Source organism: Nonomuraea sp. NPDC004354, from assembly GCF_053602555.1.
Map to the genome: position 1 here is coordinate 1 of NZ_JBSGDV010000006.1, position 227216 is coordinate 227216.

General features: G+C 72.1%; 197 protein-coding genes and 2 tRNA genes (1 of these 199 running past the window's edge). 109 read left to right on the forward strand and 90 right to left on the reverse strand.

The window, feature by feature from the left end:
- The first annotated feature begins 1021 nt into the window (after window positions 1-1021).
- Complete coding sequence (locus ACWENQ_RS19455) at window positions 1022-1879, forward strand: phosphotransferase family protein (protein ID WP_449930827.1); 858 nt, start codon at window positions 1022-1024, stop codon at window positions 1877-1879.
- 62 nt (window positions 1880-1941) lie between these two features.
- Complete coding sequence (locus ACWENQ_RS19460) at window positions 1942-2214, forward strand: TFIIB-type zinc ribbon-containing protein (RefSeq protein WP_354911017.1); 273 nt, start codon at window positions 1942-1944, stop codon at window positions 2212-2214.
- A gap of 410 nt (window positions 2215-2624) precedes the next feature.
- On the opposite strand, the gene ACWENQ_RS19465 is transcribed toward ACWENQ_RS19460, so the two are convergent.
- The 3 genes from ACWENQ_RS19465 to ACWENQ_RS19475 all read right to left on the reverse strand — a co-directional run bounded on the left by ACWENQ_RS19465 (window position 2625) and on the right by ACWENQ_RS19475 (window position 5869).
- Entirely contained in the window at window positions 2625-3551 is a 927-nt protein-coding gene (locus ACWENQ_RS19465; protein ID WP_452415481.1) for a hypothetical protein, read from the reverse strand.
- A gap of 37 nt (window positions 3552-3588) precedes the next feature.
- Window positions 3589-5160, reverse strand: coding sequence for an ABC-F family ATP-binding cassette domain-containing protein (locus ACWENQ_RS19470; RefSeq protein WP_452415482.1), 1572 nt, complete (start codon window positions 5158-5160; stop codon window positions 3589-3591).
- A gap of 172 nt (window positions 5161-5332) precedes the next feature.
- Complete coding sequence (locus ACWENQ_RS19475) at window positions 5333-5869, reverse strand: CGNR zinc finger domain-containing protein (RefSeq protein WP_452415483.1); 537 nt, start codon at window positions 5867-5869, stop codon at window positions 5333-5335.
- A 25-nt stretch (window positions 5870-5894) separates the two neighbouring features.
- On the opposite strand from ACWENQ_RS19475, the gene ACWENQ_RS19480 reads away from it, so the two are divergent.
- Window positions 5895-6053 (forward strand): hypothetical protein, encoded by a 159-nt coding sequence (locus ACWENQ_RS19480; protein WP_449930822.1) that lies wholly within the window; start codon window positions 5895-5897, stop codon window positions 6051-6053.
- Window positions 6054-6168: 115 nt separating this feature from the next.
- Entirely contained in the window at window positions 6169-7935 is a 1767-nt protein-coding gene (locus tag ACWENQ_RS19485) for an AMP-dependent synthetase/ligase (protein ID WP_452415484.1), read from the forward strand.
- A 69-nt stretch (window positions 7936-8004) separates the two neighbouring features.
- Here ACWENQ_RS19485 and ACWENQ_RS19490 read toward each other — a convergent pair whose 3' ends face one another.
- From ACWENQ_RS19490 to ACWENQ_RS19500, 3 genes are read right to left on the reverse strand one after another with little or no spacing between them, the layout of a single operon-like run.
- A complete protein-coding gene (locus ACWENQ_RS19490) occupies window positions 8005-9405 on the reverse strand; it encodes a phosphatase PAP2 family protein (protein WP_452415486.1) in 1401 nt (466 codons plus the stop codon).
- Window positions 9406-9440: 35 nt separating this feature from the next.
- Window positions 9441-10499, reverse strand: a complete 1059-nt coding sequence (locus ACWENQ_RS19495; protein WP_452415488.1) for an acyltransferase family protein — start codon at window positions 10497-10499, stop codon at window positions 9441-9443.
- Window positions 10496-11122, reverse strand: coding sequence for a TetR/AcrR family transcriptional regulator (locus tag ACWENQ_RS19500; protein WP_449930814.1), 627 nt, complete (start codon window positions 11120-11122; stop codon window positions 10496-10498). Before ACWENQ_RS19500 ends, ACWENQ_RS19495 begins: the two co-directional genes overlap by 4 nt.
- A 77-nt stretch (window positions 11123-11199) precedes the next feature.
- Between ACWENQ_RS19500 and ACWENQ_RS19505 the strand changes: the two genes are divergently transcribed.
- Genes ACWENQ_RS19505 through ACWENQ_RS19515 form a run of 3 tightly spaced genes read left to right on the forward strand, consistent with a single transcriptional unit; the run spans window position 11200 to window position 12625 of the window.
- Window positions 11200-11823 carry a TetR/AcrR family transcriptional regulator gene (locus ACWENQ_RS19505; protein WP_449930813.1) on the forward strand — a complete coding sequence of 208 codons (624 nt, stop codon included), beginning with the start codon at window positions 11200-11202 and terminating at the stop codon, window positions 11821-11823.
- 2 nt (window positions 11824-11825) lie between these two features.
- Window positions 11826-12239 carry an acyl-CoA thioesterase gene (locus tag ACWENQ_RS19510; protein ID WP_354910970.1) on the forward strand — a complete coding sequence of 138 codons (414 nt, stop codon included), beginning with the start codon at window positions 11826-11828 and terminating at the stop codon, window positions 12237-12239.
- Window positions 12236-12625 carry a hypothetical protein gene (locus ACWENQ_RS19515; RefSeq protein ID WP_452415489.1) on the forward strand — a complete coding sequence of 130 codons (390 nt, stop codon included), beginning with the start codon at window positions 12236-12238 and terminating at the stop codon, window positions 12623-12625. The genes ACWENQ_RS19510 and ACWENQ_RS19515 overlap by 4 nt, the downstream gene beginning before the upstream one ends.
- On the opposite strand, the gene meaB is transcribed toward ACWENQ_RS19515, so the two are convergent.
- The 7 genes from meaB to ACWENQ_RS19550 all read right to left on the reverse strand — a co-directional run bounded on the left by meaB (window position 12612) and on the right by ACWENQ_RS19550 (window position 22418).
- Window positions 12612-13571 (reverse strand): methylmalonyl Co-A mutase-associated GTPase MeaB, encoded by a 960-nt coding sequence (gene meaB, locus ACWENQ_RS19520; protein WP_354911014.1) that lies wholly within the window; start codon window positions 13569-13571, stop codon window positions 12612-12614. The two genes, ACWENQ_RS19515 and meaB, sit on opposite strands and share 14 nt — an antisense overlap.
- A gap of 31 nt (window positions 13572-13602) precedes the next feature.
- A complete protein-coding gene (gene scpA / locus ACWENQ_RS19525; RefSeq protein WP_452415491.1) occupies window positions 13603-15729 on the reverse strand; it encodes a methylmalonyl-CoA mutase in 2127 nt (708 codons plus the stop codon).
- Window positions 15726-17381: a methylmalonyl-CoA mutase family protein gene (locus tag ACWENQ_RS19530; protein WP_452415492.1), complete on the reverse strand. Its 1656-nt coding sequence runs from the start codon at window positions 17379-17381 to the stop codon at window positions 15726-15728. The genes scpA and ACWENQ_RS19530 overlap by 4 nt, the downstream gene beginning before the upstream one ends.
- Before the next feature lie 57 nt (window positions 17382-17438).
- On the reverse strand, window positions 17439-18209 hold the full coding sequence (locus ACWENQ_RS19535; RefSeq protein WP_452415493.1) for a peptidoglycan recognition protein family protein: 771 nt from the start codon (window positions 18207-18209) through the stop codon (window positions 17439-17441).
- An 85-nt stretch (window positions 18210-18294) separates the two neighbouring features.
- Window positions 18295-19233: an S-methyl-5-thioribose-1-phosphate isomerase gene (gene mtnA / locus ACWENQ_RS19540; protein WP_452415494.1), complete on the reverse strand. Its 939-nt coding sequence runs from the start codon at window positions 19231-19233 to the stop codon at window positions 18295-18297.
- A gap of 71 nt (window positions 19234-19304) precedes the next feature.
- Window positions 19305-20462 (reverse strand): AI-2E family transporter, encoded by a 1158-nt coding sequence (locus tag ACWENQ_RS19545; protein WP_452415496.1) that lies wholly within the window; start codon window positions 20460-20462, stop codon window positions 19305-19307.
- Between the two features lie 147 nt (window positions 20463-20609).
- A complete protein-coding gene (locus tag ACWENQ_RS19550; protein WP_452415713.1) occupies window positions 20610-22418 on the reverse strand; it encodes a CASTOR/POLLUX-related putative ion channel in 1809 nt (602 codons plus the stop codon).
- Between the two features lie 141 nt (window positions 22419-22559).
- On the opposite strand from ACWENQ_RS19550, the gene ACWENQ_RS19555 reads away from it, so the two are divergent.
- From ACWENQ_RS19555 to ACWENQ_RS19590, 8 genes are all read left to right on the forward strand, one after another.
- Entirely contained in the window at window positions 22560-23243 is a 684-nt protein-coding gene (locus tag ACWENQ_RS19555) for a GntR family transcriptional regulator (RefSeq protein WP_452415497.1), read from the forward strand.
- 71 nt (window positions 23244-23314) lie between these two features.
- On the forward strand, window positions 23315-24460 hold the full coding sequence (locus ACWENQ_RS19560; protein WP_452415499.1) for a DUF5925 domain-containing protein: 1146 nt from the start codon (window positions 23315-23317) through the stop codon (window positions 24458-24460).
- A gap of 172 nt (window positions 24461-24632) precedes the next feature.
- Window positions 24633-25706 (forward strand): C39 family peptidase, encoded by a 1074-nt coding sequence (locus tag ACWENQ_RS19565; protein WP_452415501.1) that lies wholly within the window; start codon window positions 24633-24635, stop codon window positions 25704-25706.
- Window positions 25707-25838: 132 nt separating this feature from the next.
- Window positions 25839-27107, forward strand: a complete 1269-nt coding sequence (locus ACWENQ_RS19570) for a M20/M25/M40 family metallo-hydrolase (protein ID WP_449930794.1) — start codon at window positions 25839-25841, stop codon at window positions 27105-27107.
- A 431-nt stretch (window positions 27108-27538) separates the two neighbouring features.
- The gene (locus ACWENQ_RS19575) at window positions 27539-28486 is read left to right on the forward strand and encodes a cucumopine synthase-related protein (RefSeq protein WP_452415503.1); all 948 of its coding nucleotides are present in this window, start codon (window positions 27539-27541) and stop codon (window positions 28484-28486) included.
- Window positions 28483-29574: an NAD(P)/FAD-dependent oxidoreductase gene (locus ACWENQ_RS19580; protein ID WP_449930791.1), complete on the forward strand. Its 1092-nt coding sequence runs from the start codon at window positions 28483-28485 to the stop codon at window positions 29572-29574. Before ACWENQ_RS19575 ends, ACWENQ_RS19580 begins: the two co-directional genes overlap by 4 nt.
- 5 nt (window positions 29575-29579) lie before the next feature.
- A complete protein-coding gene (locus tag ACWENQ_RS19585) occupies window positions 29580-30809 on the forward strand; it encodes a cytochrome P450 family protein (RefSeq protein WP_449930789.1) in 1230 nt (409 codons plus the stop codon).
- The gene (locus ACWENQ_RS19590) at window positions 30806-32350 is read left to right on the forward strand and encodes a class I adenylate-forming enzyme family protein (protein ID WP_452415504.1); all 1545 of its coding nucleotides are present in this window, start codon (window positions 30806-30808) and stop codon (window positions 32348-32350) included. The genes ACWENQ_RS19585 and ACWENQ_RS19590 overlap by 4 nt, the downstream gene beginning before the upstream one ends.
- Before the next feature lie 78 nt (window positions 32351-32428).
- Here the strand turns inward: ACWENQ_RS19590 and ACWENQ_RS19595 are convergent, their stop codons facing one another.
- Window positions 32429-33007, reverse strand: coding sequence for a phosphatase PAP2 family protein (locus tag ACWENQ_RS19595; RefSeq protein ID WP_354911011.1), 579 nt, complete (start codon window positions 33005-33007; stop codon window positions 32429-32431).
- A 120-nt stretch (window positions 33008-33127) separates the two neighbouring features.
- Between ACWENQ_RS19595 and ACWENQ_RS19600 the strand changes: the two genes are divergently transcribed.
- The gene (locus tag ACWENQ_RS19600) at window positions 33128-34039 is read left to right on the forward strand and encodes a response regulator transcription factor (RefSeq protein WP_449930785.1); all 912 of its coding nucleotides are present in this window, start codon (window positions 33128-33130) and stop codon (window positions 34037-34039) included.
- Here ACWENQ_RS19600 and ACWENQ_RS19605 read toward each other — a convergent pair.
- Window positions 34036-34458, reverse strand: coding sequence for an ATP-binding protein (locus tag ACWENQ_RS19605; RefSeq protein ID WP_452415506.1), 423 nt, complete (start codon window positions 34456-34458; stop codon window positions 34036-34038). The two genes, ACWENQ_RS19600 and ACWENQ_RS19605, sit on opposite strands and share 4 nt — an antisense overlap.
- A gap of 98 nt (window positions 34459-34556) precedes the next feature.
- Window positions 34557-35285, reverse strand: coding sequence for a DUF1206 domain-containing protein (locus ACWENQ_RS19610; protein WP_452415507.1), 729 nt, complete (start codon window positions 35283-35285; stop codon window positions 34557-34559).
- Between the two features lie 94 nt (window positions 35286-35379).
- On the opposite strand from ACWENQ_RS19610, the gene ACWENQ_RS19615 reads away from it, so the two are divergent.
- Window positions 35380-35844, forward strand: a complete 465-nt coding sequence (locus tag ACWENQ_RS19615; protein WP_354910928.1) for an adenylyltransferase/cytidyltransferase family protein — start codon at window positions 35380-35382, stop codon at window positions 35842-35844.
- Between the two features lie 130 nt (window positions 35845-35974).
- Entirely contained in the window at window positions 35975-37186 is a 1212-nt protein-coding gene (gene thrS, locus ACWENQ_RS19620; protein ID WP_452415509.1) for a threonine--tRNA ligase, read from the forward strand.
- Here the strand turns inward: thrS and ACWENQ_RS19625 are convergent.
- From ACWENQ_RS19625 to fxsT, 3 genes are read right to left on the reverse strand one after another with little or no spacing between them, the layout of a single operon-like run.
- Window positions 37164-38129: a magnesium transporter CorA family protein gene (locus ACWENQ_RS19625; protein WP_449930776.1), complete on the reverse strand. Its 966-nt coding sequence runs from the start codon at window positions 38127-38129 to the stop codon at window positions 37164-37166. The two genes, thrS and ACWENQ_RS19625, sit on opposite strands and share 23 nt — an antisense overlap.
- 11 nt (window positions 38130-38140) lie before the next feature.
- On the reverse strand, window positions 38141-38854 hold the full coding sequence (locus ACWENQ_RS19630) for a DUF72 domain-containing protein (RefSeq protein WP_452415511.1): 714 nt from the start codon (window positions 38852-38854) through the stop codon (window positions 38141-38143).
- 46 nt (window positions 38855-38900) lie between these two features.
- Window positions 38901-42017 carry an FxSxx-COOH system tetratricopeptide repeat protein gene (gene fxsT, locus ACWENQ_RS19635; protein ID WP_449930772.1) on the reverse strand — a complete coding sequence of 1039 codons (3117 nt, stop codon included), beginning with the start codon at window positions 42015-42017 and terminating at the stop codon, window positions 38901-38903.
- 102 nt (window positions 42018-42119) lie between these two features.
- On the opposite strand from fxsT, the gene ACWENQ_RS19640 reads away from it, so the two are divergent.
- Complete coding sequence (locus ACWENQ_RS19640) at window positions 42120-44066, forward strand: alpha-amylase family glycosyl hydrolase (RefSeq protein WP_452415512.1); 1947 nt, start codon at window positions 42120-42122, stop codon at window positions 44064-44066.
- A 69-nt stretch (window positions 44067-44135) separates the two neighbouring features.
- Here the strand turns inward: ACWENQ_RS19640 and ACWENQ_RS19645 are convergent, their stop codons facing one another.
- The 4 genes from ACWENQ_RS19645 to ACWENQ_RS19660 are packed head-to-tail and all read right to left on the reverse strand — an operon-like array spanning window position 44136 to window position 46120.
- Complete coding sequence (locus ACWENQ_RS19645) at window positions 44136-44612, reverse strand: nitroreductase family deazaflavin-dependent oxidoreductase (RefSeq protein WP_452415514.1); 477 nt, start codon at window positions 44610-44612, stop codon at window positions 44136-44138.
- A gap of 50 nt (window positions 44613-44662) precedes the next feature.
- On the reverse strand, window positions 44663-45376 hold the full coding sequence (locus tag ACWENQ_RS19650) for a TetR/AcrR family transcriptional regulator (RefSeq protein WP_452415516.1): 714 nt from the start codon (window positions 45374-45376) through the stop codon (window positions 44663-44665).
- A gap of 42 nt (window positions 45377-45418) precedes the next feature.
- A complete protein-coding gene (locus ACWENQ_RS19655; protein WP_449930764.1) occupies window positions 45419-45952 on the reverse strand; it encodes a hypothetical protein in 534 nt (177 codons plus the stop codon).
- A gap of 39 nt (window positions 45953-45991) precedes the next feature.
- The gene (locus ACWENQ_RS19660; RefSeq protein ID WP_449930762.1) at window positions 45992-46120 is read right to left on the reverse strand and encodes a hypothetical protein; all 129 of its coding nucleotides are present in this window, start codon (window positions 46118-46120) and stop codon (window positions 45992-45994) included.
- Window positions 46121-46391: 271 nt separating this feature from the next.
- Between ACWENQ_RS19660 and ACWENQ_RS19665 the strand changes: the two genes are divergently transcribed.
- Complete coding sequence (locus ACWENQ_RS19665; RefSeq protein ID WP_354910905.1) at window positions 46392-47285, forward strand: L,D-transpeptidase; 894 nt, start codon at window positions 46392-46394, stop codon at window positions 47283-47285.
- Between the two features lie 113 nt (window positions 47286-47398).
- Here the strand turns inward: ACWENQ_RS19665 and ACWENQ_RS19670 are convergent, their stop codons facing one another.
- Window positions 47399-49138: a GMC oxidoreductase gene (locus tag ACWENQ_RS19670; RefSeq protein WP_452415517.1), complete on the reverse strand. Its 1740-nt coding sequence runs from the start codon at window positions 49136-49138 to the stop codon at window positions 47399-47401.
- Window positions 49139-49477: 339 nt separating this feature from the next.
- Between ACWENQ_RS19670 and ACWENQ_RS19675 the strand changes: the two genes are divergently transcribed.
- Window positions 49478-49554, forward strand: a tRNA-Pro gene (locus tag ACWENQ_RS19675).
- Window positions 49555-49959: 405 nt separating this feature from the next.
- Here ACWENQ_RS19675 and ACWENQ_RS19680 read toward each other — a convergent pair.
- The 3 genes from ACWENQ_RS19680 to ACWENQ_RS19690 all read right to left on the reverse strand — a co-directional run bounded on the left by ACWENQ_RS19680 (window position 49960) and on the right by ACWENQ_RS19690 (window position 52499).
- Complete coding sequence (locus tag ACWENQ_RS19680; RefSeq protein ID WP_452415519.1) at window positions 49960-50538, reverse strand: hypothetical protein; 579 nt, start codon at window positions 50536-50538, stop codon at window positions 49960-49962.
- Window positions 50539-50761: 223 nt separating this feature from the next.
- Window positions 50762-51823 carry an IS630 family transposase gene (locus ACWENQ_RS19685; RefSeq protein WP_452415521.1) on the reverse strand — a complete coding sequence of 354 codons (1062 nt, stop codon included), beginning with the start codon at window positions 51821-51823 and terminating at the stop codon, window positions 50762-50764.
- Window positions 51824-51929: 106 nt separating this feature from the next.
- Window positions 51930-52499 (reverse strand): hypothetical protein, encoded by a 570-nt coding sequence (locus ACWENQ_RS19690; protein ID WP_449930754.1) that lies wholly within the window; start codon window positions 52497-52499, stop codon window positions 51930-51932.
- A 167-nt stretch (window positions 52500-52666) separates the two neighbouring features.
- Here ACWENQ_RS19690 and ACWENQ_RS19695 point away from each other — a divergent pair, with 167 nt between their 5' ends.
- The gene (locus tag ACWENQ_RS19695) at window positions 52667-53014 is read left to right on the forward strand and encodes a hypothetical protein (protein ID WP_452415522.1); all 348 of its coding nucleotides are present in this window, start codon (window positions 52667-52669) and stop codon (window positions 53012-53014) included.
- Here the strand turns inward: ACWENQ_RS19695 and ACWENQ_RS19700 are convergent.
- The gene (locus tag ACWENQ_RS19700; protein WP_452415524.1) at window positions 53002-53304 is read right to left on the reverse strand and encodes a hypothetical protein; all 303 of its coding nucleotides are present in this window, start codon (window positions 53302-53304) and stop codon (window positions 53002-53004) included. The two genes, ACWENQ_RS19695 and ACWENQ_RS19700, sit on opposite strands and share 13 nt — an antisense overlap.
- Window positions 53305-54464: 1160 nt before the next feature.
- The gene (locus ACWENQ_RS19705) at window positions 54465-56171 is read right to left on the reverse strand and encodes an MFS transporter (protein WP_452415525.1); all 1707 of its coding nucleotides are present in this window, start codon (window positions 56169-56171) and stop codon (window positions 54465-54467) included.
- 86 nt (window positions 56172-56257) lie between these two features.
- Between ACWENQ_RS19705 and ACWENQ_RS19710 the strand changes: the two genes are divergently transcribed.
- Entirely contained in the window at window positions 56258-56431 is a 174-nt protein-coding gene (locus ACWENQ_RS19710) for a ribbon-helix-helix protein, CopG family (RefSeq protein ID WP_354910892.1), read from the forward strand.
- A 1-nt stretch (window position 56432) separates the two neighbouring features.
- The gene (locus ACWENQ_RS19715; protein WP_449930745.1) at window positions 56433-56777 is read left to right on the forward strand and encodes a VOC family protein; all 345 of its coding nucleotides are present in this window, start codon (window positions 56433-56435) and stop codon (window positions 56775-56777) included.
- 230 nt (window positions 56778-57007) lie between these two features.
- Here ACWENQ_RS19715 and ACWENQ_RS19720 read toward each other — a convergent pair whose 3' ends face one another.
- The gene (locus ACWENQ_RS19720) at window positions 57008-57655 is read right to left on the reverse strand and encodes a TetR/AcrR family transcriptional regulator (RefSeq protein WP_452415527.1); all 648 of its coding nucleotides are present in this window, start codon (window positions 57653-57655) and stop codon (window positions 57008-57010) included.
- A 148-nt stretch (window positions 57656-57803) separates the two neighbouring features.
- On the opposite strand from ACWENQ_RS19720, the gene ACWENQ_RS19725 reads away from it, so the two are divergent.
- Entirely contained in the window at window positions 57804-58178 is a 375-nt protein-coding gene (locus tag ACWENQ_RS19725) for a nitroreductase family deazaflavin-dependent oxidoreductase (RefSeq protein WP_354910886.1), read from the forward strand.
- Between the two features lie 124 nt (window positions 58179-58302).
- On the opposite strand, the gene ACWENQ_RS19730 is transcribed toward ACWENQ_RS19725, so the two are convergent.
- The gene (locus ACWENQ_RS19730) at window positions 58303-59538 is read right to left on the reverse strand and encodes an MFS transporter (protein WP_452415528.1); all 1236 of its coding nucleotides are present in this window, start codon (window positions 59536-59538) and stop codon (window positions 58303-58305) included.
- Between the two features lie 191 nt (window positions 59539-59729).
- Between ACWENQ_RS19730 and ACWENQ_RS19735 the strand changes: the two genes are divergently transcribed.
- From ACWENQ_RS19735 to ACWENQ_RS19775, 9 genes are read left to right on the forward strand one after another with little or no spacing between them, the layout of a single operon-like run.
- Window positions 59730-61595 (forward strand): amino acid adenylation domain-containing protein, encoded by a 1866-nt coding sequence (locus ACWENQ_RS19735; RefSeq protein ID WP_452415530.1) that lies wholly within the window; start codon window positions 59730-59732, stop codon window positions 61593-61595.
- The gene (locus tag ACWENQ_RS19740; RefSeq protein ID WP_449930735.1) at window positions 61595-63364 is read left to right on the forward strand and encodes a carbamoyltransferase family protein; all 1770 of its coding nucleotides are present in this window, start codon (window positions 61595-61597) and stop codon (window positions 63362-63364) included. Before ACWENQ_RS19735 ends, ACWENQ_RS19740 begins: the two co-directional genes overlap by 1 nt.
- Complete coding sequence (locus ACWENQ_RS19745; RefSeq protein WP_452415532.1) at window positions 63361-67362, forward strand: amino acid adenylation domain-containing protein; 4002 nt, start codon at window positions 63361-63363, stop codon at window positions 67360-67362. The genes ACWENQ_RS19740 and ACWENQ_RS19745 overlap by 4 nt, the downstream gene beginning before the upstream one ends.
- Window positions 67352-73783 carry an amino acid adenylation domain-containing protein gene (locus ACWENQ_RS19750; protein ID WP_452415533.1) on the forward strand — a complete coding sequence of 2144 codons (6432 nt, stop codon included), beginning with the start codon at window positions 67352-67354 and terminating at the stop codon, window positions 73781-73783. Before ACWENQ_RS19745 ends, ACWENQ_RS19750 begins: the two co-directional genes overlap by 11 nt.
- A 14-nt stretch (window positions 73784-73797) precedes the next feature.
- Window positions 73798-83799, forward strand: coding sequence for an amino acid adenylation domain-containing protein (locus ACWENQ_RS19755; protein WP_452415534.1), 10002 nt, complete (start codon window positions 73798-73800; stop codon window positions 83797-83799).
- A 4-nt stretch (window positions 83800-83803) separates the two neighbouring features.
- On the forward strand, window positions 83804-83974 hold the full coding sequence (locus ACWENQ_RS19760; RefSeq protein WP_354910868.1) for an MbtH family protein: 171 nt from the start codon (window positions 83804-83806) through the stop codon (window positions 83972-83974).
- Between the two features lie 2 nt (window positions 83975-83976).
- Complete coding sequence (locus tag ACWENQ_RS19765) at window positions 83977-85509, forward strand: tryptophan halogenase family protein (protein WP_452415535.1); 1533 nt, start codon at window positions 83977-83979, stop codon at window positions 85507-85509.
- A complete protein-coding gene (locus ACWENQ_RS19770) occupies window positions 85506-86015 on the forward strand; it encodes a flavin reductase family protein (RefSeq protein WP_354910865.1) in 510 nt (169 codons plus the stop codon). Before ACWENQ_RS19765 ends, ACWENQ_RS19770 begins: the two co-directional genes overlap by 4 nt.
- On the forward strand, window positions 86008-87897 hold the full coding sequence (locus ACWENQ_RS19775; RefSeq protein WP_452415536.1) for a RiPP maturation radical SAM C-methyltransferase: 1890 nt from the start codon (window positions 86008-86010) through the stop codon (window positions 87895-87897). The genes ACWENQ_RS19770 and ACWENQ_RS19775 overlap by 8 nt, the downstream gene beginning before the upstream one ends.
- Before the next feature lie 8 nt (window positions 87898-87905).
- On the opposite strand, the gene ACWENQ_RS19780 is transcribed toward ACWENQ_RS19775, so the two are convergent.
- The gene (locus ACWENQ_RS19780) at window positions 87906-88703 is read right to left on the reverse strand and encodes an alpha/beta fold hydrolase (protein WP_452415538.1); all 798 of its coding nucleotides are present in this window, start codon (window positions 88701-88703) and stop codon (window positions 87906-87908) included.
- Window positions 88660-89922, reverse strand: coding sequence for a cation:proton antiporter (locus tag ACWENQ_RS19785; RefSeq protein WP_452415540.1), 1263 nt, complete (start codon window positions 89920-89922; stop codon window positions 88660-88662). Before ACWENQ_RS19785 ends, ACWENQ_RS19780 begins: the two co-directional genes overlap by 44 nt.
- Before the next feature lie 189 nt (window positions 89923-90111).
- Here ACWENQ_RS19785 and ACWENQ_RS19790 point away from each other — a divergent pair, with 189 nt between their 5' ends.
- From ACWENQ_RS19790 to ACWENQ_RS19815, 6 genes are read left to right on the forward strand one after another with little or no spacing between them, the layout of a single operon-like run.
- Window positions 90112-90858, forward strand: coding sequence for a HalD/BesD family halogenase (locus ACWENQ_RS19790; protein WP_354910855.1), 747 nt, complete (start codon window positions 90112-90114; stop codon window positions 90856-90858).
- Window positions 90859-90887: 29 nt separating this feature from the next.
- On the forward strand, window positions 90888-91880 hold the full coding sequence (locus tag ACWENQ_RS19795; protein ID WP_449920601.1) for an SAM-dependent methyltransferase: 993 nt from the start codon (window positions 90888-90890) through the stop codon (window positions 91878-91880).
- 1 nt (window position 91881) lies between these two features.
- Window positions 91882-92091, forward strand: a complete 210-nt coding sequence (locus ACWENQ_RS19800) for an MbtH family protein (RefSeq protein WP_449920604.1) — start codon at window positions 91882-91884, stop codon at window positions 92089-92091.
- Complete coding sequence (gene gntD / locus ACWENQ_RS19805; protein WP_354910847.1) at window positions 92088-93104, forward strand: guanitoxin biosynthesis L-enduracididine beta-hydroxylase GntD; 1017 nt, start codon at window positions 92088-92090, stop codon at window positions 93102-93104. The genes ACWENQ_RS19800 and gntD overlap by 4 nt, the downstream gene beginning before the upstream one ends.
- Window positions 93105-93115: 11 nt before the next feature.
- Entirely contained in the window at window positions 93116-93937 is an 822-nt protein-coding gene (locus tag ACWENQ_RS19810; protein WP_449920606.1) for an SDR family NAD(P)-dependent oxidoreductase, read from the forward strand.
- Window positions 93934-94092, forward strand: coding sequence for a hypothetical protein (locus tag ACWENQ_RS19815; RefSeq protein WP_449920609.1), 159 nt, complete (start codon window positions 93934-93936; stop codon window positions 94090-94092). The genes ACWENQ_RS19810 and ACWENQ_RS19815 overlap by 4 nt, the downstream gene beginning before the upstream one ends.
- Before the next feature lie 18 nt (window positions 94093-94110).
- On the opposite strand, the gene ACWENQ_RS19820 is transcribed toward ACWENQ_RS19815, so the two are convergent.
- Window positions 94111-97131 carry a BTAD domain-containing putative transcriptional regulator gene (locus ACWENQ_RS19820; RefSeq protein WP_452415541.1) on the reverse strand — a complete coding sequence of 1007 codons (3021 nt, stop codon included), beginning with the start codon at window positions 97129-97131 and terminating at the stop codon, window positions 94111-94113.
- A 278-nt stretch (window positions 97132-97409) separates the two neighbouring features.
- On the opposite strand from ACWENQ_RS19820, the gene ACWENQ_RS19825 reads away from it, so the two are divergent.
- On the forward strand, window positions 97410-98066 hold the full coding sequence (locus ACWENQ_RS19825) for a helix-turn-helix transcriptional regulator (RefSeq protein ID WP_354910839.1): 657 nt from the start codon (window positions 97410-97412) through the stop codon (window positions 98064-98066).
- On the opposite strand, the gene ACWENQ_RS19830 is transcribed toward ACWENQ_RS19825, so the two are convergent.
- The 5 genes from ACWENQ_RS19830 to ACWENQ_RS19850 all read right to left on the reverse strand — a co-directional run bounded on the left by ACWENQ_RS19830 (window position 98047) and on the right by ACWENQ_RS19850 (window position 105493).
- On the reverse strand, window positions 98047-99261 hold the full coding sequence (locus ACWENQ_RS19830) for an alkaline phosphatase family protein (protein WP_452415543.1): 1215 nt from the start codon (window positions 99259-99261) through the stop codon (window positions 98047-98049). The genes ACWENQ_RS19825 and ACWENQ_RS19830 overlap by 20 nt on opposite strands.
- A 274-nt stretch (window positions 99262-99535) precedes the next feature.
- The gene (locus ACWENQ_RS19835) at window positions 99536-100747 is read right to left on the reverse strand and encodes an MFS transporter (RefSeq protein WP_452415545.1); all 1212 of its coding nucleotides are present in this window, start codon (window positions 100745-100747) and stop codon (window positions 99536-99538) included.
- Window positions 100747-102498 carry a DUF4910 domain-containing protein gene (locus ACWENQ_RS19840; protein WP_452415547.1) on the reverse strand — a complete coding sequence of 584 codons (1752 nt, stop codon included), beginning with the start codon at window positions 102496-102498 and terminating at the stop codon, window positions 100747-100749. The genes ACWENQ_RS19835 and ACWENQ_RS19840 overlap by 1 nt, the downstream gene beginning before the upstream one ends.
- Window positions 102495-104291 (reverse strand): aminotransferase class I/II-fold pyridoxal phosphate-dependent enzyme, encoded by a 1797-nt coding sequence (locus tag ACWENQ_RS19845; RefSeq protein ID WP_452415549.1) that lies wholly within the window; start codon window positions 104289-104291, stop codon window positions 102495-102497. Before ACWENQ_RS19845 ends, ACWENQ_RS19840 begins: the two co-directional genes overlap by 4 nt.
- Window positions 104288-105493 (reverse strand): hypothetical protein, encoded by a 1206-nt coding sequence (locus ACWENQ_RS19850; protein WP_449920624.1) that lies wholly within the window; start codon window positions 105491-105493, stop codon window positions 104288-104290. The genes ACWENQ_RS19845 and ACWENQ_RS19850 overlap by 4 nt, the downstream gene beginning before the upstream one ends.
- A gap of 206 nt (window positions 105494-105699) precedes the next feature.
- On the opposite strand from ACWENQ_RS19850, the gene ACWENQ_RS19855 reads away from it, so the two are divergent.
- Both ACWENQ_RS19855 and ACWENQ_RS19860 read left to right on the forward strand, forming a co-directional pair.
- Window positions 105700-106548, forward strand: a complete 849-nt coding sequence (locus tag ACWENQ_RS19855; protein WP_452415551.1) for a GNAT family N-acetyltransferase — start codon at window positions 105700-105702, stop codon at window positions 106546-106548.
- Window positions 106548-107582 (forward strand): GNAT family N-acetyltransferase, encoded by a 1035-nt coding sequence (locus tag ACWENQ_RS19860; RefSeq protein ID WP_452415553.1) that lies wholly within the window; start codon window positions 106548-106550, stop codon window positions 107580-107582. Before ACWENQ_RS19855 ends, ACWENQ_RS19860 begins: the two co-directional genes overlap by 1 nt.
- 71 nt (window positions 107583-107653) lie before the next feature.
- On the opposite strand, the gene ACWENQ_RS19865 is transcribed toward ACWENQ_RS19860, so the two are convergent.
- The 5 genes from ACWENQ_RS19865 to ACWENQ_RS19885 form a co-directional block, all read right to left on the reverse strand.
- Window positions 107654-108502: a nucleoside-diphosphate kinase gene (locus ACWENQ_RS19865; protein WP_452415555.1), complete on the reverse strand. Its 849-nt coding sequence runs from the start codon at window positions 108500-108502 to the stop codon at window positions 107654-107656.
- 145 nt (window positions 108503-108647) lie between these two features.
- Entirely contained in the window at window positions 108648-110075 is a 1428-nt protein-coding gene (locus tag ACWENQ_RS19870; RefSeq protein ID WP_452415557.1) for a M16 family metallopeptidase, read from the reverse strand.
- Window positions 110072-111202, reverse strand: a complete 1131-nt coding sequence (locus ACWENQ_RS19875; RefSeq protein ID WP_452415558.1) for a nucleotidyltransferase family protein — start codon at window positions 111200-111202, stop codon at window positions 110072-110074. The genes ACWENQ_RS19870 and ACWENQ_RS19875 overlap by 4 nt, the downstream gene beginning before the upstream one ends.
- Complete coding sequence (locus tag ACWENQ_RS19880) at window positions 111199-111936, reverse strand: class I SAM-dependent DNA methyltransferase (RefSeq protein WP_449920639.1); 738 nt, start codon at window positions 111934-111936, stop codon at window positions 111199-111201. Before ACWENQ_RS19880 ends, ACWENQ_RS19875 begins: the two co-directional genes overlap by 4 nt.
- A gap of 122 nt (window positions 111937-112058) precedes the next feature.
- Window positions 112059-113195 carry a mandelate racemase/muconate lactonizing enzyme family protein gene (locus ACWENQ_RS19885; protein WP_452415560.1) on the reverse strand — a complete coding sequence of 379 codons (1137 nt, stop codon included), beginning with the start codon at window positions 113193-113195 and terminating at the stop codon, window positions 112059-112061.
- A 173-nt stretch (window positions 113196-113368) separates the two neighbouring features.
- On the opposite strand from ACWENQ_RS19885, the gene ACWENQ_RS19890 reads away from it, so the two are divergent.
- The 7 genes from ACWENQ_RS19890 (at window position 113369) to ACWENQ_RS19920 (ending at window position 122823) form a co-directional block, all read left to right on the forward strand.
- Window positions 113369-114340, forward strand: coding sequence for a LacI family DNA-binding transcriptional regulator (locus tag ACWENQ_RS19890; protein ID WP_452415561.1), 972 nt, complete (start codon window positions 113369-113371; stop codon window positions 114338-114340).
- A gap of 96 nt (window positions 114341-114436) precedes the next feature.
- Window positions 114437-115804: an ABC transporter substrate-binding protein gene (locus ACWENQ_RS19895; RefSeq protein ID WP_449920646.1), complete on the forward strand. Its 1368-nt coding sequence runs from the start codon at window positions 114437-114439 to the stop codon at window positions 115802-115804.
- A 38-nt stretch (window positions 115805-115842) separates the two neighbouring features.
- Window positions 115843-116688, forward strand: a complete 846-nt coding sequence (locus tag ACWENQ_RS19900) for a carbohydrate ABC transporter permease (RefSeq protein WP_452415562.1) — start codon at window positions 115843-115845, stop codon at window positions 116686-116688.
- On the forward strand, window positions 116685-117536 hold the full coding sequence (locus tag ACWENQ_RS19905) for a carbohydrate ABC transporter permease (protein WP_449920649.1): 852 nt from the start codon (window positions 116685-116687) through the stop codon (window positions 117534-117536). The genes ACWENQ_RS19900 and ACWENQ_RS19905 overlap by 4 nt, the downstream gene beginning before the upstream one ends.
- 22 nt (window positions 117537-117558) lie before the next feature.
- Window positions 117559-119799: a hypothetical protein gene (locus ACWENQ_RS19910; protein ID WP_452415563.1), complete on the forward strand. Its 2241-nt coding sequence runs from the start codon at window positions 117559-117561 to the stop codon at window positions 119797-119799.
- Window positions 119796-121988 carry an FAD-dependent oxidoreductase gene (locus tag ACWENQ_RS19915; protein ID WP_452415564.1) on the forward strand — a complete coding sequence of 731 codons (2193 nt, stop codon included), beginning with the start codon at window positions 119796-119798 and terminating at the stop codon, window positions 121986-121988. The genes ACWENQ_RS19910 and ACWENQ_RS19915 overlap by 4 nt, the downstream gene beginning before the upstream one ends.
- Window positions 121989-121992: 4 nt before the next feature.
- Entirely contained in the window at window positions 121993-122823 is an 831-nt protein-coding gene (locus tag ACWENQ_RS19920; protein ID WP_449920654.1) for an NAD-dependent epimerase/dehydratase family protein, read from the forward strand.
- 21 nt (window positions 122824-122844) lie between these two features.
- Here ACWENQ_RS19920 and ACWENQ_RS19925 read toward each other — a convergent pair whose 3' ends face one another.
- Window positions 122845-123696, reverse strand: coding sequence for a DUF72 domain-containing protein (locus tag ACWENQ_RS19925; RefSeq protein ID WP_449920657.1), 852 nt, complete (start codon window positions 123694-123696; stop codon window positions 122845-122847).
- Between the two features lie 96 nt (window positions 123697-123792).
- Here ACWENQ_RS19925 and ACWENQ_RS19930 point away from each other — a divergent pair, with 96 nt between their 5' ends.
- From ACWENQ_RS19930 to ACWENQ_RS19945, 4 genes are all read left to right on the forward strand, one after another.
- On the forward strand, window positions 123793-124218 hold the full coding sequence (locus ACWENQ_RS19930; protein WP_452415566.1) for a hypothetical protein: 426 nt from the start codon (window positions 123793-123795) through the stop codon (window positions 124216-124218).
- Between the two features lie 79 nt (window positions 124219-124297).
- Window positions 124298-124873, forward strand: a complete 576-nt coding sequence (locus ACWENQ_RS19935; RefSeq protein WP_449920659.1) for a hypothetical protein — start codon at window positions 124298-124300, stop codon at window positions 124871-124873.
- A gap of 5 nt (window positions 124874-124878) precedes the next feature.
- Complete coding sequence (locus ACWENQ_RS19940) at window positions 124879-125628, forward strand: hypothetical protein (protein ID WP_449920662.1); 750 nt, start codon at window positions 124879-124881, stop codon at window positions 125626-125628.
- Between the two features lie 6 nt (window positions 125629-125634).
- The gene (locus ACWENQ_RS19945) at window positions 125635-125826 is read left to right on the forward strand and encodes a hypothetical protein (protein WP_452415568.1); all 192 of its coding nucleotides are present in this window, start codon (window positions 125635-125637) and stop codon (window positions 125824-125826) included.
- 80 nt (window positions 125827-125906) lie between these two features.
- On the opposite strand, the gene ACWENQ_RS19950 is transcribed toward ACWENQ_RS19945, so the two are convergent.
- The 3 genes from ACWENQ_RS19950 to ACWENQ_RS19960 are packed head-to-tail and all read right to left on the reverse strand — an operon-like array spanning window position 125907 to window position 128426.
- Window positions 125907-127226, reverse strand: a complete 1320-nt coding sequence (locus tag ACWENQ_RS19950) for an NAD(P)/FAD-dependent oxidoreductase (protein ID WP_449920665.1) — start codon at window positions 127224-127226, stop codon at window positions 125907-125909.
- On the reverse strand, window positions 127223-127636 hold the full coding sequence (locus ACWENQ_RS19955; RefSeq protein WP_449920668.1) for an ATP-binding protein: 414 nt from the start codon (window positions 127634-127636) through the stop codon (window positions 127223-127225). Before ACWENQ_RS19955 ends, ACWENQ_RS19950 begins: the two co-directional genes overlap by 4 nt.
- Window positions 127637-127649: 13 nt before the next feature.
- Window positions 127650-128426, reverse strand: a complete 777-nt coding sequence (locus tag ACWENQ_RS19960) for a SigB/SigF/SigG family RNA polymerase sigma factor (RefSeq protein WP_449920670.1) — start codon at window positions 128424-128426, stop codon at window positions 127650-127652.
- A 201-nt stretch (window positions 128427-128627) separates the two neighbouring features.
- Between ACWENQ_RS19960 and ACWENQ_RS19965 the strand changes: the two genes are divergently transcribed.
- A complete protein-coding gene (locus tag ACWENQ_RS19965; RefSeq protein ID WP_354910772.1) occupies window positions 128628-129002 on the forward strand; it encodes an STAS domain-containing protein in 375 nt (124 codons plus the stop codon).
- A gap of 67 nt (window positions 129003-129069) precedes the next feature.
- Here the strand turns inward: ACWENQ_RS19965 and ACWENQ_RS19970 are convergent, their stop codons facing one another.
- Entirely contained in the window at window positions 129070-129777 is a 708-nt protein-coding gene (locus ACWENQ_RS19970; RefSeq protein WP_354910770.1) for a GAF and ANTAR domain-containing protein, read from the reverse strand.
- 35 nt (window positions 129778-129812) lie between these two features.
- Between ACWENQ_RS19970 and ACWENQ_RS19975 the strand changes: the two genes are divergently transcribed.
- The 3 genes from ACWENQ_RS19975 (at window position 129813) to ACWENQ_RS19985 (ending at window position 133760) form a co-directional block, all read left to right on the forward strand.
- Complete coding sequence (locus ACWENQ_RS19975) at window positions 129813-131663, forward strand: SpoIIE family protein phosphatase (RefSeq protein ID WP_449920672.1); 1851 nt, start codon at window positions 129813-129815, stop codon at window positions 131661-131663.
- Between the two features lie 123 nt (window positions 131664-131786).
- Window positions 131787-132893 carry a glycosyltransferase gene (locus ACWENQ_RS19980; protein WP_449920674.1) on the forward strand — a complete coding sequence of 369 codons (1107 nt, stop codon included), beginning with the start codon at window positions 131787-131789 and terminating at the stop codon, window positions 132891-132893.
- Window positions 132894-133046: 153 nt separating this feature from the next.
- The gene (locus ACWENQ_RS19985) at window positions 133047-133760 is read left to right on the forward strand and encodes a glycoside hydrolase family 16 protein (protein WP_354910762.1); all 714 of its coding nucleotides are present in this window, start codon (window positions 133047-133049) and stop codon (window positions 133758-133760) included.
- Here the strand turns inward: ACWENQ_RS19985 and ACWENQ_RS19990 are convergent.
- The gene (locus tag ACWENQ_RS19990) at window positions 133744-134793 is read right to left on the reverse strand and encodes a PucR family transcriptional regulator (RefSeq protein ID WP_449920677.1); all 1050 of its coding nucleotides are present in this window, start codon (window positions 134791-134793) and stop codon (window positions 133744-133746) included. The two genes, ACWENQ_RS19985 and ACWENQ_RS19990, sit on opposite strands and share 17 nt — an antisense overlap.
- A 76-nt stretch (window positions 134794-134869) precedes the next feature.
- Between ACWENQ_RS19990 and ACWENQ_RS19995 the strand changes: the two genes are divergently transcribed.
- From ACWENQ_RS19995 to ACWENQ_RS20015, 5 genes are all read left to right on the forward strand, one after another.
- A complete protein-coding gene (locus ACWENQ_RS19995) occupies window positions 134870-135787 on the forward strand; it encodes a proline dehydrogenase family protein (RefSeq protein ID WP_354910757.1) in 918 nt (305 codons plus the stop codon).
- A 2-nt stretch (window positions 135788-135789) separates the two neighbouring features.
- Window positions 135790-137415 (forward strand): L-glutamate gamma-semialdehyde dehydrogenase, encoded by a 1626-nt coding sequence (gene pruA, locus ACWENQ_RS20000; protein WP_449920680.1) that lies wholly within the window; start codon window positions 135790-135792, stop codon window positions 137413-137415.
- Window positions 137416-137594: 179 nt separating this feature from the next.
- The gene (locus ACWENQ_RS20005) at window positions 137595-137921 is read left to right on the forward strand and encodes a nuclear transport factor 2 family protein (RefSeq protein ID WP_452415569.1); all 327 of its coding nucleotides are present in this window, start codon (window positions 137595-137597) and stop codon (window positions 137919-137921) included.
- A 332-nt stretch (window positions 137922-138253) separates the two neighbouring features.
- Window positions 138254-139480 carry an MFS transporter gene (locus ACWENQ_RS20010; RefSeq protein ID WP_452415570.1) on the forward strand — a complete coding sequence of 409 codons (1227 nt, stop codon included), beginning with the start codon at window positions 138254-138256 and terminating at the stop codon, window positions 139478-139480.
- 280 nt (window positions 139481-139760) lie between these two features.
- The gene (locus ACWENQ_RS20015; RefSeq protein ID WP_452415572.1) at window positions 139761-140765 is read left to right on the forward strand and encodes a tetratricopeptide repeat protein; all 1005 of its coding nucleotides are present in this window, start codon (window positions 139761-139763) and stop codon (window positions 140763-140765) included.
- Between the two features lie 148 nt (window positions 140766-140913).
- Here ACWENQ_RS20015 and ACWENQ_RS20020 read toward each other — a convergent pair whose 3' ends face one another.
- Together ACWENQ_RS20020 and ACWENQ_RS20025 are read right to left on the reverse strand one after the other, a co-directional pair.
- Window positions 140914-141327 (reverse strand): hypothetical protein, encoded by a 414-nt coding sequence (locus ACWENQ_RS20020; protein ID WP_452415574.1) that lies wholly within the window; start codon window positions 141325-141327, stop codon window positions 140914-140916.
- A 17-nt stretch (window positions 141328-141344) separates the two neighbouring features.
- Window positions 141345-141848: a DUF2231 domain-containing protein gene (locus ACWENQ_RS20025; protein ID WP_452415576.1), complete on the reverse strand. Its 504-nt coding sequence runs from the start codon at window positions 141846-141848 to the stop codon at window positions 141345-141347.
- A gap of 100 nt (window positions 141849-141948) precedes the next feature.
- Between ACWENQ_RS20025 and ACWENQ_RS20030 the strand changes: the two genes are divergently transcribed.
- Window positions 141949-142647 (forward strand): helix-turn-helix transcriptional regulator, encoded by a 699-nt coding sequence (locus ACWENQ_RS20030; RefSeq protein ID WP_449920694.1) that lies wholly within the window; start codon window positions 141949-141951, stop codon window positions 142645-142647.
- Between the two features lie 256 nt (window positions 142648-142903).
- On the opposite strand, the gene ACWENQ_RS20035 is transcribed toward ACWENQ_RS20030, so the two are convergent.
- Window positions 142904-143413, reverse strand: coding sequence for a DinB family protein (locus tag ACWENQ_RS20035; protein WP_452415578.1), 510 nt, complete (start codon window positions 143411-143413; stop codon window positions 142904-142906).
- Between the two features lie 141 nt (window positions 143414-143554).
- On the opposite strand from ACWENQ_RS20035, the gene ACWENQ_RS20040 reads away from it, so the two are divergent.
- Both ACWENQ_RS20040 and ACWENQ_RS20045 read left to right on the forward strand, forming a co-directional pair.
- Window positions 143555-144241, forward strand: coding sequence for a hypothetical protein (locus ACWENQ_RS20040; protein WP_452415580.1), 687 nt, complete (start codon window positions 143555-143557; stop codon window positions 144239-144241).
- Window positions 144242-144399: 158 nt separating this feature from the next.
- Window positions 144400-144693 (forward strand): hypothetical protein, encoded by a 294-nt coding sequence (locus ACWENQ_RS20045; RefSeq protein ID WP_449920702.1) that lies wholly within the window; start codon window positions 144400-144402, stop codon window positions 144691-144693.
- Window positions 144694-144781: 88 nt separating this feature from the next.
- Here the strand turns inward: ACWENQ_RS20045 and ACWENQ_RS20050 are convergent, their stop codons facing one another.
- Window positions 144782-145756, reverse strand: coding sequence for a hypothetical protein (locus ACWENQ_RS20050; RefSeq protein ID WP_452415581.1), 975 nt, complete (start codon window positions 145754-145756; stop codon window positions 144782-144784).
- Between the two features lie 160 nt (window positions 145757-145916).
- Between ACWENQ_RS20050 and ACWENQ_RS20055 the strand changes: the two genes are divergently transcribed.
- Window positions 145917-146822: an aminoglycoside phosphotransferase family protein gene (locus tag ACWENQ_RS20055; protein WP_452415583.1), complete on the forward strand. Its 906-nt coding sequence runs from the start codon at window positions 145917-145919 to the stop codon at window positions 146820-146822.
- Between the two features lie 12 nt (window positions 146823-146834).
- Here the strand turns inward: ACWENQ_RS20055 and ACWENQ_RS20060 are convergent, their stop codons facing one another.
- Window positions 146835-147803 carry a helix-turn-helix transcriptional regulator gene (locus tag ACWENQ_RS20060; RefSeq protein WP_452415585.1) on the reverse strand — a complete coding sequence of 323 codons (969 nt, stop codon included), beginning with the start codon at window positions 147801-147803 and terminating at the stop codon, window positions 146835-146837.
- 44 nt (window positions 147804-147847) lie between these two features.
- Between ACWENQ_RS20060 and ACWENQ_RS20065 the strand changes: the two genes are divergently transcribed.
- Both ACWENQ_RS20065 and ACWENQ_RS20070 read left to right on the forward strand, forming a co-directional pair.
- The gene (locus tag ACWENQ_RS20065) at window positions 147848-148321 is read left to right on the forward strand and encodes a hypothetical protein (protein WP_449920709.1); all 474 of its coding nucleotides are present in this window, start codon (window positions 147848-147850) and stop codon (window positions 148319-148321) included.
- Between the two features lie 176 nt (window positions 148322-148497).
- Window positions 148498-149199, forward strand: a complete 702-nt coding sequence (locus ACWENQ_RS20070; protein WP_452415587.1) for a TetR/AcrR family transcriptional regulator — start codon at window positions 148498-148500, stop codon at window positions 149197-149199.
- A gap of 118 nt (window positions 149200-149317) precedes the next feature.
- Here ACWENQ_RS20070 and ACWENQ_RS20075 read toward each other — a convergent pair whose 3' ends face one another.
- Window positions 149318-149887, reverse strand: coding sequence for a helix-turn-helix domain-containing protein (locus ACWENQ_RS20075; RefSeq protein ID WP_452415589.1), 570 nt, complete (start codon window positions 149885-149887; stop codon window positions 149318-149320).
- Between the two features lie 63 nt (window positions 149888-149950).
- Here ACWENQ_RS20075 and ACWENQ_RS20080 point away from each other — a divergent pair, with 63 nt between their 5' ends.
- The 3 genes from ACWENQ_RS20080 (at window position 149951) to ACWENQ_RS20090 (ending at window position 152827) form a co-directional block, all read left to right on the forward strand.
- Window positions 149951-151150 (forward strand): MFS transporter, encoded by a 1200-nt coding sequence (locus ACWENQ_RS20080; RefSeq protein ID WP_452415591.1) that lies wholly within the window; start codon window positions 149951-149953, stop codon window positions 151148-151150.
- A 5-nt stretch (window positions 151151-151155) separates the two neighbouring features.
- The gene (locus tag ACWENQ_RS20085; protein ID WP_452415593.1) at window positions 151156-151917 is read left to right on the forward strand and encodes a hypothetical protein; all 762 of its coding nucleotides are present in this window, start codon (window positions 151156-151158) and stop codon (window positions 151915-151917) included.
- 97 nt (window positions 151918-152014) lie between these two features.
- Window positions 152015-152827 (forward strand): serine/threonine-protein kinase, encoded by an 813-nt coding sequence (locus ACWENQ_RS20090; protein WP_449920720.1) that lies wholly within the window; start codon window positions 152015-152017, stop codon window positions 152825-152827.
- Between the two features lie 24 nt (window positions 152828-152851).
- Here ACWENQ_RS20090 and ACWENQ_RS20095 read toward each other — a convergent pair whose 3' ends face one another.
- Both ACWENQ_RS20095 and ACWENQ_RS20100 read right to left on the reverse strand, forming a co-directional pair.
- Window positions 152852-153949, reverse strand: coding sequence for a DUF5685 family protein (locus tag ACWENQ_RS20095; RefSeq protein ID WP_449920722.1), 1098 nt, complete (start codon window positions 153947-153949; stop codon window positions 152852-152854).
- 44 nt (window positions 153950-153993) lie between these two features.
- The gene (locus ACWENQ_RS20100) at window positions 153994-154740 is read right to left on the reverse strand and encodes a lysophospholipid acyltransferase family protein (RefSeq protein ID WP_452415594.1); all 747 of its coding nucleotides are present in this window, start codon (window positions 154738-154740) and stop codon (window positions 153994-153996) included.
- A 195-nt stretch (window positions 154741-154935) separates the two neighbouring features.
- Between ACWENQ_RS20100 and dhaK the strand changes: the two genes are divergently transcribed.
- The 3 genes from dhaK (at window position 154936) to dhaM (ending at window position 157062) form a co-directional block, all read left to right on the forward strand.
- Window positions 154936-155928, forward strand: a complete 993-nt coding sequence (gene dhaK / locus ACWENQ_RS20105; RefSeq protein ID WP_449920726.1) for a dihydroxyacetone kinase subunit DhaK — start codon at window positions 154936-154938, stop codon at window positions 155926-155928.
- Window positions 155928-156542, forward strand: coding sequence for a dihydroxyacetone kinase subunit DhaL (gene dhaL, locus ACWENQ_RS20110; RefSeq protein WP_354910697.1), 615 nt, complete (start codon window positions 155928-155930; stop codon window positions 156540-156542). Before dhaK ends, dhaL begins: the two co-directional genes overlap by 1 nt.
- Window positions 156543-156687: 145 nt before the next feature.
- Window positions 156688-157062: a dihydroxyacetone kinase phosphoryl donor subunit DhaM gene (dhaM, locus tag ACWENQ_RS20115; protein WP_354911008.1), complete on the forward strand. Its 375-nt coding sequence runs from the start codon at window positions 156688-156690 to the stop codon at window positions 157060-157062.
- Between the two features lie 67 nt (window positions 157063-157129).
- Here dhaM and ACWENQ_RS20120 read toward each other — a convergent pair whose 3' ends face one another.
- The 5 genes from ACWENQ_RS20120 to ACWENQ_RS20140 form a co-directional block, all read right to left on the reverse strand.
- Complete coding sequence (locus ACWENQ_RS20120; RefSeq protein ID WP_452415596.1) at window positions 157130-158779, reverse strand: thiamine pyrophosphate-binding protein; 1650 nt, start codon at window positions 158777-158779, stop codon at window positions 157130-157132.
- Entirely contained in the window at window positions 158776-159537 is a 762-nt protein-coding gene (locus ACWENQ_RS20125) for a cyclase family protein (protein ID WP_449920732.1), read from the reverse strand. Before ACWENQ_RS20125 ends, ACWENQ_RS20120 begins: the two co-directional genes overlap by 4 nt.
- A gap of 87 nt (window positions 159538-159624) precedes the next feature.
- Window positions 159625-159879: a Smr/MutS family protein gene (locus ACWENQ_RS20130; RefSeq protein WP_354910689.1), complete on the reverse strand. Its 255-nt coding sequence runs from the start codon at window positions 159877-159879 to the stop codon at window positions 159625-159627.
- Entirely contained in the window at window positions 159876-160475 is a 600-nt protein-coding gene (locus ACWENQ_RS20135) for a hypothetical protein (protein ID WP_452415597.1), read from the reverse strand. Before ACWENQ_RS20135 ends, ACWENQ_RS20130 begins: the two co-directional genes overlap by 4 nt.
- A 33-nt stretch (window positions 160476-160508) precedes the next feature.
- Window positions 160509-160937, reverse strand: a complete 429-nt coding sequence (locus ACWENQ_RS20140; protein WP_449920737.1) for a CBS domain-containing protein — start codon at window positions 160935-160937, stop codon at window positions 160509-160511.
- Window positions 160938-161084: 147 nt separating this feature from the next.
- Here ACWENQ_RS20140 and ACWENQ_RS20145 point away from each other — a divergent pair, with 147 nt between their 5' ends.
- The 15 genes from ACWENQ_RS20145 to ACWENQ_RS20215 all read left to right on the forward strand — a co-directional run bounded on the left by ACWENQ_RS20145 (window position 161085) and on the right by ACWENQ_RS20215 (window position 175526).
- Entirely contained in the window at window positions 161085-162479 is a 1395-nt protein-coding gene (locus ACWENQ_RS20145) for an aminopeptidase P family protein (protein ID WP_452415599.1), read from the forward strand.
- A gap of 68 nt (window positions 162480-162547) precedes the next feature.
- Window positions 162548-162621, forward strand: a tRNA-Met gene (locus tag ACWENQ_RS20150).
- Between the two features lie 230 nt (window positions 162622-162851).
- Complete coding sequence (locus ACWENQ_RS20155) at window positions 162852-163643, forward strand: MlaE family ABC transporter permease (RefSeq protein WP_354910679.1); 792 nt, start codon at window positions 162852-162854, stop codon at window positions 163641-163643.
- Window positions 163643-164497: an ABC transporter permease gene (locus ACWENQ_RS20160; RefSeq protein ID WP_354910676.1), complete on the forward strand. Its 855-nt coding sequence runs from the start codon at window positions 163643-163645 to the stop codon at window positions 164495-164497. Before ACWENQ_RS20155 ends, ACWENQ_RS20160 begins: the two co-directional genes overlap by 1 nt.
- Before the next feature lie 3 nt (window positions 164498-164500).
- On the forward strand, window positions 164501-165523 hold the full coding sequence (locus tag ACWENQ_RS20165) for an MlaD family protein (protein ID WP_354910673.1): 1023 nt from the start codon (window positions 164501-164503) through the stop codon (window positions 165521-165523).
- 1 nt (window position 165524) lies between these two features.
- Entirely contained in the window at window positions 165525-166583 is a 1059-nt protein-coding gene (locus ACWENQ_RS20170; protein ID WP_449920745.1) for an MCE family protein, read from the forward strand.
- Complete coding sequence (locus tag ACWENQ_RS20175; RefSeq protein ID WP_452415601.1) at window positions 166583-167608, forward strand: MlaD family protein; 1026 nt, start codon at window positions 166583-166585, stop codon at window positions 167606-167608. Before ACWENQ_RS20170 ends, ACWENQ_RS20175 begins: the two co-directional genes overlap by 1 nt.
- Entirely contained in the window at window positions 167605-168666 is a 1062-nt protein-coding gene (locus tag ACWENQ_RS20180; protein WP_452415603.1) for an MCE family protein, read from the forward strand. The genes ACWENQ_RS20175 and ACWENQ_RS20180 overlap by 4 nt, the downstream gene beginning before the upstream one ends.
- Window positions 168663-169691 carry an MCE family protein gene (locus ACWENQ_RS20185; protein ID WP_452415605.1) on the forward strand — a complete coding sequence of 343 codons (1029 nt, stop codon included), beginning with the start codon at window positions 168663-168665 and terminating at the stop codon, window positions 169689-169691. Before ACWENQ_RS20180 ends, ACWENQ_RS20185 begins: the two co-directional genes overlap by 4 nt.
- The gene (locus tag ACWENQ_RS20190) at window positions 169688-171178 is read left to right on the forward strand and encodes an MCE family protein (protein WP_452415606.1); all 1491 of its coding nucleotides are present in this window, start codon (window positions 169688-169690) and stop codon (window positions 171176-171178) included. Before ACWENQ_RS20185 ends, ACWENQ_RS20190 begins: the two co-directional genes overlap by 4 nt.
- A gap of 6 nt (window positions 171179-171184) precedes the next feature.
- Complete coding sequence (locus ACWENQ_RS20195; RefSeq protein ID WP_452415608.1) at window positions 171185-172144, forward strand: hypothetical protein; 960 nt, start codon at window positions 171185-171187, stop codon at window positions 172142-172144.
- Window positions 172145-172177: 33 nt separating this feature from the next.
- Window positions 172178-172807: a 4'-phosphopantetheinyl transferase family protein gene (locus tag ACWENQ_RS20200; protein ID WP_452415609.1), complete on the forward strand. Its 630-nt coding sequence runs from the start codon at window positions 172178-172180 to the stop codon at window positions 172805-172807.
- A 109-nt stretch (window positions 172808-172916) separates the two neighbouring features.
- On the forward strand, window positions 172917-173375 hold the full coding sequence (locus ACWENQ_RS20205) for a MarR family winged helix-turn-helix transcriptional regulator (RefSeq protein WP_452415611.1): 459 nt from the start codon (window positions 172917-172919) through the stop codon (window positions 173373-173375).
- Window positions 173376-173391: 16 nt separating this feature from the next.
- The gene (locus ACWENQ_RS20210) at window positions 173392-174036 is read left to right on the forward strand and encodes an LppX_LprAFG lipoprotein (RefSeq protein ID WP_354910652.1); all 645 of its coding nucleotides are present in this window, start codon (window positions 173392-173394) and stop codon (window positions 174034-174036) included.
- On the forward strand, window positions 174033-175526 hold the full coding sequence (locus tag ACWENQ_RS20215) for an MFS transporter (RefSeq protein ID WP_452415613.1): 1494 nt from the start codon (window positions 174033-174035) through the stop codon (window positions 175524-175526). Before ACWENQ_RS20210 ends, ACWENQ_RS20215 begins: the two co-directional genes overlap by 4 nt.
- Here the strand turns inward: ACWENQ_RS20215 and aspS are convergent.
- Complete coding sequence (aspS, locus tag ACWENQ_RS20220; protein WP_452415615.1) at window positions 175477-176730, reverse strand: aspartate--tRNA(Asn) ligase; 1254 nt, start codon at window positions 176728-176730, stop codon at window positions 175477-175479. The two genes, ACWENQ_RS20215 and aspS, sit on opposite strands and share 50 nt — an antisense overlap.
- Window positions 176731-177082: 352 nt before the next feature.
- On the opposite strand from aspS, the gene ACWENQ_RS20225 reads away from it, so the two are divergent.
- Window positions 177083-177520 (forward strand): DUF6220 domain-containing protein, encoded by a 438-nt coding sequence (locus ACWENQ_RS20225; protein ID WP_449920767.1) that lies wholly within the window; start codon window positions 177083-177085, stop codon window positions 177518-177520.
- A 134-nt stretch (window positions 177521-177654) separates the two neighbouring features.
- On the opposite strand, the gene der is transcribed toward ACWENQ_RS20225, so the two are convergent.
- The 4 genes from der to ACWENQ_RS20245 form a co-directional block, all read right to left on the reverse strand.
- Window positions 177655-179073 carry a ribosome biogenesis GTPase Der gene (gene der / locus ACWENQ_RS20230; RefSeq protein ID WP_449920769.1) on the reverse strand — a complete coding sequence of 473 codons (1419 nt, stop codon included), beginning with the start codon at window positions 179071-179073 and terminating at the stop codon, window positions 177655-177657.
- A gap of 64 nt (window positions 179074-179137) precedes the next feature.
- Window positions 179138-179809: a (d)CMP kinase gene (gene cmk, locus ACWENQ_RS20235; RefSeq protein WP_452415714.1), complete on the reverse strand. Its 672-nt coding sequence runs from the start codon at window positions 179807-179809 to the stop codon at window positions 179138-179140.
- Between the two features lie 125 nt (window positions 179810-179934).
- Window positions 179935-181314: a carotenoid oxygenase family protein gene (locus ACWENQ_RS20240; protein ID WP_449920771.1), complete on the reverse strand. Its 1380-nt coding sequence runs from the start codon at window positions 181312-181314 to the stop codon at window positions 179935-179937.
- Window positions 181311-181934, reverse strand: coding sequence for a TetR/AcrR family transcriptional regulator (locus ACWENQ_RS20245; RefSeq protein WP_449920773.1), 624 nt, complete (start codon window positions 181932-181934; stop codon window positions 181311-181313). Before ACWENQ_RS20245 ends, ACWENQ_RS20240 begins: the two co-directional genes overlap by 4 nt.
- A gap of 97 nt (window positions 181935-182031) precedes the next feature.
- Between ACWENQ_RS20245 and ACWENQ_RS20250 the strand changes: the two genes are divergently transcribed.
- Both ACWENQ_RS20250 and ACWENQ_RS20255 read left to right on the forward strand, forming a co-directional pair.
- Window positions 182032-182865, forward strand: a complete 834-nt coding sequence (locus ACWENQ_RS20250) for a glycosyltransferase family 2 protein (protein ID WP_452415617.1) — start codon at window positions 182032-182034, stop codon at window positions 182863-182865.
- Window positions 182866-182902: 37 nt separating this feature from the next.
- The gene (locus ACWENQ_RS20255) at window positions 182903-183097 is read left to right on the forward strand and encodes a DUF2795 domain-containing protein (RefSeq protein ID WP_449920778.1); all 195 of its coding nucleotides are present in this window, start codon (window positions 182903-182905) and stop codon (window positions 183095-183097) included.
- Window positions 183098-183113: 16 nt separating this feature from the next.
- On the opposite strand, the gene ACWENQ_RS20260 is transcribed toward ACWENQ_RS20255, so the two are convergent.
- From ACWENQ_RS20260 to ACWENQ_RS20300, 9 genes are all read right to left on the reverse strand, one after another.
- Window positions 183114-184214 carry a prephenate dehydrogenase gene (locus ACWENQ_RS20260; protein ID WP_354911003.1) on the reverse strand — a complete coding sequence of 367 codons (1101 nt, stop codon included), beginning with the start codon at window positions 184212-184214 and terminating at the stop codon, window positions 183114-183116.
- 64 nt (window positions 184215-184278) lie between these two features.
- Window positions 184279-184638 carry a chorismate mutase gene (gene aroH / locus ACWENQ_RS20265; protein WP_449920780.1) on the reverse strand — a complete coding sequence of 120 codons (360 nt, stop codon included), beginning with the start codon at window positions 184636-184638 and terminating at the stop codon, window positions 184279-184281.
- Between the two features lie 63 nt (window positions 184639-184701).
- A complete protein-coding gene (locus ACWENQ_RS20270) occupies window positions 184702-186660 on the reverse strand; it encodes a pseudouridine synthase (protein ID WP_452415618.1) in 1959 nt (652 codons plus the stop codon).
- The gene (scpB, locus tag ACWENQ_RS20275; protein WP_354911001.1) at window positions 186657-187190 is read right to left on the reverse strand and encodes an SMC-Scp complex subunit ScpB; all 534 of its coding nucleotides are present in this window, start codon (window positions 187188-187190) and stop codon (window positions 186657-186659) included. The genes ACWENQ_RS20270 and scpB overlap by 4 nt, the downstream gene beginning before the upstream one ends.
- An 898-nt stretch (window positions 187191-188088) precedes the next feature.
- Window positions 188089-188871, reverse strand: a complete 783-nt coding sequence (locus tag ACWENQ_RS20280; RefSeq protein ID WP_452415716.1) for a segregation and condensation protein A — start codon at window positions 188869-188871, stop codon at window positions 188089-188091.
- 101 nt (window positions 188872-188972) lie between these two features.
- Window positions 188973-189914 (reverse strand): ParA family protein, encoded by a 942-nt coding sequence (locus ACWENQ_RS20285; RefSeq protein ID WP_449920784.1) that lies wholly within the window; start codon window positions 189912-189914, stop codon window positions 188973-188975.
- 114 nt (window positions 189915-190028) lie between these two features.
- Window positions 190029-190934 (reverse strand): site-specific tyrosine recombinase XerD, encoded by a 906-nt coding sequence (locus tag ACWENQ_RS20290; RefSeq protein ID WP_449920786.1) that lies wholly within the window; start codon window positions 190932-190934, stop codon window positions 190029-190031.
- A gap of 14 nt (window positions 190935-190948) precedes the next feature.
- Window positions 190949-191569 (reverse strand): NUDIX hydrolase, encoded by a 621-nt coding sequence (locus tag ACWENQ_RS20295; RefSeq protein WP_354910625.1) that lies wholly within the window; start codon window positions 191567-191569, stop codon window positions 190949-190951.
- A complete protein-coding gene (locus tag ACWENQ_RS20300; RefSeq protein WP_354910623.1) occupies window positions 191566-193230 on the reverse strand; it encodes a CTP synthase in 1665 nt (554 codons plus the stop codon). The genes ACWENQ_RS20295 and ACWENQ_RS20300 overlap by 4 nt, the downstream gene beginning before the upstream one ends.
- A 108-nt stretch (window positions 193231-193338) precedes the next feature.
- Between ACWENQ_RS20300 and ACWENQ_RS20305 the strand changes: the two genes are divergently transcribed.
- From ACWENQ_RS20305 to ACWENQ_RS20325, 5 genes are all read left to right on the forward strand, one after another.
- Complete coding sequence (locus ACWENQ_RS20305; RefSeq protein ID WP_452415620.1) at window positions 193339-193995, forward strand: acyltransferase; 657 nt, start codon at window positions 193339-193341, stop codon at window positions 193993-193995.
- A 129-nt stretch (window positions 193996-194124) separates the two neighbouring features.
- A complete protein-coding gene (locus ACWENQ_RS20310; RefSeq protein ID WP_452415621.1) occupies window positions 194125-195210 on the forward strand; it encodes an NAD(P)H-dependent flavin oxidoreductase in 1086 nt (361 codons plus the stop codon).
- Between the two features lie 285 nt (window positions 195211-195495).
- Window positions 195496-196071, forward strand: a complete 576-nt coding sequence (locus tag ACWENQ_RS20315; protein ID WP_354910617.1) for a DUF4126 domain-containing protein — start codon at window positions 195496-195498, stop codon at window positions 196069-196071.
- 245 nt (window positions 196072-196316) lie between these two features.
- A complete protein-coding gene (locus ACWENQ_RS20320) occupies window positions 196317-196853 on the forward strand; it encodes a hypothetical protein (protein WP_449920797.1) in 537 nt (178 codons plus the stop codon).
- Window positions 196854-196971: 118 nt separating this feature from the next.
- A complete protein-coding gene (locus tag ACWENQ_RS20325) occupies window positions 196972-197493 on the forward strand; it encodes a Uma2 family endonuclease (RefSeq protein WP_452415623.1) in 522 nt (173 codons plus the stop codon).
- Here the strand turns inward: ACWENQ_RS20325 and ACWENQ_RS20330 are convergent.
- Complete coding sequence (locus tag ACWENQ_RS20330) at window positions 197486-198019, reverse strand: hypothetical protein (RefSeq protein WP_452415624.1); 534 nt, start codon at window positions 198017-198019, stop codon at window positions 197486-197488. The genes ACWENQ_RS20325 and ACWENQ_RS20330 overlap by 8 nt on opposite strands.
- A 198-nt stretch (window positions 198020-198217) precedes the next feature.
- Between ACWENQ_RS20330 and ACWENQ_RS20335 the strand changes: the two genes are divergently transcribed.
- Window positions 198218-199063, forward strand: coding sequence for a serine protein kinase RIO (locus tag ACWENQ_RS20335; RefSeq protein ID WP_449920805.1), 846 nt, complete (start codon window positions 198218-198220; stop codon window positions 199061-199063).
- Between the two features lie 43 nt (window positions 199064-199106).
- Here ACWENQ_RS20335 and ACWENQ_RS20340 read toward each other — a convergent pair whose 3' ends face one another.
- The 9 genes from ACWENQ_RS20340 to ACWENQ_RS20380 all read right to left on the reverse strand — a co-directional run bounded on the left by ACWENQ_RS20340 (window position 199107) and on the right by ACWENQ_RS20380 (window position 210871).
- Window positions 199107-200678, reverse strand: coding sequence for an amylo-alpha-1,6-glucosidase (locus tag ACWENQ_RS20340; RefSeq protein ID WP_452415625.1), 1572 nt, complete (start codon window positions 200676-200678; stop codon window positions 199107-199109).
- Window positions 200678-201499, reverse strand: coding sequence for a carbohydrate ABC transporter permease (locus tag ACWENQ_RS20345; RefSeq protein ID WP_449920809.1), 822 nt, complete (start codon window positions 201497-201499; stop codon window positions 200678-200680). Before ACWENQ_RS20345 ends, ACWENQ_RS20340 begins: the two co-directional genes overlap by 1 nt.
- 10 nt (window positions 201500-201509) lie before the next feature.
- Window positions 201510-202439: a carbohydrate ABC transporter permease gene (locus ACWENQ_RS20350; protein WP_452415627.1), complete on the reverse strand. Its 930-nt coding sequence runs from the start codon at window positions 202437-202439 to the stop codon at window positions 201510-201512.
- Between the two features lie 2 nt (window positions 202440-202441).
- Entirely contained in the window at window positions 202442-203722 is a 1281-nt protein-coding gene (locus ACWENQ_RS20355) for an ABC transporter substrate-binding protein (RefSeq protein ID WP_452415628.1), read from the reverse strand.
- A 67-nt stretch (window positions 203723-203789) separates the two neighbouring features.
- Window positions 203790-204551: an SDR family NAD(P)-dependent oxidoreductase gene (locus ACWENQ_RS20360; RefSeq protein ID WP_452415630.1), complete on the reverse strand. Its 762-nt coding sequence runs from the start codon at window positions 204549-204551 to the stop codon at window positions 203790-203792.
- Complete coding sequence (locus ACWENQ_RS20365) at window positions 204548-206047, reverse strand: NAD(+)/NADH kinase (RefSeq protein WP_452415631.1); 1500 nt, start codon at window positions 206045-206047, stop codon at window positions 204548-204550. Before ACWENQ_RS20365 ends, ACWENQ_RS20360 begins: the two co-directional genes overlap by 4 nt.
- Window positions 206044-207585: an aminomethyl-transferring glycine dehydrogenase subunit GcvPB gene (gene gcvPB / locus ACWENQ_RS20370; protein ID WP_449920817.1), complete on the reverse strand. Its 1542-nt coding sequence runs from the start codon at window positions 207583-207585 to the stop codon at window positions 206044-206046. Before gcvPB ends, ACWENQ_RS20365 begins: the two co-directional genes overlap by 4 nt.
- Complete coding sequence (gene gcvPA / locus ACWENQ_RS20375; RefSeq protein ID WP_449920819.1) at window positions 207582-208907, reverse strand: aminomethyl-transferring glycine dehydrogenase subunit GcvPA; 1326 nt, start codon at window positions 208905-208907, stop codon at window positions 207582-207584. Before gcvPA ends, gcvPB begins: the two co-directional genes overlap by 4 nt.
- A complete protein-coding gene (locus ACWENQ_RS20380) occupies window positions 208904-210871 on the reverse strand; it encodes a beta-galactosidase (RefSeq protein ID WP_452415632.1) in 1968 nt (655 codons plus the stop codon). The genes gcvPA and ACWENQ_RS20380 overlap by 4 nt, the downstream gene beginning before the upstream one ends.
- Window positions 210872-210976: 105 nt before the next feature.
- Here ACWENQ_RS20380 and ACWENQ_RS20385 point away from each other — a divergent pair, with 105 nt between their 5' ends.
- Window positions 210977-211621, forward strand: a complete 645-nt coding sequence (locus tag ACWENQ_RS20385; protein WP_452415633.1) for a GntR family transcriptional regulator — start codon at window positions 210977-210979, stop codon at window positions 211619-211621.
- A 662-nt stretch (window positions 211622-212283) separates the two neighbouring features.
- On the opposite strand, the gene uvrB is transcribed toward ACWENQ_RS20385, so the two are convergent.
- The gene (gene uvrB, locus ACWENQ_RS20390; RefSeq protein ID WP_354910583.1) at window positions 212284-214419 is read right to left on the reverse strand and encodes an excinuclease ABC subunit UvrB; all 2136 of its coding nucleotides are present in this window, start codon (window positions 214417-214419) and stop codon (window positions 212284-212286) included.
- A 177-nt stretch (window positions 214420-214596) separates the two neighbouring features.
- On the opposite strand from uvrB, the gene ACWENQ_RS20395 reads away from it, so the two are divergent.
- The 5 genes from ACWENQ_RS20395 to ACWENQ_RS20415 all read left to right on the forward strand — a co-directional run bounded on the left by ACWENQ_RS20395 (window position 214597) and on the right by ACWENQ_RS20415 (window position 220792).
- Window positions 214597-215100, forward strand: a complete 504-nt coding sequence (locus ACWENQ_RS20395; RefSeq protein WP_449920827.1) for a SigE family RNA polymerase sigma factor — start codon at window positions 214597-214599, stop codon at window positions 215098-215100.
- A gap of 211 nt (window positions 215101-215311) precedes the next feature.
- Entirely contained in the window at window positions 215312-216526 is a 1215-nt protein-coding gene (locus tag ACWENQ_RS20400; protein ID WP_452415634.1) for a hypothetical protein, read from the forward strand.
- A 200-nt stretch (window positions 216527-216726) separates the two neighbouring features.
- The gene (locus tag ACWENQ_RS20405; RefSeq protein WP_452415635.1) at window positions 216727-218772 is read left to right on the forward strand and encodes an SPFH domain-containing protein; all 2046 of its coding nucleotides are present in this window, start codon (window positions 216727-216729) and stop codon (window positions 218770-218772) included.
- Window positions 218769-219998, forward strand: a complete 1230-nt coding sequence (locus ACWENQ_RS20410) for an SPFH domain-containing protein (protein WP_449920835.1) — start codon at window positions 218769-218771, stop codon at window positions 219996-219998. The genes ACWENQ_RS20405 and ACWENQ_RS20410 overlap by 4 nt, the downstream gene beginning before the upstream one ends.
- A gap of 20 nt (window positions 219999-220018) precedes the next feature.
- Window positions 220019-220792, forward strand: a complete 774-nt coding sequence (locus ACWENQ_RS20415) for a sporulation protein (protein ID WP_449920837.1) — start codon at window positions 220019-220021, stop codon at window positions 220790-220792.
- Window positions 220793-220848: 56 nt separating this feature from the next.
- On the opposite strand, the gene ACWENQ_RS20420 is transcribed toward ACWENQ_RS20415, so the two are convergent.
- On the reverse strand, window positions 220849-221745 hold the full coding sequence (locus tag ACWENQ_RS20420; protein WP_452415636.1) for a PIG-L family deacetylase: 897 nt from the start codon (window positions 221743-221745) through the stop codon (window positions 220849-220851).
- Window positions 221746-221912: 167 nt separating this feature from the next.
- Between ACWENQ_RS20420 and ACWENQ_RS20425 the strand changes: the two genes are divergently transcribed.
- From ACWENQ_RS20425 to ACWENQ_RS20435, 3 genes are read left to right on the forward strand one after another with little or no spacing between them, the layout of a single operon-like run.
- Window positions 221913-222944 (forward strand): hypothetical protein, encoded by a 1032-nt coding sequence (locus tag ACWENQ_RS20425; RefSeq protein ID WP_449920842.1) that lies wholly within the window; start codon window positions 221913-221915, stop codon window positions 222942-222944.
- Window positions 222941-223561: a hypothetical protein gene (locus tag ACWENQ_RS20430; protein WP_452415637.1), complete on the forward strand. Its 621-nt coding sequence runs from the start codon at window positions 222941-222943 to the stop codon at window positions 223559-223561. The genes ACWENQ_RS20425 and ACWENQ_RS20430 overlap by 4 nt, the downstream gene beginning before the upstream one ends.
- A 10-nt stretch (window positions 223562-223571) precedes the next feature.
- Window positions 223572-224369, forward strand: coding sequence for an inositol monophosphatase family protein (locus ACWENQ_RS20435; protein WP_449920846.1), 798 nt, complete (start codon window positions 223572-223574; stop codon window positions 224367-224369).
- On the opposite strand, the gene ACWENQ_RS20440 is transcribed toward ACWENQ_RS20435, so the two are convergent.
- Window positions 224361-225509, reverse strand: coding sequence for an SLC13 family permease (locus ACWENQ_RS20440; RefSeq protein ID WP_449920847.1), 1149 nt, complete (start codon window positions 225507-225509; stop codon window positions 224361-224363). The two genes, ACWENQ_RS20435 and ACWENQ_RS20440, sit on opposite strands and share 9 nt — an antisense overlap.
- A gap of 95 nt (window positions 225510-225604) precedes the next feature.
- Here ACWENQ_RS20440 and ACWENQ_RS20445 point away from each other — a divergent pair, with 95 nt between their 5' ends.
- On the forward strand, window positions 225605-227216 hold the 5' portion of the coding sequence (locus tag ACWENQ_RS20445) for a TIR domain-containing protein (protein ID WP_452415639.1). Its footprint extends 3959 nt past the window's final position; 1612 of the gene's 5571 nt are visible here — the first part of the coding sequence; the start codon lies at window positions 225605-225607; its stop codon lies beyond the right edge, outside the window.

Consider the following 227216-nt stretch of genomic DNA (forward strand, 5'->3'; position numbering starts at 1 on the left):
TTCATGCACTGGCTTTTAACACACTGTTGAGTTCTCAAGAAACGGACGCGTTCACCGTCAACCACCCGGCCGCACTCGCTTCGTTCGTTGTGTCTCCATTCTTTCAGCCCCCGCGATCCGAGTCAAATTGACTCTTTTCGCGAAACCTGCCGAGAATTTCGACCGCCCCATCTTTTTCCGGGCGACTCCTCAAAACTACTCCCGCATCCGATTCCTGTCGAACCGGACCCGCCGGCGGACATGACGACCACCGGCAAGGATGCGCTTGAGGAGGTTTCCCCCGGACAGCCGACGATCAACGCCGACTGGGTGGGACTGGTGAACTCTATGTACGACTCCGTCCCCCGTCAAATCAACGCACCGCCATACCGGAAAACAGTCCTCGACCACCGGAAACGTCGGGGCCACGACAGCCGGCGCGGTTCACTCACAAGGCCCGGCAACAGCCGGTGTGTCGAACAGGGCGAACTCGTGCGCATCCGGGACTTCGAACAACGTCACGTCGTGAGCCATCTGTTCCTGCGTGATGGGGACGGTGTCCTGTCCTGCCCTCAGTGGCGCGGGCCACCACTTTGCGGGACAGCACCTCGAAAGGCGCTTCCAGGTAGTGGAGTTTCACCTGGATACCGCGGGCATACGCGGTGAGGCGCTTGTCGGCTCGCTCCGCGCGTCTTCAGAAGCGGATTCCCGGGAGTGCGGCGCTCCTGGAATCCTTGCCCGCGGCGCTCCTCCCGGACCCCTCCCTCATGTCCCTCATGGTGGCGCTGCCCTCTCGGCCCCCTCCCCCAATGGTGGTTCCGCCCTCGCAGCGCCCGTACCGAAAGTGTCGCCCTCCCGAAAGCCCGTACCCAGGGTGCCGCCCCTCCCGAAAGCCTGTACCCAGGGTGCCGCCCTCCCAGAACCCGTTCCGGTGATGTCACCCTCTCGGATGGCGGGGCGGGGAACGGCAGGCCGGAGCGTTCGACGTGCCCCGGCCGCCGTCGCGGAACGGCCCACGAGCGGCGCCTCGTAGGCTTTCCGGGTGGATCTCGAGGATGAGCTGGCCCGCCTGGCCGCCCAGTACGGCGGGGCAGGCACGCCGACCCGGCACGCGACGAGGAGTGACGTCGTCGTCGTCCGGCGCGGCGAGGTCGTGGTCAAGGCGCACTCGGCCAGGGACGACGCGGCCTCCCTCCGGTTGAGGCTCAAGGCCAGCGCGTCGGCCGCGCTGACCGGGGTGATGCTCGCCCCCCTGGACATGGACGTGCGCACGGTGCGCGACAGGGCGGTGACCGTGTGGCCGGCGGGTACACCGGTCGCTCCCGACGACCCTGACGCCGCTCCCTGGGAGGAAGGGGCGCGGCTGCTGGCCCGGCTGCATGCCGTACCGCTGACGACGGTGCCGCCGCTGCCGGAGGCGGGCGGGCCCGCGCGGATGGCGCGGGCGGTCAGCGGCATGCCGGGAGACGGGCCGGACCAGCGGCTGGTACGGCAGGCCCTGGCGGCGCTCCCCGCCCCCGAGCCCGTGCCCCTGCTGCTCACCCACGGCGACTGGCACCTGGGCCAGCTGGTGCGGCGCTCGGACCGGTGGCTGCTGATCGACGTGGACGACCTGGGGATCGGCGACCCGGCCTGGGATCTGGCGCGTCCGGCGGCGTGGTTCGCCGCGGGGCTTCTCGAGCCCGGCATCTGGAACCGGTTCCTCAACGCCTATCTCGCGTCGGGCGGGCCCGCGCTGGACCCGCGCGACCCCTGGGCCAGGCTCGACGTTCCCGCCAGAGCGGTCACCGTTCAGCTGGCCGCGGTGGCGGTCACCCACGCACAGCGGGAGGGTCGGGAACTGGACGAGGTGGAACGTTCGTTGGTCGAGTCGTGCGACAGGATTGTGGGCCTCCGGTGAGGCTGACATAGTGACGCACGCAGACCGTGTACATCCCGCCAATGGGCAAGGAGATCAACCAGATGCAGTGCCCCAAGTGCCGCGGCAACATGCGGACTTACGAGCGCAACGGGGTCCACATCGAGCAGTGTGAGAACTGCCGAGGGATCTTCCTCGACTACGGCGAGCTGGAGACGCTGACTCGCATGGAGTCCCAGTACCACACGCCGCCCGCCGCGCCCCCGCCTCCGGCTCACGGGGCTCCCGCGTGGGGCGCCCCCGCCCCGCACTACGGCGGTCACTACGGTCACCGGCGCAGGCACGACAGCTTCCTGGGGATGCTGTTCTCCTCCTGACCCTGCTGTGAAAAGGGCCGCGACCTCGAGTGCGAGGGACGCGGCCCTTTCCGTCTCCGGCGGCCCCTTCCACCGCCGGGGGGCCGGACCTCCCGCGGTTGCGAGCCGACCGGACCCCCACGACTCTGGGGCCGAAAGGGCCAACCAAACCCCCACGACTCCGGGGCCGAAACGACCGACACCCCCACCAGCCATGGGCCGGCCGACCGGATCAACGCCCCGCCACACACCGAAGCCCAGCCGACCGGATCGAGCCCCCGCCACACACGGAAGCCCGGCCGACCGGATCGCCGTCCCGCCACATACGGGGCCGGACCGACCGGATCGCGGCTCCCACCGGACGCGGGGGCGGTCTCCCCGGGTCGCCGCTCCCGCCGGCCGCAGGACCGGGCCGGGCCGGGCGCTGCCGATCAGGCCGGGAAGGTGCCGGGGTCGACGTCGGTCGTGGGCGCGTTGCCGCCGGTGACCGAGTGCAGGGTGACGCGCCAGTCGTGCCACCTGATCTGCGTCGCCGTGTACGTCGTCCTGAACTGCACCGGCTTCTCGAACCGCTCGAAGCTGCACGACCTGGTGAACGCCCTGCCGTCCCAGTCGATCCCGTGGGTGAAGAAGATCTCGTACGTGCCGTCGCGCACGCCTTTCACCCGGAACGTCGACTTCTTGCGCACGAACACGCTGAACGCCTTGGCCTTGCCGCGCATCACGGTCACCACCGCGTCCCTCGACCCGCCGTTGTCGATCAGCAGGGAACTGCGCCCGCTGAGCCGCTCGGCGCGCAGGAACCGCCCGTTCGCCGGCCGCCTGGTCTGCTTCCTGGCCGCCTTGACCGGCACCACGTCGGCCGGGTAGTCGCCGAGCGCGGTCAGCGACCTGCCCGCCTGGTCGAGCGCCTGCAGCTTGTCCGCGACGTCGCTGAAGACCCCGCCCGCCGTGCAGACGCTTCTGCCGCCCACCTTGCCGAGCGTCATCCCGAGCTGGGTGGTGAAGTCGCGCAGGCTGGCCACGTACGCCTCGTGCTGGACGCGCGCCTCGACGGGAGGGGCGAGGGCCGACAGGGCCTCGGTGGCGCCGCTGAGGGTCTCTTCGGCACGTTCCATGCGATCGTTGAGTGACTTGACGGTCTTCGCGGAGGAGAGCGCGGTGAGCGCGGCCCGCACGCCGGTGCGCTGCTCGGTGAGCGCGTCGCGGTAGGCGGCGGCGGTGAGGGCGCCGGTGCCGCTCGACGGCCCCGTGACTCCCGGGGAGGGCTCGGCGGGGCCCTGGGCCGTGGAGCTGCACGCGGTGAGGGTCAGCGTCGCCAGGCCGAGAACGCAGGAGATCAACCGGGGGGCAAGCATCTGCCACACTATCGCCCGGCTGATCCCCTGCCGTCAATCAGGATTCGGTCAGACCGCTGTCCCGATCCCGCCGGAGCCACCGGGTGATCCCGAGCCCCCGCAGGAACGGCAGATCGTGGCTGGCCACGATCAGCGCCCCCCGGTAGGCCGACAGCGCCTGCGACAGCTGCCTGACGCTGGCGAGGTCGAGGTTGTTGGTCGGCTCGTCGAGCAGGAGCAGCTGCGGCGGCGGGTCGGCCGACAGCAGCGCCGCCAGCGTCGCCCTGAAGCGTTCGCCGCCCGACAGCGTGCGCACCGGCTGCTCGGCCCGCGCGCCCCTGAACAGGAAGCGGGCCAGGCGGGCGCGCACCTCGTTGACGGAGGCGCCGGGGGCGTGCGCGCGGACGTTGTCGAGCACGCTGAGGCTCTCGTCGAGGACGTCCAGGCGCTGCGGCAGGTAGCCGACCGGGACCGGCGCCCCTGCCGCCACGATGGCGCGCAGAAGGGTGGTCTTGCCCGACCCGTTCGGGCCGAGCAGCGCGATCCGCTCGGGTCCGCGCACCTCCAGGCGTTCCATCGCCTCGTCGGTACGGCGTGCGGTCGCGAAGGACAGCACGACCCGGCCCGCCGGGACCGCCGTCCCGGGCAGCGAGACGCGGATCTCGGCGTCGTCGCGCACCGCCTGTTCCGCCTCGTTCAGCCGCTCACGCGCCTCCTCCAGCTTGTCGACGTGCATCATGCGGTGCTTGCCCGCCGACACCTGGGCCTCGCGCTTGCGCGTCTGCATGACGATCTTCGGTTCGCGCTTGTTGGCGTACATCTTGTCGCCGTAGCGCACCCGCCGGTCGAGTTTGGTCCTGGCCTCGATGAGCTCGCGCCGCTGCCTGCGCACGTCGGCCTCGGCCACCCTGACCATGCGTGCGGCGGTTTCCTGTTCGGCGGCGAGCATGCGCTCGTAGTCGCTCAGGTTGCCGCCGTACAGGCGTACCGCGCCCTCGCGCAGCTCGGCGATCTGGTCGACCTGGTCGAGCAGCTCCCTGTCGTGGCTGACGACGACCAGCACCCCCGGCCACGCCCTGACCGCGGCGTGGAGCCGCCGCCTGGCGTCGAGGTCGAGGTTGTTGGTGGGCTCGTCGAGCAGCAGCACGTCGGGCCGGTGGAGGAACTGCGCGGCCAGGCCCACCATGACGGTCTCGCCGCCGGACAGCGTCGCGACGGTGCGGTCGAGGCCGACGTGGTCGAGGCCGAGCGTGGCCAGCTGGGCGGTCGCCCGTTCCTCCACGTCCCAGTCGTCGCCGACGGCGGTGAAGTGTTGCTCCCGCACGTCGCCCGACTCGATCGCGTGCAGCGCGGCTCTGGTCGCGCTGATGCCGAGCAGGTCGGCGACGGTCAGCTCGGCGCGCAGCGGCAGGTTCTGCGGCAGGTGGCCGACCTGCCCTGCCACGCTGACGGAGCCGGAGCGGGGGCGCAGCTCCCCTGCGATGATCTTGAGCAGGGTGGACTTGCCCGAACCGTTGGCGCCGATCAGGCCGGTACGTCCGGCGGGGAAGGCGGCGTCGAGGCCGTCGAGCACCTGGGTGCCGTCCGGCCAGCAGTAGGAGACGTGGTCGATCACCACGGAAAATGACATGAGAAAGCTCCCGTCGGAAAGTCTGAGAATTCAGGACTTGGCGGGAACCACCGCGAAGACGCCCGAGGTCCAGGTGCGCACGTGCCCACGACAGGGCGAGACGGCGCGGTGCCCGCGACCTCAGAACCTCACGTCAACAGCCTCCACGGCTCGGAAATGCGACTCGCAGAGGTTACCCGGCCGGAAAATCGTCCGCAAGGGCCCGGGCGCGATGCGCCGCGACGTTGACCCGGTTGGCGCACGCCAGCGAGCAGAACCTGCGGCGGCCGTTGCGCGAGGTGTCGACGTAGACGGTCCGGCAGCCCTGCCTGTCGCAGCGGCCGAGGCGGCGGCCGTCGGAGAAGCAGATGGCCATCGCCAGCCCGCCCGCCGTGGTGTCCTTGGCCCTGGCGACGATGTCGGCGCCGAGGGCGAAGAAGTGCAGGTGCGGCCGGCGGCCGTCGTGCGCGCTGATGTACGGCGTGGCCGCGGTGATCGCCAGCAGGTCGTTGACGAGGGTGATCTGGGTGTCCTGGTCGGTCTCGCCGAAGACGGGGTCGAGCCGCCTGGCCCACCTGCCGAGCTCGGCCGCCTGGGCGAGGGTGAGCTCTGCTCGCAGCATCTCGTTCCTGACGAGCAACGGGGTGATCGCCTCGGGGGTGAAGTCGACGGCGTTGACGAGGTCGGCCGACAGTGCCGCCCCGTTGCCCCCGTAAGCATTGAAATGCATAAGGACATTACATCAGGTTGGAGGCATGCATTTCACGACACTCGTCTCCACCCACGAGACGTCGGACGGCGTGATCTCCTATTTCCGCTGCGAGTGCGGCGCGTGGGAGGTGCGCACGGCCGATCACGGCAACGTGGCGACCACGTCGACCCCGCCGGAGAGCCGACAGGTGATCACGGTGTGACGACCGTGACAGCCGGGTGAGTGAACCGGGGCGTAACCGTTCTTGACCATCGACTGACCCGCCGCGTTCGGCCTAGAGTGCGCACCAAGCCGTCCCCCTCAACCGGAGGTCAGGAATGTCCAGCATTCCCGCTCTGCTGCGCGATCGGATCAAGGCCACCCCCGACGCCGAGGCCTATCGCCATCCGGCGGGCACCGGCTGGGAATCGCTGACCTGGGCCCAGGTGGGCGAGCGGGTGCGGCCGCTGGCCCTGGGCCTGGCCGAGCTCGGCGCCCGCGCCGACGCCAGGGTGTCCATCCTCTGCTCGACCCGGCTGGAGTGGATCCTCGCCGACCTGGCCGTGCTGTCCACGGGCGCGGCCACCACGACGATCTACCCCTCCAACACCGCCGACGAATGCGCGTACGTCATCAACGACTCCGGCAGCACCCTGGTCATCGCGGAGAACGACGACCAGGTGGCCAAGCTCGCCTCGGTGCGCGCCGACCTGCCCGGCGTCCGCCACGTGGTCGTCATCGACGGCGCCGCGAGCGACGACGGCTGGGTCGTCCCGCTCGACAGGGTCGGCGCCGACGGCGACTACGACGCCATGATCGACGAGATCGGGCAGGACGACCTGGCGACGCTCATCTACACCTCCGGCACCACCGGCAGGCCCAAGGGCGTCGAGCTGACCCACGACAACTGGCTGTACGCCGCGGAGGCCGTCCGCAAGATCGACCTGATCGGCCCCGACGACCTGCACTACCTGTGGCTGCCGCTGTCGCACTCGTTCGGCAAGCTGCTCGAGGTCGTGATGATCGACATCGGCGTGCCGACCGCGATCGACGGGCGCCTCGACAGGATCGCCGACAACCTGGGCGAGCTGCGGCCGACCTTCATGGCCGCCGCGCCGCGCATCTTCGAGAAGATCCACAACACCGTCGTAGCGACGGTCAGGCGCGAGGGCGGCGTGAAGCTGCGGATCTTCAACTGGGCCAAGCGGACGGGCGTCAGGGTCAGCAGGGCCCGCCAGCGCGGCGCGACGCTGCCGCTGACCACCCGCCTGGAGTACGCGCTGGCCGACCGGCTGGTGTTCGCCAAGCTGCGGGCCCGCTTCGGCGGACGCATCCGCTCCTTCATCTCCGGCGCCGCCCCGCTGTCACAGGACATCGGCGAGTTCTTCGACGGCGCGGGGCTGCCCATCCTGGAGGGGTACGGACTGACCGAGTCGTCGGCCGGCAGCTTCCTCAACAGGCCCGGCGCCCTCCGGCTGGGCACGGTGGGCCAGCCGCTGCCCGGCACCGAGGTGCGCATCGCCGAGGACGGCGAGATCCTCATCGGCGGGCGCGGCGTCATGCGCGGCTACCACGGGCTGCCGGAGGAGACGGCCGAGACGCTCGAGGACGGCTGGCTGCGCACCGGCGACATCGGCGAGATCGACGAGGCCGGTCGGCTGCGCATCACCGACAGGAAGAAGGAGCTGATCAAGACCTCGGGCGGGAAGTACGTGGCGCCCACCCACCTCGAGGGGCGGATCAAGGCGGCCTGCCCGTACCTGTCGCACGTGTTCGTGCACGGCGACCGGCGCAACTTCTGCACGGCGCTGGTGACGCTCGACATGGAGGTCGTACGGCCGTGGGCGGCGGCCGAGGGGCTGCCCGGCGACCCCGAGAAGCTGCGCGACCACCCGCGGATGCGCGAGGAGGTCGACAAGGCGATCAAGGAGGTGAACGCGGGGCTGGCGAGCTACGAGACGATCAAGGACTTCGCGATCCTGGCCGACGACTTCACCGTGGAGGCCGGAGAGCTGACGCCCAGTCTGAAGATCAAGCGGAAGGTGGTCGAGCAGCACTACGGGGAGACGCTGGACGCCTTCTACAAGGACGCCACGCTCACCTGAGCGCCCGGCCGCGCGGCGCCGGTCGCTGTGGTCAGCGGAAGACGTGCAGCGCGCGGGCGCTGGCGAACGTCAGCGGAACACGTGCAGGGCGCGCGGGCGCTTGGCGAACGTCAGGGGCCCGCGCGCGGTGACGGTCTGGCCGTCCAGCGCCAGCCGTACCTCTCCCGAGGGCGTCTCGACGCGCACCGTGTCGGCCTGCCACTGCCGGTAGTGGCGCGACAGGCCGAGCCGCCCGCCCACCGCGCTCCCGAACGCCCGCAGGCGGGGCAGCCGCCGGGCGGCCGTCATCAGCCTGATGTCGAGCACGCCGTCCTCCAGCCTGGCCCGGCGTCCCGGAGCGGCGCCGCGCGAGCCGTGCCGGCAGTTGCCCACGAACATCAGCCAGGCCCGGTACGGCACGCCGTCCACGACCAGGTCGACAGGCGCCGCGTCGCGGCGCAGCACCTCGGCCAGGCCCCACAGCAGCGCCGGCCAGGTGCCGATCCGCCGGTGCCTGGCCTCCCTGCGCTCGGCGAGGGCGGGATAGACGCCGAGGCCGGCGCTGTTGACGAAGGCCCTGCCCGCGGTCTCCACGACGTCGACGGCGGCCAGCTCGCCCGCCCGGTAGGCGGCGACGGCCTCGTCCGCGTCGGCGACGCCGAGCTCGGCGGCGAACAGGTCGCGCGTGCCCGACGGGACGACCAGCAACGGCCTGCCCCGCTCGAGCGCGATCCGGGCGGCGGGTCCGACGCTCGTGTCGTCCCCTGCGACGGCGAGCACCTTGCCGTCGGTCCTGTCGAGGGCCCCTGGCGGCACGAACTCGGCCCGGGGGAAGGCTTCGCGGAGCTTCCGCGCGGCCGCCCCCGCGGGGTCGGCGGCGACGACCAGGCCCTCGCCCGAGGGGTCGCCGTCGACGGCGGGCGCGGTGGCCGAGGCGCGGGCCCGTCCCGCCTCGGCCGCCTCCGGCCAGATGCGGCGGGTGACCAGCCCGGTGGCAACCCCGATGGCCGCGCCGGCGAGCACGTCGCCCGGGTAGTGGACGCCGGTGTAGACGCGGGAGAAGCAGACCGCCGCCGCCACCGCGGCCACGGGGACGGCGACGGCGAGGGGCGCTTCGAGGGCCACGGCGGTGGCGAAGGCGGCGGCCGAGGCGGAGTGTCCCGACGGGAAGGAGGCCGACAGCGGCATCTTGAGCAGCCGGTTCAGCGGCAGCACGTCGGCCACGGGGCGCTTCCTGCCGAAGGCCTGCTTGCCCGCCAGGTTCACCAGGGGGCTGGCGAGGCTGATCGCGAGCATGCCCCTGGTGGCCGCCCTGCGCAGGCGACGCCTGCCGCTCAGCGCGAACGTGCCCGCGACGCCCGCCCACAGCAGCGCGTTGTCGGCCGTTCTGGACAGCCGCGGCAGGACGGCTTCGAGGCCCGGCAGCCGGGTCCGTGCGACGGCCGCGTACAGGTGCTTGTCGAGCCGGTGCAGCCGGGATCGGAGTCGCATGCTGTATCTAGTGCCCAGGTTCGCCGGTTTTCAGCTCACAGGATCCGCCGGGCGCCCGGCAGCGCGCGCACCAGGAAGGCCAGCGCCCAGCACAGCGGCAGCGCGAGGACGGAGACGACGGCGAACTTGACGATCGCGGCGGCCTGCAGCCAGGCGAAGGCGTAGGCGAGTCCGACCAGCACGACGGGGTGGATGATGTAGACGGTGTAGGCCTGCTCGGACAGGAACCTGCCGCGCGCCCGCTGCGTGTTGAAGCGCTCGCGGAACAGCACCAGCAGGCCGATGACGACACCGGCCGCGAACACCGCCTCCCACGCGGCCTGCGCGAGGTCGGCGACCGCTCCGCCGGACATGAAGCGCAAGGGGAGCAGCACCATCGTCCCCAGCCCCGCGGCGGCGAAGCCGAGCCTGCCCGCCCGCCGCGACAGCGTGGCGAACCAGCCACGCCGGTGGGCGAGCACGCCGAGCGTGAACATGCCGGCGTACTGCGGCAGGTGGGACGGCGTGGGCAGGCCGAGCACCGGCACGTAGAGGCCGACGGGCACGACGAGACGCCAGGCGAAGGTGACGACGGCCAGCGCGACCGTGCAGGCGACGATCGCAGCCGCTCCAGGCGCCTGCTCCGGGCCCGACCGGGGGATCCGGCCGTAGCGCCGGACGGCGGCGTAGACCGCGGCGAAGACCAGCAGGACCTCCACGAACCACATCGGGCCCGGGTCCCACGACCCGATGTAGAACATCCAGTACGGCATGTCGAAGTCCTGGTAGACGCCGACCATGGCCAGGGGGCGCAGCAGTAGGAGGAAGACGATCAGCGGGATGCCCAGCCGGAGCAGCCGGTCGCGCATGAAGGCGCCGCCGCCCTTGCGGTCGTAGGAGCCGGGGGTGAAGAAGCCGGAGATGAGGAAGAAGAAGCCCATGAAGAACGCCTGGTCGAACATGACCAGGATGTCGAGCGCCCACCCCGAGGGGTCGTGGGCCTGCTCGAAGTGGTACCAGGCGGGGATGTTGCCGTACGTCAGGGCCACGTGGTGGAGGACCACGAGGACGGTGAGGACCACGCGCAGGTTGTCGACGTAGGCGAGCCTTCTCATTGCGGTCCCTTCGTGGCACGGACGAAGATCTCGGCCAGTTCCCTGGCGTGGGCGTCGAGGTCGTGGCCGGGGTGGACCGCCCAGTAGGCGAACATGTCGTTGACCGCGGCCGAGTGGGTGATCGCCATGACGCGCGGGTCGAACGGCCGGAACTCGCCCGTGGCGTGGCCGAGACGGTAGATGTTCTCCAGCGACTGGTACAGCTCCTCGTTGGCGGCGATGCCGTACCGGGGGGAACCGTCCGGGAGGCGGAGGTTGATGAAGATCTCTCCCAGGGCCTTGAGCTGGGTGCGGTGGTCGCGCATGTGCTCGGCGACGCTGAGGATCTGGGTGCGCAGCAGCTCGGTGGCGGTGGTCCTGCCCTCCATCCGGGCCAGCACGAAGTCGGCGATGCCGGTGTAGACGTGGTCGACGACCTCCTCCATCAGGTCGTCCTTGCCGGCGAAGTGGTAGGAGATGACGCCCTTGCTGATGCCCGCGTGCTTGGCGATGGCGGCGAGCGACGCCTTGGCGAAGCCCACCTCGGCGATGACCTCGATGGCGCTGGCCATGATCTGGGCCCGCCTGGCCTTCTCGATGAACGACCGCGGCTTCTGGCCGGATGCCTCGTTTTCTGACCGCATGGCCAAAATCTAGCACAGGCGGCCAACAAATAAATCTGAACGACCGATCGGTCTTCTTATCTGCTAGCGTGATCCGCATGGCAGACGGCAGGAAGGTGCGCGGGCAGCGCAGCAGGGAAGCCATCCTCGGCAGCGCCGTGGCCCTGGCCTCGGTCGACGGGCTCGACGGCCTGACGCTGGGCCGCCTGGCCGGCGTGGCGGGCGTCAGCAAGTCCGGCCTGTTCGCCCACTGGCGCGACAAGGAGCAGCTGCAGCTCGACGCGGTCGAGTGGGCGCGGCGGCAGTGGATCGAGCACGTGGTCACCCCCGCCCTGGCCGTGCCCCCGGGCCTGCGCAGGGTGCTGGCCCTGCACGAGGCACGGCTCGCCTTCTACGAGGAGGGCCGCCTGCCGGGCGGCTGCTTCTTCTTCGCCGCGCAGGTCGAGTTCGACGACCGTCCGGGCCCGGTCAAGGACCGGGTGGCCGAAGCGATGAACGACTGGCTCGGCTTCCTGGAGCGGGCCATCCAGGACGCCGTCGACCGGGGCGAGCTGCGCGCCGACCCGGCCCAGCTCGCCTACGAGATCGAGGCGCTCGGCGAGGCCGTCGTCATCCACTCCCGCCTGCGCGACCGGCCACGGGCCTTCGCCCACGCCCGCAGGGCCGTCCTCGACCGCCTGCGCGCCCTCTCCCCCGACCCCACGCTCCTCCCGGAGGACTGACCGTGTCCCACACCCGTCCCGTCCAGGTGCACTTCGACGACCTCGACGCCATGGGGCTGCTGCACAACGCCCGCTACTCGGTGCTCGTCGAGCGGGCCATCACCGCCTTCTGGACCGAGCTCGGCTGGAACTTCGACCCCGCCCACTCCCGCTTCAAGGACGTCTTCCTCGCCGTGCGCGAGTTCTCCATCACCTTCCACGTGCCGATCATGGGCGTCGGCGAGCCGCTGGTCCACTTCTGGATCGAGCGGATGGGCACCACCAGCGGCGTGTACGGCTTCCGCGTCCTGTCGCCGGACGGCGGCACCGTGCACGCCGAGGGCCGCAGGGTCAACGTCAACCTCGACCCGGCGACGCTACGCCCCACCCCGTTCAGCGCGGAGATCCGCGACGCGGCCAAGGTGCTCGCCGCGTGATCAGGAGCCGCTGGATCCCCGGCCCGGAACCGAGGGGCGAGGAGCCCGTCGTGGTCAGCCTCACCGACTTCCGCCTGCACAGCGCGGCGCACCTGCCGCGGGCGAGCCGTACGGGATGGCGGCTGGGCCGGCGCTGGCCCGAGGTCGGCGGCGCGGTCGGGCTGTGGCTGTGGGCCGAACCCCTGGCCCGCCGCATCGGGTCGGTGTCGGTGTGGCGGTCGGCGGCCGACCTGGCGGCCTTCGTCCGCTCGCCCGGCCACGTCGCGATCATGCTCGCCTACCGCGGCAGGGGCACGCTCCTGTCCGAGACATGGACGAGCGACGCGCAGGACCTGTGGGAGGAAGCCTGGTCACCCGTGGCGCGCGGCGGGGTCAGCGGCGCTTGAAGGCGGCCAGCAACCGCTCGGCGGCCAGCGACGGGGTCAGGGTGCCCGCGAGGACCTCCCGCTCCACCTCCGCCGTGATCGCCGCCACCGCGGGGTTGCCGCGCAGCTCGGCCAGCAGCCGGTCACGCACCAGCGTCCAGGTCCACTGCACCTGCTGACGGCGCCGCTTGGCCGCCACGTCGATCCGGTCCTGGTGGGCGACGACCTGCTCCCACACCTCGTCGAGCCCGCCGCCGGTCAGCCCGCTGCAGGTCAGCACCGGCGGCGGCGCCGCCTCCGAGCGCAGCATGCGCAGCGCGCCCGCCAGCTCGCGGGCCGCCTTCCTGGCCGCCGGTTCGAAGTCCCCGTCCGCCTTGTTGACCGCGATCACGTCGGCCAGCTCCAGCACACCCTTCTTGATGCCCTGCAGCTGGTCGCCGGTGCGGGCCAGGCTGAGCAGCAGGAAGGTGTCGACCATGTCGGCCACCGCGGTCTCCGACTGGCCGACGCCGACCGTCTCGACGAGCACGACGTCGTATCCCGCGGCCTCGACGACGACCATCGCCTCCCTGGTGGCCTTGGCGACCCCGCCGAGCGTGCCCGAGGTCGGCGAGGGGCGGATGAAGGCCTGCGGGTCGACCGACAGGCGGGACATGCGCGTCTTGTCGCCGAGGATGCTGCCGCCGGTCCGCGTCGACGACGGGTCAACGGCCAGCACCGCCACCCGGTGGCCGCGCTCGGTCAGGCGGGTGCCGAGCGCGTCGATCAGCGTCGACTTGCCGACCCCCGGCACGCCCGAGATGCCGACCCTGCGGGCCTGCCCGGCCAGCGGCGTGAGCTCGACGAGCAACCGCTGGGCCAGCTCGGCGTGGTCGGCCCTGGTCGACTCGACCAGCGTGATCGCGCGGGCGATCCAGGCGCGCGATCCCGACTTCACGCCGTGGACGTAGTCGTCGAGCGCCCTCATCCGCACCGGCCCTCCGCCGGCCGGTGGCGCATCAGTGGCCCAGGCGCGAGGACAGCTCGCGCACCAGGTCGAGCGCCGCGTCGGCGATCACCGTGCCGGGCGGGAAGATCGCCGAGGCGCCCGCGGCGCGCAGCTCGTCGAAGTCGCCGGGCGGGATCACGCCGCCCACCACGATCATGACGTCGTCCGCGCCCAGGTCGGCGAGCGCGGCGCGCAGCGCCGGCACCAGCGTGAGGTGACCCGCGGCCAGGGAGGAGACGCCGACGACGTGCACGTCTGCCTCCACGGCCTGCCGCGCCACCTCCTCGGGCGTCTGGAACAGCGGGCCGACGTCGACGTCGAAGCCGAGGTCGGCGAACGCGGTGGCGATCACCTTCTGGCCGCGGTCGTGCCCGTCCTGCCCCATCTTGGCCACCAGGATGCGCGGCCGCCGCCCCTCGGCGACGGCGAAGTCTGCGCACGCCTGCCGTACCAGCTCGATGCCCTTCACCGGACCCGCCTCGTCGCGATACACCCCGGAGATGGTACGGATCTGCCCCGCGTGCCGTCCGAACACCTTCTCCAGGGCGTCGGAGATCTCGCCGACCGTGGCCTTGGCCCTGGCCGCCTCCACCGCGAGCGCCAGGAGGTTGTCGCCGCCCGCGGCGCCCTTGGTGAGGTTCTCCAGCGCCTGCCGTACGGCCTCGGCGTCCCTGTCGGCGCGCAGGCGGCGCAGCTTGTCGAGCTGCTGCGCCCGCACCGCGCTGTTGTCGACCCTGAGCACCTCGATCGGCTCGTCGGCCTGCGGGCGGTACTTGTTGACCCCGATGACCGGCTGCCTGCCCGAGTCGATGCGCGCCTGGGCGCGTGCCGCGGCCTCCTCGATGCGCAGCTTGGGCAGGCCGGCGTCGATCGCGCGGGCCATGCCGCCGGCCGCCTCGACCTCCTGGATGTGCTGCCACGCCTTCTCGGCCAGGTCGTGGGTGAGGCGCTCGACGTAGTAGGAGCCGCCCCACGGGTCGATGACGCGGGTCGTGCCCGACTCCTGCTGCAGCAGCAGCTGGGTGTTGCGGGCGATGCGGGCCGAGAAGTCGGTGGGCAGCGCGAGCGCCTCGTCGAGGGCGTTGGTGTGCAGCGACTGGGTGTGGCCCTGGGTGGCGGCCATGGCCTCCACGCAGGTGCGCACCACGTTGTTGAAGACGTCCTGGGCGGTCAGGGACCAGCCCGAGGTCTGGGAGTGGGTCCGCAGCGACAGCGACTTGGGATTCTTCGCCCCCGCCTCCGACACCAGCCTGGACCACAGCAGGCGGGCCGCCCGGAGCTTGGCCACCTCCATGAAGAAGTTCATGCCGATGCACCAGAAGAACGACAGCCGGGGGGCGAAGGCGTCGACGTCGAGCCCCGCCGCCACACCCGCCCTCAGGTACTCCACGCCGTCGGCCAGGGTGTAGGCCAGCTCCAGGTCGCAGGTGGCCCCCGCCTCCTGGATGTGGTAGCCGGAGATCGAGATGGAGTTGAACTTCGGCATGTGCCGGCTGGTGTAGGCGAAGATGTCGGAGATGATCCGCATCGACGGCCCGGGCGGGTAGATGTAGGTGTTGCGGACCATGAACTCCTTGAGGATGTCGTTCTGGATGGTCCCCGTCAGCTGCTCGTGGGCGACACCCTGCTCCTCGGCGGCCACGATGTAGAGCGCCAGGATCGGCAGCACCGCGCCGTTCATCGTCATCGACACCGACATCCGGTCCAGCGGGATGCCCTCGAACAGCTGCCGCATGTCGTAGATGGAGTCGATGGCGACGCCCGCCATGCCCACGTCGCCCGCCACACGCGGATGGTCGGAGTCGTAGCCGCGGTGCGTGGCCAGGTCGAAGGCCACCGACAGGCCCTTCTGCCCCGCGGCCAGGTTGCGGCGGTAGAAGGCGTTCGACTCCTCGGCGGTGGAGAAGCCCGCGTACTGCCGGATGGTCCACGGCTGGTTGACGTACATCGTCGGGTACGGCCCGCGCAGGTACGGCACCGCCCCCGGATAGGTCCGCAGGAAGTCGAGCCCGTCGAGGTCGGCGGCCGTGTAGACCGGCTTGACCGGGATGCCCTCCGGGGTCTCCCACGGCTCACCCGCCGCCGCGCCGGTGGGGCGCACGGGCGCCAGCGGAACGGTGGTGAAGTCGGGGATCATCGCGCCACTCCCAGGTCGTCGAAGGTCGTGCGGAGGACGTCGAGCGCGTCGCATCCGGCGTACAGGTGCGCGTCCACCCCCTCGTGATCCCCCTTCCCCGCCAGCCATACCGTGCGCGCCCCCGCCCGGCGCAGCGCCAGGGCCACCGGGGCGGCGTGCTCGCCGTACAGCCGGTCGCTGGAGCACAGGCACGCGACGGCGGCGCCGCTGGCGGCGAAGGCCCGCGCGATCTCCTCCGGGTCGGTGCTCGGGCCCGACAGGACGGTCTCCAGGCCGCCGGCGTGGAAGAGGTTGGCGGCGAAGGAGGCCCTGGCGGTGTGCACGGCGACCGGCCCGATCGTGGCGAGGAAGACCTTCGGCCGCTCCGGCTGGGCGTCGGCCAGCTCGCGCAGCTCCTCGTACGGCCGCGCGTAACGCATCGCCTCCCCCTGGGGGGCGGGCGGCCGCGGCGGGCGCTCGCGCGGATCGGGGAACTCGCTCACGCCGGTGATCGGGTGGCGCCGGTGCGCGATGTCGTCGTCCCTGCGCGCCCTGGTCCGCGCGATCCGCTCGCTCACCAGGTCACCGGCGGCCTGGACGCCGCCCGCCGCCTCGATCTCCTGGAACCACGCCCAGGCCCGCTCGGCCAGCTCGGCCGTGCGCCGTTCGACGTACCAGGAGCCGCCCGCGGGGTCGGCGACGCGCCCCACGCCCGACTCCTCCAGCAGCAGCGCCTGGGTGTTCCTGGCGATCCGCCGGGCGAAGGCGTCGGGCGCGCCCATGGCGGCGTCGAAGGGCCGCACCGTCACCGCGTCGGCGCCGCCCACGCCCGCGGCGAAGCACGCCAGCGTGGTGCGCAGCATGTTGACGTACGGGTCGCGCGCGGTCATCATCGCGAAGCTCGTCACCGCGTGCTGCAGTTGCGTGCCAGGCCCGCCGCACACCTCGGCCACCCGCGCCCACAGCAGGCGGGCCGCGCGCAGCTTCGCGATCGTGGCGAACTGGTCGGCGGTGGCCGCGTAACGGAACTCCAGCTGGCCGAGGGCCGCCTCGACGGACAGCCCGGCCGCGGTCAGCGCCCGCAGGTGCGCCACGCCGGTCGCCAGCGAGCAGCCCAGCTCCTGCGCGTCGCTCCCGCCCGCGTCGTGGTACGGCAGGCCGTCGACGACGATGGCGCGCAGCCCCGGATGCTCCGCCGCGCAGCGCCGCGCCAGCGCGACGGCGTCGGGGCCGAGGCCCGCGCCGAGATTACCGGTCACCCCCGTGCCGAGCCCGAGCAGGACCTCGGCCGCCTCGGCGGTGCGCTCGCCCGCCTCCAGCACCACGGACACCAGGTCGAGGTAGACGCCGTCGAGCGTGCGCGCCAGCTCCTCCACCGGGACCGCCAGCCACAGCGAGGTGACGCCGTTCTCCAGGTCGGCGAGCACCGCCTCGTTGTCCGGCACGGCATGCCGCTGCCGGACGTCCCAGCCCCGGTGCGTGGGCCGCGGGGCGCGCAGCTCGGGCAGGTCGCCGGCGTCGTAGAGGGGTGCGACCCGCACACCGTCATAGGTGTCGGTGGCCAGCGCGGCTTCGGGTGATTCCGGCTCCACGCCGGACTTGCGCAACACACCGAGCGCGAGGGCCCGCCAATCGTCGCGGGTCGTGGACGGGAAGTCCGCGGCGAGTCTCATGCCTTGGATGGTAGGCGCAGCCGTACCAGAACAATAATCCGGGGGCGGCGTCCGCGGTCAGGCGCGCGCCGCCTCCCAGGCCAGCTTCCACGTGACGGGTCCGACGACGCCGTCGTCGGGGATCTCCTGCTCGCGCTGGAAGCGCCGGCACACCTCGCGGGAGCCGGCCCCGTAGGCGCCGTCGACGTCGATGGTCCAGCCGCGCCTGCTCATCTGGCGCTGCCAGGTGCGCACGTCGTCGCCGCGCATGATCGGGGGGAACTTCAGCAGCCGCCCGGGGAAGGGTGGGGCCTGCGGGGGCGTCGGCGGCTCCTGCCCGCCAGGCCGGGGGGCGCCGCGCCTGACCCAGCCGTAGAGCGGGTCGCCCGGGCAGTCGGTGTTGAACCCGTCGCGGTGCCCCTTGATCTCGCGCCCGGCCGCGCCCTCCTCGCGCAGGTGCAGGATCGCGTCGAGGATGGCGTGCAGCACGCCGTCGGGCGGCTGGATCAGGCCGGCGTTGCCGACCAGGCCGAGCACCGCGTAGTGGCCCGAGTTGAGCCCGGCCCCGTTGGCCGCCGGCAGATGGTGCGCCCCCCGCCCCTCGAACACCTTGCGGTGCGGGCAGGCCACGAAGCTGTAGCCGATGTCGATCCAGCCGTTGGAGTCCATGTGGAAGTTCTGGATGGACTGCACCAGGGCCACGCACTTGGCGTGGTCGCGCACGATGCCGGGATCGACCCTGCCACCCGTGTAGTGGACCTTGACCCCTCTGGTGGACTCGAGCTGGGTGTAGCTGCCACGCGGGGAACGGGCACGCCAGTCACGACGCAGGACAAGATCGATGGCCACGGCGATCTCCCGGGTGAGGACGCTGACAACCGAGCGTAACGCGAGGTGTACGGACAGATCCCAGGAATGTCGATTATTGGTCTCCCTACGGCCGGAAGACGCGCCGGTCCGTAACGATCGCGGAGATCAGGTCATGGGGCGTGACGTCGAAGGCCGGGTTCAGCGCGCGGGTCCCCTCGGGGGCGATGCGCATGCCGCGCACGCACACCACCTCCTCGTCGCCCCGGTCCTCGATCTCGATGTGCTCGCCCGAGGGGGTGGCCGCGTCGATGGTGCTCTCGGGGGCGACCACGACGAACGGCACCCCGGCGCGCTCGGCGCCCAGCGCGAGCGCGTAGGAGCCGATCTTGTTGGCGGTGTCGCCGTTGGCGGCGATCCGGTCGGCGCCGATCAGCACCGCGTCCACCCCTCCCCTGGCCAGCAGGTACGGCCCGGCGGAGTCGGTGACCAGCCGGTAGGGCGCGCCCATCCGCTCCAGCTCCCAGGCGGTGAGCCGGGCCCCCTGCAGCAGCGGCCTGGTCTCCAGCGCGAGCACCTCGGCCAGCCGTCCCCTCTCGTGGAGGGTCTGGACGACGCCCAGCGCGGTGCCGCGCTCGACGGTGGCCAGACCTCCGGTGTTGCAGATGGTCATGACGCGCAGCTTGTCGCCTTCGAGCAGGTCGGCGCCGCGCTCGCCCATGGCCACGCATGCGGCGATGTCGTCGTCCCTGATCCGCAGGGCCGTGGTGAGGACCGCCTCGGGCCCGTCGTCGAGGCGCGCGGCGGCCTGGTCGACGCCCCACGCCAGGTTGACGGCCGTCGGCCGGGCCGCCCTGAGGCGCGCGACGGCCTGCCTGTCGCCGCCGGCCAGCGCGACGCCGAGCGCCCCTGCCACGCCGAGGGCGGGAGCGCCCCTGACGGCCAGGCGGCGGATGGCGTCGACGAGCTCGTCCACGGTGGTGATGCGCAGCATGACCAGCTCGTCCGGCAGCAGCGTCTGATCGATGAGCTCGATGGCCCCGTCGACCCAGTCGATCGTCCTCACAGGCGCACCGTACACAATCAGGCCGAACCGTCATACATCCCTTCGGTATCGGCGGGCGGCGCGCCTGTCTCTCATGGGGGAGGCGGCTCGACCGTCCGCGGCGCCGGTGCGGCGACCGGCGGGGTCGTCCCGTCGTCGGCGGCCACCAGCTCGTAGCGGGTGGCGTAGGTGTCGACGAGCGAGACCAGCATCGCCGCGACGGGAATGGCCAGCAGGGCGCCCACCGCGCCGAACAGCGCCGCGCCCAGGGTGACGCCCGTGAACGAGACCCCCGGATGGATGTCGACCGACCGCGCGCTGATCCTCGGCTCCAGTGTCAGGTTCTCCACCTGCTGGTACACCACGGCCCAGGCCAGCGCCGCCACCCCGACCCAGGGCCGGGGCGAGGCCAGCCCGACGACCGTCGGCAGGGCGATGGAGATGTAGGTGCCGATCGTGGGGACGAACTGGGCGACCGCGCCCGTCCACACCCCGAGGGCGAACCAGGACGGCATGCCGATCGCCAGGAACACCAGGGCCGACGTCCCGCCGTTGATCGTGGCCAGGATGAGCCTGGCCGAGACGTAGCCGCCGGTCTTCTCCGTCGACAGCTCCCACACCCTGATGAAGACCCGCTGGGACCGGCTGGGCAGCAGCTGCGCCACCCACTGGCGCAGGCGGGGGCCGTCGGCCGCAAAGTAATAGGTCAGCAGCACGAGCATGAACAGCTTGAAGACCATGCCCGCCACCGTCCCGACCAGGCCCAGGACGCCGCCGACCACGTCCTGCGCGTACGCGGCGGCCTGCTGGGGTGTCACGTTCAGGGACTTGAGGAGGTCGGTCAGCTTGTACTGCGTCCCGAGCCGGGCGTTGATCCACTTGAGGACGGCGGCGGCGACGTCGGGCAGCGCCAGCAGCAACTGCCCGACCTGCTGCACGAACAGGTTCCCGAACAGGATGAGGAAGATGACCGCCACCACGGTGAAGGTCACCATGACCAGCAGCGTGGCCCTGCGACGCGACATCCGCCTGGACAGCGGGCGCACGGCCGGCTCCATCGCCAGCGAGGTGAACCAGGCCATGACCAGCAGGACGAGCAGCCATCCGGCGTCGGTCAGCAGGAAACGCAGGAAGAACATCAGGGCGACCACGCCCGCCACCACGAGAGCGACCCGCCACACGTTCGCGGGCGCGAGCAGGACCTGGACGGCCGGGGGCTTGATCCCTCGCGGCTCACTCGGCCTCGTCATGATCCCTCCTACGGTTCGCTCATGGCGACTGCGCCGTGGGGGCGGGTGCGGACGGGGCCGGCAGGCACACAATCCTACGTTGCCGCAGGTAGAGACGGAAGGATCAGGCACATCAGAGGAGGTGGGGCCGTCGCGGCGGCCCCCCGCCTAGCGCTCGGACAGGACGATCACGGAGTCGCCCGCGCCGAATGTCAGCGGCTGGTTCCTGTCCGGGTTGAGCACCACCCCGTAGTGCGGCGCCTGGTTGATGCCGGACGCGAGCCGGTAGCCGATCGCCGTCTCGCCCCGCCGCCTGGCCGACTCGATGACGGTGGAGAACGACACCTGCGCGCCCGGGGTCACGTACGAGGCGGCGGGCCTGGGGTAGATCTCCGACCCGCGCGAGTCGAACAGGTAGCCGAAGACGTCGGCCAGGTGCCGGTTCTCGGCCAGCTGGGCCAGCAGCAGGCCGATGACCGTGTCGCTGATGACGATGTCGTCGGCCTCGGTCACCTCGGCCAGCGAGCGGTTGTTCTCGTCGTGCATCTCGCTGACGATCGAGTACCGCTCGCCGGTGGCCGCCTGCATGTCGCGCAGCTGCAGCAGCGTCATCAGCGTGCGGGTGTCGGCGTGCTGCGGCTTGAACCTGTCGTCCGACAGCACGATCACGTGCTGGTAGAGGCCGACGCCGAGCGCCTCCAGGGCGTACCTGTCGGTGGTGTCGCACTCCTTGACGTTCACGGTGAGGTTGCGCAGGCCGGTCAGCTCGGTGCCCGCCTTCGGGTGGTCGGCCGCGACGTCGAGGACCGAACCGGGGGCGACGTAGCCGTCCAGGTAGCGGATGATGTGCTCGGCGCGGGCGTTCCAGTTGAGGATCAGCGTCCGCTCGGCCTCCGGCGGCGCGGCCGGGGCGCCGGCCATGTCCTTCTCGGAGTAGGCGGCCGGGGCGGTGGCCACGCGGATGAGCGAGTCGTCGTGGGCGATGACGACGACCTGGTCGTCGGCGGCGATGACGGTGTCCATGGGCGGGTTGAGCACGACGCCGGAGGGGCGGCGCAGGCCGATGACCGTGGCCGTCTCGTAGGCGTGCAGCGCCTCGCCGTACGTCCGGCCGGCCAGAGCGGTGTCGGCGCGCAGGTAGATCTCGCCGCCGTCGAAGTTCAGCAGGTCCATGCAGACCACGGACATGCCCGACTGCCGGGAGGACTGCACGATCAGCCGGGAGGCGGTGTCGTCGGCGTCGACGAGGTGGACCTGGTCGCCCCCGGCCAGGCGGGCGGCGGCCATGTTGCGGCTGGAGGTGAGCGAGGCGACGACGGGAGGGTGGTCGCCGGCGCGCTTGGCCAGCGCCAGGAGGATCTTGATGACGTGGGCGTCGGAGTCCTCGCCGTCGGGTGACAGGACGACGATGGAGCGAGCCCTGTCGAGGTTCATCAGGCGCAGGTCGCCCGGCTCGGTGGGCCGTCCGGTGCGGCAGACGAGCCTGGTCCGGCCGGTGTCGCCGATACGCTCCCTGATCTCCTCCTCCATGTCGAGCTTGTCGTGGTCGGCCATGACGGCGATGACCGAGCCGCGCTGGCTGGCGTGCGCCTTGACCAGCTCGCCGATGATGGTGAAGATCTGGTCGGACCAGCCGAGGACGACGGTGTGACCGCTCTCGGCGACCATGGAGCGGCCCCTGCGCAGCCGGTCGATCTTCTGCTTGAGCCCGTTGGACAGCAGGCCGACCAGGATGCTGACGATGAAGATGCCGGCCAGCGACCCGGCGAACATCACGGCGAGGAAGGCGGTGCTGCCCTTGTCACTGGCGACCTTGCTGGGTGTCATGGCGTGCATGAGCGCCAGCCACAGCACCTCACCCGGGCTCGCTCCCTCGGGTTCGTCGGTGACCCAGACGGTTAATCCGGCCACGACCAGCACGATCGCGACGGACACCACGGCGAGCCAGCCGATGAGCGAGGCGGTCCCCTTGGACATGGTGTTGTCGAACCAGTAACGCACGCGCTCCCGCACAGACACCGTTTACCTCCCCGTGAATGAACCTTGACCAACGGCAAAAGGTACAGCGGCTTTCATGCGACGAAAAATCATCCACGCGAGCGCCCGTACGCTGGTGCCGTGACCACCGCGCACCTGGCCTACGAGACGCTGAAACGCCGCATCGTCGAGGTCGAGCTGCGCCCCGGCGAGCGGCTGATCGAGCGCGACCTGGCGGCCGAGCTGCGGGTGTCGCGGATCCCGCTGCGCGAGGCGCTGCGCCGCCTGGCCGCCGAGGGCCTGGTGGTGCTGGTGCCCGGAAGGGGCGCGCTGGTCAGCCCGTTCACCCCTGACGACGTGCGCGACCTGTTCGACGTGCGGGAGAGCCTGGAGGCGCTGGCCGCGCGGCTGGCCGCCGAGCGGGCCGACGCCGACGGCCTGGCCAGGTTGCGCGCGTGCATGGACCGCGCCCGCGAGGCGATCGCCGGTGAGGACAGGGCGGCCATCGCGGCCGCCAACGCCGACTTCCACCACGAGGTGGTGGCCATCTCGGGCAACGCGCTGCTGGCCGATCTGATGCGGCCGCTGGACGCCCGCCTGCACCGGTTGTTCCGCCTCACCTCCGACCGCGACCCCGGACGGCAGAGCCAGGAGCACGCCGAGCTCTACGCGGCGATCGCGGCGGGCGACCAGGAAGGGGCGGCCGCCTGCGCGCTGCGCCACGTGGCCGGCGGGCGGGCGGAGTCGCTGGCCGTGGCGCGCGGCTGGGCGGTGGAGGACATCGACCCCGTCCAGGCCACCCACTCCCGGCGCCGGACCCGGTGAAGCGGCGGCCACGGACAGCACACGGATAAAAGCAGTCGACGCCGGTGTGCGGAGTGCGGATCATTGATCGCATGTCCGTGCTGAAGGAGGTCCGTTTCCCCGCCGCCGCCGAGCTGCCGATGAACATCTGGGTCGACGACTCCGACTCGGCCGCCGACATCGTCGACGCACTCGCCCTGTCGCCGTTCGCGACCGGCGCGGAGCCGTGGGCCCGGCTGGCCAACCTGGAGCGGGTGCGGGCCGACGCCGCGCTCACCCCGACCGGCGGCCGCCTGGTGCGGACCGCCCACGAGGAGGACGGCTCCGAGGCCCGCCTGTTCTGCGGCGACGGCTGGACACTGCGCGTGGTGCGGTATCGCAACCGCTGCGCCACCGTCAGCGTCACCGCCGTCAGCGAGGACCTGGCCCGGTCGGTGCTGTCCACGACCACCGACGGCGCCGTCGAGCCCCCACCGCCGACCGACCACGTCGACATGGGCTTCTGGTGGTACGGCCAGCACGGCGCCCGCCGTTCGGACAAGCCCATCACCTCGCCGTCCTGGGAGCAGATCAGCGGCAACTACGCGGCGAGCGTGCGCGAGGCCGTCGGGCGGGTCATGGCGGTCAGGCCGGAGGACGTGAACGGCAGGCTGCTCCTGCTGCACGGGCCGCCGGGCACCGGCAAGACGTCGCTGCTGCGCACGCTGGCCAAGGAGTGGCGCGAGTGGTGCCAGGTCGACTGCGTGCTCGATCCCGAGCGGCTGTTCAACGACCCCGGGTACCTGATGGAGGTGGCCGTCGGCGACTGCGACGAGCGCGGCGACCGGTGGCGGCTGCTGGTGCTGGAGGACTGCGACGAGCTGATCAGGGCGGGGGCGAAGGAGGCGACGGGACAGGGGCTGTCCAGGCTGCTGAACCTCACCGACGGCCTGCTCGGCCAGGGTCGCGACGTGCTGGTGGCGATCACCACGAACGAGGATCTGGCGCGGCTGCACCCAGCGACGATCAGGCCGGGACGGTGCCTGGCGCAGATCGAGGTGGGACGGCTGTCGCGCGAGGAGTCGCTGCGGTGGTTGGCCGAGGGCGGCGCCCAGGACCTCGCGAAACAGGAGGGCGGCGCGCAGGACTTCGCGTTGCGGGTCGGCGCCGCGGGCGCGACGCTGGCGGAGCTGTTCGCGGCCCGTGCGGGACGCGCCTCGGCCCCCGCCACCACCGCCGAGCCCGGCCTCTACCTCTGACCACGACCGCTCCCCCGGTCCCGGGTGCCGCTGACGCGCCCGGGGTCGCGGCGTCCCGCCGGACCGGCGGTGCCGCACGGTCGAGCACGCGCGCGTACGCCGGCGCCCGGCCCGCCGGGAGTACGTAAACCTTCCGATGCGCCTCACCTGGCCTTCCTCCAGAATCGGCCAGGTGATATCCCGTGTCGCCTTCCCCCCGTGCGTGCCGGTCGAGCGCGGCTCCCGCGGCTATCACGATCCGTTCGGCGGCGAGGCGGCCGTCTGGGACTACGCCGCGTGGACCAGCCCGGAGGCCGAGATCGGCTTTCCCGCGGCCCAGCTGGTGCCGTCGTGGACGGCGCGCACGCCGGCGGGCAGCTGGCTGGAGGTCGAGCTGCGGGGCAGGACCGCGGAGGGCCGTCACACCCGCTGGTACGTGATGGGCAGGTGGGCCGAGACCGCCGCCGACATCCGCCGCACCTCGCTTCCCGGGCAGGGCGACGAGGACGGCGACGTGGCCGTCGACACGCTGGTCGCCAAGCGTCCGCTGGTCGCCTGCCAGGTGCGCGTCACCCTGTACGGCACGGGCGCCGCCGTCGGCTCGGTCAGCGTGATGGCCTCGGGCGCGCCGGGCCCGGTGCGCGTGACGCCGCCGGGCGAGGCGAGCGGGATCGAGCTGGCCGTGCCCGCGCTCTCGCAGCGGGTGCACGCGGGCCACTACCCGGAATGGGACGGCGGCGGCGGCTCCTGGTGCGGCCCCGCGTCGGTGACGATGGTGCTCGGCTACTGGGGCAGGGGCCCCTCCGCCGACGAGCTCGCCTGGGTCGACCCCGCCGATCCGTGCCCGGCCGTCGACCACGCGGCCCGCGACATGTACGACCACAGCTACCAGGGCTGCGGCAACTGGCCGTTCGGCGTCGCCTACGCCGGGCGGTACGGCCTGGCCGGGTTCGTCACGCGGCTGCGGTCGCTGGCGGAGCTGGAGCGTCTGGTGGCCGCCGGCATCCCGGTGATCACCTCCCAGTCGTTCAAGGAGCACGAGCTGCCGGGCGCGGGCTACGCCACGACCGGGCACATCATGGTTGTCGTCGGCTTCACCGCGACCGGTGACGTGATCGCCAACGATCCGGCCGCCGAGGGGGTCAGGCGCGTCTACCCGCGGGCGGCCTTCGAGAACGTCTGGCTGCGCGGCTCCGGCAGCGCGGGGATCGTCTACGTCCTGCATCCGCCGGAGCTCCCCCTTCCCCCATCCGACGGCAATTGGTGATCGGCGCGGGTCAGCGGGGCGGATGGGGTTGGAGTGGACTGCGGCGGGCGGCCAGCGTGGCAGCCGCGCGACGGGCGGGACAGGCAGGACACTGTCGTCGCCCTCTGTGAGACCGACATTTCTGGGGATGATGTGAAGAGCGTTGCCGAGATCTGCTCCGACCTGATCAGGTTCGACACGACCAATCCCGGCTCGGGCGAGCGCCCGGCCGCCGAGTACGTCGCCACGCTGCTGGCCGACGCGGGCCTGGAGCCCACCGTCTTCGAGTCGGCGCCGCGCCGTACCACCGTCGTGGCGCGCGTGGCCGGCGACTCGCCCGACGCGCTGCTCATCCACGGTCACCTCGACGTGGTCCCCGCCGACCCGGCCGAGTGGGAGCTGCACCCCTTCTCCGGCGAGATCGTCGACGACTGCGTGTACGGCAGGGGCGCGGTCGACATGAAGGGCTCGTGCGCGATGACGCTCGCCACGGTGCTCGGCATGCAGGCCGGCGGGGTGCGGCCCAAGCGCGACCTGGTGCTGGCGTTCCTGGCCGACGAGGAGGCGACCGGCGACTACGGCTCCCGCCACGCCGTCACCGCGCACCGGGAGCTGTTCGACGGCGTCACCGAGGCCATCAGCGAGTCCGGCGGGTTCAGCGTGACCGCGGGCGACGCGCGGGTCTACCCGATCGCCGTGGGCGAGCGCGGCACGTCGTGGATGAAGCTGACCGCCCACGGCGTCGCCGGTCACGGCTCGCGGCCCGCCGTCGACAACCCGGTCGCCACCCTGGTGCACGCGCTGTCGCGCATCGCCGCCTACCAGTGGCCGGTACGGCTGACGCCGTCGGTCGCCGCGCTCCTGCGGAGCCTGTCGGAGATCACCGGCCGACCCGTCGACCTCGACCGCCTGGACGCCGAGGCGGCCCGGCTCGGGCCGCTCGGCAGCCTGTTCAAGGGCCAGATCCGCAACTCGGCCAACCCGACGATGCTCACCGCGGGCTACAAGGTCAACGTCGTCCCATCCACGGCCGAGGCGCACGTCGACGGCCGGTACCTGCCGGGACTGCAGGAGGAGTTCCTGGCCACGATCGACGAGCTGCTCGGGCCGAGGATCACGCGGGAGTTCGTCAACCTGGAGGACGCGCCGTCCGCGCCGTACCCTTCGGCCTTCTTCGACGAGATGGCGGCCGCGCTGGTGGCCGAGGACCCGGCGGCGCGGCCGGTGCCGTACGTGATGAGCGGGGGCACGGACGCCAAGTCGTTCGCCAGGATCGGCATCAAGGGGTACGGCTTCGCCCCGCTGATGCTCAGGCCCGATCTCGACTACTTCGGCATGTTCCACGGCAAGGACGAGCGCGTGCCGGTTGAGGGCCTGGAGTTCGGCACCCGCGTCCTGAACCGCCTGCTGACGGGCGCCTGAGCGGCCGGCGCGCCGGCCACCGGACGACGGCGCGCGGGCCCGCCGGCGGCGCGGCCCGCGCCTTCCGGCCGCCGGTCGGCGGGTGCCGCGGGCTGCCGGATCCGGCCGGCGAGGCCCGCCGAGGAGAATGACGGCAACGACCGAGCCCCTGATCGCGGTCTCCTGCACGGTGTTCCGGCGGGGCCCGCCGAGGAGAATGACGGCAACCCCGTGCGCGTCATGACATCGCCAAGGTGGGCCCGGCCCGGCCGGGCATCCCGGTGGAGCGCTCTCCCCGCGGCGCCGCCGCGCATGGCGTCCGCGGGCGGACCGTGGCGGCCGGCGGCGCCCGCAACGGGGCGGGATGGGCGGTGCCCGCGCTCGGTCAGCCCACCGTCAAATCGGACATTAGCCCTACATCGCTACTTAACGTGCTGCTAACATCACATATTGTGACTAATCCGAAACGCGTAGAAATCGGCTGGCCCGGACTAGGCATCACGGTGACCGCCGAACTGGACGAGCGCAACGCCGCCCTGGCACAGAGCCTGTGGGACGCACTGCCGTACCGCAGCCTGCAGGGCCACGCCCTGGTGGCCGGCCAGCACCTCTACCACGTCGCCCCGGTCCACGACCTGCTGCACCAGGCCGCCGCCTACAAGGTCGAGGACCGGCGCACCGAACCGGACGGCACAATCTTCGCCTCACGACTTCAGCACCTCGGCATCAAGTACGGCGAGCTGACCGAACCCATGCCCGCCACCCCGATCGGCAGGATCCTCGACGAGGACCTCGACTCGCTGGTCGAGGCGGGCCACGCGGTCTGGGAGGCGGTGTACACGACCAAGAAGCCCGTCATCGCCGAGGTACGCCGCGCCGGCGAGCCCAGCGGCCACAGCCTGCCCCGCCTCACGGCGAGCGACCCCGAGACCGACACACTCATCGGCGACCTGCACGCCGAGACCGAGCGGATCTGGCTGGAGCCGCCGCAGGAACTCGTCGACCTGCACGAGGGCCGCATCGCCTCCAAGGCGGGCAGCTTCGACACGGTCCTGACGACGCTGCTGTTCGTCAACGGCGAGACCCGCCCGCTGGGCTACGCCAGCTACGGCGGCCTGGTGCGGGCCGTCTCCGAGGGAATGCCGCTGGATTCGCTGCGCCACATGGCGCACCTGCTGATCCCGACGCCCGCGGAGTTCCTCGGATACTGCGGCCTGGACAAGGTCTGGGACTTCACCAAGCGCGCCCTCGAGCGGATCGACGAGCTCGACGACCGCGACGACTTCGCCGCTCTCGTGGCGCAGATGACGCTCTACGTCAACTGCCTCGGCGGCTGGAACCTGCACCTGTTCCCGTGGCAGCTCGGCGACCATCTGCGGCGGGAGGGCGCGTTCACATGAGCGCCGACACGCAGGTCGTGGTCGTCGGCGGCGGGGTGATCGGCCTGTCGATCGCCTTCCACCTGGCCGAGGCCGGGGTCGGCACCGTCCTGCTGGAACGCGACGCGCTCGGATCGGGCGCGTCGCGGGCCACCGCGGACGTGGTCCGCGCCTACTTCGCCGGCAACCCGGTGAGCTCGGCGCTGGCCGTACGGAGCCTGGCGGCCTACCACGACTTCCCGCTGCGGCCGGGCATCGGCCTGCCGCTGCGCCGGGTCGGCTACCTGGTGCTGTTCACCGGCGACGAGCAGGTGGCGGCCTTCGAGGCCGACCTGCCCGCCCAGCGGGCGGCCGGGGTGGACGTCGAGCTGATCGGCGCGGACGAGGCCAGGCGGCGCAACCCGCTCATCAGCGGCGAGCTGCCGCTGACGGCGGCCGCCTGGTCGGCCGAGGCGTACGTCTCCGACACCGCCGCGATCGTCGGCGGCTACGCGGAGGCGGCCAGGCGGGCGGGCGCGCAGCTGCGCACCGACTGCCCCGTCACGGCGATCGACGCGGTCAAGGGCCGCGTGGAGACCGCCGACGGCGCGATCACGGCCGACGCGGTCGTGTGCGCCGCGGGCGCGTGGTCGGCCGCCCTGGCCCGCACGGCGGGCGTGGACCTGCCGCTCACCGAACCGATCATCCAGGAACTGCTCACCACCGACCCGTTGCCCGCCATGCCCGACATCCCGGTCACCCTGCACGCCTCCAGCGGCCTGCTGGTACGGCTGCGCGGCGACCGGCTGCTGATCGGCATGGGCTACCCGGGGCCCGACAGGGACGCCTGGCGGCGGCGCGTGGCCGCCCAGCTCGCCACCGTCTACCCGTGCCTGGCGGGGGCGGGCCTGCACACCGCGGTCACCGGCGTCCGTGACGCCAGCCCGGACCGCACCGCCTTCATCGGCCACCTGCCCGGCCCTCCCGCCTTCCTGTACGCGACGGGCTTCTCCGGCCACGGGCTGTGCAACGCGCCCGCGGCCGGGGAACTGGTCCGCGACCTCTACCTCGGACGCGACCCCGGGCTCGACACGACCACGCTGTCCGCACGGCCGGAGCGGGTGGGGTGAGCGGCATGGACGTCCGACCGGCCGAGTTCGTCCTCGACCCCGCCAGCCACGACGTGCACGCCGACTGCGCGCAGCTGCGGGAGCTGGGCCCGTTGGTCCCCGTCGAGGTCGAGGGGGTGCGCGCGTGGGCGGCCACCCGCTACTCCACGCTGGTGGCCGTGCTGACCCATCCCGACCTGTCCAGGGAGGTGAAGTACTGGGATCCGGCGGCCAAGGCCGCCGCCCCGCCCAACACCGCGGTCACCAGGCTCGCCGCCGACACCTCCATGCTGAACGCGGAGGGCGGGGCCCACCACCGCCTGCGGTCGCCGGTGTCCAAGTCGTTCACGGCGCGCAGGGTCCAGCGGCTGCGTCCGAGGGTCGCCGAGTTCGCCGCCGCGCACCTCGACCGCCTGGCGGCCATGCCGCCGGGGCCGGTGGACCTGCGCCTGGAGTACGCCTATCCGATCCCGCGGGATGTCATCTCCGAGCTGATGGGGGTCCCGGACGCGCTTCGGGACGAGCTGCACGAGCTCACCGACGTGGCGGCCAGGGTCGGCGACACTCCCGACGACGTCACCGATGCCCGCAAGAAGCTGTACAAGCTGCTCGACGAGATCATCGAGCTGCGGCGCGACACCCCGGGCGAGGACCTGATCACGGACCTGATCGCCGCCTCCGAACACGACGGGCCCGACCGGCTCACGCGCGCGGAGGTGGGCGACACGGTGGAGTTGCTGTTCATCGCGGGTCACGTGACGACGGTCAACCTCATCACCAACGCCGTGCGCGTCATGCTGACGTGTCCCGACCAGCTGGCCATGGTCCGCTCCGGGCAGCGGTCGTGGAGCGAGGTGGTCGAGGAGACCATGCGGTGGGATTCGCCGATCGCGCACTTCCCGATGCGCTACGCCGTACGGGACGTCGAGATCGACGGGGTGCCGGTGCGCAAGGGCGAGGCGGTCATCGGCTGCTTCGCCGCCGCCGGCCGCGACCCCGACCAGTACGGCGCGGGGGCGGCGTGCTTCGACCTGCGCGCGGCCTCGCCCGCCCACCTGTCGTTCGGGCACGGCACGCACTACTGCCTGGGTGCGCCGCTGGCCCGGCTGGAGGGCGAGGTCGCGCTCGCCGCGCTGTTCGAGGCGTTTCCCGACATGAGGCTGGCCGACCAGGACAGCGGGTGGCGGCCGCTCGGCACGGTGCTCGGCAACAGCACCAGGTACCTGCCCGTGCACCTGGGAAGGAGGGTGCGATGAGCCTGGGCCGGAGCGTCTTCGCCGGCGTGCGCGCGGCGGGCCCGCGTGACGTGCTGGTGTGCGGGCGGCGCCGCCTGACCGGGGACGACGTGCTGGCGATGGTGGCGGGCGCGGCGGCCGTACTGCGCGCCCGCGGGGTGCGCGCGGGCGACACGATCGCCTGCATGTCCGGCCGCCAGCCGGAGTCCACGGTGGCCAGGCTCGTGGCGCTCGCGCTCGGCTGCCCCGTGATCCACCTGCCGCCGGGCCTGCCGGCGCGGATCACGGCCGGCACGATGCGCGCGCTCGGCACCTCGGTGCTGCTCCACGAGCCGTGCCGGCAGGACGACGCCGAGCTGCTGCTCGACGCGCGGCCGGTGCCGATCTGCTACCGGCTCGACGCGGACCTGTTCTCCACCCCGCACGGGGCGCCGCCCGACCCGCCGGAGACGCCGCCCGGCGCGCTGTCGGCGGTGACGTTCACCAACGGCACGACGGGCGAGCGCAAGCCGGTCGCCCACAGCCGGCGGGCCGAGGCCGCGCAGCTGGCGGCGGCGCGCGCGATGTTCGCGCCCGAGCCCTGGCGCTTCCTGCTGCCGCCGGGACACCACGTGGCCGACCAGATCGCGCTGTGGACGCTGGCGACGGGCGGCACGGCGATCCTGCTGGCCGACGCCGAGCGGGGTCGGGAGCCGGAGGTCATCGCCAGGGAACGCGTCACGCAGGTCGCGGCCGGCCGGCCGGGCGAGCTGTACGGCCTGGCCGGCCGGCTGGGCCCGGTGGCTCTCGGCGCCGATCCCGGCAGCGTGCGGCTGGTGACGTACGGCGGCGCGGCGGCCGTGCCGAACCGCAGCAGGGACGTGGTCATGGGGCTCGGCCCCGTGGCCCTGCAGTGGTACGGGCTCACCGAGGGTGGCTTCGTCACCGCCCTGTCGCCGCTCGACCACCTGCGCCCCGACCGGCTGGCCTCGGTGGGGCGGCCGGTCGAGGGCGTGGAGCTGCGCGTGCGCGACCCGGAGGGCCGCGCGCTGCCGGTCGGCGCGACCGGCGAGGTGTGGGTGCGCTCCGCCCAGGTCATGAGCGGGTACCTGGACGATCCCGTCCGCACCGCCGCGGCCCTGCGGGACGGCTGGCTGCGCACCGGCGACCTCGGCCACCTGAACGCCGACGGCTACCTGTTCCTGGTCGACCGCGCCAGGAGCCGGCTGCCCGACGGCGTCCAGGCCCGCCCGGTCCAGCACGTCCTGCCCGGCCGTCGGGCCGTGGCGGACGCGACGGTCTTCGGGCTGCCGGTCGACGACGGCGAGGTGCTGGCCGGCACGGGCGTGACCGGCACGGGCGTGACCGGCACGGGCGTGGCCGGCACGGGTGTGACCGGCGCAGGGATGAGCGGCACGGGGATGACCGGCACGGAGGCGACCGGCATGGAGGCGACCGGCATGGAGGCGACCGGCACGGGGGCGACCGGCACCGGGGAGACCGGCACAGGGCTCAGGCGCGCCGGGGAGGCAGGCGACCTGGACGACCTGGACGCCCCGCGCGGCCGGACGGCACCCGCGTGACCGGGACCGCCCGCCGGGCCTCCAGGCGCCGCCCGGCGGCCGACGGCCGCCGTCATCGCGGCGGCGGGCTCCACGGGGTCAGACGCCGAAGGCGGCCAGGGTGCCCCAGGTCGTCGCGACACCCACCAGCGCGCCCACGACCACCTGGGCGGGCGTGTGGTGGGCGAGCCGGACCCTGGCCCAGCACACCAGCCCGACCAGCGCCCCGCCCACCAGCGCGGTCGGCATCGGCGGCAGCACGTGCGCCAGGACGACCACGGTTCCCGCCGACACCGCCGCGTGGAAGGAGATCTTCCAGCGCAGCGTCACGGGCACGGTCACCACCAGGGCGGCCAGCATCGCGGTCACCGTGGCCACCAGCAGGGTGGGGGCGCCCAGCAGGACCAGCAGCACCAGCGCCACCAGCACGGCGCCCACCGCGGTGAGCAGCGGCCCCGTCCGGCGCGCCCGGTCGACCAGGTGGCGGGAGTCGAGGCGGCCCCTGCGGACGCCGACGGCGATGACGGTGGCGGGCACGCCGCCGCACAGGGCCGAGGCGAGCAGGCCCCAGACGGCACCGGTCCAGCCCTGGGCGAGCAGGCCGACGACGGGCGGCATGGCGATCACCAGCACCTGGGGGGCGAACACCTCGGTCACCCAGCCGGCCATCCTGGTCATCACCAGCGTGTCCTCCCGTCTCGGATCATGGTCATCAAACCTGCCACGAGCGAACGGCGGAGGCAATCAGGGCAGCCGCGCACCCGAGCGCGTGACGCGACGATGCGCCATGATGGCGCGATGGACCACATCACGCTGAGCGCCTGCGCCGAGGTGGGCTTCCAGGTGGCGGGAAGCACGGGGGCGCACGGCGCGATGCGGGCCTTACGCCGCGTGATCCCGCTGGACGCCTACGAGTTCGTCGCCTTCGACCCGGCCACCGGGCGCCACCGCAGCCTGGTCTCCGACGGCCTGCGCCGTCCCCCCGGCCCGCTGCCCTCTGCCGGGACACCCGCCGCCGGGGGCGGCGGGCCGTACCCGATGGACGGCGCGCGGCTGGCCGCCTACGGCTGGCGGCAGGGGCTGACCACGCCGCTGCTGCTGGCCGACGGCCGCTACACCGGGCTGCTGAACCTGTCGGCGCCCCGCTTCCCCGCGCACGCGCTCACCGTCATGGCGGCGCTGTCCCCCACGCTGGCCCACGTCACCGACCTGACCAGGTGCGTCATCGACCCCGTCGGGCTGCCCAGCGGGTTCTCGGCGGTCGCCTTCGACCGCGGCGGCGTGGTACGCGACGTGGCGGGCGTGCCCAGGTCGGAGGTGGTGGCCGCCGATCCCGCCATGGCCGGCTACGCCAGGGCCTTCCTCGACTCGCGGGAGCTGAGCAGGCGGGGCCTCTGGCAGGACCGGGGCGGTCGGTGGCGGGAGGTGCGGGTGCTGCGCGCGGGCGTCGGCTCGCACGGCGCGCTGCAGGGGGCGGTGGTGGCCGAGCGGCCCTGCTGCCTGCCGTACGAACTGACCGCGCGGGAGGCGCAGGTGCTGACCAGGGTGGCGGCGGGCGACTCCAATCCGCAGATCGCCGCCGCGCTCGTGCTGAGCGTCCGCACGGTCACCACCCACCTGGAGCACATCTTCGCCAAGCTGGGCTGCGACAGCCGTACGAGGGTCACCACCAAGGCCCTGGCCGAGGGGCTGTGCGTGATCGACCTCTAGACACCCGCGGCCGCCCACTCCGTGGGGATCGTGACGAGCACCAGCTCGAACCAGACGGTGTTCACACCGTTCTGCCTGGCGTAGCCCCAGCGGTGGCTGAGCGCGTCCAGCAGGGGCAGGCCGCGCCCGTTCTGCGCGGTCAGGGAGGCGCGGCAGGCGCACGGCGGGCCGTCCGAGCCGCCGTCCTTGACGCAGACGCGCACCCTGGAGCCGGTGGACAGCACGGTCAGCGTGAAGGTGCCGTCGTCACGTGAGGCGGAGTGGACGACCGCGTTGGTGACCAGCTCGCTGGTCAGCAGCACGCTGTCGTCGTGCAGCGGATGTCCGGCGCCGAGCGCGGCGGTCACCAGGCGGCGTGCCGCGGCGACCTGGTCGGGAACTCCTGGCAGGGTCCAACTGTCGTACTCCGGCGGTTCCACGGCGACCTCCCCGACTTCGGCGACCTCTTAAGGACGCGGCGCCCGGCGGGGCGGAGGGGTCACGAAAAGGTAGGAATGCTCTTGCCGGTGGAACCGGGTCAGGTCCGGTGCCATCGCGCCTCTGCCAGGCAGTACACCGCGAACAACACCAGTCCCACGGCCACCGCGGCCAGCAGCCACGGGCCGGCGGGGGCGTCGGCGAGCGCCTTGAGCGCGCCGTCGATGCCGACCGCCCTGCCGGGGTCGTAGGCGATCGCGGCCCGGCCGATGAGAACGCCCGCGGCGACGGCGACGACGCCCCGTGCGATGTAGCCCGCCTGGCCGAGCCGACGGACCGCCTGACCGCCGCCGGTCATGTCCTTCATGAACTTCTCGGTCCAGCCCTCGTGGATCCAGTGGAGGCCGAGCGCGATCACGCCCAGTGCGGCGACGCCGACGAGCAGCTGTCCCGCGGGCAGGTCGAGCAGCGTCCTGGTGACGTCCCGGGACTGCGAGTCGGTGGAGGCCGCCTGCTTGCCGCGCAGCAGCAGGCCCAGCAGCGAGACGACGAGCAGCACGTAGAAGACCGCCCGGACGGCCGACTCCACCCTGTCGCGCGCCCTGCCGCGACGGGACAGCGCTTCCCGCGCCTGCCACACGGCCAGCGCGGCCAGACCCACCGTCATGAGCCACAGCACCACGGTGCCGAAGGGCTGTGCGGCCACGATGCCGATCGCGCCGCTCTTGTCGGCCTCGCCGTCCCCGCCGAAGGCGATCTGTAACGCCACCAGGCCGATCAGGGCGTACAGCACGCCCCTGGCGGCATAGCCCAGCTTGGTGAGAATCATGACGCCTCCCCTGCACCGGCAGGCGGGTCGTAAACCCGGGGCGGCGACCGAGTACGCTGCGATCGGATGAGGCGACTGGAAGGGGAACCTGCGCGTGAGCAGCCTGGAGGCCGTCTGGGTGCAGCCGTACGAACAGCCCGGCGCGGCGGTCGTGACGGGCGTCTTCGACATCCTGCACGTGGGGCACGTGCGCTACCTGCGGTCGGTGGCCGAGCGCGGCCTGCCGCTGGTCGTCGGCGTCGAGGACGATCCGCGCGTGCGCGCGTGGAAGGGTCCGAGCAGGCCGCTGAACCCGGCCGCCGAGCGGGCCGAGGTGCTGGGGGCGCTGCGCGCGGTGTCGGGGGTGTTCATCGTGAGCGGCCCGCCCGAGGCGCACGGCCCCGAGGACTACATCGACCTGCTCGCCCCGATGCGGCCAGGCGCGCTCGCGCACACGGCGGGCGACCCGCACGCGGGCGGCAGGTGCGCGGCGGCGGCGCTGCTCGGCGCCCAGTGCTGGGAGCTGGAGATGATTCCGGGGCGTTCGACGACCAGGATCGTCAACGCCGGGCTAGGATGAGCTCCATGCAGCGCGCTCACGTCTTCGTCACGACGACGCCGGACCCGTACCCGGCGCGCTGAACTCATGCTCCCCGGGCGAACGCCCGGGGATCGCTGGTCGTTCGCCCTCGTCTTTCGGAGGGTTTCCGATGAACGACCACCTGAACGACCACCGCAGGCTCGGCCGTGAGCTCGACCTGTTCGACACCCACCCGATGATCGGCTCGGGGCTGCCGTTCCTGCTGCCCGCGGGCGCGGCCGTGCGCAAGGCCGTCGAGGACTTCGTCCACGAGCTCGAACGCCGCAACGGTTATCTGCACGTCAACTCGCCCGTGCTCGGCAAGCGGGCGATGTACGAGAGATCGGGGCACTGGGCGCACTACAGCGACGACATGTTCCCTCCGATGGAGCTCGGAGGGGAGCAGTTCGTGCTGCGGCCCAGCCTGTGCCCGCACCACGCGCTGATGTTCGGCAGCAGGCCGCGCAGCCACCGCGACCTGCCGCTGCGGCTGGCCGAGCTCGGCGGCATGTACCGGGGTGAGCTGTCGGGCGTTGTGGGCGGCCTGAGCAGGGTGCGGGCCATCCAGCTCAACGACGGGCACGTCTTCTGCCCGGCCGGCGCGGCCGCCGCCGAGGTGTCGGCCGCGCTCGACCTGATCGAGGCCGCCCACGGGCAGCTCGGCATCGTGCCGGTCCGCTACCGGCTCTCGCTCAGGGGCGACGGCGCCAAGTACGTCGACGACCCGGACATGTGGGACCGCGCCGAGGCCGTCCTGCGGGAGGCGCTAAGGGCCAGGGGCCGCGACTTCGAGGAGGAGCGCGGCGAGGGCTCCTTCTACGGCCCGAAGATCGACATCCAGATCGTCGACCCCCAGGGACGGGAGAACTCCATCTCGACCGTCCAGGTCGACCTGTTCCAGCCGGGCCGCTTCGACCTGTCCTACGTCGGCCCCGACCAGGCGCTCCACCGGCCGGTGATGGTGCACAGAAGTCTGGTCGGCAGCCTCGAACGCCTGATGGGGCACCTGATCGAGGTCCACGGCGGCGCCTTCCCCGCCTGGTTCGCCCCCGTGCAGGCGGTGGTGCTGCCCGTCACCGACGCCGAGGTCCCCGCCGCCCGGGAGCTGGTACGGCGGGGCGTCGCCGCGGGACTGCGCGCGTCGATGGCCGAGCCCGGCGACGGCTCCCTCGGTGCGCGGGTCAGGTCGCACCGGCTGGTGCCCTTCCAGCTCGTGGTCGGTCCGGCCGAGGCGCGTCTCGGCGAGGCCGCGCTGCGGCTGCGTGACGGCACCCGGCAGGAGGCCAGGCCGATCGCGCAGGTGCTGGCGTGGATGGCCGCTAGAGCCAATCCCGCTTTTTGAACGCCAGGTACAGCAGCCCCGAGGCGGCCACGATGATGATCGACGACCACCAGAAGCCGGCGCTGGTGCCGAAGCCCGGATAGGGCACGTTCTGGCCGTAGAAGCCGGTGATCATGGTGGGCACCGCGATGACCGCGGCCCAGCCGGTGAGCTTCTTCATGATCTCGTTCAGCCGGAAGCCCTGCTGTGACAGCTGGGCCTCGCGCAGGTTGGCCACGAGGTCGCGCAGGTTGTCGATCCACTCCGCCACGCGCAGGACGTGGTCGTAGAGGTCCTGGTAGTACGGCGTCATCTCCGGCGTGACCACGTGCAGGTCACGCCGGAACAGCGTGTTGACCACCTCGCGCATCGGCCCGGCGACCTTGCGCAGGCCGACCATGTTCTTGCGCAGGGTGAACATCTTCCTGGCGTCCAGCCGGCTCATCGGCCGTTCCTCGAACAGCTGCTCCTCCAGCGCCTCGACCTCCTCGTCGAGACTCTCGACCAGCTCGTAGTGGCCGTCGACCACGTAGTCGAGCAGGCCGTACAGCAGGAAGGCGACCCCGTTCTTGGCCAGGCCGCCCGACGCGTCCCAGCGGGCGGTCACCTGGTCGATGTCGAAGTGCTCGTTCTCGCGCACGGTCACCAGGGCGTTGGCCGTGAGGAACATGTCGATCTCGACGGTGTGGAGCCGGTGCCCCTCCTGGTACAGCCAGTAGGCGGCGACGAACAGATGGCCGTCGTAGACGTCGACCTTGGGCCGCTGGCGCTCGTGGAAGACGTCCTCCACCGCGAGGGTGTGCAGGCCCAGCTCCTCGGCGATGCATCCCAGGTCGTCGGCGGTGGGGGCGCACAGGTCGAACCAGACCACGTTGCCCGGGTCGGCGACGTGGTCGGAGACCTCGGCGATGGGGAAGCCCTCGGCCACGAGGACCCCCTCGCGGTACAAGCGGGTTCGTACCATGACCGACAACCCTAGACGAGCTCGGCGAACCGTGCGGCGTTGCGTGCCGCCGCCCCTCCCGGATCGTTGTTGAAGTAGACCACGACCTGCCGCCATCCCGCGTCGTGGACGCGGCGCGCCCACGATCTCAGCGCGGCCTCGCCGTACGAGGGCCGGGGGGTGGCCCTGCCCTCGTGCAGCCTGACGTAGCCCCACGACGCGGTGCGCCACAGCGGGTTCAGGACCCTGCTCTCCCTGTCGGCCCAGCACAGCGCCGCCTCCCTGGCCTCCAGCACGCCCCTGACCTCGTCGGTCCACCACGACGGGTGCCGGAACTCCACCGCCACCCTGGTCGCGCGCGGGAAGCAGGCCAGGCAGCGGTCGAGCTTGCCGGGATCCGCCTTCAGCGTCGGCGGCAGTTGCAGCAGGATCGGGCCGAGCTTGCCCTTCAGCCCGGCCACGGCGGCCATCAGCCGCTCGACCGGCTCCTCGGGGTCGGCCAGCCGCTTGATGTGGGTGAGGTACCTGCTGGCCTTGACCGCCATCACGAAGTCGTCGGGGGTGCGCTCGGCCCATCCGGCGAACGTCTCCGTGGACGGCAGGCGGTAGAAGGCGTTGTTGCTCTCGACGGTGCGGAAGTGCTCGGTGTAGATCTCCAGCCACAGCCGCTGCGGCGCCTTGTCCGGATACAGCACGCCCCGCCAGTCCTTGTACTGCCAGCCGGAGGTTCCCACGAGCGTCTCCATGCCGGGCCCCTACCCCGGCTCCCGCGGGGCACGCCGCCCGCTCGGGTCAGGACGATCCGGCGGGCAGCGACGGTGACGTGCCGCCGCCGTGCAGGGCGTCGGGGCCGTAGGCGGCGGCCAGGATCCGCTCGGCGCGCGTCCGGCACTCCGTGGCCGCGACCAGGTCGTCGAGGCGCTCGTGGACGGCGGCCAGGTCGAGCAGGGCGCGCCCCACGTCGGGATGGCCGGGGCCGAGCGCCCGCTCGGTGCCGGCGACCGCCCGCTCCAGCAGCTCCCTGGCCTCGGTCACGCGGCCGCCGAGCAGCTTGGCCACGCCGAGCCTGCGCGCGCCCAGCTGGGCGTGCGGGTGGTCGGGGCCGAAGACGGCCGAGAAGACGCCCATGGCCCGCTCCTGGTGGGCCTGGGCCAGCTCGTGCTCGCCGATGTCCTGGTAGACCAGGCCCAGGTTGGTCAGCGGCATGCCGACCTCGCCGTGTCCGGGGCCGTAGCAGGCCTCGAGGATGGCCAGGGCGCGCTCGTGGCTCATCCTCGCCTCGTCGTAGCGACCCACCAGGCGCAGCGCGTAGCCGAGCTTGTCGAGGGTGTGGGCGACCTCGGGATGCTCGTCGCCGTAGACGCCGGCCAGCAGCGACAGCGCCTGCTCCTGCAGCTTGATGGCCTCCTCGGCGCGGCCGGCGTCCTGCAGCACCAGGCCGAGGCCCGACAGCGAGTGGGCGACGTCGGGGTGGCCGGGGTCCAGCAGGCTGCGCGAGGCGGTCAGCGACCTGGTCAGCCACTGCTGGGCGGCGGCCAGGTCGCCGGCCAGCCAGGCGGCGAAGCCCAGGTCGCGCCCGATCCTGGCCAGCTCCCTGCCGTCGGCGTCGTCGCGGGCGGCCAGGATGCCGTGGCCGCGCTCCAGCACCTGCCTGGCCTCGGGCAGCCGCCGCTGGCAGACCAGCACGTCGCCGAGACGCTTCAGCACGTAGGCGACGCCGGGATGCTCGGGCCCGAAGGCGTCCTCGGCCAGGGCGAGCGCCTGCTCCTGCGCCGCCCTCGCGCCCTCCAGGTCGCCCACCACCTCCAGCAGCTTGCCCTGCTCGGTCAGCACCGCCGCCAGGTCGGCGTCGCTGCCGCCCGCGCGGCGCAGCAGTTCCAGCGACGTCTCGAACAGCCAGGCGGCCCGGTCGAAGGCCGCCCGGGTGGTCAGGTAGCGGCCCGCCCCGCACAGCAGCTGCGGCAGCGCCAGCGGCACGGTGTCGAGGTTGCCCGCCTGCCCCGCCAGGTGGATCAGGCCCGGCAGCACACCGTCCCAGTGCGGCCAGTTGGTCGGGTTGTCCGGGTCGGCGGGCGCGGTCGCCTCGACCAGGCGAATGCCGCGCAGCAGCCACTCCTGCCGCTCGGCCCTCGACAGCGTGGCCATGGCCGCGGCGCCGACCATCTTGTGCATGCGCAGCCGTCCCCTGTCACGGTCGACGAGGGAGTGGCGCATCAGGTGGGCGATGGCGTCCTGCAGGCCGACCTCGTCGGCGACGGCCGCCTCCAGCGCGGGCGGCAGCACCCCGCCGAGGCCGCGCAGCAGGCGCAGCGACAGCCCGTCGCCGCCCAGGCAGGCGCACAGGTGCAGCAGCTCGGCGGCCGAGGCGGAGGCGGCCCGCACGCGCTCGAAGGCCAGCTGCCACGCCGTGGCGAAGGTCTGGTCGCGCTCCCCCGCCCTGGTCAGCAGCTTGTCGGCCCTGCGCCGGAACAGGTCGGCGTACTCCTCGAAGGTCATGCCGGTCTGCTCGCTGTAGGCGGCGGCCTGCTCCAGCGCGAACGGCAGGTCGCCGAGCTGGTCGGCCAGCTCGGCGGCGCCCGCCGAGCGCCCGGGCAGGCCGAGGCGCCGCTCGAGGAAGGCGACGGACTCCTCGCGCGAGAACGGGTCGATCCGCAGCGGTACGGCATGCAGCCCCCACGCGGGATTGCGCGAGGTGATGACCACATGGCCGTCGCCGCCGTCCGGCAGCAGCCGTTCGAGCAGCGCGGCGTCCTCGACGTCGTCGAGCACCAGCAGCCACCTGCCCATGCCGGCCAGCCGGTCGCGCAGCGCGGTGACCAGCTCGCCCCTGTCGGCCCGCTCCCTGACGCCCAGGCGCAGGCCGAGGTCCTCCATGGCGCCGGCCAGCGCGAGCGGCTCGGCGGCCGAGGCGTACCACATGACGTCGTAGTCGGCGGCGTGCCGGTGGGCGTACTCCAGGGCCGCCTGGGTCTTGCCGACGCCCGCCAGGCCGTACAGGGCGACGGCGCCGCTGGCGGTGAGCCCGCGGCCCAGCTCGGACAGCAGGTCCTCGCGGCCGGAGAAGACGCGGTTGCGGGAGGGCAGGTTGGAGACGCGGCGCGGGGTGGCCGGCCTGGCGGGCGGCGCGGTGGCGGCCCCCTGGGCGAGGGCGGGCGCCGTCAGCGACGAGTCGTGGGTGAGCACGGCCTGGTGCAGGGCCTGCAGCGTGGGGGCGGGGTCGACGCCGAGCTCCTCGGCCAGGACCCTGCGCACGCGCTCGTAGACGTTCAGGGCGTCGCCCTGCCGGCCGCACCGGTAGAGCGCGGTCATCAGCTGGGCGGCGGAGCGCTCCCGTAACGGGTGGCGGGCCACGCGCTGCTCCAGGCGCGGCAGCACCTCGGCGTGGCGGCCGAGTGCGAGCTCGGCGTCGGTGCGGCCCTCCTCGGCCGCGTAGCGCAGCTCCTCCAGCCTGATCGCGTCGAACTGCGCCCACGGGTCGGCGGCGAAGTCGGCCAGCGCGGGGCCGCGCCATAAGGCCAGCGCGCTGTCGAGCACGGTGACGGCCTCGCTCCAGTCCTGTTTGGCCAGCTCGTCCCGGCCGCGCGTGACCAGGTGCTCGAAGCGGTGGGCGTCGACCCGCTCCTGGTCGATGACCAGCCGGTAGCCGGGCCCGTGCGACTGCAGCAGCGCGGTGCCGCCCAGCGTCCTGCGCAGCCTGGAGACGTGGGCGTGCAGGGTGTTGGTGGCGCTGCGCGGCGGGCGGCCGGCCCACACCTGGTCGATGAGCTGGTCGGCGCTGAGCACGTCACCGCGGTGCAGCAGCAGCACCGCGAGGATGGCCGCGCGCTGGTGGCCGCCGAGGGCAGCAGGGACGCCGTCGACCAGGACCTCGAGCGTGCCGAGAATCCCGATCTCCACGCGGGCTTCCATGCTGCGCTTCCCTTCTGAATGCTTGCAAGTACATGCTTGCAAGCGACTGTAACGCGTCACTCATTCGGGCTGAAACCAAACGAATCTGGAGGTGCGCCACCGATGGCGACCGTCGAGGAGATCGTCAGCCGACCCGCGCCACGCAGGATCGGCGAGGCCCCGTGGCCTGAGCGGCAGGGTTACCACCCGTCGCCCGTCGACTGGCGCGGCGAGGTCATCTACTTCCTGCTCCCCGACAGGTTCAGCGACGGCGGGGAAGCCGGACGCCCCCTCCTGGACAGGACCGACCTGTGGGCCGCCAGGCCGCAGGGGTGGCGCTGGGACCGGTGGGCCAGATCAGGACGGGAACGCTACCAGGGCGGCACGCTGGCGGGGGTCGCTTCCCGGCTTGACTATCTGGACGAACTGGGCGTGACGGCGCTGTGGATCGGGCCGGTGTGGAAGCAGCGCCCGGTCGCCGGCGTCGAAGGCGGTCCCGTCGAGCCCGACGACTACCACGGCTACGCGGTACAGGACTTCCTCGAGGTCGACCCGCGCTTCGGCACCCGCGCCGACCTGGTCGACCTGGTACGGCAGGCGCACGAGCGCGGCATCCGGATCATCCTCGACGTGCTGCTCAACCACTCCGGCGAGACCTGGGACTACGACCTCGGCGAGGAGGGGTCGCCGCGCTACGTGCCGCGCCCGCCGTACCGGGAGGGCCCGCCCTACGCCTTCGGGACCTGGCGCGACGGGAAGGGCGGCAGGCTGCCGCACGGGGCGGCGCCCACGCTGCCCGATCACGGGGTCTGGCCCGAGGAACTGCAGCACCCCGACGCCTACACCCGCGCCGGCGGCGACGGCGGCAATTTCGGCCCCGGCGGTGACGAGGACCCGAACGCCCCCTACCGCAGGGCCGACTGGTTCAGCCGCGACATCGACATGCCGCGCGCCCTGCAGACGATGATCCAGATCTACAAGTACTGGATCGCGCTCGCCGACCTGGACGGGTTGCGGATCGACACCCTCAAGCACGTGCCGCTCGAGCACGCCCGCGCCTTCTGCGGCGCGATCAGGGAGTACGCCGAGCAGCTCGGCAAGTCGAACTTCCTCATCGTCGGCGAGGTCGGCGGCGGCGACTCCATCCAGGAGAAGTACCTGCGGCTGGTCGGGCAGAACCTGACGGCGGTCCTGGAGACGGGCGAGACGCGGGCGACGCTGCGCGCGGTGGCCGAGGGCACCGCCAGGGCCGAGGACCTGTTCGGCCGCTTCACGCTGCCGCTCGACATCACGCACAGGGCGCTCGGCGGCAGGTACGTCTCCATGCTCGACGACCACGACGACCTGGCGATCTTCCCGCAGCTGCGGTTCGGCTCCCTCGAGTCCTCGCCGTCACGGGTCGTCGTGGGCGCCGGCCTGCTGCTGTTCCTGCTCGGCATCCCCTGCCTGTACTACGGCATCGAGCAGGGGCTGACCGGACCTGAGCCGGAAGAGCGCAAGTGGCTGCCCGGCTGGGGGGTCAGGGACCTGGCCGGCGACATCTACCTGCGCGAGGCCATGTTCGGGCCCGCGCACCCGCGCGTGCCCGGCGGCCACGAACCCGACCCCGACACCCCCGGATTCGGCCCCTTCGGCACCTCCGGGCACCACGTCTTCGACCAGGACAACGACGTCTACCAGCGGATCAGGATGCTGCTGCGGGCCCGCAAGGCGCACCCCGCGCTGTCGGCCGGACGGCAGTACCTGCGCAGGCTCGGCAGGGCCGACGGGTCCTTCACCCCGCCCGAGCCGGGCGAGGTGGTCGGCTGGTCGCGGATCCTCGCCGACGACGAGGCGCTGTGCGTGGTCAACCCCGGGCCCTCCACCCGTACGGCGCGGCTGCACGTGGACGCGAGCATCAACGCGGGGGTCGCGGCGTTCACCGTCGTGGCGAACACGGCGGAGGTGGTGGGTGGCACCAAGCATCCGGTCGGGTCGACGGTGCCGGTGCTGACCTCGCCCGACGGGGCCCGCTACGTGGAGATCCACGACCTGCCGCCGCTGTCGGTGCTGGTGGCGGTCAACCGCTGACCACCCGGCCCGAAGCCCTTGGCGGTACGGGGGGCTCGCGGCGGCACCGGCCGCTCGGGGTGGCGGCTGTCAGCGGGGGATGAAGCGGACGAAGGCGATGTGGCGGCCGACCTCCCTGAAGTCGGCCGCCGACCCGTCGACCAGGAACCCCAGGAACCGGGCCAGCCGCCGCGCCGTCCGGGGGGCGCGCCGGGCGTAGGCGGCCATCAGTTCGGCGCCCTCCTCCGGGGTGAGGGGCAGCGCCGTCATCGCCGTGACGCGGTTGCCCACCTGGACGGTCACCTCGGGCGTGGCCAGGATGTTGCGGAACCAGTCGGAGCGCCTGCCGTACCCGGAGGGGCCGACGTAGCCGCCGCCGACGCGGTCGTGCGCGACCACCTCGATGACGGCCCGCCGGGGCTTGCCGGAGACGCGGCCGGTGTGGACGACGAGCATGAACCGCCCGCCCAGCAGCCATCCCAGGCGCATCCGGTACAGCTGGACGGGCAGCCGGAACAGCAGCCTGCGCAGCCCTGACGGCGGTGGCGGGGTGTTGATGATCTCCATGTGCGCCTTCCTTCCGAGCCGGTCGCCGAGCCGTGGCGGGTGGCTTCCGGTCAGGAGCCGGGGTTCGCGGCAGGGCCAGGGTTGATGGCAGGGCCGGGCTTCGCACCGGCGCCAGGCTTCCCGGTTGCGGCGGGGTTCGCGGTTGGGGCGGGGTTCGCGGGTGGGGCGGGGTTCGCGGTTGGGGCGGGGTTCGCGGGTGGGGCGGGGGCGGCCCAGAGCCGGGCCAGGAACAGCACGAGCGTGTCGGCGAGGGCGTGGTAGGAGGCGTGCGGATGGTCGAGCGCCCAGGAGTCGAGCGCGCCGATGACCCCCATGGTGGCGACCGTGACCAGCTCGGCGCCGGGTGCCGGGGCGATCAGGCCGATCGCCAGCCCGTTGGCGACCAGGTCACGCACCCACGAACCGTCGTCGGACAGCGGCTGCCCGGCCAGGACCGCCCGGTCGTCCGGATGCTCGCGCAGGTGCGCGGCCATCCGGGTCGTGCCGGCCACCAGCTGCTCCCACAGCTCGTCGGCCGTCGCCACCTCGGTCCACGGGCCGAGAGCGGTCAGCGTGCGGACGGCCGCGTCGGCGAGCACGGCGCCGAACAGGTCGTCCTTGCCGTCGAAGTAGTGGTAGGCGGAGGTCTTGGAGATGCCCGCTTCGGCGATGATCTGGTTGAACGACGCGGCGTCCTTGCCGTCGCGGGCGAAGTGCGCGCGGGCGACGGCGAGGATGGCGGCTCGCGTGTCGGCGGGCAGCCGGTCGAAGCGGGGAAGTGGCATCGGTTTCCTCGTGCTCGTGTGCCGGCGGGATGGCCGGGTCTTCTAACGATGGCCGGGTACGGGCCGGACGGCCGGCTGCCGGGCGGACAGCGTACGCAGGATCCGGGCCGTCATGATCCAGTGTGCCGCCCACAGGAGGATGGCGACCGCCCCACCGGCGTACCCGGCGGCGCCGGGGAAGAGCGACAGGATCTGGAACGCGCACCAACCGTAGCCGAGCCGGGCCCACCAGCGGACGAAGCGGCTCGTCGGGCGCGCGTCGGCGGCGAGCGAGGTGGCGACGGCCCGCACGATGAAGAAGTCCTCGACGAAGTTGTAGGGGATGGCGAACATCCACCAGACCGAGGCGGGGGCGGCGGCCCTGGCCTCCGGCTGGATGGCGGCCAAGGTGCGATGGAGCGCGCGGCAGTACAGCGCGACGATGCCGAAGAAGACGGCGACGGCGATCAGCCCGCCGGGCATGCCCTGCGCGGCGACCTCGCCGAGGATGCCGCTTCCCCAGTGCGGCGCCCACAGCGGATAGGTCAGCAGGATCGTGACCAGGACGGTGCCGGTGATTTTGACGACGACTCGCATGCCCGAAGTGTACTAGCAGTACACACCATCAGTACACCCTCACTCGCGCCCGGCCTGCTGCAGGCGCGCGACCAGCTCGTTCAGCGCGTGCTCGAAGCGTGCTCCGGCGGCGTCGCGCACCCCGACGACCGCGCCGAGCGGCGCCTCCTCCGGCCGCTCGCAGAACATGGGCAGCGCCGCTCCCTGGCCGCGCCGAGCCGATCCCTCCCTCGACGGCGAGCGTCCTGAAGACGAGCCAGCCCGCGCACACGATGGTGGAGCCGCCATCCCCCGGCGTCCGCGGCGGCGGCCATCCCACGACCCCGGCGCCGCGCCACCCCCGGCAGGAGCGCCTCCCGAGCGGTCGTCGTGATCGTTATCAAAGCGGGTCAACCAGAAGCCGCCTTCCGGTCTCTCACATATGGAATGCGATTCACCCCTTATGTGACGGAGTGCCCCCGTGAAACTGATAGCGCTGACCGCGCTGGTGGCGAGCATGCTCGGCGCGGTGCCGCCGACCCCCACCCCCGCGCCGTCGGCCCCCGGCTCGATGCCCCTGGCCATCGCGGACATCACCCCGATGGGAGACGACAAGGAGAAGGTAGGGGTCGGCTTCCCGATCATCGTGACCTTCGACCGCGACGTCACCGACAAGGCGGCCGTGGAAGCGTTGCTGCAGGTCCAGGCCGAACGTCCGGTGGACGGCGCGTGGCGCTGGGTGTCGCCGCGCAAGGTGGTCTACCGGACCAAGTTCTACTGGAAGGCCCACCAGAAGGTCACCTTCACCGCCCGCCTCAGCGCGCTGCCGGGCAACAGGGCCAAGGACGTCACCCGCCGGTTCCAGGTCGGCACGGCCAACATCTCGGTCGTCGACACGCGCAAGCACGTCATGAAGGTCACCCGCGACGGGAAACTCGCCAAGAAGATCCCGATCAGCGCGGGCCGCGGCGGACTGGTCAAGAACGGCGTCGACGTCTACCTCACCACCAGCGGCACCCACCTGACCATGTCGAAGAAGCCCGTCGAGACCATGACCTCGTCCTGGCTCGGTGTCACCGACCCCAAGGACCCGCGTTACTACAACGAGCAGATCCCGTGGGCCGTCCGCATCTCCGACTCCGGCGAGTACGTCCACCAGAGCGCCGGCTTCTACCACTTCCTCGGCCGCAGCAACCAGAGCCACGGCTGCGTCCGCGCCACCCCCGACGGGGCCAAGTGGTTCTTCGGCATCACCCAGCGCGGTGACGTCGTCAAGATCACCGGCACCAAGCGGAAGCTCGACTGGACCAACGGCTGGAGCTACTGGCAGCTCAACTGGACCGAATGGAAGAAGGGCAGCGCGCTCGCCCGATGACACCAGGTCCCGGCTGGCCCGCCGGATGACACCAGGTCCGGACGGCCCCGCCGCCGGTCAGCGCCGCCGGTTCCGCCCACCGGCCGGCGGCCGCCTGGTCCGGCCGAGACGGTCTAGCCTCGGGCGGTGACGAGGTGGTCCGCCAGGCGCATCGCCAGCGCGGCCAGCGTCAGCGACGGGTTGGCGGCCGGCGAGGTCGGGAACACCGACAGGTCGCACACGTAGAGGTTGCGCCTGCCGTACACCCGCAGATCGGGATCGACCACCCCGGTGTCGGCGGAGGCGCCCATGCGCATCGTGCCCACCTCGTGTCCCACCGCGCCCAGCGCCGAACGCGTCGGACGCGGTTGCAGCGGCGTGCCACCCACCGCCGCCATCACGGCCGTGCCCACCTCCGTCATGACCTCCTCCAGACCCGGCACCTCCACGTGGTGCATGACCACCCGCGGGCGGGCGTCCCTGCCCTGCCCGCGCACCTCGACGCCGTTGCGCTCCTCCAGCGGGACCGCGGTGAAGAACACCACCTCGCACGGCATGTCGGCCTCGTCCAGGTCGAGGTCCTCGTCGACGTGGTACTGGTTCAGGTTCACCCCCATCTCGACCACCGCGTTGTACGGCGTCGCGCCCGCCATACCCCTGAGCAGTACCTTGGCGGCGTCACCCGGGCTGTAGCCGGGCGCGCCGTCCTTCACGGTGAACTTCCAGTAGTAGGTCGGATGGTCGGTGATGCCCCGCCCGACCAGCGGATGGTCGAGACCCGCGTGGTGCGCCAGGACCGGCGTGCCGACCGTGCCGCCCGCCAGGATGACGCTGCCGCCCTCGGCGAGCCGGAACGTCCGCAGCACGCCCGCCGGCAGGTCGAACGCCTCGACCGCCGTTACCGCGTCGCCGTCGGACACGAACCCGCACACCTGATGGTGCAGGTTGACGTGCAGCCGGTCCGCCCACGAGGCCCGCAGCATGTCCTCCATCAGCAGCGCCGCCGTGGAGAAGATGCCGGACGGGATGCCGAGGCCGTTCACCGAGGCGTGCTCGGCCGCCAGCATCGCGTCGTCGTCGGCCAGCCCGGGCATGCTGCCCCGCAGCAGCGACTGCACGGTCCCGCACAGCGTGTCGCGCGGCATGGCCGAGCCGTTCAGCAGATCCTCCGCCCTGGCGTACCAGCCGCTCTCCAGCTCCCGCCTGATCGGCTCGGGCCAGCCGGCGAACTCCGCCGGCGTCATCCTCGGCACCAGCGCACCCCAGAACAGCGACCGGCCACCCAGGCAGAACGCCTGCGCCAGCTCCATCGGCTGGTCGGTGTCGTAGCGCCGGACCTTGAACTGGTTCCACAGCTCCCACACGCTGCGGTTGACGAAGGGGCCGTGCCGCCTCGGCAGGTTCCCGACATGCGTCGGGAACAGGTAGCCGCCCGCCTCCAGGACCAGCACCCGCGCCTCGCCCCCGCTGTCGGCCATCAGCCGGTGCGCCAGCGTGCCGCCGCCGGTGCCGCTGCCCACCACGATGAAGTCGAAGACCCCGTCGGCCGGCGCCGCCGGGAAATGCACCCGCGCCGCCAGCGAGTCCGCGATCGGGATGTCGTCAGGCGGCTCGAACAGGTCGGCGACGCGGCCGGTCATCGTCGCCACGTGCTCGCCGTTCACCACCCTGTTCGGGCCCCGCTCCCAGCCGCCGTCGCAGCGGAACTTGAACTCCACCGGGCCGTCGCCCGCCAGCTCCACCCGCCACTCGTCGGCGCCGTGGACATACCGGCACGGTACGTCCGCCCGCCAGCCGTCCAGCGCGCTTCGGACAGCCAGCCGGGCATCGGGCCTGACAGCGCCGCCACGCAGCACGATCGTGAGAGTCCCCACCTCACTACCTCCCCGCCTCGCCTCGCCTCGCCTCGCCTCGCCTCGGAAGGATCCCATGCCAACCTGCTTTCACACCGCTTGCGAACGGCGACAAGGTCCTCACAACCGGGTGCGGGAATCATGAAGACCGGGCGGGAGCACGGGCCGGCGAAGGTCACGGGGCGCCTGGGGGAGGCGCGGCTCGTTCCCGCCCCACACGACGACGGGGACCGGCGAGGGACGGCCGGAGCGGCGCGGGACCACCCGCCGCTCCGGCCCGAGCTCGGTGTGGACCGTGATAGTGTTTTCCACGCAAGGCCGCCGCGGACACCTCCGAAACGAAGAGTCCGAGGGGCTTGGCGGGACGTAGCGCAGCTTGGTAGCGCACTTGACTGGGGGTCAAGGGGTCGCAGGTTCAAATCCTGTCGTCCCGACCAGATATTCGCTGGTCGATAAGGGTGTCTTCCGAAAGGAAGGCGCCCTTTTTCATTCTTGGGAAGCCATTCGGTCATGCCGTCCTGGCCTTGAAGATCTTGTCCATGGCTTCAGCGCCCTTGGCCAGGGCGAGCACCAGTCCGCGCCCACGCCCGCCCGTCCGTGATCTTCTGGAACGCGCGACGGACGCGCCAACGATCCATCGGGCGCCCGTCCTCGCGGCGGAACGCCAGGGCGTCGTCGGCGCCGTGTTCGCCCGACGCCGGGCGTTCGGCCCGCACCCGGCACCTGCAATGTGCGGCCACGTGCCGATCGCTGATGACCGTCTTGCCGGGGGGTCCTCCTCAGCCGACGTGTTCAGCACGTACGGCTGCCGACCAGCGTGATCAGGATGGAGAAGGCTCATTTCAGCGAGGCCAGGCACCGTCGGGAATGCGGTAGAGGACGCGCGGCGCCGCGAACCAGTCCCGGTCAAGGAACCGGCCCGTGATCCGCCCCGCCAGGGTGAGGAAGCTCTCCACCGTCACCTGAAACCCGACGTCCCAGCCCACCTCCAGATCACGCGTGTAATCGCGGAACTCTTCGATCACCCCCAACGTGCCTATGAACTCTCCATCGTAGTAATAGAGCATGCCCTCGTCGGGAAGCTTGTATATGTGATCCATATGCATATGGGTGAAGACGCGCCTTCTTCCCGCGCTCGCTTCCTCCCCAATCGAAAGTCTCCCGCTTATGGCAACCGCGACGGACCAGCCAGGAGAATGCGTCCCGATCCATACCAGAGTGTCCTGCGCGTCACTATCGGCCTCGTTGAACGCCGTATCGAGATCCCAAAGGATCCCCGAATCCCGATCCGCCCGGAAACGCTGCGCGATCTCGTCCATGTCCTCCGTGTCGATCCAGGCCGCATCGAACCGGCCGTTCAAGTTGTGCTCCCCCAGGAGATCCCACTGACTTTCCATTGGCACAGCCCGTGACATGTCCACCAGCTCACTCCTTCGACGTTGCGCAAAGCCGGGGTGGAGGCGATCCTGCGATCGTCTCCACTCCATAGGCGCCCTTACCAGTACTCCAGTGACACTTCGCGATCTTGAGGCGCTAGTGCAGAGCCGCAAAGATCCTTGAGGGCTTCGCTCGGTCACGGTCGGTGAGGGGTCAGGCGGTCAGCGCGAGGGTCGCCTGACCGGCTTCCCCCGCGTGCCGGGCTTGCTAGCGGGTGTGCTCGACCTGGGCGTCATAGGTCCACCGGTAGGGACGAGCGTTGCGGTTGTGCCGGATCACGAAGTCGGTGATCTTACCGTCGAGGTCTTCGCGGGAGGCGAAGTCCCCGCGTCGTAGTAGACCCCGAGTCAGCGTCGAGAAGAACAGCTCCACCATGTTCAGCCATCTGGCGTGCTTGGGCGTGTAGGTGACCTTGAATCGGGGGTGCGCCGCCAGCCAGGCCCGGGTGGCGCGGGAGGTGTGGCTGGATCCGTTGTCCATGATCAGGTGAATGTCGATGTCCGGATCGATGACCTGGTCCAGCATCGTCAGGAAGCCGCAGAAGGTCTCGGAGTTGTTGCGGGTGATCCACTCGGTGAGGACCTCGCCATTAGTCACGTTCATCGCCGCGATGATCGACACAGTGCCCTGGCGGCGGTATTCGAACTCGCGCCGGGCCGGGCGTCCAGCACCCATCGGCCGGTCGCGGTAACGGCGGGATTTGGCCTGGATGCCGGTCTTCTCATCGATGCTGAGCAGCACCGCATCGCTGGGTGGGCGCAGATACAGATCGCAGACGGCGGCGGCCTGCGTCCAGAACTGTTCATCGTCGAGGCGATTGAGCCAGCCGCGGACCCGATGCGGCTTGAGATCGGCCTCGGCCAGGATCCGGCCGACCTGCGAGGCCGAGATCCCGGTCGGGGCCAGCTGCTCGGCGATCAATACGTGTGTCCAGGCCGAGGTGCCCTCGGGTGGGACACCGGTCGCCAGGGCGATCACCCGCAGTCGCATGTCCGGCCCGTATACCTCGGGGCGTCCGCTGCGCGGCCGATCGGCCAGCGCCGGCAGGCCGCCGACCACGAAGCGGCGCCGCCAGGTGCGCACCGTGGTCACGCTGGCCTTCAACTCGGCCGCGATCGCGGTGTTGGTCCAGCCGCGCCACGCCAGCAGCACGATCCGCGCCCGCAGCACCAGATGCTGCGGCGAGCTCGCCCGCGCCACGATCGCCTCCAACCTGCCCCGGCGGCGGCTGCCCAAGATGACGACGTCGGGGCTGACCGGCCGAGCCATAAGCCCTCCCAGATCGGGTGATCGTTCTCTCGCCCAAGCGACAGCTGTCGAGCATGCGGCTCTCAGGCAGAAGCTCTCAGGGCCGGCCTGGATAGGACGACGCTTCCTATGGTGCGATGTCCGCTGAGTCGGCAGCAGTCCACGGCTGTGAGCACTCGTGCAGGAGGGCGGCAAAGGCCTTGTCGGCAGAGTCGGCAGGAAACAGCCGCAGGACGGTGGCTCTGTCCGGCGACGTGATCACGTAGTGCTGGGCGAGGTAGGAGAGATCGCCCCAGGCTTCTCGGGCATGGGCGCGCATCAGGACCTGGCCGCATCTCGTGCAGGCGATCCACGGCACGAGGATGAGACCTGCCAGGTCCTGTTCGGTCCCGGCTGTCGCCCCGCTGACGGTGCCGCCGTCGTGCTCGATCACCTTCAGGCGGGTCGGCCTGTCATCACCACGGCATTGAAGGATCCGGGGTGCGAGCGCCTCCCTCTCGCCCCAGACCTCCGCGAGCACGGAGATCTGAGCCCTGACCGTCTCGCTGATCACCGTCTGGTGGGTGAAGATGCCGGAGACGAGCAGGCCAAGTCCCGCCTCTTGCTCACCGATGTCCCAGCAGTCCCTGAATTCCTGGGCCTCGGCCTCAGGCAGCAAGGCGGCAAGCCGGTTCCAGACAACGACGTCAGCGATCATCCGGCAGAGGCTACCAACCCCTGCTCCCGCCCACGTGCCAGAACAGGTATGGCAAGTCCCGACAGTTTCTGTCGGACCGTGAATCAGGAACAGATGATCGCCCGATCGTGAGGGCACATGGGTTCCGGTCGTGTGACGACGCGCCGATTCCGGCCACAATGAGCGCTATGCCGGTGCCGTCAGCAAAACTCAAAGACCTCATCGAAGGAACCGTGGACCACCACGCCTCCCAGCGCTGGCCCCGGCTCGCCGAGGTCACCATCCGCTGGCGCGGCCCCTACGGCTACCTGATCGGCCACCCCAACGACGATCCCGATGACGACGAGGAGATCCCACTGGCCCGGATCGAATATCTCGGCTTCACCGACGAGTGGGGATTCGCGATCTACCAGGCCGGCACCGAGGACTACCGCGACGCCGTTCTGCCCAGTGGCTCCATGACCGGCACTCCCATCGAAGCGCTCGATTGCGCCTGCACCCTCCACCTTCCCGACTTCGAAGATCACTCGCCGTAATGAACCGCCCCGGCTTTGACGGAGAGCTCAGGGGTTGATTCCGACGGTCTCGTTGGGCTGGTGTTGAGCGTAGTAGAGGGCTTCGTACTCCGCCGGCGGAAGGTTGCCGATCGAGGAGTGCAGGCGGATCGTGTTGAACATTCAATCCATTCGGCGGTGGCCAGTTCCACTTCGGCCAGGCTGTGCCAGGGCCCGCGGAGTTTGATCAGCTCGGTCTTGAACGGGCCGATCTGCGATTCCATCAGCGCGTCCCCGACCGTGCCGATGGAGGCGTCGATGCCGGCGGTCATCAGATGGTGAGGCGGAAACAGGTGTATTGGGCGGATTCAAGTGGCCGTTGCAACACCTCGTTGCTGGAGGTGTTGCTGGTGGGACGCTGCCTGAGCAGCTACGCCGCTCGCCGGCCTTCCACCGGTCCCATCGGGTAGTCCGGGCGGACCTCAGCGACCATCCGCACCGCGCGCTTACGCAGCTCGGCCGAGTAGGGGGAACTTGCCTGCCATGACTCGATCCTCTCAAGGGGACGAGCCTCCAGCGAAGCTGGAGCGCTTCACATTCGCGTATCGGGGGCTACCCGACGGCACAGATGTTCATCCGGCTCCGACAGAGAAGGAGAGCCGACGGACTGGCCGTCGACTCCCCTCGGGGTGATTACCACCACCACCCGCCGCCGCAGCCACCGCCGCAGCCGCCACCGCAGCCGCCGCCCCACCAGCGACGTCGGCCCCACCAGCGTCTGCGGCCCCAGCCCCAGCCGCCCCAGTTGTTCCAGCCATTCCGGGCATGGAAGCCGACACGTACCATGATTCCCCCTCATGAGCAGCTCCCATAGCGGGAGCGCCTACATGCGGCCAAAACAGACATTAATCCGCAAACCGCAGGACATCATTAGACGTGTTGAGTGTTGATGAGACTTTGGGGTGGAGTTCGCTCTACCCGCATCTGCTCAAGCCAACGCATCGACCGTGTCCACAGCGCGTAAAGAACGTTCTCGCACTCTCGGCCGGGGCTCCTGACCGCGCTGCGGCTCCACCCCGTCGGGCTGCTCCGGTGGCTGCGACAGTACCGCCGTACAGCCTTCTCCCCGCACAGGCACCAGCCGCCCTCAGCGTCCGCTCCCCCGGCACATCGCCGCCTCGAGGAGGCCCGGAGCAGTTCTGCCCCGAATTCCGGAGGCCATCCGCCGCGTCAGCCGGACGTGAGGCTTCGCCGTACCGGCCGAAGACGCCTTTCCGCCCGAGATCGGACCGCACGCAACGCTTCGACGTCCGCTCCCCGGAAACGGCCGCGCAGAAGATCGCCGCCAGCCTGACCACGCTCGGTGCGAACTGCTTCGACCCGGAGTACGGCATCGGCGGCCTGTGCAACGGCTCCCTGACGGCGATCGAGCTGTAGGGCACGCGGGGCAGCTCACCACGGTGCTCACCGTGTCACACATCGTGCAGGCAAGTCAGGAGGGGGACGCCGATGGGGTGTTGGCGTCCTGCGGTTGCCTCTGGCCGCCTCCGGACGGCCCTCCGGGGCCGGGGAGTTGACCTCCGGGGCCGGGCGGCGGCTCTCCGGGGCCGGGCGGCGGGCCTCCGGGGCCGGGGAGTTGACCTCCGGGGCCGGGCGGCGGCTCTCCGGGGCCGGGCGGCGGGCCTCCGGGGCCGGGGAGCGGCACGAAGTCCTTGGTGCGGATGAGCGCGAAGGCCAGGATGCCGCCGATGACGGCCACCATGCCGCTGACGAGCAGCAGGCCGTTGAGTGACGACGCGAAGCCTGCCCCCACCGCGTCCCAGAGCCGGCCGCGGACTTGCGGTGCAGCGGAGCCGATCACCTGGCCGGGATCGCCGCGGTGCAGGGCGTCCGCGAGTGGGTCGGTGTAGCCGCGCAGGTCAGGGGCGGAGCCGAGCCGGTCCTTCAGGCCGGAGTGCAGCGACGACGAGAACATCGAGCCGTACAGGGCGATGCCGACGGCGATGCCGACCTGCCGGAAGGTCTGGTTCACGCCGGAGGCCATGCCGGAACGGTGGACCGGCACGACGCCCACCGCGGTGGAAGCCAGCGGCGGGTTGACCATGCCGCTGCCGATGCCCGCGACGACGAATCCTGGGACGAGGTGTGTCCAGTCCGATCCGGCGTCCAGTCCCATCATCAGCAGCAGGCCGGCACCGACCAGGACGAGGCCCGGACCGATGAGCCACCTGACCGGGACCTGGCTCGACAGCCGGCCCGCCACCGTCGCGGCGACGGTCGAGCAGGCCGAGACGACGAGCAGCCGGGCGCCGGCGCCGAGGGCGCTGAAGCCGAGCTGGTTCTGGAGGTAGAGCACGAGGTACAGGAACATCGCGAACAGCGAGGCGTTCATGGCGAACGCGGCGATCGAGCCGCCCAGGAACGTCGGGGTCCGCAGCAGCGACAGGTCGAACATCGGCTCGGACACCTTCGCCTCGACCACGAGGAACGCGGCCAGGAACACCGCCGCCAGGACGAAGCAGATCACGACCCCGCGGTCGCTCCACGCCGTGTCGCTCGCCCTGATCAGCGCGTACACGAGGCTGAAGAGCCCGGCCGTCAGCGTGCCGGCTCCCGGCCAGTCGACCCGGGAGGCATGCGGCGAGCGCGACTCGTCCACCCGGCGTGCGGCGACGGCGATCGCGGCGACGCCTATCGGCAGGTTGACCAGGAAGATGCCGCGCCAGCTGATCCCGGTGGTGATCGCGCCCCCGAGGATCGGGCCGAGGGCGGTGGCCACACCGGCGACGGCGCCCCACACGCCGAAGGCGATGCCGCGTTCGCGGCCCTGGAACGTGGCGGCGATCAGCGCCAGCGACGTCGCGAACATGACGGCGCCACCGGTCCCCTGGACCGCCCGGGAGGCGATCAGCATCAGCGGGTCCTGCGCGACGCCGCACAGCAGCGAGCCGGCCGTGAAGATCCCCAGGCCGATGAGGAACAGCCGCCGCCTGCCGAACCGGTCGGCGAGGGATCCCGAGGTGAGCAGGAGCGCCGCGAGGGTCAGCGCGTATGCGTCGGTCACCCACTGCAGGTCGCCGAAGCTCGCGCCTAACGCGTGCTGCATGTCCGGAAGCGCGACCGTGACGATCGTGATGTCGAGCAACAGCATGAACGTCGCAGCGCACGCCACTACCAGCGTGAACCACTTGCGGGCCATGGTCCAGATCCTCCTTGCTGCGCGGCTCATCGCGCTGGGAACGAAGGGAATAGATCCTAGGACTCTAGGATGCTAGCATCCTTGCCATGGCCACCGAGGAGGTAAAGCAGTTCAACGTCTATCTGCCGCTGACTCTCATCAGACAGGTGAAGCACCACGCCATCGAAGCCGAGATGTCGCTCTCGGCCCTCGTAGCCGAGGCGTTGCGCACCTATTTGGCGGCCCACGAGGACGGGCCGCCCTCAGGAAAGGAGACATGACATGGCCACCGAAGGCATCGAAGGCGTGTACCTGGAGACCCACAACTGGGGGAAGGCCGCCAAGTTCCTGCAGGCGCTGGGCTTCGACGTGGAGTTCGCGACCGACCACGGTTCGGGCATGTTCCGGCGCGGCGACGGTCCCTATCTCCTCCTCGCCGAAGTTCCGGAGGACAAGCGGCCCGACACCCAGGTCGTGCTGCGGGTCACGGACGCGGAGGCGTTCCCGGCCGACCCGTCCCTCGACGTGGTCACGCCGTTCGAGGAGACCCACTACGGGACCAGGCGGCTGACGCTGCGCGACCCCGACGGGCGCCTGTGGAGCGTCGAGGCGCCGGCGAAGGGCTGATGTTCGGTGGGCGCGTCCTGTCCGCCTGGACAGGACCCGCCCACCGCTCACAGCCTCACCGGAGACGTACGCCCCGAGCGAGTGCCGATCGAATCGAGCGGCCCCACGTCGAATCGGGCCGCATGCCGCCGCCGGTAACGCATTAGCTGTGAACAGCGCAGACACGTCGCCGCCGGTCCCGGTGCGGGCGCTTCCCGGACAGGGTGCGTCATGTGGCGGTGCCGGGGGCGCTATCTCCGGCGAGCCTCGAGCGCGTCCAGGATCAGGTCCAGGCCGTAGCCGAACTCGCTCGTGTGGTCGTAGCCCGGCCGCAGGGCGTACTCGACGATCATCTCTGTGAGGTACGGCAACGTGCCCGCGGGCAGCTGCTCGAGGATGCCGCCCGCCACGGCCTCGACATCGTTCGGCGTCGTCACCGGCAGGTTCGCCTCCTGAAGGACGAACCCCCCGACGTAGCTGTCGATGAGCGAGACGGCGTGCGCGGCCATCGGCAGCGTGAACCCCGCCTCCCGCAGGACACCGAGGACCGCGTCGAGGTGGCGTAGCGTCGCCGGCCCCGGGTCGCGACGGGAGTCCATGAGGCCGAGAGCCCAGCTGTGCTGCGACAGGACCGCACGTGCGGAGGAAGCGCGCGCACGGATCGCGTCGCGCCAGTCGTCGCACTCGACGCCGGGTAGCTCGATCGCCGCGAACACCATGTCGACCACGCCGTCGAGGATCGCGTCCTTGTTCGGTACGTGGTGGTAGAGCGACATCGCCTCCACGCCGAGTTCCTGCGCCACCCGTCGCATCGTGATCGCCTCCACGCCGCCGCGGTCCGCGACCCTGATCGCGGCTTCCAGCACGAGGGCTCTGCTGAGCGGTTGTGGCGGTGGCACGACGGCTCCGGAGTGTGGGCGATTGACAGCCTTACGAGCGTAAGCCAACCTTACATGCGTAAGTCACCTTACGAATGTAAGTCCACGCGGGCCGCATCAGCCGGGGACGCGGCAGACGCGCCCGGCCGGGCGAGAGAAGGAGGTCCCGATGCCGATGCCGCAGTGGTGGGGGCACGTCAACAAGAGGGTGTTCAATCCTCGCGCGATCGCGGGCGGGAGGTGGCCGGTGCTGGTTCACGTCGGTCGCGTTTCCGGCGCGACGTACCGCACGCCGCTCGATGCGCACCCCGTCGACGGCGGCTACCTGTTCGTCCTGGTGTACGGATCGCGTTCGGACTGGGTGCGGAACGTCCTGGCAGCCGACGGCGCGCGGCTCCGGGTCGACGGGAGGGAGGTGGAACTCACCGCCCCCCGCCTGGTCGGGGAAGACGAGGCGTTCCAGGCCCTCCCCGATGAGGTGGCACGCCCGCCCAGGCTGCTCCGCATCACCGAGTTCCTCCGGATGGACCTGGTCGCGGGCTGACGAGCGACCGTCACGAACCACTCACCGAGGACGGCGTCGACGCCCAGCAGCGTGTCACCACGGCGGCCGGCGCTGCTCCCGTGTGACGCCGAGGGCCGGGCCGCCACCCGCCCCGGGGCCGCGCTCACCGACCCGGCTGCCCGGCCTCCTCCTCGACCGAGGGCGCCTGGCTGGGTTCGGGGATCTGGCCGGCCGTACGGCCCAGGCCGAGGAGGGCGGCGGAGGCGAGGACCACGAGGCAGACCACGAGCAGGAGCACCCGGTAGTCGACGGCCGCGATCAGTCCGGCGCCGACGGCGATGGAGGCGACCTGCGGCACGGTGACCCCGAACTCGAAGGCGGCGAAGACCCGGCCGCGCAGGTCCTCGGGGGTGCGGCGCTGCAGCGAGGTGGTCGCGCCGATGACGATCCAGGGCGCGGCGACGCCGAGCACCAGCATGCCGGCCAGGACCACGGCGTCGAGCGGCGCGGTCATCATGAGGCTGCTCGCGCCCACCATGACCAGCGCGATGATCACGAGGGCCCGCTCGCTGGTGCGCCTGATCACCTCGCCGGCCAGCGAGCCGCCGACGATGGTGCCCACCGCCTGCACGGCGCCCAGGACGGCCAGGAAGGTGGGCTCATGGGACAGTCCCTCGGTGACGACGGCGAAGCCGATGGACTCGAAGAACCCGATGACGAGCATGGTGAGCGCGCAGGCCACGATGAGGCGGCGCAACCCGGCGTTGTCGCGCAGGAAGCCCAGGCCGGCGCCGGTCTCGGCGAGCCAGCGCTCCCCGGAGCGGACGGGCGCGGGCTCGGCGACCCGGATGAGCAGGACGGCCAGCGCGGCCAGGGTGAAGACGGCGGCGTCGATCACCACGACGACGGAGGCGCCGTGCCAGGCGAACAGGCCGGCGCCGATGATCGGGGCGAAGATTCTGAGCAGTCCGCGCATCGCCTGGACCACGCCGTTGGCGTCGCCCAGCTGCTCCTGCGGGACGACTGAGGGCAGGAAGGCGTTCTGGGCCGGGCCGGTGACGCTGCCGAGCGCGCCGTAGAGGAACATGATCACGTAGACCAGCCAGACGTCGCCGCTGTCGCGTACCAGCAGCAGCAGGAGCACGACGGCCGCCGAGGACAGGTAGGAGGCGGCCAGCAGGGGCCGGCGACGGAAGCGGTCGACGAGTAAGCCGGACAGGGGTAGCACCAGGCTGCCGCCGGCGAAGGAGAACATCACCAGTCCGGCGGCGGCGGTGCTGCCGGTGAGCGTTTTCACCCAGATGGCCATCGCGAGGAACAGCGCGAAGTCGCCGAAATTCGAGAGCACGTCTCCGAGAATGTAGAAGCGCATCTGGGGAATCCGGAGCAGTTGCGCCATTTCCAGCTCACTTCCTGCGCGACGGCGGATACGGGGTCAAGCTAGCACCGCCCCCGCCGGACGCCGCCGAACGTGGCGCGAACTTGCCACCTTGCCGCCCGTTTCCCTCCGCCGCGGCGGCGCCGGGCTAACTTCCGGATCAGCACGCGGAGTTTCGTGGAAAAGCCCTTCTCTTAATTGACGGGATCCACATGGATAATCCGATATTCGAGGCCGCCGAGCGACTCGCGGGTAAATTCGGTATGCCGCCCGGCGCGGTGCTCGCGGCGGGCGCGCTGGTGGTGCTGGCCGCGGGCGCGGAGCAGGTGCACGGTGAGGTATGCGGGCACGAGGTGCGGCTGCCCTGGCGGGCGAGGCTGAGCGAGATCGTCGCGGCGGTCGCCGCCCTGCCCGAGGCCACCAGCGTCGCCGTGGGCGGCCGGAGCATCGTGTTCGACCTCGGCGACCGGGAGGTCGTCGCCGAGCCGCTGCTGCGCGCCCGGCTGGCGGCGGCGCTGGCCGCCGATCCGGACCGGCCCGCCGGCCGGGCCTGGCTCTGGAGCGATGAGGACGCCCGGATCGTCGCGGGCGCGCACGCCGAGCGCGACTGGGACACCGTACGGACCGTGGCGTCGATGATCAGGGACCACATGGTCGGCGACCCCGACGCCGTGGCCGTCGACGACGGCGCCACTGCCGTCACCTACCGGCGGCTCGGCGAGCTGACCGCCGCGCTCGCCACCCGCTTCGGGCAGGCCGGCGTGGGACCGGGCGATCTGGTCGGCATCGGCCTGCCCCGGCGGATCGAGACCGTCGCAGCCCTGCTGGCCACCTGGTCGCTGGGCGCCGGCTTCCTGCCGCTCGACCTCAAGCACCCGCCGCTCCGGCTGAGCCAGCAGCTGGCCGCCGCCGGAGCGGGGCACGCGGTGCTCCCCGAGGGGGTGGAGCTGCCCGGCTGCACCGCCCTGCGCGCGACGGCCGAGCCGGCCGCGGGCGCCGTCCCCGACTTCCCCGTCGCCCTCGACGGGGTGGCCTACGCCCTGTCCACCTCCGGCTCGACGGGCACGCCCAAGGCGGTCGCCATCCCCCATGCGGCCCTGCGGCACAGCGTCGGCGCCATCGCCGCCATGATCGGAGCCGAGCGCCCGCACGTCACCTGCATGGCCACGCTGACCTTCGACATGTCCACGATGGAGATCTTCCTGCCGCTGGCCACCGGCGGGCGGCTGCTGCTGGTCCACGAGGACCTGCAGCGGGATCCGGAACGGCTGGCCGCCTGGCTGCACGGCCGGCGGCTCGACCTGGTCCAGGCCACCCCGACGACCTGGCGGATGACCGTGCCGCACCTGACCGCCGGCAGCCTGGACGGCGTCGACGTGATCTGCGGCGGGGAGGCGCTCAGCGCCGATCTCGTGGCCGGTCTGCGGACGACGGGCGCGCGGGTGTGGAACGGCTACGGCCCGACCGAGACCACCATCTACACCGTCACGCACCTGGTGCCTGATCCGCCGCACGACCCCGTGCCGATCGGCCGCCCTCTGCCGGGCACCCGGGCCGCGGTGCTCGACCAGTGGGACCGGACGGCGCCCGTCGGCCTGATCGGGGAGCTCGTGCTGAGCGGCCCGCAGCTGGCGCTCGGCTACGTCGGCGACCCGGAGCGCACGGCGGCCGTCTTCCAGGAGCACCCGGAGCTGGGCCGGATCTACCGGACCGGCGATCTGTGCGCCTGGCGTCCCGACGGGACCCTGGCCTATCACGGCCGCATCGACCACCAGGTGAAGCTGCGCGGACAGCGGATCGAGCTGGAGGAGATCGAGGCGGTCGCCGAGCGCCATCCGCGGGTGGCCAGGGCCGCCGCGCTGGTGGTCGACCACGGCGCCAACGACCAGCGCCTGACCCTGTACGCGCAGGCGGCGCGGCTGGGGACGGCCGAGCTGCGCGACCACCTGGCGCAGTGGCTGCCACGGGCGCTCATGCCGCAGCGCATCGCGATCGTGCCCAGCCTTCCCCTGACCGGCAGCCAGAAGATCGACAGGCATGCGCTCCAGTCGCACGCCGAGACCCTCGTGGAGACGTGATGAAAGTCCTGGGTATCAGCGGCCTGCACCATTCCGAGGAATTCAAGCGGCGCGAGCTTCCCGGCCTGTCCGAACGCGAGTACCGGATCAGCCAGGGCCGCGACTCGGCCGCCGCCCTGGTGGTGGACGGCCGGGTCGTGGCGGCCTCGGCCGAGGAGCGTTTCACCGGCGAGAAGGGCACCGGCCGCTTCCCCGCCAACGCCATCCGCGACTGCCTGGACCGGGCCGGGCTCGGCCTGGCCGACCTCGACCTGATCGGCCACGGCTTCGCCCACGAGCCCTCCGAGCTGGAGGCCGGGGAGGACTACCTGGCCCGGCGCTACCGGGAGGTCTACGACCCCGAGCGGCAGCTGGACTGGTTCGCCGAGCACTTCCCCGGCCAGGAGGTCCGCTCGCGCTTCGTCCCCGTTCCGCACCATCTGGCGCACGCGGCCAGCGCCTACTACGCCAGCGGCTTCGACGACTGCCTGGTGCTGGTGGCCGACGGCCGGGGCGAGACCGAGAGCCTGACCGTGCTCGCCGGCACCGGCGGCAAGCTCGACGTGCTGCACTCCGTGCCCGCGATGCACTCCCTCGGCACGCTCTACGGGGTCTTCACCCTCTACCTGGGCTTCGAGATGGCCCTGGACGAGTACAAGATGATGGGCCTGGCCTCCTACGGCGACCGCACCCGCTACGAGCGCGAGCTGCGGCAGCTGGTGCACCTGCGGCCCGCGCCGGAGTTCAGCGTCCCGCTGCTGGCCCGCGACGGCGACCTGCTCCAGCGGGAGACGCACCGGGGCGTCCTGGCCGTGCTGGAGGAGATCTTCGGACCGGCGCGGCAGCCGGGCGGCCCGATCGAGCAGCGGCACATGGACATCGCCGCGGCCGTCCAGGCGGCGCTGGAGCGGTGCCTGCTGCACGTGTTGCGGCACTACCGTCACCAGACGGGACTGCGCGACCTGTGCTACGCGGGCGGGGTCGCGCTCAACTGCACCGCCAACGGCCTCATCCTGCGCAGCCGGCTGTTCGACAGGGTCTTCGTGCCGCCCGGCGCCGGCGACGACGGCACCGCCGTGGGCGCCGCGCTCCACCTGCACGCCGACCGCAAGCCGGAGACCCCGATCACGCCGCTGCTCATGCCGTACTGGGGCAGCTCCTTCGACGCCGACCGGATCGCCGAGCACCTGGCCACCAGGACCGACTGCCGCCACCGCCGCGTCACCGACGAGGAGGAGCTGCTCGCCGAGACCGCCGCCGCGCTGGACCGGGGCGAGGTGATCGCCTGGTTCCAGGACGGCATGGAGTTCGGCCCCCGCGCCCTGGGCTGCCGCAGCATCCTGGCGGACCCTCGCGAAGCCCGGATGCGCGACCACATCAACAACCTGATCAAGAAGCGTGAGGACTTCCGGCCCTTCGCCCCCGTCGTCGCCGAGGAGGCGGCGGCCGACCTGTTCGAGATCAGGCGGGGCCGCGAGCGCCAGTACGCGCACATGCTGTTCACCACCCGCACCCGCCCCGAGCACCGCGAGCGCCTGGGCGCGGTCACGCACATCGACGGCACCGCCCGGGTCCAGGCGGTCAGCAGGGACGGCAACCCGCGCCTGTGGTCGCTGCTGAACGTCTTCGCCGCGCGCACCGGCCTGCCGGTGCTGCTCAACACCTCCTTCAACCTGCGCGGCCAGCCGATCGTCCGCACCCCGCGCGAGGCGGTCGACACCTTCCTGCGCGGCGGCCTGGACCGCCTGGTCATCGGCGACCACGTGGTGCTGCCGGGAGGCGCGTCGTGAGTCCCTCGACCACGCTGCCCGCCGACCTGGCGGCGACCGTCCGGCCCACCTACGCGCGCGGGTCGCTGACCCGCCCTCTCACCCGTCCGTACGGCGGCGCCGTGCTGGCCGCGGCCGTCCTGGCGTTGATCGCCGAGGCCGGTACCGAGCAGGTGACGGTGGCGGCGGTGGACGGGAGCGGGCTGGTGACGCTGCGCGCGGCGGTCGGGGAGCGCACCACGCTGGCCGAGCTGCTGGCGCCCGAGCGGGACCCGGCCGACCCGCGGGCCCGGGTGCTGGTGGCGGCCGACGCCGACCGGGCCGAGGTGGACCGGCTGGCGCTGGGCCTGCGCGACTGCGACTGCCTCTTCCTGCTGGCCGGCGATGCCGGCGGCCGGCGGCTGGAGTGCGACTACGACGCCGACCGGTACACCGCGGCCACCATGGCCTGGCACCTGGACCGGCTGGAGTCGATCCTGGAGTCGCTGGACGACGATCCCGGCACCCCGCTTGCCGAGGTAATGATCGCCCCGGACGCCCTGCCGATCGCGGCCGACTGGCACGAGGACGCCTACGTCGCCCCGCGTACCCCCACCGAGGAGGCGCTGGCCGCCATCTGGGCCGAGGTCCTGGAGGTGCCCAGGGTCGGCGCGGAGGACGACTTCTTCGCGATGGGCGGCCACTCCATCCTCGCCGCCCGGGCGCTGACCAGGATCCGCGCCGCCTTCGACGTCGAGGTGCACTTCGACGAGCTGTTCGCGGCCCCGACCCTGGCCAGGTGCGCCGAGGTGGTCGACGCGGCCGCCGCGCGCGGCCCGGTGCGCGGCCCGGTGCGCCCGCTGGTCAAGGCGCCCGACGGGCACGCCGTGGTCTCGCTGGAGCAGGAGCGGCTGTGGTTCCTGGAGCAGTGGCGGCCGGGCACGGCGCTCCACAACGTGCCGCTGGTGCTGGAGCTGACCGGCCCGGCCGACGCCGGTGAGCTGCGGCAGGCGCTCCAGCGGGTCGTCGACCGCCATCCGGCCCTGCGCACCGCCTTCGTCACCGTCGACGGCCAGCCGCGGCCGGTGACCCGGGCGGCGGCCGTCCCCTGGCGGCACGAGCGTGCCGCGAACGGGGCGGCGGCGTGGGAGGCCGTCCGCGGCCACCTCAGGGAGCCCTTCGACCTGGGCGTGCCGCCCCTGGTCCGGGCCGGGCTGGTGAGCCATGCCCACGACCGGCACCTGCTGTGGATCTGCGTGCACCACCTGGCCGTCGACGGCTGGTCGCTGGACCACCTGCTCGACGACCTCACCACCGCCTGCCGTGGCCGCGCCCTGCCGCCGCCCGACGAGCTCGGCTACGCCGACTACGCCGCCTGGCAGCGCAGCAGGCCCGTGGACGAGGGGCTGGCCTGGTGGCGTGAGCACCTGGACGGCCTGCCGCCGCTGCTGGAGCTCCCCTCGGACCACCGCCGCCCGGCCGTGCAGAGCTTCGGCGGCGGCACCCGGCGCCACGTCGTGCCGCCGGAGCTGGCCCGCGCCCTGACCGATTTCGCCCGGGCGCGCTCGGCAACCGTCTTCGACGTGGCGCTGACGGTCTTCGCGCTGGTCCTGCGCCGCTGGACGGGCCGGAGCGACCTGCCGATCGCCACACCGGTGGCCGCCCGGCCGCTGCCCGAGCTGGAACCGCTCGTCGGCTTCTTCGTCAACACCCTGGTGGTGCGGGCCGACGTGTCCGGCGAGCCGGGCTTCGGCGAGCTGGTCGACCGGGTACGGCGCGGCGTCGCGGGCGCGCTCAGCCACCAGGACGTGCCCTTCGCGCTGCTGGTGGAGGCGCTCCAGCCGGAGCGGGCGCTCACCCACGCGCCGCTGGTGCAGGTCGCCTTCGCGCACTACCGGCCCTCGCGCCACTCCTGGGCCCTGACCGACGGGCTGACGGCCACGATGCGGCTGGCGGACACCGGGACCGCCAAGTTCGACCTCACCTTCACCGTGCACGACGCGCCGGGCGAGATGGCCGTGGAGGTGGAGTACGCGACCGACCTGTTCGAGGCGGACACCGCCGACCGGCTGGCCGAGCAGTGGCAGACCCTGCTGCGGCGCCTGCTGGCGGCGCCGGGACGGCCGGTCTCCCGCGTCAGCGCGCTGCCCGAGCGCCAGCGGAGGCGGCTGGCCGGCTGGTCCGCCGGGTCCGGCGGGTCCGGCTCCGTGGCCGGCCCGGAGCCGGTGTCCGTCCCTGAGCTGGTCGCCCGGCAGGTGGCCGGCCGCCCGGACGCGGTCGCGGTGAGCGACGGGGCCGTCCGGCTCACCTACGCCGAGCTGTGGGCGCGGTCGGGCGCGCTGGCCGCACGGCTCGGGCCGCGCAGGGGCGAGCCGGTGGGGCTGGCCTGCCGTCGCGGCGCCGACCTGGTCGTCGCCATGCTGGCCATCCTGCGGGCCGGGGCCGCCTACGTGCCGCTCGACCCCGCCTACCCGGCCGCCCGGCTGTCGTTCATGCTGGAGGACAGCGGCGCGCGACTGGTGGTGGGGCATCGCGACCTGCTCGCCGGGCTGCCGCTGGCCGGACGCGCCGGCCTGGCCGTGGACGGGCCGGGCGCCGAGATCGGGGCCGCTCCTCAGGTGGAGGTCGGCCCCGAGGACGCCGCCTACGTGATCTACACCTCGGGCTCGACCGGACGGCCGAAGGGCGTGGTGATCCCGCACCGGGGCGTCATCCGCCTGGTCCGGGAGACCGACTACGTCGCCCTCGACGGCACGACGGTCATCGCCCAGGTCTCCAACGCCTCCTTCGACGCCATCACCTTCGAGGTCTGGGGCGCGCTGACCAACGGCGGCCGCGTGGCGGTGACGCCACCGGAGACCGTGCTGTCCCCGGTCGCGCTCGCCGCGCTGCTGCGCGCCGAGCGGGTCACCACCGCCTTCCTCACCACGTCCCTGTTCAACGCCACCACCAGCGAGGTCCCCGACGCCTTCGCCACGGTCGAGCAGCTCTACGTCGGCGGCGAGGCGCTGGACGTGGCCAGGATCGGGGAGGTGCTGCGCGGCGGGCTCGGTCCGAAGAGCCTGCACAACGCCTACGGGCCGACCGAGGTGACCACCTTCTCCACCTGCCGGCGGCTCACCGAGCCGCCCGCCGTCCGCGGGCCCATCGGCAGGCCCATCGCCAACACCACCGCCTGGGTCGTCGACCTCGACACGGGCGACCTGGCCGCCGCCGGCGTGCCGGGCGAGCTGTGGCTCGGCGGCCCCGGCGTGGCCTGGGGCTACTGGGACCGGCCGGGGCGGACCGCGTCCTCGTTCGTGGCCGACCCCTTCTCCGGTACGGCGGGCGCGCGCCTCTACCGCACCGGGGACCTGGCCCGCTGGAACGGGGACGGCACCCTGGAGTTCCTCGGCCGCGTCGACCGGCAGCTGAAGATCCGCGGTTTCCGGGTAGAGCCCGGCGAGGTCGAGCTGGCCATGTCGGCGCTGCCCGGCGTGCGCGGCTGCGCCGTCGTCGCGCTGGAGCCGGAGTCCGGGCCGGTGGAGCTGGCCGGCTACGTCCAGCCCGGCCCGGGGGTCACCCTGGCCGGGCTGCGCGAGGGACTGGCGCGGGAGCTGCCCGAGCACCTGATCCCCGCCCACCTGATCCTCGTGGACCGGCTGCCCCTCACCCCCAATGGGAAGGTCGACCTGTCCGCCCTGCCCGCGCCCGAGCGGCAGCGGGCCGAGGCGGCCGCGGTGGCACCGGACGGGCCGGTGGAGGAGCTGCTGGCCGGGATCTGGGCCGAGGTGCTCGGCGTGGAACGGCTCGGCGCCACCGACGACTTCTTCGATCTGGGCGGCCACTCCCTGCACGCCGTCAAGGTCACCACACGGATCGAGCGCGCCCTGCGCACGACGCTCTCGGTCCGCGACCTGTTCCGGCACAAGACGGTCCGGCGCCTGGCCGCCGCGCTGCGCAGCGCGGACGGCGACCGGCTGGACCGCGTGGCGGCCATCGTCCTCCAGGTCCGGCAAGCCCGCGTGGTTGCGGAGAAAGAGAACGCAGATGCACATTGACCGCGCCGAAGAGCTGCTCATCAGCAGGCTGCTGGCCGAGGCGGGCCTCGACGACCTGCCCAGGCCGGTCGCGATCCCGCGCCGCGAGCCCGGGTCCGACCCGCTGTCGCACGGCCAGGAGCGGCTGTGGTTCCTGGACCAGTGGCGGCCGGGCATCCCGCTCTACAACGTCCCCGTGCTGCTGGAACTCACCGGTCCGGCCGACGCCGCCGGGCTGCGGCGGGCCGTACAGGGCCTGGCCGACCGGCACCCGGCCCTGCGCACCGCCTTCACCGCCACCGACGGCAGGCCGCGCACCCACCTGCGCGAGGCCGCCGTGCCCTGGAGCCAGGAGCGCGCCGCCGCCTGGGAGGAGGCGCGGCGGCTGGCCGACCGCCGGCTCAGGGAGCCCTTCGACCTGTCGGCCGCTCCCCTCGTGCGCGCCGGGCTGATCACCCACACCGCCGAGCACCACCTGCTGTGGATCTCCTTCCACCACATCGCCGTGGACGGCTGGTCGCTCGGGCTGCTGCTGGAGGAGCTGGCAGGCAACGAGCCCGCGCCGCCGGTCATCGACTACGCCGACTACGCGGCCTGGCAGCGCGGCCTGCCCCTGGACGAGGGGCTGGCCTGGTGGCGCGAGTACCTCGCGGACCTGCCGCCGCTGCTCGAGCTGCCCGTCGACCGGCGGCGGCCGGCCGTCCAGGAGTTCGACGGCGCCACCAAGTACTTCACCCTGCCGATGGCCGAGCAGGTGCGCGAGCTGGCCCACGCCAGGGGCGCCACCGTCTTCGAGGTGCTCTTCGCCGCCTTCGCCCTGCTCCTGGGCCGGTGGAGCGGCCGTACGGACCTGGTGCTCGGCACGCCCGTGGCCGGTCGCCCGGCGCCGGAGCTGGAGGAGCTCGTCGGCTTCTTCGCCAACACCCTCATCGTCCGGGCCGACCTGGCGGGAGACCCGACCTTCACCGAGCTGCTGGCCCGGGTGCGGGAGTCGTCGGCGCCGGCCCAGTCACACCAGGAGACCCCGTTCGCCGCGCTGGTCGACGCGCTCCAGCCCGAGCGTGACCTGTCGCACCCGCCGCTGGTGCAGGTCCTGTTCGGCCTCCACCGCCAGGAGCGGCGGCGCTGGCGGCTGGGCGAGGCGGAGGCGGAACTGCTGCCCGCCGACACCGGGACGGCCAAGTTCGACCTCACCGTCACCGTGGTGGACTGCGAGGGCGAGCTGCGCGTGGAACTGGAGTACGCCACCAGCCTGTTCGACGCCGCCACCGCCGACCGGCTGGCCGAGCAGTGGCAGACCCTGCTGGACGGCCTGCTGGCCGCGCCCGACCGGCCCGTCTCCCAGGTCGGCTCGCTCCCCGAGCACGAGCGGCGGCTGCTGGCGAGCTGGTCGGGGCCGGGCGAGCGCATCGCCCCCACCACCTCGTTGCCCCGCCTGGTGGCCGAGCAGGTGCGCGCCCGTCCGGACGCCGTCGCCCTCACCGACGGCGCCACCAGCCTCACCTACGCCGAGCTGTGGGAGCGCTCCGGCGCGCTGGCCGGCCGCCTCGGCGCCGGGCCGGGCGACCTGGTCGGGCTGGCCTGCCGCCGCAGCGCCGACCTGGTCGTCGGCATGCTCGCCATCCTCCGCACCGGGGCCGCCTACGTGCCGCTCGACCCGGCCTATCCCGCCTCCCGCCTGGCCTTCATGCTGGAGGACGCCGGGCTGCGGGTGGTCGTCACCCAGCGCGGGGTGGAGCTGCCGTCAGGCGGCTACCGGAAGGTCCTGGTGGACTCCCCCGCCACCCTGCCTGCCGCTGAGCCTGCCGCTGGGCCCTTCACCGACGCGGAGACCGGCCCGGACGACCTCGCCTACCTGATCTACACCTCGGGTTCCACCGGCACGCCCAAGGCCGTGATGGCCACCCACCACAACGTGATCCGGCTGCTGTCGGGCACCCGGCGCTGGTACGGCTTCCGCCCCGACGACGTGTGGACGCTGCTGCACTCCAGCTCCTTCGACGTCTCCGTCTGGGAGGTCTGGAACGCCCTGACCACCGGCGGCCGCCTGGTCGTGGTCAGTCACTGGGAGAGCCGCGAGCCGGAGGCCTACTACGACCTGGTCGCCCGCGAGCGGGTGACCGTGCTGAACGCCACCCCGGCCGTCTTCCGCCAGTTCGTCGCCGTGGACGAGCGGCGGGGCGCCGACCTGGCCCTGCGCCTGGTGATCTTCGCCGGGGACGCGCTCGACCGCGACTCGGTGCTGCGCTGGTGGGAGCGGCACGGCGAGGACTCTCCGCAGCTGGTCAACATGTACGGGATCACCGAGACCACCGTGCACAGCACCTACGCCCCGCTGACCCGCGAGCTGCTGGCCGAGCGGCCGAGCCCGATCGGCGTCCCGCTGCCCGACCTCGGCATCCACATCCTGGACCCGGACGGGCAGCCGGTGGCGGCCGGCGTGATCGGCGAGCTGTACGTCAGCGGCGACGGCGTGACCCGCGGCTACTGGAACCGGCCGGACCTGACCGCCCAGCGTTTCGTGCCCGACCCCTTCTCGGGACGGCCGGGCGCCCGGCTCTACCGCAGCGGCGACCTGGCCAGCTGGAAGCCCGACGGCACGCTGGAGTTCCACGGCCGTATCGACCACCAGCTGAAGATCCGCGGCTTCCGCATCGAGCCGGGCGAGGTCGAGGCGGCCGTCGTCGAGCATCCCCACGTGGCCAAGTGCGTCATCGTCGCGCACGGCGCGCCGGAGCGGCGGCTGGTCGCCTACGTCGTGCCCAGGGGCGAGCTGACCGTCGAGGCGGTCCACGAGTTCCTGGAGCCGCGGCTGCCCGCGCACCTGATCCCCTCCGTGGTGATCATCCTGGACGAGCTGCCGCTCAGCGGCAACGGCAAGGTCGACCGGGCCGCGCTGCCGCCGCCCGGCGAGGACCGGCCGGCGCTGGGCCGGGACTACGTCGCCCCCAGGACCGAGACGGAACGGGAGCTGGCGGCCGTCTGGGCCGAGGTGCTGGAGCTGGAGCGGGTCGGCGTCACCGACAACTTCTTCCACCTGGGCGGGGACTCCATCCGCAGCGTGCAGGTGCTGGCGCTGGCCCGCGAGCGCGGGCTCGACTTCGAGCTGCAGCGGCTCTTCCAGCTGCCGACGGTGGCCCAGCTGGCCGCCGACATCGTGCCGGCGGCGCCGGTGGAGCGGGAGCGGGAGCCGTACGAGCTGGTCTCCGCCGCCGACCGGGCCCGGCTGCCCGAGGACGTGGTCGACGCCTACCCGATGGCCGCGCTCCAGGTCGGCATGGTCTTCCACATGGAGTCCGACGAGCGCATGCTCTACCAGAACGTCGACAGCTTCCACCTGCGGGCGCCGTGGGACGAGGAACTGTTCCGCGCCGCGACCGCCCAGGTGGTGCGGCGCCACGACATCCTGCGCACCTCCTTCCACCTGAGCGAGTACAGCGAGATGCTGCAGCTCGTCCACCGTGAGGCCGACCTGCCGATCGTCGTCGCCGACCTGCGCGAGCTGCCGGCCGAGGAGCAGGCGCGCGTCATCGGCGAGCTGGTCGACCGCGAGCGCGAGCGGCCCTTCGACCTGTCCAGGCCGCCGCTGTGGCGCTTCTTCGTCCACCGGCGCACCGACGAGACCTTCCAGTGGACGCTGGTGGAGCACCACGCGATCCTCGACGGCTGGAGCCTGCACTCCACGATCGCCGAGATCCTGGAACGCTATGTGGCCCTGCTCCAGGACCCGGCCGCCGGGGCCGCGGCGCGACCGGCCTCCACCTACCGCGACTTCATCGAGGCCGAGCGCCAGGCCCTGCGGTCGGCCGACGAGCGCGCCTGGTGGAGCGAGCGGCTGGCCGGCCTCGACCGGCTGGTGCTGCCCCGCTGGCCGCGCGACTGCGCGGTCGACGACGCGGGCCCCGCCTACGACGTCCAGGACTGGACCCTGCCCCAGGAGAGCAGCGACTTCTACGGCTGGCGGGAGACCAAGATCCCCGGCGACCTCTGCAGGGGCCTGGAGAAGGTGGCCGAACGGCTGGGCGTGCCGCTGAAGAGCGTGCTGCTGGCCGTACACGTGCGGGTGCTGGCCTATCTGGCCGGGACCGACGAGGTGGTCACCGGGATGGCCTTCAACGGCAGGCTGGAGGAGGCCGACGGCACCGAGTCCCGCGGCCTGTTCCTCAACTCGCTGCCGATCAGGGCGCGGGTCGGCGGGACGTGGGCGGAGCTGATCCGGCGCGTCTTCGAGGAGGAGAACGGCCTGCTGCCGCACCGCCGCTTCCCCATGTCGGAGATCCAGCGCATGGCCGGCGGCGGCCCGCTGTACGAGACGCACTTCGTCTACAACCACTTCCACGTGCTGAAGGACGTGCTCGACGCGGGCGAGGTCGCCTTCGTCGACCCCAAGCTGGACGCCTTCACCACAGTGCGGGTCGAGCCGACCAACTACCCGTTCGTCTGCGGCTTCCTGCGCAACCCGCGCTCCGGCAACGGGCTGCTCATGGGGCTGGACTTCCACCGGGGCGAGTTCTCGCCCGAGCAGGTCCGGCGCGTCCGCGACCAGTACCTGACCGCGCTGCACCAGGTGGCCGCCGATCCGGACGCGCCCGTGGCCGCCGCGCCGCTGTCCTCGCCGGCCGAGCGCGCGCTCGTCGGCCGGTGGAACCGGACCGGCCGGCCGGCGCCGCTGGCCGGCTCGATGGAGTCGCTGGTGGCCGAGCACGTCCTGCTGCGGCCCGAGCGCGTGGCCGTGGTCGACGGCGACGTGCGGCTGAGCTACGCCGAGCTGTGGCGGCGGGCCGGTTCGGTCGCCGCGGCCCTGCGGGAGGCGGGCGTGCGCGCGGGCGACCTGGTCGGGCTGTGCTGCGCCCGCTCGGCCGACCTGGTCTGCGCGATCGTCGGCATCCTGCGGGCGGGGGCGGCCTACGTGCCGCTCGACCCCGGGTATCCGGCCGAGCGGCTGGCGTTCATGCTGGAGGACACCGGCGCCGGCATCGTGCTCGGGCACCGCCACCTGCTGGCCGGGTTGCCGCTCGCCGAAGGCCAGGCGATGGCCGTGGAGGATCTCGGCACCCGCGACTTCCGCGACGGCGACCACGGCGGCGGGGACCGTGTCGCGACCGTCGTCTACACCTCCGGCTCCACCGGGCGGCCCAAGGGGGTGGCGGTGCCGCACCGCGGCGTCGTGCGCCTGGTGCGCGGCACCGACTACGTCCGGCTCGGCCCCGACAGCGTGGTGGCCCAGCTGTCGAACTCCTCCTTCGACCCGCTCGTCTTCGAGGTCTGGGGCGCGCTGCTGAACGGCGGGCGACTGGTGATCGCCGACAACGAGACGGTGCTGTCACCCGCCAGGCTGACGGCGCTGCTGCGGGCCGAGGGCGTGACCACGCTCGCCCTGGTGACCGCCCTGTTCAACTCGACGGTCGGCGAGGTGCCCGACGCCTTCGCCACCGTGGACCAGGTCTACATCGGCGGCGAGCGCATCAACCTGAGCAGCGTCCGCGAGGCCCGCCACTCCGGCCTGCACAACATCTACGGCCCGACCGAGGTGACCAGCATCTCCACCTGCAGACCGCTGGCGGAGCTGCCGCTCACCAACGGGCAGATCGGGCCGCCCATCGCCAACACGCAGGCCTGGGTCGTGGACCAGGCACTGCGTCCCGCTCCGGTCGGGGTTCCCGGCGAGCTGTGGCTGGGCGGCCCCGGCGTGGCCGTCGGCTACTGGCGGCGGCCCGGACTGACCGCCGACCGCTTCGTCGCCGATCCCTTCTCCGGGGTGCCGGGCTCGCGCCTGTACCGCACCGGCGACCTGGCCTGCTGGCGGCCCGACGGCACCCTGGACTTCCTCGGCCGCCGCGATCACCAGGTCAAGATCCGGGGCTTCCGGGTGGAGCTGGGCGAGATCGAGGAGACGCTGGCCGGGCACCCGTCGGTGGCCGCCTGCGTGGTGACCGCGCCCGGCGGCAGGCTGGCCGCCTACGTGCAGCCCGCCGCCGCGGTCAGCGCCGGCGAGCTGCTGGAGCACCTGGCGGGGCAGCTGCCCGAGCACATGGTGCCGGCCAGCTTGATGATCATGGATGAGCTGCCGCTCAACCCCAACGGCAAGATCGACCGGGCCGCGCTCCCCCTGCCCGGCTCCGGCCAGGCCGTTCCCGAGGCGGAGTACGTCGCGCCCCGCGACCCGGTGGAGGAGGCGCTCTCCGAGATCTGGCGCGAGGTGCTGGAGGTCGAACGGGCCGGCGCCGAGGACGACTTCTTCGCCCTGGGCGGGCACTCCCTGCACGCCGTGCAGATCGCCTTCCGCATCCGCACCACCTTCGGCGTCGACCTGGGCATCAAGCAGATCCTCGCGGAGCCCCGCATCTCCGCCCTGGCCAAGCGGGTCGCCGAGGAGCTGGAGCGGATGGTCGAGGCGCTCACCGACGACGAGCTCGAGCGGCTGCTGCCGTCCGAGTCATGAGAGGACCCGCACGCATGTCCGAGACCTTCGCCACGCGGATCGCGCAGCTGTCCCCCGAGCGCCGCAGGCTCCTCCTCGAACGGCTGGCGCGCGGGTCCGAGCCGCTGCGCGCGCCGCGTGACGGCACGCCGCTGCCGCTGTCGTTCGCCCAGGAGCGGCTGTGGTTCCTGTGGCGGATGGCCCCGGACAGTCCCGCCTACAACGCCCCGGCGGCGGTACGGCTCCGCGGCCCGCTGGAGGTGGATGCGCTCGCCGGGGCGCTGAGCGGGGTGGTGGCCAGGCACGAGGTGCTGCGCACCCGCTACGCCGCGGAGGGCGGGGCGCCCGCCCAGGTCGTGGACCCGCCCGCGCCGGTCGAGCTGCCGGTGATCCACGCCGCGGAGGGCGAGCTGCGCGGACTGGTCGACCGTGAGTGCGCGCTGCCCTTCGACCTGGAGGGCGGGCCGGTCCTGCGCGCCCGGCTGTTCCGCCTGGCCGCCGACGACCATGTCCTGCTGCTGGTCATCCATCACATCGCCTGCGACGGCTGGTCCCTGCCCATCCTGTGGCGGGAGCTGGCCGCCCTCCACCAGGGCGAGTCCCTTCCCGACCTGGAGATCCAGTACGCCGACCACGCCCACCGCCAGCGGCACGCCGCCGCCCACGCAGACACCGCCCATGCAGGCACCGCCCAGGATGACGGCGGCACTGACACCGGCACCGGCCCTGACCGTGACACTGACGACGGACTGGGCTACTGGACCGCCCAGCTGGCCGGCCTGGAGACGCTCGAACTGCCCGCCGACCGGCCCCGGCCGCAGGAGCCCGGGCACCAGGGCCACCACGTGCCGCTGCGCGTGCCGGAGGAGACGGCGCGCACGCTGCGCGCGCTGGCCCGCGACAGCGGCGCGACCGTCTTCATGGTGCTGCTGACCGCCGTCCAGGCGCTGCTGTCCCGCCTGACCGGCCAGCACGACATCGCTGTCGGCACCCCCACGGCCGGCCGCGACCGCCCCGACACCGCCCCGCTCATCGGCTTCTTCGTCAACACCCTCGTGCTGCGCGCCGGCACCGGCGACAACCCCACCTTCCGCGACCTGCTGCGCCGGAACCGGACCACCGTGCTGGACGCCTTCGCCCACCAGCACACCCCCTTCGAGCGCGTCGTCGAGCGGCTCAACCCGGTGCGCGGTCCCGGCAGGAACCCGTTGTTCAACGTCATGTTCACCGGCGACAGCGACGCGGCCACCTCGAGGCTGGAGCTGGGCGGGCTGGCCGCGCAGCCGTACCCCTGCGACGCCGGCGGGGCGCTGTTCGACCTGACCTTCAGCCTGCACGACGGCTTCGCGGGTGCCCTGGAGTACGACGCCGAGCTGTTCGACCTGGGCACCGTCGAGCGCATGGCCGACCAGCTGAACGTGCTGCTGCGCCAGGCGGCGGCCGACCCGGACCGGCCGATCGCCGACTACGACCTGGTCACCGACGCCGAGCGGCGGCAGCTGGCGCACTGGAACGCGACCCGGCTCGCCCGCAACGCCAGGTCCAGCGTCGAGGAGCAGTTTGAGGCCTGCGCCGACACGGCCCCCGGCGACCTGGCGCTGGTGTGCGGGGCCGAGCGGCTCACCTACGGCCAGGTGGAGCGGCGGGCCAACCGGCTGGCCCACCTGATCCGCGAGCTCGGCGCGGGAACCGAGGACGTGGTGGCGATCTGCGTGGGGCGCGGCCCGGATTCGGTGATCGCCCCGCTGGCCGCCCTGAAGGCGGGGACGGCGTTCTTCCCCGTCGACGCCGACCAGCCGCCGGCGCGGCTGGCCGCGATGCTGGCCGGTACGGCACCGGCGGTCGTGCTGGCGGACCCGGGTTTCGCCGGGGAGATCCCCGACGGCCCCTGGCGGGTGGCCGACATCGGCGGCGACCTCGGCGCGCTGCCCGACCACCGGCCCGCACGCGACGTGCCAGGCTCCGCTCTGGCCTACGTCATCCACACCTCCGGCTCCACCGGCACGCCCAAGGGCGTCATGGTCACCAGGGGCGGCCTGGCCAACCTGCGCGCCGACTGGGCCGCGCGCAGGTACCGCGCCCGCAGGTGGCTGACCGTGGCCAGCCCCTCCTTCGACGTCTTCCTCGGCGACGTGGTGCGCAGCCTGACGTTCGGCGGGAGCCTGGTGATCGCGCCGCGCACCCTGGCTCTGGCTCCCGGCGAGCTGGCCGACGCGCTCGTGGCCGAGCGGATCGACGCCTTCGACAGCATCCCGGCCGTGCTGCACGCGCTGGCCCAGCACGTGGCCGGCAGCGGACGGCGGCTGCCTGACCTGCGCCTGCTCGTCTCGGGCGGCGACGCCCTGTCCGTGGCCGACTGCGAGGCGATCATGGCGGCCCTCGGCTCCGAGGTGCGCGTGCTCAACGCCTGGGGCGCCACCGAGACGACCATCGACAGCACCATCCACGAGGTGCGCAGGGGCGCGCGGACGGTCTCCGGCATCGTGCCCGTCGGCGCCCCGGCCGCCAACACCGGTATCCACGTCCTGGACGAGCAGGGCCGGCAGGTGCCGATCGGCGTCGTGGGCGAGCTCCACGTCGGTGGCGAGGGCCTGGCCCGCGGCTACATCGGCCGGCCCGCGCAGACCGCGGCCCGCTTCGTGCCCGACCCGTACGCCACCGCGCCGGGCGCCCGCCTCTACCGCACCGGCGACCTGGGCCGCTGGTTGCCCGACGGCACCATCGAGTTCCTCGGCCGCGACGACGACCAGGTGAAGATCCGCGGCCACCGCGTCGAGCCGGGCGAGGTGCAGGCCGTCCTGCGCGAGCATCCGGCGGTCGCCGACTGCCACGTGCTGGCCTGGCCCGACGGGCCTGGCAACCACCGGCTGGTCGGCTACGTGGTGCTGACGGGGCAGACCGGCCACGGCGAGCTGCGGGAGTTCTGCAACCAGCGCCTGCCCCGCGCGATGTGGCTGTCGGGGATCGTCGAGGTGGACGCGCTGCCCCGCACCCTGAGCGGGAAGGTCGACCGGGCCCGGCTGCCGCAGCCCGGTCCCGCCGTCTCCCGTGCCCGCCACGAGCCGCCGCGCACCGAGCTGGAGCGCACGGTCGCCGCCGTCTGGCGGCGGGTGCTCCAGGTGCCGGACGAGGTGGGCGCGCACGACGACTTCTTCGACCTCGGCGGGCACTCGATGCTGGCCACCCGCCTGCTCTTCGCGCTCAAGGAGGAGCTCGGCGTCGACCTGCCGGTCACCGCGATCTTCGAGGCGCCGACCGTGGCGGCGCTGGCCGCCCGCGTCGAGACCGCCCGGCCCGCCGCGCCGCCGGTCCTGCGCGCGCCGCGAGAGGAGACCCTGCCCCTGTCCTTCGCCCAGGAGCGGCTGTGGTTCCTGTGGAAGCTGGCTCCCGCCAGTCCCGCGTACAACATGCCGGTGTCCGTACGGCTGCGCGGCCCGCTCGACGTCGAGGCGCTGGCCGGGGCGCTCAGCGGGGTGGTGGCCCGGCACGAGGTGCTGCGCACCCGTTACGTGGAGGTCGACGGCGTCCCCGCCCAGGTGGTCGATCCGCCCGCCCCGGTGGAGCTCGGGGAGGGGCTGGAGGGCGCCTGGGAGGAGCCCTTCGACCTGGAGAGCGGGCCGGTCCTGCGGGCGCGGCTGCACCGCGTGGCCGCCGACGACCACGTCCTGCTCCTGGTCTTCCACCACATCGCCTGCGACGGCTGGTCCCTGCCCGTCCTGTGGTCGGAGCTGGCCGCCCTCTACCAGGGCCGGACGCTTCCCGCCCTGGAGATCCAGTACGCCGACCACGCCTTCCACCAGCGCCGCCACGACTCCGCGGACGGCCTGGCCTACTGGACCGACCGGCTGGCCGGCCTGGAGACGCTCGAGCTGCCCACCGACCGGCCCCGGCCCCACTCGCCCACCCTGCGGGGCGACCACGTGCCGCTGCGCCTGCCGGCCGACGGCGTCCGGCGGCTGGCCCGCGAGCACGGCGCGACCGTCTACATGGTGCTGCTGACCGCCGTCCAGACCCTGCTCGCCCGCCTGACCGGCCGGCACGACATCGCCGTCGGCACCCCCACGACCGGCCGCGACCACCCGGACACCGCGCCCCTGATCGGTTTCTTCGCCAACACCCTCGTGCTGCGCGCCGACACCGGCGGCGACCCCGCCTTCGCCGAACTGCTGCGGCGCACCCGCGCCGCCGTCCTGGAGGCCTTCGCCCACCAGGACACCCCCTTCGAGCGCGTCGTCGAGCGGCTCAATCCGGTGCGCAGCCCCGGCCACAACCCCCTGTTCGACGTGCTGGTGACGTACTCGAAGGAGGAGCCGCGCGACGCGTGGAGCCTCGACGGGCTGGAGGTCACCCGGCAGGACGCGGACGTTCCCGCCGCCCAGTTCGATCTGACCTTCGCCGTGCACGAGTCGGAGGAGGGGCTGAGCGGCGCGCTGCACTACGCGGCCGACCTGTTCGACCGCTCGACCGCCGAGTCGATGGCCGCGCGGCTGGCCAGGCTGGTCGAGGCGGCCGTGGCCGACCCGGCCATCCGGATCGGCCGCCTGCCGGTGCTCAGCGCCGAGGAGGAGGGGCAGGCCGAGGGGCCGCGCCGCGAGGAGCGGCCGGAGCCGCTGCCCCGGGTCTTCGAGTCGTACGCCGCCCGGACCCCGGACGCTCCCGCGGTGGTCGCCGACGGCCGTACCTGGACCTATGGCCAGGTCAACCGCATGGCCAACCGGCTGGCCCACCACCTGCTGGAGCGCGGCGCCGGACCGGAGACCCTCGTCGCGCTGGCCCTGCCCCGCTCGGCCGACCTGATCACCGGCATCCTGGGCGTGCTCAAGGCGGGCGCCGCCTACCTGCCGCTCGACCTGGAGCATCCGGCCGAGAGGCTCGCCGCCACGCTCCGTGACGCCCGGCCGGTGCTGCTCCTCACCACGCGCGAGGCGGCGCTGCCGTACGAGACGGCGGTGATGATGGAGGAGGTGCCCGCCGGGCCCGAGCACGACCCGGGCCTGCCGCTCGCGCCGGACCGGGCGGCCTACGTCATCTACACCTCCGGTTCCACCGGCACGCCCAAGGGTGTCGTCCTGGAGCACCGGGGGCTGGCCAACCTGACGGCCAATCTGGGTGAGCGCCTGGACGGGGCGGGCGGGCCCGCGCACCGGGTGCTCCAGCTGGTCTCGCCCGGTTTCGACGTCATGGTGTCGGAGGTCGCCACGGCGTTCGCCCGTGGCGGCTGCCTGGTGATCGCACCGGCCACGCTCACCGGGGAGGCGCTGGGGGACTTCCTGCGCGAGCAGCGGGTGAGCCTGGCGCACGTGCCCCCCGCGCTGCTGGCCACCGTGCCCCGCCAGCCGCTGCCCGACCTGCGGGTGCTCGTGGTCGGCGGGGAGGGCTGCCCGCCCGAGCTCATGGCGTGGTGGGCGGCCGGGCGCACGATGATCAACGCCTACGGTCCGTCCGAGGTGACGGTGGACGCGACGGCGTGGACCCACGAGCCGGGACCGGTCATGATCGGCAGGCCCTTGCCGGACATCCAGGTCCACCTGCTGGACGGCGACCTGCGGCCGGTACCGCCGGGCGTGCGCGGCGAGCTGTACATCGGCGGACCCGGCGTCGGCCGCGGCTACCTCGACCGCCCCGCACTCACCGCCCAGCGCTTCATCGCCTGGACCGGCGGCCGCCGCCTCTACCGCACCGGCGACCTGGCCCGCCGCCACCCCGACGGCACCCTCGAATTCCTCGGCCGCGCCGACAACCAGATCAAACTCCGCGGCCACCGCATCGAGCCGGCCGAGATCGAGCACACGCTGAGCCAGGCGCCGGGCGTCGGCCAGGTGGCGGTGATCCTGCGCGACGAGCAGCTCATCGCCTACTTCACCCCGGCCGGCGCCAGCCCCGCGGCCGTGCAGCGCCACGCCCGCACCCACCTGCCCACCCACATGCTGCCGGCCGCCTACCTGCCGCTGCCCGCGCTGCCGCTGACCCCGAACGGCAAGCTGGACCGCCGCGCGCTGCCCGAGCCCCCGGCCACCCGGCACCGGCCGCCCCGCACCCCGCGCGAGCAGACGCTGCTGCGGCTGTTCAACGACACGCTCAACGCCACCCACCTGGGCATCGACGACAACTTCTTCGCCAACGGCGGCCACTCCATCCTGGCCACCCGGCTGATCAGCCGCATCCGCACCGCCCTGGACGCCACCCTCACCATCCGCGACCTGTTCGACCACCCGACCGTGGCGGGCCTGGCGGAGGTCCTGCGCGGCGACGCCCGGCCGGCGCTGCGGCCGATGCCCAGGCCGGAACGGCTGCCGCTGTCGTTCACCCAGCGCCGCCTGTGGTTCCTCAACCGGCTGGAGGACGCCGGCGACCACGCCCAGAACACGCTGGTCTGCCTCAGGCTGCGCGGCCCGCTGGCGGTGCCCGCGCTGGCCGCCGCCCTGTCCGACGTGGTGGCCAGGCACGAGCCGCTGCGCACGGTCTTCCCCGAGGACGAGGCTGGCCCCTACCAGCACGTGCTGCCGCCCGCTCCGGTGCGCCTGACGCCGGTGGACACCACCGAGCGGGAGCTGCCGGAGCTGCTCACCGCGACCACCGCGCAAGGCTTCGACCTGACGCGGGAGGCGCCGGTGCGGATGCGGCTGTTCAGGCTCGGCGCCCGCGAGCACGTCCTGCTGCTGGTGGTCCACCACATCGCCTGCGACGGCTGGTCCATGGCGCCGCTCTCGCGCGACCTTGCCGAGGCCTACCGCGCCCGGCTCGACGGCGGGTCGCCCGGGTGGAGCCCGCTGCCCGTCCAGTACGCCGACTACGCCCTGTGGCAGGAGCCGGGCGACGAGCAGCTGGAGTTCTGGCGCGCCGGCCTGGCCGGCCTGCCCGACCAGCTCGACCTGCCCACCGACCGGCCGCGCCCGGCGATCGCCAGCTACCGCGGCGACACGGTGCCCTTCACGATCCCGCCCGAGCTGCACGAGCGCATGCTGGAGGTGGCCCAGTCGGGCAACCTCAGCCTGTTCATGGTGGTGCAGGCGGCCCTGGCCGCCCTGCTGACCCGGCTGGGCGCGGGCGAGGACGTCCCGATCGGCACCGCGGTGGCCGGCCGGGGCGACGAGGCGCTGGACGACCTGGTCGGCTGCTTCATCAACACCCTCGTGCTGCGGACCGACACCTCGGGCGACCCGAGCTTCCACGAGCTGCTCGAGCGCGTCAGAGAGGGCAACCTGGCCGCCTACGAGCACCAGGACGTGCCCTTCGAGCGGGTCGTGGAGGCGGTCAACCCCACCCGGTCGCTGGCCCGCTTCCCGCTCTTCCAGGTGCTCCTGGTCTTCCAGAACAACGCCCCGGCCGAGCTCGCCTTCGCCGGCCTGGACATCGCCCACGAGCCGGTACGGCACGGCACCGCGGACTACGACCTGACCCTCGACGTGATCGAGAACTACGGCCCCTGCGGACAGCCGGAGGGCATGGCCGCCTACCTCGAGTACGCGGTGGACCTGTTCGACCGGGCCACTGCCGAGGCGCTGGCCGAGCGGCTGCTGCGGCTGCTGGAGGCCGCCGTGGCCGACCCGGACGCCCCGATCGGCGAGCTGCCCGTGCTCAGCGCCGAGGAGGCCCGCCAGGCGGTGGCCCACTCCCACGGCCCCCGCGTCGAAGCGCCACCGCAGACCCTGCCGACCTTCTTCGAACAGCAGGCCGCCCGCACCCCGGACGCCGTGGCCGTGGTGGCCGAGGGGCGCAGCTGGACCTTCGACGAGGTGAACCGTACGGCCAACCGGCTGGCCCACCACCTCAGGGCACAAGGAGCCGGACCGGAGACGCTCATCGCGCTGGCCCTCCCCCGCTCCGTCCACATGATCACGGCCATCCTGGGCGTGCACAAGGCGGGCGCCGCCTACCTGCCGCTCGACCTGGAACACCCCGAGGAGCGGCTCGCCTACACCCTCCAGGACGCCCGGCCGCTCCTCCTGCTCACCACCCGCGGCACGGCGCTGCCGTACGAGCGGACCCTGGCGATGGAGGACGTGCCGGACGGGCCCGACCACGACCCCGGCACCCCGCCGCTGCCCCGGCACGCCGCCTACGTCATCTACACCTCCGGCTCCACCGGCCGGCCCAAGGGCGTGGTGCTCGAACACGGCGGTCTGGCCCACCTGTTCCACGCGCACCGGCACGGGCTGTTCACCGCGGCGAAGGGCGAGCGGCTGCGCATCGCCTTCGTGGTGCCGCTGACCTTCGACACCTCGTGGGACTCGATCCTGTGGCTGGTCGACGGGCACGAGCTGCACGTCATCGACGACGTGACGCGGCGCACGCCCGAGGACCTGGTCGACTACATCGACCGGCACCGGATCGGCTTCGTGGACCTCACCCCGGTCTTCATGGAGCAGCTGGTCGCCGCGGGGCTGTTCGCGCCGGGGCGGCACCATCCGAAGGCGCTGATGGTGGGCGGGGAGGCGGTCTCGGCCGGGTTGTGGCGGGCGATGCGGCAGGCGACCGACACCGACAGCTACAACTACTACGGCCAGACCGAGTGCACCAACGACAGCACCGGCTACCGGGTGCGTGACGGCGAGGTGCCGCTGATCGGCCGCCCGCTGGTCAACACCGAGGTCCACCTGCTGGACGGCAATCTGCGGCCGGTACCACCGGGCGTGCGCGGCGAACTGTACATCGGCGGACCCGGCGTCGGCCGCGGCTACCTCGACCGCCCCGCACTCACCGCCCAGCGCTTCATCGCCTGGACCGGCGGCCGCCGCCTCTACCGCACCGGCGACCTGGCCCGCCGCCACCCCGACGGCACCCTCGAATTCCTCGGCCGCGCCGACAACCAGATCAAACTGCGCGGCCACCGCATCGAGCTCGCCGAGATCGAGACCGTCCTGGGCGGCGCCCCGGGGATCGCGCAGGCCGCGGTCATCGTCCGCGACGACCAGCTCGTCGCCTATCTCACGCCGGAGAGCGCCGACCCGGCGGCCGTCCACCAGCACGCCCTGGCCCACCTGCCGACGCACATGCTTCCCGCGGCCTACCTGCCGCTGCGCGCGCTGCCGCTGAACCCCAACGGCAAGCTGGACCGCCGGGCGCTGCCGGAACCCCCTCGCGCGCGGCACCGCTCGCCGCGCACGCCGAGGGAGAACACGCTGCTGGAGCTCTTCTCCGACGTGCTCGAAGCCCCAGGGCTCGGCATCGACGACAACTTCTTCGCCAACGGCGGCCACTCCATCCTGGCCACCCGGCTGATCAGCCGCATCCGCGGCACGCTCGGGGTCAGGCTGACCATCCGCGACCTGTTCGCCGCGCCCACGGTCGCCGAGCTCATCGAGCGGCTCGACGGCAGCGGCGGCGCGGACGCCTTCGACATGCTGCTGCCGCTGCGGCCCGCCGGCGACCTGCCGCCGCTGTTCTGCGTCCACCCGGTCGGCGGGGTGAGCTGGTGCTACAGCAGCCTGCTGCCGCACCTGGAGCCCGACCGGCCGGTCTACGGGCTGCAGTCCACCGGGCCGGGCCGGGCCGGATCGGTGGCCGAGCTGGCCGAGCAGTACCTGGAACTGGTCCGCAAGGTGCAGCCGGAGGGCCCCTACCACCTGCTCGGGTGGTCCTTCGGCGGCCTGGTGGCCCACGCCATGGCCGAGCGGCTGGAGGGCGAGCGGGAGGGTCAGGTGGCCCTGCTCGCGCTGCTCGACAGCTACCCGGCCTTCTCCGGCGCCGAACGGCCGGGCATCGAGGACCCTGCCGAGGCCCGCGAGCTGCTGATGGACTCCGTCGGCTACGCGGCCGAGCTGGACGAGGAGCTCGTGGCCACGATGACCGAGACCGTCCTGCACAACTCCAGGCTGCTGGACGCGCACCGCCCCGGACGCGTCGGCGGCGACGCGGTGCTGTTCGTCGCCACGCGGAGCTGGGCTCCGGGGGTGTCCGCCGCCGGGATCTGGCGGCCGCACGTGGCCGGCCGCCTGGACGTCCACGAGATCGACTGCGACCACGAGGCGATGACCAGGGCCGACGCCATGGCCCATATCGGACCGATCGTCGCCGCACACTGCAGGGAGGCATGAGCCCATGTTCAAAGTCGTCGTCAACCACGAGGAGCAGTACTCGATCTGGCCCGCCGGCCGGGACAACCCCGCCGGCTGGACGGACGAGGGTTTCGCGGGCGATCGGGAGCAGTGCCTCGCCCACGTCGCCACCATCTGGACCGACATGCGGCCGCTCAGCCTGAGAGGACAGTAGCGATGATCAACAGCGTGGTGATCGTGGGCGGCGGCACGGCCGGATGGATGACCGCCACCTACCTCAAGGCCGCCTTCGGGGACCGGGTCTCGGTCACCCTGGTCGAGTCGCCGCGGATCCCGACGATCGGCGTGGGCGAGGCCACCTTCAGCACCGTCCGGCACTTCTTCGACTACCTCGGGCTGGACGAGCGGGACTGGATGCCGCAGTGCGCCGCCTCCTACAAGCTGGCCATCAGGTTCCAGAACTGGCGCGGTGACGGCACCCACTTCTACCACCCGTTCGAGCGGCTGCGCGTGAGCGACGGGTTCACCCTGGCCGACTGGCACCTGCGGCTCAACGGCGCCGAGCCGTTCGACCGGCACTGCTACATCACCCCGTGGCTCTGCGAGGCCAGGCGCTCGCCCCGCATGCGCGACGGCAGCCTGTTCGCCTCCGGGCTGGACGGCACGCTCGGCCGCTCCACCCTCGACGAGCAGCGCGCGCAGTTCCCCTACGCCTACCACTTCGACGCCGCCCAGCTGGCCGGGTTCCTGACCGGCCTGGGAGTACGGCAGGGCGTCCGCCACGTGCTCGACGACGTCACCGGTGTCGGGCAGGACGAGCGGGGCTGGATCAGCCACGTCGCCACCAGGCAGCACGGCCGGCTGACCGGGGACCTCTACATCGACTGCACCGGCTTCCGCGGCCTGCTCATCAACGAGACGCTGGGCGAGCCGTTCCGCCCCTTCCTGGACGTGCTGCCGAACAACCGCGCGGTCGCCTTGCGGGTGCCTCGCGAGGAGCAGGAGCTGATCAACCCCTACACCACGGCGACCGCGATGGACGCCGGCTGGATCTGGACCATCCCGCTCTACGGCCGCAACGGCACCGGCTACGTCTACTCCGAGGAGTTCTGCACCCCCGAGGAGGCCGAGCGCACGCTGCGCGCCTTCGCCGCGCCCGGCCGCGACGACCTCGAGGCCAACCACATCCGCATGCGGATCGGCCGCAACCACCGCTCCTGGGTGGCCAACTGCGTGGCCATCGGCCTGTCCAGCGGCTTCGTCGAGCCCCTGGAGTCCACCGGGATCTTCTTCATCCAGCACGGCATCGAGCAGCTGGTCAAGCACTTCCCCGACGAGCGCTGGGACCCGCTGCTGAGCAAGGGCTACAACGACAAGGTGGCCCGGGTGATCGACGGGGTCAAGGAGTTCCTGATCCTGCACTACCGGGCCGGCGCCCGCGCCGACACGCCGTACTGGCAGGAGACCAAGCGCCGCAAGATCCCCGAGAGCCTGTCGGACCTGCTGGAGCTGGCTGCCGGCCGGCTGCCGGACGAGAGCGCCGTCTACCCGTACTACCACGGCTTCGAGCTGTACTCGTGGATCACCATGCTGCTCGGGCTCGGGCACGCGCCGCTCCGCCCGCGTCCGGCGCTCCACCACATCGATCCGGCGCGGGCGCGGGCCGAGTTCGCCGGGGTCCGCGCCGCCGCGGAACGCATGGTCGCCGCCCTGCCCACCGCGCACGAATACCTGACGAGCCTGCGATGACCACCGCCCTGGTGGAGTCCTGCCGCATGTTCATGAGCGCCTACCCGACGGGGGTGGCGGTGGTCACCGCCATCAGCCCGGAGGGCGAGCCCTGCGGCCTGACCTGCTCGTCGCTCATCAGCGTCACGCTCAGCCCGCCCACGTTCCTGGTCAGCATGAACATCCACAGCCGGACGCTGGCCGCCGCCCTCGGCTCCGGCGGCTTCGGCGTGAACCTCCTGCCCGCCCGGGCCCGCCCCGTCGCCGAACTGTTCTCCTCCCTCACCGCCGACCGTTTCTCCTCCGTCCAGTGGTCACCCTACGGACGGCTGGGCCTGCCCCGCCTCGAGGAGGATCTGCACGGCTGGGCCGAATGCCTGGTCGAGCAGGTCTGGACGGTCACCGACCACGCTCTGGTGCTCGGCCGGGTGACCGAGATCCACAGCGCCCCCGAAACTCCCCTCCTCTACGGCTTCCGCCAGTACTCCGTCTGGCGAACGGAAGGCGAAAGGACTCTCAGTGCTTGACGTTGCCCTGGTCAACATGCCGTTCGCGGATCGGCGACGACCCTCCTTCGCCCTCAGCCAGCTCGGCGCGCTGGTCCGCCGCGACTTCGGCGCCGAGATCGACGTGCGCGTCTGCTACCTCAACCACGACTTCGTGCGCTTCTTCGGCACCGAGCTCTACGACGCCATCGCCGAAGGCATGGAGCAGCACGTGGCCGGCATCGGCGACTGGCTCTTCCGCCAGGTCGCCTTCCCCGAGGAGCCCGACAACGGCGAGCAGTATTTCGCCCGCTACTTCGCCGGCCCCGACCGCGCCCCCTTCCGCGCGGAGCTGCTGCGCCGCCGGGACCGGCTGGGCGAGTTCTGCGCCTTCCTGGCCGACAAGTACCGCCTGGCCGAGGCCGACCTGGTCGGTTTCAGCTCGATGTTCATGCAGACCGTGCCCAGCCTGGCGATGGCCAGGATCGTCAAGGACCGCGCCCCGGACACCGTCACCGTCATGGGCGGCGCCAACTGCGAGGCCCCGATGGGCGCGGCCCTGGTCGAGCACGCCACGCAGCTCGACTTCGTCTTCTCGGGCCCGGCGCTGAACACCTTCCCCCGCTTCCTGCGCGCGATGCTCGACGGCGAGCTGCCGGCGGCGCACACGATCCTCGGCGTCGTCTCCCGGGACAACTGCCACGAGGAGCGCTACCGCCGCGCCATCGGGGCCGACACCGACATCGACGACAGCGTCGAGCCCGACTACGCCTCCTTCGCCACGTCCTTCGACGAGCTCACCGCCGCGGTCGAGGACAAGGTGGAGCCCATCCTCTTCTTCGAGACCTCCCGCGGCTGCTGGTGGGGCGAGCGCTCGCACTGCACGTTCTGCGGTCTCAACGGCCAGGGCATGGCCTACCGGGCCATGTCGCCGGACAAGGCGGTCGCCCAGTTCGAGCGCCTGTTCTCCTACGCGCCATGGTGCACCGTCTACTCCTGCACCGACAACATCATGCCCCTGGAGTACCTCACCGAGGTCCTGCCCAGGATCCAGCCCCCGCCGCAGGCCTCGATCTTCTACGAGGTCAAGGTGGGCCTCGACCAGCAGGACATGGCCGAGATGGCCAGGGCCGGCGTCAACCGCATCCAGCCCGGCATCGAGGCCCTGTCCACCGGCACGCTCAAGCTGATGAAGAAGGGCTCCTCCTCCTTCCAGAACATCCAGCTGCTCAAGAACTGCGTGCGCTACGGCATCTCGCCCGCCTGGAACCTGCTCATCGGCTTCCCCGGCGAGCCCGAGTCGACCTTCGCCAAGTACGTGGACGACCTGCCGCTCCTGACCCACCTGCCGCCGCCCGAGGGCGTCTTCCCTGTGCGGTTCGACCGCTACAGCCCCTACTTCAACAACGCCGCCGAGTTCGGGCTCGACCTGCATCCGGTGGACCACTACCGGCTGACCTACCCCTTCCCCGAGGAGTCGCTGCGGCGGCTCGCCTACTACTTCACCGACCGGGCGGTCTCGCCGTACATGATCGGGGTCGCCCGCTGGATCCGGCCGCTCAGCGCGGCCGTGGGCGCCTGGCTCGGTTCCTGGGAAGGGACGCCGCCGGAGCTGCGCATGGAGCGGGACGACGACGGCGTCTGGGTCGTCCACGACTCCCGGTCCGGCTCGCCCCTGCGGTACCCGCTCGATCCCGCGGTGGCCGACGTGCTCGTCACGCTGGAGCGCCCGACGCGCCTCGACCGTCTCGCGCCCGAGGCCGCCGAGCACGTGGCCGCGCTGCGGGAACGGGGGCTGATCTTCGTCGAGGGTGAGCGGGCGATGAGCCTCGTCCTCGTCGAGACCGGGGTCGACCCGCTGCCCCGGCCGCGCCGCTCCCTGGTCAGCTCCCGTCGGAGGCTACCGGTGCTGACCACCACCTGACGGCCGGGCTAGGAGGCGGAGAAGAAGTCCATGATCAGCGAGTTGACCTCGTCGGGCTGCTCCAGGTACCCGTAGTGGCCGCACTTGGCGACCTGCGCGTACCGGCAGCCCGGGATGGCCGTGGCCACCTCCTGGCCCAGGTGGGGCGGGGTGATGAGATCGTCCTCGAAGGCGATGACGAGGCACCGCCCGCTGATCGACCGGTAGGCGTCGAGCCGGTCCGAGATGTTCTCGAGCCGGCTCTGCGCCCGCATCACCGCCGCGGCGGTGGGGAAGACCTCGAAGAGGTCCAGCCACTTGCGTGCCTCCCGCTCGTCGTTGAGCGTGTGCGGGGAGAGGCTGAGCACGGCCCGCAGCGCCGCGCCGTAGGCGGCCGGCAGTTCCACGGCGCTGGAGTACAGCTCGGCCTCGGCGGCGCACAGCCGGGCACGGAAGTGGTCGGGCCGCCCGCGGGTGGCCATGAGCACGGCCTGCGAGACCAGCGCGGGCCGGCCCAGCAGCAGCTCCTGGACCACGTGGGCGCCCATGGACACCCCGACGACCCGGCACCGCCCGCCGCACAGCGTCTCGATCAGCGCGGCCAGGTCGCCGACGAGGTCGTCGATCTCGGGCATGGGCCCGCCGTCCGGCGCCAGGCCGCGGTTGTCGAAGGTGATCACGCGGTAGCCGGCGGCGAGGAGGGCGGGCACCTGGTGCAGCTGCCAGACGTGGCCGGGGCTGCCGGTGCCCATGACGAGGATGACCGGCTCGCCCGAGCCGTGGTCAGTGTAGGTGATCGTGGTTCCGTTCACTCTGGCGACGGCCATCCGGCTCTCCAATCGAAGCTCTGGCGAGCGCCATCCGCAGCAGGGGAGGCGCCATGAGCGAGGTGGTGACGGCGATCAGGACGATGATCGAGTAGGCGGCCGGGGTGAGGATGCCCAGCCGCAGGCCGACCGTGGCGACGATGACCTCGATCAGGCCGCGGGAGTTGAGCCCGGCGCCGATGGCGAAGGACTCCCAGTGCGACAGCCCGCTGGTGCGGGCACCGACGTAACCGCCCGCGAGCTTGCCCAGGACGGCGATCGCCAGCGCGGCCGCCGCCGCGGCGGCCACCACGGGGTCGGCCAGGGCGGCCGGGTCCAGGTGGAGCCCGGCGAAGGCGAGGAAGACGGGGGCGAGCACGGCGATGACGACCGTGCGGAGGGTGGCCAGGTGCCTGGGGTCGGCTCCGCCCTTGACGCCCACGAGCAGGCCGGCGATGAAGGCCCCGACGACCGGCTCCAGCGCGGCGGCGTGGGCGGCCAGGGCGGCGGTGAGGATCATCACCACCACGATCGTCATGGTGGGCGCCTGCTCGCCTCCGCGCAGCACGCGGCGGGCAAGGGGCCGGGCGGCCAGGACCACGGCCAGCAGCACCGCCAGCCAGAGGACGGACAGGCCCAGCGCGCCGACGTCCAGGCCGGTGGCCGCCATCGCGCCGACGACCGCGAGCAGCACCCACCCGACGGCGTCCTGGCACGCGCCGGAGGCCAGGATGAGCTGGCCGATGCGGTGGTCGAGCAGCCGCAGGTCGGTCAGGGTGCGGGCGATGACCGGGATGGCGCTGACGCACAGCGCCACGCCGAAGTAGATGGCGAAGACCTCGCGCCGGGTGCCCGGCCCGAGCAGCACCTCGGGGGCCGCGAAGCCCGCGGCCACCCCGAGCGCGAGCGGCACCAGCAGCCCCCAGGCGCTGATCCGGGCGAGGGTGCCCGCCTGCCGGCCGAGCGCGGCCAGGTCGAGTTGCGCCGCCGTGAGCCCGACCAGCAGCAGCACGCCCAGCTGGGCGATGGCGTCGATCAGGGCGCCGGAGCCCGGCTTGGGCAGCCACTGCGACCATTCGGGCGCCAGCTGTCCCAGCACCGCCGGGCCGAGCAGGAGTCCCGCCGACAGCTCCCCGACGATGGCCGGCTGTCCGAAGCGGGCGGCCAGCCGGCCCAGCAGCACGGCCAGCAGGAGGATCACGATGAGCTGGAGGAGGAAGAGGGGGACGCCGGTGAGCATGGCGCATCCTGTCTAACCGGGGAATTCATATGCCCGCCCAGCGTAAAAGGGCCGGCCCGGCACCCGGTCGCGCCGGGAATGAATGGCGATTTCTCGCCACAGTCGCGCCGGGCGCTTTTCCGCCCCCACTCGCGGCCCTACGTTCCGTAGCAGCGAGATCCCCATCAGGCGAAGCGAAGGATCCCCGCAGTGAATGCCCTCATACTGCAGGAGCTGAACCAGCATGCACGCCGCCCCGGACTGGCCGACGAATTGTCGGCGGCCCGGCAGAAATTCGCCGCCCACGGCTTCGCGACGGCATCTTTCCTGGTGCCGCCGAGCATCAAGGAGGCGGTGTCGGGCGACGTGCTCTCCCTCATCGAAGAATCCGGCGTGCGGCGCGATCTGCGATTCAAGGAAACCGGCGGCACACCGCGCAGGATGCGCAACGTGACGCGGGCGGAGATCGCGGAGCGCAGCAGCGTGATCCCGGCGTTGTACGAGTCGGAAGCGCTCGTCGGGCTGCTCTCGGAGATCGTGGACGAGCCGGTGCTGGCCTGTCCGTACGAGCCGGAGCAGTACGTCATCACCCGCCTGGAGCACAACGGCGACACCCACGGCTGGCATTGGGACGACTACAGCTTCGCGCTGGTCTGGGTCGTCGAGTGCCCGCCCGCCGAACACGGCGGATTCGTCCAGTGCGTGCCCGGCACAACATGGAACAAGCAGGATCCGGCCATCCATCGCGCGTTTCTCGGCAATCCCACCCTTTCGTTCGAGGTGCGGGCCGGGGACCTGTACGTCATGCGCACGAACACCACCCTGCACCGGGTTTATCCGATCAGCGCCGGGGTGCGCACGATCATCAATATGGGTTACGCCGCCAAGAGCGACCTGGAGACGGTGCTGACGCACGAGACCATGGACACGCTCTGGGCCGATTCCGGAAAAGCGTGAGCGAAATGTCGGCGAAAAAGGAGAATCCCATGAGCGCGGATTTCACGCGCGGCCCGGTTGCGGACCTGTTCTCGTCCTATCTCGTCGCGGTGTCCCTGTCGGCGGCCGCCGAGCTGGGCATCCTGGAGGCGCTGAAGGAGCAGGGCAGCTACTCCTTCGAGACCGCCGAGGCGGACGGGCTCGACCGCGGGGTGGTGCGCCAGCTTCTGGTGACGCTCTCGTGGGCGGAGGTCGTGGAGGTCGCCGACGACAAGGCGGTCACCGGCCCGCTCTTCGAGAGCGCCTACGCCGCGCGCGGCTACTTCTACTGGATGGTCCGGGGCTGCGGCGAGCTGTTCTCCGTGGTGCCGGAGGTCGCCAGGACCGAGGACCGGACCGGCGACTTCTACACCAGGGACATGCGGGCGGTGGCGGTCGGCTCCCGGCTGATCGGCGACACGGAGGTCGAGCCGCACTTCGTCGAGCTCCTGGCGGAACTGGACTACGAGGTCATCGCCGACCTCGGCTGCGGCTCCGGCCAGCGGTTGATGGGCGCCGCCGGTCGCCGGCCAGGGGTGCGCGGGGTGGGCGTGGACGTCGCGCCGGCCGCGGTGGAACTGGCCAGGGCGTCGGTGGCGGAGGCCGGTATGGCCGACCGGATCAGCATCGTCACGGGTGACGTGCGGAACCTGGAGCCCAGGCCGGAGTTCGCCGACGTCGACCTGATCACCTGTGTCTTCCTCGGCCACGACTTCTGGCCCAAGGCCACCTGCGTGGCGGGCCTGCGCAAGCTGCGCACCGCCTTCCCCAACGCGCGGCGGCTGCTGCTGTGCGACGTGGTCAGGAGCGAGACGCTGCCCGGCCCCGACACGCGCATCTTCACCCTCGGCTTCGAGCTCGTGCACGCGCTGATGGGGGTCTACCTGCCCACGCGCGAGGAGTGGCACGAGGCCTTCCGGGAGTCCGGATGGGTGTGCGCCGACGAGCGCCACTTCGCCGCCCCGCCCAGGGGCATCCTGTTCGATCTGCGCCCGGAGGGCTGACATGAGCGCCAACCCCTTCGACGACGCCAACGGCGTCTTCCTCGTCCTGGTCAACGCCGAGGAGCAGCACTCCCTGTGGCCGGCGGCCTTCGAGGTGCCCGAGGGATGGAGCGTGGTCTTCGGCCCCGACAGCCGCGCCGCGGCGCTGGAGCACGTCGAGCGCAGCTGGACCGACATCCGCCCCGCCAGCGTCAGGAGAGCGCTCGCATGACGGCGGAGACGGTCGAGTACCTCCTCGACGGCAAGGAGGTGGACGCGATACTGGCCGTCGCCGAGCGCATCAGGGCCCTGGATGAGGACCCCGCCGACCCGGGCTTCTACGACCGGTGCTGGCACGTCCGCGAGGAGCTGCCGGTGGGACTGCGGCGCTTCCTGGAGGACTTCCGCCGCACGGAGCCGGCCGGCGTCTGCATGGTGCACGGCTTCCCCGTCGACGACCGGGCGCTCGGCCCCACCCCCGACCACTGGTCGGGCGCCGGGCAGTCGCGGACGGCGAGCGAGGCGGAGATCTTCCTCGCCCTGTGCGGGATGGTCCTGGGCGAGCCCTTCGCCTGGTCCACCCTGCAGGGCGGCCGGATGGTCCAGAACATCGTCCCGATCCGCGGCGACGAGATGCGGCAGAGCGGCCACGGCAGCCAGTCCCTGCTGGAGTTCCACACCGAGGACGGCTTCCACCCGCTGCGCTGCGACTACCTGCTGCTGTTCGGCCTGCGCAACCACGACCGCGTGCCGACCACCGTCTCGTCGGTGCGTGAGCTGGAGCTGCCGCCCGAGCAGGAGGAACTGCTGGGCCGGCCCCGCTTCCACATCAGGCCCGACGACGAGCACCTGCGCCAGCTGGAGCTGCGCCAGCCGGACCATCCGGCGCTGGAGCTGATGCGCCGGATGCGGGACGAACCCGAGCCGGTGCCGGTCCTCGTCGGCGACCCGCGCCGCCCCTACCTCCGGCTCGACCGGCCGTTCATGACGTGCGTGGACGGCGACGCGGAGGCGGAGCGGGCGCTGGACGCGCTGGTGGCCGAGCTGGAGGCCAGGCAGCAGGACGTGGTGGTCGGGCAGGGCAGCCTGCTGGTGATCGACAACTACCTGGTGGTCCATGGCCGCAAACCCTTCTCGCCCCGCTACGACGGCACCGACCGGTGGCTGAAGAAGCTGACGGTCAGCAGGAACCTGCGCAGGTCCATCGGCAACCGGGCGACCGCGAGCCCGCGGGTGATCTTCTGAGGGGGACCGTCATGCGTACTGTGGTCATCTCCGGCGCCTCCAGCGGGATCGGCTTCGCCACCGCCCAACGCTTCGCACGGTCGGGCGACATCGTGATCAACCTCGACGTGCAGCCGCCCCGCACGGTCCCCGAGGAGCCGGTCCGCTGGATGGAGGCCGACGTCACCGACTGGCCGGCCGTCGAGGCCGCGGTGGCCGAGGTCTGGGCCGAGCACGGCCGGCTGGACGTGGTGATCGCCAACGCGGGCATCAGCGTCCGGCACGGGGTGCTCAACATCGACGAGGCCACGGCGCGCCGCGTGGTGGACGTCAACCTGCTCGGCGTGCTCGGCCTGTGGCGCTGCGCCGCCGGCTACATGGCGCGCCAGGGCCACGGGGTGCTGCTGGCGACCGCCTCCGTCAACGGCTCGCGCGGCTATCCCTACTACGCGGATTACAACGCCACGAAGGCGGGGATCTTGGCGCTGTGCCGCACCTTCGCGCTGGAGCTGAGCCCTCAGGTGCGCGTGGCCTGTGTCAGCCCGGGAGCGGTCCTGACCCCCATGCAGGAAGCCGAGTACACCCCGGGGATGTTCGACGAGGTCAACCGCACCATCCCGCTCGGCAGGCACGCCCAGCCGGAGGAGATCGCCGCCGCCTTCCACTATCTGGCCTCCCCGGAGGCCTCGTTCATGACCGGCCAGGAGCTCGTCGTCGACGGCGGCGAGACGGCCGGCGCGACCACGTCCGCCTTCGGCACCGGAGGCACCACGGACGTGCCGGGCCCGCTCCCCTGGCCGCTCGCCCCGCCCCTCCCGTCGCGCAACCATCCACTCAGAAGGGACCCACGATGATGCGCCGATTCGCGACCACGGTCGTCCTTGCCGCGATCCTGACCGCCCTCTCCGGCGGCCTGGCCCAGGCCGGTGCGGACGAGCCCGGCGGCCCCGGCGAGGGCGCCAGCAACTTCCACTGGACAGGGACCGTCATCGTCGTCCCCAAGCCGTAGCGGCGCGCTCAGCAGCGTTCAGCCGCGCTCCGCAGCGAGCAGGGCGGAGGCACGGGCCCACAGCTCGTGCGCCCCCTGGTCGTTGTGGAGCATCGCCTCGGTGGCGGCCAGCGCCTCCAGGGCGCGCGCGTGCCAGACCCTGGCGCCCAGCTCCTCGAAGACCTTCGCGGCCAGGGTCAGGTTGTTGCGGGCGAGCGCGGCGTTCCCCGTCCCGAAGTAGAGATTGCCCAGCGCCAGCGAGACCGCCCCCACCACGAACTGCTCACTGACCCGGTAGGCGATGTCCCGGGAGGTGAGCAGCGCCTTCTCCGCGTTCTCCGTACGGCCCTGCTTGGCGTAGGTCTCGCCGAGCACCCGCAGCACGTAGGACTCGCCCACCACGTCGCGCAGCTGCTGCACCGTCTCCAGTGCCTTCTCGAGGGTCTGCCGGGCGGCGTCGATCCGCTGTGTGCGCAGCAGGACCTCGCCCAGCCGGTGCAGCGCCTGGGCCACCCCGCGCTGGTGGCCGATCTCCTCGAACATGCCCAGGGCCAGCCTGAGCAGCGACTCGGCCGCACCGTACTCCCTGCGCTCCATCCGCACCTGCGCGACGCAGGCCGTGACATGCGCCTCGGCCGCCCGGTCGCCGTGCGCCCGCAGGACGCCGCGCGCCTCCTCGTAGCGATCCAGCGCCAGCTCGAAGCGGCCGGCGATGCGGTCGAGCAGGGCGAGGTTGCGCAGCGCCAGGGCGCGGCCGTGGTCCTCGCCCTGTTCCGCGAACATGCTCACGGCCCGCAGGAGCAGCGGCTCGGCCGCGTCGTAGCGCTGGCGGAAGAGCTGGAGGCTGCCCAGGCCGTAGGTGATGGCCGCCTCGCCGCGCGCGTTCCCCGCCCGCCGCGCGGCGGTCAGCGCCAGCTCGTGCGTCGCCCGCCAGTCGTCGTAGTAGCTGCGTGACTCGAAGAACGTGGCCGAGGTCATCACCAGGTCCCAGCAGAGCTCGGTGTAACCCGCCGCGGCGGCCTGTCCGATGGCCGACAGCAGCTGCTGGCGTTCGGCCTCGAACCACTCGATGGGGTCGGCCAGCAGCCGGTCGAGCACCGCGGGAGCCAGCGGGTAACGCGCGGCCGAGCCGTGCAGGACCGCGAAGTCCCCGCCGAGCAGCCGGGCGTGGGCCGCCTCCGCCAGCCCGAGCCAGCAGCCCAGGGCGCGGCGCAGGGCGGCCTCCCGCTCGTGCTCGCTCTCCTCGGCCAGGGCGCGTTCGCGCGCGTACAGGCGGACCAGGTCGTGGAAGCGGTAGCGGGCCTGCCCGCCCAGACGGGGCTGGCCCAGTTCGAGGAGCTGGGCGTCGACGAGCTGCTCGATCAGGTCCTGCGCGCGGCCCTCGGGCACCTCCAGGAGCGCCGCCCCCAGCCATGGGCCGAACTCGGCCACGTCGATCAGCGCCAGCCGCCGGAACATGACCGCCACCTGCGGGGCCAGGTCGCGGTAGCTGAGGATGAACTTGGTCCGCAGGTCCACCTCGCCCTGGCTGAGCTCGTCCAGGCGACGGCTCTCGTCGGTCAGGCGCGCGACCAGGTCCGCGCTGGTCCAGGACGGCCTGATGGCCAGCCGGGCGGCGGCCACCCGCAGCGCCAGCATCAGCCCGCCGCAGAGCTCGCTGAGCCGCATGGCGCCCTCGATGTCCTCGCTCACCCGCTGCTCGCCGGCGATGCGGGCCAGCACGCCCACGCCTTCCTCCGGCTCCAGCACGCCCAGTCGCAGCGGGGTGGCGCCCTCCAGGGTGATGAGGCCGGTGAGCTGGTCGCGGCTGGTCACCACCACGGCGCAGCCCGTCGCTCCCGGCAGCAGGGGACGGACCTGGCCGGAGTCGCGGGCGTTGTCGAGGACGAGCAGCACCCGCCGTCCGGCCAGCGCGCTGCGGAACGTGGCCGCCCGCTCCTCCAGCGTGGACAGGGGGTGGTTGCGGGAGACACTCAGTGCCCGCAGCAGGTTGTCGATGACGTCGAAGGGAGACAGCGGCGGGCCGGTCTCGGAGTAGCCGTTGAGGTCGACGAAGAGCTGCCCGTCGGGGAAGCGGGAGGCGATGGTGTGCGACCAGTGCACGGCCAGGCCGCTCTTGCCCACGCCGCCCATGCCCGTGATGACCGCGATGAACGGCAGGCCGTTCTCGAGCTTGCGCTCCAGCAGCTGGTCGAGGTAGCCGAGTTCCCTCTCCCTGGCGACGAAGCCGGCGACGTCGGGCGGGAGCTGCGCGGGGACGGCGGGCGGAGCGCCGGCCGCGGAACGCTCCACCGGCAGCCAGCCCTGCCGCGCGCCGGCCTCGCCGCGCAGAATGGCCTCGTGCAGGCCGGCCAGTTCCTCGCCGGGTTCCAGCCCGAGCCGCTCCACGCTGAGCCGGTAGCCCTCTTGGTAGGTGGCCAGGGCCTCGGCCCGGCGCCCGGCCCGGCTCTGGGCCAGCATCAGCAGCGCGCGCAGCCGCTCGCGCAGCGGGAACTCGGTGACCAGAGCGGTCAGCTCCCCGACGATCTGGTAGTCGCGCGAGAGCTCCAGTTCGACCTCGAAGAACTCCTCCAGGATGGCCAGGCGCCACTCCCTGAGCCGCTCGGCCTCCGAGCGGATCACTTCGCCCTCCACGCTGGTCAGCGGCTCGCCCCGCCACACCGCCAGGGCGTCGGCGAGGAACTCCGAGGCCTTCTCCGGACGGCCGGCCGCGCGCACCGCCCTTCCCTGGCGCAGCATCTCCTCGACCTGCTTGACGTCCAGCACGTCGTCCTCGCCCAGGCGCAGCAGGTAGCCGGAGGGCGCGGTGACGATGGGGTCGTGGGCGACTCCTGCGGCGGCGAACTCGCGGCGTAGCCCGGAGACGCAGATCGCCACCTGGTTGCGGGCGGTGGCCGGCGGCCGGTGCCCCCAGATGGCCGTCCCGAGCCGGTCGGTGGTGACCACCCTGCCGACGTTGATCAGTAACATCGCCAGGACCGCGCGCTGGCGGGGCCCGCCCAGCGGGATATGCCGATCACCGGAGACGGCCTCGAGGGGACCGAGGATGCGAAACTCCATGCGCATGCCCACCTGGGTTCGTCTCAGACGTGGTCAGATGCCGTTCCTGAGCTCTCTCCACCGAAGATCGTACGGTACCCGCGGAAGATCGGTAATGCCACAAATGCCGAGAAGGGTGGGCGGTATTTGTGGCGGTGCACATGGACTTCTACCGAGCGGATCCGAATCACCCCCGACATGTACCGATAAATACCGATAACTCGCCGAAATCGCATCCACATAGCGCCCATCTACCGTTCATGGCAGATGGTCCCCCTCAGGTGAGCTGGTTGGTATCGATGTCTCTGACCGCACAGCACAGGCCCCGCACGACCCGGAACGCGGATCGCGATCACTCCCCCTCCGACCTCGGCATCTCGCTCGTCGAACTGGAACTGGCCGAGCAGACCCGCTCGGAGCTGCTGGTCCTGTCGGCCGAGCCGGACCGGATGCATCCTTCCCTGCCGCGGCTGTTCGCCAAGCTGGCCCGGCGGCGCCTGGCGATCCGCATCCTGCACGGGCCCGGGCAGCCGGGCCGCACCTCGCCCTTCACGCAGGCATGGCAGGCGGGCGCGATGGTGCACGCCGTGGCCGGCCTGCCGTACCAGGTGCTGGTGCGGGACCGGATGGTCGTCTACGTGCCGCACCCCGACCAGCCCGCCGCCGACCGGCTTGAGCGGGTGGCCAACCCGCTGGTCGCCGCCTCCGTGGCGGGGGTGTTCGACACCATCCACCGGATCCTGACCGACCAGCAGCGCGGCTGCGTGCCCGGCGGGCAGGAGGAGCACGAGGTGCTGCGGGCGCTGAACGACGGGCTGACCGACGACCGGGCCGCGGCCCGGCTGCACCTGAGCAAGCGCACCTTCGCCCGCCGCGTGGCCAGCGTGATGGAGAACCTCAACGCCACCAGCCGGTTCCAGGCCGGCGCGGAGGCCGCTAGGCGCGGCTGGATCTGACCCAGCGCGCCAGCGGCACGAGCGTCTCCTCGGGGCTGCGGGCCCCGTGCTCGAAGGCCAGCCCCGGGTCGGGGATCGGGAAGCGCGGCGAGGTGGCGACGGCCACCACCGCGCCGATCCGCTCACGCACCGGCCCGGTCGGCTCCAGCAGGCCGAGTTCCCCCAGCGCGGTCGCGGGCAGCACCTGCGCGTGGCCCTCGAGCGCGGCGGCCAGCCGCTCGGTGGCCTCCTCCTCGCGGCCGGGCCGGGGATACAGCCAGCGCACCCGGCCTGCACCGCCGCCGGGCAGCTCGCACAGCTCCGGCGTGTCCAGCCGCGCCCACCGCTCCACCAGCTCCCTGTCCGGCGTGGCGGGCACCAGCCCGTGATCCGACCAGGCCATCACGTGCCAGCCCCGCCGGGCCCAGTCGAGCGCGTGCCGCTCCAGCCGGCCCAGCGCGTCCACGGCCCGGCCGTCGTAGCCGTGGCGGTGCACGTGGTCGTCCAGGTTGACGTAGATCCACAGCAGCAGCGGGCGCGCCCGCCGCGTCCCGATGACCGCCTCGACGTCCGCCGCCACCCCGGCCACCAGCTCCTGCGGGTCGCGGGTGAGTCTCCCCGAGGCGGGGGTACGGCGCGCGCCGCGCGTCAGGGCGGTCACCCACGGGCTGGCGAGCGTGTCCAGCTCGCGGCCGGCCACGACCGCATCGGCGACCCCTGCCGCCCGCTCGAAGAGCGTCGGCCATCCCGCGAGCGCCCTCCCGCCGGCAACCCCACCGGCCATCCCGCCGACCATCCCATCGGCCATCCCCCCGGCCGGTCCCACGGCTGTCTCCGCGGCCATCCCGACGGCCGGTCCCGCGCCTGTCCGCCCGGCCGGTCCCGCGGCCGTCCCCGCGGCCGGTCCCGTCGGTTCCCGTGCCGCCGGGCGCCCGTCGACCGGTCGCGCGAGGGTCTTCCCCGTGATCACGTCGACCAGCGGACCTCCGGCCCGCTCCCGGTAGGCCGCGCCCACGACCAGGTGCTCGGCCACGGACGCACCGGTGATCGACGACATCCAGGCGGTGGCGGACGTGCTCGGGAACGTCGAGGTGAGACAGCTCAGCTCGGCCGCCCGCCATGCCCGGCCGGCGGCCTGCCAGGACAGCCCGTCGACGGCCAGCACGACCACGCCGCGACCCGCCCGGCCCAGCTCGTCGAGAACCAGGCCGGGCACATCGCACAGGGAAGGCCCGGGACGGGGCGCGATCCCTGTCCCGGGCCCGGTCATCTCAGTAGTTCGGCACACAATCGGTGCACGTCGTCCGGAATTTCACGACCTGCACCTCCTGGCGTGCGGCCAGCATCTTCTCGACGAATTCCGGAGTTGTCATAATTGGCGTCTTTACCGTGGCCTGGACGCTTTCCCTGATCACATGCGCCTCCTGCGCCGGGTGGACAATTTGTCCACTACCCGATGCATTTAACTCTAGAAATCCGGAGTTTTCGGGTCAATTAGCATGAGAAATGCTGGCATCAACCCGCCATTGCCTTGCCACCAGCACATACGCCGCCACTGCCGCGAAGGCCGTCGCGCTGAAGGCATAGATCACGCGATACTCCACCAGCCCCACGATCCACGCCCCGGCCGCCATCGACAGCACGAAAGGCAGGTCGATGACCGCGTCCATCGCCGTCAACGCCCGGCCCTGCAGTCCGCTCTCGGTGCGCCGCTGCACGAGCGTGGTGGTGGCCACCATGAAGATGGGAATGGAAAGGCCGACGAAGATCCCCGCCACGCACATCGTCACGTCGGTCGTGGGAATGACCAGCGCCAGCCCGGCCGTGCTGAGGGCGAACCCGATCGCGGCCGTCCGGTGCTCGCCGAACCGTCTGATGAGCCGGCCCACCACGAACCCGCCGGCGACCGATCCCGCGCCCTGGAAGGCGCCGATGACCCCGATGAAGGCCGCCGGACGCCCCAGCCCCTGCTCCACGGCGGCGAACATGGCCGGGTTGACCAGACCGGCCGCGCCGAGCGCCGCCGCGACCGCCAGCACGCCGCCGCGCAGCTCGCGGTCGCCCAGGATGTGCCGGACCCCGGCCACCAGATCGGCCCGGAACCGGCCTCGCTCGTGCGGTTGCGGCCGGGCCAGGTCGGGCGCCCGTTTGAGCATCAGCAGCACCAGCACCGACACCAGGAAGGTCCCGGTGTCCAGCAGCGCCACCGCGCCCAGCCCGAGGCTCGCGTAGACCGCGGCGCCCAGCAGCGGCCCGAAGATGCGCAGCCCCTGGCCGAGCGAGCTGAACAGCCCGTTGGCCTCGCCGAGCATCCCGTCGGGCACCATCGAGTGCAGCAGGCCGCCCCGGGCGGCGGTGAAGATCTGGTTGGCGAAGCCGTACCCGAGGGTCACGACGAAGACGATCCACAGGTCGCCCGGATGCCGCACCAGCAGCAGGCCCAGCACCAGCACCCCGGCGGCCAGGTCGTTGACGATCAGCGTCAGCCGCCGGGGGAAGCGGTCGACCAGCAGCCCGGTCAGCGGCGCGAAGAACGACGGCACCGACAGCAGCACGAAGACCACCCCGGCCATCGCGTCCGAGCCGGTCAGCTCCTTGACGTAGATGGCCAGCACCACCAGCAGCGCCCGGTCGCCGACCATGTTGATCGTCTGGCCCAGGAACAGCAGCAGGAACCGCCGGTCACGCAGCAACTGGCGCATCAGCCCTCCTCCGCCCAGCCCGCCTCGACGAGGACGGTCAGGAAGTCGTTCGCGAACTCGCCGGGGACCGGCAGCTCCGCCGCGTGGGCGGCGTACGTGGTGACGGCCGCCCGGTCCCGTTCACCGTCGATGCCGTGGGCCAGCGCGAGCATGAGCGCGTAGGAGCGGGCCCGCTCCGCCGCCACCTGCCCGTCGATCCACGCCCGCCCGGCCGGACCCGCCGCCTCGGCCAGCCCGCGCAGGTTGAAGGGCCCTGACCAGGTACGGCGCAGCCGCGGCCCGCCGGCCCCCGCCGGATCCTCGCCGGGAAGCAGGTCCGCCAGGTGCCCGGACAGCGCGCGCAGCCAGTCGCGGGACCGGCCGCCACCCGGCCCGTAGAGCGCGTCCACCCCGTCGAGCGCCCCCAGCGCCACGGCGGTACGGTGCCGCAGGAACCCCCGGGTGGCCCGCTCCCGCCCCGGCAGGCACTCCATCACGCGGGCCGCGCCCCAGCCCATCGCGATCCGCTCCAGTTCGCCGCGATCGCCTGCCGCCCCCGCGAGCACGGCCGCGGTGGCGCAGGCGATCGCGGCCGTGCGCCTGAGCTCGTCGGGGTCGAGCTTGTCCAGGGTGTCGGCGGCGCTGTGGTTGAACCGGTCAGGCCAGTGCCCGAGCGACACCGTGGGGCAGGCGATGGCGGAGTCCACCAGCAGGCTGTGGTCGGAGGCGCCGACGAACGGCGTCGCCCGCCAGGCCCAGGTGTCGCAGGCCACCGCGCCCGAGTACGAGCGGGCGGCCTGCGGCAGGGCCGCCACGACGTGCTCGGCGAGGGCGTTGACGAGACCGGGCAGGTGGTCGGGACTGCGCTCGACGATGAGCGGCCCGCCGCACCGGCGCTGGTCCTGCCCTGCCATGTCGACGTTGACCGCCGCGACGGGCACGGTGGTGGCCACGTCGTGAAGGTAGGCGGCCATGCCGGTGAACTCCGGCCCCCACACGAACCTGATGCCCCTGCGCCTGGGCAGGTCCCTGGCCACGGCCGCCGCTCCCAGCAGCGCGGCGGCGCCCGAGGCGTTGTCGTTGACGCTCGGCCGGGGATGGCACAGGTGGGCCGACAGCAGCACCTCCTCGGCCGCCTCGCCCGGCAGCACGCCCGTCACCAGCGGCATCGGCGCCCGCTCGTGCACCTGGACCACGACCCGGACGCGGCCCCGCCGTACCAGCTCGGCGACCTGGGCGGAGGTCAGGCTGAAGGCCACCAGCGGGCCGCCCGGCGGCAGCTCGATCCGGCCGGGCCCGGGCAGGCGGTCGGTGACCAGGCCCAGCGCGCCGTGGCGGGCGGCGAGCTCGATCGCGGCCGCCACCGGCGTCTGGGGGTCGTCGTGCACCACCAGCGCGCCGCGCAGTTCCCCGGAGCGCAGCCGGACCACCGGCGCCATGATCCCCTCGCCGGGGGTCGGCGCCGAGTAGGCCGCCAGCGCGAAGGGCTGGTCGGGGTAGCGCGCCACCCCGGCCAGCTCGGCGCGCACGGGCGTCCACGAACGGGGCGACCGGAAGCTCCACCAACGCCGGGTGCCGTCCGCCGGGAACTCCAGCAGCCGGACATCGCGCAGTCCGGCCTGCTCGGCGCGGTCGGCGACGTACCGCGCGGCGGCCATGACGCCGTCGGAGGCCTGGTAGCGGTCGAACCCGGCCAGTTCGGCGACGTCCTTGACGGCCTGGTCGACGTCGAATCCGGCATGGACCAGGCGGACGGCTTCGCCGACGTTCACCTCTCCACCGTCCGGGCCACTGGTCGGGCCACTGTTCGAGCCTCCGTCCGGGCCGCCGTTCGGGCCACTGACTGGGCCTCCGTCCGGGCCGCCATCCGGCGCAGGGCGCTCCTGCGTGCCGCCGACAGCGGCACGCTGACGCGGGTCAGTCCGGGCAGCCGCCGGCCCGCCAGCCCGGCGGGCAGCTCGTCCTCGGTCACCACCCACGGCAGGTCGGGGTGTCCTGCCTCGGCCCGGCAGCCGAGCGCGGCCAGGGCGGCCACGAGCTCCGGCTTGGCCGCGGCCACCGCCGCCCGCAGCGGGGCGAGCACGTCACCCTGGTCGAGCAGGCGCAGCGCGAGCTCGAGGGACAGGGCCGACACGCCGAGTGGCGGCACCGCGGCCCGCACGGCGGCGGCCACGTCGGGAGAGGAGATCGCGAACCCCGCGCGCAGCCCGCCGCAGCAGTAACCCTTGGAAAGGCTGCGCAGCACGACCAGGCCGGGTACCCGGGTGGTCAACGGGACGGCGCTGGCCGCCGGGCCGAGGTAGGTGGCGCACGCCTCGTCGACCACCAGCACCCCGCCCACCGCGCTCACCGCCTCGGCCAGCTCGGCGACGTGGTCGAGGGGCAGCAGGTCGCCGCGGACGCCGGGGCGGTCGAGCAGGACCATGGTGGGCCGCTGCGCCGCCACGTCCTGCCACCGGTCGAAGACGCGCACGTCGGCGCCCCGCCGGGCGGCCCAGGCCGGCAGGTCGGGATGGGCGTGCGGGCCGTGCAGCAGCCTGCCCGGCCCGGCCAGGGCGTGCAGCAGCCCCGTCGTGCCGGCTCCGGTCACCACCTGGCCTGGGCTGAGCTCCACGGCGAAGTGGCGGCTGAGGACCGGCGCGGAGCGGGCGCCGCCGTAGGGGTCGTCCAGGGCGTAGTGCCGGGCCGCCTCGCCGGGTTCGCCGACGCCGTGCCAGGCGCGCTCGACGGCGTCCCGTACGAACTCGACCTCGTCCGGCGCCCACCGCAGGTCCACGCCTGGCTCGGCGGTCGCGTGGCGGAGCACGGCCGGCTCGGGGCGGGCCGGCGCGACCGCCACGAGCTGGACGTAACGGGTCCCTGGCCGGACCGCAGACCCGGCGGTGAAGTCCGCGTCCGCGCGCAGGAGCTCGAAACCCGCCTCCCCGACCAGGCGCGCCACCTCGCCCGGCAGGTAGAGCCGGACGTCGTCCCGCAGCACCGCGACCGTGCCGTCGCGCCGCGTGACGCGCAGTTCCCCGCGGCTGCGCCCCGACAGCGGGTCGTAGGAGCGCAGGAAGTCGAAGACCTCGCCGTCGGCCTCGAAGCGCGCCGTCGGCCGGTAGCCGGCCAGGATCGCCGCGACGTTGGAGTGGTCGAGGACCAGCACGCCGCCGGGCGCCAGCCGGTCCCTGACCCGGCGCAGGAAGGCCAGCTGCTCGTCGTCGCGTCCCCATCCGAAGGACTGCACGCAGATCGCCGCGTCCACGACCGGCAGCTCGGCGCGGGTCAGCAGGTCCGCGGGCACCAGCTCCAGCGGCACCCCGGCCCGGACGGCCGCCGCGCGGGCCTGCTCCAGCGCCCACGGGCAGACGTCCACGCCGGTCACCTCGTACCCGTGCCGGGCCAGCTCGACCGCGTGCCGCCCCGTCCCGCAGCCCAGGTCGAGCACCCGCCGCCCTGGCGCGTGCTCGGCCAGGACCTTCACCAGGTAGTCCACCTCGGCGGCGGTGCGCTCGGCGGTGTACTCGTGCCGCGCGAACCGCCAGTAGTCCTCGGTGAAGTAGCCGGTGTACCAGCCTGTCACGCGAACTCCTGCCGGGCGAAGAAGTCGCAGACGTCGCAGACGCCGATGGGGTTGCGCACGCCCTCCTGGAGCACGAACACCCCCTCACAGACCCGGCACTTGTCCTCGACCAGCGGGAACATGGAGCGCTGCATGGTGGCGAAGGCCTCGAACAGGTAGTAGTCGATCCCCGGCCAGAGCCCGTAGAGGTGGTCGGCCATCGCGTAGGCCATCGAGCGCTCCTGGGGTCCGGTGGTGAAGCGGCCCGGGGTGCCCTGGCGGTTCAGCTCGGGCGCCACCAGCTCCAGGTAGATGGTCAGTTCCTTCTTGGGGATGCGGTAGAGGGGGAAGATGTAGCGCATCCCGCCGATGTGCCGCACGGGGATGCCGCCCATCCGGTAACCGCTGGTCAGCCAGGTCACCATGCTGGCCACCAGGTCGTCGGCGTTGAAGCCGAAGGCGACCGTGCCGGCGCCGATGCTCTCGGCGTGGTTCTCCAGCATGCGCCGCAGCACCTGGTGGCCGACGACCATGCTGAGGTGGCGCCGATCCCCTCCCACGACGCTGTTCATGGCCTCCACGAAGGGCCGGCGGAGCTTGAAGACCCGCTCGATGTCGGCGGCGTCGACGATGACCTGGTCGATGCCGAGCCCCTCGGCCGAGGCCCTGGCGGCGGCGAAGGTGGCCGGCTCCTCCCAGTCGGGCAGGCCGGTGATGGTCACCGAGGTCATCGAGAAGTCGGGCAGCCGGTGCCGGGTGCGCTCCAGGAGCTTGAGGAAGGCGACGCTGTCACGGCCGCCGGACAGCCCGATCACGACCGAGTCGCCCGGGTTGAGCACGCCGTGGCTGAGGACGCTCTGGACGAAGGTCTCCTCCACGTAGCGGACGAAGCTCTCCTCGTCGAACTGCTCGACGCGCCGCTCCAGGCTTCCGGCGGTGTCGAACAGGATGGACTTGGTGTAGATCGGGTCGGGCGTGCCGTACACGGTGGTGGCGGGCCGGCGGGTGACGTCGAGGTCGTAGTGGCGCACCTGGCGCAGCTCGATGACGTCGTGCTCGCCGACGACGGTCGTCTCCTCGGGGACGATCTTCCCGTTCCGCAGGGTGATCACCGCGTTGACCGGAATGCCGTGGGCCGTCAGCACCTCCGTCAACGGCCGGCCGGGGGCGGCCTCCAGGGTTTCCGATCCGCCCACCTTATTGTGGAAGACGACATGAGCCACGACTTCCTCCTTGCCTCAATTAATGCTTAATATCGTTCTACATCCAAAGAAAGGGCGATATGAGAGAGAACGTGGAAGTTGGCATATTCACGTCAATCGAAGCCCTTGACGGCGCGGAATGGGATGGCGTCGTGGCAGCCTCGGGGGCGCCTGTTTTCTATCAATCTCGTTATCTGCGGGCATACGAGAGCTTTCCGCTGACGCCGGTGAAGTTGTTTCGCTATTTCGTGGTCCGCGAACGGGGGCGGGCCGTGGCCGTCCTGCCCGTCTCGCTGATCGACGGCCTGGACCCGCTCGGCCAGCTCCGCGCCCGCTATCCCCTGACCGGCCAGGAGCCTGGCCTGCTCAGCCACGTCTGGCACTGCTACGACGCCTGGCTGCCCGGCGCGCCCCACCTCGAAGCGGTCGTCGACGCGATGCGCGAGCTGGCCGGCGAGCTGGGCGCGGCCTGGTACGGCTTCGTCAACGTCGCCCACGGCTCGCCCCTGCGCGAGTCCCTGATCGAGCTGGGCTTCCCTGCCGAGCACATCGAGGACCGCTTCCGCCTCGACCTGCGCGGCGTGACGGACCACGCCGCCCCCGCCACCCCGAGGGGCCGGGCCAACCTGCGGCGCAACCGCCGCCGGGCCGCCGAGGCCGGCGTGTCGTACACGGTCAGGCCCGCGGGCACCGCCGACCTCGCCGAGATCGGCAGGCTGTGCGCCATGACCGCGGCCAAGCACGGCTCGAGCGGCTTCTACCCGCCCGAGCTCTTCGCCGGTTTCGTCACCGCGCTCGGCGATCTCGCGCAGGCGGTCGAGGTCCGTCAGGGCGAGCGGCTCATCGCCGCCGGTGTCTGCCTGCGCGACCGGCACCGCTTCCACGCCTGGGCCTGCGGGGTCGACTACCGGGTCGACGGCCGCTTCAGCCCCTACCCCCTGCTCCACGCCGCCACGGTCGAGCAGGCCATACGCGAGGACCGTACGCTCTTCGAGGGCGGGCGCGGCAACGCCGTCTTCAAGCTCAAGCACGGGCTGGTCCGGCTCGGCCTGGACGCCTGCCTGCTGGAGGTCTGATGCGCGTCACGGCCGGCCTGCGCCCGATCGCCGACGGGCCGCTCTTCGCCACCGGCCGGTGGCTGGCCGCGATGCGCGACCGGGTGCCCGGCCTGCCGTACACCTTCGAGCTGGACGGGGCGGTGCTCCACGGCACGGTGGTGCGCGGCGCGCATCCGGGAGAGCCCTTCGACCTGCCGTACATCCTCACCGCCGACCCGGCGCAGCTGCCGCTCAGCGAGGCCGCCCGCGCCGCCCGCCGGCGGTTCGCGGGGTCCCCGGCCTGGACCCCGCACCTGATCGTCATGCTGCCCGGCTACGAGTGCCACCCGCTCGGCCCGGCCGCCCGCGACGGCGCGACGCTCGGCGACCTGGTGGAGGAAATCGTGGCCTGGTCACGCGCCGAGGGCCTGCGCGCCGTCGCCTTCCTGTACACCACCACACCGGAGCTGCAGCAGGTCCTGGGGCGCCGGGGCTTCGCCCGCATCCCCCTGTCCTACTCGTGCGAGCTCTCACCCGGCGTCCGGCTCCCGGCCAAGCGCCGCAGCGAGGCCCGGCGCGAGCTGCGCCGGCTGGCCGAGGCAGGGGTACGGCTGCGCGTGAGCGACATCTCCCGGCCGGTGCCGGGGATGGTCGACCTGAAGTGCCTGCACTCCCGCAAGTACGGCGGCGCGGCGGACCCGGCGGCCGTCGCACACCGCCTGGCGGCCCTGTGCGACGGCGGAGCGCTGCTGTTCAGCGCCGAGCACGACGACCACCTGGTGGGTTACGCCCTCTTCATCCCTCACCGGGAGACGTGGTACTGCGTCAGCACCGCCAGGTGGTACGGCTCCGCGGCGGCCCGCCACACCTACTTCGCGACCGTCTTCTACGAGCCCGCCCGCCACGCCGCCGAGCAGGGCGTCACCCGCCTCCACTACGGCCAGGGCAGCTGGCGGGCCAAGCTGTCCCGTGGCTGCCGGGCGGTCGAGCTGCCGGCCTGGGTCCTCGCCCTCGACCCGGCGCTCGAGCCGGTCGTCGAGTGGAGCGCCCGGACCACCGAGCTGTCACCCTGAACGCCGGAGGGGCGGGAAGAGCACCGAACTGTCACCCTGAACGCCGCAGGAGCGGGAAGAGCACCGAACTCTCACTCCGAACGCCGGAGGGGCGGGAAGAGCATCGAGGTCTGCAGAACCGCCTGTTCCCAGCGGTCGAGCGCCAGGCCGTAGCAGGCGAGCAGGGCGGCGGCCCTGCGCAGGTCCACGCGCGGCAGGCCGGGCAGGAACTCGCAGGCCAGCAGGTCGGCCAGCGGATGGCGGGGCGGCAGCAGGGCGGCCAGTTCCGCGCCCGCGCCCGGCCGGGCGCTCGCGGCCAGCTCCGGGGCCAGCTTGCGCGCCTCGTCGTCGAGCTCGTGCCAGATCGCGGCCACCACCCGGGAGCGCACTCCGGCGCGCACGTCGTCGAACTCCCTGCTCTCCTTGGGGATGCCCGCCTCCAGCAGCGCCACCAGGTCGCGCAGCGCCCGCTGGTCGCCGTCGAGCGGGGTGCCGCAGCCCGGGCCGAGGAAGATCTCCGCCTCGTGCCGGGAGTCCTGCGGGCTGTCCGAGCTGTGCACGATGTCCAGCATGACGTTGACGCCGCGCAGGTCGCCCCGGATGGTGCCGGGCGCCGCCTGCGCCGGGTCGCTGGCGCCCTTGAGGGCACGCAGCCTCGCGTGAGCGTCAGCCGTGCACCTGTCCTCTACCAGCAGGACGAGGCTGGGCCCGAGGTCGAACACCAGGTCGACCTGCCGGTAGAAGTAGGCCTTCCAAGCGGAAGTGATCTTGCTTTCGTGAAAGGCGTCCTGGTTGGGCGGCCGGTGCCACACCACCTCGTAACGGACCGGCTCGAACCCGTGCTCCTCAAGGATGTCGAGGACGGGAGTGCACAGATGCCGCATCAGCGCATCGGGCGGAAACAGGAACAGGACGGTCCTGTCCCACACGATCCCAGTCATCCGTCACTCCCTGGAAGACGCCTCAGCCCTTGCGGGACTTCGATACTCGGGGACGTCGCGACACGACTCGGTTACGGTCCATTCTCTGCTCCTCACTTCGTCTGCGGGCGGCCGGACAAGCGCCGCCCGCGGCCCATTCCTAGGCTTATGTTCGCCCCATTTCCCGGTGATTTTCCGGGAGCGGGAGTTCTTGGCAGGAAACCGCCATTCCGGCGACGGCCACGATCGACGGCGCGACCATTCCCGGTGCGACCGCCCGCGCCGCCTCGTCCAGCACGACCACCCGCGCGATCCCCTCCGGCGCGACCACCCGCGCCGCCGCCTCCGGCGTGACCGCCCGCGCGATCTCCTCCGGCGCGACCACCCGCGCCATCTCGTCCGGCGTGACCGCCCGCGCCATCTCGTCCGGCGTGACCGCCCGCGCGATCTCCTCCGGCGTCACCGCCTCGATGGCCGCGAGCTCGCCCGCGAGCGTCCAGTCCGGGCAGCCGGCCACCAGGGCGTGCCTGCCGTACAGCAGGGCCTCCTCCAGCGACTGCTCCGCCTCCAGCCGCAGCAGCGCGGCCGTGCGCCGCGCGGCCCGCGCCACCTCCGCCGGCGACCAGGCGGGCTGCGCCAGCAGCGCGACGGCGGTCGCCACGACCTCCTCGACATGCTCGGGCGCCGTGGCGACGAAGGCGCGCCACACCCCGGTGTCGCGGTAGGGCGCGGCCAGCGCCCACAGCTCGTAGCAGAGCCCGCGCCGGTTGCGCAGCTCCTCGGTCAGCAGCGCCGAGCTGGCCCCGGCCAGCAACTCCATGAGCACCAGCCAGGCAGGTCGCAACGGGTGCCCGTACGGCACCGCAGGCCCGCCCAGCACCACGCCAGCGGTGTCGCTGTTGAGCTCGAGCGCCTTCCGCCCGGCCCCCACCACCGGCGGGCCGGCGCAGGCGGGCGGCGTCCACGGCGGGAGCGCGGCCAGCGGCCCCTTCTCCAGGGCGCCGGCCACCGCCTCGGGCGCGGCGCCGCCGCAGACCACGACCCCCGCCGAGCCCAGCCACCGGGCGTGGTGGGCGCGCAACGCCTCCAGCTCCACCCGGCCGACCTCCTCGATCGTGCCGCCGACCGGGCGGCCCAGGGGATGGCCGGGGAAGGCGAGGTCGAAGAAGACGTCGTGCACCACGTCCAGCGGGTCGCTGGCGGCCAGCCGCAGCTCCTCCTGGACCACCTTGCGCTCGGCCGCCAGCACCGCGCCGCTCAGCTCCGGCTCGGCCAGCGCCCTGGCCAGCACGTCAAGGGCGCGCACCGCCGCCTCGGTGGGCACCCGCGCGTACAGCACCAGGTGCTCCCGGCTGGTGATCGCGTTGGCCTCCCCGCCCAGCGCCTCCAGCAGGTCCACCGCCCGCTCCCCGCCCGCCGACGGCGCCTGCAGCAGGATGTGCTCCAGCAGGTGCGTGCCGCCCGCGGTGGCCTCGTCCTCGTCGCGGGATCCGGTGCGCAGCCACACGCTCACCGTGGTCACGTCGGCCTGCGGGCGGTGCAGGACCCACGCCGGCGGGCCGCCCGCCGGGTCGGCGCGGACCGGTCGCGTCACAGCGCGCCCGCCGCCTTCGCCCCGCCCAGCAGTTCCTCGTCCACCTCGTCGCCGTGGACCAGGATGAACCGCCCGATGGGCGTGTGCGCCCACAGCGCCCCGCCGCTCTCGCCGATCGTCAGCCGGTCGGTGCGGACACCGCCCTCGACCGGAAGCGCGAACAACGTCAGCCCCGCCTCCAGCGCCGCCTTCGGGCTGAGCCGGTCCAGCACCGCGGCGCCCGTCATGCGGCTCTGCAACACCGTCGCGGCCAGGCTGACCGGCCTGCGCAGCGCCTTCACCACCGTCGTGCGCCGCCTGAGCCGGCTGGCGCGCACCAGCGCCCTGCGCTCCCCCGGCAGTTCGGGCACCTCCAGCGGGCCGGCCGCCAGCAGTGCCGCCAGCTCGGCGTACTCCGGCCAGAGCGCCAGCTCACTGACCGCCAGGGCGCAGGCCCGCAGCGTCCCTGGGGAGGCCGCCCCCAGCAGCACCGCCACGTCGATCAGGTCCCTGGCCCGGTAGGGCTGCTCGAAGCGCTCGTAGAGCAGGGCCACGAGGTTCTTCACCACCGGGTCGCCCGGCACGCTCGTGCGGTGCGGCGCCCCGAGGCCGTCGCCCAGGTAGGCGAGCGTGCTCAGCTCGATCCCGTACGGCAGGCCGTACGGGTCGTCGGGCCGCCTGCGCAGGCTCAGGATCACCTCCGGCTCCCGCTCCAGCCGGATGAAGGTGGCCGTGTGCATGGACCAGCCATCGTCGAGCAGCCAGGCCGCCAGCTCCCACAGCCGTTCCCGCTGCGGCACCCAGAAGTCGAGGTCGTTCATGTACCTGAGCAGCGGGTCAGGGTATCTGTCGGCGATCTCCAGCCCCTTGAGCGAGACGACCGCGACGGGCAGGCGCGCCTGCTGCTGCCGGTAGAACGCCATCCGCCCGCGGTGTTGCGCCAGCTCGTGCGCCAGCCCCGGGCCCAGCCGCCGCCCCTCGCCCTCCCAGGCGCTCAGCAGTGTCGCCACCAGCGAGGGCTGCTCCCGCCTGGCGACGTACAGCATCTCGCCGGGAGTCTCCAGCTCCTGACCGGTGACCAGCGCCAGCGTGCCCTCCAGCTGGGCGGCGCTCACCCCGCTCACCCCGACCCCGCTCACCCGGCTCATCGCGGCGGCCTGCGCAGGCACCAGACCGCGGTCGAGGACTCGGGTGCGAGCGGCCTGCCGGTGAAACCGGCGTACGCGCCCTCCACCTGCCAGCCCGCCGCCTCGGCCCAGCCCGCCACCTCGGCCATGGTGAGGAAGCAGAACCGGATGGGCGGGAAGTAGCCGCGCTCGACCACCCTGCGGTCACCGTCCAGCCGCTCCACCAGCCCGACCAGCTCGGCCTCCAGCCCCTGCTTGTCGAGCATGCGGGTGATCTCGTAGATCGCCCGGCCCTCGTCCCAGACCCGCAGCCGGGGCACCCCGTCCCTCGCCTTCTGCCGCTCCGGCCGGGGCTGCACCACCTCGAACGCCAGCCGCCCGCCCGGCCTGGCGTTACGGAAGGCGCACCGCAGCGCCTCCGGCACCGACCGCCGGGACAGGTGGTTGAGGGTGTTCTGGCCGCAGTACTGCAGCGCGGCCGGTTCGGGCAGCTCGCACGCGGCGAGGTCGGCCCTGATCAGCCGGATGCCCGGCCCCAGCCGCGTGCGGGCCTCGGCCAGCATCGCCTCCGACACATCGACGCCCACCTGGGGATCCAGCTTGGCCGCCAGCCGCCCGACCCCGATCCCGAGGTCGGCCACCGGCCCGTCGGCCGCGCCGGCCAGGCGCTGGTAGAACTCGATCTCGGCGGGGTCGTCCTGCGCCATCGCCGTCCACGCGCTGTAGATCTCGGCCCAGTGGTCGAAGTCCGCCATCGACGGCTCCTTTCGCGTCGGGCCTCGATCACACCATCCGGGTCCGGCGGCGGCCAGGGTTCCCGCGTGGCACGAAGATGCCGACCTCAGGCGGGTTCCGCGGCGAACGCCGCGGCGTCGGCTCACCAGTTGGTGAAGGCCCCGTCGCGGGTGCGCAGGTGGGGGCGTTCGGCGGCGACGGCCTGGTACTTCCTGGCCTGGACGCGGTCGATGTCGACGCCGAGGCCTGGCAGATCCGGGACGTCCAGGCGACCGCCACGGACCTGCGGCCGAGCGGTGAAGACGTCCGCCAGCTCGGGCTGGGCCTGGTGTTCCTGCACCCCGACGTACGGCGCGGCCAGGTTCAGGTGCAGCGACGAGGCGGCGGTGACCGGGCCGAGGGGGTTGTGGGTGGCCAGTTTGACGTAGTGCGTCTCGCACATCGCGGCGATCTTCCTGGCCTCGGTGAGCCCCGCCGCCACGGCGACGTCCACCCTGGCGTAGTCGACGAGGTGCTGCTCGACGAGCCGCTGGAACTCCCATTTCGACCCGAACTGCTCGCCCGCCGCCAGCGGCACCGCCGTGCGGGACCGCAACGACCGATACGCTTCGAGGCCCTCGCAGCGCAGCGGGTCCTCCACGAAGTACGGCTTGGCCGCTTCGATCTCGCGGCACAACGTCACGGCCTCGGGCAGGTCGAGCCGCGTGTGCACGTCGAGGATCAGCTCCACGTCGTCACCCACGGCCTGCCGTACCGCGTGGAACAGTTCGATACCCCAGCGCATCGAGGCCCGCTGGTCGAGGGTGCCGTCCCTGTCATGGGGCACGGCGAAGCGCACGTGCCGCCAGCCTTCCCCGACGAGCGCCCGCGCCCGGTCCAGGAACGCCTCGAGGTCGTGATAGTCGTCCCCCAGGTGCGCGTAGGCGGGGACGTGGTCACGTACCCGCCCGCCGAACAACTCGTAGACCGGCACGCCCAGCGTCTTGCCCCGGATGTCCCACAACGCCACATCGATCGCGGCGATGGCGGACGACACGATCCGGTCGGCGGGGAAGAAGCCCCGGCGGAACATCACCTGCCACAGGTGCTCGATCCGGGCGGGGTCCTCGCCCAGCAGCAGCTCGCCCAGGTGCTCGATCGCCCCCGAGACCGCCTTCTGCCGCGAGCGGATGCCCACCTCGCCGATGCCGTGCACGCCCTCGTCGGTGTCGACGACGAGCAGCATCATGCTGTCGCCGTGTTCGGGCAGGGTGAGCACTTCCCAACCAGTGATCTTCACAGGCGAACTCCTATGAGAACGTTACCGGGATTCTCAGAAACGCCATCATGCATCATCTCCACACCGTCCGCCAGACACGGGTTCACCAGGTTTCGAACCGCGAAGATACGCTCTTGACGCTTCCGGGAACGTTTGCAACCATCCTCCGTACCGACGACGTGGCGGAGGGCAACGTGGCAGTGACGATCAGGCAGGTGGCGCAGGCCGCCGGAGTGTCGGTCTCGACCGTCTCCCGCGCGTTCACCGCCCCCGACCAGGTGCAGCCCCAGACCCTGCAGCGCATCCGCGACACGGCCGCGAAGCTGGGCTACGCGCCCAACCCGGCGGCCCGCTCGCTGCGCGGCGGGAAGACCGAGTCTCTCGGGCTGATCATCCCCGACATCGCCAACCCGTTCTTCCCGCCGATCTTCAAGTCGATGCAGGCCCGCGCCAGGCGGCTGGGCTACACCGTCCTGGCGGCCGACACCGACGAGCGGGAGTCCGACGAGCTGGAGACCATCACCGCGGTCGCCAAGCGGGTCGACGGCATGATCCTGTGGGCCTCCACCCTGCCGGAGGACAGGCTCGCCGAGCTGGCGCGGACCATGCCGGTGGTGCTGGTGAACCGGCACGTGCCCGGCATTCCGGAGATCCACATCTCGCTGACCGCCGGCATCTCCCAGGCGGCCGAGCACCTGAAGGCCTACGGCCACACCAGGTGCGTCTTCGTCAACGGCTCGCGGCCCGAGCTCAGCCGCGGCAAGTCGATAAGAGAGGCGTTCGAGGCGCACGAGTTGTCCCTCGTCGAGCTGGGCCCCTACGAGCCGCGCTTCGAGACCGGCGTGCACGCCGCCACCCTGGTCACCTCCTGCGACGCCACCGCGGTGCTCGCCCACAACGACCTGGTCGCGCTCGGCGTGCTGCACCAGCTCGCCAAGCTCGGCGTCGACGTGCCGCGGGAGGTCAGCGTGATCGGCATAGACGACACCCTGCTCGCCGAGACCTCCACCCCGTCGCTGACCACCATCCGCATCTCGGCCGAGGAGCTCGCCACCCAGGCCACCGACCTGCTGCTCGACACCATCGCCGGGCGCGGTGCCGGTCGCGTCCTGGAGATCGGCTCCCGGCTCATCCCCAGGGCCTCGACCGGTCCCGTCCTCCGCTGACCGCGGTTCCCGAGGTACGGCGCGCGCCGTACCGCCATCCCGTCATGCCGTCTTCAACGCCGTTTTTCCTGCTATGACCTGAATGCGGGAGTTCAGATGAAGAAGATCACCGCCTCCCTCGGCGTCGCCGTTCTGGCCACGACCGCCGCCGCGTGCGGATCGTCCTCCGGTGCCGGGCAGGAGTCCGCCACCATCACCCTCAGGGTCCAGGGCATGCCTCCGGCGACGGACAAGCCGGGCCTGGCCGCGTTCGAGAAGACGGTCGCCGACTTCGAGAAGCAGAACCCCGGCATCACCGTCGAAGGCTCCCCGGCCACCTACGACCCCCTGACGTTCTCCGCCAAGCTGGCCGGCGGCAAGGTCGAGGACGTGATCAAGGTGCCGCTCACCGAGCCGCAGGGCCTGATCGCCCGCAAGCAGGTCAAGCCGCTGACCGCCGAGCTGGCCAAGTGGCCGCACTACAAGGAGGTCAACCCGCAGGTGCTGCGGCCGCTGAGCGACGCCGCCGGCCAGGTGTACGGCGTGCCCCAGTCGCCCTTCGCGATGGGACTCGTCTACAACAGGGAGCTGTTCGAGAAGGCGGGCCTCGACCCGGACAAACCGCCGGTCACCTGGGAGGAGGTGCGGGCCCACGCCGAACGGATCGCCGAGAAGACCGGCAAGGCCGGATTCGTGCACGAGTCCAAGAACAACCAGGGCGGCTGGCAGCTCACGAAACTGACCTACACCTTCGGCGGCGACATGGAGCGGCTGGACGGCGACAGGTGGGTGGCCGCCTTCAACGCCGAGCCCACCCGGCAGGCGCTGACCCTGCTGAAGGAGATGCGCTGGACCGACGACTCCATGGGCGCCAACCAGCTCAACGACCAGAACGACGTGATCAAGCGGTTCGCCGCCGGCGAGGTCGGGATGTACCTGGGCACGCCCGGCACCTACCGGCTGGCCAAGATGACCTACGGCATGCGGAACATCGACGCGTTCGGCATCGGCCCGCTCCCCCAGGCCGGCGGGAACGCCACGCTGACCGGCGGTGACGTCTACATGGTGCCCAGGTCGGCCTCCGCGGGGAAGACGGCGGCGGCGGTGAAGTGGCTGCTGTTCGCCTACGCCCAGCCGCAGTACGACACCGGCGCCGCCGCCGAGCGGGCCAAGGCGCTGGCGGCCGATCCGAACGCCGCCGTCGGCGTGCCGACGCTGCCGATGTTCGACGCCGCCCGGCAGGCGAAGATCGACGAGGCCGTCAGGCCCTACGTGAACGTCAAGCTCGAGCACTTCCGGCCGTGGATCGAGGGCACCCCCAGGCTCCGGCTCCGCGCCGAGCCGCCGGTGCAGGCCCAGGCCGTCTACGCCGTGCTCGACAGCGTGGTGCAGGCCGTCCTGACCGACAGGGACGCCGACGTCAGCGCCCTGCTGGCCAAGGCCGAGACCGACGTGAACGCCAAGCTCGCCGCGAGCCGGCAGTGACCGTCGCGACGCGCGCCAGGAGGCGGGGGAACACCGTCATGGCGTTCCTGTTCCTCATCCCGGCCTTCGTCGCCTTCGGGGTGTTCTCCTACTGGCCGATGATCCGGGGACTGCTGATCTCCTTCCAGGAGACGAACCTGGTCGACCCGGCCACCTGGGTCGGGCTGGACAACTTCGCCGCGCTCCTGCGGGACCCGCTGCTCTCCACGGCGATCGCGAACACCCTGCTGTTCGTCGGGCTCGGCCTGCTGATCGGGTTTCCGGCGCCGCTGATCCTGGCCACCGTCATGTCGACGGTGCGGAAGGGCGCGGGGATCTACCGCTTCCTCGTCTACCTCCCGGTGGTGATCCCGCCGGTGGTGGCGATCCTGCTGTGGAAGTGGTTCTACGACCCGGGGCACGGCCTGTTCAACGAGTTGCTGGGCCTGGCCGGCCTGGGCCCCTTCCCCTGGCTGGAGTCGCCCAGGACCGCGATGCTCAGCCTGGTCATCCAGTCCACCTGGGCCTGGATGGGCAGCACGGTCCTGATCTACCTCGCCGCCATGGTCACCATCCCCGCCGAACTCTACGAGGCGGCGCAGATGGACGGCGCGTCGATCGCGCGCCGGCTGTGGCACATCACCCTGCCCCAGCTCCGCCCCACCATCGGCCTGCTGCTGCTCCTGCAGCTGGTCAGCACCACCCAGGTCTTCACCGAGCCCTACGTGTTCACCGACGGCGGCCCGGAGAACAGCACGCTGACGGTCCTCCTGCTGATCTTCAGGTACGCCTTCAGGGACGGCGCCTACGGCCAGGCCGCCGCGCTCGCCTTCCTCCTGGCGATCTTCCTGGGCCTGATGTCGGCGATCTACCTGCGGGCCACCCGCGCCTGGAGCTCCTCATGAGCCTGATCTCCCACGTCGAGGAGCGCCGGCCGGCGGTCAGGGCAGCGGTGCGCGCGGTCCAGTGGCTCACCCTGGCCGTCCTCCTGCTGATCGGCGTCGGCCCGCTCTACATGACCGTCAAGGGCGCGGTCTCCCCGGCCACCGACCTGATCGCCGAGCCGCTCCAGCTCTGGCCCGGCGACCCCAGGCCGGAGAACTTCGGCACCGCCTGGAACGACCTGGGCATCGGCCACTACCTGCTCAACACGGTGCAGGTCGTCGGCGGTTCGTGGGCCGTCCAGCTGGTCGTCGCGATCACGGCAGGCTACTCCCTGTCGGTCCTGAAACCCCGGCTCGGCAGGCTGATCTACGGCGCGATCCTGGCCACGATGTTCGTCCCCTACACCGTCTCCATGGCCAGCCTCTTCCTGACCATCATCGACCTGGGCCTGGTCGACTCCTACTGGTCGATCTGGCTGCCCGCCGGAGCCAGCGCCTTCAACGTGCTGCTGGCCAAACGCTTCTTCGACGCGCTGCCGCCGGAGCTCTTCGCCGCCGCCCGGGTCGACGGCGCCGGCTCCTGGCAGCTGCTGACCAGGATCGTGCTGCCGATGAGCCGCCCGATCCTGGCCGTCATCAGCCTGATCGCGATCATGCACAGCTGGAAGGACTTCATCTGGCCGCTCGTGGCCATCACCGACCCGGACAAGCAACCCATCAGCGTGGCCCTGGCCACGCTGGCCGACCAGGCGCCGCAGGACCTCCTGATCGCCAGCATGGCGATGGCGCTGGCCCCGCCGGTTCTCCTGTTCTCGGTCTTCCAGAAGTACGTCGTCGCCGGGCTCGGCTTCACCGGCGTCAAAGGCTAACCCCCCGAAAGGCGGACCCCCCATGCCTGATGTCTCCCGCCGCACCCTTCTCCAGACCGCCGCGCTCGCCGGCGCGGCCTCCGCGCTCACCGTCACCCCCGCCCAGGCGGACGCCCTGTCGATCTCGGCCGACGGCATCACGCTCGTCGCCGAGGCCGGCGGCTCGATCCTCGTCCGCGACGGTTCGGGGACCGATCTCCTCAGGATCGGCCACTTCATGATCAAGGACACCGTGCTCGGGCAGCAGCGCACGTTCGGCGGCACGCCGAGCCTGACCACGGTGAACGGCCGGCCCGCCCTCCAGGTCGCCTACACGATGCCGGCGAGCGCCTCGGCGGTGACCGTGCGCGGCACGTTCACCGTGGCCGCCCGCCGGGCGAGCCTGAGCTGGGAGGTGACCGGCAGCGCCACGCTCTCCCCGACCGGCTACATGTTCTCCCGCGCTCTGGTCGGCAACACCGCGCCGGAGAAGTACGTGCCCGCCACCGTCTGGACGAAGGACCCCCGCGGCGGCGTGCCGTACGAGGTCAACGCGGGCTCGCTCTACCAGGAGACGTGGGCCGGCACGCGCGCCTGCTTCCGGCTGGCGGCCTCCAATCCGTCGTTCACCAACGCCACCTGGATCCACGCGCCGGCCGGCCAGGACGGAGCGACCCGGGTGGAGCTGGTCCTCGGCGACCTGCGGCCGAGCGCGGCCAACGCCGTGGCGACCGCCGCGCCGCTCGGCGTCGACGTGTGGAGCGACCAGCCCTTCGGCCTCTACGAGCCGGGCGCGACCATGGCGGTCAACGCGCAGGTGGTCAACGGCGCCGCCGACGCCAAGCCCGTCACCCTGACCTGGTGGGCCCGCGACTTCAACGGCACCGTGCTCGGCACCGGCCAGCTCACCAGGACCGTCGAGCCCGGCGCGGCCTGGAAGGAGACGCTCACCGTGCGGGGGCCCGCGCAGGGCCTCGTGTTCGCCGAGGTCAAGGCCACCTCGGGAGATGAGGAGGCGTTCGCGCGGACGAACCTGGCCACTCTCAAGCCCTACGCCTACCGCGCCGACGGCAGGTTCGGCATCGCGAACTACACCTGGCTGCTCGTCCCGGACAAGCAGCAGGTCGGCCGGCTGATGCAGAGGATCGGCGTGAGATGGGTGCGCATCGCCTACGACGGCGCGCCGGGCATCCCGCCCGCGGAACTCGACGCGCTGGGCATCAGGCACAACGTCCAGCTCGGCGGCGTGATCTTCAACGGTACGGCGGAGCAGATCGCCGCCTGGGCCGACGACCGGGCCAGGATCGCCGTGCAGTCGGGTGCCGCCTACTTCGAGGTGGCCAACGAGCTGAACCAGCCCTGGATGTCCGGGCAGAAGGCCGCCGAATACGTGCGCGACGGCCTGAAACCCATCCACGACAGGCTCAAGGACTCCGGCGTCAAGCTGATGAACTGCGGGCTGGGCGGCATGGACTACCGCTGGACGGCCAACTTCCACGCGGCGGGCGGCTGGGACCTGATCGACGCGTTCGGCTTCCATCCCGGCCGGGGCAACTTCACCGCCGACTACGCCCCGCCGCCGGAGGAGTGGGAGCAGGGCGCCAACGGCTCCTACTGGAACTTCCTGGGCGCGCTGCGCAAGGCCAGGCAGACCCTCGACGAGTACGGCGGCGACAAGGAGCTCTGGCTGACCGAGGCCTACGCCTGCACCAGGCCCAACCGCTGGTGGAACGACACCCACCGCCAGGCCGCCGAGAACGTGCTGCTCCAGCTCGCGCTCTGCCTGTCGGAAGGCGTGGACGGCGTCAACTGGTACCAGCCCCACGACAGCACCATCCACCACCCGCAGGAGGCCGATCCGAACAACCCGGAATACCACTTCGGGCTGCTGAACCGCGACACCAGCGCCAAGCCCGCGCTGCTGGCGTTCGCGACGGCCACACGCCACCTGGAGGGCGCGACGTTCAAGCGCTGGCTCACCTTCGCCGACCCCGACCTGAAGGGCCTGCTCTTCGACACTCCGCGCGGCAAGCTCGCGGTCCTGTGGAGCCGTAAGGACGGCTACATCCTCAACCGCGACCACGGCACGGACCAGTGGTACCCGCACCCCGAAGGCTGGGTGGACCACTGGCCGACCAAGACGTGCGTGTCGCTGAAGTCCTCCGGTCCGGCGATCCGGGAGATCGACTGCATCGGGCAGGAGCGCACGATCACCGCCACGGGCCGCCGCGTCCAGGTCACGTTGGACGGCGCCCCGCGTCTCTACTACGGGCTGGAGCTATGAGAACCGAATCCCTCTCCCACGACGTGACCGTGATCGGCGGCGGTCTGGCCGGCGTCAACGCCGCCGTCGCCGCGGCCCGGCTGGGCCGTACGGTCGCCCTGGTCACCAACCGGCCCGTGCTCGGCGGCAACTCCAGCAGCGAGGTCCGGGTCTGGGTGGTCGGGGCGACCGGGCACGGCAGGAACCACCACGCCCGCGAGGGCGGCATCATGGGCGAGCTCTTCCTGGAGAACCAGTACAGGAACCCGCAGGGCAATCCCTACTTCTGGGACACGACCGTTCTCGACCTCGTCCGGCAGGAACCGAACATCGCGCTCTTCCTCAACACCGACGTGCGGGAGGTGTCGTGCCCGGCGGGCCGGATCAGCGCCGTGACCGGCTGGATGATGGGCTCGGAGCGGCTGATCACCTTCGAGTCGCCGATCTTCCTGGACTGCACCGGCGACGGGCTCGTCGGCCACCTGGCCGGCGCGAGCCACCGCGTCGGCCGCGAGGGACGCGCGGAGTACGGCGAGCCGTGGGCGCCGGAGGTGCCCGACGACATCACGCTCGGCAGCACGCTGCTCTTCTACACCAAGGACGCGGGCGAGCCGGTCCGTTACGTCCCGCCCAGCTTCGCCAAGGACATCACCGGGACGTCGATCCCCGAGCGGCGGATCATCAGGGCCGGCGACAACGGCTGCGCCTACTGGTGGATCGAGTTCGGCGGCGAGCTGGACACCGTGCACGACAACGACCGCATCCGCGACGAGCTGTGGTCGGTCATCTACGGCATCTGGGACCACATCAAGAACTCCGGGAAGTTCGACGCGGAGACCATGACCCTGGAGTGGGTGGGGTCGCTGCCCGGCAAGCGGGAGTACCGCCGGTTCCTCGGCGACCACGTGCTCACCCAGCACGACGTGCTGGGCCAGACCCCGTTCGACGACAGGGTCGCCTTCGGCGGATGGTCGATCGACCTGCACCCGCCGCAGGGCATGTACGCCAAGGAGGACGGCGCGAAGCAGCGCTACGCCGACGGGATCTACCACATCCCCTACCGGTGCCTCTATTCGCGGAACGTGCCCAACCTGCTCATGGCCGGGCGGAACATCTCCGCGTCGCACGTGGCGTTCGGCTCGACCAGGGTGATGGCCACCTGCGCCACGATCGGCCAGGCGGCCGGCACCGCGGCCGCCCTGTGCGTGGCCGGCGGTCTCTCACCTCGCGAGCTGGACGCGCGCGACCTTCAGAGAACCCTCCTGCGGGAGGACAGCTCGATCATCGGCCTGCCGTACGAGGACCCCTCGGATCTCGCGCGGACCGCCACCGCCTCCGCGTCGAGCACGTTGACCCGATTCGCGGTCGAGACCTCGGCCGAGGTGTGGCCGCTGGAGGCGGACGCCGGACTGGTCGTGCCGGTCGACCCGGCTCTGGACGCGATCGAGCTCATGCTCGACGCGGCTGCCGGCACCGAACTGGTCGTGGATCTCTACGATCCGGTGCTGGGCCAGAACTACGTGCCGCGGGAGCTGATCGCCTCGCATGCCGTACCGGTGGAGCCGGGGAAGAACCAGTGGGTCCGCGTGGATCTGTCCTTCCGGCCCGGTCGGGCGCAGAACGCGTTCCTGCTGATCAGGGCGAACCCTGACGTCCGCCTCCATGTCGCCGACCGGCCCACGCCTGGCGTGCTCTGCCTGACCCGGGTCCCGCTGCGCCCCCAGGACGAGGCGCCCCAGCTGCTGCGGGAGTGGTCCGACGCCGGTCTGCTGCGCCGCACCTTCTGCTTCCGGGCCGGCCCGACGGACGTCTTCGCGCCGTCCAAGGCGCTCGACGGCTTCCAGCGTCCGCACGCCGGACCCCACATGTGGGTGTCGGACACCCTGCCCGCCACCCTCGAACTGTCCTGGCCGTCGCCGGTGACGATCGGCCGCGTCGACGTGCTGGCCGACGACGACGTGAACGAGGACCTGATCAACCTGCACCACCACCGCACGCCGTTCGAGGTCATGCCGACGCTGCTCCGCGACTACCGTCTGCAGGTACGGCAGGACGGCGGCTGGCGGACGGTGGCCGAGGTGCGCGGCAACCGCCGCCGACGCAACGTCCACGACCTCGAGCCGGTCGCCGCCGACGCGCTGAGGATCGTGGTCGAGGCCGGCAACGGGACACCGTACGCCCATGTCGTGGCGGTTCGCGTGTATGAGTAGACCCATGAAGCGTGTCCTGGTCACCGGTGCGGCCGGCCGTATCGGCCGGGCCGTCCTCGACCTGCTCGGCCGGCGGGGGATCCCGGCCAACGCCCTCGTGCTGGAAGATCCCGGAGACCTCAGGGCCGAGCTGGTCGTCGAGGGAAGCGCGACGGACCCGCGCGCCGTGCGGGAAGCCCTCAGGGGGGCCGACGCGGTGATCCACCTCGCCGCGATCCCCACCCCCGAGCGGCATCCCGCCGAGACGGTCTTCGCCACCAACACCCAGGCCACCTACACCGTGCTGGAGCAGGCCGGCCAGGCGGGGATCACCCGGGTGTGCACCGCGAGCAGCACGGCGATCTCGGGGCTGCCGTTCGCCGCGCGCGCCCTCCACCCGCGATACGTCCCCGTGGACGAGGAGCAACCGCCAGGGCCCGAGGATCCCTACGCGCTGTCCAAGCAGGTCGACGAGCTGACCGCGCAGATGATGTCGCGCCGCTACGGCATGTCGGTGGTCGCCCTGCGCCTGCCGTACGTCGGCGGCTTCGACGAGCGCCTCCTCGACTTCGCGCGACGGTGCGAGCTGGACCCCGGCCTGCACGCGCCCGGCCTGTGGGCCTACCTCGAGACCCGCGACGCGGCCCGGGCGTGCCTGCTCGGCCTCAGCCCCGCCGGCTTCCACGTCGTCACCGTCGCGGCCCCGGAAACCCTGGTCTCCCACCCCACCGAGGATCTGCTCCGCCGCTATCACCCCGCCGCCGAGATCCGTTGCCCCCTGCCGGGACGCACCGTCCCGCTGAAGCTGACCAGGGCCACCGCCGTTCTCGGCTTCAGCGCGGAGTTCCGCGTCTGACCCGACGGTGGGCGAGGCGGGTCAGAAGAGGGTCAGCGGTTCGGCGGGCACCGGCTCGGGCAGCGGCTCCACCTCGGGCAGGCGGGCCCGCACTTCGTCGTGGAAGCGGCGGGCGAGCGGCAGCGCGTCGGCGTTGTCGGGCGTGTGGATGAACACGGTCGGCGAGCGGCCCTCGCGCAGCCACTCGGTGACCGTACCGACCCAGTGCCGCCAGCCCTCGACGGTGCGCCCGGTGTCGTCCCTGCCGAGGTAGCGGACGATCGGACGGCCGGTCAGCGCGCGTGACCGGCGGGGCACGCGAGGCTTCTTCGTCCAGGCGTCCCGTTCGGCGTCGCTGGTCGGCGGGCTGCGGAACAGGGTGGTGGTGTCGAACGGGATCCATTCGGCCTCGACGCCCGCCAGCACCTGTTCGAGGAGCCGCTCGGAGCGGGCGTCGTCGAAGAAGGCGCGGTGGCGGACCTCGACGGCGTACCGGTGAGAGCGCGGGAGGCGGCGGAGGAAGGCGGCCAGGGCGCCGAGGTCGGCCGGCCCGAACGATCCGGGAAGCTGCACCCACAGGGCGTGCGCCCGCGGCCCCAGCGGCTCGATCGCCTCCAGGAACGCGCTCAGCTCCTCCTCGACGCCGCTCAGGCGGCGCTCGTGCGTGATGGATCTGGGCAGCTTCACCACGAAGCGGAAGTCGGGGCCGGTCTGGGCGGCCCACGTCTCCACGGTGGCGCGCGTCGGCGTCGCGTAGAAGGTGGTGTTGCCCTCCACCGCGTCGCACCAGCTCGCGTAGGCGCGCAGGCGCTCGCCCGGTGGGAGCGGATGCGGCAGGAAACGCCCCTGCCATGGGGTATGAGTCCACATCGCGCATCCCACGTGAAGCCGCATGGAATCGACGCTATCGGATCCGCGCCGGTGATCCTTTCGTGACCCGGCAGGCGGCGAGCGCCTACCCTGGACGCCACGGCGAGCTTGGAGGACGTGGTGGGGCGCAGGCCGACGATCGACAGGGCGGAGCTGGCGCGGCTGGTCAGCGAGGGCATGAGCGTGCGGGAGCTGGCGGCCCACTTCGGGGTGAGCGAGTCGGGCGTGCTGCAGGCCAAGCGGGCCGCGGGTCTGGCCAAGGCGCAGCTCGACCACGGCGGGGCGCTGCCGTGGACGCTCAGCCGTACCCACGCCCAGTCGGGGCCCGCCACCAACCTGCGGAACCTGTCGGCGGCGGCGCAGGGCAGGCCGGTGGCGCCCGAGCGGCTCAACACCGCCCTGCGGTGGGCGCGGCGGCTGGTGGACCAGGGTCTCGACGTGGCCTATGACCCGGTGGAGGGGTTCACGGAGGTCCCGGCGGCCCCGTCCGGCTCGCACGTCGCCGAGGTGCTGGGCCGCGCCGTGAAGGCCGTCGAGGGCGGCTGACGGAGGCGTTTCGGCACGCGCCTCCGGGGCAGTCGGAAGGCCGATCACGGCACATCCCGACAGACTCCGGAGGCGTCTGATGACCACCTCAACTCTGATCTGGGTGGCCGTCATCGTGGTGGTGGTCATCGCCATCGCCGCGGTCGGCTACGTCATCCTTCAGCAAAGACGCCGGGCCGGCCTGCGCGACAGGTTCGGGCCGGAATACGAGCGCGCGGTCGCCGAGCACGACAGCACGCGCGAGGCGGAGCAGGAACTGATGGCGCGGGAGCAGCGCTTCTCCGAGCTCGACATCAGGCCGCTCGACGAGGGCAGCCGGCAGGTCTACGCCGTGCGGTGGGGCGAGGTGCAGGAGCGCTTCGTCGACGCGCCAGGGTTCGCGGTGACCGAGGCGGACCAGCTGGTCACCTCGGTGATGGGTGACCGCGGCTACCCCACGGGCGACTACGACGACAAGGTCTCGACGCTGTCGGTCGCGCACGCCACGACGCTGGACCACTATCGCAAGGCCCACGAGATCAGCGGCCGCGCGGCCAGGAAGGAGGCCTCGACCGAGGAACTCCGCCAGGCCATGGTGCACTACCGCGCGCTGTTCCAGGACCTGCTGCACGACGACGCCCCTCACTTCCCCCGTCAGGAACCCAGAGGACGGTGAACGATATGACCGAGCACAGACCCGCCGAGGACGCGCTGCAGGTGCCCCCACCGCGCGCCGACCAGGCCAGGAACGATCCCGACGCCACCGACGACGCCACCGACCGCGACTTCCAGGCCACCGCCGCAGAATCGCGTGACCAGAACGCCGAGCGGCAGTGGCAGGGCCGCACGCGCGACGACCTGGCCCAGGAGGACCAGGCGCGCGCCGGCCAGGCGTGGGAGGGCGGCCACGAGGAGCGGCACCAGCCGATGATGGACGCCGACGCCGGCCGTCAGCAGGAGGACACCCGCTACCACGACCCCTACGAGACGCAGGCGCCGGACGACGTCCTCGCCGGCCACCGCGGCGAGACCGCCCGGCCGGAGGCCGCCGGGCAGGGCGCGGGAACGGCCGAGCCGGAGCGGACGCAACCGGCCACGGCCGGGCCCGCCGGGCCGGGATCCGCCGCGGGCCAGGACATCCGCCGCGAGGCCGCCGAGCCGGGCGGGTTCCTGCTCGACCAGGACCCTGAGCAGGTGCGCATCCGCTGGCGTGAGGTCCAGGCCTACTTCGTCGACGATCCCCGCGAGTCGGTCGACCGGGCCGACGCGCTGGTGGAGGAGCTGCTGGCGACCCTGACCTCCCGTGCGGCCCAGCTGCGCGACCGGTGCAAGAACGCCGGCGGGGGCGACACCGAGGTGCTGCGCCAGGCCCTGCGTGAATACCGGTTGATGGTCGACCAGTTGCTCACTCTCACCCCGGCGGAAAGGTGACATGACATGCTCGCCATCGTCGCGGCGATCGTGTTCGGGCTCGGGTTCTTACTCGACCTGCTGAACACGAGGATCGCCGGCATCAGCGGAATGGCCTTCGTCCTGCTCGGCCTGTGCCTGCTCGCCCTGCACCAGGCGGGCGTCGGGACGGCCGGCATCAGCGGCTACCGCGGCGGCTGGCGCCGTACCAGGCGCTAGCGCCACCACGATCCACCCTGAGATCACGAGGGGCGCCCTGCGGGAGGGCGTCCCTCGTGCGTGCCCGGCCTGGCACGTGCTCAGCGGGCGTGGGAGACGGTCCGTTCGGTCATGGCGGCGTACTCGAACTCCCGGCGGGGATCGCTCAGCGCGGCCAGCGCCGTGATGTCCCTGCGGAAGAACAGCGCGAGCGTCCAGTCCATGAGCACCCGCGCCTTCCTGTTCATGGTGGGCATCCGCGACAGGTGGTAGGTCCGGTGCACGAACCACGCCAGCGGCCCGCGCAACTTCACGCCGTAGATCTGCGCGACGCCCTTGTGCAGGCCGAGGCTGGCGACCGAGCCCGCGTAGGCGTGCCGGTACGGCCTGCGCGCCGTCCCCCTGATCGTGGCCAGCAGGTTGTCGGCCAGCACCCTGGCCTGCCGTACGGCGTGCTGGGCGTTGGGCGCGGTGTACTGGCCCGGCTTGGTCAGGTCGGGTACGGCGGCGCAGTCACCCGCGGCGAAGACCTCGTCGTGGCCCTCGACGTTGAGGAACGGCGTGGCCCGCACCCTGCCCTTGCCGTCGAGGGGCAGGTCGCCGTGCGCGACGACCGGGTTGGGTTTGACGCCTGCCGTCCACACCAGCGTGGCCGCGTCGAACACCGAGCCGTCGTCGAGCACGATCCGCCCGTCCACGGCCGACTCGAGGCTGGTCTTCAGCCGCACGTCGATGCCGCGGGCGCGCAGCTGCTCCAGGGTCCAGGCGCCCATCTCGGGCCCCACCTCGGGCAGGATCCGGTCGGTCGCCTCGATGAGGTACCACTTCAGGTCGGACGGCTCGACGCCCGGGTAGTAGCGGCACGCGTCGTGGGCCATGTCCTCCAGCTCGGCCAGCGCCTCGACGCCGGCGAAACCGGCGCCGACGAACACGAAGGTCAGCGCCTCACGCCTGATCGCCTCGTCGTCGGTGGAGGCGGCCAGGTCGAGCTGGCCGAGGACGTGGTTGCGCAGGTGGATGGCCTCCTCCACGGTCTTGAACCCGATGCCGGACTCGGCCAGCCCGGGGACGGGCAGGGTGCGGGAGATCGAGCCGGGGCACACGACGAGCAGGTCGTAGCCGACGCTTCGCGCCTGACCCCGGTGCGGCCGGAAGCTCACCTCGCGCCTGCCGGTGTCGATGTCCTCGATGACGCCGTTGAGAATCGTGCAACGTGGCAGCACCCGGCGCAGCGAGACGACGACGTGCCTGGCCTCCAGGTTGCCCGCCGCCGCCTCGGGAAGGAACGGCTGGTAGGTCATGTAGGAGTCGACGTCGATGAGGGTGATGTGCGCCTCGCCCGCGCGAAGCCGGCGCTGGAGCCGCAGCGCGGTGAACATCCCCACCGAGCCGCCGCCAAGGATAACGATGCGAGGAGTCATCGCGCTCCTCTACCCCCGAAGCGCATCGTAACCGTGCTGCCTTCCTCGCCGGTGCGGATGTCGACGCTGCCGGCGAGCCGTCGGGCCACCCACAGGCCCATGCCTCTGGTCGCGTCGGGCGCGGGCGGTGTGGCGCCCGGTTCGCCCTCGAGCTTCCACCGGCCGTCGTCGTGCACCTCCACGACGACCTGGTCGTCCTCCCGCCAGATGCGCAGGCGGGCCTTGTCCCGGGCGCCGTGGGTGACCGCGTTGGTGGTCACCTCGTTCACGGCGACGAGGAGGTCGGTGACCTCCGTCTCGGACAGGCCCGACGCACGCGCCTGGTCCGCGGCGAAACCCCGGACCTCCGGCAGGTCGGACAGCCGGAAGATCACTTCTCTGAGCAGGGCGTTCCTTTGTTCCCCGTCCATGGGAAGCCCCCATCTAGCGCTCCGCGATCAGTTCTGCCCTGAGCTGGTCGAGGACCTTGCGCAGAATGCGCGAGACGTGCATCTGCGAGATTCCGAACTCCGCCGCGATCTCGGCCTGCGTCATGTTGCCGAAGAAGCGCAGCAGCAGGATGTTCTTCTCCCTGGAGGGCAGGGCGTCGATGAGAGGCTTGACGGCCTGCTGGTCGACCAGGGTGTTGAGAGTGTCGTCGTCCTCCGGGATCACGTCCCCCAGGGAGGCGGCGTCGTCGTCGGCGCCCAGCGGGGCGTCCAGCGAGAGCGTGCTGTAGGCGGCGGAGGCGTCGAGGGTGAGCAGGACGTCCTCTTCCGAGATGTTCATCTTGGCGGCCAGTTCGGCCACCGTGGGAGCGCGGCCGAGATCCTGGCTGAGGTCGGAGACCAGCCTGTTGAGCTCGGAGCGGCGCTCCTGGTAGAGCCGGGGCACCCTGATCGCCCAGGTGCGGTCGCGGAAGTGCCGCTTGACCTCACCGGTCATCGTGACGACGGCGTAGCCCCTGAAGGCGTGGCCGAGGCCCGCGTCGAAGCCGTTGATGGCCTTCATGAGGCCCACGTAGGCGGCCTGCAGAAGGTCCTCCATCGGCTCGCCCCGGTAGCGGTAGCGTCTGGCGATCTCCATCGCGAGCGGCCGGTGCATCTCGACGACGCGCTCTCGCACCCTTTCGCGCAGCGAGTCAGGGGTGCCGTCCCTGACCATCTCGGCCAGGAGTTCCTCCGCGGTCATGTCGTCGAGGACGCGTTCCTGAACAGCCATTGGCGTCTGCTCCTCATATGGTCGCAGCCCGCCCCCGCACAGCGAAAAAGCCCAGGCAGAGGCGCGCCTCACGAGAGGTCGCTCGGAAGCCCTCTGCTGGACTTCGACTTCAGTTTTCCCCCTTTGGGATGGAGTATTCAACCCCTGGGCGGTGACAGTAGGGTTGCCCTGCCAGACAGGGGACGACGGAGGAGGCTTCGGGTGACGGTGTCGGAGAACGGTGAGTGGCCGAAGGCCGCCCTGAGTCTGACGTCGTCGATCGCCGGCGGACTGCCCGTGGTGGCCGTGGAGGGCGTGCTCGACGCCACGACGAGGGAGCAGTTCGCCGACCATCTGGCCGAGGTGGTGGCCGTCCACGGCCACGATCTCATCCTCGACCTTGCGGGGGTCACCTTCATGGACTCGCGCGCGCTCGGCCTGATCGTGCACCACTGGCAGGGGTGCACGTCGGCGGGTGGCAGGTTCGCGCTGGTGGGCGTGCGCTACTCGCCGTCGAAGGTGATGTGGATCACCGGGCTGGCGCAGCGGCTGCCGCTGTACGAGACGCTCGACGAAGCGCTCGCCGCGCTGAGCTGACCGGCACCTCCCGGCCGGCCTCGCGCCGGGCCGGCAGGTGCTCTCACCGCTCCAGGACCGGCGCCTCTCAGCGGGCCTTGCGCTGGTGCTCCTCCACCAGCAGCCGGGCCAGGTCGGCGACCTTGACCTGGTGGTGCTGGGAGACCCTCCGCAACTCCTCGAAGGCCGCCTCGGCGCCGCACCCGCTGGTCTTCATGATGATGCCCTTGGCCTGGTCGATGACGGACCGCCCGGCCATGGCCTCCTGCAGCTGGGCGGCGTCGGTGCGCATCTCGTCGAACTCCCACATGTTCGCCATCGCCACCCCGACCTGCTCGGACAGCATCTCCGACAGCGGCGCGGCGGCCTGCGCGGTGAAGGCGCCCGGCCGTACCGAGTACAGGCCCACCACCAGGAGCACGGGCTGGATCTCGATCGGCAGCACCAACGCCGAACGGACGCCCCACCGGGTGGCCAGGCCCGCGTAGCGCGCCCAGCGGCGGTCGCGCAGCACGTCGGCGACCACCACGCGGCGCCGCGTGCCCCGCGCCTCGATGGAGGGCCCCTCGCCGATCCGCCGTTCGCCCTCGACCAGCATGATGAGCTCGCTGTGGGACCCCGACACCAGCACCCGGTCGTCGCGCCACAGCTCGGCCGACCCTCCCGAGCAGCCGGGCACCCCCCGGGCCAGGGTCGTGGTCAGCCCGCGAAGTACGCTCTCACTCGAGGTGTCGTCGCCGACCCGGCCCAGCGCAGCCAGGTCGCGCGCCAGCACGGAGGTGATCATTCTCGCCATGGCGAATCCCTTCCCGATGAGCCTAGATTAAACAGGTGACCGAACCCATCGGCCTGGCCGCCCTCGAACACGCCCTCGATGAGCTCGGGGGGCGCGTCTCGTCGCTGCGCGCGGCCCGGTCCGCCTACCCGGGGGAGCTGGCGCAGACGCTCGACGCCGCGCTGGCCGAACTCGACACCGCCACCGAGCTGCTGGCCGCGGCCAAGGCGGAGCTGTCCGGCGCCGCCAGGAACAAGGCGGGCAAGGGCGCCTCCCAGCGGGAGCTGAAACTGCTGCGCCAGGTGTTCAGGGTGTTCCCCGTGCCGGTGATCGTGCTGGACGGCGGCGGCGTGATCAGGCGGATCAACGCCGAGACGGCCGCGCTGCTCGGCAGCCCCGACGGGTTCCTGATCGGCAGGTCGTTCCCGCTGCTGGTGGACGTGCCGCGGCGGGCGGCCTTCCGGTCCCATCTGACGGCGGTGCTGCAGACCGGGCAGTCGGCCGCGTTCGAGACCAGGCTGGCCCACCAGGGCCGCACCCACATCGCGCAGCTGGTGCTGACCAAACTGACGATGCCGGGTGAGCCGCAGCAGATGGTGGCGGCAGTGGCGCTGCCGACGCAGGTGCAGGTGTCCGAGCCCGGCACGCCCCGTCCCGAGCTGTCCGACGCGGCGCTGCTGATGACGGCCGCCAAGCGGCAGGAGCTGCTGGCGCGGATGACGTCGCTGCTGCTCGACGAGGAGAGCCTGCGGCTGCCCGTGGCCCTGTCACGGGCGGCGCGGCTGCTGGCCGAGGAGTGGGCCGACTGGGTGATCGGCGACGTCCTGCGCGACGACCTGCTGAGCAGGTCGGTGGTGCTGGGGCCGAAGGACCAGCCGGTGGCCGAGCTGGTACGGCTGGTCGAGCGGGCCGACCCGGCCGCCGGCCCGCTCGTGGCGCAGGTGCTCGACCAGGGCACCGGCGTGGTGCACGAGATGGTCGAGGACGAGTCGCTGCTCGGCTCGTCCGCCGACGGGCCGCTGCTGACCACGATGGGGGCCGGCTCCATGCTGTGCGTGCCGATCGGCGTGGAGGGGGCGGTCCGCGGGGTGCTCACACTGGTGCGCTCGCACGACCGCCAGCCGTACACGCTGGCCGACCTGGGGCTGGTGCAGGAGCTGGGCGCGCACCTGGGCATGGCGATGGCGGCCAGGGAGCGCTTCCGCGACCGCTCGCAGGCCGCCGACGCGCTGACGGCCAGCGTGGTGCCGCGCAACCTGCCGCAGATCCCGGGCTTCGAGGCGGCGGCGATCTACCACCAGGGCGCCTCGGTGGGAGCGGAGTTCTACGACGTGTTCCCCGTCAAGGACGGATGGGGGTTCTCGCTGGGCGGCGCGGTCGGCTCCGGTGAGGAGGCGGCCTCGGTCAGCGCGATGGTGCGCGGCGGGCTGCGCGTGCTGAGCGTGTGGGAGAGCGATCCCGACATCGCGGTGCGCAAGGTCAACGAGGCGCTGGTCGCGCAGCGCTCCGGCATGTTCGTCATGGCCGCGGCCGGCTACGTGAAGGGCAGGACGATCACCGTCAGCTCCGCCGGGCACCATCCGGCCGCGCTGGTGCAGCCGGACGGCGGGGTGCGCTTCGTCTCCGGCGGCGGCGTGCCGCTCGGCATCGCGGCCGAGGCCGAGACGGCGGTGGAGGAGATCACCCTGACGGCGGGCCAGACGCTGGTCTTCTACTCCGAGGGCCTGGTCTCCTCACGCGGCGAGCACGGCGAGCCGTACGGGGAGGAGCGGCTGGCCGACGTGCTGGCCCGCAGCGTGCAGCAGCCGCCCTCGACCGTGGTGAAGTCCATCGAGCAGGACAGGCACGCCTTCTCCGGCGGGCGGGTGTGGGACGAGATCGTGGTGCTCGCGCTCCGCGTGGCGTGACCGCCGCCCGGTTTGGGCCCCCCGAGCAGGTTTACTTTTCCCGGGCACCGGGGTAAGCCTAGAAGGAAGTGAGTGCCTAAGACGCAGGCACACCCCGCAGCTGTCACCTGCCCGAGGTGTGTCATGCATATCGCCATCGTCGCTTCCGACCAGCGGCGCACTCATATCCTCGCGGTGGCCCGCGAGCTGGGCCGCGAACACAGGGTGACGATCTTCTCCCGCCGCAGTGACGGCCAGGCGAAGCTCAGGACGAAGGTGTGCCATGGCGTCACCGTCGAGTCCATACCCGCGGGCCCGGCCCAGGATCTGCCCGCCGACGACGTGGTGCCGTTCCTGTCGGACGTGGGCGCGTACCTGATGCGCCGCTGGCTCGAGGAACGGCCCGACGTGATCCACGCCCACTCGTGGACCGGGGGGCTGGTGGCGGTGGCCGGGGCCAGCGGGCTGGGCGTGCCGGTCACGCAGACCTTCCACCACGACCTGGGCGTCGCCGTACCGCCGGCGCATCTCAGGCTGGAGCGTGTGCTCGGCCGGCGTGCCGACGCGGTCATCGCCGGCTGCGGCGACGAGGAGTCCGAGCTCATCAGGATGGGCGTCCCCCGCGACCACATCGCGGTCGTGCCCTGCGGGGTGGACGTGGACAGGTTCCGCCGCCAGGGCAGCGCGGCGGCCCGCGGCACCCGCAGGCGGTTGCTGCACGTCGGTCCCCTCTCCCCCGACCGGGGCGCGCACACCGTGGTGCGGGCGCTGGCCGCCGTCCCCGACGCCGAGCTGGTCCTGGCCGGCGGGCCGCCGGCCGAGGGGCTGGAGGAGGACCGCGAGGCCAGGCGGCTGCGCATGCTGGCCCGGCAGGCCGGCGTGGCCGAGCGGGTGAACGTGCTCGGCCGGGTGCCGAAGACGTCGGTGCCCAAGCTCATGCGCAGCGCCGACCTGGTCATGTCGCTGCCGCGCGAGGCGCCCGAGGGGACGGTCGCGCTGGAGGCCATGGCCTGCGGCGTCCCCGTCATCGCCTCTGCCGTGGGCGCGCACCTGGACGCCGTGGTCGACGGCGTCACGGGCCTGCTGGTGCCGCCGGACCGGCCCGCCCAGACCGCCAGGCTCATCCGCGAGCTGCTCGCCGACCCGACCAGGCGCACGGCGCTCGGCTACGCCGGCGCCGACCGGGCGCGGTCGCGCTACTCGTGGGAGCGCGTCAGCCAGGAGCTGCTCCGGGTGTACGAATCGCTGTGAGCCACCCCGCGTCCCGCCCGCCGCTCCTCGGGCTGCGGCCGGCCGTCGGCGAGGGGCGCGGCACGGTCAGGACGACGGCCACAAAACCGCGGAACACCGCGAGAGGGTCGAAAGCGCCGTTACCAAAGCGCAATCTGTGCTTTCCTGAGACTCATGTCGATTCCTGGTTATCTCGTGGCGGCGGCGCTCCTGGCGACGCCCGCCGCCACCACCGCGACCGAGCGGCCGCCGTTCGAGCAGGTCTTCACCGAAGGCTTCGACTCCCTGGACACCGGCAGGTGGATGGTCTACCACTCCCCCGGCGCCGAGACCAACCCCCGCACCGGCAAGGCCACGTCCGTCTCCGGCGGCGTGCTCCGGCTGAAGGGCGGCTTCTACGGCGGCAAGGACCTGTCGGGCGGGCTGGCCACGCGCTCGTCCCAGGAGTACGGCAGGTGGGAGGTCAGGTTCAAGGCCGAGGCCGGCGCCGGCTACACCCCGGTCGCGCTGCTGTGGCCCGACAGTCAGAGCGACGGCGACTACGCCGAGATCGACTTCGCCGAGATCGTCGACCCGCAGCGGCGCGGCGGCGGCATCTTCGTCCACGCGGGCCGCGAGCGGGCGCAGAAGCAGCTGCGCGCCGACTTCACCCAGTGGCACACGGTGGCCGTCGACTGGCTGCCGGGACGGCTGACGTTCTGGCTCGACGGCCGGAAGGTGTGGGACTACCGCGGCCCGCACGTGCCCGAGGGCAGGAAGATGGGACTGGCCCTGCAGAACGACGTCGTGTGCAACGAGTGGTCGCCGTGCAGGAACGCCGCCACCCCCGACACCGTGTCGATGTACGTCGACTGGGTGAAGGTCTACCGGTTCACCGGAGCAGCCTGACCGCCTTCAGCCCCAGGTGGACGGCCAGCCGGTCGTCGCCGTCCGACAGGTCGAGCCCGGTCAGGCGTTCGGCCTTGCCCAGGCGGTAGTAGAGGGTCTGGCGGTGGATGCCCAGCTCCGCCGCCGCCTTCTGGGCGTGCCCGCCGAGATCGAGGTAGGTCTCGACGGTGTGGGCCAGCTCGGTGTCCAGCGGCGCGGTCTCGGCGGCCAGCTCGCGCAGGTCGGCGCCGCCGAGCCGGGCCAGCAGCCGGTGCACGCCGAGATCGGGCCAGCAGGCGACGGGATGGAAGCGCGGGAAGTGCTCGGCGATCCGCAGGGCGTGCCTGGCCTCGCGGAAGCTCTGCCAGGCGTCGGCCGGATCGGCCCGCGGCGCGCCCATGCCGGCGGCGGTGCCGTACGCGGTCTGGAGGTTGCCCGCGATCTCGCCCGCCAGGTGCGCGGGGGCGAGCACGGCGACCGGCTGGCCCGCGCGTGCCAGCACGCCGCGCGGCAGCGTCCAGAGGGCGGCCACCCGCTCCTGCGACTCCCTGACGGCGATCGCGGTCACGGGACCGGCCAGGTCGAGAGCGGCTCCGGCCCGCTCCTCGGGGTCCGACGACAGCAGCGCGGCCAGCTCCCTGCCCAGGTCGTGGCGGCTGCGGGCCTCCTGGGCGAGCATGGCGGCCGCCCTGGACGTGAGCGGCCTGATGCGGGCCAGCTCGGCATCGCCGAGCGTGCCGAGCAGCCACAGGTAGCCGTAGGTCACCGACGTGTGCCGGAGCGGGACGCACACCCTGGCCAGGACGCCGAGCTCCCGGTCGGCGGGGATGCGGACGGGGCCCTCCGCCCTGGCGATGCCGAAGCGCTCGAAGTAGTCACGGACCTCGCGGCTGGCGCGTCTGCGCAGGATGGACTCCTGGCGGACGGTGTCGATGTCGCCGTGCTGCGCGCCGTACGCCAGCAGCCGGAAGGAGCGGTCCTCCAGCGTCGCGGAGACCCCGAGAACGCGGGCGATCTCGTCGACGGTCTCCTGTAGGTCATCGGTGTTGTGCATTTGTATGACAGCCTGCCACAACCCGCGTTACGGACGTCAATGGGCCCCTCGTGAGCAGGGGTTTTAGCCTGGAAACATGCTGGGTCACGTACTTCTCGCCGGGTCGCGCAGCGCGCTCGTGCGCCGCACCGTGTCAGGGCTGCCGCCGACCAGGAAGGTCGTCGACCGGTTCGTCGCCGGCGAGAGCGTCGCCGAGGCGAGCTCCGCCGTGCAGCGCCTGGTGGACGGCGGGCTGACCGTCACCATCGACCACCTGGGCGAGGAGACCCGCGACGCGGGCGCCGCCGCCGCGACCGCGAAGGCCTACCTCACGCTGCTGGAGGCGCTGCGCCCGCTGGGCCTCGGCACGCGCGCCGAGGTGTCGGTGAAGCTGTCGGCCGTCGGCCAGGAGCTGAGCGACTCCATGGCGCTCGACCACGCCCGCGAGATCTGCGCGGCCGCCGCCGCCAACGGCTCCACGGTCACCCTCGACATGGAGGACCACACCACGGTCGACTCCACGCTGGGCATCCTGCGCGCGCTGCGCGAGGACTTCCCCTCCACCGGCGTCGCCGTCCAGGCCTACCTGTTCCGCAGCGAGGCCGACTGCCGCGACCTGGCCGTCGAGGGCAGCAGGGTGCGCCTGGTCAAGGGCGCCTACCGCGAGCCCGCCTCGGTCGCCCACCAGAGCAAGGCCGAGGTCGACAAGGCCTACGTGCGATGCCTGCGGATCCTCATGGCGGGGAAGGGTTACCCCATGGTGGCCACGCACGACGACCGGCTCATCGCCATCACCGAACTGCTCGCCGACAGGTTCTCCCGCGCCGTCGGCGACTACGAGTACCAGATGCTCTACGGCATCAGGACCGACAAGCAGGAGTCCCTCGCGGGCGCCGGCCACACGGTCCGCGTCTACGTCCCCTACGGCGACGACTGGTACGGCTACTTCATGCGCCGCCTGGCCGAGCGTCCCGCCAACGTCGCCTTCTTCCTTCGTGCCCTTGGGGGTAAGTGATCATGGATGCGATCAGCAACGTCCCGACGCCGGCCAACGAGCCGGTGTACGGCTACGCGCCCGGCAGCGCCGAGCGCACCACGCTGGAGAACCGCATCAAGGAACTGGCCGGGTCCTCGATCGACCTGACCATGACCATCGGCGGTGCGCAGCGGATGGGTGGCGGCGCGGCCCTCGACGTCGTGCAGCCGCACAACAAGACCGCCGTCCTGGGCCGTACCAACGACGCTACGGCTCAGGACGTGCAGGACGCCGTCGACGCGGCGCTGGCCGCGGCTCCCGCCTGGCGGGCGCTGTCGTTCGACGAGCGGGCCGCCATCTTCCTCAAGGCCGCCGACCTGCTCGCCGGGCCGTGGCGCGCCACGCTGAACGCGGCCACGATGCTCGGCCAGTCCAAGTCGGTGCAGCAGGCCGAGATCGACGCGGCCTGCGAGCTGATCGACTTCCTGCGCTTCAACGTCGCCTACGCCCGCCAGCTCTACACCGAGCAGCCGACCTCCTCGGCCGGGGTGTGGAACCGCATGGAGTACCGCCCGCTGGAGGGCTTCATCCTGGCGATCACGCCGTTCAACTTCACGGCCATCGCCGGCAACCTGCCGACCTCGGCCGCGCTCATGGGCAACGTCGTGGTGTGGAAGCCGTCGCCCACCCAGCAGTTCGCCGCGCACCACACGATGCGGCTGCTCGAGGCGGCCGGCCTGCCGCCGGGCGTCATCAACATGGTCACCGGCAACGGCCAGGCGGTCTCCGAGGTCGCCCTGGCCCACCCCGAGCTGGCCGGCATCCACTTCACCGGCTCCACCGCGACCTTCCAGCACCTGTGGGGCACGGTCGGCGCGAACATCGCCCGCTACCGCGGCTACCCGCGCCTGGTGGGCGAGACGGGCGGCAAGGACTTCGTGCTCGCGCACCCGTCGGCCGACCCGGGCGTGCTGTCGACCGCCCTCATCAGGGGCGCCTTCGAGTACCAGGGCCAGAAGTGCTCGGCGGCCTCGCGCGCCTACGTCCCGCGCTCCATCTGGTCGCGGATCAAGGACGACCTGGTGGCCACCGCCGAGTCGCTGACCGTGGGTGACGTGGCGGCCGACCTGTCCACGTTCATGGGCGCGGTCATCGACGACAGGGCCTTCGCCAAGCACAAGGCGGCGCTGGACCGGGCCAGGGCGACCGGCTCCATCGACGTGCTCACCGGCTCCTACGACGACAGCGTGGGCTACTTCGTCAAGCCCTCGATCCTGGTGTCGGACGACCCGACGGACGAGATCTTCGTCAAGGAGTACTTCGGGCCGATCCTCGGCGTGCACGTCTACGACGACTCGTCCTTCGACACGGTGCTCGACCAGATGGAGGCCGCCTCGCCGTACGCGCTGACGGGGTCGCTCATCGCGCAGGACCGCTACGCGATCGCGTCGGCGTCGGAGCGGCTGCGGTTCGCCGCGGGCAACTACTACATCAACGACAAGCCGACGGGCGCGGTCGTCGGGCAGCAGCCGTTCGGCGGGGCGCGGGCCTCGGGCACGAACGACAAGGCGGGCTCGATCTTCAACCTGATCCGGTGGGTGAACGCCCGCACGATCAAGGAGACGTTCGTGCCGCCGACCGACCACCGCTACCCCCACATGGGCTGATATTTCCGCACACGCGGTGAGTTAGGGGATTCCTGCTCCCCTGACCAGCGCGCGCACCCACGCGCACCGCGTACCGGCGCCCCGGGTCCCCGCACGGGCCCGGGGTGCCGCCGTTTTCCAGGCCACGATTCCCCGCGGGGAATTGCCCGGCGGCAGGCCACCTCGGCAGGATCGCTTCCATGAGCGAAGTGATCGATCGGTTCAACGCGGCCTTCCAGACGCACGACGCGTCCGGGCTGGCCGACGTGGTGGCGGAGGACTGCGTCCTGGAGAACGTCGACGGCGCCACCTATTCCGGTCCAGGCGAGGCGCTGGGATTCTGGTCGGCGCTGGCCGCCGACCACGGCACCACCTGGACCGTCGAGGACGTCACCGGCGACGGCGAGCGGGCGACCATCCGCTGGCGCGCCAGGTCGGCCGACGGAACAGTGACCAGAGGCGTCAACCTCATGTGGCTCCGGGACGGCCGGATCGCCGAAGCCACCGGCTACGTCAAGATCTCCTAGGCAGGGTTACGGCATGCGCGCACACCGCCTGGACTCCGGCGGTGGCGGCAAGGGGGATCGGGCCGGGCGTGGTCCCCGTACGCGGCCCGCGGCAGCACGGGCTCGCTGCCCGGATCTTCGCCCGGCCCGAGCAGCAGGCGCGGCTTCACGCGTCAGGACCCGGTTGCCCTCGATCACGCGTGGCAACCGCCGTCCAGACGCCACCTGCGCCATCAGACCGGCCTGTCGCAGCGTGAGCTGGGCAGACTGTCGTCTACGACCACTCGCCACACCGTGCGTAGACGCGAAAACGCGTTGCCGTTGATGCTCTCGAAACGTATGGTTTTGCGCTCGTGATCACAGTGGTGGAGCGAGTCCTGCCTGCCCGGCTGGGGACCGGATTCCGATGGTTGCTGGCCTCGAGCTGGCTGACAAATCTCGGCGATGGGGTCGCGGCCGCGGCGGGCCCCCTGCTGATCGCGACGTTGACGCGCGACCCGCTGATGATTTCGCTGTCGGCCCTGGTGGGCTGGGCGCCGCCGCTGCTGTTCAGCCTGTACGCGGGCGTGCTGTCGGATCGGTACAACCGGCGCAGGATCGTGCTCGTCGCGAACGCGGTGCGGGCCGTGGTGCTGGCGGCGCTCGTCACGCTCATGGTGACTGGCACCGTGACCGTGGCGACGGCGCTGGTGGCGCTCACGCTCCGGTCCATCGCCGAGGTGTTCGCCGACAACGCGACGGCCACGCTGACTCCCATGATGGTCAGCAAGGACGATCTCGTCATCGCCAACGCCCGCCTGGGCACGGGGTTCATCACGCTCAATCAGCTCGCCGGGCCGCCGATCGGCGCGGCACTGTTCGGCCTGGGCTTGACCTGGCCGTTCGCGGGCCAGCTGCTCCTGGCGGTGGCGGGGATCGTCCTGGTCTCCCGGATCAGGTTGCCACCACACGGCCGGCAGGCCGACGATCTCGTGCCTGACACCGCGCGGGAACTGATCGCCGGATTCAGCTGGACGATCCGCCACGCGGCGGTCCGCACGCTGGCGCTCACAATCCTGATCTTCAACTTCACGTTCGGCGCGGCCTGGTCGGTTCTCGTCCTCTACACCCAGGAGCAGCTCGGACTCGGCGCCCTGGGCTTCGGTCTGATGACCACCATCGGCGGGATCGGCGGCTTGATCGGCACCGGCCTCTACGGGGCCATCACCCGCAGGGTGAGCCTCGGCGCCCTGATGCGCATCGGGCTCATCATCGAAACGTTCACTCACCTGGGCTTGGCCCTGACCCATTCGCCGTGGGTCGCCGGGGGCATCTTCCTGGCCTTCGGCGCGCACGCGTTCATATGGGGCACGACCTCGGTCACCGTCCGCCAGCGCGCGGTCCCACCTGAACTGCAGGGCCGAGTGGGCAGCGTCAACACCGTCTGCGTCTACGCCGGGCTCGTGGTCGGCTCGTTGATCGGCGGTGTCCTGGCCACCCGCCTCGGTGTCGCGGCGCCCTTCTGGTTCGCCTTCGCCGGTTCCGCGGTGTTCGTGGTGCTGCTGTGGCGGCAGCTCATGCTCATCGCCCACGACGACTGAGATGTTCGGTGGATGTGAACGTTCGATCTGGTCGACGACACCGGCGATGCCTTCTTCCCTGGAAAAAGATCCTCACACCGGGAGGCTCGACGTCCTTCCATCCCTACCCAGCCGGTAAAAACCGATAAGCGTACTGAAAGCGTCCCGCAAGGGACTTTCACTATCATCCGGCAAGATAAAGGGATATATCACCGCAAAAGGCTGAAAAGGGCACGAGGTACGCGCACAGCATCGCCTCATCGCCGAACGCCACCTACGACTGCATCTCGAAGGCACTTCCATGGACACCATTCACCGCATCGCCAGCATCGCCGCGGCGGCCCGCCGCCGACTCCAGCGAGCGGTCAACAGTGGCCACACCGACCTTGCGCCTTCAGCGATGTTCGATCTCGGCGTCTTGAAATCTGAGCGGGGCCGGGTGGCGGCGGCTCGCACCTGGTACCGCCGGGCGATCGACACCGGCCACGCCGACATCGCACCTGCGGCGATGCTCAACCTGGGCGAGCTGGAACATGACCAGGGACGGGTGGACGAGGCCCGCGTCTGGTACCGCCGAGCGATCGACAGCGGCCATGCCGACCATGCGCCGAGAGCGATGTTCGACCTGGGCGAGTTGGAGGAGAACGAAGACGGGCGAACGGAAGAGGCCCGCGTCTGGTACCGCCGGGCGATCGACAGCGTCCACACCGACATCGCGCCGTGGGCGATGCTCAACCTGGGCACCCTGGAAGATGAGCACGGGCGGGTGGAGGAGGCCCGCACCTGGTACCACCGGGCGATCGACACCGGCCACGCCGACATCGCGCCTGTGGCGATGCTCAACCTGGGCGAGTTCGAGGAGAACGAAGACGGGCGGGTGGAGGAGGCCCGCACCTGGTACCGCCGGGCGGCCGACACCGGCGACGCCCACATCGCGCCGTGGGCGATGCTCAACCTGGGCACCCTGGAAGATGAGCAGGGACGGGTGGAGGAGGCCCGCACCTGGTACCACCGGGCGGCCGACAGCGGCCACGCCCACATCGCGCCGAGGGCGATGCTCAACCTGGGCACCCTGGAAGATGAGCAGGGACGGGTGGAGGAAGCCCGCACCTGGTACCACCGGGCGGCCGACACCGGCCACGCCGACTATGCGCCGTGGGCGATGTTCGACCTGGGCAAGTTGGAGTATGAGCAGGGGCGGGTGAAGGAGGCCCGCACCTGGTACCGCCGGGCGATCGACAGTGGGAACGAAGCAGTCCGAGCCTCTGTGCAAGAGCACCGACGCCGCGAGAAGCATCGTCGTTGAGCGCGCGGGAGGACACGTTCGGTGGTTGGCACGGCGGCCACCGCGGATCCGGCCCGGCCTTCGAGGAGTCAGGTGCAGAAACCGGCGGCAGGGATGATCGTGGAGGAGCACCGGCCCACCCGCCGCGGGCCTGACGCCAGACCGCCTGTCAGCCCCCGGTCACCGCGGTGACCAGGACCAGGACGAGGGTGACGACGGCGAGCAGGCCGTGCCCGGCCACGACGGGGACCGGGATGGCCCGCTCGGGCGGCGCCGCCGTGGCGGCGGCGCGGGCGCGGTACACCGGGATCCAGCGGGCGAGCATGACGAAGCCCAGCAGCGCGACCGGGAGCAGCACGATCAGCGCGATCCATGCCAGGGCCCCGCTGTCGAGCGCCAGGTAGAGGATCCAGAAGATCAGCCCGGTCGCGGCGAGCAGCATGTGACCGAAGATCACCGGCGTCGGGAAGCGGCTGGATGCCGCCTCCTTGCGGCGGAGCCCGCCGTGGGAGATCCACACGCCGAGCATGAAGAAGCCGCCCAGTGCGGTGAGCAACCAGGTGACGAGTGCGGCGACGGCCATGATCTGCCTCCCTGAGGTCAGGAACGGAAGCCTTCTGCTTGGGTGGTCTCGTCGGCGACCCGGACGCCGTAGCGGTAGGCCAGCATCCCGCCCAGGTAGCCCGACACCGACAGGACGGCCAGGCAGACCACCGACAGCGCGATCTGCCCGACGGGGACCGGCCCCGCGTGGTCGCCGGACCGCCAGGCCCAGGCCACGCCGTACGCGGCGGTGACGGCGAGGTTCAGCACCAGATGGACGCGGGCCGTGCGGAAGGCGGCGGTCCCGGGGGGAATGGCGAGGAAGTCCAGGAAGCCGAACATGGCCGCCGCCAGGGCGCCGATCACCCCGATCGCGATCAGCCACAGCGATCCGCGAGCGAGGAAGCCGGGGTCGCCGACGACGTGCGAGGCCAGGTCGAAGACGAGGCTGGTCACCCAGGCGCCGATCGGCACGGTGACCAGGATCGGGTGCAGCGGATGCCCGTACGGACCGGCCAGCATCGTGACGGGACGCTTGGCCTGATGCAGCTGATCGGACATTGGCACCACCTCCAATTTCACCAACAAGTCTTAGTCTTATTTCCGCGACGGTCAAGCACTTCGCGGTTTCGACCATCAGGATGGGTGTTATTGTGTTCGGGTGACGCGGGACGCGGTGCAGGCCGTAGCGGCGCTCGGCGACGAGCTGAGGCGCCGCATGTACGAGTTCATCCGGCAATCACCGGTCCCGGTCACCCGGGACGAGGCCGCGCAGAACGCCGGCATCTCCCGCAAGCTCGCCGCCTTCCACCTGGACAAGCTGGTCGACGTGGGGTTGCTGTCCGCGGAGTACGGCAAGCCCGACGCGGTGCGCCGGGTGGGGCGGGCGCCCAAGGTCTACCGGCCCACCGACCTCGAGGTGCGGATCAGCATCCCGCAGCGCGAGCACGGCCTGCTCGCCGAGATCCTGATGGACGCGGTCCGGACGCAACGGCCGGAAGAGAGCGGGCCGCAGGCCGCCGTGCGCGTGGCGAGCCACCGCGGCCACGCCCTCGGCCACGCCGAACGCGAACGGCTCAAGCCGGGCCGTCTCGGCGCCGAACGCGCCCTCACCTACGTCGGGCACATGCTGGAAGGCCACGGCTTCGAACCCGTCCGCGTGACGCCGACCCGGATCCAGCTGAACAACTGCCCCTTCCACCCGCTGGCGGCCAAGGACCCCGACCTGGTCTGCGGCATCAACCACGCCTTCCTGGCCGCCTACTGCGACGGGCTCGGCGCCACCACGATCACGGCCGCCCTGGTCCCCCGGCCGGGCGCGTGCTGCGTCGAGCTCGGCACCACCGCCGCATCACCTTGACGGCATGCACGACCGTGCTCGGCCTTGAACCGAGTCGAGGCGGACGACGGCGCACTACCATCGCGGAGGTATCTGGGCGGACCGCCTGCCCGCCGGCAAGAGCTGGATGGTCGGAAAGGGCTTCGGCCCCTCCTCGACTCACACGATCCGCTCCTCGCCTTCACGCCGGTCGTCGCCGGCGCCTCCCCTGCCCGGGCCGTCCTGATGATGATGGCCGCTGTCGGCGCAACCGAGGCCGGACTGAGGTGCTCCCCGGCTACCCGCGATGTGTGGTGCCGCCGAGGACTTGCTCACGGAGGATGTCCGCGTGGCCGCAGTGCTGGGCCAGTTCACGCAGCATGTGGAGGTAGACCCAACGCAGCGGCAGCGGGCCCCGGCGGTTGCCGCGGAGGAGGTCGTCCAGCGTCAGCTCCGCCGTGGCCCGACGCGACGCCGCGCAGGCCTGCTGGTAGGCCCGCTGGACGGAGGCGATCGTGTCGCCGTCGTCGATGTCGAACGACTCGTCAGGCGAGTCGGGAATGCCGATCTCGGTGCGGGACCGGCATGTGATCGCCTCGTCGAACCAGACCTTCTCGACGAACGTGGCGTGCTTGACCAGGCCCAGCAACGTGGTCTTGGACGTGACCAGCGACCGGCGCGCCTGCTCCTCGGTCAACCCGGTCAAGCTGTCGTTCAGCGCGGACCGGTGCTCGTCGAGGAACGCCTCGAACTGATCGCGCAGTGCCGCGTGGAAGACGGCGGGCTCCAACGACGGGGGGACGACCATGACCGCCACGATAGCCTGCCGAGAACGACGTCAGGTCCTGTGCCGGCGCGGCCGCGCCTCGCTGGAATCGACCGCCGCCGAGGATCGTGGATCTGTGGATCAGGGTTGATCGTGTGGTTGGCGAACCGGCACTCTACCTACGTGACGGCATCTCCCGACCAACCGGAACCCGGCACCGAGCCTCCCAAGACGCCCCCCAAGGCGCCCGCCGCGACGTCTTCACCGGACGCGCCTGATTCCGAGAACGGGACGCGACAGGTGGACACGAGCGGCGGCTGCGCCATCGCGATCGCCGTCCTTGGCGCCTGGTGCGCGGCGGCCTTCGTGATGGCGATGTTGCTCTACGGGCTCGACGGGGAGTGGTCGATCTTCCTTCTGTACTTCTTCTCCGTCTTGCTGGGCGTCCCGCTCGTCATCTTCGCCGTCGTCACCGCGGTGCAGCGGATGGTACGCGCCCGCAGGCGTCGCGAAGAGCTGATCCTTCGCCGGAAGGACGTTCTCACGAACCGCATCGAGGTGCTCACCACGGTGGTCACGGAAGCCAAGGCGGTCTCCAACGAGCTGGAACTCTACCTCCAGGAACGGCTCGCCGCCCTTGACGCTCTCAGCGCTCAGGTGGAGGAGAAGGAACGCCTGGCCGCTCTCACTCCCGAACAGGTGAAGGCGCTGGAGAAAGCGCTGCAGCGGCAGTTCGTGGGCCAGAATCGATCCGGACTCGCTCAGCAAGCGGTTTTCCTGGTTCTGGCATTCGTCCTCGGCTTCGTCGTGAACTGGCTTTCCGATCCGGCCCTTGACTGGCTGGAGGGCCTCTGGACGAGCCTGCCCTGAGAGAAGCGCCGGGCCGGCCACCCGGTGATGCGGACCGCGCTCGTCAAGGATGTCTGACGCAATCTTGACGAGGCGCTGGGAGCGCGAGAGCACGGGACCGGGGATTTCCTCTCTAGAACCCTTTCGGGGTGAATATCCGCGGTCGGCGAGGTGGCGGCATGGGGTGTCTGTTCGCGGTGTTCGCGGGACTCTTCCCGCGGCTGGGGCTCTTCATCGTCTGGGTGGCGCGTCCCCTGCTGGTCGACGCGGCGTTCCACACCTGGATCTGGCCGCTGCTCGGGCTCATCTTCCTGCCGTTCGCTACCTTGATGTACGTCATCCTGTACACGCCCGGCATCGGGCTGCGGGGCTGGGAGTGGTTCTGGATCGTGCTGGCGGCCCTGCTGGACGTGTCCCACTGGGTGGGTACCATCACCCAGCGCCGCCAGCTCCTCGCCTACCGCAAGCCGTGATCCCCCCGCCGCCGGCATTCTCCCGGGAGGAACCGGCGGCCACGGGCCTCGCGTCCTGAGCACAGGCGCCGACGTGCGGCATGGCCGGCTACGGCAGGCCGCCGCCTGAGCCCTTGGGACCGCGGGCCGGCCGGGATGCCCGCCGCGCCTCGCGGAGGACGGTCGGCTCATACAGGACGGTCGCGCGGAAGGCGTCCCAGTCGGCTTCCAGGGCGGCCAGGCGGGTGTCGCGCCACGCGCCGGGCGCGGCCTCGCGGTGGATACGCCGTTCGCGGGCGAGCAACATCCCCCGGTTGACAGTGAACGCCGCCCTCGCGACCGGGTCGGCTCCCACCCGGCCGACGACAAGGTCGCGGGCCCCGGGCACGTTCCGCAGCAGCACCCACAGCAATGCCAGGTCGCGGCCGGGCAGGAAGAGACCGGCGAACTCCCAGTCGAGAAACGAAACCGGGGCGCCGGGGTCCCCAGTGAGCCAGATGTTGGCGGGCAGGACGTCACCGTGGGCGAAGCGGCGTTCGGGACCGGCTTCCGCAAGCAGAGCCGCCAGGGCCCGGTGGACGGCGGCGTCGAGGAGCCCGTCGTGGTGGTAGCGGTCCAGCCGATCGGCAGCGTCCCGGCCCTCCCCCCGGAGAGGCGCCGGCGGGCCCCACCGGGTGAGCGCGTCGACGGCGTCCAGGACGGCGGAAAGGTCGCCGACGGCAAGCGGCCCGCGCGGATACCGGTCGGCGTGCAGCGGACGGCCGGACAGCCGCTCGGTGATGAGCACCCCCGTCTCCGCGTCGGCCGCCACCAGGCGCGGCGCCCGGACCGGCGGCGGCGACGTGGTGAACGCCCGGTAGACGTGGACCTCGCGGGTGAACATCGCCCGCCAGAACGGCGCCCGGTCGAGCAACAGCTTGGCGACGACCGGCTGCCTCCCGCAGGTGCCGGCCAGGAGCACCGACTTGCCGGTGACGTGCAGCAGCTCGCCCGGGGAGAACGCGGGCCACAGGCGGCGCGCGGCCCGCACGGCAGCGTCGCGGACAGCCGGCACGGTGGCGGTGTGGTCGGCCTCGGATGTCATCGGCTCTTCCCCTCGGGAGCCGGGCGTCTCACCGGACAGGGCGGCGGTGCCGTGCGGGGCCTCGGTGGTGGGCCCTCGGCCGCAACCTACCCGCTGACCGACGGGTGTCGCCCGGGAAAAGCTGTTGACGCGTGGCGTCGCCGGGCGGTCTTCTGCTCGGATGGCCACGATGCACGCCGACGAACTCCACACCGACGCCGACCTGGTCCGGCGGCTGGTCCGGGAGCAGTTCCCGCAGTGGGCGCACCTGCCGGTCGAGCGGCTGGCCTCCGGCGGGACCGTCAACGCGGTCTACCGCCTGGGCACCGGGTTCACCGTCCGCCTGCCCCTGACGCCGGGCGGCGTCAGGTCCCTGGAGCGGGAAGCGCGGTGGCTGCCCGAGCTCGCGCCGGTCCTGCCCGTTCCGATTCCCGCCGTGGCGGGGACGGGCCGGCCCGCCGAGGGTTTCCCGCTGCCGTGGGCGGTGCACCGGTGGATCGACGGCGAGAATCCGGTCGAGGGCCAGGTCGGCGAGGCCGAGGCCGAGGTCCTGGCCCGTGACCTCGCCGGGTTCGTCCAGGCGCTGCACAAGGCCGACCTGGACGGCGGGCCGACCGCCTACCGAGGTGTCCCGCTGGCGACCGCCGACGCGGGCACACGCGCCGCGATCGAGGAACTGCGCCGCATCGACGAGCCGTTCGACGCCGACGCGGCCATCGCGGTGTGGAACGAGGCGCTGGCCGCGCCGGTGTGGACCGGCGCGCCCCGCTGGGTGCACTCCGACCTCATGCCCAGCAACCTGCTGGTCGCCCGGGGCAGGCTCGCCGCGGTGCTCGACTTCGCCGCCGTCGGGGTCGGCGACCCCGCCTGCGACCTGATCCCCGCGTGGAACCTGCTGCCGTCCCCGGCGAGGAGCGTGTTCAGGGACGCCCTGGACGTCGACGACGCCACCTGGGCGCGCGGTCGCGGCTGGGCGCTGTCCATGGCCGTCATCCAGCTCCCCTACTACCGCGCGACGAACCCGGTCATCTCCGCCAACGCCCGCCACGTCATCCGGGAGACGCTCGCCGCCGCCGGGACGCCGTAGCGGGACCCGCCGTCAGGTCGCGTACAGGGCGGCCATGGCGCGGGCCGTCGCGACCAGCTTGTCCCTGAGGGCCGGGGGCTCCAGCACCTCCGCCTCCGCGCCGAGCTTGAGGAACTCGGTCTGCGCGTGGGTCAGCGACTCGATCGGGACGGTCGCGGTGACCCAGCCGTCCGCGCCCGTCACGCCGCTGGAGATCGCCTCGATCACGGCCGAGCTCATCACCTCGCCGGCCCGCTCGACGCCGGCGGGCGACAGCCGTACGACGGCGTGGCCCTGGACGAGACGGGCCCGGAAGTCCTTGAGGTGCGCGCGCCAGTGGGCGGCCAGGTCGAACCCCTCGGGCCGGTCGAAGGCGCGCTCGGTCACCCGCAGGTCGAGGATCTGGTTGACGCGGTAGGTGCGCAGGCTGTCGCCGCTGCGCGCGACGAGGTACCACTTGCCGGCCTTCAGAACCAGCCCGTACGGCTCCAGCGTCCGTTCCACCTCGTACGGCTCCCGCCAGCGCCGGTAGCGGACGTCGATGACGAGCTTGTTCCACACGGCGCCGGCCAGGGCGGGCAGGTGCGGCACCTGGTCGCCGTCGTGGTACCAGCCGGGCGCGTCGAGGTGGAAGTGCTCGCGCACGCACCGCGACCCCTCGCGCAGGTCGGGAGGGAGCGCCGCCTCGATCTTGAGCTCGGCCGCCGCGGCCAGGGCGCCGAGCCCGAGCTGGGCGGCCGGCCCTGGCAGCCCGGCCAGGAAGAGCGCCTGGGCCTCCTTCTCGGTCAGGCCGGTCAGCCTGGTGCGGTAGCCGTCGACGAGCCGGTAGCCGCCCTCGTGGCCGGCCTCGCCGTACAGGGGGACGCCGGAGGCGTGCAGCGCCTCGACGTCGCGGTAGACGGTGCGGACGCTGACGCCGAGTTCGTCGGCCAGCTGCTGCGCGGTCATCCTGCCGCGCGTCTGGAGCAGGAGGAGGACCGAAAGCAGGCGGGAGGCGCGCATCCACTGACAATAGATGTCAGTGGGTGATCCTTATCGTCCGGGTCATGGCTTTCCTGGAGAAGAACCTGCGTTCCCTGCCGCCCGTCACGTTGGGCGGCAGGCCGTACAAGCGGTATCACGTCGACCGCGAGGGGCACGAGATCGAGCCCGAGGTGGAGAAGGCGGCCTACGCGTACGTTCCGCGGCTGGTCCCCCCGTCCGCCGACGACTCGCCCGCGGGCTGGATCGTGCTGCACCGGGGCGGCGACAGCGGCGCCTACGTGCTGGTCTACACGTGGGTGTGGGACAACGTGCTCGAGATCCACACCGCGTGCGCGGGGCAGCCGGCCGTCGGCTGCCCCGACGAGGATCCGACGAACTTCATGACGCTGGAGCGGCCGTGGATCGGCTGCGTGTGGGAGCTGCCGCCGCTGGAGCACGAGCGCAGCGCCTTCGTCCGCCACATGCTGGCGCCCGAGGTCCCCGACCTGGACGGTTACCTGGCCGACGCCCTGCCGGCGGGTCCGGTGGGGCTCTGACCCGCTCGCGAGGTCCGGCCGCGGCCCGAGCGCGGCCCAAGTCCGGCACGAACGCGGCCGGAGCGCGGCCGGAGCGCGGCACGAGCGCGGCACGAGCACCGGCCGGAGCGCGGCCCGAGTCCGGCCTGAGTCCGGCCGGAGTGAAGGGCTCCGCGAGCCGTCGTAGGCTGTGCGTCATGACCGACAGCAGACCTCGCGGCAGGCGGCAGGCGGAGGCCGAGCGTAACGACCGGGCGCTGCTCCAGGCGGCGAGGGAGGTGCTGGCCGCCGACGGCGCGCACGCCTCCGTGGCCGCGATCGCCGCCCGCGCGGGTGTCGGGATCGGCAGCCTCTACCGGCGCTACCGCACCAAGGAGGAGCTCTTCCAGCGGCTGCTGGTGCTCTCCCTCGACCAGTGGATCGCGGCCGCGGAGCAGGGGCTGGCGGCCGACGACCCGTGGGAGGGGCTGGCCGGCTTCATCACCGCCTGCGTGGAGTTCGGCCAGGGCACGCTGAGCCCGGTCGCCGGCACGGTCGAGGGCACGCAGGAGATGCGGGTCAAGAACGACAGGGGTGACGAGCTGCTCGACGCGCTCGTCACCAGGGCCGGCGAGGCGGGGGCGCTGCGGCCCGGCGTGACCGCCGTCGACGTCTCCTTGCTGATCGAGCAGCTGGGCAGCTCTCCCCTGCTCGACCAGCTGCGCAAGCAGGGGCGCGGCGACATGCTCGCCGAGGCCGCCGCCGCCCGCGCCCGCCTGGTCGCCATCGCCGTGGACGGCCTGCGCGCCGTGCACGGCGAGCCGCTGCCCGGGCCGGCCCCGACCGGGAGGCTGTTCACCGAACGATGGCGCCGCCCGCCCGCGTCCGCCGAGGCGGGAACCGGCCAGCCGTCCGCCTGACCACCCGCATCCGCCGAGGCGGGAACCGGCCAGCCGTCCGCCTGACCGCCCGCCGGATTCGCCGAGAAGGGAACCGACCGGCCGGCCGGCTCGCGTCGGGCGCCGGCGCGGCTGCCGGTCAGCCGTCCGCCTGATCGCCGGACAGGCCCAGCGGGAAGGCGTCGAAGTGGACGATGACGCGCTCGCCGTCGTCACCGTCGTCGTCGTAGGAGTCGAGCAGCTCCTGCACCCGCCTGCCCAGCTCGGCCAGGTGCTCCCGGCTCAGTCGCAGGTGGCGCCGGGTGTGCGTGGCCGACTCGATCCACTCGCGGGACGCGGTCCTCGACTCCTCGACCCAGCGGGCCAGCTCGGCGTGCCGCTGGCGTACCAGACCGGCCATGAGCACCTCGGCGGCCTCGGCCGTGTCGGGGTCCTTGCGGAACCTGTCGGTGTCGCTGGTGAAGCCGGCCGCGCGCCACCACCGTTCCTTGCCCCTGGCCTTCTCCGGCACCTCGACGACGAGCCCGTGCCGGGCCAGCTGCCGCAGGTGGTAGCTGGTCACGCCGGTGTTCTCCTCGATACGGCCGGCCAGCATGGTGGCGGTCGCCGCGCCGTACTCCTCGAGCAGTTCGTACAGCCGCATCCGGACCGGATGCGTGAACGCCTTCAGCGCCTGGGCGTCCATCTCTCTGACGGTCTTGCCTTCCACAGTGTGCAGCCTTATCTTTGCAAAGAAACCTGTGCACAACTTCCTACGCATAAAGGATAGACCGTGGGACGCTCCTTCAGATACCTGCTCGCCGCCACGACCTCGGCCAACCTCGCCGACGGCGTGCTCCTGACCGGCGCCCCGCTGCTCGCCATCACCCTGACCCGCGACCCGGCGCTGGTCTCGCTGGCCGGTGTGGCCACCACGCTGCCGTGGCTGCTGCTGGCGCTGCACGCCGGTGCCCTCGCCGACCGCGGCGACCGCCGCCGGATCATGGTGGTCACCGCGTGGGCGCGGGCCGTGGCCCTGGCCGGCACGGCCGTCGCCGTGGCCATGGACGCTCTCAGCCTGCCGCTCCTGCTGGCCATCCTTCTGGTCTCAGGGGCCTGCGAGGTCTTCAACGACACCGCGGCGCAGAGCGTGCTGCCAATGGTCGTCGGCAAGGACGATCTCGGCAGGGCCAACGGCCACATCGTCGCGGCGCGGACGATCGGCAACAGCTTCGTCGGCGCGCCGGTGGCCGGGTTCCTGGTCGCCCTCGCGCCGGCCGCCCTGTTCGGCGCGCCCGCGCTGCTGTACACCGCCGCGGGGCTGCTCCTGCTCGGCATGCGGGGGCGCCACCGCTCCGCCACCGTCTCCACGGCGCCCCTGCGCCAGGACATCGCCACCGGCCTGCGCTACCTGGTGCGCGACCGCACGGTCCGCGACCTGGCCGTCGCGGCCGGCGTGATGAACATGTGCAGCTCGGCCTACCTGTCGGTGTTCGTCCTGTGGGCGGTCGGCGAGGAGTCGGTGATCGGCATGACCGCCGGCCAGTACGGCGCGGTCCTGACGGTCCTGGCCGTCGGCGCCATCGCGGGCTCGCTGCTCGCCCATCGGACCGCCCGCCGGTTCGGCGAGGGCAGGACGCTGGTCATCCTCTGGACCGTCAACGGACTCTCCCTGCTGCTGCCGGTGCTCGTGCCCACCGTCCCGTCGGTCTACGTCACCGGCGTCCTGCTCGGCGCCACCAGCGCGGCGGGCAACGTGCTGGTCGTCTCCTTCCGCCAGCGGATCATCCCCGAGGAGCTGCTGGGCCGCGTCAACTCCGCCTACCGGCTCATCGGGATGGGCGGCAACCCGCTGGGCGCGGCGCTCGGCGGCGTCGTCGGCGGCGTGGCGGGCCTGCCCGTCGTCTTCGTCGGGGCGGTCGTCCTCTGCCTCACGGTCATGCCTCTCGCCGCCCGGGCTCTTGCCCGCACACCCGAGCCTGTGGCTGTGTGAGTGGTATGGCCGAGCGCACGCGCGTACTCAAGTCAGGCGAGTCGATGAACCCCGGCGACCGGATCCTCTCGCGCAGGACCGCACAGGGCCGGCGGGAGTTCAAGCTGGAGTATCAGACCGACGGCAACCTCGTCCTCTACGACCAGGGCACCCTGCCGAGCGACAGGTACGGCAGGCCGCTGTGGGCCACCGACCACTGGGTGCCCGGCGGGAGGCTCACCATGGACCGCGGGCGCTCGCTCGGCCTCAGGAACGCCGCGGGCGCCGTCTGGCCCGAGCCCGCCTTCCGCCACCCCGAGGGCTCCTTCCTGGTCCTGCACGACGACGGCAACCTCGTCATCTACGCCCCCGACGGCAGGCCCGTCTGGTCGCCGTGCACGGGCACCGAGATCAGGCAGGCCTCCTACAACCGGATCAGAAGCTTCGAGTCCATCGAGCACGGCTTCCCCATCCGCTCCCCCGGCGGCAGGCACTCGCTGGAGATCACCGACAAGGGCGTGCTGACCCTCTTCTCCGACGGCGTGGCCCGCCGCCACGCCAGGATGACCTCACCCCAGCGCGGCAGCGTGTGCGTGCTCCAGCCGGAGGGCGCGCTGGTCGTCTACCGCGCGGCCCGCGACCGCAGGCGCCACCTGGTCTCCTTCCGCTCCGGTACGGCAGGCGCGCCCGGCGGCGAACTGGTCCTGCGCGACGACGGCAACGCGGTCCTGACCGACCCGTCAGGAAAAGTGATCTGGGACTCGGACTCGACGTTCTTACCGCTCTGACCTGCGTGCCTACGAACGCGCATATATCTAGATCAGTCGAGGCGGCATATCCTTCGCGATCATTTGACATCATTACGCCTAGCGACGAGGGGATGACATGCGGGAGATCGGCGGCGGGCGATACCGGCTTGGCGAGCAGGCGGGCCGGGGTGGGATGGGCGTGGTGTGGCGCGCGTTCGACCAGCTTCTCCACCGTGAGGTGGCGCTGAAGGAGCTGACACTGGTCGGCGAGGCCGAGGCGGTGCGCAGGCGCGTGCTGCGCGAGGCCAGGCTGGCGGCGCGGCTGACCCATCCGAGCATCGTCACCGTCCACGACCTCGTCGAGGAGCAGGGCAGGCTCTGGATCGTCATGGAGTACCTGGAGGGCCTGTCGCTGCACGACCTGCTCTCCCAGGTCGGCACGCTGCCCGACACCTCCGTCGCCGGCCTCGGCCGCCACCTGCTGGGGGCGCTGCGCCACGCGCACACGTCAGGCGTCCTGCACCGCGACGTCAAGCCGGCCAACGTCATGCTGACCGGCGACCGGGTCGTCCTGACCGACTTCGGCATCGCCACCGCCGAGGCCGACCTGACCTCCACCCGCTCGGGCGGCCTGCGCGGCACCCCCGCCTTCATGGCGCCCGAGCGGCTGTCCGGCGGCATGGCCACCAAGGAGGGCGACATGTGGTCGTTCGGGGCCACGCTCTACAGCGCGGTCGAGGGGCGGCCGCCGTACCCGGGCAAGGACGCCGCCAGCGTTCTCGCGCTCTACCGCCAGGGCGGTTTCCCTCGCCCGCGCCGGGCGGGGATGCTGCGACCGCTCATCGAGGGTCTGCTCCACCACGACCCCGCGCGCCGTCCCTCGCCGGAGCGGGTGGCGGGCATGCTGGCCAGTGTCCGCGCGCCGGGAAGCTACCAGGAAGCGATCTGACGAGGCGGCCCCCGAGGGGGCCGCTCAGCAGTCGCAGCCGCAGGAGCAGCCGTCGCCGCAGCACCCGTCGCCGCAGCACGAGCAGCAGTCGCCGCAGTTGCCGCAGGCCTCGCAACCGCTGCAGTCGAGCCGGGAGCAGCAGCCGCGCTCGTGCTCCTCGTCCCACTCCGGCCGGTACAGGCCGCAGGTGCAGCAGCTCAGCGTCGTGCACGCCAGCGACAGCAGCCCTCCGGGGTCCACCGGGCGCCGCTTGACGCGTTCGGGGCTGTCCGGATCGGTCGCCGCGAACGCGCGGGTGACCGCGTGGCCGGCTTCTTTGACCAGCAGCGCCCGGACCAGGCCGTGCCGCTCCAGGTCGAGGTCCTCCACCGCCAGCCGCAGGCCCAGCAGGGCGTCGTCGCAGTGGCGCCGGGCGCCGGCCAGGTCCGTGCCGGTGGCCGCCAGCGGGTTGTAGGCGCCCTGGGCCCGGTCGCGGGGCAGGTCCTCCACCGCGTCGAGCAGGTGGGCCAGCCGGCCGAAGAAGCGGCCCGCCTCCCGCAGCGTCTGCCGGTTGTGGGGCTTGCCGGCCAGCACCGCCGTGTGCTCGAAGGCGGCGGCGACCGCGGCCTCGGTGGGCGCGGTCAGCTCCAGCAGCGACAGGCCCGGCGTGCGTTCGAGCCGGGTCTGCTCGCGCACCGCCAGCGTGAGCGGTCCCGGGTCGAAGCCGAGCGCGCCCGCCGTGTCGGACCCTGCCCGCGACCAGCGGGCGGCCACGCGCTCGGCGGCCGCGGCCACCAGGCGGCGGCGGTAGAGGGCGTCGCCGTCGGCGACGTGGTCACGCAGCTTTCCGGCCGCCAGGACCAGCGAGACCGACGCCGCCAGCCGTACACCCTGGGCCTCGACCACGTCGGCGCCCTTGAACCCGCGCAACGCGCACGGCGCCGCCCGCCTGCGCGGCGCCGCCGCGACGGTCTGCGCCTCGGTCAGGACCGAGACCAGCAACCCGTCGTAGTTCGTCACCAGCCTGGAGGCATGGCCGTGCTCGTCGCGCAGCGCGAGGCACAACCCGCACAGATGCGCCATCCACTGCTTGAACAACCCACCGCATAACGCATGGCGGCACGGGCGGACGATCCCAAACATTCGACCCCTTCGGTACGGCTGGCAGCCAGCCTCCCAGAAGATCGCTACTCGTCGTCCTTGCGGCGTTCGGCCTCGGCGGCGTCCATGGCCGCGGCCTCCTCGGGCGTGGGCGCGGTGCCGCCGAGGTGGGCGGGCTGCCACCACACGCCCGGCGGGATCTCCGGGTAGGTCCGCTGCGCCCGGTCGACCAGCTCCGACATCCTGGTGTGCAGCCGCGTGGTCAGCTCGGCCATGTCGTCGCCGCGCTTGGGGTGCATCGGCTCGCCCACCAGGATGGTGAGCGGCACGTGGCGCTGGGTGAGCCGCTTGGGCCGGCCCTTGGTCCACAGCCGCTGGCTGCCCCACAGCGCCACCGGGATCATCGGCACCTTGGTGGCCTGGGCCATGCGGATGGCGCCGTTCTTGATGTCCTTGACGGTGAAGGAACGGCTGATGGTCGCCTCGGCGAACACGCCCACGATCTCGCCCGCCTTGAGCATGCGCAGCGCGGTGGCGTAGGAGCCCGCGCCCGCGCCGCGGTCGACGGGGATGTGGTGCATGCCGCGCATGAGCGGGCCGGAGACGCGGTGCTTGAAGACGTCGTCCTTCGCCATGAAGCGCACCAGCCGTTTGGCCGGCAGCGCGGCGAAGCCGGCGAAGATGAAGTCGAGATAGCTGATGTGGTTGCTGACCAGCACCGCCCCGCCCGTGCGCGGGATGTGCTCGGTCCCCTCCATGTGGAAGCGGTAGTCCATGATCCGGAAGAGGGTCCGCGCGGTGGCGATAACCGGCGGGTACACGATCTCAGCCATGTGCAGAAGGTAACGCACTCGCCGAGCGCTCAGCACCGGCGCGTGATCACTGGAGGCCCCGCCCTCCTGGACAGTCGTCAGAACTCCGGGTCAAGATTGAGGTAAAGAGGCGCTTCGGCCCGCATCCAGGCGTAAACCGGAGAAGAGGTCGGCGTGATCGCACGTCCCTTGGAACGAGCGGGCAGGAGGATGCGCGTGAAGAAGCTCATCAACAACCCGGAGTCCGTGGTCGCCGACGCGTTGGCGGGGCTCGCGGCGGCCCACCCCACGCTGCGGGTCGACGTCGGCGGGCGGGTGGTCTGGCGGGCCGACGCCCCACGGCCGGGAAAGGTGGCGCTCGTCTCGGGCGGGGGCTCGGGACACGAGCCGCTGCACGCGGGGTTCGTCGGCCACGGCATGCTCGACGCCGCCTGCCCCGGCGACGTCTTCACCTCGCCGGTGCCCGACCAGGTCGTCGAGGCGACCAGGCGCGTCGACGGCGGAGCGGGGGTGCTCCACGTCATCAAGAACTACACCGGCGACGTCATGAACTTCGAGATGGCCGCCGAGCTGTGCGCCGAGGAGGGCATGACGGTGTCCAGCGTCGTGGTCGACGACGACGTCGCCGTCCAGGACTCCCTCTACACCGCCGGGCGCAGGGGCACGGGCGCCACGCTGTTCGTGGAGAAGATCGCCGGCGCGCTGGCCGAGAGCGGCGCGCCGCTGGCGCAGACCACGCGGATCGCCGGGCAGGTCGCGGCCCGCAGCAGGTCGTTCGGCATCGCGCTGACCTCCTGCACCGTGCCCGCCGCCGGCAAGCCCACCTTCGACCTGCCCGAGACGGAGGTCGAGCTGGGCATCGGCATCCACGGCGAGCCGGGCCGCTCCCGCGCGCCCCTCGCCCCCGCGCGGGAGCTCGCCACCGTCGCCATGGACGCGATCCACGGCGACCTGCCCCTCGCCGGCGACCTGCTGGTCATGGTGAACGGCATGGGCGGCACCCCGCTGATCGAGCTCTACGTCGCCTTCGCCGAGGTGGCGGCCTACGTCAAGGCGAAGGGCGCGCGCGTGTCCCGCTCGCTGGTCGGCAACTACGTCACGAGCCTCGACATGCAGGGCTTCTCGGTGACGGTGTGCCGGCTCGACGCCGACCTCACGCGCCTGTGGGACGCGCCCGTGCAGACGCCCGCGCTGCGGTGGGGCCGCTGATGGACCTCGCCTTCTTCACCGCCTGGATCCAGGAGACCATCCGGGTCGTGTCGGTCAACCGCGACCGGCTGACCCGCCTCGACGCCGCCATCGGCGACGCCGACCACGGCACCAACCTCGACCGCGGTTTCACCTCCGTCCGCGAGGCGCTGGCCGAGAGCCCGCAGGACAACCCCGGGCAGCTCCTCACCCTCGTGGGCACCACCCTGGTCCGCCGGGTCGGCGGCGCCTCCGGCCCCCTGTACGGCACGCTGTTCCGCCAGCTGGGCAAGTCGCTGGGCGACGCGCGGGAGGTCTCCCTCGGCGACCTGGCCACCGCCTTCGCGACGGCGATCGACGCGGTGCGGCGGCTCGGGAAGGCGGCGGAGGGCGACAAGACCATGGTCGACGCGCTGGCACCCGCCTCGCGCGCGCTGGCCGACGCGGCGCGGGAGGGCCTGCGGCCCGACGACGCGCTCGAGCGGGCGGCGGTGGCGGCGGCCGAGGGGGCCAAGGCGACGATCCCCCTGCAGGCGCGCAAGGGCAGGGCGAGCTATCTGGGCCCGCGCAGCGTCGGCCACGAGGACCCTGGCGCCGCCTCGGCCGCCCTCCTCGTCTCCGCGCTGCGCCCGTGACCTCCCCCGCGGGGGGCGGCCCGGGACACCCGTGGCGGGAGGACGAAGGTGACGGCTCGGCAGGGCCGGCCCGGGACACCGGTGGTGGCGGGAGGACGAAGGTGACGGCCCGGCGGGGCCGGCCCGGGAGGCGAGCGTGAGCGGCATGGTGGGGATCGTCCTGGTGTCGCACAGCGCCGCGCTGGCGGCCGAGGCGGCCGCGCTGGCGCGGCAGATCGCCGGGCCCGAGGCGATGGTGGCGGGCGCGGGCGGCACCGAGGACGGCGAGCTCGGCACCAGCCTCGACCGCATCGAGCGGGCCGTGGCCGAGGTGGACGGCGGCGCGGGCGTGCTGCTCGTTCCCGACCTCGGCAGCTCGGTGCTGACCGCGAAGCTCCTCGAGGAGCCGGGGCGGGTGGTGCTGGCCGACGTGCCGTTCGTGGAGGGCGCGATCGCCGCGGCCGTGACCGCCGCCGCGGGCGCGCCGCTCGCCCAGGTGCTGGCCGCCGCGGAGGAGGCCCGCACCTACCGCAAGCTCTGACCGCCGCCCGGCCCGGCCACTCCAGCCCGACGCCCGCCGTCCGGCACCCCGCCGGCCCGAGGGGCGGTCAGTGGCCTCGGAACGCCTCCTCCAGCCACCACGACCCATGACTCGCGCTGACCTTCGCATGGACCAGGAGCGGCCGATCCCTCGGCCCCTCCAGCCACGAGACGACCGCGTCCAGGTCGCCCCGCTCCGTGACGGTCACCGCCGCGCAGCCGTACCCGCGGGCGATCCCGGCCAGGTCGACGGCGGGGAAGGTGACCGTGTCGAGCGGGTGCCCCGACGGCCCGAAGTGGTGCACCTCGGCCCCGTAGGCCTCGTCGTCGTAGACCACGATCACCATCGGCAGCCCGAGCCGTACCACGGTCTCCAGTTCGGCGATGCCCATGAGCGCGCCGCCGTCGCCCAGCGCGGCCACGGCGAGCCTGTCCGGCAGAGCCACCGCCGCGCCGATCGCGGTGGCCAGGCCGAGACCGATCGACTGGAAGGCCTGGGTGAAGCAGAACCCCCGCTCGTCGGGGACGTCGAGGAACATCGCCGGATATCCCATGAAGTTGCCCGAGTCGGTGGCGACGACGCGGTCGGCGGGCAGCAGGTCGTCCAGCGCGATCGTGAGCGTCCTGGGGTCGATCCTGCCGTCCCCGCTCTCGTCCTGGTACGGCACGCCGCGCCACCGCACCTCCCCCGCGATCCGCGCGGCCAGCTCAGGCGTGCGGCAGGAGGCCCTCGACGGCGTGCCGCCGAGCGCCGCCGTCACCGCCGTGGCCACCCTGGCGACGTCGCCCACGACGCCCAGCTCGACGGGCCGGTGGGCGCCGATGGCGTCCGGGTCGAGGTCGACCTGGACGACCTTGGCGCGCGGGCCGATGAGCCTGCCGTGCCTGGTCGTCCACATATTGAGGGCGCACCCCCAGCCCACCAGCACGTCCGCGCCCGCGATCAGCTCGGCCGCCAGGGGGGAGGCGAAGCCGCCGCTGACGTCGAGGTCCCACGGGCTGCCCCGGAACAGGCCCTTGGCGACGGCGGAGGTCGCCAGCAGCGCGCCCGCCCGGTCGGCGAGGGCCTCCAGCTCGCGGCGGGCGTGCCTGGCGCCGCGGCCGGCGACGAACACCGGCCGTTCGGCGCCGGACAGCAGGCCGGCCAGCCGGGCCACGTCCTCCTCGGACGGGGCGGTGGGCGGCTCGGCGGCGGTGCGGGCGCTCAGGACGGCCGCCTTCCACGCCTCGTCCCGGTCCCCCGCCTCGCTCTGCACGTCCAGAGGGAGGTTGAGCAGGACGGTACGGCCGGCCCGCGCCGTGAGGAACGCCTCGACGGTGTCCGCGACGGCGGTCCCGGCCGAGCGGACCCGCAGGGCCGTGGCGCCCACGGCGCGGGCCATCGCGTCCTGGTCGACGTGGAAGTTGGAGCGGACCTGGGTCGCCTCGCCGGCCAGCACGATGAGCGGGGTACGGCTCTTGGCCGCCTCGGCGATGCCGGTCATCGCGTTGGTCAGCCCCGGGCCCTGGTGCACCGAGACGGCGGCGACCCGGCCGCTCATCCGCGCGTAGGCGTCGGCCATGGTCGCGGCGCCGCCCTCGTGGCGGGCGGCCACGAAGCGGGCACCGCCGGCCACGAGGGCGTTGGTGACGTGGAAGTTGCCGCTGCCGACCACGCCGAAGACCGTCTCCACGCCGAGCTCGGCGAGGATCCGGCCCACCAGCGCCGCGACGGTCACCGTTCGACCAGCGCGAGAACGCGGACGGGACTGCCCGAGCCGCCGACGATCGGCAGCGGGGGCGCGATCACGACGCTGCCCGTGGGCGGGAGCTTGTCGAGGTTGCGCAGCTGGGTCAGGCCGTACTTGCCCGCGCCGAGCAGGAAGGAGTGGCACGGGAAGGCGGGGTCGAAGGAGTGGGCGGCGCCGGCGTCCGTGCCGACGGTCTCGACTCCGACGCCGATGATCGGAGCCTGCCTGGCCAGCCAGCGCGCGCACTCCACCGAGATGCCGGGCGAGTGGCCCTCGTTGAGGAAGTCGGCGGGGCTGTCGGACCTGGCGTCCCAGCCGGTGCGGTAGAGGAGCCAGCCCCCCGCGGGCAGCGGCCCGTTGACCCGCTCCCACTCCTCGACGTGCTCCACCTCGAGCAGGAAGTCGGGGTCCTTGGACGCCTCGGCGGCGAAGTCGAGGACGACGGCGGGCGCGAGCAGGCGCTGCACGGGCACCTGGGAGACGTCCTGGCCGTCGCGGTTGGTCACCCAGTGGACGGGGGCGTCGAAGTGCGTGCCGGTGTGCTCGCCGGTGTGGATGTCGTTCCAGTACCAGGCGGGGCCGCGGTCGTCGTAGCGGCTGATCTCCTCCAGCCGGAAGGGGATCGTGTTCCCGAAGGGTTCGGGGAGCTGAAGGATCGGTGTCTGGTCGGAGAGGGGCGCGGTCAGGTCGATGACCTCGATGCCGCCGGTGCGCACGCTTTCCAGGAAGTTTCGCAGGATCGACATGCTCGCATCATTCCCCGCTCCCCCGGTTCCTCCCACGGCCACCGGCTTGCGCGTGTTCCCGGCACTGATCGGCTGCTCCGCCCGCGCTCACTTGTGGCGGAAGTACACGAAGAGCCGCCCGTGGTTCTTGGCGTCCTTGTCGATGCGGTGGTAGAGCGCCTTGATCTCCTTCTGGTCGAGGAAGCGCAGCACCTTCTTCTTGAGCTGCCCGCTGCCCTTGCCCGGGATGATCTCGACCTCGGTGGCCCGCTTGCGGATGGCCTCGTCGATGATGCCCCGCAGCGCCCTGTCGATCTGGTCGCCCTTGTTGTAGATGTCGTGCAGGTCGAGCTTGAGTTTCACAGTTTCACCCATGGTCCACAGCCCCCGCTCTGGAAGGCCTTGTCGGTCGCCTCGATGGTGACGGTCGCGGGCCCGCTGGGCATCCCGCTGGTGATCACGTCGCCGGGATCGCCCCCCGTGCCCTTCAACCGGGCCCAGTAGCACAACGGCTGGCCGGCGGCGGGGCCTTCCGTCTTGTAAGTGCCTGGCTGGATGTCGGTGCCGACCACCTGGATGCCGCTGCCCAGCGGCAGCCCCGCCGAGGGCACGGACGAGGGCACGGACGATCCCCCGGAGGGGACCGCGGCGGGCGGCCGGCTCGGCGCCGGACCGCCGGTGGCCGGGCCCGTGACGGTGCCTCCCGTGGGCGCTCCCGTCGGTGCCGTCGGTGCCGTGCCGATCCCGCCCGTCGGCGTCTCCGACGGGCTCTCCGACGGGCTCTCCATGGTCACGGTCATCTCCGGCGCCGAGTACGGCGGCGCCGCGGCGGGCTCCGACGATCCGAGGCCCGCGAAGAAGCCGATGAGGAAGCCGAGGATCCCGGTCAGCCCCGAGGCGAGCAGGATCAGCGTCGGGCTGCTCGAGGCGCGTGGTGGCGGGGGGTGGCCGTACGTCACGGGGACAAGCGTGCCATGTCCCCCCGCCTCCGGTCAGCGGTGCAGGTAGTCGACGAGCGAGGCCTTCTCCGTCTCGAGCTGCTCGATGGTGCTCTTGACCACGTCTCCGATGCTCACGATGCCGACCAGGCGTCCCGCGTCGATCACGGGCACGTGCCTGATGCGGTGGGTGGTCATCGTCCTGCGCAGTTCGTCGACGTTGGCGTCGATCTGGCAGGTGCGCACCTCGGCCGTCATGATGTCCGAGACAGGGGCGTCGAGGACCTCGGGGCCCCTGTCGTTGAGCCTGCGCACGACGTCACGTTCGGACACGATCCCGGTGATCACCGAGTCGTCCCCGCACACGACGACGGCGCCGATGTTGTAGTCGGCAAGCCTGGTCAGCAATTCTCGCACCGTGGTGTCCGGGCGCACCGTCACCACGTCTGATCCCTTGCCCCGCAAGATCGTTCCGATGAGCATGGACCACCACCTCGGCTGTAGGTACCCCTGACTCTCCCCTGGGCTCACTCGGACCAATCACGAGCGACATTGTTTTTGCCGTTAAGGTGCAGGGGGGCGCGAGCGTCGTACCATGTGAAATATCACCTCCTACCCCAGGGATCAGCATTGTCCGAGAAGCTGAACACCGGCAGCCACGACCTGCCCATCACCGACGAGCTGGCCGCCTTCATGGAGACGGGCTGGGCGGACACCCGGCAGACCGGCCTCGAGCCGCTTCCCGTCGCGCCCTGGACGGCCAAGCGGCGCGCCGCGCTGGCCGCCCGGTTCCCGGGCGAACGGCTGATCATCCCTTCCGGCTCGCTGAAGGTGCGCAGCAACGACAGCGACTACCGGTTCAGGACGCACAGCGCCTTCGCCTACCTGACCGGCGACACCGAGCCCGACGACGTGCTGGTGATCGAGCCGACCGGCGAGGCCGTGCTCTACCTGCGCCCCCGCTCGCCGCGGGCGGGCAGCCAGGAGTTCTACCGCGACCGGCGCTTCGGCGAGTTCTGGGTGGGCCGCCGTCCCGACCTGGGCGAGGCCCAGGACCTGTACCAGGTGGCGACCGCGCACATCGGCGAGCTGTCGCTGGGCGGGACCGCGCGGGTGCTGCGCGGCGTCGACGCGAGCGTGGACGCGAGGGTCGCGCCGGGCGAGGGTGACGCGGAGCTGGAGTCCTTCCTGTCGGAGATGCGGCTGCTCAAGGACGAGTGGGAGGTCGCCGAGCTGCAGTTCGCGGTCGACGCGACCACCCGCGGGTTCGAGGACGTGGTGCGGGCCGTACCGGCGGCCCTGGGTCAGGTGCGCGGCGAGCGGTACCTGGAGGGTGTCTTCGGCCTGCGCTCGCGCCTGGAGGGCAACGCCGTCGGCTACGACAGCATCGTCGCCTCCGGCGCGCACGCCAACGTGCTGCACTGGATCCGCAACGACGGCAGGCTGGACGAGCGGGATCTGCTGCTGCTGGACGCCGGCATCGAGACCGACTCGCTCTACACCGCCGACATCACCAGGACGCTGCCGCTGTCCGGGCGCTTCACCCCGGTCCAGCGACAGGTGTACGAGCTGGTGTACGAGGCGCAGAGCGCGGCCATCGCCACCCTCAGGCCGGGCGCGCGCTTCCGCGACTTCCACCTGGCGGCCATGCGCGTCATCTGCGAGGGCCTGCACGACTGGGGGGTGCTGAAGGACTCGCCGGACCGGCTCATGGAGAGCGGCCTGTACCGCCGCTACACGGTCTGCAGCAGCGGCCACATGCTCGGCCTCGACGTCCACGACTGCGCCAAGGCCAGGGCCGAGAGCTACCTGGACGGCGTGCTGGAGGAGGGCCAGGTCCTCACCGTGGAGCCCGGTCTCTACCTGCAGGCCGACGACCTGACGCTGCCGGAGGAGTTCCGCGGCATCGGGGTGCGGATCGAGGACGACCTGGTCGTCACCGCCGACGGCGCCAGGCTGATGTCGGCGGGGCTGCCCCGTCACCCGGACGAGGTGGAGGGCTGGATGGCGACCCTGCTGGGCTGAGCGCGGCCGCGCACCCAGACAAACGTGCCCGAGCACTCCCGCCGAGCTGCTAGTCTTATGCATGTCGACGCGGGGTAGAGCAGCTCGGTAGCTCGTTGGGCTCATAACCCAAAGGTCGCAGGTTCAAATCCTGTCCCCGCTACTTCGGAAAGGCCCGGCCGTGTATCACGGCCGGGCCTTTCGCTTTGCTCCGGCCCGCGTGTTCCCGCGGCGGTGGACGCCCGAAGGTCACAGGGCCGTCACTTTTCGTGGCGGGCTGACAACCTGTGAGCTGCGTCTCATACCTTTTCCTCAAATTCCCAGGGAACCATCGACTTACTGGACTACCCGTCAGTAAGGTGACTGATCCATAGTCGAGCCCCCGAGGTGGTCATGGCGCTGACCGGGTACGTCGGCCGCAAGGCCGCGAGCGTGCTGGGCCAGGTGGGCGAGCTGTTCGTGATCGCCCTGGAGGGCCTGCGCCGTACCTGGGACGTCAAGGCCTGGTGGTGGGAGTTCGTCACCCAGTGCTGGTTCCTGGCCAGGGTGACCAGCGTGCCCGTGCTGCTGGTCTCGCTCCCCCTGGGCGCCACCGTGGCGCTGCAGGTGGGCGAGCTGGCCTGGCAGTTAGGCGCCTCCTCGGCCACCGGCAGCGCGGTCTTCGTCGGCCTGGTGCGCGAGGTGGCCCCCATGGCCAGCGCGCTGCTGATCGCCGGCGCCGGAGGCAGCGCGATGACCTCCGACATCGGCGCCCGCCACATCCGCGACGAGCTGGCCGCGATGGAGGTCATGGCGGTCAACCCGATCCACCGCCTGGTCACCCCGCGCATGTGGGCGGCCAGTACGGTCGCGGTGTGCCTGGCCCCGCTGGTGATCGTGGCGGGCGCGGCCGGCGGCTACTTCTTCAACGTGGTCGTCCAGGGCGTCACCCCCGGCGCCTACTTCGACGGGGCGCTGTCGCTGGTGGTCCCGACCGACCTGGTGGTGACCCTGTTCAAGGCGTGGGTGTTCGGCTTCGTCGCCGCCGCGGTGTCCTGCTACATGGGCATGACCTGCGCCACCAGCCCCGTCGGCGTGGGCCGCGCGGTCAACAGGGCCACCGTCGTCACCTTCATGCTGGTCTTCGCGATGAACTACGTGATCACCGCGATCTACTTCCTCGCCTTCCCCCCGAAGGTGCTGTGATGGTCACCCGTACGGCGGGCCTGCGCCTGGCGGCAGCCGGCCGCGAGGCGGGCGAGCGCTTCGCGCGCCTGGCCGACTGGCCGCTGTTCGTCTGGAAGGTGCTCTTCTACTCCGTCCGCGACGTGATCCTGCGCCTGAAGTACTTCAAGGTCGTCATGCGCCAGGTGAGCGACGTGGTCGTGGGTGTCGGCGCGACGGTCGTCGGCGGCGGCATGATCTTCGTGGTGTTCACGATGGCCTTCGTCGTGGGGGCGACCGTGGGTCTGCAGGGCTACCAGGGCCTGCAGGCGATCGGCGCCGAGTCGTTCATGGGCCTGGTCGGCAGCTTCGCCAACGTCCGCGAGATCACCCCGATCATCGCGGCGGTGGCGCTGGCGGCGCAGGTCGGCTCGTCGTTCACCGCCGAGCTCGGCGCGATGCGGATCTCGGAGGAGATCGACGCGCTCGAGGTGATGGGCATCAACGCCTTCACCTATCTCATCTGCACCCGGGTCGTCGCGGCGCTGGTCGCGCTGCTTCCGATCTACCTGATCGCGCTGTTCGCCAGCTTCTTCGCCACCCGGCTGATGTGCACGGTGCTGTTCGGGATGGCGCCGGGCGTCTACGACTACTACTTCTACATCGGCCTGCCGGTCAGCGACATCGTCTACAGCGTGATCAAGGTCGCCGTCTTCGCGTTCGTGGTCATCGTCATCCACTGCTACTACGGCTTCTACGCCACCGGCGGCCCGGTCGGCGTGGGCGTGGCCGCGGGACGCGCCATCCGCCAGTCGATCGTCACGATCGTCCTGCTCAACCTGCTGCTGTCGTTCCTGTTCTGGGGGGACGGCAGCGGCGTGAAGCTGACGGGGTGAGCCATGGGCCGTCACGAGCTGTCCCTGCCCGCCCGCATGGCCGTGGCGCTGGTCGTGGTCGTGGTCCTGGTCGCGACGGGCTTCTTCCTCGTGCGCGGCGTCACCGAGATCAGCGGCACCAAGGTCCAGGCGGTCTTCGACCGCGCGGGACAGGGCATGGACACCAACTCCCCCGTCAAGATCCGCGGCATCACCGTGGGCGACGTGACCGCGGTCGACCTGAACGCCAAGGGCCAGGCCGTGGTCACCATGCACATCCAGCCCGGCGTCCGGCTGCCGCAGACGACCGCCGCCTCCATCGAGCCGAGCTCGGTCTTCGGCCCCAAGTTCGTCGACCTGCGGCTCGGCTCCGGTGAGGCGCGCGGCCCCTACCTGGGGGCCGGCGCCGTGATCACCGACACGGAGGGTCCACTCGACCTGTCCGACTCGCTCGGCGACGCCTACCGGGGCCTGGACGCGGTGGACCCGCGCGAGGTCACGGTCATCGTGCACACGATCGCCAAGGGCCTGGAGGGCAAGGGCGGCAAGATGCGCGAGCTCGTCGACGACGCGGGCACCGTGGTCGGCGTCGCGCACCGGCACCGCGAGCGGGCCAGGCGCTTCCTCGGCGACGCGGCCGCGCTGTCGGCCACGCTCGCCGACAAGGGCGACGAGATCGTCGCGATCGGCGCCGACGTCAACACCATCACCCCCGGCCTGCTGGAGCGGGCCGAGAAGGTGCGCGTCCTGCTCGACCAGATCTCCGACGTCTCCGCGCTCGGCGCCCACGGCCTGCGCAAGCACCGGCGGAACCTGCGCGAGGGCGTGCACTCCGCCGAGCGGGTGACCGCGCTCATCTACGCCCAGCTCGGCCTGGCGGGTGACGGGGTGCGCGGCATCACGACGCTGGTCGACCTGCTCAACAAGCTCATCGAGGCGCCCGGCCCCGACGGGAACCGCCAGCTCCAGGTGGAGGCGTTCGTCGCCACCGACATCTGCGAGCTGATCGTCGGCTCCTGCGGTCCGACGGACGGGAGGAAGCGCTGAGATGGCCGTCTCCAGGGAACGCGTCGTGCGCCGCTGGACGCTCCTGCGCTTCGGCCTGTTCTTCGCCGTCACCGTCTCGCTGATCGCCGTGCTCGCCGTACAGATCGCCCGGGTCAGCACGGACGCCGGATACCCGCTGGTCGCCACCTTCGACGACGTCTCGGGGCTGCTGGTGGGCGACCAGGTCAAGATCGCGGGCGCGCCGGTCGGCCAGGTGCGCTCCATCCGGGTCGTCGACGGCAGGGCGGAGGTGACGCTGGAGGTGCAGGAGGCGGTGCGGATCCCCTCCGACAGCGAGGCGGCCATCAGGTGGCGCAACGCCGTCGGGCAGCGCGTGGTCTACCTCGTCCCCGGCACCGCCCCCGACCGGCTCGCGCCGGGCGCCCGCATCGCGCGCACCGCCTCCGTCGTGGACATCGGCGAGCTGGTCAGCGACCTCGGCCCGCTCACCAGGAGCCTGGACGCCGAGCAGATCAACCAGCTGCTCACCGCCGCCGGCAAGGCCCTGGAGGGCAACCACGAGAACATCCCCCGCCTGCTCGACAACGTCAACGACATCACCGGCACGGTCAACCAGCGCAAGGAGCTCATCCGGCAGCTGCTGAAGGACTACGCCACCGTCACGGGCGTGGTGGCCAGGCGCGACCGGCAGATCTCCCGCCTGGTCGACAACCTGGTGACGCTGTCGGAGTCGTTCGCCGACAACCGCAGGCTGATCGACGAGTCCCTGGTGGAGCTGTCGACCACCTTCCGCGTCTCCAACGAGGTGCTCGGCAAGAACGCCGAGGAGCTCGGCGCGGTCACCGACAGCCTGGCCCGGCTCACCTCCGGCATCCGGCGCAACGTGAACAAGGTCGACAGGACGGTGAACACCATCCGGCCGCTGTTCAGCCGCGCCTACGCCAGCGTCAACCGCGGCCACTACTTCATCTCGGCGGTCCCGTGCGTGGCTCTCGGGCCCCAGCCGTGTCCCTATCCCATGGAGTCGCCGCCCCCGCTGCGGGAGAGCCTGAGGATCCAGAGCTCCAAGGACCTGCGCAGGCTCATGGTGGGTGGGTGATGGCGCTGAAATCGTTCCGCGACCGCAACAGGATCGCGGTGGGGCTCGTCTCGCTCGGCGTGCTCGTCTCGCTGTTCGTCGGCACGTTCCTGGTCGGCACGCTCGGCCTGCTCGAGGGCGGCTACTACATGTCGGGGATCTTCGTCGACTCCGGCGGGCTGAAGACGGGCAACGACGTGCGGGTGGCGGGCGTGCGCGTGGGTGAGGTGACCGAGGTGCGCCCCGACTACGGGCAGGGTCACGTGGTGGTCACCTGGAAGGTCGACAGCGAGGTACGGCTCGGCAGGAACACCCGGGCCGACATCACGCTGTCCAACCTGCTGGGCGGGCGCTACGTGAAGCTGACCGGGCCGGTGGCCGCGCCGTACCTGGACCAGCTGCCCGAGGGGCAGCGGACCATCCCGGTCGAGCGCACCGGCACCCCCGTCCTGGTCAACGACGCGCTCAAGGACGCCACCAGGCTGGTGAAACGGCTCGACACCGAGGCGGTCGACAAGCTGCTCACCGAGCTGGGCAAGGTGGACCTGGCCAAGCGGGGACGGGTGACGCGCCTGCTGAAGAACATCGGCGACCTGTCGGACACGATCAGCAGGAGCCAGCCCGACCTGCAGCGCCTGCTCGACAACGGCACCAAGATCATGAACGTCCTGGAGAAGAAGGACAAGCAGATCGGGCGGCTCATCGACGCGATCGAGGTCATGCTGGACGAGCTGCGGGCGCGCAGGGCCGAGCTGCGCACGCTCCTGGGCGACGGCAGCGACCTGGTCGCCGGCACCACCAAGCTGATCGTCGAGCACGAGAAGAGCCTGGTGGACACCCTCGACAACACCAGCGCGATCACCACGAAGCTGACCGGGAGCAGGAAGGAGTTCAACTCCGTGCTGGGGTGGGCCGGCCCGACGTTCGCGGGGCTGTCGACAATGGGCGGGCAGGGGCCGTGGATCGAGGCCATCGCCACCGGGCTGGGACCGATCAACCCCGAGGTGCTGGCCGCGATCGCCAAGGACAGGAAGAACGACCGATGAGCCCCGGCACGCGGCGGCGCCCGCGCACCCTCGCCCGGCGCGGCATGGCGCTGCTCGTCATGGCCCTCCTGCTCGCCGCCACCGGCGGCTGCTCGCTGCTCGGCCCCGCGCCCTACCACCTCACCGCGATCTTCGCCAAGGCTCCGAGCCTCTACGAGCAGGCCAGGGTCAAGGTCATGGGGCTGGACGCCGGCACCGTGGAGAAGATCACCATCGAGGGCGACAAGGTCAGGGTGGACATGTCGGTCTACCCCGAGATCCCGCTGCCGGACGACGTGAAGGCCGTCGTCGCCCCGCAGAACACCCTGGGCGAACGCAACGTCGTCCTGTACCCGCCGTGGAAGCCCGGCAAGCCGAAGATCGCCCCCGGCGCGGTCATCCCGCTCGGGCGCACCGACCTGCCCGTGGAGATCGACGACGCCCTCGACGCCTTCACCAAGCTGACCGAGGCCCTCGACTCCGACAAGCTCGGCGACGTGGCCGGCGACCTGGCCGACGGCGTACGGGGCCGCGGCAAGACCATCAACAACGCGCTGGCCGACACCGCGAAGCTGACCGGCACGCTCGCCGCCCAGGACAAGCAGCTCATCGACCTGGCCAAGGGCCTGAACAGGCTGGCCACCAGCCTCAACGAGCGGGAGGGCCAGGTCACCAAGACCATCGACGCCTTCGCCGAGGCCAGCGCCACGCTGGCGGAGGAGCGCCGGCGGCTGCGCGGGTTCGTCGCCGGCATGGCCGAGTTCGTACGGCGGGGCGACGTGCTCATCGAGGCCTACCAGGAGCGCCTGCCCCAGGGCGTCGCCACGCTGTCGGAGATGGTGCTCACCGTGCGCGCCAACAGCGAGCAGCTCGCCCAGGCCATCAAGGGCGCCGCCGACTTCGCCGACGTGGTCGTCGACGCCTGGGACAAGGAGCAGCACGTCCTCAAGATCCGCGTCGTGCTCAACGCGATGACCAGGGCGTGGCTGGCGCCCCTGTTCGAGTCGCTCAACCTGCCCAGGATGAGCTGCCTGCCGGGCGGCCTGAGCAACTGCCCCTACGAGCGAGGGAGCCGATGAGAGTCAGACACGCCGCGCTCGCCCTGGCCCTGACCACCTCGGGTTGCACGCTGCAGACGGTCGGCGCGACGCAGGGCGAGCTGACGCTGTCGGCGACCTTCTCCGACGTGCAGAGCCTGGTGGTCGGCCACAGCGTGCAGATCTCCGACGTCAGGGTCGGCACGGTCACCGACGTCCGGCTCGACGGCTACCGGGCCAGGGTGACGATGGCCATCCAGGAGGACAAACGGGTCCCCACCGGGACCAGCGCCACGGTGGCCAAGACCTCGATCCTCGGCGAGAACTACGTGCTGCTCACCCTGCCCAAGGGCAGGACCATGGCCACCGGGCCCTTCCTGCCCAGCGGCGCGACGATCACCGACACCAGCGTCGAGCCCGACATCGAGCAGGTCACCGCCAAGGCGGGCCCGCTGATCGAGGCGCTCGGCGCGCAGGACGTCAACGCCGTCCTCGACGCCGCCGCCACCGCCTTCGGCGGCAAGGGCGACGACCTCAACCGGCTGATCAGGCAGACCGCGCAGGTCACCGACAGCTACGCGGCCGCCAGGACCGAGATCGCGGCCACCATCGAGGGGCTGGCCGCGCTCGGCGACCAGCTCGCCAAGGGCAGCAAGGAGCTCGACCGGCTGCCCGGCACGCTCGCCGCCGCCACCGACCGGGTCAAGCACGGCCGCAAGCACATCAAGAAGGCGATCGTCGCGCTGACGAAACTGGCGAAGGAGGCCAATGTCACGGTCTACCCGCGCCACGCCGCCCGGCTGCGTACGCTGCTGCGGGAGGTGGACGCCATCAGCGCGTCGATGCTGCGCGGCAAGGAGGACCTCAAGACGCTGGTCACCAGGATGCAGGCCTACATCGACCTCCCGCCGATCACCGTCAACGGCCAGGTGCTCATCTACATCTGGCTGAAGGGCCTGCTGCTGCCGAAGAACAAGGGCGTCATCCCGAACCGGCCCGACGTCGACCCTGGCCCGCAGCCCAACCGCAAGGACGACTTCCGGCTGCTGTGGGAGCCGCCGCGATGAGACCCCGCATCTACCTCAACCTGGGCTTCTTCGCGCTGCTCGGCGTCGTGATGACGGTCTGGGCGTTCAGCACGATCATCAAGCTCGACGTGATCACCCAGCCGTACCGGATCACCGCCGAGTTCGTCTCCTCCCCCGGCCTGGTGCGCGGCTTCGACGTCGCCTACCTGGGCGTCCGCGTCGGCAAGATCGGCGACGTACGGCTCGCGCCCGGCAAGATCGTCGTGGGGCTCGACATCGACAGGGAGATCAGGCTGCCCAGAGCCAGCACCGCCGAGGTGCGGCGCAAGTCGGCCATCGGCGAGCCGTACGTGGAGCTGACGCCGCCCGAGACCGGCGTGGACGGGCCCTCGTTCGCGCCGGGCGACGTGATCCCGGTGCGCAGGACGAGCGTGCCGCTCGACTACAAGGAGCTGTTCGAAGGCGTGGGCAAGCTGCTCAACGCGGTCCCCGCCAAGGACGCCAAGACGGTCACCCACGAGCTGGCGGTGGCCCTGGACGGCCGCGCGCCCGCGATCAGGAGCATCATCGACGACGCCCACGGGCTGACCGACACCCTCGCCGACAACTCCAGGACCCTCGACGAGCTGGCCGTCCAGCTCACCCGGCTGACCGGCACCCTGGCCGGCCGCAGGGAGAAGCTTGCCTCGGGCATCTCCGACCTGGCGACCGTGACCGGCTCGCTGCGCGAGTCGCGCAAGGACCTGCACGCCTTCCTCGACCACGGGCCCGGCGTGTTCGGGCAGATCGACACCCTCATCAGGACGGCCAGGCCCGGCCTGTCGTGCACGCTCACCGCCGCGGGCCTGCCGCACCGGCCGGCCTTCTCCGCCGCGACCGAACGCGACGTCCACCACCTGCTCAGCGTCGTGCCGACCGCGCTCAGCCTGACCGACGACATCAGCGACAAGCGCCCGGACGGCACCGTGTACGGCAGGACGACGTTCATCTTCAGCGTCCCCGGCGGCCCGCAGCCCGCCGAGGAGTACGAGAAACCGATCGGTCCGCCGAGGATGGCGCCGCTGCTGGAGTGCCCGAAGCACGCGCCGGTCGCCACGGTCGACTTCACGGCGGACCGGGGCCCGCACGAGGACGAGGACGCCCCGACGACCGCCGACCCGCGGCGACCGGAGAACGGCACCGCCCCGCAAGAGTCCGCACCCGACACCGAGCCCGCCGACACCCAGGCCGGCACCCCGGCCGACACCCCGGCCGACACGGACGCCAGGACGGGCGCGGACAAGACCGGCGCCGACGCCAGTCCCGGCACCGACGGCGATACCGGATCGGATGGCGACGCCGGTGAGGCTCTGCCGCGGGACGCCGGCCCGTCCGCCCCGGCCGCCGAGGGCGCGGCACCCACGGCCGCCACCTCCCAGAACCTCGCACCGCTCGTCGTCGCGATCCTGCTGGCCCTCGTCGTCTGCGGCGGGGTGCTGGGCTGGATCGCGGTGGGACGGTCCTCTCGCCGCCGCGGAACGGAGTGACGACACATGACCACCAAGCAGTCCCTCGCCGAGGAGACGACCCGCGAGGAACCGGAGGCCGACATCTCGGGAGCCGAGACCGCGCAGCCCGATGTCCCGGAGGCCGCGTCCTCGACGACCGACGCCCCGAAGGCCGACGTCCCCGAGGACGCGGCGACCCCGAAGGCACAGACCCCAGAGGCACAGACCCCAGAGGCACAGACTTCGGGGGCACAGACTCTGGGGGCACAGGCTCCGGGGGCACAGGCTCTGAAGGCACCGGCCTCGAGAACCAACGGTCCGGAGGGCGAGGGTTCGGAGGCCGTCGATCCACCGCCCGTCGCCTCCAAGACCGGGAGCACCGCGGCCGGGGACGCCACCGGACACGCCGCCGGGGACGCCGGGGACGGGGGTGCCGGCCGTACGGGTGGAGGACGTGGCGCGCGGTGGCGTGGTGTGGCGATCGGCGCGGTGCTGGCACTGGTGCTGGCCACGGCGGGCGCGACCGCGGTGCTCCAGTGGATCAGCGCCGGCCGCCTCCAGGACCGGCTGGCCCCGCTGGAGCACGACCGCCTCCTGCGTCTGGAGGTGTCGGGCGCCGCCGGCGCGTTCGCCACCACCCTGCTCAGCTACGACTACAAGGACCTGCAGACCACCCGCGGCAAGGTCATCGCGATGACCGCGGGCGACTTCCTGGCCACCTACGACGAGGCGTTCGGCGGCCCGATGGAGCAGGTCATCGTCAAGCTGGAGGCCGTCTCCAAGGCGACGGTCCGCGAGGTGTACCTGTCCGAGCTGGACGACGCCTCCGCCAAGGCGCTGGTCTCGGTGGACCAGCAGGTCACCAGCAAGGAGGCGGTGCGCAACGTCCTCGGCACACACCTGAAGCTGGTCATGATCAAGCAGAAGGGCGCGTGGAAGGTCAGCGACGTCACCGTCCTCGGCGCGGCCAAGGAGACCGAGACCAAGCTCGACAAGAAGGGCTAGGACCATCCCCCTCCCGACCTCTAAGCTGGGCGGATGCGTGATCCTCTGGCGATGGGCGGACCGGTCGAGGAGATCACCGGTTCGGAGGGGTGGCTGACCGGTGCCGAGCGGGAGCGTGCCGCCAGGTTCGTCCGCGAGGCGGACCGGCGCGCATTCGTGGCCGCCCACCTCCTCGTACGGCACTGCGCCGCCGCCTACCTCGACCTGCCGCCCGACCGGGTCACCCTGCTGCAGCACTGCGACGTGCACGGCGCCGGGCACGGCCGGCCGTACCTGGAGGGGCATCCCGAGCTGGGTGTCAGCCTCAGCCACACCCACGGCTACGTCTGCGCGGCGGTCGGTGAGGGGAAGGTCGGCGTCGACGCCGAGCGGGTGGCCGACGGGCCCCTCGACGAGGCTCTGGCCGGGCAGGCGCTCACCGGCAGGGAGCGCGCGCTGGTCACCGGCAACGCGGACCTCATCAGGATCTGGGCGCGCAAGGAGGCGCTGGTCAAGCGCGGCGAGCTGACCCTCGACCGGTTGGGCGAGGTGGACCTGTCGGAGCTGGCGGCGCTGGAGCGGCAGGAGTGGCGGGGCCGTCATCTGCTGGAGTGGACGGCGCCCGGGTCGGTGCTGGTGACGATTATCACCGACCGTCCTGCCGTCCGGATACCGGCGAAATAGGGTCGTCGTGCATTTCCACGGTCAGGCCCTCGTCGTCCCCGCCCCTGCGCGGGCATGCGTTTGGGGTGCGACGCGGTCGTGAGCGCCGCCGGAGAGGTAAATTGGGATCATGAGCACGCCTCGCTGGCTTACCACGACAGAACAGCGCGCTTGGCGTGCCCACCTCGCCGTGCACAAGCTCCTCATGCACCGCCTCGGCATCGACCTGCAGGAGTTCGGCCTGTCGGTGAACGACTACGAGATCCTCGTCAACCTCTCCGAGTCTCCGGGCAAGCGCATGCGCATGAGCGACCTCGCCGACGCCACGATCCAGTCGCGCAGCCGCCTGTCGCACCAGATCTCCCGGATGGAGGCGGCCGGCCTGGTCAGCAGGGAGGACTGCGCCGACGACCGGCGTGGCACCTTCGCGGTGCTGACGGACGACGGGTGGGCCACGATGCAGCGCGTCGCGCCGTTTCACGTCCAGAGCGTCCGCGACCATTTCGTCGACCTGCTGACCGACGACCAGCTGCAGGCGCTCGAACAGGCCTACAACCCGATTCTCGAGCACCTCAAGAGCCTGCGCTGAGCGCTACGATCCGGGCATGCTGCGAAAGCTCCTCCTCGTCGTCCTCGCGCTCGCGCTGACGGCCTGTGCCGGCCAGGAGACCCTGCCGCCGGGCCCCGAGCTGGTGAAGAAGTCGGCGGCGGCGATGAAGGCGGTGACCAGCGCCTCGTTCGCGATCACGACGGACGGCGCGCCGAAGATCCAGCTCAAGCGGGCCGACGGCAGGCTGACCGCGACCGGCGAGGCCGACGGCACGTTGCAGGTCCTTCTCATGAACAGCCTGCAGGAGTTCAGCTTCGTGGTGGTCGGCGACACCGTCCATTTCAAGGCCATGACGGGCGGCTACCAGAAGCTGCCGAAGCGGCTGCTGATGGCGGGCGTGGGCTACGACCCGTCGACGCTCCTCGACCCGGACACCGGCATCTCCTCCCTCCTCGGCGGGCTCGGTGACCCGGTCACGGAGGCGGAGGAGGACGGCTCCTACCGCGTCGCGGCCACCTTCCCCGGCAGGACGATGGGCACGCTGATCCCCGGCGTCACCTCCGACATCAAGGGCAAGCTCTGGATCGACGCCGCCTCCAGCCGGCTGAACCGGATCGACCTGCCGCTCGACGGCGGCTCCGTCACCGTGACGCTGGCGGACTACGACGCCCGCTTCACCATCACCCCGCCCGCCGGATGAGCCTGCGCCGCAGCGTCGCCCTCGGGGTCGGCGGCACCGCCGTCCTGCTGGCCGCCCTCGACGCCTACGTGGTCGTCACCGTCCTGATCGGCATCGCCCAGGACGTCGGCGTCCCCGTCAACCGGCTGGAGCGGGCCACCCCGGTGGTCACCGGGTTCCTGCTCGGTTACGTGGCCGCGATGCCGCTGCTCGGCCAGCTGTCCGACCGGTACGGCAGGCGTCCCCTCATCCACGCCTGCCTGGCCTGCTTCGCGCTCGGCTCGGTCCTGACCGCGCTGGCGGCCTCCCTGCCGATGGTCGTGGCCGGCCGTACCGTGCAGGGCATCGCGGGCGGCGCGCTGCTGCCGATCACGATGGCGCTGGTCGGCGACCTGTGGGAGGACGACGAGCGGCCCGTGGCGCTCGGCGCCGTGGGGGCGGCGCAGGAGCTGGGCAGCGCGCTGGGCCCGCTCTACGGCGCGGTCGTGGCTCTGCTGCCCGCTTTCACGCTGTTCAGCGTGGACCTGGGCGGCTGGCACGCGATCTTCTGGCTGAACGTGCCGCTGGCCGGGCTGGCGGCGGTCGCGGTGCAGCGGACCGTCCCGCCCTCGGCCACGGGCGGCGGCAGGGTCGACGTGACGGGCGGCGCGCTGCTGGCCGTCGCGCTCGGGCTGCTGGTGGCGGGGCTGTACAACCCCGATCCGGCCAAGGCCGTCCTGCCCGCCTGGGGGCCGGCGCTGATCGGTGCCGGCCTGCTGGCCGGGGCGACGTTCGTGTGGTGGGAGATCCGCTCACCGGTCCGGCTGCTGGATCTCACCGGTGTCGCCAAGCGGCCGCTGCTGGCCACGCTCGGCGTCAGCTTCCTGTCGGGCGCGGCGCTGCTGGTCACGATGGTGTTCGTGCAGCTGGCCGCGCAGACGCTGTTCGGGGCCGACGCGCTGGGCGGGGCGCTGACGCTGGCCTGGTTCCTCGGCGCGCTGGTGGCCGGCGCGCTCGCCGGCGGCCTGCTGACCCGCAGGTACGGCGAGCCGCCGGTCATGGCGGCGGGCCTGGTGGTGGCGACGGCCGGCTACTGGCTGCTGTCGGGCTCGCTCACCGGCCCGCTCGAGCTGGTGATCGCCGGCGCCGGGCTGGGCGTGGTGATCGCGCCCGTCTCCTCCGCCGCGTTGCGCGTCATGCCCGCCGCCCAGCACGGCGTCGCCTCCGCCGCGGTCGTGGTGGCCAGGATGATGGGCATGCTGATCGGCATCGCCGCGGTGTCGGCGTGGGGGTTCTACCGTTTCCAGTCGCTGACGGCCGACCTCGACACCCCGCTGCCGCTCGGCGTCGACGCGGCGACCTACGCCCGGCAGCTGGCCGACTACACCGCGAAGGTGCAGGCGGCGCTGCGGACCGAGTACAGCGAGATGTTCGTGGCGACCGCCGCGCTGTGCGTGCTCGGCGCGGCGGTCGCCCTGCTGGTCAGGGTGCGAGCCGGTGCAGGTCTCGCGGGAAGAGCGTCGCGGACCTGACGTTGGCGGCCCCCGTCAGCCTGGCGGTCCAGCGTTCCAGGCCGATCGCGAAGCCGCCGTGCGGCGGCATGCCGTGCGCGAACGCCGACAGGTAGCCCTCGTACGGCCCGGTGTCGCCGCCCAGCGCGGCGAGGTAGTCGGCGTGCCGGTGCAGCCGCTGCCCTCCGGTGACCAGCTCCAGGCCTCTGAACAGCAGGTCGAAGCCGTTGGAGTAGCCGGGCCGCTCCGGGTCGGGATGGGTGTAGAAGGGCCGCTTGGCCATCGGATAGCCGGTGACGAACAGGAACTCCGAGCCGTGCTCGCGCCGCGCCCACTCCGACAGCCACCGCTCCTGCGCGGGTGACAGGTCGGGTTCGTCCTCGCCGGTCAGCGCCTGCGCCTCGGTGAAGTGGATCGCGGGGATCTCCTGCGGCACCTCGGGGAGCGTGACGCCCAGCGTCTCGACGGCCTGGGCCGCGCGCCGCCGTACCTCCTCGGTCATGCCGGCGATCGCCTCCCGCAGCACGGCCATCACGTCGCGGTGGTCGCGCACGAAGCCCAGCTCGGCGTCGAGCGAGGTGTACTGGGCCAGGTGGCGGGCGGTGTCGTGGGGTTCGGCGCGGAAGACGGGGCCGACCTCGTAGACCCGCTCGAACACCCCGACCATCGCCTGCTTGTAGAACTGCGGCGACTGGGCCAGGTAGGCGGGCCGGCCGAAGTAGTCGATGCCGAAGACGTCGGCGCCCGACTCGGTGGCCGAGGCGACGATCTTCGGCGTGTGGATCTCGGTGAAGCCGAGGGCGTCCAGCGCCGACCGGAATCCCGCCACGCCGGCCGCGGCGATCTCGAACGGCGCGCGCAACGCCGGGTGCCGCAGCGCGACGGGCGCGTGGTCGAGGACGGTGGGCAGCGACGCCGGGACCCCCGGCCGGTACAGGTCGAACGGCGGTGCGACGGCGGGCTCGGCCAGCACGGCGATCTCCGGCGACGTCAGCTCGACGCCGCCGGGCGCCTGCGGGTTGACCGTGACCGTGCCGGTGACCTCGACGACGCTCTCCTCCACCGGCAGGTCACCCGAGGTGACCGCCTGCGTGAGACCCGCGCGGTCGCGCACGATGAGAAACGAAACGGACTTCAGCTGCCGCCGGCGGTGCACCCACCCGGCGACCTTCACTCGTTGCCCGGCATGCTCGGCGAGCTCTGCCGACAGGACACGAGAGATCATCACAACTCCTTGAGCCGCATGATCCCTTGGGGACGCGGGGGAGAAGGGAACTCCCGGTGCCACCGCGCCTTCGCCGCCTCGTGAGCGGCCTCATCCGACCCTGTGACGGAGGTCAACCCGGCGGGGCATTTCCTCCCCGCACTCAGGAGTGTCTTCGCCCGGGGTCGCGGGACCGCCTTCCCAGCTTCCGGCGGCTCTCTCGGCCGTTGACGATCCGGGTTACTCGTCTCCCTCAACGTGTTGCGCAGGAGAGTACCACGCGTTACCGGACAGCTGAGTATGGGCCTACTCATGCCCGGCCGGGTGTCTCGGGCGCAGCATGGCAGGACCGATCCCCCCCGAGGAGCACGACATGCGCAAGGTTCTGGTCGTCTGCACCGTGGTCCAGCTCGCCCTCGTCGTCCTGCAGTTCTACCTGGCCACCTACGGCGCCTTCGAGACGCCGAGGCCCGCCGACCCGGACGCGGCGGCCATCAACTGGCACGTCGCCAACGGCTTCATCGTCATCCCCGCCGTCGCCCTGATCACGACGATCATCGCGGCCATCGCGCGGGCGCCGGGCAAGGTGATCGCCGCCGGCGCCGCGCCGATCGTGCTGGTCGCCGTCCAGATGTTCGTGCTGTTCCCGCTGGCCGAACTGGCCGGCGCGACGATGGACAGGACCACGCCCGCGAGCCTGTTCGTCCTGGGCTTCCACGCCGTCGTCGGCGTGCTGCTGCTCGGCGCGGCCATCTCGGCGTCGCGGGGCGCGCGGGCCCACGCCCAGGCGGTCGCCGTCCCGGCGGTGTGAGCACGACCGCGCCGATCTCGTCCCGGACGCGACCACGCCGGTCTCTGGACCGGTCTCCTGGAGTCTCCTGGAGTCTCCTGGAAAGGCGAAGCGCCCCCCTCCTGGGCGGAGAGGGGCGCGGGCCGGGCGGCGGCCTACTTCTTGACCGGGGCGCCCTTCTTCTTCTCGCGGATCTTCATCGTCACCTCGATCGGCGAGCCCGCGAACCCGAACTCCTCGCGGATGCGCCGCTCGATGAAGCGCCGGTAGGTGTCCTCCAGCCACCCCGAGGTGAACAGCACGAACTTGGGCGGCTCGGTCGACGCCTGCGTCGCGAAGAGGATCTTCGGCTGCTTGCCGCCCCGCACCGGCGGCGGCGTCTGCTGGACCAGCTCGGTGAGGAAGGCGTTGAGCCGTGCCGTCGGCACGCGGGTGGACCACGAGTCGAGCGCCTTCTCGATCGCCGGGACCAGCCGGTCCATGTGGCGGCCGGTCTTGGCGGAGATGTTGACCCGCAGCGCCCACGGCGTGCGGACGAGCTGCCGGTCGATCTCCTTCTCCAGGTAGTAGCGCCGGTCCTCGTCGACCAGGTCCCACTTGTTGAAGGCCACGACCATCGCCCGGCCCGACTCGATGACCAGGCCGATGATGCGCAGGTCCTGCTCGGTCAGCGGCTGGGAGGCGTCGATCAGCACGATCGCCACCTCCGCCTTCTCCAGCGCGGCGCGGGTGCGCATCGCGGCGTAGAAGTCGGCGCCCTGCAGCTCCCTGTCGCGCCTGCGGATGCCGGCGGTGTCGACGAAGCGCCAGGTGGTGCCGCCGAGGTCGATCAGCTCGTCGACCGGGTCGCGGGTGGTGCCGGCCATCGGGTCGACCAGCACCCGCTCCTCGCCCGCCAGCTTGTTCAGCAGGGACGACTTGCCGACGTTGGGCTTGCCGAGCAGCGCCACCCGGTGCGGGCCGCTCGCCTGGCCGAAGGTCTGCTCGGGAGTCTCCGGCAGCGCGTCGAGCACCACGTCCAGCAGGTCGCCGGAGGAGCGGCCGTGCAACGCCGAGACGGGGTACGGCTCGCCGAGGCCGAGCGACCACAGCGCGTGCGCCTCCAGCTCCATCTGCTGGTTGTCGACCTTGTTGGCGACCAGGATGACCGGCTTGCCGGAGGCGCGCAGCACGCCGCCGACGATCTCGTCGGCGTCGGTGGCGCCCACGACGGCGTCGACCACGAACACGATCACGTCGGCCAGCTCGACCGCGACCTGGGCCTGCTCGGCGATGCGCAGGTTCATGCCGGTGGCGTCCGGGTCCCAGCCGCCGGTGTCGACGACGGTGAAGCGCCTGCCGCGCCAGTTCGCGTCGTAGGTGACGCGGTCGCGGGTCACGCCCGGCACGTCTTCGACGACCGCCTCCCGGCGGCCGATGATGCGGTTGACCAGCGTCGACTTGCCGACGTTCGGCCGGCCGACGATGGCCACCACCGGCAGCGCCACCTGCTCGTCGGCGCTGTGGTCAGGGATCCGCATGTCGGCGAGCTCGGCCTCGATCCAGCCGGAGTCGTCGTACTCCCCCGTAGTCACGTGTCTCGTTCCTTTGAGTACCGCACCTGGCCTCAGGCGCGCTCGGTGTATGGGCGGGACCGAGCTAGGACTCGTCCTGGCTCGATCGCTCCCTGATCAGCCTCAGCACCTCCGCGATGACCTGGTCGAGGTCGAGCGGCGTGGTGTCGATCTCGACGGCGCCATCCGCCATCGAGAGAGGGTCGGTCTTCCGTGTCGAGTCAAGAGAATCGCGCCTGGCCATCGCGGCGCGCTGCGCCTCCACCGTGGTGGTGTCCGGGACGCCCGTCTCGACGTTGAGCTCCGCCGTACGGCGCAGCGCCCTGGCGTCGGCGCTGGCGGTCAGGTAGACCTTGAGCGTGGCGTCGGGTGCGACCACGGTGCCGATGTCACGGCCCTCGACCACGATGTCACCCTTGCCGATGATCTCCCGCTGCATCTCCACGAGTCTGGCCCGCACGTCGGGCACGGCGGCCACCAGCGACACCGCGCCGGTCACCTCCTGGCTCCTGATCGGCCCCGCCACGTCGACGCCGTCGACGTGGATGGTGGGGTCGTCGGGGTCGGTGCCCGAGACCAGCGAGGGCTCGCCCGCGCGGGCCGCGATCGCCGCAGGGTCGGTCAGGTCGACGCCCCGCTGGAGCATCCACCAGGTGATCGCGCGGTACATCGCCCCGGTGTCCAGGTATCGCAGCCCCAGCGCGCGGGCCACCCCGCGCGACGCGCTCGACTTACCCGACCCCGAAGGCCCGTCCATGGCGACGACCAGAGCGGTCACGGCCTCTCCCTCTTCACGTTTTCCCAACCTCAAGAGGCTACCGCCTTATGCCCATGCGGACAGACACGGAGCGGCGCGGGACGGCGACGGGATCGGTCCGGCGCTCAGGCCGCGCCCGTGTCGGCCACCCAGCTGCCGTGGAAACCGAGGGGGACGCGGGCGGGCAGGTGCACGGTGGCGACCGGCTCGCCGGTGAAGTCCTGGGCGGAGAGGATCAGCAGGTCGGTGGCGCCCCTGCCGGGGTCGTTGACGAAGGCCATGACGTAGCCGTCGTCCTCGGCCACGCCGCCCTGGGAGGGCACGAAGACGGGCTCGCCCGCGGCGACGCCCCTGGGCAGCTCGCGTGTCTCCTGCGTGCCGGCCGCCAGGTCGTGCTTGATGAGCGCGTTGCCGAACGCGGTGTCGGGCAGGTCCTCCAGGTCGCTGTCGCCGGGGTAGACGAGGTCGGCCAGGTCGTCGGCCGCGGCGGCGTAGCCGTACCGGTAGGGGAGGGAGGTGAGCCGCTCGTCGGCGCGGGGGAACTCCTGCGCCCGGTCGTCGAGCCTGGTCTCGGTGACCTTGTCCGAGGTGAGGTCGAGCGTGAACCTGTCGAGCGTGGGCACGCCGCCCAGGTCGAGCCGGGCGTCGACGAACCTCTTGGGGTAGCGCACCACGTCGATGACCACCTGGTCACCGTCGTCGTAGGCGTTGAGGGTGTGGAAGATCCAGCACGGCTCCACCTCCAGCCAGCGCACCGGGCCGCCGCCGTCCTTCGGCAGCAGCCCGATGCGCGCGGGGTGGTCGTCGTTCCAGCTGTACGGCAGCGGCACCCCCCTGGCCGCGTGGTCCATGCTGAAGGTGACGGGCAGGTCGTAGATCACCACGTAGCGCTGGGTCAGCGCCAGGTCGTGGACCATCGGGGCGTCGGCCACCGGGATGTCGACGGTCCTGCTGACCCTGCCCTGCGGGTCGATGACCACGTGCTGGTGGTGGTCCCAGCCGAAGTAGTAGGCGATGGCGTGCAGCTCGCCGGTGTGCGGGTCGAGCTTGGTGTGGGCGGCGTAGCCGCCGGGCAGCGTGCCGCCGAAGTCGCACGGGCCGACCGTGTCGAGCTCGTAGGTCAGCTCGTACGGCCGGCCGCCCGCCTCCACCGTCGCGAACGTGCGCCCCGCGTGGCCGATGACGTGGGTGTTGGCGGCGAAGTCGAAGTCGGCGTGGACGGGCCCCGGACGCGGCTCCTCCCCCAGGCGCGTGGCCACGTCGGCGCTGCGGACCCACCGGTTGCGGTACCACTCGGCCCTGCCGTCGCGCAGCCGTACCCCGTGGACCATCCCCTGGCCGAGGAACAGGTGCGCGGCGGCGGGGTCGTCGAGGCCGAGCGGGTTGGGCCCGTTGCGCAGGTAGCGGCCCGACAGCTCGGCGGGGACGCGCCCGGTGACGGGCAGGTCGAAGGCGGTGATCTCCTCCGCGACGGGGGCGAAGCCGCCCCTGAAGGGGGTGGTCATGACGGTGTCCTCTCGTCGGGCGGGCCGGGCAGGAACGGGGTGAGCACCGAGGCGCACAGCGTGACGAAACGCTGTTCGGCCTCGACCGGGCCGAAGTGCCCGGACAGTTCGAGGCTGGTCGCGCCGTGCGCGGCCATCCAGAGCAGGTCGGCGATCTCCTGGGCGTCGCCGCGCAGCTGTCCCGCCTCCAGGCAGGCAGCCACGTCGGCGTACAGGATGTCGAAGGCCCTGCGGCCCGCGGCCAGCGCGGCGGCGTCGGGCACGAACCCGGGCAGCGCCCCCTGGAACATCACCCGGTAGTACTCGGGCTCGGCGAGGGCGTAGGCGCGGTAGGCGGCCCCGCACTCGTGCAGCCTGGTCAGCGGGTCGGCGGAGGTGCGACCGGTCCGCAGGGCGCGCTCGAACCTGGCGAAGCCCTCCAGCCAGAGCGCCTCCTCCAGCCCCTCCTTGGCGCCGAACAGCGTGTAGATCACCTTCGTCGAGCAGCCGACCGCGCCCGAGATCCGGCGCACGGTCAGCGCCCCCGGCCCTTCGGCGACGAGCAGATGGGTGGTGGCGTCGAGGATCGCGGCCCGGACGGCCTCCTGCCCGACCTGCTGTGCCTCGCTGTATGCCGTCATGGTCGGTAACGCCGTTTCTCTGCGGTAACGCTGTTACCGTCTTTGTACGCGCGCCCGCGCCACGCGTCAAGGGAGCGTTCCCGGATAGAACTCCCCCATGAGCAACGATCGGGTGACCGTGGTCGTCGCGACGAGGGACCGGCGCGAGTCGCTGGCCAGGACGCTGCCCCGGCACCCCGGGCCCGTCGTGCTGGTCGACAACGGCTCAGCCGACGGCACCGCCGCCTTCGTCCGCCACACCTTCCCGCACGTGCGGGTCGTGGAGGCGGGACGCAACCTGGGCGCTCCCGCGCGCAACCTCGGCGTACGGCTGGCGGCCACCCCCTACGTGGCCTTCGCCGACGACGACTCCTGGTGGGCCCCCGGCGCGCTCGACCGGGCCGCCGACGTGCTCGACGCCCACCCGCGCCTGGCGGTGCTGGCCGCCCGCGTACTCGTCGGACCGGAGGAGCGCACCGACCCGGTCAGCGCCGTCATGGCCCGCTCGCCGCTGCCCGGCTCCGCCGGACCCGGCGTACTCGGCTTCCTGGCCTGCGGCGCGGTGGTGCGCAGGCGGGCCTACCTGGAGGCGGGCGGCTTCGACGACGTGATCTTCTTCTTCGGGGAGGAGGAACGGCTCGCGGTGGACCTGGCCGCGCGCGGCTGGGAGCTGGCCTACGTGGCCGACGTCGTGGCCCACCACCACCCCTCCCCCGCCCGCGACCCGCACGGGCGCAGGGCGCTGGCCGCCCGCAACGCCGTCCTGACCGCGGTGCTGCGCCGGCCCTGGCCCGTCGTCGCCCGCACGGTGCTGCGCGCTGCCGCCGCCGGCGCCGCCGGTCGGGCCGGGCTGCGCGCCGCGGTACGGCGGCTGCCGCGCGCGCTGGCCCTGCGGCAGGAACTGCCGCGCGACGTGGAACGGGCCCGTGTGCTGCTGGAACGCCTCCCCTGACCCGTTACCCGCCGCCCGCCTCGGGTACGCGCCCCTGATGGGGAACACACCGAATCCGATCCAGCTGCAGAAGCACCTGTCCGGGGTCGACTACCCCGCGAAACGGGACGATCTGGTGAAGGCAGCCCGCGAGCAGGGCGCCGACAAGGAGATGATCAAGGCGCTGGAGTCCATTCCCGACCGCGAGTACGACGGCCCCAACGCCGTCAGCCAGGCGGTCGCCCAGAAGTGACCAGGACGGCGCTCTCCTAGGGAACCTGCCAGCCGCGTTCCTGCAGGGCCTGGTTCAGGACGGCGACCGCGTCCGGCTGCACCGACAGCTCGGCCAGGCCCAGCGGCAGGCCGGGCGCGTGCTCGAGCCTGACGTCCTCGACGTTGACGCCCACCTCGTCGCAGATCTGGAACAGCCTGGCCAGCTGGCCGGGCCGGTCACCGATGACCACCTGGACGACGGCATAGGCCGCCGCGGGCCCGCCGTGCTTGCCGGGGATCCTGCCGTGGCCGACCACGCCCCGCTTGAGCAGTTCGGTCACCTCGGGGCCGGCGCCGTCGTCGCCCGCGGCCATGGCCCGCAGCGCGGTGGCGGCGTCGGCCAGGTCGCGCGAGACCGCCTCCAGCACCTCGGCCACCGGGGCGGCGTTGCCCGACAGGATGCCCAGCCACAGGCCGGGGTCGCCGCCGGCGATCCTGGTCACGTCGCGCACGCCCTGGCCGGCCAGCCCGAGCGTCACGTCCGAGGCCTCGGCCAGGCGGGCGGCGACCGCCGAGGCGGCCACGTGCGGGGCGTGCGAGACGACCGCCACGGCCCTGTCGTGGTCTTCGGCCGCCACCTCGACCGGGTTGGCCCCGCACAGCTCGATGAGGGCGAGCACGGCCTCCCTGGCCTCCGGCGCGGCCTCGGGGGTCGGGCACAGCGCCCACGGCCGCCCGAGGAACAGGTCGGCCCTGGCCGCGCCAGGGCCCGCCTTCTCCCTGCCCGCCATGGGGTGCGAGGCGACGTAGGTGCTCAGGTCGCAGCCGAGCCCGGCCGCCTCGGCGATCGGCCTGGCCTTGACACTGGCGACGTCGGTGTAGAAGCGGGCCGCGTCACGCTGCTGCAGGCCGCGCAGCTCACTGGCCACATGGCCCGGCGGGACGGCGACCACCGCGAGGTCGACCGGGTCGCCCAGGCGCCATTCCTGGCCCGCGCCCATCTCCCTGGCCAGCCGTACGGCGCCCAGGTCGCGGTCGGCCAGCAGCACGGTCACGCCGCGCTGGCGCAGCGCCAGTCCGATCGACGTGCCGACCAGGCCGGTGCCGAGGACGAGGACGGTGTCGAGCTTCACCGTGTCCACTTTCTCCGTGTCCATTCTCACTGCGCGATTGTCAGGTGCGCGTCACGCGATCACGACCCCGCGTGTCCACGCGCGGTCGTCACTGCGCGATGTCCTGCCGCAGCACGGTCGCGCCGCGCAGGTAGACGTGCTGGATCTCGCTGCGCGGACGGTCGCTCTGCACGTGCGCCATCAACCGGACCACGCGCGGCAGCGCGCCCGGCACGCCGATCTCGGTGCAGCAGATGAGCGGTACCTCATGGAAGCCGAGCTTACGCGCCGCGAGGGCGGGGAACTCGGCAGTGAGGTCGGGCGTCGCGGTGAACAGCACACTGATCACGTCGTCGGTGGTCAGCTGGTTGCGCTCCATGACCGCCGAGACCAGCTCGGTGGTCCCGCTGATGATCGCGTCGCGGTCGTTGGCCTCCACCTGGATCGCCCCGCGAATCGCCCGCACCATGTCAATCCCTCCATATGGTTCGGAGCCCGCACACATGTGCGCGGGCTCCAGCGTCCGGCCAGATTACAGCTTGACCGCCGCGTAGAGGTCGCCGACCTCCTTGAGGGTCAGCGCCCTGATCGTGCCCGGCTTGGTACGGCCCAGCTTGACCGGACCGAACTCGATCCTCGCCAGGTCGATCACACGGTGACCCGACTCCTCCAGCATGCGCCTGACGATGTGCTTGCGGCCCTCGTGCAGCACGACCTCCACCAGCGCCTGCTGCCCGTGCTCCTGGACGATCTCGAAGTGGTCGGCCTTGGCCAGGCCGTCCTCCAGCTCGATGCCCTTCTTGAGCCTGCGGCCCAGGTCGCGCGGGATGGGACCGGGCACCTTCGCCCAGTACTTCTTCTGCACGCCGTAGCTGGGGTGGGTCAGCCTGTTGGCCAGCTCGCCGTCGTTGGTGAGCAGCAGCAGGCCCTCGGTCTCGGTGTCGAGCCTGCCCACGTGGAACAGGCGGGGAGCCAGCTCCTGCACGTAGTCGGCCAGGCACGGGCGGCCCTGCGGGTCCTCCATCGTGGAGACCACGCCGATGGGCTTGTTCAGCGCGTAGTAGACCAGGTCGGGAGCGGTCGGGATGCGCTTGCCGTCGACGTGGATGACCTGCGTCGCGGGGTCGACCTTCGCGCCGAACCTCCGCACGACCTGGCCGTTCACGGTGACGCGGCCCTCGCCGATCATCTCCTCGCAGGCCCGCCTGCTGGCCACGCCCGCCTGGGCGAGCACCTTCTGCAGCCGCACGCCGCCCGGCACCTCGGTGGTGTCGCGCTCGTCGGCGTAGTCGTCGGGGTAGAAGTCGCGGTCGCGGATGGGCTGGCGAGCCGACTTGAAGGCGTCGCGCGGCTTGCCGCCGCCGAACGACTGCGCCCTTCCGGTACGGCCCGCGCCGGCCTCGCGCTTGGGGGCGGGACGGCTGGGGACCCGGCCGATCGTCTGGGGCTCCTCGCGCCTGCCGTAGCGGGCCCGCGTGGAGCTCTCCCCGCGCCTGCCGACCCTGTCGGCCCTCAGGCCCGCACGGTCGTCACGGCCCGAGGCGCCGCGCTCCTGACGGTCACCGCCCTGGAAACCGGCCCGGTCGCCACCCTGGAAACCGGCCCGGTCACCACCCTGGAAACCGCGGCCGTCCCGGTCACGGAACCCACGGTCACCGCGGTCGCCGCGGTCACCACGGTTACCCCGGTCGCCGCCGAACCCGCGGTCCGGGCGGTCGCCGCCGCCGGATCCACGCCCGTCACGGCCACCGCCGAACCCGCGGCCGCCGCGGTCGCCGCCGAACCCGCGATCGCCGTAGCCGCGCTCGCGGGACCCGCGACCTTCCCGGTCGCCGCCGCGGAACCCGCGGTCGTCACGGTCACCGCCGAACCGGCGGTCACCACGCTCGCCACCGCCGGACCCGCGGCCCGGACGGTCGCCGGCACGGAAGCCGCGCTCGTCACGCTCGGCGCGGAAACCCCGCTCGCCCCGGTCCTGGCGGCCGGCGTCGCGGGAGCCGCGCTCGCCACCGCGGAAACCGCGGTTCTCACGAGAACCGCGGTCCTCACGGGCCCGGCCGTCCCGGTCGCCCCGCCCGTCGCGGAAACCCCGGTTGTCTCGGGCCTGATCGCCACGGTGACCCCCGCCGTCGCGGAAGCCGCGGTCCTCGCGCGGGCCGCCGTCGCGGAAGCCGCCACCGCGCTCGTCGCGGGACTGCGGCTTGCCGTACCTGGCACGGGAGCCGCCGCGGTCGGCGCGCATGGAGTCGCGGGAACCGCCGAAGCCGCCCCGGCTGTCGGATCCGGCACGGAAGTCGTCACGGCGGGAACCCCCGCCGAAGTCGTCGCGGCGGGGACCGCCACGAGAGTCGTCGCGGCGCGAGTCGCGCCTGTCGTCGGAGCGGTAGGCGGGACGCCCACTGCCGCCGCTCCTGGAGCTCGCGCCCCGGGAACCGCCGGTGCGTCCTCGACCGCGTCCATCACCGGACGGGGTGCTGCGCCTGTTGATCACTTCGTTGTCTCCTCAAGGTTTTCCACGTCGTCGGGCAGGAAGGGCGCGAGCTCGGGAAGCTCGTCGAGGCTCTTCAGGCCCAGTCGCTCCAAGAAGTAGGAGCTGGTCCGGTAGAGCACCGCCTGGCTCTCCGGATCGGTGCCGGCCTCTTCGACCAGCCCTCTGGCGACCAGCGTCCGCATGACGCCGTCGCTGTTGACGCCGCGCACGGCGGCGACACGGGCGCGGCTCACCGGCTGCCGGTAGGCCACGACCGCGAGAGTCTCCAGCGCGGCCTGGGTGAGCCGCGCCTGCTGGCCGTCGCGGACGAACCGCTCGACCAGCGGGGCGCAGTCGGCGCGCGAGTAGAACCGCCAGCCGCCTGCGACCTCCCTCAGATCGAAACCCCGCCCGGCACCGGAGTATTCCGCCGCCAGCGCATTCAGCGCGGCCTCGACCTCGTGGGTGGGGCGTTCGAGCACCTGGGCGAGGGTGATCGCGTCGACCGGCTCGTCGACGACGATCAGGATCGCCTCCAGCGCCGCGTTCAGATCCGGCGCGGCCGTACCGGGCTCGGGCTCGCCGGCGTCGAGGGGCGCGAAGTCCGCCTCGTCCGGGCGGGGCGGGTCATCGGCCGGCGACCCGACCAGGCCGGACGAACCCGTACCCGGGCTCGTCTCCCCGCCGTCACGGCCGGCACCCCGAACGGCACCGGACACCCCCGCAGCCACATCCCCGGCCTCCGCAGCGGCGAACTCATCCGCCGCCGCGCCCACGGGCCTCTCCGGAGCGGCTAGCTCGGCGCCCGGAGCGCCGGACTCGGCATCCGGAGCGGCGAAGTCGACACCCTGAGCGGCGAACTCGGCCGCGACCGCCATGCGCTCGGCCTCCGGAGCGGCGGGCGCGCCATCCTCGGAACCGGTGTGCCCCCCGGGAACGTGCGCGGCCCCCAGGAGGCCGGGCGCGACCCGTGCCGCCGGAAGGCCCGGCCTGACCCGCGTCGCCGGAGGGCCGGATTCGACCGGCCCGGCCGGAAAGTCCGACGTGGCCCGCGCGACCGGAAGGACCGACGAATCCTGCCCGCCCGTACGATCCGGCTCGACCAGCCCCGCCGGGACGTCCCGCTCAGCGGACACCCCCGGCAGGTCAGGCCCGCCCTGGACCTCGGCAGGCTCCGGCTCGGCCCGCGCTTCCAGCGGCTCCTCGGCAGGTTCCGGCTCGGCCCGCGCTTCCAGCGGCTCAGTCGCGTCCGGCGCCGCCGTCTGCGGGGCGGGGTCGTCCACGCGGGAGGCGGCCGCTGGATCCGTCGGAGCGTCCTCGAGGTCGGCGCCGAAAGCGCCCGAACCCGGCAGGCCCGCCCACGCGGCCCCGCGCGGACGCTCGCGCCGGGGCGCCGGCGAGCCGTCGGCCCGGCGCTCGGACGGCGACGGGTCCCTGGGAGCCGGGAACTCACTCATCAGCAGCCTTCTCCGCGCTCTCTTCGTAGTCGTCGCCCACCGCGACGTCTCCGTCGTCGGCTCCCGTCCAGGTCACGTGCAGATCGCCGAGGGGCTCCACCTGCTCGAAGCTGACAGCCGACTCCCTGAACAGCTCCAGCACGGCCAGAAAGCGGGCGATCACCTCGAAGGTGCCCTCGCAGTCGGCGACCAGCGTCCTGAACGTGGCCGTGCGCAGGTGCCGCAACCGCCGCACAAGGATAGCGGCTTGGTCCCTGACGCTCGCCAGCGGTTGGTAGATGTGCCCGACGCCGACGGTGGGCGGCAGCTTGGGCGTGAACGCCTTGGCGGCGATGCGCGCCAGCTGCTCGGGCCCGATGCCGAGGACCAGCTCCGGCAGCAGGTTGGCGAACTGCGGCTCCATCGGTACGGCCCGCGGGAACCGCAGCGACTCCTCCGCCATCAGCCCGGAGAAGACCTTGGCGACCTCCTTGTAGGCCTTGTACTGCAGCAGCCTGGCAAACAGCAGGTCGCGCGCCTCCAGCAGCGCGAGGTCCTCCTCGTCCTCGACCTCGCCGGCCGGCAGCAGCCGGGCCGCTTTGAGGTCGAGCAGCGTGGCGGCGACCAGCAGGAAGTGGCTGGTCTGGTCGAGGTCCCACTCGGGGCCCTTGGACCTGATGTAGGCGATGAACTCGTCCGTCACCTTCGACAGCGAGACTTCGGTGATGTCGAGCTTGTGCTTGGAGATCAGCCCGAGCAGCAGGTCGAAGGGGCCCTCGAAGACGTCGAGGTGCACCTGGAAGCCTTGCGGCCGCTCGTCGCCCTGACCGCCGGCTGGGCCGGCCTTCCCGGGCGGGGGCTGCCGCCCCTGCCCGGAGCGTGTGGGGGAGGTCGCGGTCACCTGGCCATTGTCGCAGGCTGCTGCCAGCGCGAGAGCACCTCTCTGGCCAGCTCGCGGTAGGCGTTGGCGCCCAGCGAGGACGGGTCGAAGGTGGTGATCGGCTCACCCGCGACGGTCGCGTCGGGGAAGCGGACGGTCCTGTTGATGACCGTGTGGAACACCTTGTCGCCGAAGGCCTCCACGACGCGGGCGAGCACCTCGCGGCCGTGCAGGGTGCGGGCGTCGTACATGGTGGCCAGCAGGCCCTCGATCTCGAGCTCGTCGTTGAGCCGCTCCTGCACCTTGGCGATGGTGTCCATGAGCAGGGCGACACCGCGCAGGGCGAAGAACTCGCACTCCAGCGGCACCATGACGCCGTGGGCGCAGGTGAGCGCGTTGACCGTGAGCAGGCCGAGCGAGGGCTGGCAGTCGATCAGGCACACGTCGTAGAAGGGCAGCAGCGGCTTGAGCACGCGCCCCAGCACCTGCTCGCGGGCCACCTCGGTGACGAGCTGGACTTCGGCCGCCGACAGGTCGATGTTGCACGGCAGCAGGTCGAGGCCCTCGACCCCGGTCTGGAGCAGCACGTCCTCGGCGGCGACGTCGCGCTCCATGAGCATGTTGTAGACCGTCAGGTCGAGCTGGAGCGGGTTGATGCCCAGGCCGATCGACAGGGCGCCCTGCGGGTCGAAGTCGACCAGCAGGACCTTCAGCCCGCACTCGACGAGCGCGGCGCCCAGGTTGATCGTGGTGGTGGTCTTGCCGACCCCGCCCTTCTGGTTGACCATCGCGACCACCCGCGCGGGGCCGTGCGTCTCGCGCGGCACCGGCTCGGGGAACACCGGGCGCGGCCGCCCGGTGGGGCCGAGATTCACGCCCTTGGCGGTCGTGTCGGTCTTCGTGTCGCCCCAGGGGTTCTCAGGGGTCCCCGGGGTCGAACCGTTGGCGGTCACAGTCACCAGCTCGAACCTCCCTGACGGTCCCGAACCGGACCGTCCGGACGGACACTATGGCGTCAGCACTTAGGCGGCAAGAAGGCACGCCGACTTACCGCACGACGCAAAGACTATAGATCACCGGCGGGCACGGGGGTGCGCGGCGGCGTAGACCTCGCGGAGCTTGTCGACCGTCACCAGCGTGTAGACCTGGGTGGTCGTCACCGAGGCGTGGCCGAGCAGTTCCTGGACCACCCTAACGTCCGCGCCGCCGTCGAGCAGGTGGGTCGCGAACGAATGCCGCAAGACGTGCGGAGAGATCCCTTCCAGGCAGGCCCGCTCGGCGGCGGCCTGCAGCACCTCCCAGGCGCCCTGCCTGGTGAGGCGGCCGCCGCGGGCGTTGAGGAAGACGGCCGGCGTGCCTCTGCCGTGGCCGAGCAGGGACGGCCTGGCCCGCACCAGGTAGGCGTCGAGCGCTTCCCTGGCGAAGCGGCCGACGGGCACGACGCGGGTGCGCCCGCCCTTGCCGCGCAGCCGTACCTGGTCGTCCTCGAGGTCGTCGAGAGCCAGGCCGACGGCTTCGGAGATGCGGGCGCCCGTGCCGTACAGGAGCTCCAGGAGGGCGCGGTTGCGGAGGGTCAGCGGCGCGCCGTCGGGCCCTGAGGCGGCGATGAGCCGCTCGACCTCGGCGACGCCGATCGCCTTGGGCAGGCGGCGCAGCTGGCGGGGCGGGCGCACCTCGTGGGCGGGGTCGTGGCCGGTGACGCCTTCGCGCAGGGCGAACCTGTGCAGGCCGCGCACGGCCGAGACGGCGCGCGCCGCCGAGCTGGCCACCAGGGCCGGGTGCTCGCCGTCGCCCTCGCGGAGCGCGGCGAGGAAGGCGAGGACGTCGGCCTCGCCCACCTCGCCCAGCGAGACCCGGCCGCGCGACCGCAGGTGGTCGACGTAGCGGCGCAGGTCTCTGCGGTAGGAGGCCAGCGTGTTGGCAGCCAGGCCCCGCTCCACCGCCAGATGGGCGAGGTAGCTGGAGAGCACTGCCTCCACGGATGATCCTCCCGTCACGCCTCCGGTGCGTCGGCGGGCCGCAAGTGGGCGAATCCGTCGGCCGACGCCGCATATGCGGCGAGGATACCGGCCACGGCCGGGGAATTGTGGATCATTCCCTCGAGCGTCTTCTCGACCGCTTCGGCGAGCGGGACCCACTGGACCGGCATGTCGAACTCCTCGTGGCGGCGTTCGAAGTCGATCTCCGTCTCGGACAGGTCCCTGGCAAGGAAGACGCGGATGCGCTCGTCGGACATGCCGGGCGAGGTGTAGAGGTCGACGAGCGTGTGCCAGGTGTCGGCCTTGTAGCCCGCCTCCTCGGCCAGCTCGCGCGCGGCGGTGGCGACCAGCGGCTCGCCCTCGACGTCGCGCAGGCCCGCGGGCAGCTCCCACAGCAGGCGGCGCGTCGGGTGCCGGTACTGCCTGATCAGCAGGACGCGCTCGTCGGCGTCGAGCGCGAGGACCGCCACCGAGCCGGGGTGGACGACGTAGTCACGCTGGGCGACCTCGTCGCGCGGCATGCGCACGGTGTCGGTGCGCACGCCGATCACGTATCCCCTGAAGTGCTCCCGCGAGTCGACGACCGGCCACTCCTCGGGAGAGTCGGCCACGGGCAGGCCGGCGTCGGAGCTCACTTGCCTGCCGCCTTGGGCGAGCGGCCCGCCGCGTAGGCGAGCGAGGCCGAGATGAGGCCCTTGAACAGCGGGTGGGCGCGGGTCGGCCGCGAGCGGAACTCGGGGTGGGCCTGCGTGCCGATGAAGAAGGGGTGCTGCTCGACGGGCAGCTCGGTGTACTCCACCAGGCGGCCGTCGGGCGACAGCCCGGAGAAGACCAGGCCGACCTTCTCCAGCTGCTCGCGGTAGGCGTTGTTGACCTCGTAGCGGTGGCGGTGGCGCTCGTCGGCCTTGGCCTTGCCGCCGTAGAGCTGGCGGGCCAGCGTGCCCTCGCCGAGCTTGGCGGTGTAGAGGCCCAGGCGCATGGTGCCGCCCATGTCGCGCTCGCCGGCGACGACGTCCTCCTGGTCGGCCATGGTGGAGATGACCGGGTGCTTGGTGTCGGGATCGAACTCGGCGGAGTTGGCGTCGTCGACGCCGGCCAGGTTGCGGGCGGCCTCGATGACCATGCCCTGCATGCCGAGGCAGATGCCGAGCAGCGGGATCTTCTTCTCGCGGGCGTGGCGGATGGCGCCGATCTTGCCCTCGATGCCGCGCACGCCGAACCCGCCGGGGATGAGCACGCCGTCGACGCCGTCGAGCTCGCGGGCCGCGCCCTCCTCGCTCTCGCAGTCGTCGGACTTGACCCAGCGGATGTTGACGCGGCTGTCGTTGGCGAAACCACCGGCGCGCAGCGCCTCGGTGACGCTCAGGTAGGCGTCGGGCAGGTCGATGTACTTGCCGACGAGCGCGACCGTGACCTCCTTGGCCGGACGGTGGACGCGGCGCAGCAGCTGCTCCCACTCCTTCCAGTCGACGTCACGGAACGGCAGGCCGAGGCGGCGCACGACGTAGGCGTCGAGGCCCTCGGAGTGGAGCACCTTGGGGATGTCGTAGATGGAGGCGGCGTCGACGGCGCTGACCACGGCGTCCTCGTCGACGTCGCACATCAGGCTGATCTTGCGCTTGATGGAGGTGTGGACGGGGCGGTCGGAGCGCAGCACGATCGCGTCGGGCTGGATACCGATGCTGCGCAGCGCGGCCACGCTGTGCTGGGTCGGCTTGGTCTTCAGCTCGCCGCTCGGCCCGATGTACGGCAGCAGCGAGACGTGCAGGAAGAAGACGTTGTCGCGGCCGACCTCGTGCCTGATCTGGCGCACCGACTCCAGGAAGGGCAGCGACTCGATGTCGCCGACGGTGCCGCCGACCTCGGTGATGACCACGTCCACGTCGGGACCGGCCATGCCGCGGATGCGGTCCTTGATCTCGTTGGTGATGTGCGGGATGACCTGGACGGTGTCGCCGAGGTACTCGCCGCGCCGCTCCTTGGCGATGACGTTGGAGTAGACCTGACCGGTCGTGACGTTGGCCGAGCCGTGCAGGTCGGTGTCGAGGAAGCGCTCGTAGTGGCCGACGTCGAGGTCGGTCTCCGAGCCGTCGTCGGTGACGAAGACCTCTCCGTGCTGGAAGGGGTTCATCGTGCCGGGGTCGACATTGAGGTAGGGGTCGAGCTTCTGCATGGTGACCCGCAGCCCACGGGCCTTCAGCAGGCGGCCCAGGCTGGAGGCCGTGAGTCCCTTGCCGAGACTGGAGGCGACACCGCCGGTGACGAACAGATGCTTGGTTTGCGATGCGCTGCGCAAGAAGTCTCCCGTGGCTCGAGGTGTGGCGTTGACGTCCACGGGCTCTCAGGATATCAAACGGCGCCCCGACATGCCCTAACGGCGTACCAGAGAGTAACTTTGGGCCCTATGTCACTTGTACGGCGGGCGGTCGGCTCCCTCGTTCACCGCGCCTACGCCGCCATCCGCGCCGCGGGAGCGATCACGCCCGCCACCCCCGCCGGATACCGTTTCGGCAGGCTCGGCGAGGGCGTCAGCATCGCCTTCCCGGTGGGCGCCATCTTCGGCGAGCGGTGGATCGAGATCGGTGACCACACACTCATCGGGGAGCGGGTCTCGCTGTCGTGCGGCATGGGCCCCGGCGTGGACCTCGGCCCCGCCTCCATCCTGCGGATCGGCGGGAGCTGCTCGATCGGCAGGGGCAGCCACATCGTCGCCCACCAGTCGATCGACATCGGCGAGCACGTCTTCACCGGCCCCTACGTCTACATCACCGACCAGAATCACGTCTACGACGACCCGGAGACGCCGATCGGCCGGCAGTGGCCGCGCAACAATCCGGTCTCGATCGGCGCCGGGTCGTGGCTGGGCACCGGCGCCATCATCCTGCCGGGCACCAGGATCGGACGGCAGTGCGTGGTGGCGGGCGGCGCGGTGGTGCGGGGGCAGTTCCCCGACCACAGCGTGATCGCGGGGGTTCCGGCCAAGGTGGTCAGGAGCTACACGCCCGAGCTCGGCTGGCACCCGCCCGGCGTCACCCCGCTCGACCGCCAGGCCACCGCCTGACCCCGCCCGCCGCACCACCCGCCGGGAGCCGGGGCCGGGGTTCTGCCGGCTGCCCGTGCTCGGAGGTTCTGCCGGCGGCCCGGCCCCGGGGTTCTGGCAGCCGCCCGGCCCCGGGGTTAGCGTCACGTCATGCGGACCGCGATCTGTGAACGCCTCGGCGTCGAGTTCCCCCTGTTCGCCTTCAGCCACTGCCGCGACGTGGTCGCCGCGGTCACCAACGCAGGCGGTTTCGGCGTCCTGGGCGCCGTCGCCTACACCGCCGAGCAGCTCGAGACCGAGCTGAGCCGGCTCGACGCCCAGGTCCGCGGCCGCCCCTACGGGGTCGACGTGCTCGTTCCCGGCAGGACCGAGGGTCCGCGCCCGGCCATCCCTCCGGCTCACCTCGCCTTCACCGCCGGACTGCTCCAGCGGTACGGCGTGCCGTACGCGGGCCCGGTGGGCGGGCTCGGCGAGCGCGTCACCGCGAGGGGTGCCACCGAACTGGTCGAGGTGGCGCTCAAGCACAGGATCGGCCTGATCGCCAGCGCGCTCGGGCCGCCTCCGCCGCCGATGGTGTCCATGGCCAGGGACGCAGGCGTGCCCGTCGCCGCGCTGGTGGGCACCGTCGAGCACGCGCGCAGGCAGGTGGCGGCGGGCGCCGACCTCATCGTCGCGCAGGGCACCGAGGCCGGCGGCCACACCGGTGAGATCGCCACGATGGTGCTGGTGCCGCAGGTCGTGGACGCCGTGGACCCGGTGCCCGTGCTGGCGGCGGGCGGCATCGCGTCGGGACGGCAGATGGCGGCGGCGATGGCGCTGGGCGCGCAGGGCGTGTGGTGCGGGTCGGTATGGCTGACCACGGAGGAGGCCGAGACGCCGCCGTCGGTGAAGCGCAAGATGCTGGCGGCCTCGTCGCTCGACACCGTCAGGTCCCGTTCGCGCACGGGCAAGCCGGCCCGTCAGCTGGCCTCGGCGTGGACGGCCGCCTGGGACGGCGGCGAGGACAGCCCGGGACCGCTGGGGATGCCCTCGCAGATGCTGCTGGCCGAGTCGGCGATGGCGCACGTGGTACGGGCCGCGGAACGGGGCGAGCCGGGGGCGGTGGAGCTGGCGAACTACTTCGTCGGCCAGGTGGTGGGGCAGCTGGACCAGGTGAAGCCGGCCCGCAGGGTGGTGCACGAGATGATGGAGGAGTTCGCCGCGGCCGTCGAACGGCTGTCGGCCATCACCGGCTGACCGGACCACGGCCCGCAGACAGACCGCAGGCCACGCGCCACGGGTCAGGTGTCACGGGCCGCAGACCACGGGCCGCAAACCACGGCCGCAGACCGCGGGTCACGGGCCGCAGGCGCCACAGGCCCGCGGGTCACGGGTCACGGGTCACAGTACGGGGAAGATCCGGCGTCGGGTGCGACGCCATGGCGAGCACCGCGGTTCGGCCGGCGTTAGCGTGAAGGACGGAGGGTCACGCAATGACCGCGGCGGGCTGTGGGGTGCCGGCCGTACAGGACGGGGAACACCATGCTCGCAGCACTGACCGGTCTGGGCCTGAGCACCGCGGCCGGGCTCAACGCCTACATCCCGCTGCTGGTCGTCGGGGTGCTGGCCAACATCACGGACGCGGTCAAGCTGCCCGACGGCTACGCGTGGCTGACCGACTGGTGGGTGCTGGCGATCATCGCGGTGCTGCTGCTCGCCGAGTTCGTGCTGGACAAGGTGCCGGTCGTCGACAGCGTCAACGACGCCATCCAGACCGCGATACGGCCCGCGTCCGGCGGCGTGGTCTTCAGCGCCACGGCGGCCGCCGCCGAGTTCGACAACTCCACCTGGATGGCGGAGCACCCGTGGGCCGGGTGGCTGATCGGCATCGTGACCGCGCTGGCCGTGCACGTGCTGAAGTCCACGGCCAGGCCGGTCGTCAACGCCACCACCGGAGGGCTGGGCGGCCCCGTGGCCAGCACGGTGGAGGACGCCGGTTCGCTGGGCGTGAGCCTGGTCGCCATCTTCCTGCCGGTTCTGGTGCTGTTCCTGATGATCGGGATGGCGGTGCTCGCGTGGCGGCTGTTCAGGAAGGTGCGCAGTCCGTCGAGGAGGTGAGACGATCTCACCCGGCAGGCTGATCCCAAGACCCGGCCCGGCCCCTAGCCTTCGACGGGACGACGTGCGGGCGACGTGCCCCCGCCCTGGCGCCCGCACGTCCGTCGCCGCCTCCGAACGAGCCGCGCCCGGCCGCCAAGGATCGCTTATCCTCTCAGGTAAAGGCCGGACGGGAGGTCCCTCCAATCAGCACATTCCTTCTGATCCTGCTCGCGATCGTCCTGATCTTCCTGGCGCTCGCGGGTGTGGCCGTCTACGCCCTGGTCAAGGTCGGCAAGCGGGCCAGCCGGTCGGCCCGGCAGGTCACCGCCCGCCTGGCCACCCACGTCAACGCCATGGGTGTGGGCGACGCGGCCGAGGTCGAGCGGCTCCGCCTCGACCTGCGCCGGGAGGTCTCCATGACCCGCCAGGCGATCGACGCGGCGACGCAGCAGGGCTGGAGCCTCGGCGACCTGCCGCACCTGATGGGCGAGCTGTCGCGCCAGGCCGACGTGCACGACACCCAGCTCGGGATCTACGCCCAGCAGCGCCGCGTGTCGCCGTACATCGACCACGTCACGCTCGACCGGCTGCGCGAGCACCAGGCCAAGCTGACCGCCATGTGCGCCAGGATCAGGGCCGATCTGCTCGACAGCCAGGTCCACCACGCCGGCACCGGCATCGACGAGCTGCACGCCCGCACCGAGCTGGAGATCGAGTCGCGCCGCCGCACGGTCGACCCGCTGGACGAGATCGACGAGCTCTACCGCAAGACCCTGCAGGAGCGCCGAGACCAGACCTGACGGTCACCGACTGTGTCATCATGGATCCGTCGCGTGATCCCCCCGGAGGAGGTACCCGATGACCACCGCACTTCCCGAGTGGTTCTGGCCGGGTCCTCCAGGCGGGTGGACCGCTGACATGCTCGATCGTCTCCCCCCCGACGCGCCCAAGCACGTCGAGCTGATCGATGGGTCCCTCGTCATGATGTCGCCGCAGACCTACCGCCATATGCTCGTGATCGACCTGCTCAGAGACCGGCAGCTGGGTATCAGGCCGCCCGCTCATCTTGCGGTCGCCCGAGAGATGAGCGTCACTCTTGGCCTGCGCCAGCGCCCCGAGCCGGACGTCCTCGTCGTCAACAGATCGGCGATCGTCGGCAACGTCACATCGTTCAAGCGGGAAGACGTCCACTTGGTCGTCGAGGTGGTTTCGGACGAATCCCGAGATCGCGACCGGCAGACCAAGCCCATCAAGTACTCCGACGCGGGCATCAAGTACTTCTGGCGGATCGAACTCGAAGACGACCGGCCCGTCGTCTACACCTTCGAGCTCGAACCGGCGGTCAAGGCCTACGTCCCCACCGGCATCCACCGCGAGAAGCTCCACACCTATGTCGGGTTCGACGTGGACATCGACCTCGATCTCGACCAGGTCATATGACGAGTTCGGTGGCGAGCTCCTCGTAGGCGGCGCCCTTGTTGATGCGGGCGCGCAGGGCCTGGGCCTGCGGCGTGGTGAGCATCGCGCCGCCCATCACCAGCGGGAAGCTGATCTGCCAGCTGAGCAGGGCCCGCGGCGAGTGCCGGTGGCCGTTGCGCAGCACGGCGGCGCCCACCCGCACGGCGTGCTCGTTGCGCGGCGCCACACCGGGCCGGTCCACCTCGCGGGCGGCGTAGCGGAACCCCTCGTCCAGGTCGCACGGCGGGCAGCCGGTCGGCCCCCTGCCCCGCCGGTTGCCGCACTGCGCGCAGGTCAGACGCTCGAAGGCGCCGTCGACCACCCGCCAGTCGTAGCCCTTGATCTCATCGACGATCATCTCGGCCAGAGCCGGGTCGTCCTCGAACCCCTGCTCGGCCAGAAACGCCTGGTAGCCGTCCTCGACGATGCGGTCGACCAGCGCCAGGCAGCGACCGCAGCCCGGCGCTCCGCCGTACGGCAGCCGGCCGCACTCCGCGCACCTTTCCATGCCGCGATGGTAGGCGGCCGAAAATACGTTGCGCCGCCGGTTTTCGCTCCGGCACACTCGTCGGAGCTTCGACCGGAAGGAGGGTCAACCGTGACGACGACTGTTCGCATGCCGTTTTTCGCGTCCTGTTTCCTCCCCACCGGTCAGCTTCCGACCTGATCGCGCGCCGGTGGGCATTCTCATCAGGAGAACACCACCGTGCCGAAGAAGAACCGTCTCGACGCCGACGACCTCGAGTGGCTCGAGAACAACCCCGTGGACCTCGACGGGCCGCCCGCCGGTGACCGCTGGTCCACCTGGGATCTCAGCACCCCGACCGAGCGCGGCCCCCGGCCGCATCCCGACTGGCTGGTGACCGAGCTGGCCGCCGTCGACACCGAGCTCGGCATCCTCAAGACCGGCAAGGAAGCCGACGTCCATCTCATCTCGCGCGGCGTTCCCGACACCGACCGGGTGTGCCTGCTGGCCGCCAAGCGCTACCGGTCCAACGATCACCGGCTCTTCCACCGCGACGCCGGATATCTGGAGGGGCGCCGGATGCGCGACTCGCGGGCGAGCAGGGCCATGGCCTCGCGGACCGCGTTCGGCAAGCAGGTGATCGCCGGGCAGTGGGCGCAGGCGGAGTTCGCGGCGCTGGTGCGGCTGTGGAAGCTGGGGTTGCCGGTGCCGTATCCGGTGCAGATCCTCGGCACCGAGATCCTGGAGGAGTTCGTCGGCACCGCCGACGGCTATGCCGCGCCCCGGCTGGCGACCGTCGACGAGGGGCTCGACGATCTGTGGGAGCAGCTGGTGGCGGCCATGGTGACGCTCGCCGGGGAGGGGCTGGCGCACGGCGACCTTTCGCCGTACAACCTGCTGGTGCACGAGGGCCGGCTGGTGATCATCGACCTGCCGCAGATCGTCGACGTGATCGCGCACCCGACGGGGCCCGACTTCCTGGACCGGGACGCGCGCAACGTGGCCACCTGGTTCGCGCACAAGGGCCTGCCCGTCTCGGGGGAGGCCCTTGCGGCGCTGCTGCGCAGCGAGGCCGGCCTGGCGTGACCTTACGGGGCGCCTCCCGCTCGGGACGGCGCCCCCGGTGCGGTCACTGCGCCGCGCCGGCCGTCTCCTCGCGGGCCGGATCGAGGAGGTCCTCGTGGGCCAGGTCGAGGAAGAGCGCGGCCGACCAGCCGAACCCGCTGGTCGCCCGGCCGGCCCTGCGGCCCGTCAGCGGGTTCCAGTACTCGTAGAGGCCGCCGCCGTCGCGGACCATCGCCAGCGTGCGCCGCCGCAGCTCGCGGGCCGTCCCGGGGTGGCCGGACCGGCGCAGCCCTTCGATCAGCAGGTAGTTGATGTTCAGCCAGACCGGCCCGCGCCACATGGCGTCGGGGTCGAACCTCGGGTCGTCGAAGGCGACGGTGGGCACGGGACGTTCGCCCCAGAAGCTCGGCGAGCGCAGGTCCGCCACGAGCCGGGCGGCGATGTCCGAGGGGAGCCTGCCGGTCAGCAGCGGCATGAGCTCCAGCGGGGTGCGCACGGCCACCTCCTGCCCGCCGACCCTGGTGGCGAACCGCGTGCCGGTCCAGCGGCGCGCCACCATGCGGTCGACCAGTTCCTGCGCCCTGGCCCGCCACGGCGACGGGTCGCGGCCGAGCGCGCCGGCGATGTCGCCCAGCCGGTCGTACTGCAGGGCCAGGTAGGAGTTGAGATCGGGGGGCTCGGCGCGCGGCCCGTGATCCCAGACGGGGCTGTCGTCCAGGCCCGAGGAGTACGGGTGGAGGTACTCGGCCAAGCCGTCGCCGTCGGGGTCGGAGTGGGTGAACCACCACTCCTGCGAGCGGACCAGCGGCTCGAAGACCTCGGCCAGGAAGTCGGGGTCCGGGTCCACCTCGTGGATCTTCCACACCGCCCAGGCGGTGAGCGGCGGCTTGGTGACGGGCACGACCTCGCGGACCGGCTCGCCGCCCACGTGCTGGGCCAGGCGGGCCAGGTCCGAGCGGGGCAGGTCGGTGGTCTCGCTGAGCACCCCGTGGTCGTGGACCACGTCGGGGATGAGGCCGTCCGGGCGCTGGTTGTCGAGCAGGATGCGGATCTGCTCCCTGGCCAGCGCGGGGTCGGCGTGCCTGAGCGCGATGGCGTGGAAGTAGGAGTCCCAGTTCCACAGGCCGACGTAGCCGTACTTGGAGGGGATCAGCGACTGCCTGCCCCTGATCGGTACCAGGTTCACCCCGAGCGTCCACCACGCCTGTTCGGCGCGTTCGCGCAACGCCTGCGGCACGGACGGCATGGCGGCGAACCAGTCACGCCAGCGCGCGGCGGCGGCCACCAGCACGCCGGGACCGTCGCCGGTCGGGGAGCCGACCAGTGTGAGGCAGCCGTCGATGTCCGCCTCGCCGCCGTCCCACACCGCCCGCGCGTCCCTGCCGGTCAGCACGATGGTGTCGGGCCCGGCGAAGGCCATCGCCACGCCGCCGGCGAAGTCGATCCGGTCCGGCAGCGCCTGCCGTACCGGCAGCTGCCTGTCGCCGGCGAGGACCCGCAGGCCCGTGAGGACGGTCGTGTCGCTCAGCCGGGTCTCGTACAGGGCTCTGGCGATCCACAGGGAGCCGTCGTCGGCCGCCATCACCAGCAGCCGGGAGCCCCGGTCGGTGAACGGCCGTTCTCTCAGATCCAGCATCAGCGTCCACCCAGTCCGGAAGCCGCCATCGAATTGATGATCTTCCGCTGGCCGATCAGGAAGGCGATCAGCGTCGGCACGACCGCGATCGCCGACCCCGCCAGGATGAGCCCGTAGTCGACCGCCGTGCGCTCCCCGGAGAACTGGCTGAGCAGCAGCGGCACCGTGAACAGCTCCGGCGAGTTCAGGAAGATCAGGGGGAAGAAGAAGGAGTTCCACGAGGCGAGGAAGGCGATGATGCCGAGCGCGCCCAGGCCGGGGCGGATGTTCGGCAGCACGACGTTCCAGAAGCACCGCCAGCGGCCCGCGCCGTCGATCCTGGCGGCCTCCTCCAGCTCCACCGGCACCGCCCTGATGAACTGGCGCAGCAGGAACACCGCGAACGGGTTCGCGATCGTCGGCACGATCAGCGCCAGGTGCGAGTCGATCCACCCGAACTCCGCCAGCATGAGGTAGAGCGGGACGATCGTGACCTGCACCGGCACCATCTGGGTGGCCAGGAACACCACGAACAGCACGCCTGAACCCTTGAACCTGATCCGGGCGAAGGCGTAGGCGGCCATGGCCGACGTCAGCAGCGTGAGCGCGACGTTGAGCACGGCGATGTAGAAGCTGTTCCAGTACGCGGTGCCGAACGGCATCGCCGCCAGCGCGTCGGGATAGTTCTCCCACCGCCACGGGGCGGGCAGCCAGTCGAGCGGGTTGTTGAGCATCTGCCGCACGCCCTTGAAGGACGTCAGCAGCATCCATACGAACGGGAAGAGCATCGCCAGCCCGCCGATGGTGAGCGCGGCGTGCAGGGCTACCTGCCGGTGTCGCATCCGGGCTCCCTCACGTGTCGTAGTGGACGAGGCGCTTCTGCGCGGCGAACTGGACAAGGGTCACCAGCAGCGTCAGGACCAGCAGGATCAGCGAGGCGGCGCTGCTCATGCCGAACTCGAAGTCCTGGAAGCCGAGCTCGTAGACCTGGTAGACGATGGTGCGGGCGCCCTCGTTGTACTTCGGGTTGACCAGCACGTAGATCTGGTCGAAGGCCTGGAACGAGCTGATCACCGCGACCACCGTCGAGAAGAAGATGGTGGGCGAGAGCAGGGGCAGGGTGACCGAACGGAAGATGCGCAGGCTGCCCGCGCCGTCCATCCTGGCGGCCTCGACGATCTGCGGCGGGATGGTCTGCAGCCCGGCCAGGAAGATCACCACGTTGAGGCCGAGGGTCGACCAGATCGTCACGACGGCGATGGCCACGATCACCCAGCCGGGGTCGCGCAGCCAGTCGGGCGCGGTGATGCCGAACCAGCGCTGCAGCGAGGTGTTCAGCACGCCGTACTCGTCGCCGGCCAGGATGATCTGCCACATCAGCGCGACGGCCACCGAGCTGGTGACCACCGGCATGAAGTACAGCACGCGGTAGAAGCCGCTGCCCTTGACGCTGTTCAGCGCGATCGCGATGAGCAGCGCCAGGGCGAGCCCGAACGGGACGGTCAGCAGCGCGAGCTTGATCGTGTTCCACACGGCCAGCCCGAACTCGGGGTCGGACAGCTGGGCGGCGAAGTTGTCCAGGCCCACCCAGTCCTTCTCGCCGAGCCCGTCCCATCGCATGAAGGCCAGCACGACGGCGAAGCCGAGCGGGAAGACCAGGAACAGGGCCAGCGCGACGAGCTGCGGCCCGAGGAAGAACGCGGCCCACCAGCCGTCCCTGTTCCTGATGGTCTGCTTCCCCCGGGCGGCCGCCCGGGGGCGCGCCTCGGTGACGATGGCCACGGCTAGCCCAGCTTGCTCTCGACGAGCTTCTGCAGTTCGTCCATGCCCTGGTCGAAGCCGACCTTACCGGTCCACACCTTCATCAGGTGCTCGTTGATGTCGGCGGTGAGGCCGGGCACGGACACCTCCTCGGAATAGTTCGCGAAGCCGGTGTCGCGCACGTCGAGGAAGGTCTGGGCGTGGGCGGGGTAGTTGTCGCCCAGGACGACCTGCTCGGCGCCCTTGATGGACGGCACGGCGCCGCCGTCCTTGAGCCGCAGCAGCTGTCCGTCCTTGCCGACGAACTCGGTGAAGAAGGTGAAGGCCTCCTTCGGCAGCTTGGTGTCCTTGTTGATCGCCAGGTAGGAGGCGGCGACCGCGCCGGGCATCGGCTCACCGGTCGGCGAGGGGAACGGCACGACGTCGTAGTTGCCGAGGTCGCCGCCCTTCCTGAGCGAGTCGATCATCCATCGGCCGCCGGCGTAGAAGCCGGCCTTGTGCTTGAGGAACTGCGTGCTGGGCCCGTTGCTGTCGGGCAGCGTGTCGGCGCTGAGGAAGGTCTCGTCCTGGTAGCCCTTGGCCAGCGTCTGCAACGCCTCGCGGGACTTGGCGTCGGTGGTGGCCACGAACTTGCCGCCGTCCCACACCTTGCCGCCGAAGCCGTTGATCATCGAGTACGTCGAGCCGTACCAGTTCCAGAAGATCGAACCGGCCTTGCCCGCCGCCTTGAGCTTGGTGTTCATCTCCAGGTACTTGGCCATGGTCCACTGCTTGGCCTCGTGGAGGGCGGCGGGGTCCTCGGTGATCCCGGCGTCCTTCAGGGCCTGCTTGTCGAACCAGAGGACCTCGGGGTTGGTGTCGTTGGGGACGCCGTAGATCTTCCCGTCGCGCTTGGCGCCGCCGTACACGCCCTCGAAGAAGTCCTCCGGCTTGCTCTTGGAGTCAGCCCCGGCGAGCTGGTCGTTGAGCGGGGAGAGCACGCCGGCGGAGACGAACTTGCCGATGTTGTCGTCGCCCACGAAGAACACGTCGGGCGCCGTCTTGCTGGTGAGCTGGGCCAGCAGCTTGGGGTGGTACTCCTCGTACTTGGCGACCGACTCCATCTTGAGCCGGATGCCGGGGTGGCGCTTGTGGAAGTCCTCGGTGAACTTCTCGTACAGCTTCACGTCCTCGGCCGATCCCCAGGTGGACCAGCGGACGGTGACCTGGCCGCCGCTCGTGCCGGGAACGTTGCCGCCGCCGCTGCCGCTGCACGCGGTGGTGGCGAGGGCGAGTGCGCCCAGGAGGGCTAGCGCACGCTTCATGGTGGCTCCTTCAGGCTTTTCGGGGGGTGGTGAGGCGATTCGGGGCCCGGGGGACGGGCCCGGGGGGTCAGGCGAGGCCGCCGCCGTCGACGACGAGGGCCGATCCTGTGATGTAGCTGGCGGCGTCGCTGGCCAGGAAGAGCACGGACTGGGCGATCTCGTCCGGGGTGCCGGACCTGCCCATCGGCCGGTCGGCCGCGTCGGCCTCGAAGGCCGACCAGTCCTCGCCGAGCTGGCGGGCCTCGTCGCGCAGCATCGGCGTGTCGGTGTCGCCGGGGTTCACCGAGTTGACGCGGATGCCGGCCTTGGCGTGGTCGATGGCCAGGGCCCTGGTCATGTTGACGACGGCGGCCTTGGAGGCGCAGTAGGAGATGGCGTTGCCACCGCCCTTGAGGCCCCAGCCGGAGCCGGTGTTGATGACGGAGCCGCCCTCGGTCATGGCCGGGATGGCGTGCTTGCACATGAGGAAGACGGACCGCACGTTGACCGCCATGACGCGGTCCCACTCCTCGACGTCGAGGTCCAGGGCGGTGGTCCGGCGGATGATGCCGGCGTTGTTGAACAGCACGTGCAGCCCGCCGAAGGTGTCGACGGCGGTGCGGACGATCCGTGCGCAGTCGTCGGGGTCCGACACGTCGGCCCGCACCGCCACGGCGGCCTTGTCGCCCGCCTCGGCCGCGATCTGCTCGGTCGTCGCCTCGGCTCCGGGGCCGTCGAGGTCGGCGACCACCACCTGGGCGCCCTCGCGGGCGAACAGCAGCGCCGTCGCCCGCCCGATGCCCGAGGCACCGCCTGTGACGATCGCGACCTTGCCCTCGAGCGTCTTCATCCGTGGAACTCCTCACTTGCTGTACAGATCTGGTAAATCGTGCTTTCGCGGTATCCGGTGATCACCTGGACGTGGCCGCTGAGCTTGCGGTCCAGGTCCTCGTCGCCGCTGTCGGCCAGCAGTGGCCGGCCCCGCAACGCGGCCAGCTTCTGCGGGGTGGAGACCACCAGCAGGCGCCGCGCGGCGGCGTCGCCGTACCCGATGACCGCGTCGAGCACCCGGGGCGAGATCTGCTGGTTGCCGCGGCCGAGGACGAACCCCTGCCCGCCGATCACCGACAGCACGACGACCGCCTCCCGGCCCGCGACGAGAGCCAGCAGTTCCGGCTCGGAGACGTCGCCCGCCACCAGCACGCCCGTCTCACCGGACTCGACCACGTCCACCCCGAGCAGCGTGGTCGCCAGCCCGAGGGCGCGGCCGACCGCCTGCGTGGTCGCGCCGGGGCCCAGGACGTAGCGGACGCCGGGCCGCATGCGGGCCACGACCTCCCGCGCGATGCCCTCGACGGTGGCCGGGCCGATCCCGCTGGATCCGGCCTTCCGGCCCGACAGGCCGGCCCTGGCGGCGGGGACGCGCAGGATTCCGTAGAGGCGCGGGCTCACCTGTCCCTGCCGGTAGCGCTCCTCGTCGAGATCCACCACCTCGGCCTCCACCGTGCCCGGTACCTCCGGGCCTGGCGCCGCCGTGCCCGGTACCACCGGGCCTGGTGTCGCCGGGCCTGGTGTCGCCGGGCCTGGTGTCGCCGGGCCTGGTGTCGCCGGGCCTGGTGCCGCCGGGACCGATTGCGCCGGGTCCGGGTCCGCCGGGTCCGGGTCCGCCGGGACCGCCGTCCCGGCGCCGCGCCGCAGGCCGGCCTCGGCGGCAGAGAGATGGTCGGCGGCGAGCAGTCCCGCCGCGGCCGGGCTGACCGCGAAGCAGCCCGAGTAGACCTTCACCCCCGCCGGGATCCCCAGCACCGGGGGCGCCTGGTCGCCGAGCCCGCCGACCGCGTCGAGCACGTCCCGCGCGGTCCCGTCGCCGCCGGCGAACAGCAGCAGGTCGACGTCGGCGAGCGCGCCGACCGCCAGCCGCGTGTCACGTGCAGTGGTGGCCACGCCCACCGGGAGGTCCGTCTCCGGCGTTCCGGCGCCCGCCGAGAGGTCCGCTCCCGGCGTTCCGATGCCCGCCGGGAGGTCGGTTTCCGGCGTTCCGGCGTCCGCCGGGGCCGGCCGTACCAGGGTGAAGGACGCTCCGGCGGCGCGGGCGCTGTCCTCGCCCATCGGACCCGGCACCGTGACCACGCGGGTGCCGGGACGGCGGGCCAGCAGGGCGCGGACGGCGCGCGCCGCCCGCTCCCCCGCCCTGGGCGTCGCGCCCCTGGCCAGGGCCTCACGCTGGATCCGCGCGCCGTCGCTGCCCTTCAGACCCGCCGCCCCGCCCAGCCCGGCCACCGGGTTCACGATCAGCCCGACCACCGCGGCGCGGGCCGGGCGCGGGGCGGGCAGGCCGGCGGTCATGACAGGTGCTTGCGGACGTAGGCGCGCCAGGTGGGCGCCCACTCCTTGGGGTCGTCGAGCGGCGTCGGGTCGATCTTGTGCACGCTCTGGTTGTACGGCGCGCCCTTGACGAACTCGGGGTCGCGGCGCGCCTCGTCGGCCACGTGGGCCAGGATGGCGGCGTACTCGTCCAGGTCCTCCTTCGAGTACGACTCCGTGGGCTCCAGCGTGAACGGCTCCGGCACCAGGTAGGGGTGGTGGCTGGTCCAGTAGTGGACGCCGAAGTCGGCCGCCCTGACGCCGATCTCCTCCGAGTGGACCCCGGTCTCCTCCGACAGCTCCTGCCAGGAGTAGCGCACCTGCTCGACGCGCCGCTTGTCCCAGGGCGCCGACGCGCCGGGAATCTGCAGGATCTTGTGCATCAGGTAGTTGTTGTTGAGCACGGCCGTCTCGGCCACCTGCCGCAGACCCTCGCCGCCGAGGGCCATGATCCAGGCGTAGGCGCGGACGATGTTGGGGGTCACGCCGAGGAAGGGACGCACCTTGCCGATCGAGCGGGACGGGGTCTCCAGGCCGTAGGCCGAGCCGTCGAAGCTGACGACGGGGCCGGGCAGGAACGGCTCCAGCGCCTCGGAGACGCCGCACGCGCCCGCCGCGGGGCCGCCGCAGGCGTGCGGCGTGGAGAAGGTCTTGTGCAGGTTGAAGTGGCACAGGTCGAATCCGGCGTCCCTGGCCCTGGTGATGCCGAGGATGCCGTTGGCGTTGGCCTGGTCGTAGCAGGCCAGGCCGCCCACGCCGTGCACCAGCTCGACGAACTCCCTGATGCGGGGGTTGAAGATGCCGGTGTCCTCCGGATTGGTGATCATCAGGGCGGCGGTGCGGGGGCCGACGGCCGCGCGCAGCGCCTCGATGTCGGGATAGCCGTCGGCGTCCGGCATCAGGGTGATCACTTCGTAGCCGGCGGTCTTGGCGCAGGCGGCGTTCGACGGGTGGGAGAACATCGTGGTGATGACCTGGTCGCGGTGGCCCTCGCCGTTGGCGGCGTGGTAGGCGCGGATCATGGCGATGTTCGCGTAGATGGCCGCCGACCCCGATCCGGGCTGGAGGGAGACCCTGGACATGCCGGAGATCTCCGCCAGCATCCGCTCCAGCCGCCAGTAGATCTCCAGGACGCCCTGGACGGTCTCCTCGTGCTGCAGCGGGTGCACCTCGGCGATCGCGGCGGCGAACCTGTCGTTGACCTTGGGGCTGTACTTCATCGTGCAGGTGCCCTGGCCGACGTCGATGTTCAGGTCGACGCCGAGGTTCTCCTGCGACAGGCGCAGGTAGTGCCGCAGCACGTGCAGCTGCGCCATCTCGGGCAGCTTCGGGGGCTCGGCGCGCCGTACGGACTCGGGCAGCTCCACGCGCGGCGCGCCCGGCTCCGGCACGGCCAGGCCGCGGCGGCCGGGGGCCGACAGCTCGAAGATGATCGGCTCGTCCCAGCGGGCCTGGTGGAAGCGGCGCAGCGGCGGCTTCGGCGCGACGGGGAGTTCGGCGAAGGACTCACCGGTGTTCACAGCACCTCCTGGACGGCTGCGGCGAGGCGGTCGATGTCGGCGATGGAGTGGCGCTCGGTCACGCAGACCAGCACTGTGCGGTCGTCGAGGGCGACGCCGCCGTAGATGCCGCGGGCGCGCAACCCGTCGAGCAGGGCCCGGCTGGAGGGCACCTCGATGGCGAACTCGCGGAAGTGGATCGCGTCCCTGTGCAGCACGGTGACGGATCCGGCGAGGGCGTCCATGGCGTAGCGGGTGCGGGCCAGGACGGTCTCGCCCAGCTCGCGCATGCCCTCCGGCCCCATGAGCGCCAGGTAGACGCCCGCCGTGATGCCCCAGAGGGCGGCCGCGGTGCCGACCCACTCCTTGCCCTCCTCGCGCAGGGCGAAGGAGGTGCGGTCGTAGTAGACGTCGCCGAAGCCGTACTCGCCGGGGACCTTGGTGGGCGCGATGCCGAACAGCCGGGAGGGGAACTCGGCGACCAGCGGCTCGTGGTCCTGGGTGGCGATGTAGCCGGCGTGGCCGCCGCCGTAGCTCTGGTGCATGCCGAGCGACTGGATGTCGCCGCAGACGATGTCGGCGCCGTAGGCGGCCGGCGGGGCCAGCACCCCGAGCGAGATCGGGTCGGCGCCGACCACGAGCAGCGCGCCGTGGGCGTGGGCGAGGTCGGCCAGCTCCCGTCCGCGGGTCTCGACGACGCCGTAGACGTTGGGCGTCTCCAGGTAGACGGCCGCGTAGGAGTCGTCGAACGCCGAGACGGAGATCTCGCCGCCGTCCCCGACCGGGGCCAGGACGATCTCGATGTCGGGGCTGAGGAAGTCGCGCAGCTTGCTCAGCTTGTCGGCGCTGACGGCCGCGCTGAGGAGCACCTTCGAGCGCCCGGTGTAACGGCAGGCCATGCGCAGGGCCGTGCCCGCCGCCTGGAAGCCGTCGTAGGTCGGGACGTTGACCACGTCCATCTCGAGCAGCTCGCCCATCATGCTGACGTACTCGAACAGGGCCTGGAAACGCCCGTGGTCCTCGTACGGCTCGCCGGCGTAGGCGGTCAGGAACTCGCTGCGGGAGTTGACCTCGTCGCAGACGGCCGGCACGTGGTGGGGGTAGCAGCCGTGCCCGAGGAAGCTCAGCGCCTGCTCGGTGTCGGTGACGCGGTCGAGCAGGCCCTTCATGTGGCGCACGAGGTCGCGCTCGGCCGGGAACGGCTCCGGGAGGTCGAGCGGCCTGGCCAGCCGCAGCTCCGCCGGGATGTCGGCGTAGAACTCCTCGACGCTCGCCGCGCCGATGGCGGCGAGCATCTCCGCCCGCACGCCGGGCTCGGCGTTCGGGATGTAGGGGTGCGTCACGTGTCTCCTTCGATCCTCAGCACGACGGCGTCGCGCGGGGCGAGTTGGATGGTGCCTCGCAGGTCGGTCTGGGTGAGCAGGTCCCTGCCCGGCCTCGGGAGGGTGACCTGTTGCGGGGTGGCGGTGTGGTTGAGCAGGAAGAGGTGGTTCTCCCGCCGGGTGGCCTCCACGCCCGCGGGGACGTCGATCGCCTCCACCCCGTGAAGCACCCGGTCGAGGACGGGCGTGACGTCGTCGAGCAGGCAGCTGACGTAGGTGACGGTGCCGTTGCGGGTGACGGCGGGCAGGCCGTCCAGGTCGCCGCCCTCGTAGCGGGCCAGCACCTCGACGGCGTCGCCGACCAGGCGCGGCCATTCGGCCCACGTGCGGGCGAGGCCGGGGGTGCCATCGGCGTGCCGTACCGGCTGGGCGGTCCCGTCGGGCAGCGGCCAGAACTCGTCGATCGCGACGCCCAGCAGGTCGCGCAGCGGGCCGGGGGCGCCGCCGTCGTGGACCTGGTCGGAGGCGTCGACCACGCCGCTGAACGGGCCGACGACCAGCTCGCCGGTGACCGACGCGAGGGCCTTGGCCTGCTCGGCCGTGCACAGGTACAGGTTGGGGACGATCACGACGCGGTAGGCCGACAGGTCGCGGTCCGGCGGCGCCAGGTCGACCGCGATCCCGCGGGCGTGCAGCGGCGCGTACCAGGCCAGCAGCAGATCCTTGAGCTTGAGGCGGTTGGAGGGCATCGACTCCGGCGCCTCCAGGCCCCACCAGCTGTCCCAGTCCATGACCAGCGCCACCTCGGCGCGCGTGGCGGTGCCCGCGACCTGGGCCAGTCGCCGCAGGTCGGCGCCGAGCCGCAGCGTGTCCTGCCAGCCGCGCGTCCGGGTGCCGCCGTGCGGGAGGAGGGCCGAGTGGAACTTCTCCGGGCCGTACTTGGCCTGGCGCCACTGGAAGAACATCACCCCGTCGGCGCCGTGGGCCACCGCCTGGAGGCTGTGCAGGCGCATCATGCCGGGCGGCTTGGCCACGTTGACCTCGCGCCACGACACCGCCGAGGGCGCCGACTCCAGCAGCAGCCAGGGGCGCTGCTTGAGCGAGCGCATGAGGTCGTAGCTGAGGGCGATCGCCACGTGCGAGTGCGGGTCGGCGGGGTCGGGGTAGGCGTCGTCGCTCACCAGGTCCTCGGCCGCGGCCCACGCCCAGTAGTCGAGGCCGTGCAGGATGCTCATGAAGTTCGTGGTGACGGGTACGGCGGGCGTCACCTCGCGCAGCGCGTCCCGCTCGGCGGTGAACAGCTCCAGCAGGGCGGCGCTGCAGAAGCGGCGCCAGTCGAGCAGCTGGGCGGGGTTGACCGGCCCGGGCGCCTTGCGGGGCGGCTCGATCTGCCCGAAACCCGTGTAGTGCTGGCCCCAGCAGGAGGTGCCCCAGGCGTCGTTCAGCGCGCCGATCGTGCCGTAGCGGGCCTCGAGCCAGGCGCGGAAGTGCCGGGCCGACTCGGGGCAGAAGCATTCGAGCGTGTGGTCGGCGTACTCGTTGCCCACGTGCCACATCGCCAGCGCCGGATGATCGGCGTACCGGGTGGCCATCGCCGTCGCGAGGCGCACGGCGTGCTCACGGAAGATCGGCGAACTCGGGCAGTACCCCTGCCGGGACCCGAACTCCAGCCGCACCCCCTGGGCGTCCACCGGCATGATTTCCGGATGCTCCCGAACCAGCCAAGGCGGCGGGGTGGCGGTGGCGGTCGCCAGGTCGGCGGTCACCCCGTGCTCGTGGAGCAGGTCGAGGACCCGGTCCAGCCAGCCGAACTCGTACACGCCTGGTTGGGGCTCCAGCCTTGACCAGGAGAAAACCGCGACGGTGGCCATCGTGACCCCGGCCTCGGACATGAGCCGCACGTCCTCGGCCCAGACCTCCTCCGGCCACTGCTCGGGGTTGTAGTCACCGCCGAACAGCAGTCCCGGCACTCGGGTCAGGCGCACTGATCGCTCCTTCCGGACATCCGAAATCTGTATACAGAATTCATAGTGCTGTATTTTGCATGCCGTCAAGGGTTAAGCTGATCAGGGCCGAACCGAAGGAGTGATATGCCGATCGACCGGCGACCGCTACGCGAGCAGATCAGGGAAGAGCTGCTGAGCAGGCTCGATCGAGGCGACTTCGCCGCGGGGACCGACATCAACGAGGTCACGCTGGCCGCCGACCTGGGCGTCAGCCGCACCCCCCTGCGCGAGGCGCTGATCACTCTGGCGGGTGAAGGCGTGCTGGAGAGCAACCAGGGCCGCGGGTTCCGGTTCGCCCCGGTGAGCAGGAAGGAGTTCAGGGAGCTCTGCGAGATCGTCGCCGCGCTGGAGTCGCTCGCGCTCGACTGCTCCGACCCGGCCTACCTGCGCGAGATCGGCCCCAAGCTGCTCGAGCTGGCCCGCGACTTCCCCGACCGGATCGCGGAGCAGCAGGAGATAGAGCGGCACGACGACGAGTGGCACGACCTGCTGCTGAGCGGCTGCCGCAACGAGCGGCTGCTGGACCTCATCACCAGCGTCAAGGCCGGGATGCGCCGCTACGCCCACCTGCTCGCCGGCGACGAGACGCCCCTCGAACGCGAGGCGGCCGAACACTGCCGCGTGGCCGAACTCCTCATGACCGGCGATCTCGCCCAGGCCGGCGAGGCGCTGCGCGACAACTGGATCAACGGCATGGAACGCATGATGTCGCACATCCCCGCCTCCTGACCGGGCACACCCGCCCCTTCACCACCGCAGGACACGCGTGTCGTGCCCCTTCTGGATGCGTGCTGCAGCTCTTCCCGGTGGCAGCGTGATGCGGCCCTTCCAGGGTGGATACGTGCTGCGGCCCTTTCGGATGCGTGATACGGCCCTTCCCAGGTGGCAGCGTGATGCGGCCCTTCCAGGGTGGATACGTGCTGCGGCCCTTTCGGATGCGTGATACGGCGCTTCCGGGTGGATGCGTGATACGGCCCTTCGGGGTGCGTGATGCGCCCCTTCGGGCCGGCCGGATGCTCCTCTTGGGCGGCGTCGAACCGCGGACAGGCGGTCCGGTCTGGCCAGGTCGCCCACAACCCTGAGTCCGTCACCAACCCGGCAGGCGCTCACCCTGACGATCAGCCCGCAGAGCCGGCGTCGGGGACATCAGCCGGAGTCCCGCTGGAGTACGCGTGATGGACGGGCGGCCACCGGTGACCACGGTGGCCGTGACCCCGCTTGCCGTACGGGCGGGCACCCACCAGCGGCCCCGACCACACCCCACGGATATCGGCCGACACCCCAGGAACGCCCCGCTACAGACACCCAGGGGACGCCGACCGACACCCCGCGGACGCCGGGGTAAGGGCCCCGTCGCAGGTCGGCGAGGGACCCTGGACATACCGGCGGGGCTATTTCACCCCGGCCTCGCGCATGTCGCGGAGTTCGCGCTTGAGCTCCTTGATCTCGTCGCGCAGCCGGGCCGCCACCTCGAACTGCAGGTCGGCCGCCGCCTGGTGCATCTGCTCGGTGAGCGAGTCGATGAGCGTCTCCATCTGGGCGCGCGGCATCTCGCCCGCGATCGCCTTGGCGTGCTGGCCGGCCGGGGTCGCGCCGGAGGCACGCAGTGCGCGCTGCGCGGCGAAGCCCGGCACCGGCGCCTTGCCGCGCGACTGCTGCCTGCCGCTGCCCATCAGCTGCTCGGTGTCGGCGTCCTCGCGCTGCAGCGAGTCGAGGATGTCGGCGATCTTCTTGCGCAGCGGCTTCGGGTCGATGCCGTTGGCCTCGTTGTAGGCGATCTGCTTGGCGCGGCGCCGCGAGGTCTCCTCGATCGCCCGTTCCATCGACGGGGTGATCTTGTCGGCGTACATGTGGACCTGGCCGGACACGTTGCGGGCCGCGCGGCCGATCGTCTGGATCAGGGAGGTCTCCGAGCGCAGGAAGCCCTCCTTGTCGGCGTCGAGGATGGCCACCAGCGAGACCTCGGGCAGGTCGAGGCCCTCCCGCAGCAGGTTGATGCCGACCAGCACGTCGAACTCGCCCATGCGCAGCTCGCGCAGCAGCTCGATCCGGCGCAGCGTGTCGACCTCGCTGTGCAGGTAGCGGACCCGGATGCCGAGCTCGAGGAGGTAGTCGGTCAGGTCTTCGGCCATCTTCTTGGTGAGTGTGGTGACCAGGACCCGCTCGTCCCTGTCGGCCCGCTCGCGGATCTCGTGGACCAGGTCGTCGATCTGGCCCTTGGTCGGCTTGACGACGACCTCGGGGTCGACGAGGCCGGTCGGGCGGATGACCTGCTCGACCACCTCGCCCTTGACCCTGCCGAGCTCGTAGGTGCCCGGCGTGGCCGACAGGTAGACGGTCTGGCCGATCCGCTCCAGGAACTCCTCCCACTTCAGCGGCCGGTTGTCGAGCGCCGACGGCAGGCGGAAGCCGTGGTCGACGAGGGTGCGCTTGCGGGAGGCGTCGCCTTCGTACATGGCGCCGATCTGCGGCACCGTCTGGTGGGACTCGTCGAGGACCAGCAGGAAGTCTTCGGGGAAGTAGTCGAGCAGCGTGTTGGGCGCGCTGCCCGCCTCGCGGCCGTCCATGTGGCGCGAGTAGTTCTCGATGCCGGCGCAGGTGCCGACCTGACGCATCATCTCGATGTCGTAGGTGGTGCGCATGCGCAGCCGCTGGGCCTCCAGCAGCTTGCCCTGCCGCTCCAGCTCGGCCAGCCGCCCGGTCAGCTCGGCCTCGATGCCCTCGACGGCCCTGGCCATGCGCTCCTCGCCCGCGACGTAGTGGGAGGCGGGGAAGATGTAGAGCTCCTCGTCCTCGGTGATGACGTCGCCGGTCAGCGGGTGCATCGTGGAGAGCTTCTCGATCTCGTCGCCGAACATCTCGATGCGCACGGCCAGCTCTTCGTACTTCGGGATGATCTCGATCGTGTCGCCGCGCACCCGGAACGTGCCGCGCGTGAAGGCCAGGTCGTTGCGGGTGTACTGCATGTCGACCAGGCGGCGCAGCAGCTGGTCGCGGTCGACCTCCATGCCGACGCGCAGCCTGGTCATGCGGTCGACGTACTCCTGGGGCGTGCCCAGGCCGTAGATGCACGAGACCGAGGCGACCACGATGGTATCGCGCCTGGTGAGCAACGAGTTTGTCGCCGAGTGGCGCAGCCGCTCGACCTCGTCGTTGATCGAGGAGTCCTTCTCGATGTAGGTGTCGCTCTGCGGCACGTAGGCCTCAGGCTGGTAGTAGTCGTAGTAGGAGACGAAGTACTCGACCGCGTTGTTGGGCAGCATCTCACGCAGCTCGTTGGCGAACTGCGCGGCCAGTGTCTTGTTGGGCTGCATGACGAGCGCGGGCCGCTGCAGGCGCTCGATCAGCCAGGCGACCGTGGCGGTCTTGCCCGTGCCAGTGGCGCCGAGCAGCACGTTGTCCTTCTCCCCCGCCTTCACCCTGCGCTCCAGCTCGGCGATCGCCGTCGGCTGGTCGCCGGAGGGGGTCATCTCGGTGACGACCTCGAAGGGCGCCACCTTGCGCTGCAAATCTGTTACCGGCCGCATGTCATTCACTGTAGGTGGTGGGACTGACATTTCTCACGGCAAGCCCGCCCGCTGACGCCTGCCCGGCCACTCCGGCGGGACTCCTGGTACACGCGGTCGCATCGGGCTGATTTTCTCCCGCCCGCCGTGCAACATCAGCGCCTCCCTCCCCGTCTATACCGGGATGGAAGGGACCACATGACCGACGATGCGCTGTTCGAATCGTTCGTCGCCGGCCGGGCCGACGCGCTGACCCGTTACGCGTACGCGCTGACCGGCAACCCGCACGACGCGGCGGACCTGGTGCAGGAGGCGCTGGTGCGGCTGCGCGGCTCCTGGTCGCGGGTGCGCCGCAAGCACGACCCCGAGAGTTACGTGCGGGTGTCGATGACCCGGCTGCACATCAACGTCTGGCGCCGGCGGCGGCGCGAGCATCTGGCGTGGGACCCGCCGGAGAGGGAGACGGCCGACGTCCCGTCGGCGTGGGCCGACTTCGACTCCGATCTGTGGCGGGAGCTGGCCAAGCTGCCCCGCCGTCAGCGCACGGTGATCGTGCTGCGCTACTACGAGGACCGGTCGGACGAGGAGATCGCCGCGATCATGGGCGTCTCCCAGGGCACGGTCCGCAGCCAGGCCTCCCGCGCGCTGGACAAGCTGAGGTCGAGCCTGACCCTGCTCCCCGAGCCCGAGCCGACCACATGAGCGCTCCCCTTGACCACCCCCTCGGCCGCCCCATGACCATCTCCATGGCCATCTCCATGACCGTCACCATGCCTACCCCCATGACCGTCACCGGCCCTGCCCCCGCGAGCCGCGGGCCGGGCCTGCGCCCCGGCGCACGCCGATCTCCCGGCCGCCGCGCCAAGCGTCCCGGATCGGCGCGACCCATCCCCCGAGAAACGGAGAGGACACGATGAGCGAGCTGGAAACCCTGCTGCAGGACTCCCTGTCCCGCTCGGCGGGCCGCGCGCCGGCCGCCCCCCACGACCTCCTCCAGCGGGTGGACGCCGCCGCCCGCCGCCGCCGTCGCAGGGGCACGGCGGTGGCGGGCGCGGCCGCCGCGGCTGCCGTGGTCGCCGTCACGATGACCGGCTTCCTCGTGACGTCCTCGCTGACGCCGGCGCGGCCGGCGGAACCGGCCGCGCCGGCCACGGCCTCCGGCGACCCGCAACCGCTGAGGAAGGTGTGGCCGCAAGCGGTCCACACCCTTCCGCGCACGCTGCCGGACGGCAGGCCGTACCAGGTGGAGAGGTTCCTCGACCGGGACACCCTGCTGGTGCGCACGACGAAGGACGGCAACCCCGACCGCCCCGACGGGCTGTGGTCCTACAACGTGAAGTCCGGCGCGCTGACCAGGCTGGTCGCCGTCCAGCCGCCGAAGGGCACGGTGGTGAGCTGGGCGTTCACCGCCGCCGGGGAGGGCCGGCTGGTCTGGTGGACGCTGCGCAAGGACGGCGCCCGCCGGGTGACCGACATCTGGGCGGCTCCGGTGAAGGGCGGCGCGCAGCGCAGGGTGACCTCCTTCGAGAGCGCGCCGGGACGAGGGGAGATCGGCCACTTCGCCGTCGCCGAAGGGAAGGTGGTCTGGTCGCTGGGCGGGGACGGCGGCCTGTACGAGGCGCCGCTGAGCGGCGGCGCTCCCAGGAGGATCGGCGGGACCGAGGGGCTGCATCTGCTCGGCTGGCCGTGGGCGGCGGCGTTCCAGTATCCGCGCACGAAGAAGCAGCCGGAGCCGCCCTTCGGCGAGCTGGTGAACGTGCTGACCGGCGAGCGGCGCGCGGCTCCGGCGATCAGCCAGGACCGGCCGGTGAACTGCGGGATCACCTGGTGCGTCGCCGGCGAGCGGGCCCTGACGCGCGACGGCTCGCGCGAACGCCTCCTGAGCGGTCGTGCCTGGGACGTGCCCGCGATGGACCGGTTCGTGCTCGCCACCAAGGTCGAGGACCTACGGCTCCAGCACACGCAGCTGTACGACCTGGCCACCGGCAGGGCGGGTGATCTGGGCATCAGGGCGGAGAAGAGGGGCGGATGGGCCTCCCCGACGCTCGACCGCCGCGCTCCGGGTGTGTTCGCCTACGAGCTCGACGGCAAGCTGACGGTCGTCGACCTCACGATCGCGTCGCGATGAGCCACGAAGAGGTAACAGGCCGTTTACACCGGGGCGCCTCCTCGGGTATCTCCTAGGGAGGTCCGCACCGTCCCAGCACGACACCTCGGGCACCGGCCGAGACCTTCGACCGTCACGGGCTGTTGACACTCTTTTGCAAGCGATCATCAAGGCTTGCCCGATACGGTACGGATTCCCCCCGGTTCGACAAGAGAGGTGCGATGTCTCGACCACGAGAAGCCCTGATCCAAGCCGGTCAGGGCATAGCTCAGGCCGTGGCCCAGGGCGGAGACGTACGGCAGGCGATGGGCCAGGCCGTCGAACAGGCCGTGGGCCAGGTCGGGCAGCTGGCAGGGCAGGCACCGGGCTTCCAGCTGAACCCCCGCGACTTCCTGGCCGCCCGTGACGGCGGCGCGTCCGTCGGCACGATCATCGAGGCGCGGTCGGCGACGCTGGGCGAGGCCGGTGAGATCGTCAGCCGCAGCTTCACCGAACGCGGCCCGAACGGCGAGCCCCTGCACGTCATCTCCCCCGTCGTGATCCCCAAGGGCAGCACCGCCAAGGTGCTCATCCCGCTGGCCATCCTGGTCGTGCTGGGGCTCGTCGGCGCCCTCGGCAACGTGGTGCCCGGTGTCGACGTGCTGTTCGGCGTGCACTACTGGGTGGTGCTGGTGCTGGCCGCCGCGTTCCTGTGGTGGCGGCGCAGCGTGGTCATGGTGCCCGAGGGCTGCAAGGCGCTGATCACCAAGTTCGGCAAGCTGGTGCACATCGCCGATCCCGGCCGGGTGACGCTGTTCAACCCGTGGAAGCGGGTCAGCTACATCGTCAACACCACTCGCGAGTACCCGTTCAACGCGCCCATCAGGGAGGCGCCGACCCAGCAGGGCGTCAAGGCGAGCGTCGACCTGTTCCTGCAGTTCAGGATCGAGAACCCGGCGGAGTTCATCTTCGTGCTCGGCTCGGTCAGCGGCTTCCAGTCCAAGCTGCAGAACGCCATCAGCGAGGTCACCCGCTCGCTCATCTACGCGCAGCGCGCCGAGGAGATCTACGACCTGGTGGGCGAGAGCACGCTCGGCATGCTCGACAGCCTCAACCAGCAGTTCCTGCCCGCCGTACGGCTGACGGACGTGAACATCACCCACGCCGAGCCGTCCAGCCAGGAGTACCGGATGGACCTGGCGGCCCCCGAGATGGTGCGGGTGGCCAAGGAGGCCTACACCTACGAGTACGAGCTGCAGCTGCGCAAGGAGCAGAACGAGGGCGACCTGGTCAAGGAGCTGGCCGGCCTGCAGGAGACGCTGAGCGCCATCCAGGCCGAGATCGCCTCCTACCAGGCGCGCATGGACACCGCGCTGGAGCGGGCCTCGCACCAGGCCAAGGCGCAGGCCAGGCAGCGGCTCGTCGAGGCCGAGTCGACGGCCAACGCCAACGCGGCGCTGCTGGAGGCCCAGGCGCTGGACATCAGGGCGCTGTCGGCGGCCGAGGCGCCCGAGATCCTCGACTACCGCTTCCAGCAGGACCTGCTGGACAAGCTGGAGTCGGTGGCCGCGCGCCTGCCGCAGGTGGTGCAGGTGGGCGAGCAGACCGACATCGATTTCCTCGCGCTGGCCCAGCAACTGGTCGGCGGCAAGGGGGCGGCGCTGTTCTCGCCCGAGGACATGGCGGCCATCAGGGCCAGGCTGGCCGAGATCGCGCAGCGGGTCGAGCAGCGCGAGGACGAGGTCACCGCACTGCTCAAGCGCGCCGCCGACGAGGTGGCGACCGCCGCCGATCCCGAGCCCGCGGCCGTCCCCGACGCCGTGATCACCGCCATCGCGCAGGCACCCGCCGAGCCGGCGCGTCCCGCCGCGGCCACTGCCGCCCCCGGTGCCGCCGGCAGCGGCGCCTTCGGTAGCGCCGCCCCCGGTGACGGCGCGGCCGGCTCCCCCCGCGCGGCGGCCGGCGGCCCCGACTGGGCGGACGTCGACGCCGAGACGACGATCGAGCGCCCGATGCGCCTGCCCAACCCGGCGCCTCCCTCGGCGCCCAGCGCGCTGCCCTCCTACGAGCGGCCCGTGCCCCCGCCGCCCGCCCCCGGCTCGGCCGTCCCCGGCCCGTCCACGCCGGGCTTCCCCGACGTGTCCGCACCCGGCTCGGTTCCCGGCGCGCCCGCCCCCGGCCCGTCAGGCGGGGGCCGGCCCGCGCCGCCGCCCGAGCCGCGCCCGCTCGGTACCCCTGTCTGGCCCGCCCGGCAGCCCCAGGGCAACGAGGAGGATGACGCCCGATGAGCCGCGAGTTCTCGAAGATCAAGGAGTCGCTGGCCGCCTGGTCCGAGATCCGCCAGCTGCTGCGCGGCGGTGAGCAGGGCCAGCTCGTCCCCGTGGTCATCCCCAAGGACAGGCGCGGCTTCGCGTGGATGACCCTGGTGTTCCTCGCCCTGTACTTCGCGCTGATGGCCGTCTTCACCGGCGAGCTGCTGGCGGTCCTGGCCGCCATCGCCGTCCTGCTGATCGCCCTGATCTCGGTGTGGCGGGGCGCCATCATCGAGATCGAGGAGGGCACCACGGGCGTGCGCAGCAGGTGGGGCGCGATCACCGGGGTGCTTCCCCCCGGTCGCCACTACCTGTGGCTGCCCTGGGACAAGGTGGACGCCGTCGTCGACACCTCCACCGAGATCCCCTACTCGGCGCCCATCTCCGCCTGCCCGACGGCCGAGAACGTGCCGCTGAAGTCGATCGAGTTCTTCCTGAAGTTCCGCATCGTCGACCCGGTGGCCTTCGTCCGCACGATCGGCGCGGGCAACTTCGACCTGGTGCTGTCGAGCGCCGTCCAGGACGCCATCAGGCAGCGCAGCCGCAGGGTCAACACCGAGCGCGCCTACGACCTGCGCGGCTCCGACGTGGGCGACATGCAGGAGGCGCTCAACAGGCAGCTCGGCCGCTACGGCGTGCGCGTCACCGGCGCCAACATCCCGGACGTGCAGCTGCCCGACCAGTACCAGCAGCACCTGGCCACCCGGGAGAAGGTCGCCAAGGAGCTGTCGGCCTACGAGCGGGAGTGGGAGCTGACGCGCAAGCGCCGCATCGACACCTTGCTGATGGAGATCGAGCGGTCGAAGAAGACCCGCGACGCCCGCGTCGTCGAGGTCAAGGCCGCGCACAACACCGCCCGCAAGGACGTCGCCCGTATGCTGGAGGAGCAGGAGACCGAGGCCCAGCGGGTGCGATGGGAGATCGAGGCGCGCGGCAGGGCCGAGCTCACCGCCGCCGAGAACGAGGCCAAGGCACTGCGCAGGCTCGCCGACTCCTACCGTGACAACCGCGCGGTCCTGCAGTACGAGCTGGCTCGCCGCCGGCTCGACGTGGGGGCCAAGCTGGCCGAGAACGCCCCGCAGCCGCTCGTCGTCCGTACGGCGAGCGGGCAGGGCGATTCGGCGCTGTCCACCCTGCTCCTGGCCCAGCTGCTGCCCAGGATCGCGGGGAACGGCCCGGCCAACCCGCCCGTTGGCCAGTAAAAACCTCAAGGAGAACGCTCATGGTGTTCCGCAAGCTGAAGGCCGCCTTCGGGGCAGGCGTCGAGGTCGACACGGTTCTGCACAACACCACTGTCCGGCCGGGTGAGGCCCTGCGCGGCGTGGTCAACTTCAAGAGCGGCAGCTCGGACTACAAGGTCGACGGGATCACCATCGACCTGACCGCCGTCGTCGAGGTCGAGAGCGGCGACCACGAGTTCAAGACCACCTACAGCTTCCTGCGCCAGCAGGTGGCCGGGCCGTTCCACCTGGCCGGGGGGGCCGCCCACCAGCAGCCGTTCCAGATCCCGGTGCCGTGGGAGACGCCGATCAGCGCGATCGGCAACCACCCGCTGCACGGGATGCGCCTGGGCGTGCAGACCGAGCTGTCCCTGGCCGGCGCGATGGACAAGGGCGACCTCGACCCGCTGTACGTCACGCCGCTGCCGGCCCAGGAGCACGTGCTGGCCGCGCTCGACCGGATGGGCTTCCGCTTCAAGAAGGCCGATCTGGAGCGCGGCACGCTGTACGGCTCGACGATGCCGTTCTTCCAGGAGATCGAGTACTACGCCGGCGGCCAGTGGCGCGGCCACTTCAACGAGCTGGAGCTGACGTTCATCGCGGGTCCGACCCAGATGGACGTGATCCTGGAGGCCGACAAGCGTGGCGGCTTCCTGACCTCCAGCCACGACACCTACAACCGTTTCACCGTCCGCTACGGCGACCACCCCGGCGCGGCCGAGCAGGCGCTGCAGGCGGGCCTGGAGCAGATGGCCCGGCGCCGCGGCTGGTTCTAGCCCGTGGGGTACGGCACGGAGTGAGGGGCTGCCCGGCCCCTCACTCCCGCCCCCGCCTACCGCTCGGGCGGCGCGACGGTGTACATCCGGCCGACCCAGTCGCCGTAGCGCGGCGCGCCGCGGGTCCGGTAGTCGTGGCGCCGGTAGATCTGGAAGACCACCCGTTTCAGCCACGCGGCTCCCGCCCGCAGGTTCGGCGGCGCCGACGTGATCGGATACCCGCGGTAGGACCGCACGCGCACCCGCATTCCCGCCGCCGCGGCCCTGGCGAACCTGGCCGAGGCGGTGTGGTCGTGGTGGTCGGCAGGCGTTCCCGACGGGTCGGGGTCGAGCGTGCGCAGCTCGGTCGGCCCGAACCCGGTCAGCAGCGCGGCCAGCATGCCGACCACGTCCGCCTTCGACAGGCACCTGCCCGGCAGGCTGAAGGCCCGCACGCAGCGCGTCACACCGGACAGCAGCCGCGACAGCGCGTCCGGCCCGCCGTCGGCGCGCGGGTCGCCGCCGTCGGGTAACCCGGCGAAGACCAGCCGCACCCTCGGGCTGGCGACCAGCCACTCGGTCCTGACCGGCACCCCGCCCGCCAGCTCCGTACGGCCGTGCCACCGGTCGGGCACCCCGGCCAGCCACGCGTAGGCGGCGCGGATGCCGTCCTGCCGTCGCCGGGCGTACTCGTGCGGATCGTGATCGTCGTCCAGGCCCGCCGTCCCCTCCCCCGCGGTGAGGAACACCGTCATGGTGGGCCAGCCCGCCACCACGGCGGCGAACAGGTCCGGGCTCATGAACAGCAGGTCGTCGTCGGGGTGCGCCACCACCTGGACGTAGCGCTCCCCCTCCGGGGGCCGGCCGGACAGGCACCGGTCCGGGCGGACCGCCACCGGCAACGCCGCCAGCACGATGAGCGCGCCGCCGACGAACAGGCTGAGCGCGCGCGTGCCGTACCGGCCGAAGAACAAATCCCACCCCCGTGAGCCCCGTCCGTCGACCGTAGGGGTGGGCGATATGTCGTGACATCGGCCGGAAGTCGGGTCCGCCTCCTCCCCTGGTATTACCGTGCGCTGGTGATCGCGTGACGCGCTCGTTACCATGGCGTGGGGAGTCATGAGGAGGTGCGGGGCACACCATGAGGCGGCTCGTCACGGGGATCAAGCGGGCCGCGCCCTGGGCGGCGCAGAACGCCGACGGCGCCATCGCGCTGACGCTCGCGGTCGTGGTCGGCGTGCTCGGCATCATGCCGGACCCGGTCATCCTCGACACCGTCAAGACCCAGCTCATCAGCTCCGCGACGCTGGTCATCCTGGCCCTCGTCGCCACCGCGCTGCTCAGGGACCGGGTACGCCAGGCCCCCGTCGAGCGCACCATCACCTCGGGCGCCCTCGCCCAGCTGCCCGAGCGGCTGCAGCGCCTGGAGCACCTGGAGTCGCTGGTCGCCGGCACCCGGCGGGCACTCGACGAGTTGCAGCTGGTCAGGGTGCTCGGCAGCCGGCAGGAGATCGCCGAGGCGCTGGCCGCCGCCCGCAGGGACACCACACGCTGGAGCTTCAAGGGCGGCACGGGCACCTACCTGCGGGCCGTCACGCTGCCGCAGTGCGTGGCGGCCGCGCGCCGGGTGCGGCGGCATCTCACGATCACGATCGAGATCATCGACCCCACCGACGAGAACGTCTGCGAGGCCTACGCGCACTACCGGCGCTCGCTGTCCGACCTGCCCGACGGCACGGGCGAGCGATGGTCGACCGACCGGGCCAGGAAGGAGTCCTACGCGACGATCCTGGCCGTCTTCTGGCACCGCCAGCGCTACGGGCTGCTCGACATCGGCGTCGGCCTGTCCCGCACGATGACCACCTTCCGCTGGGACCTGTCGGCCACGCGGCTGGTCATGACCGTCGAAGACCCGAACAGGGCGATGAGCGCCCTGGCCGGCACCTTCTACTACGAGAACTGCGACTCGGAGCTGCGGCTCAGTCTCGAGCAGGCCCGGCGGGTCCCCGTCGAGCGCTACAAGGCGGTGCCGCTCAGCGACGAGCCCACGGTCGAGGAGGTCGAGGAGCTGTTCAGGCGGATCGAGCTACCGTTGCCCAAGGCCTACACCGAGCACGACGTCGTGGACGTCACCAGGAAGGCCCTGCAGGCCAAGGACCCCTACGGGTCATGAGCCACCAGGCGGTGTACGAGGAGATCCTGCGCGGCGGCGCCCGGCGGTGGGCGCTGGAGGCGCTGGCCGGCCTGGGCGACCTGCGCGCCGTACGGCATCCGCTGGGTTTCGTCTGCCTGCCGCTCGAGCGCGACGGCGGCGACGGCGTGTGCCTGCACCTGTGGTCCAAGGCGTTCCCGCACGCCGACGCCACCACCTCACAGATCCACTGCCACAGCTGGGACCTGGTCAGCCACGTCCTGTACGGCCAGGTGCGCAACGTCCACGTGATCGTCGAGGACGCCGCCGACGACGCCACGCACCGGGTGTTCAAGGTGGTCAGCGACCCCGGCGGCGACCGCATCGAGCCGACCGAGCGGACCGTGCGGCACCGCACCAGCCTGGTGGAGGTGTTCGGCGAGGGCGAGACCTACATGCTGCCGGCCGACCGCTTCCACGCCAGCGTCATCCCCGAGGACGGCGAGGCGGCCACCATCGCCCTGGGCAGGGGCCGGCCGGGCAGCCACGACCTGTCGCTCGGCCCGCTCGGCACGTCGGCCCACCACACCATCCGCGAGCATCTCGACGCCGCCGAGACCGCCCGCGCGGCGAGGCTGATCGCCGAGCACCTCATCTAGGGAGGATCCCGTGGATCTCGAGCACGCTCGGCACGTGGCGGTGCAGGCCGCCGAAGCCGCCGGGAGGATCCTTCGCGAGGGCGGGCCCGCGCCCGCCGTGCGGCCGAAGGGCGACAACGGCGACGTGGTCACCGACCTCGACCTGGCCTCGGAGAAGCTCCTGCTCGAACGGATCCTGACGGCCTTCCCCGCCCACTCGGTGATCGCCGAGGAGTCGGGGCTGGTGGGGGCGGCGGGCGGGGAGTGGACGTGGCTCATCGACCCGCTCGACGGCACCAACAACGTGGCCATCGGCCTGCCCGCCTACGTCGTCGGGCTGGCGCTGTGCCACCGCGGGCGGCCCGTCGTGGGCGTGGTGCACGAGCCGGTCGCCGACCGCACCTGGTCGGCCCTCCGCGGGAGCGGAGCCTACGGCCCTGCCGGGGTACGGCTGGCGCCGCCGTACCGGCCCTGGCGGCACGGGCCCGTGGTGGCGTGGACGCAGGGTCACGGGGTCTCGCGCGCCGCGGCGCACCCGCTGAAGATGCGCCTGGACCTGGGGGCCCGGCGGGTGCTGCAGCTGTGGGCGCCGCTGCTGTCGTGGGCGATGCTGGCCAGGGGCGACATCGACGGGTTCGTCGGCTACTGCGCCGAGGCCGTGGACCTGCCCGCGGGGGCGTTGCTGGCCCACGAGGCCGGCATCGAGATCAGGGCGCTGGACGGCGGCCCGTTCCCCTGGAGTCTGGAGGGGCCGCCCGAGGACCGCAGTTTCGTCGCCGGGCACCCGCGGGCGATCCCCGCGCTGCTGGAGCTGATCGGGTCAGCCTGAGGAGGCCGTCAGCGCGGCGACGCCGGCCAGGATCCCGGCGACCGCCAGCCCGGCGCCGGTGAGCAGGAAGCGGCCCATGGGCACCTTGACCCCGTGCCTGGCGCACGACTCGAACCACAGCAGCGTGGCCAGCGACGCCCACGGGGTGACGACGGGCCCCACGTTGACGCCCATGAGCAGGGCGAGCGGGTCGGCCACGACGCTCTCCAACGCCTTGTACGCGGGCAGGTTGTTGATCAGGTTGGCCAGGCCGGCGCCGACGAACGCGGTGCGATAGGGGTCCTGGGCCTCGCCCAGCAGCCACGACATGGCCGTGCCGAGCCCGTGCGCGCTCAGTGTCGGCACGACGAGGAACAGCCCGGTGACGAAGATCAGCAGCTGCCACGGGACCAGGCCCCAGGTGAGCTTGGCCCGGTCCCTGACCGAGAAGGCGACCACCACGATGGCCGCCGCGACCGGTGCCGCCACCGAGACCGGCACCTCCAGCAGCAGCGCGCCGACGAACAGCACGCACGCCACGGACGCGGCCCAGAACAGCACCCGGTCGGCGACCGGCTCCAGGACGGGAGGGGTGTAGCGCCGGTTGCCCCGCCAGTAGAACACCCACAGGAACACCATCGTCACCGCGATGGCCGCCAGCTGGGCCGCCCACATGTGCCCGGCGAACTCCCTGGTGGACAGGTTGATCCTGGCCATGCCCAGCAGGTTGGTGAGGTTGGAGACCGGCAGCAGCAGGCTGGCGGTGTTGGCCAGCCAGATCGTCGTCATCGCCAGCGGCAGCGCGGCGATGCCCGCGCGTGGCGCCAGGGCCAGCATGACGGGCGTCAGCAGGACCGCCGTGGTGTCGAGGTTGAGGAAGATCGTCACCAGCGAGGCGAAGAGCACGCACAGCAGGAAGAGGGCGACGTTGCTGCCCCGCGCCAGCACCGCCATCCTGCCCGCGATGACGTCGAAGACCCGGGCCTCCTTGGTCAGCTCCGCCAGCACGATGACCCCGACCAGGAAGATCATCAGCGGCCAGATGCCGTCGAGCTCCTCGACGGCCCTCTCGAGGGGGAGCAGCCCCGTCGCCACGAACGCCAGCCCGAGGGCGAGCAGCCCGATCCTGATCCAGTCCAGGACGCCCAGTCGGCTCAGCACGGGTCGATCTTCGCACATGGACCCGAGTCGACGAACTGATCGTGTCGCGTGCCGTAACCCTCCACAACCGCGTCCGTAGCGGGGATACTGGCGCAATGGCGCGTGACGGCAGGCCCACCGACATCTTCGTCAGCTACTCCCCCGCCGACACGGCCTGGGCCACGTGGATCGCCTGGGAGCTCGAGGCGGCCGGCTACCGGACGATGATCCAGGCATGGGACTTCGTGCCCGGCACGAACTTCATCGACTTCATGGACAGAGGCGTCAGCGAGGCGCAGGTCGTCGTGGCCGTGCTGTCGCGCAACTACCTCGGCTCCCGCTACGGCCGCATGGAGTGGCAGGCCGCGCTGCGCGCCGTGCCCGACAACCCCTCCGCCAAGCTGATCACCGTCCGCCTCGAGGACGTCCCGCTCGGGGGCCTGCTGTCCACCATCACCTGGGTCGACCTGGTGGGCGTCACCGACCAGGCCACGGCGCGCGGCCTGCTGCTCAACCGCATCGCCGAGGCGGTCGCCGGGCGGGCCAAGCCCCACCTGCCGCCCGCCTTCCCGCACGGCGCGGCCGAGCCTGAGCGCGAGCCGGAGCCGGAGCCCCCGCACGAGGCGCCCTCCAGGGAGCGCCTCGACCGGGCCAGGCGCACCCCGCGGACCGCCCCGTCGTTCCCGCTCGGCCCGGCACAGCAGCGCACCCGCGACACGCTCAGCGTGTTACACCTGGGCGGCACCAGGTTCGGGCGGGCGCTGCCCGAACCCGGCGAGCCGTTCACGCCGGAGGACCTGCAGGCCCGCATCTGGGCGGACCTGACCAGGATGCAGGACAAGGGCATGCCCAAGCCGGACCTGATGCTGGTCACCGGCGACCTGACCGAGTCGGGCACGCTCACCCAGTTCGGTCACGCCACCCAGTTCCTGACCAGCCTGCGCGTGCTGCTCGGTCTCGAACCGCGCCGCCTGGTCGTGGTGCCGGGCCCGCGCGACGTCACCAAGGCCGCCGCCAAGGCCTACTTCGCCACCTGCGAGGCCGACGACGTACGGCCGCACCCGCCGTACTGGCCGAAGTGGCGCCACTACGCGGGCATGTTCGCCGAGCTGCACCACGACGGGGCGGTGTTCGACGGCGGGCAGCCGTGGACCCTGTTCGAGCTGCCCGAGCTGCGGCTGGCCGTGGCGGGGCTCAACTCCACCATGGCGATGAGCCACCTGGAGAAGGACGCCTACGGCCTGGTCGGCGAGGCGCAGGCGGCCTGGTTCGCCGAACGGCTGCGCGAGTACGAGGAGCGCTCCTGGATGCGCCTGGGCGCGATCGGCCACGCGCCCAGCGGGTTGCGCGACATCACCACGATGGAGCGGCTGATCGGGCACCGGCTGAACCTGCTCTTCCACGGGCCCGGCCCCACCGCCGAGGGCACGGTCGGCGCGCCCAGGCGCCACCAGGTCGTCGAGCTGACCCCCACCGGCATCCGGCTCTGGCGGCCCGACGGGGAGCCGGAGCGCACGCCGTACCGGTGGAAGGCGGCCCGGTCGACGTTCACCGGCGAGGCCGCGCCGGGCCCCGCCAAGACCCCGGAGGTCGTCGAGCGCCAGCCGAGCCCCGCGCAGCTGCTGCTCGACCGCATCGCCGAGGTGTGCGAGGCCAGGCACGAGCGCGTCAAGATCCGCAGGTTCGACACCCATCTGGTGATGACCTACCCGGAGGACGGCTTCGTCC

What these genes read in the sequence shown, in the direction of transcription:
- ACWENQ_RS19780 (WP_452415538.1), bottom strand. Translation starts at nt 88,703, where the DNA reads ATGGCCGTCGCCAGAGTGAACGGAACCACGATCACCTACACTGACCAC.
- ACWENQ_RS20060 (WP_452415585.1), bottom strand. Translation starts at nt 147,803, where the DNA reads ATGCGCGCCTCCCGCCTGCTTTCGGTCCTCCTCCTGCTCCAGACGCGC.
- ACWENQ_RS20175 (WP_452415601.1), top strand. Translation starts at nt 166,583, where the DNA reads ATGGCGCTGAAATCGTTCCGCGACCGCAACAGGATCGCGGTGGGGCTC.
- gntD (WP_354910847.1), top strand. Translation starts at nt 92,088, where the DNA reads ATGACGGCGGAGACGGTCGAGTACCTCCTCGACGGCAAGGAGGTGGAC.
- ACWENQ_RS19955 (WP_449920668.1), bottom strand. Translation starts at nt 127,636, where the DNA reads ATGGACGGGGAACAAAGGAACGCCCTGCTCAGAGAAGTGATCTTCCGG.
- ACWENQ_RS20070 (WP_452415587.1), top strand. Translation starts at nt 148,498, where the DNA reads ATGACCGACAGCAGACCTCGCGGCAGGCGGCAGGCGGAGGCCGAGCGT.
- ACWENQ_RS19715 (WP_449930745.1), top strand. Translation starts at nt 56,433, where the DNA reads ATGGCCACCGAAGGCATCGAAGGCGTGTACCTGGAGACCCACAACTGG.
- ACWENQ_RS19765 (WP_452415535.1), top strand. Translation starts at nt 83,977, where the DNA reads ATGATCAACAGCGTGGTGATCGTGGGCGGCGGCACGGCCGGATGGATG.
- ACWENQ_RS20205 (WP_452415611.1), top strand. Translation starts at nt 172,917, where the DNA reads ATGAGCACGCCTCGCTGGCTTACCACGACAGAACAGCGCGCTTGGCGT.
- ACWENQ_RS20125 (WP_449920732.1), bottom strand. Translation starts at nt 159,537, where the DNA reads ATGTCGATCCTGCGAAACTTCCTGGAAAGCGTGCGCACCGGCGGCATC.
- ACWENQ_RS20015 (WP_452415572.1), top strand. Translation starts at nt 139,761, where the DNA reads ATGGACACCATTCACCGCATCGCCAGCATCGCCGCGGCGGCCCGCCGC.
- ACWENQ_RS20085 (WP_452415593.1), top strand. Translation starts at nt 151,156, where the DNA reads ATGGCCGAGCGCACGCGCGTACTCAAGTCAGGCGAGTCGATGAACCCC.
- ACWENQ_RS20365 (WP_452415631.1), bottom strand. Translation starts at nt 206,047, where the DNA reads ATGACCGCCGGCCTGCCCGCCCCGCGCCCGGCCCGCGCCGCGGTGGTC.
- aspS (WP_452415615.1), bottom strand. Translation starts at nt 176,730, where the DNA reads ATGATCTCTCGTGTCCTGTCGGCAGAGCTCGCCGAGCATGCCGGGCAA.
- ACWENQ_RS20340 (WP_452415625.1), bottom strand. Translation starts at nt 200,678, where the DNA reads ATGCTGGATCTGAGAGAACGGCCGTTCACCGACCGGGGCTCCCGGCTG.
- thrS (WP_452415509.1), top strand. Translation starts at nt 35,975, where the DNA reads ATGAACGACCACCTGAACGACCACCGCAGGCTCGGCCGTGAGCTCGAC.
- ACWENQ_RS20160 (WP_354910676.1), top strand. Translation starts at nt 163,643, where the DNA reads ATGGTCACCCGTACGGCGGGCCTGCGCCTGGCGGCAGCCGGCCGCGAG.
- ACWENQ_RS20055 (WP_452415583.1), top strand. Translation starts at nt 145,917, where the DNA reads ATGGCCACGATGCACGCCGACGAACTCCACACCGACGCCGACCTGGTC.
- ACWENQ_RS19755 (WP_452415534.1), top strand. Translation starts at nt 73,798, where the DNA reads ATGTCCGAGACCTTCGCCACGCGGATCGCGCAGCTGTCCCCCGAGCGC.
- ACWENQ_RS19990 (WP_449920677.1), bottom strand. Translation starts at nt 134,793, where the DNA reads ATGCACAACACCGATGACCTACAGGAGACCGTCGACGAGATCGCCCGC.
- ACWENQ_RS19920 (WP_449920654.1), top strand. Translation starts at nt 121,993, where the DNA reads ATGAAGCGTGTCCTGGTCACCGGTGCGGCCGGCCGTATCGGCCGGGCC.
- ACWENQ_RS20400 (WP_452415634.1), top strand. Translation starts at nt 215,312, where the DNA reads ATGAGCGAGCTGGAAACCCTGCTGCAGGACTCCCTGTCCCGCTCGGCG.
- ACWENQ_RS19740 (WP_449930735.1), top strand. Translation starts at nt 61,595, where the DNA reads ATGAAAGTCCTGGGTATCAGCGGCCTGCACCATTCCGAGGAATTCAAG.
- ACWENQ_RS19980 (WP_449920674.1), top strand. Translation starts at nt 131,787, where the DNA reads ATGCATATCGCCATCGTCGCTTCCGACCAGCGGCGCACTCATATCCTC.
- ACWENQ_RS20315 (WP_354910617.1), top strand. Translation starts at nt 195,496, where the DNA reads ATGCTCGCAGCACTGACCGGTCTGGGCCTGAGCACCGCGGCCGGGCTC.
- ACWENQ_RS19905 (WP_449920649.1), top strand. Translation starts at nt 116,685, where the DNA reads ATGAGCCTGATCTCCCACGTCGAGGAGCGCCGGCCGGCGGTCAGGGCA.
- ACWENQ_RS19860 (WP_452415553.1), top strand. Translation starts at nt 106,548, where the DNA reads ATGCGCGTCACGGCCGGCCTGCGCCCGATCGCCGACGGGCCGCTCTTC.
- ACWENQ_RS20200 (WP_452415609.1), top strand. Translation starts at nt 172,178, where the DNA reads ATGCGTGATCCTCTGGCGATGGGCGGACCGGTCGAGGAGATCACCGGT.
- ACWENQ_RS19690 (WP_449930754.1), bottom strand. Translation starts at nt 52,499, where the DNA reads ATGATCGCTGACGTCGTTGTCTGGAACCGGCTTGCCGCCTTGCTGCCT.
- ACWENQ_RS19545 (WP_452415496.1), bottom strand. Translation starts at nt 20,462, where the DNA reads ATGACGAGGCCGAGTGAGCCGCGAGGGATCAAGCCCCCGGCCGTCCAG.
- ACWENQ_RS20345 (WP_449920809.1), bottom strand. Translation starts at nt 201,499, where the DNA reads ATGCGACACCGGCAGGTAGCCCTGCACGCCGCGCTCACCATCGGCGGG.
- ACWENQ_RS20405 (WP_452415635.1), top strand. Translation starts at nt 216,727, where the DNA reads ATGTCTCGACCACGAGAAGCCCTGATCCAAGCCGGTCAGGGCATAGCT.
- ACWENQ_RS19835 (WP_452415545.1), bottom strand. Translation starts at nt 100,747, where the DNA reads ATGCGCCAGTTGCTGCGTGACCGGCGGTTCCTGCTGCTGTTCCTGGGC.
- ACWENQ_RS20005 (WP_452415569.1), top strand. Translation starts at nt 137,595, where the DNA reads ATGAGCGAAGTGATCGATCGGTTCAACGCGGCCTTCCAGACGCACGAC.
- ACWENQ_RS20045 (WP_449920702.1), top strand. Translation starts at nt 144,400, where the DNA reads ATGGGGTGTCTGTTCGCGGTGTTCGCGGGACTCTTCCCGCGGCTGGGG.
- dhaM (WP_354911008.1), top strand. Translation starts at nt 156,688, where the DNA reads ATGGTGGGGATCGTCCTGGTGTCGCACAGCGCCGCGCTGGCGGCCGAG.
- ACWENQ_RS19985 (WP_354910762.1), top strand. Translation starts at nt 133,047, where the DNA reads ATGTCGATTCCTGGTTATCTCGTGGCGGCGGCGCTCCTGGCGACGCCC.
- scpA (WP_452415491.1), bottom strand. Translation starts at nt 15,729, where the DNA reads ATGATCCCCGACTTCACCACCGTTCCGCTGGCGCCCGTGCGCCCCACC.
- ACWENQ_RS19760 (WP_354910868.1), top strand. Translation starts at nt 83,804, where the DNA reads ATGTTCAAAGTCGTCGTCAACCACGAGGAGCAGTACTCGATCTGGCCC.
- ACWENQ_RS19695 (WP_452415522.1), top strand. Translation starts at nt 52,667, where the DNA reads ATGCCGGTGCCGTCAGCAAAACTCAAAGACCTCATCGAAGGAACCGTG.
- ACWENQ_RS19625 (WP_449930776.1), bottom strand. Translation starts at nt 38,129, where the DNA reads ATGGTACGAACCCGCTTGTACCGCGAGGGGGTCCTCGTGGCCGAGGGC.
- ACWENQ_RS20355 (WP_452415628.1), bottom strand. Translation starts at nt 203,722, where the DNA reads ATGAAGCGTGCGCTAGCCCTCCTGGGCGCACTCGCCCTCGCCACCACC.
- ACWENQ_RS20385 (WP_452415633.1), top strand. Translation starts at nt 210,977, where the DNA reads ATGCCGATCGACCGGCGACCGCTACGCGAGCAGATCAGGGAAGAGCTG.
- ACWENQ_RS20020 (WP_452415574.1), bottom strand. Translation starts at nt 141,327, where the DNA reads ATGGCCGTCGCCGCACTCGTCACCTGGTTGCTCACCGCACTGGGCGGC.
- ACWENQ_RS19815 (WP_449920609.1), top strand. Translation starts at nt 93,934, where the DNA reads ATGATGCGCCGATTCGCGACCACGGTCGTCCTTGCCGCGATCCTGACC.
- ACWENQ_RS19820 (WP_452415541.1), bottom strand. Translation starts at nt 97,131, where the DNA reads ATGGAGTTTCGCATCCTCGGTCCCCTCGAGGCCGTCTCCGGTGATCGG.
- ACWENQ_RS19770 (WP_354910865.1), top strand. Translation starts at nt 85,506, where the DNA reads ATGACCACCGCCCTGGTGGAGTCCTGCCGCATGTTCATGAGCGCCTAC.
- ACWENQ_RS19910 (WP_452415563.1), top strand. Translation starts at nt 117,559, where the DNA reads ATGCCTGATGTCTCCCGCCGCACCCTTCTCCAGACCGCCGCGCTCGCC.
- ACWENQ_RS20415 (WP_449920837.1), top strand. Translation starts at nt 220,019, where the DNA reads ATGGTGTTCCGCAAGCTGAAGGCCGCCTTCGGGGCAGGCGTCGAGGTC.
- ACWENQ_RS19795 (WP_449920601.1), top strand. Translation starts at nt 90,888, where the DNA reads ATGAGCGCGGATTTCACGCGCGGCCCGGTTGCGGACCTGTTCTCGTCC.
- ACWENQ_RS19490 (WP_452415486.1), bottom strand. Translation starts at nt 9,405, where the DNA reads ATGCGACTCCGATCCCGGCTGCACCGGCTCGACAAGCACCTGTACGCG.
- ACWENQ_RS19590 (WP_452415504.1), top strand. Translation starts at nt 30,806, where the DNA reads ATGAGCCTGGGCCGGAGCGTCTTCGCCGGCGTGCGCGCGGCGGGCCCG.
- ACWENQ_RS20425 (WP_449920842.1), top strand. Translation starts at nt 221,913, where the DNA reads ATGAGGCGGCTCGTCACGGGGATCAAGCGGGCCGCGCCCTGGGCGGCG.
- ACWENQ_RS20305 (WP_452415620.1), top strand. Translation starts at nt 193,339, where the DNA reads ATGTCACTTGTACGGCGGGCGGTCGGCTCCCTCGTTCACCGCGCCTAC.
- ACWENQ_RS20240 (WP_449920771.1), bottom strand. Translation starts at nt 181,314, where the DNA reads ATGACCACCCCCTTCAGGGGCGGCTTCGCCCCCGTCGCGGAGGAGATC.
- ACWENQ_RS20180 (WP_452415603.1), top strand. Translation starts at nt 167,605, where the DNA reads ATGAGCCCCGGCACGCGGCGGCGCCCGCGCACCCTCGCCCGGCGCGGC.
- ACWENQ_RS20215 (WP_452415613.1), top strand. Translation starts at nt 174,033, where the DNA reads ATGAGCCTGCGCCGCAGCGTCGCCCTCGGGGTCGGCGGCACCGCCGTC.
- ACWENQ_RS20260 (WP_354911003.1), bottom strand. Translation starts at nt 184,214, where the DNA reads ATGGACACGGAGAAAGTGGACACGGTGAAGCTCGACACCGTCCTCGTC.
- ACWENQ_RS19810 (WP_449920606.1), top strand. Translation starts at nt 93,116, where the DNA reads ATGCGTACTGTGGTCATCTCCGGCGCCTCCAGCGGGATCGGCTTCGCC.
- ACWENQ_RS19950 (WP_449920665.1), bottom strand. Translation starts at nt 127,226, where the DNA reads ATGACTCCTCGCATCGTTATCCTTGGCGGCGGCTCGGTGGGGATGTTC.
- ACWENQ_RS19580 (WP_449930791.1), top strand. Translation starts at nt 28,483, where the DNA reads ATGAGCGCCGACACGCAGGTCGTGGTCGTCGGCGGCGGGGTGATCGGC.
- ACWENQ_RS19865 (WP_452415555.1), bottom strand. Translation starts at nt 108,502, where the DNA reads ATGACTGGGATCGTGTGGGACAGGACCGTCCTGTTCCTGTTTCCGCCC.
- ACWENQ_RS20090 (WP_449920720.1), top strand. Translation starts at nt 152,015, where the DNA reads ATGCGGGAGATCGGCGGCGGGCGATACCGGCTTGGCGAGCAGGCGGGC.
- ACWENQ_RS19880 (WP_449920639.1), bottom strand. Translation starts at nt 111,936, where the DNA reads ATGGCGGACTTCGACCACTGGGCCGAGATCTACAGCGCGTGGACGGCG.
- ACWENQ_RS20140 (WP_449920737.1), bottom strand. Translation starts at nt 160,937, where the DNA reads ATGCTCATCGGAACGATCTTGCGGGGCAAGGGATCAGACGTGGTGACG.
- ACWENQ_RS19655 (WP_449930764.1), bottom strand. Translation starts at nt 45,952, where the DNA reads ATGCGAGTCGTCGTCAAAATCACCGGCACCGTCCTGGTCACGATCCTG.
- ACWENQ_RS20165 (WP_354910673.1), top strand. Translation starts at nt 164,501, where the DNA reads ATGGGCCGTCACGAGCTGTCCCTGCCCGCCCGCATGGCCGTGGCGCTG.
- ACWENQ_RS20395 (WP_449920827.1), top strand. Translation starts at nt 214,597, where the DNA reads ATGACCGACGATGCGCTGTTCGAATCGTTCGTCGCCGGCCGGGCCGAC.
- dhaL (WP_354910697.1), top strand. Translation starts at nt 155,928, where the DNA reads ATGGACCTCGCCTTCTTCACCGCCTGGATCCAGGAGACCATCCGGGTC.
- ACWENQ_RS19785 (WP_452415540.1), bottom strand. Translation starts at nt 89,922, where the DNA reads ATGCTCACCGGCGTCCCCCTCTTCCTCCTCCAGCTCATCGTGATCCTC.
- uvrB (WP_354910583.1), bottom strand. Translation starts at nt 214,419, where the DNA reads ATGCGGCCGGTAACAGATTTGCAGCGCAAGGTGGCGCCCTTCGAGGTC.
- ACWENQ_RS20330 (WP_452415624.1), bottom strand. Translation starts at nt 198,019, where the DNA reads ATGGAAAGGTGCGCGGAGTGCGGCCGGCTGCCGTACGGCGGAGCGCCG.
- pruA (WP_449920680.1), top strand. Translation starts at nt 135,790, where the DNA reads ATGGATGCGATCAGCAACGTCCCGACGCCGGCCAACGAGCCGGTGTAC.
- ACWENQ_RS19465 (WP_452415481.1), bottom strand. Translation starts at nt 3,551, where the DNA reads ATGCTTGCCCCCCGGTTGATCTCCTGCGTTCTCGGCCTGGCGACGCTG.
- ACWENQ_RS20050 (WP_452415581.1), bottom strand. Translation starts at nt 145,756, where the DNA reads ATGACATCCGAGGCCGACCACACCGCCACCGTGCCGGCTGTCCGCGAC.
- ACWENQ_RS20245 (WP_449920773.1), bottom strand. Translation starts at nt 181,934, where the DNA reads ATGACGGCATACAGCGAGGCACAGCAGGTCGGGCAGGAGGCCGTCCGG.
- ACWENQ_RS19610 (WP_452415507.1), bottom strand. Translation starts at nt 35,285, where the DNA reads ATGATTCTCACCAAGCTGGGCTATGCCGCCAGGGGCGTGCTGTACGCC.
- ACWENQ_RS20035 (WP_452415578.1), bottom strand. Translation starts at nt 143,413, where the DNA reads ATGGTCGTCCCCCCGTCGTTGGAGCCCGCCGTCTTCCACGCGGCACTG.
- ACWENQ_RS19730 (WP_452415528.1), bottom strand. Translation starts at nt 59,538, where the DNA reads ATGGCGCAACTGCTCCGGATTCCCCAGATGCGCTTCTACATTCTCGGA.
- ACWENQ_RS20190 (WP_452415606.1), top strand. Translation starts at nt 169,688, where the DNA reads ATGAGACCCCGCATCTACCTCAACCTGGGCTTCTTCGCGCTGCTCGGC.
- ACWENQ_RS19600 (WP_449930785.1), top strand. Translation starts at nt 33,128, where the DNA reads ATGGACCACATCACGCTGAGCGCCTGCGCCGAGGTGGGCTTCCAGGTG.
- ACWENQ_RS20095 (WP_449920722.1), bottom strand. Translation starts at nt 153,949, where the DNA reads ATGTTTGGGATCGTCCGCCCGTGCCGCCATGCGTTATGCGGTGGGTTG.
- ACWENQ_RS20025 (WP_452415576.1), bottom strand. Translation starts at nt 141,848, where the DNA reads ATGTCCGATCAGCTGCATCAGGCCAAGCGTCCCGTCACGATGCTGGCC.
- ACWENQ_RS20170 (WP_449920745.1), top strand. Translation starts at nt 165,525, where the DNA reads ATGGCCGTCTCCAGGGAACGCGTCGTGCGCCGCTGGACGCTCCTGCGC.
- ACWENQ_RS19915 (WP_452415564.1), top strand. Translation starts at nt 119,796, where the DNA reads ATGAGAACCGAATCCCTCTCCCACGACGTGACCGTGATCGGCGGCGGT.
- ACWENQ_RS20195 (WP_452415608.1), top strand. Translation starts at nt 171,185, where the DNA reads ATGACCACCAAGCAGTCCCTCGCCGAGGAGACGACCCGCGAGGAACCG.
- ACWENQ_RS19705 (WP_452415525.1), bottom strand. Translation starts at nt 56,171, where the DNA reads ATGGCCCGCAAGTGGTTCACGCTGGTAGTGGCGTGCGCTGCGACGTTC.
- ACWENQ_RS20410 (WP_449920835.1), top strand. Translation starts at nt 218,769, where the DNA reads ATGAGCCGCGAGTTCTCGAAGATCAAGGAGTCGCTGGCCGCCTGGTCC.
- ACWENQ_RS19725 (WP_354910886.1), top strand. Translation starts at nt 57,804, where the DNA reads ATGCCGATGCCGCAGTGGTGGGGGCACGTCAACAAGAGGGTGTTCAAT.
- ACWENQ_RS19645 (WP_452415514.1), bottom strand. Translation starts at nt 44,612, where the DNA reads ATGGAGATCATCAACACCCCGCCACCGCCGTCAGGGCTGCGCAGGCTG.
- ACWENQ_RS19560 (WP_452415499.1), top strand. Translation starts at nt 23,315, where the DNA reads ATGTCCGTGCTGAAGGAGGTCCGTTTCCCCGCCGCCGCCGAGCTGCCG.
- ACWENQ_RS19470 (WP_452415482.1), bottom strand. Translation starts at nt 5,160, where the DNA reads ATGTCATTTTCCGTGGTGATCGACCACGTCTCCTACTGCTGGCCGGAC.
- ACWENQ_RS19875 (WP_452415558.1), bottom strand. Translation starts at nt 111,202, where the DNA reads ATGAGCCGGGTGAGCGGGGTCGGGGTGAGCGGGGTGAGCGCCGCCCAG.
- ACWENQ_RS19925 (WP_449920657.1), bottom strand. Translation starts at nt 123,696, where the DNA reads ATGCGGCTTCACGTGGGATGCGCGATGTGGACTCATACCCCATGGCAG.
- ACWENQ_RS19630 (WP_452415511.1), bottom strand. Translation starts at nt 38,854, where the DNA reads ATGGAGACGCTCGTGGGAACCTCCGGCTGGCAGTACAAGGACTGGCGG.
- ACWENQ_RS19895 (WP_449920646.1), top strand. Translation starts at nt 114,437, where the DNA reads ATGAAGAAGATCACCGCCTCCCTCGGCGTCGCCGTTCTGGCCACGACC.
- ACWENQ_RS19750 (WP_452415533.1), top strand. Translation starts at nt 67,352, where the DNA reads ATGCACATTGACCGCGCCGAAGAGCTGCTCATCAGCAGGCTGCTGGCC.
- ACWENQ_RS20185 (WP_452415605.1), top strand. Translation starts at nt 168,663, where the DNA reads ATGAGAGTCAGACACGCCGCGCTCGCCCTGGCCCTGACCACCTCGGGT.
- ACWENQ_RS19945 (WP_452415568.1), top strand. Translation starts at nt 125,635, where the DNA reads ATGCTCGCCATCGTCGCGGCGATCGTGTTCGGGCTCGGGTTCTTACTC.
- meaB (WP_354911014.1), bottom strand. Translation starts at nt 13,571, where the DNA reads ATGAGGGCGCTCGACGACTACGTCCACGGCGTGAAGTCGGGATCGCGC.
- aroH (WP_449920780.1), bottom strand. Translation starts at nt 184,638, where the DNA reads ATGGTGCGGGCGATTCGCGGGGCGATCCAGGTGGAGGCCAACGACCGC.
- ACWENQ_RS19500 (WP_449930814.1), bottom strand. Translation starts at nt 11,122, where the DNA reads ATGCGGTCAGAAAACGAGGCATCCGGCCAGAAGCCGCGGTCGTTCATC.
- ACWENQ_RS19970 (WP_354910770.1), bottom strand. Translation starts at nt 129,777, where the DNA reads ATGGCGAGAATGATCACCTCCGTGCTGGCGCGCGACCTGGCTGCGCTG.
- ACWENQ_RS19495 (WP_452415488.1), bottom strand. Translation starts at nt 10,499, where the DNA reads ATGAGAAGGCTCGCCTACGTCGACAACCTGCGCGTGGTCCTCACCGTC.
- ACWENQ_RS20250 (WP_452415617.1), top strand. Translation starts at nt 182,032, where the DNA reads ATGAGCAACGATCGGGTGACCGTGGTCGTCGCGACGAGGGACCGGCGC.
- ACWENQ_RS20325 (WP_452415623.1), top strand. Translation starts at nt 196,972, where the DNA reads ATGCTCGATCGTCTCCCCCCCGACGCGCCCAAGCACGTCGAGCTGATC.
- ACWENQ_RS20065 (WP_449920709.1), top strand. Translation starts at nt 147,848, where the DNA reads ATGGCTTTCCTGGAGAAGAACCTGCGTTCCCTGCCGCCCGTCACGTTG.
- ACWENQ_RS19480 (WP_449930822.1), top strand. Translation starts at nt 5,895, where the DNA reads ATGCATTTCACGACACTCGTCTCCACCCACGAGACGTCGGACGGCGTG.
- ACWENQ_RS19940 (WP_449920662.1), top strand. Translation starts at nt 124,879, where the DNA reads ATGACCGAGCACAGACCCGCCGAGGACGCGCTGCAGGTGCCCCCACCG.
- ACWENQ_RS19485 (WP_452415484.1), top strand. Translation starts at nt 6,169, where the DNA reads ATGTCCAGCATTCCCGCTCTGCTGCGCGATCGGATCAAGGCCACCCCC.
- ACWENQ_RS19935 (WP_449920659.1), top strand. Translation starts at nt 124,298, where the DNA reads ATGACCACCTCAACTCTGATCTGGGTGGCCGTCATCGTGGTGGTGGTC.
- ACWENQ_RS19710 (WP_354910892.1), top strand. Translation starts at nt 56,258, where the DNA reads ATGGCCACCGAGGAGGTAAAGCAGTTCAACGTCTATCTGCCGCTGACT.
- cmk (WP_452415714.1), bottom strand. Translation starts at nt 179,809, where the DNA reads ATGGACGGGCCTTCGGGGTCGGGTAAGTCGAGCGCGTCGCGCGGGGTG.
- ACWENQ_RS19960 (WP_449920670.1), bottom strand. Translation starts at nt 128,426, where the DNA reads ATGGCTGTTCAGGAACGCGTCCTCGACGACATGACCGCGGAGGAACTC.
- ACWENQ_RS19505 (WP_449930813.1), top strand. Translation starts at nt 11,200, where the DNA reads ATGGCAGACGGCAGGAAGGTGCGCGGGCAGCGCAGCAGGGAAGCCATC.
- ACWENQ_RS19475 (WP_452415483.1), bottom strand. Translation starts at nt 5,869, where the DNA reads ATGCATTTCAATGCTTACGGGGGCAACGGGGCGGCACTGTCGGCCGAC.
- ACWENQ_RS19595 (WP_354911011.1), bottom strand. Translation starts at nt 33,007, where the DNA reads ATGACCAGGATGGCCGGCTGGGTGACCGAGGTGTTCGCCCCCCAGGTG.
- ACWENQ_RS19995 (WP_354910757.1), top strand. Translation starts at nt 134,870, where the DNA reads ATGCTGGGTCACGTACTTCTCGCCGGGTCGCGCAGCGCGCTCGTGCGC.
- ACWENQ_RS20430 (WP_452415637.1), top strand. Translation starts at nt 222,941, where the DNA reads ATGAGCCACCAGGCGGTGTACGAGGAGATCCTGCGCGGCGGCGCCCGG.
- ACWENQ_RS20360 (WP_452415630.1), bottom strand. Translation starts at nt 204,551, where the DNA reads ATGAAGACGCTCGAGGGCAAGGTCGCGATCGTCACAGGCGGTGCCTCG.
- ACWENQ_RS20225 (WP_449920767.1), top strand. Translation starts at nt 177,083, where the DNA reads ATGCGCAAGGTTCTGGTCGTCTGCACCGTGGTCCAGCTCGCCCTCGTC.
- ACWENQ_RS19640 (WP_452415512.1), top strand. Translation starts at nt 42,120, where the DNA reads ATGGCGACCGTCGAGGAGATCGTCAGCCGACCCGCGCCACGCAGGATC.
- fxsT (WP_449930772.1), bottom strand. Translation starts at nt 42,017, where the DNA reads ATGGAAGCCCGCGTGGAGATCGGGATTCTCGGCACGCTCGAGGTCCTG.
- ACWENQ_RS20100 (WP_452415594.1), bottom strand. Translation starts at nt 154,740, where the DNA reads ATGGCTGAGATCGTGTACCCGCCGGTTATCGCCACCGCGCGGACCCTC.
- ACWENQ_RS19460 (WP_354911017.1), top strand. Translation starts at nt 1,942, where the DNA reads ATGCAGTGCCCCAAGTGCCGCGGCAACATGCGGACTTACGAGCGCAAC.
- ACWENQ_RS19585 (WP_449930789.1), top strand. Translation starts at nt 29,580, where the DNA reads ATGGACGTCCGACCGGCCGAGTTCGTCCTCGACCCCGCCAGCCACGAC.
- ACWENQ_RS19530 (WP_452415492.1), bottom strand. Translation starts at nt 17,381, where the DNA reads ATGAGACTCGCCGCGGACTTCCCGTCCACGACCCGCGACGATTGGCGG.
- ACWENQ_RS19650 (WP_452415516.1), bottom strand. Translation starts at nt 45,376, where the DNA reads ATGCCACTTCCCCGCTTCGACCGGCTGCCCGCCGACACGCGAGCCGCC.
- ACWENQ_RS19800 (WP_449920604.1), top strand. Translation starts at nt 91,882, where the DNA reads ATGAGCGCCAACCCCTTCGACGACGCCAACGGCGTCTTCCTCGTCCTG.
- ACWENQ_RS20155 (WP_354910679.1), top strand. Translation starts at nt 162,852, where the DNA reads ATGGCGCTGACCGGGTACGTCGGCCGCAAGGCCGCGAGCGTGCTGGGC.
- ACWENQ_RS19735 (WP_452415530.1), top strand. Translation starts at nt 59,730, where the DNA reads ATGGATAATCCGATATTCGAGGCCGCCGAGCGACTCGCGGGTAAATTC.
- ACWENQ_RS19550 (WP_452415713.1), bottom strand. Translation starts at nt 22,418, where the DNA reads ATGTCCAAGGGGACCGCCTCGCTCATCGGCTGGCTCGCCGTGGTGTCC.
- ACWENQ_RS19825 (WP_354910839.1), top strand. Translation starts at nt 97,410, where the DNA reads ATGTCTCTGACCGCACAGCACAGGCCCCGCACGACCCGGAACGCGGAT.
- ACWENQ_RS20255 (WP_449920778.1), top strand. Translation starts at nt 182,903, where the DNA reads ATGGGGAACACACCGAATCCGATCCAGCTGCAGAAGCACCTGTCCGGG.
- ACWENQ_RS20310 (WP_452415621.1), top strand. Translation starts at nt 194,125, where the DNA reads ATGCGGACCGCGATCTGTGAACGCCTCGGCGTCGAGTTCCCCCTGTTC.
- ACWENQ_RS19685 (WP_452415521.1), bottom strand. Translation starts at nt 51,823, where the DNA reads ATGGCTCGGCCGGTCAGCCCCGACGTCGTCATCTTGGGCAGCCGCCGC.
- ACWENQ_RS19900 (WP_452415562.1), top strand. Translation starts at nt 115,843, where the DNA reads ATGGCGTTCCTGTTCCTCATCCCGGCCTTCGTCGCCTTCGGGGTGTTC.
- ACWENQ_RS19660 (WP_449930762.1), bottom strand. Translation starts at nt 46,120, where the DNA reads ATGTTCTGCGAGCGGCCGGAGGAGGCGCCGCTCGGCGCGGTCGTCGGG.
- ACWENQ_RS19700 (WP_452415524.1), bottom strand. Translation starts at nt 53,304, where the DNA reads ATGACCGCCGGCATCGACGCCTCCATCGGCACGGTCGGGGACGCGCTG.
- ACWENQ_RS20210 (WP_354910652.1), top strand. Translation starts at nt 173,392, where the DNA reads ATGCTGCGAAAGCTCCTCCTCGTCGTCCTCGCGCTCGCGCTGACGGCC.